This is a genomic window from Aedoeadaptatus coxii (genome assembly GCF_001553115.1).
Taxonomy (GTDB): domain Bacteria; phylum Bacillota; class Clostridia; order Tissierellales; family Peptoniphilaceae; genus Aedoeadaptatus; species Aedoeadaptatus coxii.
Genome location: NZ_KQ960172.1, coordinates 86,111 through 263,104, shown reverse-complemented (window position 1 = coordinate 263,104; position 176,994 = coordinate 86,111). Strand labels below are relative to the sequence as shown.

The window sequence follows — 176,994 nt, the reverse complement described above, 5'->3', positions numbered from 1 at the left end:
GGTCGTCGGTTCGAGCCCGATCCAGGTCGCCAACAACTATGACAATGTTCGCATTGTCATTCTACGCTGGTGTAGCTCAATTGGTAGAGCAACTGATTTGTAATCAGTAGGTTAGGGGTTCAAGTCCTCCCACCAGCTCCAGTGCGTAAGCACTCTTTGGAGGAGTTCCCGAGTTGGCCAAAGGGGACGGACTGTAAATCCGTTAGCTCAGCTTTCAGTGGTTCGAATCCACTCTCCTCCACCATTTTCATCATCGTGTACCGGGAGACTTATTTCGATATTCAACTGCGGGTGTAGCTCAGTGGTAGAGCCCCAGCCTTCCAAGCTGGTTGCGAGGGTTCGATTCCCTTCACCCGCTCCATGAGCACCTATAGCTCAGTAGGATAGAGCAACGGACTTCTAATCCGTGTGTCGGGGGTTCGAATCCTCCTAGGTGCGCCATCAACAATTATTGGGGCGTAGCCAAGTCGGTAAGGCACCAGACTTTGACTCTGGCATTCCACAGGTTCGAGTCCTGTCGCCCCAGCCATTATGATTCATTAGCTCAGTCGGTAGAGCACCTGACTTTTAATCAGGGTGTCCCGGGTTCAAGTCCCGGATGGATCACCATAAATAGGAGAGGTATCGAAGCGGTCATAACGAGGCGGTCTTGAAAACCGTTAGGGTTCACGCCCACGTGGGTTCGAATCCCACCCTCTCCGCCATATTGGAGAAGTACTCAAGTGGCTGAAGAGGCTCCCCTGCTAAGGGAGTAGGTCCTTCACGGGGCGCGAGGGTTCAAATCCCTCCTTCTCCGCCATAACGAGGGCCTTTAGCTCAGTTGGTTAGAGCTCCCGGCTCATAACCGGTAGGTCCAGGGTTCGAGTCCCTGAGGGCCCACCAAATTTGCCCAGATAGCTCAGTCGGTAGAGCAGCAGACTGAAAATCTGCGTGTCGCTGGTTCGATTCCGGCTCTGGGCACCAATTGAGTTACCCGTAACTGTAGCAGTGGCTGCAGTTTTTTTATATCAGAATAATTCCGGAAGGCACAGTTGCATGAGGATTTAAAATCTGGTAGTATTTACTTATTATTATAGGAGTATAGTTCAGTGGTAGAACGTTGGTCTCCAAAACCAAATGCCGTGGGTTCAAATCCTACTACTCCTGCCAAAAAAGGTCGAGTGATACTCGACCTTTTTTCGTATGGAAATGTATTCAATTGATTTAGTCGCTAAGGTGGCGTAGATAATGGATAAATTCGAGGATCGTAGAGTAAAAGACCTCCTTGCCTAAAGCAAAGATGAGGTAACCGGGCGGCGAATTTACCATCGACTGAATGGGTACATCGGTTTCCACGACGAGAGCTTTTGTGTTTTGATCGTATGGAAGCCATGTCGCTTGAAGCTCGAATCGAAAGAATCCGTTTTTTTCTTCGTAGAGAGCGTCTCCTCGTTGAATATAGCGTGAAAGCGAATCGTTGGTATGCCCTGTAATGGTAAAAGGTGACGGCGAAATGGCATCGATCCAAATGTCGCTTGCGCTCTGCTCTTCCACGAGACGCTCGTATACTGCGCCGATCTGTTCCATGGCTTTTATATTACGCTTCATGGCCTCTTGTACTTCATTTTCACGCCCTTCTTTCAGGAGTAAATGAAGATCAGGCCCGAGGATCACTTTCTCATGGGATAAACTTTCCATTGAATAACTTTTAAAAGGCACGATGCGTGTGCGGGCTTTTATCTCTTTGTAGAGATCCACAGAATTTGAAAGTTTACTCAGTGATTCTTTTGATAAGAGTGGCGCGGCCGTTTTTTGTTCAAATCCGCTGTTAAAAGTGTAGAGCACATCGTTTTCGGGCATATCTCTTAAGAGCCGATCGAGGGATGCGATCCAATCATATGTAGCATCTTTTCTTTCAAAATCGAAAAAGAGCGTGCCGTTTTGTGACAATATAAAGGCGAAGGGGCGCGCCCCGGGGCCGTAATGGGAACAATAAAGTTGTAAGTAATTGACCATGGTATCCTCCTTAGAGTAGTATATCATAGGAAAAAGGGAGGGATTTTATGATTTATTTGGATAACTGTGCGACGACGAAACCGAAAGAATCCGTTGTAAAGGCAATGGTGGAGGCCTTAGAAAAAGACTTTTACAATCCGTCGAGTTTACATATAGCGGCTGTCGAGGTGGAAAAAAAGAAGGAAGCCATTCGCAAAAATATTAAAGATTATTTCCATTGCAGCGGTGAACTTTATTTCACTTCAGGCGCTACCGAATCCAATAATACGGCCATTAACAGCGCGATTTTGGAAGGTAAGCGCTTTGGTAATAATGTGGTGACGACGAATATCGAACATCCCTCGATTTTAAACGTTTTAAAGGCACAGGATGTGGAGGTACGTTATGTGCCCATCGATTCCACAGGTCACGTTTCAAAAGAGAGAGTAGTGGAAGCCATAGACGAAAACACCATGCTTCTTTCTCTTTTCCACGTGAATAACGAATTGGGCACCATTAATCCCGTCGAGGAATGGGTGCCGGAAATAAAAGAAAAATTCCCGCGCATTAAAGTCCACATCGACGGTGTGCAAGCCGTAGGAAAATTGCCCGTCGATTTCGATAAAATCGGCTGCGACAGTTATTCTTTCAGCGGCCACAAATTTCACGGGCCGAAGGGTATCGGCGGTCTTCTCGTGAGAAAACCGATGACACCTTATTTTTACGGCGGCGGACAGGAAATGGGTTTTCGCAGCGGTACGGAAAATACACCCGGCATTTACGGATTAGGCGCAGCCTTTGACGCGCTGAAAGAGGAAGGAATTTGCCTCGATGAAGCCCGTGAAAGATGGCAGTTTTTAAAAGAGGGTGTCGAATCCATCGGGGATGTGGTCATTAACTCCATAGAACCTGCAAGTCCCTATATTGTAAACGTGAGTATCGACGACACGCGAGGCGAGGTGCTCCTCCATATGCTTGAGGAAAAAGAGATTTACATCTCAACGTCCAGCGCCTGCTCCAGCCATCGCACGGGAAAGAATCCCATTTTAACGGCACTGGGGATAAAGGATTCTCTTGCTCAGGGGACCATTCGCATTTGTTTGAGTCGCGACACGACCATGGAAGAACTGGAAGAATTTATAGAAGAGCTGAAAACTGCCGTCGCCGACGTGCGGGATATAATGAGGAGATAGAATGAAGAGAGTTTTAAGTTTAAGTTTAGGTGAGGTCGTTTTAAAAGGCGCCAATCGACGCTTTTTTATACGACGCATCGTGCAAAACATCGAGAGTATTTTAAGTGATATTGGGTATAAAAACATTATCCCTGAAATGGGGAAAATTCAGGTGGAGATCGATCCCGATGTAGAAGAAGCGGCAATTAAACGGCTGCAATTTGTATTCGGCATCGTCTACATTTCACCGAGCTGGTGCTTTGAAAAAGATTGGGATACATTGAAAGAACGGGCCGCGGAATATGTCGGCGACGTTTTAAAAGAAAATCCCGAATACGCCACATTTAAAGTCCTTACGAAGCGGAGCGACAAAGATTTCTTTAAAGATTCCATGGAAGTGAACATGGATTTAGGCGCCGTGATACTCGACCGTTATGGCGACAAGCTTTCCGTCGACGTTCACGCACCGGATTTTCATCTTTACGTGGACATAAAGAACGAAATTTACATTTACCACCACAAAATCAAAACCTACGGCGGCCTACCCTTAGGTACCAACGGCAAGGGCCTCTTGCTCTTAAGCGGCGGCATCGATTCGCCGGTAGCGGGCTTTTTAATGGCAAAGCGCGGCGTACAAATCGACGCACTCCACTTCCATTCCTATCCCTTTACCTCGCCGAGGGCTGAGGAAAAGGTAATGGACCTCGCCAAAATTTTAGCCCGTTATGTAACGAAGATGACGGTATACAGCGTCAACCTTTTGCCCATTCAAAAAGAGCTCAACAAAAATTGCCCGCCGGAAGAAATGACGGTACTTTCTCGTCGCTTTATGATGCGCATCGCCAATCGTTTGGCGGAAAAATACGGCTATAAATCCGTAGTAACCGGAGAAAATTTAGGGCAAGTGGCGAGCCAAACCATCGACGGCTTAACGGTGATGAATAATGTGGCGGAACCTATTATTTTCAGACCCCTTATCGGCATGGACAAGGTCGATATTATTCGATGGGCGGAGAAAATCGAAACCTACGAAACGTCCATTCAGCCTTTCGAGGATTGTTGTACCGTCTTTTTACCGAAACACCCGAGCCTTCGCCCGACGGTGGAGGATATGGAACGTTCGGAAGCTAATTTAGACATTGAGGCCATGTTGGATGCCTCTATGGAAACACTGAAGATTACCCATATTAATGCAAAGGAGAATCTATGAAAAAGTTTTTACCCGTTATACTGATCGTCCTGGCGGTGGTCGGTTTATTCGGATCCACTTACAACAAACTGCAAGTGAAAGATGAAGATGTGAACCAGGCATGGGCGCAAGTGGAAAACACCATGCAGCGCCGTGCGGACTTAATCCCGAACCTGGTAGAGACCGTAAAGGGCTATGCAAAACACGAAGAAGATGTGTTTACGAAAGTGACCGAAGCGCGCAGTGCCGTGCAATCGGCTAAAACTCCCGGAGAATATGCTGCAGCCAACGAGCAAATGAACGAGGCCATTCGCAACATCAATGTAGTGGCGGAAGCCTACCCGGATCTTAAGGCCAACGAAAGTTTCCAAAATTTACAAGCGGAACTGGCGGGCACGGAAAATCGCATTGCCGTGGAACGGAAGCGTTACAACGAAAAAGTAGCCGATTTTAACAAAGCGGTGAAACACTTCCCCACCAATCTTGTGGCGAAAATGTTGGGATTTGGCCCGAGAGAATATTTCCAATTAGCTGAAGGCGCCGACAAAGTGCCGACGGTTAAATTCTAGGAACAGCCTATGAAGAAAAAGAGTCTCATCATCTTTTTTCTGGTTTTATTATGTGCAACTCCGGTATTTGCCGACGCACTGCCGGAGCCGACGAGAGACTTTTACGTTTACGACGAAGCCCATATTTTATCGGAAGAGGCGAAATCCAAAATCATCGCCACTAACGAATCCCTTTATGAGCAAACCGGCGCTCAGGTAGTGGTTGCCGTGTTAAACCGCTTGCCCGAAGGGGAAGACATTAATTCGGCGGCGACGGATTTATTTGAAAAGTGGAAAATCGGAAGTAAAGAAAAAGACAACGGCATCTTGCTTCTGATCTCTATGGAAGACAGAAAATTTAAAATCGAAGTGGGCTACGGCCTTGAAGGCGCTATTCCCGATATGAAGGCCAATCAGATCTTAAACGACCTTACCCCCTATTTTAAGGCGGGAGACTATGAGGAAGGCATTCTGAACGCTTTTAGCCGTATTCTAAACCTTATCGGCGAGGAATACGGCATCGCCATCGACGGCATGGAAAACTTGCCCACTCCTGAACCGGTGCCGGTATCGGATGAAGGTGAATCAGATATCATCGGCCTTATAGTGCGCGTCATTCTCCTTATCTTCATCATCAATTTCTTCTTCGGCGGCGGAGGAGGACGACGCAGACGCTATTACCGCGGACCGAGATCCGGCCCCTTCATCTTCCCGGGCGGAGGATTCGGAGGTTTTGGCGGGGGTTCCTTTGGCGGAGGCTCTTTCGGTGGCGGCGGAAACTTCGGCGGAGGCGGTTCATCCGGCGGAGGAGGCGCCAGCGGGGGCTGGTAATGAAAAGTCGAGAGTGTATCTCTCGGCTTTTTTTGTGGAGCCGTCGTAAAAGAAAATCCATATCACTATCTGGACGAATCGCAATGAAAAAATTATAATAAATCCATAGAAAAATAGAGGAGAAATTTATGAAACGAATCGTCAGAACATTGTGCAGCATCATTTACAGCCTATCCATGTTCGCTATTGCAGGCAATCGAATAAAACTTTACAATCTGGGCGGCGAAATGGAATACTATCTTTGGCTCGTAGGCACTCTCGCCTTGGCGGGTAACATATTTTTAGTTGACATGAAAAAAGGATATAGATACACTATGGGCAGTCTTTTAATTTTGGCATTTTTAGTTCTCGTCTTTATGCGTGGAAAACTTTATTTGTAACGAAAAAACCTCCGAATCATCGGAGGTTTCGTTTTATTCTCTTGCAATGAGTGCGTAGGGAATCCCTACAAAACAAATGCCGCCAATCATATTGCCAAGGGTCACGGCAATAAGATTATGAACGACGCCTGAAAAGGCGAGGGGAACGGCGGATTTCGCCATGAGACCGATGGAGAAAAGGGTCATGTTGGCGATACTGTGTTCAAAGCCCGTAATGACGAAGGTGGCGATGCACAAGGTGATAAAAAGGATTTTGCCGGCGCCGTCTGCTATGCGCCCCGATCCCCAAACAGCAAGGCAAACGAGCATATTACATAATATGCCGCGGAGCACGAGGGGGAAAAAGGCGATTTCGGTTTTTGCGAGAGCCCCTTGGGTGAAGACGTCTGCTGCAGAGCCTGTTGCGAAACCTGCGCCGACGAAAAGAGCGGCACAAAGAATCGAGCCGAGCAGATTTCCGATCCAGCAAACCGTCCAAAGGGTTAAGGCGTCGGGGAGAGTGACGGTTTTTCGTGCAAGGCCGAGGGTCATTACCATATTATTTCCCGTGAAAAGCTCCGCCCCGGCGACGACGACGAGGGTAAGGGCGATGGTAAAACAAAAGCCCATGATGATCTTAGTCGATGGGGCGGGCATAAGGGCTTGAATCGTAAATACGAGGCAAATGGCGAATCCGACGAAAAGCCCGGCGAGCATAGAGGCGATAAAATACCCTCCCGGATGGGAGTGCAACAAATTCACTTTGTTCTTTGCCGCTTCCGCCCAGCGATTAGCATCTTCTTGAAACATAAAAACCTCCTAAACAGAATGGATAATGAACCATTTGATAACGGAATCTTCTTCCGATTATTTTAAAAACATAGAGACATTATAGCATGACGGTATCTTCAGACGGCGACAAAAAATAATCGGCAATTTCCATTAAGTGATCGAGGCCTGCGTATGCAATGTATTTTAGGGGAAAGACTTGTCAGAGATGAAACTATCTTATAAAATAGAGAAGGAAATCTCTACTTAATCGACCCTTCGGGATTGTGTTTCATTGGGATTTTTTATCGTCTATTCGAATTTAAAGGACGGGATCTCCCGTTCTTTTTCTATGTATGTTTCCTTTATGAAAGGAGTACCATGAAAAAATTAATATCCATTCTAATGGCATGCCTTTTACTTTTAAGCGGCTGCGGAAAAAAAGAGCTGACGCGTTATGAGGCCACTTATTACGATACATTTGATACGGTGATCAGTGCCATGGTCTATGCAGATAACGAAAAACAAGGCAATCAATACCTTAAACAAATTCACGATCGCTATCAACAATTGGATCGTCTGTATAACGGATTTAAGAATTTCGACGGCATGACCAATTTAAAAACCTTGAACGATCATGCGGGAAAGGGAAAGGTAGTCGTCGACAAGGAACTTTACGATCTCATCGACTATTCCATAAAAGAATATAAAAAGTTCGGCGAAACCAACATTGCTTTCGGCGCCGTCACCTCTATTTGGCAACAATACCGCGACAAATACGAAGTGGCACCGGAGGGTGGAACGGAGAGCGACGACGAGGTATTAAAAGAAGGCCATCCCGATGCTAAACTTCCTCCTATGGAAGCATTACGTGACGCCAATGAACACACCAATATTGACGACATCGTCTTATACCCCGATGAATTGGCGGTAGAAATCAAAGATCCCAAGCTTAAAATCGACCTAGGCGCCGTAGCGAAAGGCTATGCTACGGAAAAAATCGGGGAAGAACTTCGTAAAGAAGGCTGTCCGGCGGCGATTATCAGTGCCGGCGGGAATGTCAAAATCATCGGTTCGGCTCCGGAAAAAGATCGTAAATATTTCGGCATCGGTTTGCAAAATCCCGAAGCCGTTATCGGCGGTACGGAAGGCGCGGACAACATGAAAGATGTTCTTTACGCCAACGACACCTCCGTCGTCACCAGTGGCGATTATCAACGTTTTTACATCGTCGCCGGAAAGCACTACCATCACTTAATCGATCCGGACACCTTAATGCCGGCCACCCATGCCCGTTCGGTCACTATCGTTACCAAAGACAGCGGCTATGCCGACTTCCTCTCCACCACCGTGTTCTGTATGCCTTACGACAAAGGGCGTAAGCTTGTAGATTCCTTAGACGGCGTGGAAGCTTACTGGATCTTCGCCGATGGCAGCGTGCAATTTACCGATGGGCTGAAAGATTCTTTAGACAGCCAGGGAGCGACGAATGCGGACTAACGGTAGAATTTTTGCGGCGACGCAGGCGGTGATGATCTTACTGTGTTCGGTCATCGCCATCGCCCTCCATCACGCCCCCTTGTTAGAAGGTTTTTTGTATCGACATATCATTTTCCGCATCGCGGCAGTGCTTGCCGTCGGGGCGGTATATGTCGGCGCGGGGAAACTCATGCGCCTGCGATCCTTTGTCGATGTGCTCAGCCTTTTATTTGTGCCCGCCGTGTTTTGGGGTGTGTTAATGGTAGCGGCCTACTTCGGCGGCGGAAGCGACGCCTTTTTACGAGGGCCTTTCCGCTCCATGTGGCGCTTTCCTCTGGATATCGCCATGTTGCCTCAGGTAGTCGTCATGGGACTTTTGCGTTTACGGTACACGCCACAAATCCATATGGCATTTGCCTTTGTGGCCCAGATCGCCATGATCCTTGCGGCGTGGAAGCGAATGCTGCATTACCGCAGACGGGTGGCTAAACGTAACCGCAGACGGGCGGCTAAACGTAGACCCATAAGCGAACGAGAAGAAAGAAGGTCATAATGTATCGTTACGATATGGAAGAATTATTCAATAAAAGTATCGATGCCTTAGAGAAAAAAGGCGTCGCTATTCGCGATATTGCAGACGTTGTGTACGAGTTGCAAAAAGATTACGGGCCCATTACAATGGAAATGTGTGAAGAAAATGTCTTGGCAGTTCTTCGCAAGCGTGAAACCATTCACGCCGTGTTGACGGCCCTCGCCATCGACAAAGCTGTGGATCAAAAACTTTTTGACGAGCCCATTCAGTCCATCATCGAAGATGACGAAGGACTTTATGGCATCGACGAAGTGTTGAGCCTTGCCGTAGTGAACATTTACGGTTCCATCGGCCTTACCAACTTCGGCTATTTAGACAAAAAGAAAATCGGCATTATCGACAAACTCGACAAAATGAAAGGTAAAGAAGTCACTACCTTTACCGATGATTTAGTGGCAGCCATAGCCGCAGCAGCTGCCAGCCGATTAGCCCACAGCAATCAAGGAATGAAAGAAGGTGCCAAGCATGAAGCATAAACTTACCACCCGTTGGATCGCAACAACGGCAGTATTAGCAGCCGTATACTATGCCTTAACGGTTGTATTTTCACCAATTTCTTACGGACCCATTCAATTCCGCGTATCGGAAGTAATGAATATGTTGGTCTTTTTTAACCCGAGCTTTGGCCCGGGCATCGTCTTAGGGGTGTTTTTATCTAACATTACATCGCCCTTAGGCGCATACGATCTCGTGTTCGGAACATTCCACACGGCGATCAGTCTCTATTTCATGAGTAGGGTCCACAATAAGTGGGTGGCGAGCCTAATGCCCGCCCTATTTGCGTGGATTATTGGTTTTGAGTTAGTTCTAGCTTTCGGCGGCGGAATCATCGGTTTCTTGACCATGAGTCTTTCCGTAGCGGCCAGCGAGGTCATTATCTGCACATTGATCAGCGTTCCCGTCTACGAAGTACTCCAAAAGAACCCGGGCTTCCGATCCATTGTCAACAAGAACCCTCAATAGGATTCTGTAGATAGGAGAATGTCATGGAAGTAAAAGTTTGTGTCGGTGCACGCTGCACGATGATGGGCTCGAGCCACATGCTCGACGAATTGGAAGATTTACAAGAGCGTTATTTTGAAGAAGGCGAGTTGGAAATCGTTCAAAAAAATTGCTACGGAGTCTGCAAATCCGAAGGCATTGAAAAAACGCCGGTCGTCAGTATCGACGGCGACATCATAACCACAGCTAAAACGCAAGTAGTTTGTGAAGAAGTCCTGCGCCGCGCAGGAAAGATCGAAAAGTAGGGGGATAAGTCATTGAAAGAAAGTTACGCTAGTGTCATGGGTCTTCGCAGACTCGTATTTGCCGAAGTTGCGAAGATGGCATTTACTGATACGCCGTTGGATGAATTGGAAACCGTAGGTTATAGACTCTATCCGGGCAACACGCCCGATGATTTGGAAGATGTTTTCCGTAAACGTGCTATCGCCGAAGAAATGATTCGCTTGGCCATGGGCATGGATTTGAGAGATTACGGAGAATACATACCGGTTACCGACGGCTTTGACAATGTCGATGTAGATACGAGTATTTTCGAACCGCCTCTGGTAGATGTTATTAAATTTGCCTGCGAAGCCTGCCCGACCCGCGCATTAACCGTTACGAATAACTGTCGTAAATGTATGGCACGTCCTTGCACCAATGTGTGTCCGGTTAACGCCGTCAGCATCGGCAAATACGGCGCCGTAATCGATCAGGAAAAATGTGTGAAATGCGGCCGTTGCCAACGCACCTGCCCCTATCACGCCATCGTCGAGTACGATCGCCCCTGCGCATCTGTTTGCGGCGTAGGCGCCATTGAAAGCGACGAAATGGGTCGCGCCGTTATTAATCACGATAAATGCGTCGGTTGCGGACGTTGTGTCGTACAATGCCCTTGGGGTGCTGTCGGCGACAAGACCATGATCTATCAATTGGCCAAGGCACTTAAACAAAAAGATAAGCGCATTTACGCTATTCCCGCGCCCAGTTACATCGGCCAGTTTGGCGCTAAAACCACGCCGGAACAAGTGCGTGCGGCAATGAAACAATTAGGTTTCGAAGACATGATCGAAGTAGGCCTCGGCGCCGACTACACCACCCTTCACGAAGCCAAAGAATATTTGGAACGTGTGCCGGAGGAAATTCCCTTTATGGGTACGAGCTGCTGCCACTCGTGGACACTGCTCATTCAATACAAATTCCCGGAAATGAAAGATTACGTTTCCGACTCGGGAAGCCCCATGCGCTACACGGCAGAGCACATTAAGCGCAAAGACCCCGACGCCATCGTCTGCTTCGTCGGACCCTGTACGTCGAAAAAAGTTGAGTCCATTACGAGTGATGTAAAAGAATACGTCGACTTCGTTATCACCTTCGAAGAGCTTATGGGCATGTTCGTCGCCATGGACATCGAACCTTCCGAAATCGAAACGGAAGAAGGGGAAGTAGAGTCCTCCTCCTCGGCGAGAGGATACGCCATGGCAGGCGGCGTGGCGGCAGCGGTAAAAGAAGTTGCCGAACGCATCGATCCCGAACGGGATATTCAAATCGAAGGCGCCAACTCCCTGAAGGAATGTATCCGCATGCTTCAAATGGCAAAGGCCGGCAAAAAAGACGGATATCTTTTGGAAGGCATGGCATGTGAAGGCGGATGCATCGCCGGAATGGGCACCATCGCCTCCACGACGAGAGTACGTAAAGCTGTCAGCAGCTACATGAAAGAATCGGAGTATAAAACACCGCTCGAAAATGAATTGGTGGACAACTCTTTAAAAGACTTTAGCTAAAAGCATGGTCGAAGGTCATCAAGAAAGACATTTTCCCCCGGGGAAGATGTCTTTTTCTGTGCGCAAGTTTATAATAGATAAATAAGGTTTCGCATTTTATGTTTGCAATCGAGGCGTTTATGAAGAAGAATGGCTATGTTACCGTAAAGGACGGTACGAAAATTTTTTATACGATTTTCGGCAGTGGCGAGCCGGTTTTGTTTTTACACGGCAATGGGGGAAGCAGCCACTTTTTCCAATATCAGGTGGCGTCGTTTAAAAAGGCGTTTCAGCTCGTTTTTTTAGACAGTCGCGGACACGGCAGGAGCACCAATTGCGGCGATCATTTGGATTTCGATTTAATGGCCGAAGATACGAAGGAATCGTTAGATGCCCTTGGACTTCATAAGGTATCCATCGTCGGCTTTTCCGACGGGGCGAATCTCGCCATGGTGTTTGCCGCTCGCTTTCCCGATTATGTGCAAAAGCTCGTGTTAAATTCAGGCAATTTGTTTTTTAAGGGCACGAAGTGGTACAGCCGGCTTCTTTCCTATTTGCAATTTGGCATGAATGTTGTTTTAAATATGCTGTCTCGTCGCTTTAAGAATTCAAAACTACAGGCGAAGCTTCTCTTACAAGAGGAAGTGTTGCCGCCGGAGGAATTAAAAGATGTGGACGCGCCTTCCATGGTCATCGTCGGTGAAAACGACGTGATCGAAGAATCTCATTCGAAATACATCGCTTCCCTTCTTCCTCACGGCCATTTTGTGGAAGTGCCGAGGGAGGGCCATAACTTGGCGCGCACCGATGCGCCGACCTTTAATCAAATCGTATTGTCATTTTTAAAAGGAGAGTCATGAAAAGAGTAATTCAAGGTATAAAAAAATACATCGAGCCATTGTTTATTCTGTCGGTGTTTATTCTCGTGGTCTTGGAATTTAAAAGTTTATCCAAGGAAATTTCCTACGATAAATTAACCGCCGTACTGCAGGGCGTGTCGCCTTTTATCGTGATCCTTTTGGTCCTTGCAGGGATCGTGTCGGTATTGCCCATGCTCGAATATGAGGTGATTTTAAATCGCCTAATCGACGGGAAACACGAAAAGCGCTATCTTTACGAGACGAGCTTTACCATTAATACCATGAATAATCTCATCGGCTTCGGCGGGATTATTAACATGGGGCTTCGAAATTATTATTACGGCGATAAGAAAAATAAGGTGGAGCTTTTAAAGGTGATTTTGGAAACCCATATTTATCACCTTATCGGCGTTTCCATTTTGTCGGCCATGGGTCTTCTCTACATGGCACTGAGTCGAGATACTGGCGTTACGACTTATGCGCCCTGGCTTATTGGCGGCGTCTTATACTCTCCCATTGTCATTTTATTTTCCAATCGAAAACAAGGGGAAGGGAAGCGGGTGCCCCTATGGGCGCAAGCTCGCCTGGCCCTTACATCGTTTTTGGAATGGGGCGGTGCCTATTGCCTTTTCCTCTTCATCGGTAAATGTATGGGCGTGGAATTTCACGTCGCCCAAGTATTGACGGTCCTTGTGTCGGCGAGCATCATCGGCATGGTGTCCATGATTCCGGGGAGTTTAGGCTCTTTCGACTTAATGACATTGGTGGGCCTCGGGAATTTAGGGGTCGGCTATGAAACCGTGCTGGCGTGGCTTCTCTTATACCGCGTATGCTATTACGTGGTGCCCTTTTTAATCGGCCTCTACTTTTTCATCAAGCATTTCGGCCACAGCTTTAACGAAGAAAACGACGGTATACCGGCGGAATTTTTAAAATCCATCGGCCACGATATTTGTTCTTTAATGATGTATTTATTCGGGATCTTTATGATTCTATCGGCCACGATTCCCGATCAGGTGAGCACGATTAAATGGCTCGCGAAATTAAATCCCATTCACGCCAATATACTGTACCAGTTCCCGAGCATTCTATTAGGCCTCGTGTTTATTCTGCTGGGGCGGTTAAACATTGAAAATCAAACGAGATCCTTTAAGCCGACGATGATCTTCCTGGCCATTACCTTTTTCTACGCCATGCTGACGGGCTTCGGCGTCATAACCTACGCTTATCTCATTTTGCTCACGATCCTCACCATTTCCACGCGAAAAGATCTTTACAGAACCCAGTTCGTCTACCGCGCCGAAAGCTTAACCATGGACTTATGCATCGCCCTATTCTTCGGCATGCTCTATTTACTTTCCATCGCCGGCAAGGCGAAGGGGATGCGCCTAATATTGCGGGCGAAAGATTTTATCGTCATACCCTTTGAGGAAAATTGGCTGCGGATCAGCTTGCTCATCGTCATTAGCGCGGCGGTTCTATACGCGATTTTATATTACGTTCGCGGAAAAGGGGAAACCGTCGGAGAAGCGCCGGATCTGGATCGGGTGCGTCATTTGCTGGAAACTTACGGCGGCGATTTAGATGCAGGTCTGGTTTTTCTCGGCGACAAACAGCTCTACTGGTACACCGTCGATGGGGAAGATCGCTGTGCTATTCAATTAAAGACCGAAGCGGACAATGTCATCGTTATGGGGGAACCTATGGGAAATCCCGAAGATGTTGACGATTGTATTCGCAAATTTATTCGCCACGTCGACGTATTAGGTTACGATCTCGTCTTCTACGAAGTGTCGCGAGATTTTATAATGAAACTTCACGATTTTGGCTTCCATTTTATGAAATTCGGCGAAGCTGCCCTCGTCAACTTAGACGAATTTACCATGGAAGGTAGAAACAGACGATCGGCTCGCAATGTTTTAAATAAATTCGAAAAAGAAGGGTACTCCTTTAAAATCTTAGAACCGCCTTTTGACGATAAGACCATAAAAACCTTCAAGGCCATATCCGATCAATGGTTGGGGAATCGAGGGGAAAAAGGATTTTCTTTGGGCTTCTTCGACGAAGACTATTTAAATCGCGGCGCCGTCGCCGTCGTGGAAAACGAAGAGGGGAGCATCGTATCCTTCGCCAATTTAATGCCCGTCTACAAAAAAGGCTACGCCACCATCGACTTAATGCGTCACGATCCCGAAACGTCGCCGAACGGTACCATGGACTTTTTATTCCTGAATCTGTTTTTATATTTCAAAGAGCAGGGAATGCATTGGTTCGATTTAGGCATGGCGCCCCTCGCCAATGTAGGCATTAACGAACACAGCTTTTTACAGGAAAAACTGGCTTACTTCGTGTTTAAATTCGGCGGAAACATTTATTCCTTCGAAGGGCTTCGAACTTATAAGAGCAAATACGCCACCCGCTGGGAAGCGAAATACACCGGATACAATCACCGCGCCAATTTATTTTTCACCGTCGTGAGCTTGGTACGCGTCGATCGCAGACCGCCGAAAAAAGAAATATAGTTACAGCAAAAATAGCCACCGGTAAACCGAACAAAGTATGAAGATCTGGAACGCTTCTACAATGAAAAAAGGTGGCCTTAGCGAAGGACGAAGGAAAGCTTAAAAAGATGCAGGCGACCAAAGCCGAGATCCAGTTCTGCCTGAAGCAGCTACAAAAACAAGACAGGCTTCTGCAAACATTCGACGAACAGAGCTTCTGTGCTCTTGTAGATCATATCACGGTATTCAGCAAAGAAAATATTCGCATAACCTTCAGAAATGGCTCAGAAATTAAAACTCTATAAAATGTCCGAATGGAGCTTTTTATTTTAATCGGGGTTGAATGAAATGCTCTTAAAGAGGTTTAATCAAATGTGCTAAGTTAGCTTATTCTAACTCAATGGAGGTTAATCGTATGAAAAAATCATCTGGAATTAAAGCAAAAGATTTGATCACCACAGGTATTTTTACTGCCATTATGTTTGCTCTTTGCATGGCAGTAGCAATGCTGGGTTATATACCAATATTTATTCCGCTTTTAAGCATCATCGTGCCGCTTATTGACGGTATTCCGTATGTGTTGTTTGTGAGCAAAACGAAAAAGTTTGGGCTTATAACCATTATGGGATTTTTGCTTGGACTACTAATCGGGGTCATGGGAATGGGCGTATATGCACCCTTCACCGGACTTATCGCAGGCCTTTTAGCGGATTTGTTATTAAAATCCTCGGATTATTCCAGTGCAAAAAAAGTAATTCTCAGCAAAGGTATTTTTTCAATATGGCTGATCGGCAACTATATTCCTATTGTTATTAGCCGTGATGCTTATTATCAAAATTTAGCACAAGGCGGCTACGGAAAGGCCTATGCGGATGCACTTATGAAGCTTATTCCGGACTGGAGTTTGATCCCATTACTTGTAGGCATGTTTATCGCGGGCATCCTTGGTGCTTTGATTGGACGTTCCCTTCTAAAAAAACAGTTCGAACGCGCCGGGATTGTCTAATCTATCATGCAGCCTATTCAAACGCGATCAAAAAAAGAATTTCTTGATCCTCGAACAAAAATACTTCTTGTCTTCACCATCGCTGCTGTCGTTGTGGGAGGAGGACATGGATATTGGCTGGCTCCGATTCGAATACTCCTTATATCCGTTCCCTTTATGCTGTTTCTTATTGAAAGCAAGTGGAAATATGCCGCCATATATGCCATTTTATTCATAGCGGCCTATGTAGGGCAGATATATCTTTTGCCGCTCGTTACCGGATTTTTAGGTTTTCTGTTGGTGGCTTTTTGCGGTATTTTTGTTCGCATGATGCCGGGGCTTGCCATGGGTACCTATTTGCTCAGCTCAACGAAAATCAGCGAGTTTATGGCAGCAATGGAACGCATGCGTGTTCCTGCCCAGATTACGATTCCACTTTCCGTTGTTTTTCGCTTTTTTCCTACCATCTTGGAAGAGTATCACGCCATAGCCGATGCAATGAAAATGAGAGGCATCTCTTTAGATGGTTCAAAACCGTGGAAAACTGTGGAATATCGTCTGGTTCCGCTGATGGTGTCCTGCGTAAAAATCGGTGACGAACTTTCCGCATCTGCTTTAACACGTGGCTTAGGCGCGCCGATTAGGCGCACCAATGTCTGTAAAATTGGATTCCATTTGCAGGATATACTCTTTCTGATGCTTTGCCTGGTAAGCTTGTGTGTACTTATCTTTTATAAGATCGGAGGTTCGTCATGATAGAAATAAGAAATTTTTCTTTTTCCTATACATCCTCTGACCAAAGTACAGTTAAAAATATCAATCTGAGAATCCCTGACGGTCAATGCGTTCTTTTAACGGGAATGTCCGGATGTGGTAAGACGACCATAATACGAGCTTTAAATGGACTTATTCCTCATTACTATGAAGGGAAAAGTTTGGGAAGTGTATCTGTTTTTGGTAAAAGTCCACAAACGCTTGCTCTGTATGAACTCGCGCCGATTGTTGGCTGCGTATTTCAAAATCCCCGCAGCCAGTTTTTTAATGTAGATACGGATAGTGAACTGGTTTTTGCCTGTGAAAATTTAGGTATGTCAAAAGAAGATATTCGATTGCGCTTTAACAAAATCGTATCCTCTTTGCATATTGAGAGATTGATGGGAAAGAGTTTGTTTCATCTTTCTTCCGGAGAAAAACAAAAAATTGCTTGTGCCTCTGTGGCTGTGCTTTCTCCCAATCTTGTTCTTATGGATGAGCCAAGTGCTAATCTTGATTTTTCCGCTATCGCAAATTTGCAAGGGATGATACAATTTTGGAAAGATGAGGGAAAAACAATCGTTATTGCCGAGCATCGCATCCATTATTTAAAAAATTTAGTGGATCGTGTGGTATTGCTTGATGCCGGCGAGATGATCGGAGATTATCAAGGCGTTAACTTTTTCGAGTTACCGAGTTCGTTTTATGAAACGCATGGGATACGTATTCCGGACATAAAACAGCTTTCATTTGGAGCTTCCGATCCATTATCGCCGACGAAAGATTTTTTAGAGCTTTACGATGTGAATTTTTCCTACCACAATACGCAAAGCGTATTGAATATTCCGAAGTTTCAACTTCCTCTGGGAAGGGCAACAGCTCTCATAGGTTCAAACGGTGCCGGCAAGTCCACTTTTGCCAAACTTCTTTGCGGACTGGTAAAAAAAGATAAAAGCAAACTGATCTATAAAAACAAGATTATTCCACCTAAAAAAAGACGTGATCTGACCTATCTTGTGCAACAGGAAGTGAATCATCAGTTGTTTACAGAAACGGTTATGGAAGAGCTTTTGATTTCTCAGGAAGAAGAAAATCACTCTGCAGCCGAGGCAATACTCCAAGAACTCCATCTGGATGACTTTAAAGATGAACATCCCATGTCTCTTTCAGGAGGGCAAAAGCAGCGTGTTGCAGTAGCCTCCGCTCTGATGAGCAATCGAGATGTTTTAATCTTTGATGAGCCGACCAGTGGTCTTGATTTGGAAAACATGCAGCGTTTTGCAGAAATTATAAAGAGAATAATTCTTTTAGGAAAAACATGCTTAATTATTACGCATGATCCGGAGTTTATCGCTCTTGCCTGTCAGCATATTGTTGAAATGAAAGATGGGCAGATTAAGGAGCAATATGATTTGAACCAGATGACAGTACAGAAATTGCAGAATTTTTTTAGAGAGGAGGATTCATCACAATGAACGCCTTAGGCAATATGGGAGATAATATCAAAATGCAGAAACGAGAAGATGGCAGTTCTATCTTTTTTTTGCATGATGAAACCGGCTCGGGGACGATGACTTGCTACTCCCTTTTCGAAGGCGTCTTTGTACTTTTTAATGACTTTCATCTCAAAACTTGTTACTCAGCTTTCAAGCCACATCAATCGATGTTCACCATTGATTACTGCAAAGAAGGAAGAATAGAAAATAGCATTCATCCGGAAAAGTACACTTATATCAGCGCCGGTGATTTGCAGATGGAAGTACGCACCCAGCATTACGGAGAGTTTTACTTTCCACTCAAACACTATCACGGAATCACAATCAGTATTCTATTTCCGCAGGGTTCTGAAACGATTAGGACATTATTAAACGGATTTCCGGTTGATGTGGAAAGTTTGAAAAACAAATTCTGTAGAACATCAAAAGGCTATGAAACCTTTATTATGCGTTCCAATCCACAAACGAACCATATCTTAGCCGAAATTTATCAAATTCCTGAAAAAGATAGAGTTTCTTATCTGAAAATTAAGGTATTAGAACTTCTTCTTTATTTGGATGGAATGGATACTTCTTTGGCAAAACAACAAAACGACTTTTTAAATTTCGCCCAAGTAACTAAGATCAAATCTTTGGAAAAAAGGTTGACTTCACATCTTGATCGATTTTATACGTTAACCGAATGCTCGAGTTTCATTGATATGCCACTCACATCTATGAAAAAAGCGTTCAAAATTATTTATGGAAAATCGATTTATGCCTATATGAAAGAGTATCGCGTTAATGCAGCGGCTTTGCTCTTACAAGATTCATCGAAGAGCATACTTGAAATTGCGAATGATTTAGGCTACCAAAACCCATCCAAGTTTTCAGCTGCCTTCAAGTCCCTTCGTGGATTAACGCCACGAGACTATAGAAAAACTCTTGTCTGAATGGGGCTGTTTTCCCATTAGAGGGTGGAACGAACCACACCTTGTTTCATAAACTGTTGTAGAGAATACGTTGAATTCTCTTCGACCAAAACAGTTTTGAAATGAGGTGTTTTTATTTTGAAAAGCAAAAAAAGAATATTGCCGATTATTCTGTCTTTTGCAGACAGTGCGAAACCACAGTTTATACTATCTATTCTATTTGCCGTGCTAAGCGTTTTCTGTGGTTTTTTACCTTATTTTGGGATCTATCAAGTCCTTCTTGTGTTTTTCTCAAAAGTACAAGATAGCAGTCAAATTTCTGTGCATTCACTTGTCCCTTGGTTCCTTTTGTGCGTCGCAGGATATGGCCTTAAAGTCTTGTTTCACACAATCTCAACGAATCGGTCTCATCATGCCGCCTACCATATTCTTAAAAATATACGAAGTCGACTGACCGATAAATTAATGCGATTGCCGCTTGGAACTGTAACAGGAAAAACCGCCGGTGAACTCAAGAGCATTATTGTTGACCGTGTAGAAACGATTGAATTACCTTTGGCACACTTGATACCGGAAGGCTTATCGAATCTGATTTTTCCTGTTATCGTATTTATTTTCATGCTGGTATGGAATTGGAAAGTCGCATTGGCATCTGTTGCCTGCATTCCTTTTGGCGTGCTCGCCTATGCGATCGTCATGAAGACATTTAACAGCAAATATGACAGCTATATGAAAGCTTCTAAAAAAGTGGACAGTGTGATTGTGGAATATGTGGAAGGCATTGAGGTTGTCAAGGCTTTTAATCAATCCAGTAAATCCTATAAAAAATATACGAATGCGATCACGTCCTTTAAAGATTTTACTTTAGATTGGTTTCGCTCCACTTGGCCGCTGATGAATTTTGCAGCGGCGATACTGCCGAGCACACTGTTAGGCATTCTTCCGGCAGGTATCTTGCTTTATGCTACAGGAAATCTAACACCTGCTGAGCTAACGCTTACCATCATCCTTTCCTTAAGTCTGGTAGGCCCCGTTTCATACTTTACGACAGCTGTCAACAGCTATAAATCCATTGAATACGCTCTGCTGGATGTTCAGAAAATCTTAGACTTGCAAGAGCTTCCGGAAGAAAAAGAGTCGAAAGAACTGTCCGGTTATGACATTTCATATAAGGATGTCACATTTTCTTATGAAGAGGATCAAGCACCTATCGTTAAAGATTTTTCTTTAGAAATACCAGAGGAATCTTTCGTAGCTTTGGTAGGTCCTTCCGGCGGAGGAAAATCTACCTTATCTCGATTGCTTTTGCGTTTTTGGGATGTGAATCAGGGATGTATTTGTATCGGAGGAAAGGATATACGCTCTTTGCCACTTGGACAGCTCTCAGGACTCATCAGCTATGTTTCTCAGGATACTTTTCTTTTCAATATGTCCCTTTTTGAAAATATCCGCGTAGGCAATCCGGCCGCAACAAAAGAAGAGGTGTTTCAGGCTGCTCATATGGCACAATGCGAAGAGTTTATTTCACGTTTAGAACAAGGTTGGGACACGCCGGCTGGAGAAGCGGGGGATAAACTGTCGGGCGGTGAAAAACAGCGTATAGCGATTGCCAGGGCAATACTAAAAGATGCCCCTATCGTTGTTTTGGATGAAGCAACCGCATTTACTGATCCGGAAAATGAACTTCAACTCCAAAAATCGATTAATGAACTAACGCGTGGCAAGACGCTGTTAGTGATTGCCCATAGGCTTTCTACGATAAAAAATGCCGACAAAATCGTTGTTTTGCAGGAAGGCACAAAAGTGGCGGAAGGAACGCAGAATGAACTTCTGAAGGCTTGCTCCCTTTACCGCTCCATGTGGGAAGCACATGTTGGTGCCAAAGCATGGGCGGCATCCAATCAAGAGAAAGGAGCGGATAAATAAATGTTTACCATGATTAAACGTATCGTTGATTGGACAGGCTCTTATAAAAAAAGATTTTACTGGGGCATCGTCTGGTCGTTATTAGAGAATTTCTTTATTGCTTTTCCCTTGATGGGAGCGGCTTATGTTCTGAACCTTATGCTGCAGGATACGGCAGGGCTCAGGAGTTTGCACACAAAGGAAGCTTTATGGGCGCTTTTGTTTATGGTTTTCTGTGTTTTGGGTCGTTTCTTCTTCTCCTATCTGCGGGCTGTTTTTCAAGAAAGCATTGCTTATGAAAAAACAGCCGAGGAGCGCATCGAGATAGGCGATATATTAAAGCGAGTTTCCCTTGGCTTTTTTGATCGTCACAAGACCGGTGACATTGCGGGAGCAGTTACAACCGACTTATCTGCTTTGGAATTGTATGCCATGAAGATGACGGATACGGTTATCGGAGCTTATTTGCAGACTCTTGCCATGATTCTATCCATCCTTTTTTTCTCATGGAAAGTGGCAACTGTTGCTTTAGTGGGTGTATTATGCTCTGCATTTTTCCAGCGCCGACTAGTGAAAGATAGCCGGAAAAACACAGCGGTGCGCCAGAAAGCCAATGATAGCATGATTAACGCAACACTCCAATTTATCCGTGGAATAACGGTTATTAAATCCTATGGGAGAACAGGAAGCGCCGTTGCGGAACTACAAAAATCTTTTTCCGATCAACGTGACATCAACATCAAAATAGAAAATGATTACATGTGGACGAACGGTCTTTATCAGTTAAGCCTAAAATTGACCTCCGTAGCAATCGCTTTTATGGTATGCCTTCAAACCATTCATGGTGAAATTTCTCTGCCTATCATGCTCATGATAGTGATCTTTTCATTTGTTATGTTTGCTCGTTTGGAAACGGTAACTACTGCTTCTCACACCTTGGAAATGATGCGAGCAGCGCTGGACAAACTTCAAACAATTAAGACGGCAAACTATATCGACGAAGATTCAAAAGACATTGTTTTAAACAATTTTGACATTTCTTATCAGAACGTATCCTTCGCTTACGATCACAAAAATGTTATCGAGAATGTGAGCTTTTCTCTTCCCGAAAATTCAACTTTAGCCATCGTGGGACCCTCCGGTTCCGGTAAAACAACGCTCTGTAATTTGCTTGCCAGATTCTATGATGTCAATCATGGGTCTATTTCTATCGATGGACATGATATCAGGGAAATGACTTGTGATACTCTGCTGCAATATATTTCAATCGTTTTTCAGCATGTCTATCTGTTTCATGACACGATATTAAACAACATTCGTTTCGGCAGACCGGAAGCCAGCATCGAGGAGATTAAAGAAGCTGCCAAAAAGGCGGCTTGTCATGAATTTATTGAGAATTTACCAAACGGCTATAACACGATGCTTGGCGAAGGCGGATCGACACTTTCAGGAGGAGAAAAACAACGCTTATCCATTGCTCGTGCCATACTAAAAGATGCACCTATCGTTATATTAGATGAAGCAACTGCCAGTGTTGATCCTGAAAACGAGCATTTAATTCAACAAGCCATATCCGCCTTGGTCAAAGGAAAAACATTGATCGTTATTGCCCACAGGCTAAACACAATACAGTTCGCTGACAATATTTTAGTTATAGACCAAGGAAAGCTGGTACAGCAGGGAACACATGAACAGTTAATAGAAGAAGAAGGAATATATAAAGATTTCCAGAAAATACTCAATAGGACAAGTAACTGGCAACTCAGTTGAACCAATTTATTTTAATTTAGCAACTCCAATTATTATGAAAAGGGGACTGACTGCAAGCTCATGTTTGCAGTCAGTCCCTTTTGTTTTAGGGTTAGCGTATTAGTTTTCGTACCCCTTGCTCATTTTCGTACCCCTGAGTATGAGTTCCGTACCCTAAGCGGCAGTGCCGTTAAAATGTATCAAATATGGTGTTTTGTTCTCGTATAGTGAGATCAACGCTTTTAGATGTAAATAATCCATCTATTCAGGTGGATTACTAGTACTTCAAATTAGGAGTTGATGATTTATTTTTATCCAAAATATGGCATAACTGATTGAAACAAAAAAGCAATTACAATTGACAATCCTAAAACAACAGCAAATTCTTTTGGCTTTCTATATAAGCTAATGATACCTAGTATCCATGTAATCACTTCCATAAGGCTATACATATAAAAACCTTGTGATGGGCTAAGGCTAAAAGCTTGAGCTAATAATATCCCAATAATGATGCTCGAAATGAAAATGGCAATAGGTCCTTTTCCTGTTGCATACCAACATATGTATGCCATAAAAAATGATACAAATGACATTACTATCCATATCATCATATAAGTTCTTGGCAGGAATCCCAAAACAAAATTACTAAACAAATAATAGCCTGATAACATACTTATAAAGAACGAAAATGTATTAATTGAAGCTCTTAAGGGTGATTTCGAATAAACAGAAATTATCGTACCTAACAAAATCCATATTGCCAATCTACCAAAGTAATTACTAATATCAAGTTGTTGAAAAATCATTGGTAAGTAGTTACTAGTTGTGCCGTCAATCCACTTCTGAAACACACCAAGTGCAAAGCCAAATAATACAAATCCTGTAGTTGCCAATATCTGTTTTGACGTATCACTCCTTTGGGGCATTCTTATTTTTCAAGGAATGCTTTCATTCTCTATTCCTCCACAAATTCAAATTTATTCAATTACAAACTAACAGTTATTATTACTTTCCTTCCCATCTTTTAATGCCGCTATCACCATGTTTTTGCAGTGACATTAATTGTGTTCTAGCAAGTTTTCTAAGTTTCATCATTCTTTCTTTTTGCTCCATACCTTTTCCAATAAGAATCGCATGATAGCTTTCCATATTGGCAAGTACAAGTAACTCATTCAGACTTGCATACTCTCTCATATTACCCTTTAACTCAGGATTTTCTTCACGCCACTGTTACGCTCTCTTGTTAAACAAGGCTACATTGAGCATATCTGCTTCACTTGTATACTTGTAAGACAACTGTTCGTTGGTAAGATCTTTTAAGAGAATTACTCCTTTATGCTGATGCACTGGTTACAATGTTTATTTTTGTAATAACTGTTCTAAGCAGCACACCAACTATTTGTTTTTTGAGCTTTAAATTTTGGTAGAAGTCTTGAACTCCTTATTTAACATAACTATTTGACTCTATTACTATTATGACACGAAACCCCTTGACAGATCGGGCATAATGACCTATACTAATTGCTAGTGTTTTAAAGCCCCGGAAACTTTTGAACATTGTCCCTTGTGATGAACAGGAGGTTTTCTAATGAAGACAACCATGGCGAAAGCCAATGAAGTAGATAGAAAATGGTACGTCATCGACGCAGAAGGCAAAGTCCTCGGTCGTTTAGCCACAGAAGTTGCTAATATTTTACGCGGTAAGAACAAGCCGATTTATACACCCCATGTGGATACGGGTGATTTCGTCATTGTAATTAACGCTGAAAAGGTAAAACTTACCGGCAACAAGTGGGATGACAAAATTCACGCTTACCACACCGGTTACCCGGGTGGACGTCGCGAAGTTGCTTATAGCGAAATTCGCGAAAAGCATCCCGAACGCGTTATCGAATACGCCGTAAAGGGTATGCTTCCCAAAAATCGTTTGGGTCGCTCCATGTTTACGAAGCTGAAAGTGTATGCAGGATCCGAGCATCCTCACGCAGCTCAACAACCGGAAAACTACGAAGTGTAAGGGAAGGGTGATTTAGATGGCAGAACAATATAGAGCAACAGGCAGAAGAAAAACATCGGTCGCTCAAGTTAGATTACTACCCGGCAGCGGCAAGTTCCTCGTTAACGGCAGAGAACTCGACGATTTCTTCGGTTATGAAACATTACGTATCGTCGCAAAAGAACCGCTAACCATTACCGAAACCGAAGGCGAATACGACGTACTCGTCAAAGTTAACGGCGGTGGCTACACCGGTCAAGCAGGCGCTATCCGCATGGGTCTTGCACGTGCATTACAAGACATGAACCCGGATTTCCGCCCCATCCTTAAAAAAGCAGGTTTCTTAACCCGCGATCCGAGAATGAAGGAAAGAAAGAAATACGGCTTGAAAAAAGCGCGTAAATCTCCCCAATTCTCCAAACGTTAAGATACAAAAATACCGCATCTTCGGATGCGGCTTTTTTATTGCAATAAAGTTTTTTCCGGTGGCGGTGCGGTATATATCCCTTAGAATCTAATGGCGGTAGAAGATGAAACGGGAACATAAGGGAAAGGGAAAGCTATGCATTATCAGAGCTATGGAAACAAAGAGAATAAGTCCCTCTTGTTTATTCACGGATTGGCGTCGTCGGCGACGTTATGTTTCGAACCCCTTCTTGAGTTTTTAAAAGACTATTATGTCATCTTGTGGGAATTGGAGGGGCACAGCGAGCATCAGCCCGGAGATTTCCTGTCTTTAAAGGCGAGTGTAGACGCTATCGAAGAGTTTATACTTAGCGAAATGGAGGGAGGGGTTTACGGCTTGTGCGGTTTTTCTATGGGGGCGACCATGGCGGTGGAATTGATCGGTCGCGGCAAGATTTCCGCCGAGCGACTTTTCATAGACGGTGCCGTCACCGTTCCCATGGGCTTAAAGGCCTTGCCGCTCACGCTGGTTTTTGCCACAGGGGTTCACAGAATGAAAAAGGGGAAGTGGATTCCCAAAGTGGCCATGGATCGCCTTATGGGAAAAGGCAACGACAGCGTCAGCGCCATGGTCTATCCGGGCGTATCGGATCGCTCGGTAAAAAATGCATGTCGAGATTTATACCGCTATACTATTCCCGAAGGGCTAAGGAGCTTTACGCATCCCGTGCTGAGCCTGCGGGGAAGTGAAGAACCCATTGCCGCCGAAAGCGAAAGATTGTTGCGGATGTACCTGCCTCATATGGAGACGAGAGTTTTCGACGGCAAGGGCCACGGCCAGTTTCTCTTCGAGGAGCCGAAAGCCTATGGGGACATTTTGCGCCGATTTTTGGAATAAATATTTTTTCCATAAGATTGATCTAAAAAACCGCCGGGTTGCCGGCGGTTATTTTATTTCAGCAGATGTAAGTCTTTTACCATGGCGATGAGCTCATCTTTGTTTGCGCCTTTTGCACTAATGGAGAGAAGCAAGCCGTCTCGTTCGAAGTCGGCGTTGTGGCCTTGGAGAATGACCTTTACGCCGTCTACGTTGACTTCGTCGATCTTGCCTTCGCCTCCGGTTTCATAGGCGGTTTCGGGGGAAGAGATTCGTTCGTGGAGGTAAATGGTCTTGCCGTTTTTCTCGTAAGTGAAGGTGACGTAATCGGAAAGCTTACCTGATTCGGCGTAAATTTCCGATTCCACGTAATGGTAGTTCGAGGAAAGAACGAGGGGATGGAAGCTTAATTTTTTGGCGATGTCATTAATCGGCGATTTGTCGCCTGTATCTTCTTTTTGTTCATCTTTGTACTCGAAGGTAACTTTGCCGGTGAGCTTATCGTAATCGATTGAAGATATTTCACGGCCGTCCTTTGAAAATATGGCGCGTTCTTCAGACAGAGGTTTGCAGTTTGTAATTTCCTTGCCGTCTTTGTCGAAGATTTTCCCTTTTAAATAATCGGGCAGATCCATTTTTTCCGGGTCGGCGGTAAATTTATCTTCATTGACGACGATGCGGCCGGAAGGGCTTGCAACACGTTTAACGGTTTCTACGATTTCTGAACCGAAACTCGTAAAGGGAAGGGTAAAGATGATAAGGGCGCAGGCAGCGGCGACGGCAGGTTTTCTATAGGATATTCTCTTTTTCTTTTTCATTTTAAGATGCACCTCTTCTTTGTCTTGTTTTGTGGATGAGTATAATTTTTTTAGCATGTCTTCCGTGGCTTCGGAAGACGGCGTAATATTACGTCGTTCCTTCATAATATGCCTCCATTTCCTTACGCAGTCGGTTGACTAAGCGGTGGATCATAACGCCTACGTGATTTGGGTTGGTGTGGATCAGTTCGGCGATGGTTTGATTGGATAATTCCGCGCCGAATTTATAACTGATTAACAGTTGATCGTCGGGCCTTAGTTTTTTCACGGCGCGGCGCAAGTATTCGATTTCCTCTCGCTCTTCTACAAGTTCTTCCGAACGCGCCACGGGATCGGGAACATCTTTTATAGCGGCGATGGGAAGCCACCGGAAGCGGTTGTTTTTTCGATAGTAATCTTTTACGTGATTGCCGGCGATGGAAAAGATCCATACGTCGAAAGAACCTTTTTCCGGCCGATAGGTGGGTAGCTTTTTATAAATCTTTAGAAAAATATCCGATGCCAGATCTTTCGCCACCTCTCGATTGCCTACGCGATACAGGGTAAATTGAAAGACGCGGTCGAAGTAACGATCGTAAATTGTGTCGAAGTCCAGGGCGTCGTCGAGAAAGGGATTGATTGTTTTCGTTTCATCCATTTGTGTCACCTCCTTTTCCCTTCACAAGTTAATACGCAGGAAGAGGGCATTTATTACAAGACAAATTGTTTTTTTATTGTATCCTTTCATAGGACGGAAAGTGAAGGGATATAAAATTCTTTACAGTGAATAAACTTCGTGCTATTATGTTCACAGGAAAACATTTCCTACAATTTAAGAATATTCTTCGGGGCGAGGTGTAAATCCTCACCGGTGGTGATAGTCCATGAGTCGCAAGATTGAATCGGTGAAATTCCGATACCGACGGTATAGTCCGGATGAAAGAAGAATGGAGACAACATAGGTTGTCTTTCTTTTGAATGGATCTCCGAAGCTAGGCTTCGGATTTTTTTATGGGAGGAATTATGGACGAATTTTACATGAAGCGCGCCCTCTCATTGGCAGAACGTGGACGAGGTTTGACGGGAACCAATCCCATGGTAGGGGCGGTTCTCGTAAAAGACGGGGAGATTATCGGGGAAGGATGGCATCACGGTTTCGGCGACGATCACGCCGAGGTGAATTGCCTGAAAAATGCGAAAGATTCTCCCAAGGGGGCGACGATTTACGTCAATCTGGAGCCTTGCAGTCATTACGGAAAAACCCCTCCCTGCGTTAAGACCATTATGAATGCAGGCATTACCCGCGTGGTCGTGGGAACGTTAGATCCGAATCCTCGCGTGGCGGGACGGGGCGTGCATATTTTGGAGCAGGCGGGGATCGACGTCATCGTCGGCGTGTTGGAAGACGATTGTCGCCAATTGAATCGCGCTTTTTTCTCCAGTATTTTAAAAAGGCGACCCTATGTGACGGCGAAATACGCCACCACCATCGACGGTAAAATCGCCACGAACACCGGCGAAAGCCAATGGATTACCGGGGAAGAGGCTCGTATGGACGGCCACATTCTTCGGGGACAGGTCGACGGGATTATGGTCGGCACGGGCACGGTCTTAGCCGACGATCCCAAGCTTTCCAATCGTAGCGGCGAAGGGGTTCAACCGACGCGCATTATATTGGATCGGCGGGGCATCATCGATGAAAACGCCAATGTTTACGACGGTTCCCAAAAAACCATTGTCTACACATCGGATATGGCGGAGGAAAAAGAAAAAATTCTCGCTTCTCGAGGTGTGACAGTGGAACGCATTCCCTCCGTCGACGGAAAGCTTCCCCTTGAAAAGGTGTTGGCCGATCTTTATGAAACGAAATTTATCGGCCACATTTTGGTGGAAGGGGGCGGCAAGCTTCACGGCAGTTTGATCGATGAGGGGCTTGTAGATGAATTTGTCCTTTATTTGGCGCCGACGATTTTCGGTGGCGGAAAGTCCGCCATCGAAGGAAAAGGTATCGAATCGTTAAGTGATCGAAGGGATTTCGAGATTACGAGCGTCCAACGATTAGGCAGGGATTTATGTATTCGAGGGGTGGTGCCATGTTCACGGGAATAGTTGAAGAAGTGGGCACGGTCGCTGCTCTTGAAAGGCGAGGGGAGAAAATTCTCCTCCGCGTCAAGGCGGATAGTGTCCTAGAAGATACTAAGATCGGCGACTCCATCGCGACAAACGGCGTTTGCCTGACGGTGACCTCTATGTCGGAAGGGAGTTTTACGGCGGATATGATGACGGTAACGGCGAAGAAATCCGCGCTGGATCAGTTGCGGCCGGGTAGTGCTGTGAATTTGGAACGGGCGCTCCTTCCCACGAGCCGCATGGGCGGACACATCGTCCAAGGCCATGTGGACACGGTCGGTAAGGTGCAAGGCATCGAACCTCACGAGGGAGGCTATCTCCTTCATATCGCCGTGGAAAAAAAGTGGGCGCCTTATTTTGTGGCTCAGGGTTCGGTAACGCTAAACGGCGTCAGCTTAACCATTGCCCGGGCCGGGGGAAATGATTTTTCCGTTTCCCTTATACCGGAAACCTTACGCTCTACCAATTTAGGCAAGCTGAAACCCGGCGACCCCATGACGGTGGAATTCGACATCGTAGGCAAGTATTTATTGAGACAACATGAAGTGGCGGAAGAAGCTTCCCCGCTGGATATGAATTTTTTAAGAAAGCATGGATTTTAGGAGGAAATTATGTGGAACACAATTGAAGAAGCAATCGACGCGCTGAAAGCAGGCAAGATGATCATTGCCGTGGATGCGGAAGACCGTGAAAATGAAGGGGACATGATCGTCGCCGCCGAAACCTGCACCACGGAGCAATTAAATGCCATGGCTACCTACGCCAAAGGGCTGATCTGTATGCCCATGAGCAAAAAAGAGGCGGATCGCCTGAACTTAAAGCCCATGGTTTATAAAAATACGGACAATCACGAAACGGCTTTTACCGTCACCATCGACCACGTGGACACCACCACGGGGATCAGTGCTGTGGAACGGGCATTCACCGCCAGAAAAACCGCCGATCCCAATTCGAAAGCCGAAGACTTCCGCCGCCCGGGCCATATGTTTCCTCTTATCGCCAAGCCCGGCGGGGTATTGGAGCGTGAAGGCCACACGGAAGGCACCGTGGATTTATTGCGCCTCGCCGGTTTAACGGAGGTGGGTCTTTGCTGTGAAATCATGGAAGACAATGGGGAAATGATGCAGCGGGACCGCATCTGCGAACTGGCAAAGGAATTAAACGTCCCCCTCATTAATATCGAGCTATTAAAAGAATACAGAAAGACCCACGATTGCCTTATCGAACGGGTAGCCGAAGCGGACATGCCAACGAAGTACGGCCATTTTAAAGCCGTAGGCTACAAAAACACCTTAAACGGCGAACACCATGTGGCCTTGGTAAAAGGCGACATTACGAAAGAAGATGCCGTATTAACGCGGGTTCACTCCGAGTGTTTAACGGGAGATGCCTTCGGTTCTATGCGCTGCGATTGCGGCGATCAATTGCAACGTGCCATGATGCAAGTGGAGGAAGAAGGCAATGGCATTGTCCTTTACATGCGTCAAGAGGGAAGAGGCATCGGTCTTTTGAATAAGCTCAAAGCCTACGCCCTTCAAGATCAAGGCATGGACACGGTGGAAGCCAATGTGGCTTTAGGCTTCCCGGAAGATGCTCGGGAATATTACATTGGCGCGCAAATTTTGAAAGATCTCGGCGTGACGAAAATGCGTCTGTTAACCAACAATCCCGACAAAGTGTATCACCTGGAACAATACGGCATGGAAATTGTCGAGCGGGTACCCATTGAAATTCAATCCCACGAAAACGACCACTTCTATTTGGAAACTAAAGCGAAGAAAATGAACCACTATTTACACGAATTCGGCTGCAACTGCCATGAACGTCAACGTAAGGAGGCAAAATAATGAACATTTTAGAAGGCATGCTGACAGGTAAGGATCGTAAATTCGCCATCGTCGTCAGTCGTTTTAACGACTTTATTACCTCGAAACTTGTGGATGGCGCCTTGGACTGCTTGCTTCGCCACGAAGTAAAAGATGAGGACATTACCCTGGTCAAGGTGCCGGGAGCATTTGAAATTCCCTTGGCGGCACAAAAACTCGCCGAGTCCAAACAATACGACGGCGTCATTTGTTTGGGTGCCGTGATTCGCGGCGCCACAACCCACTACGATTACGTGTGCAACGAAGTGTCCAAAGGCATTGCCAAGATCACCTTGGACACCGGCCTCCCCGTGGGCTTCGGCATCGTCACCACGGAAAACATTGAACAGGCCATCGAACGAGCCGGCACAAAGAGCGGCAACAAAGGCTACGACACCGCTATGAGTGTGCTTGAAATGGTCGATCTTTTCGGAGCTATGGAAAAATAATCGAATAGTGCAAAAGCCATTTGCCCCCATTCATCATCGAATGGGGGATTTTTTAATGAAGTATTTCACCAAAGAAATACATGAGCGCGTTAAAGCGTGTTATAATGTATCCAATTAAAAAGGAGGAATTCAATGAAAGCAGTTTTAAGCGTATTCGGAGTGGATCAAGTGGGCATCGTCGCCAAAGTGACCGCTCTTTTGGCGAAGCACGGGTTTAATATTTTAGACATTAGCCAAACCATTGTAGGAAATTACTTCACCATGATCGTCATTGTGGAACACGAAGACGACGGATTCGAACTGGAAGAAGTTGTAGAATCCTACACGGAACTCGGCGAATCCTTAGGGCTCGACATTCGCATGCAACACGCGGCGCTTTTTGACCGTATGCACCATATTTAGAAAGGATCAACGTGTTAAATCAATCGTCTATTCTCGAGACCATTCACATGCTCGAGCATGAAAATTTAGATATTCGCACTTCTACTTTGGCCATATCCCTTCTGGATTGCGTGTCGGAAGATGCCGATCGTGTAGCGGAAAAGGCCTATGAAAAAATTACCCGTCTTGGAAAAGACATCGTCAAAATCGCCGATACCGTCGGCGCAAAATACGGCGTATCCATTGTCAACAAACGTATTTCCGTAACGCCCGTTTCCCTTCTTTTGCCCAACGGTTCTTCGGAGGATTTTATTAAAATTGCGAAAGCCTTGGATAAGGCGGCTATTGAAATCGGCGTGGATTTCGTCGGCGGTTTTTCCGCCCTCGTCCACAGCGGCATGACGCCTGCTGAGGAAAATTTAATTCGCGCCATTCCCGAAGCCTTGGCGACGACGGAAAAAGTGTGTGCTTCCGTTAACGTAGGCAGCACGAAATCCGGCCTCAATATGAATGCAGTGGCTTTAATGGGCGAGATGATTAAAGAAGCGGCATCTCTTTCGAAAGATGCGGATTCCATTGCCTGCGCCAAGCTCGTCGTCTTTGCCAATGCCGTCGAGGACAATCCCTTTATGGCAGGCGCTTTTCACGGCGTAGGCCTCGCCGATCACGTGCTTCACGTGGGGATCTCAGGCCCGGGCGTCGTCAAGACCGCTCTGGAACAATATAAGGATCGCCCCTTCGAAGAGATCGCCCAAGTAATCAGTGAAATGACTTTTAAAATTACCCGCATGGGCGAGCTCATCGGAAGTGAAATTGCCGAACGACTCCATGCACCCTTCGGTACCATCGATTTATCCCTCGCCCCCACACCTGCCGTCGGCGACAGTGTGGCGCGGATTTTGGAAGAAATCGGCATCGGCACAGTAGGCGGCCACGGCACCACGGCGGCCCTCGCCATGTTAAACGACGCCGTGAAAAAAGGCGGCATTAACGCCTCTTCTCACGTCGGTGGGCTGAGTGGCGCCTTCATTCCCGTGTCGGAAGATGAAGGCATGATCGAAGCGGCTTTTTCGGGAGCGCTGACGGTGGACAAATTGGAAGCCATGACCTGTGTTTGCTCCGTAGGCCTCGACATGATCGCCATTCCCGGCGACACGCCCCACGCCACCATCGCCGCCATGATTGCCGATGAGGCCATGGTGGGCATTATCAACAACAAGACGACGGCAGTGCGCGTCATCCCCGTGTACGGAAAAGATGTCGGGGAAGGGGCGGTCTTCGGCGGTCTTCTCGGCGAAGCGCCCATTATGCCCGTTCATCGAAACGACTGCACGCGATTTGCCGCAAGAGGGGGATTTATTCCCGCGCCGATTCACAGTTTCAAAAATTAAGGCACAAAAAAACCGGTACGCTACCGGTTTTTTCTTTGCTTTAAAATATCCTCCTGCGCCCACGTGAAAAAGACGGAAGGGGAAAGGGGCTCCCGATCCACGGATTTCGTGCGGAGAAAATAGAGTCTGTTTTTTGCCCGCGTCATGCCTACGTAAAAAAGTCTGCGCTCTTCTTCCAGGGCTTCCCGCGCTTCTTCTGTGGTAAGATCACCGGAAGGCTCTGCGGGAATGGCATCGTCGTTTAAGTCGATGAGAAACACCGTGTCGAATTCCAAACCTTTGGCGCCGTGGAGGGTGGAAAGCACGAGCCCCTTTTCTCCCGGCGCGCCGCCGCGAAGTAAGCGATCCACGGTTTTAAGCCTTCCCATAAATTCGGCATAGGTTTTGCTCTTTCCGGCGATGTACTTCGCGTAATAGAGAATGCGCATGGAAGTCGTCTTCGAGGAGCCGAAGGTGGCGGCGTGGTTTTCGATATAGTCCTCGTACTCCAAATCTTTTTGAATAAAGCGGAAGCCTTCTCGCGGCGGAAGAGTTTTTAAATAATGGAAATCCCGTTTGAGTGCCTTTAGATCCCTGCGCATATAATCGGGAAGTTTCATTTCCAAAAGGGAATCGAAGACGGAAAGGCGCACGCCTTTTTTGGAAAGGTCGGCGATCATTTTTTTGGAAATGTAGCCGTGGATTTTATAGTAAAAATCGGAAAATGCTTCTACATCCGACGGATCTTGGGCGAAAGTGTAAATGGCCATTAAATCCTTCATGACCCAGTGGTTGAAAAATTTCAATCCGCCTCGCCGCGTGGAAAAGGACATCCCTTCCCGTTCCAAACATTCCACAAGGCCGATGGCGGATACGTGATTGCGATATAAAATCGCCACGTCTCCCAGGTTGTTTTCCCGAATTTCGGAGAGAATAAAGCGGTATTCCTTGTCTAAATTGTTAAGGGTCAAGGCGCGGATCTCGGGACCCTGTGGATGAACGGCCACCGGCGTTTTCTCGTAGCGGTCTTTATTTTTTGCGATAAAGCGGCTGCTCATGGCCACGATGTTTTCCGCCGATCGGAAATTTTTGGAAAGATAATAGGTTTTAAGGCTCGGATAGCGGCGGGGAAGGGCCATAAGCTCTTTAAAATCCGCTCCGCGAAAGCCGTAAATGGATTGGTCGTCGTCGGCGACGATAAAGAGATTGCCGTGGGGGCGAATGACGCCGTCGATAATTTCCAGTTGCCCCTTGGACGTATCCTGACCCTCGTCGACTTGAACATAATCGTATGTTTTTTGAATGCTGCGCAAAAGGGCGGGATCGCTTTTAAAAATGTCGAGGCAGAGGGTGATCATATCGTCGAAATCGATCCAATGCTTTTCTTTTTTTATGTCTTCGTAGCCCTTATAAAATTTTAAAAACAAAGGCGATTTCGCTTCCTGATCAAAGCGGGCAGGGTCGATCATTTTATTTTTGACATAACTGATTTCGCCGATAAGGGTTTCGATCTGATCGTCGTTGGGGCTTCGGGTCAAATAACTTTTCCAAAGGTCACTTAATATTCGCCATTTATTGACGTGGCGATTGGATTCGATCAAAGTATAGACTTTGCCGCTGCGCCTTTCGTAGTTTTTAATCACCGAGTAACAGAAACTGTGGATAGTGGAAAAAGGCGGGCGATCCCCTTCGCCGAAGAGAGTTTCGTAGCGTACGGCTAAATCCTTCGCCGAGGACTTGGAAAAGGTTATGGTGAGTATTTTATTTTTATCCACGCCCTTATCGATGAGCCGCTTCGTGCGGGATAGGAGCATGGTGGTTTTGCCGCTTCCCGGCACGGCCAATACCAATGCCGGTCCGTCATCGTGGCCCATGGCGCGCATTTGTTCATCCGTAAGTTGCATCGTTACCTCCGAGAGAGTATAAAATTTCTTCTTTGAAATAGCCTTTTCAATAGGAAATACATAGTATATAATGATGGGAGTAGGTATGTACAGGATGGTGAAGATGAAAAATCCATTTAAAGCTTTTGATGAATATTTGATGGATGGTATCAACAGGAAATTAAAGAACCCCTATTGCGATGTGTTTTTCTTTTATTATACCAATATTGCGGGGCCACGGTTTCTTGTCGCCTTATCTGTTGTCATGTTGATATTTGGAAAACGATTGATCGGCGGGGCCGCTTATGAAATGGTTCTGGCTCTCGTCCTCAGCACGCTCGCGGCGCAGCTTTTAAAGCGGGTCATTAGCCGCAGCAGACCCTATTGGGTGATGAAAAATCTCAACACTTACGGCATCGACTTAACGGATTATTCCTTTCCATCGGGGCACACGACGGCCGCTTTTACCGTCGCTACCACCTTTTCACTTTATTTTCCCAAAATCGCCGCCCTTTGTTTTATTATGGCAATCCTCGTGGCGATTTCAAGAACATATCTAGCTGTGCACTATCCCACCGATGTTTTGGCGGGCGTAATAATAGGCATTGGTGTCGCTTATGTTGTACATATATATGTTTATGACGCCGTAGCAAACTGGATCTGACAGAGGAGGAAGATATTATGGTCATGACAAATTTCTTACAAAAAAGACGCACGGTACGCGAATTCGCTCCGACAAAATTATCTAAATTGGAAATGGAATGGTTACGCGATACTTTAGATAAAATCGAAGGAGAATCCAAAGATAACGACGTAAGCTTCGCCCTTTACGAAGACGGCCAATCCGTAGCCAAAAATTTGGACGGCAAGGCAGGTTACGGTGGCGTAATGATCAAAGCGCCTTACTACATCGCCCTTCGCGCAAAAAGCCACGAAAAAGAAGAACTTATTCGCACCGGTTACTACCTTGAAAAGGTAAATACCGCTTTAATCGAAAAGAATTTCGGTACGTGCTGGCTCACCACCATTCAAGTGAACAAAGATTTAAAACGTGCCGTATTCGGCGAAGACGGCGAATTTGTCGATTACATTATCGGTTTCGGCAAACCGGAAGAACAAGATGTATTTTCTGAAGATCGGGTAAGCCCCCGTTTCAGCGTAAGAGAATTGGTCTTTAAAAATCATTTGGATACCCCTGCCGATTTAACGGAATTGGAAAACTACGGTCTATTCGATTTATTCTCTTCCATTCGCTTCGCACCGAGCCACATTAACGCTCAACCTTGGCGCTTCCTCTTAAAAGATGACGGCAACGTCGTCCTCTACATGGACAAGAGCAAAGGCGTGAAGAGCTACGTGGATATTGGCGTGGTAATGTACTATTTCGAAGCCATGCTCGAAAGCACGGGAACCCACAAAACCTGGAGCCTGATCGAAGGTGCCGATGTAGGCAACTTAGAACCCGTCGCCACGATTTCGATTTAAATCTTACGAGAGCGCCTTCGGGCGTTCTTTTTTTGTTGACAAAAGAGACGTGAGAGCATACACTAAATATGAACAGATAAACATATGAATAGGAGGGAATGTGTTGACGTCTTATTATTTAAAAAATTTGGGCTGCCCGAATTGTGGCTCCAAAATTGAAAAGCGTATTCAAGAGTTGCCTTATGTGAAGAAAGCAAGTCTTGATTTTATTTCAAAGCAATTGGTCGTAGAAGGTGAATCGGCCAATATGCTCGAGGATTTTCAAAAGATCGCCACCTCCATTGAAAACGGCGTGGAGGTTGTAGAAGCGCAAAGGGAAGAAACGGAAGAAGAAGGTTCTGTAAAAAAAGAAATTCTCACCATTGGTATTCTTATTGCGCTAACCGCATTGAGTTCAACATTTTTAGAAGGAAAATGGGAGACCGTCGTTACCGGCCTGATCCTACTCGTCGCCGGTAAAGAAGTTTTCTTCAACGCCTTTAACGGTCTTCGAAGCGGCGAAGTTTTCGATGAAAACCTGCTGATGACCATCGCCTCCGTGGCTGCCTTTTATATTGGCGAGCACACGGAAGCTCTCGGCGTCTTGTTATTCTATCGCCTCGGAGAAGCATTACAGGATGCGGCAGTCGATCGTTCCATCGAATCGATTCAGGAGCTTTTGAAGCGTGATGTTGAAACAGCCCATCTCTTAAAAGATGGAGAAGTGGTAGAAGTCGAAGCGGAAGATTTAGCCGTAGGCGATCACATTATTTTGCGGGCAGGGGATGTTCTCGCAGCCGACGGAAAGATTTTCCACGGGGAAGGCCATATTTCAAACCAACACATGACCGGCGAATCTACGCCGATTGCCGTCGGTGAAGGGGATGCTTTATTGGCCGGCGCCATGGCATTAGACGGAGCTTACGAAGTCATCGTTACCAAAATTGCCGGCGAATCCACCATGGCCAAAATCGAGGGGCTCGTCGCCGATGCGCGCCTCAATAAAGGCAAGACGGAAGCTTGGATTACTCGCTTTGCGGCAAAATACACGCCCATCGTCGTGGCATTTGCCCTTATCGTCGCCGTCGTACCTCCTTTAATGGGCATGGGTAGCTGGGATCATTGGGTTTATAAAGCCTGTGCCTTTTTAATCATCAGCTGTCCCTGCGCCCTCGTACTCTCCGTACCCCTTACCATGTTTGCAAGTATCGGTAGAGCGTCGAGAGACGGTATTTTTATTAAAGGCGCCGAAGCGGTGGAAATTCTTTCGGAAACCGACGCCATCGCCTTCGATAAGACGGGAACCCTTACGGACGGGAAATTTGCCGTATCAAAAGTTGAAACCATCGGCATCGATGAAAAAAGCCTCTTAACTTTAGCCGCTACGGCGGAACAATATTCCAATCACCCTATCGCTCAATCTCTTTTCGCCAAGGCGAAACCTGAAGGGGAAATTAAAGGCTACAGAGAAATTTCAGGGAAAGGTATTACCTGCACTATCGACGGAAAAGAAGTCGCCGTAGGCAATCGCGCCCTATTAGATTCATTGGGAATACATGATCCATTGGAACCCATTGCCATGACGACGGTGTATGTGGTACGGGAAGGCGTCCTCTTGGGTCGCATCGCCTTTACGGATTCCGTGAAAAGCGGCGTGCAAAGGGCTCTGAAAATCATGAAGCGTTATCTTAAAACCTATATGTTCTCCGGCGATAAAAAGGAATTAGTGGAAAGAGTCGGCGGCGAATTGGGCATCGACGAAACTTACGGCGGCCTCCTTCCCGAAGAAAAAGTGAGCGCCATGGACCGCGCGTTGGCGGCTAACCACAAAGTGGCTTATGTAGGCGACGGCATTAACGACGCGCCGGTTCTCGCCAAGAGCGATGTGGGCATCGCCATGGGAACGGGCGGCGCAGACATGGCCATCGAAAGTGCCGACATCGTCATTTTAGGAGACGACATCGGTAAATTGCCCTTCCTCTTCGGCCTTTCTAAAAAAACTCGCCGCATCAGCTTTATAAATATCGCTTTGGCCCTAATTATTAAACTGATCGTCGTCATCTTGAGCATGGCGGGGATCGGAAATTTATGGCTTGCCGTCTTTGCAGACGTAGGCGTCTCCCTTATTTGCGTGCTGATCGCCATGAGTCTTCTTCGCTATAAAGGAGAGAAATAATTGTGATATAATGTTTCCGGGAGGCGGATATGTCCGGCAAATGGAAAAATTATCACATTTTAAGCGACAATTTATTGGAACAAGGCCACATTCAAAAGGCCATCGAACTTTTAAATAAAGCCCTCATCTTCGCGCCCGATAAAGACAGCCGGGTGGAAACCTATTTTTCTCTTGCCGATCTTTATTGGCAACAAGGCGATCTGGAATCGGCGGAAGATACTTTTGAAAAAATTCGCGCGTTGGGAGAGTATCCCGGCGCCGATTACGCACTCGGTGTTTTACTGGAAGAAAGCGGAAGGGATCGGGAGGCCATGGCCTATTTGGAATCGGCTGTGGCAAAAGATCCCGCCTACGAAAGTGCCTGTTATGAATTGGCGCTTTTGTACGATCGTTTCGGGTATAAAGACGATGCGTTGGAACTCTTTTTAAGATGTGCCAAACTCGTTCCCGAAAACGGCGTGGTGTTTTCCGATATTGCCTCGATTTACGAGGAGCGGAAGGAATACGAAAAGGCATTGCCCTTAGCACAAAAGGCCGTGCAACTTTCGCCTACGTACAGCATCGGTTATTATAATTTAGGCGTGATCTATCAAAAGACGGGCTGGGACGAAAAAGCTCTGGAAGCCTATAAAGAGTCTCTTGTTTATGATAAAGATTATGCGCCGACGTATTTAAATATGTCGGCGATTTATTTGCGCGGCGATCGCATTTGGGATGCCATCGCCATTTTAACGAGAGGTATCGCCCTGGATTTAGGAAGCGTGAATCTATTTTACAATCGCGCCTGCAGTTACATGCGACTCGGCAAACGAGATGAGGCGATTTCCGATTTAAAAGAAGCCATCGCTTTAAACGGCGACGCCAAAATGTGGGCGTCGCGAGATGAGGATTTACAGGAAATTGTCCGGGAGGTTGACAGTTGATTATTATAAAAACAAAACAAGAAATCGAAAAAATGCAAATTGCAGCAGATTTGCTCGTAAAAGTACACCGCGCCCTTCGCGACGAAGTAAAGCCCGGTGTGACCACTTTGGAATTGGATCGGTTTGTGGAAAAATTTATTACCGATCGGGGCGGCTATCCGGAGCAAAAAGGCTATCAGGGATTTCCCTACAGCATTTGTGCATCGGTCAACGATGAAATTTGCCACGGCTTTCCGTCGAATCGAAAATTAAAAGACGGCGATCTCTTAACCATCGATATGGTGGTCAATGTAGACGGCTATTTGGCCGATTCCGCTTGGAGCTATGCCGTTGGAAATATTAGCGACGAAGCCAAAAAACTAATGGATGTGACAAAGGAATGTCTTTACCGCTCCATTGCGCTCGTAAAGCCCGGGGTTCGCTTAGGAGATATTGGCCACGCCATTCAAACCTATGCGGAAGCCAACGGTTTTTCCGTGGTACGGGATTTCGTAGGCCACGGCATTGGTACCAATATGCACGAAGATCCCCAAGTCCTTCACTACGGCAAACCGGGGCGCGGCATCCGATTGGAAGAAGGCATGGTCTTTACCATCGAGCCCATGATTAATGCAGGAGATTGGCCCATTAAAATGGACGATAACGGATGGACGGCACGTACCCGTGACGGTTCCCTTTCCTGCCAATATGAACACACCCTCGCCGTAACAGCAGACGGTGTCATCGTCTTAACGGAACAAGGAGAATAAAATGTTAAAACAATTGGAAGCGCCCCAAGCGGGCGACAAAATGGCGAAGCTTTCCACCACAAAAGGCGACATCGTCTTGCGCCTTTTTCCCGAAGCGGCGCCGAAGACAGTTGAAAATTTTACGACGTTAATCGATCGCGGTTACTATGACGGCATTATTTTTCACCGCGTCATTCCCGATTTCATGATTCAAGGCGGCGACCCTACAGGCACCGGCCGAGGCGGCGAAAGTATTTGGGGCGAACGCTTCGAGGATGAATTCCACAAAGATTACCGCAACATTGTGGGCGCTCTTTCCATGGCCAACGCCGGCCCCAACACCAACGGCAGTCAATTTTTCATCGTTCACGGCCCGACGGTCGCCGACGATATTATCGAACAAATGGAAGCTGCCGGAGAGCGTTTAGGCTATAGCCGAGATGTTATCGACGGCTACAAGGAAAAAGGCGGTGCCTTTTGGCTCGACGGAAAACACACCGTCTTCGGTCAAGTGGTCGAAGGAATGGATGTAGTGGATGCCATTGCCGCTGCCGAACGAAACAGTATGGATAGACCGGATGAGGATATTGTCATCGAACGGGCCCAAACCTATACATTTGAAGGATAAGAAAAACCACGTTGAGCAAAAAACTCAGCGTGGTTTTTTCATGGAAAGATTTAAATGTGATAGATTTTCAAATTCTTCGTCAGAAGAAACAGAATGATGTCGGCGATTATAAGGAGTGCCGTAATAATCCCCGCGTATAAAAGGGGATAGGTCGTCATAATCGTCATGCCGACGAAAATAATGAGGGCGCTTACGCCGATATTGCCGAAGGCGGAAAAGAAAGCCTGTTTTGAATTTTTCGCAAATTCCTGAGGCGTGGTCCAGGTGTAGTTGGCGAACTTCCAGTCGAAGAGAAGTCCGACGGCGTTGTTGAAAATAATATAAGCTACGGGGCCTAAAAAATAGAGAATCATGTAGCGGGGATCCGGCGACAAAATCGCCATGGCCACAATAAAACTCAGTGTATAGAGTGGAATGAGGATGACCAAATAGGCCAAGAGTTTTCCGAAAAAGACCATGCGCCCCGTAAGGGGAAGGGTGTAGGTTAAATAAGCGGATTTACCTTCCAAACTAAAACTGTAGCCCGCCACATTCATGACGCCGGCAAGGGAAAGCAAAATGAGGAAGAGGGCGGCATAAGGTGGCACATAGTGTTGTTCGTACAAGAAATCCGTAAAGCCGTCGTGAATGACGGGCACGAGGAGGAGAAGGCAGAGGATAAGGGGCATGAGAGCACCGAAAAAGGTATTCATGGCCACGGTGGAATTATCCCAGTAAAGTTTGAGCTCCTTTGTAATCAAGGCTGCGATTCTGGATTTAGGTTTTAAATCTTTTTGCGCCATCACTTTCTTGCTGCCTCGACTTTCCATGGTTTCGGCGATGGCGAAGAAGTGACTTGCCATGTAGCGCACAAACAAAAGTAAAAGCGCGAGGGCGACGAGCATGGGAATAGGGGCAAGGAAAATATGCTTTTCCAAAATAAAGGACATGATGCGAAAGGCCGTCGGCAGAGAACGGAAGAAGATTAAAAATCGCGCTATATCTTTAAAATTATTGGCGATTTCATAGTAATACACCATCATGATCCCGGCGAAGAGGATGACCTTTACAAGGGTCTTTACGATTTTCGGCGTGCGGAAACGGCGATTGGCGCGGGTAAACAGGGTGCGCAGAAAATAACCTAAACACTCGCCGATCACTTCCGCCGAAAGAAAGAGCAAGAACAAAATAAGAGTCTTAATCAATGAGCCGGTGGACAGAAAGCAAATGCCCAAAGAGCCGAGAGAAAAGGCGACGATCATGGGAATGCCTACGATCCAGGAGCCGATAAATTTCGATAAAATAATGGTTTTCGTTTCGATAGGTTGGGACCATAAAGTGGATTGATCGAAACGGTGGAAAAAGGTATTTTTCATTTGAAAAAATGCCAGGAAAAAAACGGCGACAAATAAAATGCCCACGGTGATGTCCGCCGTCGATATAAGATCGAACCGCTGAACAAGTTCAGAAACGGAAAATTCTTCTCCTTTGGGCATGGTGGAAATGATGCCGGAGGAGCCGAAAAGGGGGAGAAGGGCACCTAGGCCGAAGATGCCCCAAAGGCTCATAATGTAGACGAAAATGCCAAAGGCTTTTTGCTTGCCCCCTTTAAATTGAGCAAAAATACGGCTGATTTCCAAATGGATCAGGGTCTTAAGCATGGTCTTGCATCCTTTCCACAAAGAGATCTTCCAAACTTCCCTTGGCGAGTACTTCCTGTGTGGAACCGAAATAGACTAAGCGTCCTTCGCGGATAATGGCGACTTTATTGCATAATTTTTCCGCCACTTCCAAAACGTGGGTTGAGAATAAAATGGTCGTGTCGCAATCTTCTGCCATACGCTTAAAATGTTCGCGAATTTTTTTCGTCGCCAAGGGATCTAAGCCGACGAAGGGTTCGTCTAAGACGATGAGTTTCGGGTCGTGTAAAAGGGCGCCGATGAGGGCGAGTTTTTGCTGCATGCCGTGGCTGTAAGATTCAATAGGCTCGCCGAGACGATTGTGGATGTCGAAATCTTTCGAGAGCGTGTCGATGCCCCTTTTTCGCGTATCGTAGTCTAACTCAAAAATATCGGCGATGAAATTTAAATAGTCGATTCCCCGCATAAAAGTATAAAGCTCCGGATTATCGGGAACGTAACTGTAAATGCGTTTTGCTTCCATAGGCTCCGTTTCGATATTGTGGCCGTCGATGGTAATGGTGCCGGAATCAAAGGGGATAAGACCCAAGGCGGATTTTATAGTCGTAGTTTTACCGGCGCCGTTGGAGCCGATAAAGGCGCAAATATCGCCGGGATCCAGAGAAAAACTAATATCGAAAAGAACTTGTTTTTTGCCGTAAAATTTTGAAAGATGATCGATATGTAACATGGCAGCTCCTTTGTCGTAGGTTCAGTATCTACATTCATTATACAGAATAATTTCAGATCTGTAATGTCCTTAGCGCCAGTCCGCGAGGCTGTGGTATAATTTTTTCGAGGAGGACGAGATGCATCAATATCGAGGACGTTTAATATTACACACGGGAAGCATGTTTTCAGGAAAGACATCGAGTTTAGAGCGGGAAGTAAAGCGGTTTCGCATTGCCGGGTACAATACCTTGGTATTAAAACCTACTTTGGATACGCGCTTTATCCACTCTGCCATTACGAGTCACGACAACACCTCTCTGGAGGCGGTGGTTGTGGAAGATATCGACGATGTCGTGGAAGCGGCCAATCGTGAAAAGGCGGATGTACTCGCCATCGACGAAGTGCAATTTTTAACCGGCGATGCGGCAAAGATTTTGTCGGCATTTGATACGCTGCTGGACGAGGGAAAGACCATCGTCTGCGCAGGGCTCGACATGGATTACGAAGCCCATCCTTTTGAAATCGTAAAGGAAATTATGTCGGTAGCCGATTATGTGGAAAAGCACCACGCTGTCTGCGCCCATTGCGGAAGCGACGCTTGGGTTAGCCACCGCACCACGAAAGAATCTGATCGCGTGGTCATCGGCGCTACGGAAAAATACGAGCCGCTTTGCCGCGCATGTTATAAACGGATTAAAAATCGAGGGGAGGGAATGAAACAATGAGCGAAGCCTATGTCGCCGTCTTCGGCGGCTGCAATATGGACATTAGCGGAAAATCGAAGGCCGGGCTTTTGCTCCACGATTCCAATCCCGGCGATGTGCGCATGACGCCGGGAGGTGTTGGACGAAATATTGCCGCCAACATTGCCCTCGTCGGCATCGAGGCGAAAATCGTCACGGCATTCGGCGACGACGATAAAAAAACATTGATTCTTCAAAATGCGCCGGAGAAACTGAATTTCGAATGGTCCTTTACCTTTCAAGACGTGGGCACGGGAAGTTACCTGGTCGTGTTGGACGATGAAGGAGAAATGTATGTGGCGGTCAACGACATGAAGGCCGTTGACAAACTGGGAAAAGAGGAAATGGATTCCCGACGGGAATTGGCGGAAAAAGCGTCCTACACCGTAGTGGATGCCAATTTAAAGGAAGAAGCTCTCGAAACTGTCTTCAGTTGGGACACGAAGATTATCGTCGACGGCGTTAGCGCCGTAAAGGTCGGAAAATTTAAGCCTTTCCTTTCTAAAATAAATGTGCTAAAATGTAACGTTCTGGAAGCCCGAGCATTGTCCGAATTAGGTGACGGGGCGAGTATTTCAGACTGCGGGCGAGCACTTCTTGCGAAGGGCTCGGAGCATGTGCTTATTACCGCCGGAAGCGACGGAGCGTATTTATATTCCGCCGATCAAGGTTTACATTTCACAACTTCTCCCATGGCGATCAAAGGCGCCACGGGAGCGGGAGATGCATTTGTCGGCATGTTGACGGCGGAATTGGTTCAAGGGAAATCTCTTGAAGAAGCCATCGTCGGCGCTATGGCGGCATCCCGTATGGTTCTCAAAAGTGATCACAGTGATTTGAGCGTTTTCGACAGACGCCAATGGGAAAAAGAGAAAGAGGAGATACAATATGACACTATCTAATTTGGAACAGTACATGGACATTGCCCAAGAAGTTCAAGAGGCACTGGATGCAAAAAAACCGGTGGTCGCTCTCGAATCCACCATCATCTCTCACGGCATGCCCTATCCGAAAAATGTTGAAATGGCAAAACACTGCGAAGCCATTTTAAGAGAGGCAGGGGTTGTGCCGGCGACGACGGCCATTATTAACGGCCGCATTAAAGTCGGTTTAACGGAAGATGAAATCGAATTTATGGCGACCTCGAAGGATATTATTAAAAGCTCCACGAGAGATTACGCCCACATCGTCGCCAACGGATTAAATGGCGCCACAACTGTGGCAACATCCATTGTAACGGCGCGTCTTGCAGGCATTCCCATTTTGGTCACCGGCGGTATCGGCGGCGTACACCGCGGTGCGGAAACCACTATGGATATCTCCCGCGACCTTCAAGAACTTGCTACCAGCGACATCGCCGTCGTCTGCGCAGGCTGCAAATCCATTTTGGATATCGGGCTTACCCTCGAATATTTGGAAACCTTCGGCGTTCCCGTCGTCGGCTATGAAACGGAAGAAATGCCCGCTTTCTTTACGAGAAGAAGCGGCCATAAATTAGACTATCGCTACGACGACCCTGCCAAAATCGCCGATCTTATGAAGGCAAAATGGAACCTCGGTCTCCACGGCGGTATCGTAGTGGCCAATCCCATTCCCGAAAAAGACGCAATGGATGAAGTCGTTATTGAAAAAGCCATTGAAGAGGCACTTCACGATGCGGAAAAAGAAGGCATTAGCGGCAAAGAATCCACACCCTTCTTACTGCAAAGAGTATTGGAAGTTACCGGCGGCAGCAGTTTGGAATCCAATATCGCATTGGTTTACAACAACACCAAGCTCGGCGCGGCCCTCGCGAAAGCGTACGCGGAACGCTAGAGTAAAGCGAAAAAAACATTTCGCGGAAATGGCGCGAAACCCAAACAATTGAATGGCATAAAAGCGGAATGTCACCTGTTCATAACGGGAGACATTCCTTTTTTATTTCCAAAAGCGGTTTTCTAAAAGTCGAGGATATTTTGGGCATGAAAAAACCCCATCATCTCTTTTAGATGGTGGGGTTTCGTTTACGTTTTATTGCGCCGGTTGAGTTCCGTCGTATTTCATAAGGGTATTGAGCAGTTCTTGGGGAGAAAGGGGTGCGTGAATGGTGTAGCCGCCCGGTTTGATTCTGGGTACGGCGCCCTCTGCCCGTATCATTTCCAGGAAAGCTTGCTCGTCGGCCACGAGGTTTTCCTTCGCCACAATGCTCGCGATCATTTGATCGTTGGCATTTGCCGGTATTTCGATAACTACCGTGCGCGTCGCTTTTTGTACGCCGGTTTCCGTCAGTTTTTTAAGAATGGTTTCGGGGGATGTACCTGCCGGGATTTCGTAACTTCCCGCCGTAATGTAATTGCCGAGGCCGGATTGCGTCGCCATGTTGATAAAGGCGGCTTTATCGCGAATTAGCCCTTCTTTTTTCAGCATTTCAGCGACGGCGCCTACGTCGGTGTTTTCAAATTTAATGAGAGTGGTTTCCTTGGAAGCGTCCTTCGCCACGTCGCTGATTTTATTCAATTGATCTTTCGACGATTTAATTTCTTCTGTGATACTCGTTTCCTTTTTTTCCTCCGGCGTCATCATGGAAAACATGTGGTTCATGCGCCATTTAATAATAAAGAGCAAAACGAGGATAATGAGCAGCACGCCGATTAAGCGTAAAATGCCAACAAAGGCCTTGGATAGTTTTCCGTTGAAATTCATAGTGCCTCTTTTCCTTTTTATCCGAGATTTCGTTATAATCAATATATAGAATCATTATACCATAGGAATTCCACAGAAGGAGAGGATCCCGTGACCAGTTACGAAATTGACATAAATGACGCCGGCATGCGTTTGGATCGTTACGTGCGCAAGCTTTTTCCAAAGGCGAAGGCGTCTCTTTTATATAAATCCATTCGGAAAAAGAACATTACCGTCAACGGCAAGAAGGCGAAGGAAGAAGATGTTTTGGAAATAGGCGACAAGGTGGAGGTTTATTTTTCCGACGACACCATCTCCAAGTTTTCCAAGACGCCGCGGCGAATCGCCGGCCATTTTCCGAAGGTCGTGGCGGAAAGCGATGATTTTATCGTCATGGAAAAGCCTGTGGGAATTTTAAGTCACGGCACGGGGAAAAAATTTGAGCGCAATATGGTAGACGACATGCTTACTTATTTGATTCACGAGAAGTCCTATAATCCCCGCTTGGAAAATACGTTTATTCCCTCGATTTGCAATCGCCTGGATCGAAATACAAGCGGTTTAATTTTAGGCGCCAAGACAGCGGAAGGGCTCCGAGATGCCAACCGATGGATTCGGGAGCGGAAGCTGAAAAAGTATTATCTCACCATTGTGGAAGGCCATTTGGAATCGGAAAGGACGGTGGAAAATCGCCTGGAGAAGGAAGAGGATAAAAACCGCATGGTGGAAGGAGACGATGGAAAGTTTGCCAAGGGAATTTATCGGCCCTTGGATTTCAAAAACGGCTTCACCCTTGTAGAGGCGGAGCTCGTTACCGGGCGCACCCATCAAATTCGCCAGCAGCTCGCCTCCATCGGCCACCCCATCGTCGGCGATCAAAAGTACGGCAAGAAGAGTCGTCGTTTTCCGGAATTGCATCACCAATTGCTCCACGCCTATCGCCTGGTGTTTCCCCCCTCTGATTACGGTGCGTTTTCCGAGAAGACGGTCATATGTGAGCCGAGGGGAAAATTCCAAGGCGCCATGATGTCTATCGACTTGCGCTACAAGTAGGAGGGTTTTTGTGAAGTGTTTTGAATTGCCTATGGGCGCCGGGCCGGAATATCTTTTCAAGGAAGACATTCCGGGCCGACGGGCTGTCATTATGCCCAATCTCGCGCAAATCGCACGGGCGAAGGAATTTTTACGATCGCGAGGCGGTTTTCTCGGCGTGGATTTTTTCACTTTCGATGATTTGACGGAGATCCTCGCCATCGACGCTCCTCGCGGGGAAGGGGAATCCCTTTTTTATTTTCGCAAGTATTTGCGGGAAGGCGCCACGGTGTTTCAATCTGTGGAATCTCTCGAAAAAGTACAGTCTCTCTTCCGGTTGTTGGAAGCAATTGACGCGGAAAAAGCTGATTGGGAGAAACTTCCCTATTCCTGGCGCGGGGATATTCCGAAGTTGCTCACCTGTTATAAAAAAGCATGTGGCGAAGGGAATTTTCGTGGCAAACTTTCCATTATGAAAGAATCCCTCGCTTCCAAAGTGTATGAAAAGCGAGTTTACGATGTGTTCGGCTTCACGGGCTTTTCCCAAGACGAACGGGCGCTTTTACATAAGTTGGACGGTGTTTGCGATGTGCGCGTCTATTTGCCCTTTAAGGGTTACGACGACGGGGCGCTGCGCGTGTTAAAGGAAGGATTGCCTCCTGCTACTTCTATAGAAGGGCAGGCAGCCGAAACGAAAGTAACAGCTTTTCAATCCCTCCAACGGGAGCGGGCTTTGCGCCATGTAACGGAGGATATATATCGCCGTTTACTCGCCCAGCCGGATTTGAATGTAGGTGTCATGGTACTTCACCGGTCAGACAGGGAAGGGGTGGAGAAAAGTTTGGAGCTTGCAGGGATTCCCGTGGCGCGGGAAGTTCTTCCCCTTGACGAGAACGGGGTCTTCGATTTGCTTCGCCTTTTTTGGCGATTGAACGACGACATCCCTACCCTGGTTGCCTTTTTGCGTTCCCCATTATGCACTATGGAAGAGGGCAAAGCCTTGGCTCGAATATTGGAAAACTTAGGGATCGACGATCTTTCCCAATGGGAATCGCGTAAAGCCCTTCGTCTTTTTTTGGAGGAGGACGAAAAAGAGTTGCTCTTCCGCTCCATGGAAGGCTTGGCGAAACTTTCCGGCTTCGGTAAGGGAAGTTTTTATGATTTTGCCGAACGCACCAAAGAAATTTTGGAATCTCTCGACTCCGAAAGCGGGTTGATTTTGCTCCGTGCCATGGAATCTCGAGGAGGAGATTACGGCGAGCTGACCGGCGAGGAATTTGAGTCCATTCTCAGAAGCGCCATGGAAGGGGAACGGCTAGAGGGGGTAAACATAATCTCTCTTACGGCAGGCTTCGGCTACGATTACGACGTACTCTACGTCCTCGGTCTGGATCACCGCTTTCCCCGCGTCGCCGGAGAAAATGATTTGGTACATCACGGTACGATTTTTGCGTTACAAAAGGCGGGACTCTTCCCCGATTATCTCGACCCCGAACGGGACAGCTTGGCTCTATCCTATTCCATCGCTTCGGCGAAGGAAGCGCTCCTCTACAAATGGGGCGACGGAGAAGAGGCATCTCTTTTTGCGCAGTTAAAAGGGGATGTGGTGGATCTGGACGAAGCGGGGGAAGTGTTTCCCAACAAAGGAATCCTTTTTACATCGGAAGAAGGATTCGGCGAAGATCTTTGCGCCCATCGACTGGCAGAAATGAAAGGCGCTTCTTTTTCGCCTTCCGCCGTGGATCTTTATTTGTCGTGCCCCTTTAAGTATTTCGCTCAGCGCGTGTTGAACCGGGATGTTCCCGGTCTTTCCGGGGAGCGCCGTTTGTCTGTGGGGAATCTTTACCACGATCTCTTGGCTCGCTATTTTCAGGGAGATTTGGAGAAAGGGGAGCTGCAAGACGCACTGGAAAAAGAATTCGACGATACGGTGGCCTACACGGTGGCGGAGTATCTTCGCCCGATTCTGAAACGGGATATGCTCCGCGCTCTTCTCGCCGCTATTGAAAATGAGGAAAACCGTCTTGCCGACGAAAAGAAAAATAAGGGCTTTCGGCCGGCGCGGTTTGAAGCGCCCTTTACCTATCCCTTCGGCGAGTATTCGGTGCGCGGCATTATCGATCGCATCGACGAAGACGGCGAGGGACGAGAGGTGTTAGTCGACTACAAGACGAAGAACACTCCTTCCTTCGATTCCATTATGGCGTACGACGCCATGCAGCTCGCCATGTACGCAGGGGCTCGCCGCTTTATCGACAAAAAGGTGGTATCTCTCGAGTACGTTTCCATCGAAAAGGGAACGGAATCGGTGATGCTTCGCAATGTTGAAGAAGCAGGTAGTTATTATCGCTTGCGGAAAGAGCGGAGGCTTTCAAGAGAAGAATTCGACGCTTTTTTAGACGGGGCGGAAAAAGCCCTTCATGAAACCATCGACTCTATCGTCGCCGGGGATTTTCCCGCGGCGCCTAACAAAGAGAGCGTGTGTCAATATTGTGATTGCATCGATCTTTGCAGAAAGGAGGGTTTATGTTTCGATTAGATAAAGAACAAGAGGCGGCCGCCACAGGCTACGATCGCTCGATCTTTCTTACCGCCGGTGCAGGAGCCGGAAAAACACGGGTGCTGACGGAGCGGGTGAAACATATTTTGGAAGAGACCGACGACCGCGTCCTCGCCATCACCTTTACCAATCGCGCCGCCGAGGAAATGGCCGCGCGAATCGAATCGGCCCTCGAAGAGATTGCGCCGGGCAGGGTGACGGTGATGACCATCGACGGCTTTTGCCGCCATCTCCTTTCCCTTTACGATATTGAAGCGGACACCTTGGAAGCCATGGAGCAGTTAAACGAGGGGGAAGCCCGCGCCCTTTTGGAATGGAGTTTCGACGAGATAGCGCCTCGGATTTTTTCCGACGAGATGCTTTTGAGTTTGATGGAGGCGTCGGACATATCGCCGGACGGTGTGAAATACGGACTCGTGGAAGCGTACGATAAGTACCGCACGAAAGGGGCTCTCCATAAGATCTCGCCGCGAGATGAAATAGGCGGCGAGGTTCTTGGGGAGTGGTTGGATTTTGTGGAAAGGCTGGCGGAAGCGATTGGCTTCGGAAGTTCCCAAGTGCATCAGTATTTGGAAACGACGACTGTGGAATCTCTAAAGACATGGAGCCGTGAGGAACAATTAGCTTATTTCGAAAACTTTCCCCCTATCGGCAGGCTCGCCGCGGCCAAAGGCGAGCTAAACGAGGAATTTAAAGCACTGAAAGAAAAGCTCGGCCTTTTATATGAAGGGGAAAACAAACCTTATATTGAAGCCATCGATAGCGCGCTGAAATATTTAGACGCATCGTACCGCAAGGCGAAGAGGGAAAAAGGCGCGGTGGATTTTCAGGATCTTTTGGAAAAAGCCACGGCTCTCTTAGAATCCGGTGTAGCTGCGCCGGCCTATGATCATTTGCTCGTAGATGAATTTCAGGATACGAATCCTTTGCAAATTCGATTGCTGAAAGCGTTGAAAGGCGAGAGTACCCTCTTTATCGTCGGCGACAAAAAACAATCGATTTACGGTTTTCGCGGCGCCGATCGTTTGACGAGCGAATCTTTCGGCGAGGACATGGTAAAAGACGGGGCGACGTCCATGTCCCTCGTGAACAACTACCGTTCCCACGCCGATCTTGTGGCCTTAATAAAAGATTACTTCGATGATCTTTTCGGCGACGATGAGGTTATCGGCCACGGGGAAGGGGACTGGGAATTTCGCGGCATCGACGTAGGAGAAGGGGAAGACGACGAAGATTCCATTCGTAGGGAAGCCCTTTGGATCGCCGAGGACATTCGCAAGCACCCTGCCTCTTCCCGCGCCCTTCTCCTTTGGCGAAAAAAATGGATGAGTGTTTACGAAGAAGTGTTTCGCGAGCAGGGGATTCGCTATCGCAACAGGAGTTCCGACGGTTTTTACGACGCGCGAGAGGTGCGGGATCTCGTCATCGCTTTAGAAGCTCAGGCCGAGGAAAATCTTTCCCTCGCCGCTTTGCGTTCGCCTTTCGTAGGCTGGTCTCGAGAAGATCTTTATCGCTCGGAAAAGGGACTGCCCCTCGGGGACGATGCACACGATCGCCGTTCGCGTTTCGAGGAATTTTTAAAAGAGCGGGAATCCCTTTGCTCACCCTATGTTTTTTTAAAGGAACTCATTCATTGGAGCGGCTATTATGACAGTGTATTTCGCAAAAGAGGCGAACAGGGAGTCGCCAATGTAGACGTATTTTTATCCCTTGCGGAATCTTACGAACACGAGGGCCATACCATCGAAGGGTTTTTAGATAAGATCAAGAAAGATTCGGAGCGTGAAAAAGTGGGAGAAGCGGTGTTCGGCGGCGAAGCGGACATCGACATTTCCACCATGCACGGCGCCAAAGGGTTGGAGTACGAAAGAGTTTATATGGGCCATCTCTTCGCTAAGGAGCGAGGGGAAGGCGGGCTTTTTAATTACTCGGAGGAATACGGCGTCGGCATTCACAGACCCGACGCGTCCGCGGTTTACAATTTGAATCGGGAGATTCAAAAAGCGGAAAATCGCGACGAAATTCGTCGTCTGCTTTACGTCGCCATGACGCGGGCGGAAAATTATCTCTACCTCATCAAATCCAAGGAAAGTTCATCGGGCCTTTTATCTTATTTGGATGGTATCGAATTTGATGAAGAGGATGTCCATGAGATACCATCGACTGCGACGAAAGATGATCCCGCCGTACCTCAAGAGGAGCGAAAGCCCATTCACTTGGAAAAGCGGAAAGTGGTATCCGCCAGCGGTCTTTTGCGCAAACAGGAAGAGGAAATTCTCGCCCAGGGCAAGGGCAGCGGAGAAAATTACCTGGCCTTCGGTTCGCTCTTTCACCATTACGCCCAGCGCGCCACAGCTCCGGACGAGGATTTAAAGGCGCGACTTTTACAGCGCGGCGAATCACTCGGCGTTAACGGGGAGCGGTTAAAGGCCGCCATGGATCGCTACGATAAAACGCTGGAAGAGGCGGAAATACTCGGCACGGAAGTTCCGTTCTCTGCCAATTTCGGAAAGGTAACCTTGGAAGGATTTTACGATCAGCTTCGCATCCTGGACGGGCGGGTGGCCATTATCGACTTTAAAACCGGGGAGCGAGGCATCGGCTCTCATCTCATCGATCAATACCGCTTGCAAATCGGCCTTTACGGAAAAGCTTACGAAGCCATTAAAGGGGAGATGCCCGATCTCTATCTCTGGACTTCCGCAGACGGAGATTACCATAAAATCGACATAACGGCGGATGAGGAAAGGGAAATTGAAAAACTCCTCGCAAACGCCGGTAGCGTTGACAATGACCGAGTAGATTGGTAGGATTAAATCATATGAAGAATGAATAATCTAACGAAAGAAGGAGGTTTTATGGAACAAAAATTTAGAGTGGAGGGCATGACGTGCTCCGCTTGTTCCGCCGCCGTAGAGCGCGCAGTTTCTAAAGTGGAAGGCGTGGAATCCGTGGCGGTGAATCTTCTGACCAATTCCATGAAAGTAGTCGCCGACGACGGCGTAGAACAAGCAATTTTAAAAGCGGTAGACGACGCCGGTTATAAGGCATTTCCCGAGAGAACAGAGGGAAAGAAAAAAGAGGAGCCGGCGGAAGATCCCTTTTTAGTCGATCTCGCAGAAAAAAAGAAGCGGCTTCTCGCTTCGGCTCTCTTGCTTCTTCCCCTTTTCTACATCGCCATGGGGCCCATGATGGGGCTACCCGTTCCGCGTTTTTTAGCAGGAACGGAAAATTTAATGAGCTTTGCTCTTCTGCAATTTATGTTGGCGACGGCCATCTTATTTTTAAATCGCCACTATTACATTAACGGTTTTAAATCCCTGGCGAAGCGCCACCCGAATATGGACGCCTTAATCGCCATCGGTTCCGGCGCCGCTTACGTTTACGGCATTATCGTCATCTTCCAACTTTCCTACGGCTTCGGCCACGGGGACATGGAGCGCGTGCTTCACTACGGACACGAACTTTATTTTGAATCGGCTGCCATGATCGTAGTTTTAATCGACTTCGGTAAATGGTTGGAAGCCCGTGCCAAACACCGCACATCCGACGCCATTCGCTCCCTCATGGATTTGACGCCGTCGGAAGCTACGGTGATTCGCGGCGGCGAGGAAATGGTCGTGGCGGTGGAAGATATCGTCATCGGCGATAAAATCGTCCTCCGTCCCGGAGAAAATGTGCCCGTAGACGGAAGAGTTATCGAAGGTTTAAGTGCCATCGACGAATCCGCCCTTAGCGGCGAGTCCATTCCCGTGGAAAAAGGGCCGGGGGACGAGGTGATGGCGGCGACGACCAACAGGCAGGGCCGCCTGATCATGGAAGCCACTCGTGTAGGCGACGACACGACCATTTCGAAAATCATCGAACTCGTGGAAGATGCCAACGCGACGAAGGCACCCATTTCGAAAATCGCCGATCGTGTAGCGGGGGTCTTTGTGCCCATCGTCATCGCCATCGCCCTCGTGACGGCGGCAGTCTGGCTCCTCCTCGGCGCAGATAAAGAATTTGCCCTGCGTCTGGCCATTTCCGTTCTCGTCATCAGTTGCCCCTGCGCCCTCGGCCTCGCCACCCCTGTCGCCATTATGGTAGGTACGGGGAAAGGCGCCAAGGCAGGTGTGCTCTACAAGAGTGCGGAAAGTTTAGAGCTGCTCCACGAAGCGGACACGCTGATTTTAGATAAGACGGGCACCATTACCAATGGTAAGCCCTTTGTCACCGATGTAGTGGCGATAAAGGGAGGGGCGGAATCCCTTTTTGAATTGGCATATGCCCTGGAAAAACCGTCGGAACATCCCTTGGCGGAAGGCATTATTCGCAGCTTTGAAGGAAAATATGGCGAGAAAGTGGCCGAAGATGTAAGAGATTTCGAAGCTCTCCCCGGTAGAGGGCTGAAGGCGACCATCGACGGCGAAGTCTTTTACGGCGGCAATATTCGCCTAATGGAGGAACTGGGCCACTCATTAGAGGGTGTGGAGGACGAACTTCAACGCACGCTCAACGAAGGAAAGACGCCCCTCTTTTTTGCCACGGAAAAAGAACTTTTCGGCTTTATCGCCGCAAAAGATGTGGTGAAGAAAAATTCCAAAGAGGCCCTGGAAAAATTAAAGGCCATGGGCAAGCGTATTATTATGCTCACAGGAGACAATGAAAAGACGGCGGAAGTGATCGGGAAAGATCTCGCCATCGATAAAATTCACGCCGGCGTCCTGCCCGATGAAAAAGAGGCCTTTGTGCGGAAATATCAGGAAGAGGGAAAGGTCGCCATGGTGGGCGACGGCATTAACGACGCTCCTGCCCTTGCGAGAAGTGATGTGGGCATCGCCATCGGCGCCGGAACGGATATCGCCATGGAAAGTGCCGACGTGGTGTTGATGCACAGCGATCTCTTAGATGTGGTGAGCGGCGTGGAACTTTCCGAAGCTACCATTCGCAACATCAAGCAGAATTTATTCTGGGCCTTCTTTTACAATGTGATTTGTATTCCCGTAGCGGCGGGGGTATTTTACCCGTCCTTCGGCTTAACACTTAGCCCCATGATCGCCGCCTTCGCCATGAGTTTCAGTTCGGTTTTCGTCGTAACAAACGCACTCCGCTTAAATCTCGTGACGTTGGAAGAGGCGGATCGCACAGAAAGCGACGAGATTTCCGTGGAACCGAAATTAATTTCTTTAAGAGATGAAAATAAACTTGATTATCCCCACGCAAAGGGGTATAAAGACAAAGAAAGTATAAAGGAGGAACAGATTATGGAACATAAAACATTAACCATCGAAGGCATGAGCTGCCAACACTGCGTCGGCCGCGTTGAAAAAGCCTTAAATGCTTTGGACGGCGTAAAAGCCACGGTAACGTTGGAACCGGGCGAAGCAAAAGTGGAAGGCGCAAACCTTTCGGAAGATGTGCTTAAAAAAGCGGTAGAAGATGCCGGCTATACGGTCGTATCGGTGGCATAGAAAAAGCGCCTAAGGCGCTTTTTTCAATTAGGAGGCATCATGGCTGATTTTTCATTTGAAATTGTAGAACATTTAGGTGTCCTTGGCTCGCCGAATAACGGCTGGACGAAGGAATTAAACCGCGTGTCTTATAACGGGGCTCCGGCGAAATTCGATATTCGTGGCTGGAATGAAGATCATTCCCGTATGACCAAGGGCATTACATTAAGTATCGATGAATTTAACGCATTGAGAGAATTGATTAAATAAAAGGAGATAATATGGCAAGATTAGGTATTATCGGCGCAGGCCATGTAGGGGAAATTGTAGCTTACACGGCGGCTTTGCGCGGCGGTTACAACGAAATTGTTTTTTACGATATTAACGACAAGCGCTTAGACGGCGTGGTCAGCGATTTGCAAGATGCCAATCGCTTTTACCCTCACGACACGGCATTTATCGCCGGCACCATCGGCGATGTGGCGAAGGCGGATCACATCGTCATAGCCAGCGGTCGTATCCCGGAAAATGCACAACGTCGTGACGAATTTAAAAATAATCACGAAGATGTAAAAGACTATATCCCGAAAATTATGGCGGCGGGATTTGACGGCGTCTTCGTCGTGGTAACAAACCCCTGCGACGCCATCGCCTACGCCGTATGGAAATATTCCGGTCTCGATGCTTCCCGCGTCATCGGAAGCGGTACGGCTCTCGATTCCGAACGAAGCCAAACCATTCTCGCGAGAACTTACGGCGTATCCGTTCACTCCGTAAACAGTATGATGCTTGGCGAACACGGAGACAGCCAATTCCTTCCCTATTCTCAAGTTACAATTAATCACGTTCCCTTCGATCAATTCCTCAAAGAGAACCACGTTACCGCCGACAAAGAGGCTATCGAAGAATCTGTAGTCTATCGCGGTCACCGCGCCTTTTTCGGCAAGGGCAGCACCCAATACGGCATCGCCAACACGGTGAACGATATTTTAGATGCGGTACATTTCGATTCGAAGGAATCCCTTCAAGTATCGGCTCTCCATTCCGGGGAATACGGCGTAAATGACGTCTACGTTTCCACGCCTTGCGTGATCGGCAAAAACGGCGTAGAAAAAATCATTACCCTGAACTTAACCGATGAAGAATTGGAAAAATATCGAAAGAGCGCCGAAACCGTAAGGAGTTACCAAACCGGTGTGGAATAAAGCGAAATTAAAGTTTCAACAGTTTTTGCGAACACGCTACGGATGGGATGAATTAAATACGGCCCTTTATATCGTAGGCTTTGCGGCCCTTATTCTTTGCTATTTTTTGAAGCGGCGCGTCCTGTTTAATTTCTCCTATATCGTCATTCTCATCGCCTTGTTTCGCGCCTATTCCGCCAATTATGGCAAGCGACGAAAAGAAAACGGGCGGTTTCGCGATCTCGTAGCTCCTTTCAAAACCATGTGGGTCCGTTTTAAAAACAGAAAATACTATCGCTATGTTCACTGCCCGTCCTGTAATAAGTTGGCGAAAGTTCCCAAGGGCAAAGGTAAAGTTTCCATACGGTGTCCTTACTGTCATTTCGTCTATGAACGGCGCGTATAGGGCGAAAAATCCCTTTGAAGGGTGTTTTTTGCCCTTAAACTGTCGATTTTAATGGCCTTATGGTATAATGCTTTAGATATAAATTATGGAGGGATATCGATGACAGAGATTAAAAAGCAAGAAAAGAATAAGGTTTACTTCGATTTAACCATTCCCGCTGCAGAAATTCGCGAAGCGGAAATGAAGATCTATAAACAAAACAAGAACTACTTTAATGTACCGGGCTTCCGTAAAGGCCACGTACCTAAAAAGATTATCGAACAGTTCTACGGCGACGGCATTTTCTTTGAAGATGCTTTAAATGAAGTGCTTCCCAAACACTATCAAGCGGCTGTCGACGAATTGAAACTTGAAGTAATCGACCAACCGAATGTAGACATCGACGAAGAAAAGTTCGATCGTAAAAAAGATATTATCGTCAACATCGACGTGGAAGTAAAACCGGAAGTGAAACTCGGCGAATACAAAGGTGTGGAAATCGAAGCGGTTCCCACCGAAGTCGGCGACGAATTAATCGAGAACGAAATCGACAAGCAACGTCACCTTAATGCTCGCCACATTAACATCGACGACCGTGCAGCCGAAGAAGGCGACAAGGTTAACATCGATTTTAAAGGCGAAGTGGACGGCAAAGCCTTTGAAGGCGGCAGCGCCGAAAACCAAGAGTTGGAACTCGGTAGCGGAAGCTTTATTCCGGGCTTTGAAGAAGGCGTCGTAGGCCACGAAGTCGGCGACGAATTCGACATTAATGTAACCTTCCCCGAAGATTACTTTAACGAAGACTTAAAGGGCAAGGAAGCCGTCTTCCACATTACCCTTAACTCCATCGGCAAGGAAGAACTTCCCGAAGTGGACGACGAATTCATTAAGGATATTTCCGAATTCGACACTGTAGAAGAATATAAAGCGGACATTCGCGAAAAGAAAATCGCCGAAGTGGAAGCTAATGCGGAAAATCTACGTATTAACCGCGTCTTGGAAAAAGTAGCGGACAATATGGAAGTAGACGTTCCCGACGCTATGGTCAACAACGCCATTGAAGAGCAAGTTCGCACAATGGACAACAATATGCGCAGCCAAGGCATTCAATTGGAACAATACCTGGGCATGCTCGGCCAAAGTTTAGATGACTTTAAGGCATCTATGCGTGGCGATGCCGAAGCTGAAGTGCGCAAACAATTAGCTTTGGAAGCGGTTATCGAAGCGGAAAAATTTGAAGTCAACGAAAAAGAAATCGAAGACTACGCTCGCGAAACGGCAGCCGTATACTTTAAAGGCGACGAAGACAAACAAGAAGAAATGGTTAAAACCATGATCGAAAACAATTCCGACGCTTTAAAATCGGATTTGGAACGTAAAAAAGCCGTCAACTTCCTCGTAGAAAATGCGAAAGAAGTGGAAGCGGCAGAAGATAAAGAAGACAAGTAAGAGGCTATGAGAGCCTCATGAAGGAGGCATACAATGGCATTAGTCCCTATGGTCGTCGAACAGACCAATCGCGGCGAACGCAGTTACGATATTTATTCGAGACTTTTAAAGGATCGCATTATCTTCTTAACCGGGGAGATCAACGATCAAATGGCGGACCTGGTCGTCGCACAATTATTATTCCTTGAATCGGAAGATCCGGACAAGGATATTCAAATCTATATTAATTCTCCCGGCGGATCCGTAAGTGCCGGCTTTGCAATTTACGATACTATGCAATATATTAAGCCCCATGTTTCCACGATTTGCGTGGGTCTTGCGGCTTCCATGGGTGCGTTTTTGCTCCTGGCCGGTGAAAAAGGCAAGCGCTACGCTTTGCCCAATGCGGATATTATGATCCACCAACCCTTAGGCGGCGCCCAAGGTCAGGCGGCAGATATTCAAATTCACGCGGAAAAAATCTTAAAGACACGGGATCAATTAAATAAGATCATCGCCGAGAGAACCGGGCAAACCCTTAAAAAAGTCAAAAAAGACACGGACAGAGATTACTACATGTCCGCCGAAGAGGCTAAAGCTTACGGCATCATCGACGATGTTATCGAAAAGCGTCAATAGTTAGGAGCGTTCATGCCAAACAATTCCAATGATTTGCGTTGTTCCTTTTGCGGCAAATCGCAAGACCAAGTGGAACGGCTGATTGCCGGCCCCGATGTGTATATTTGCGACGAATGCATCCATTTGTGTGAATCTATTTTAGGTCAGGAAGCGGTTAACGAAAAAGGTTCCAAGGAACCGGGCAAGTTGCCGACCCCTGCGGAAATAAAAGCGACTTTGGATGATTACGTCGTTCGCCAGGAAAGCGCCAAGCGCGCCCTCGCCGTGGCGGTTTACAATCACTACAAGCGCATTCGCTCACAGGAAAAAAACGCAAATTCAACGAATAATGATATAGAAATACAAAAAAGTAATATTTTAATGGTGGGTCCGACAGGTAGCGGGAAAACTCTTCTCGCCCAAACCATGGCCCGCATTCTCGATGTTCCCTTTGCCATCGCCGACGCCACGTCCTTAACGGAAGCGGGCTATGTAGGCGAAGACGTGGAAAACATCATCTTGAAACTGATTCAAGCGGCGGATTACGATGTAGAAGCTGCCGAGCGCGGCATTATTTACGTCGATGAAATCGACAAGATCGCGCGAAAATCCGAGAATGTATCCATTACCCGCGATGTCAGCGGCGAAGGCGTGCAACAGGCGCTTTTAAAGCTTATCGAAGGTACGGAAGCCAATGTGCCTCCTCAAGGGGGACGCAAGCATCCCAATCAGGAATTTATCCAAGTGGATACGACCAATATTCTCTTCATCTTAGGCGGCGCTTTTGATTCTTTAGATAAGATTATCGAAAACCGCTTAGGGCAAGGGGGAATCGGTTTCGGAACGGAAATCAAGCGTAGCAAACACGACGAAGAAGATCTTTTAAAGCATTTGGAAGGGGAAGACCTTTTAAAATACGGTTTAATCCCCGAATTTATCGGTCGTCTTCCCGTTACCGTTACCCTTGAAGAATTGGACAAAGATGCATTGGTTCACATTCTTACGGAACCGAAAAATGCATTGGTCAAGCAATATGAAGCACTTTTCGCCATGGACGATGTGGAACTCGTCTTTGAAGAGGACGCGTTGGAAGCCATTGCGGAAAAGGCCATTAAGAAAAAATCGGGCGCTCGCGGCCTTCGCGGCACCATCGAAGAAATTATGGTGGACACCATGTTCGATATTCCCTCGATGGACGACGTGGACCGCGTCATCGTGACGAAGAAATGCGTCGAAGGTAAAGAAACTCCCATTATGGAGCGTAAAGAGCCTGGTAAAAAAGCATCGTCCGATTTATAGAGAAAGGCTCACCGCGGTGAGCTTTTTTATTTAAGGAGATATTATGACAAGACTAAGCGCCAATGGACTTTATCCTCTCTTAGCGTTGAGAGATATGGTGATTTTACCTCACGTGGTAACCCATTATGACGCGGCGAGAAAGCGTTCGGTGGCTGCCATCGAACATGCCGACGATACGGACGGCTATTTATTTGTGGTGACCCAGCGCGATCCCAATGTGGAAGATCCCGACGTGGAAGATTATTACGACACGGGTACGATTTGCAAGATCAATCAAATTTTACGTCTCCCTGGCGGCATCGTTCGCGTTCTCGTAAAAGGTATTGCGCGCGGCGTAATCAACGAAATCGACGAAGGGGATAAGCTCACGGAAGTAAGAGTAGAGCCTTACGAAGACGACGAAGAGGCCATGGACGATAATGAAATCGAAGCCCTCTTCCGAATGACACAAGACGATCTCAGCGAATACTCGGAAAAAAATAATAAGGTGTATCCCGGGCTCTTGGATTCGGTTATCGACGATCGGGATCCCGGCGCCTTCGCCGACACGGTGGCGGGCTATGTGAACATGAAGGTGGAAGATGCTCAACAAATTTTGGACGCCTTTGATTTAAAAGAGCGCCTTACACGCCTTCACAGCATTCTCGTAAAAGAAAACGAGCTTCTCACCATCGGAAACGCCATCGACGATAAAGTAAAAACCAGTATGAACGAATCTCAGCGGGAATACTTTTTAAAAGAACAGATGCGCGTCATTCGCAGCGAACTTTCCGGGGAAGATGAAAAGGAAGATGTGGATCTTTACCGGGAAAAGCTCGCCGAGAAAAAACTTCCCGACCATGTACGGGAAAAGGCGGAGCGCGAGCTGGACAAACTGGAGCGCATGAATACGGCGTCTCCGGAATACGGTGGCATGACCAATTACCTGGATTGGATTTTAGATCTGCCTTGGTGCGAATCCGCGAAAGAGTCTAGGGATCTCAAGGCGGCGCGCAAAATTTTAGACGACGAGCATTACGGACTGAAAGATATTAAAGAACGTATTTTGGAATTTATCGCCTTGCGCAATAAATCGAAAAATGCACGTTCGCCTATTCTTTGCTTAGTCGGTCCGCCGGGGGTGGGAAAGACCAGCGTCGCCGCATCGGTGGCACACGCCCTTTCTATTCCCTATGTGCGCATGAGCCTGGGCGGCATGACCGACGAAAACGAAATTCGCGGCCACAGGAGAACCTATGTAGGCTCCATGCCCGGCAGGGTCATTAGCTTAATGAAGCAGGCGGGGAAAAACAATCCTCTCTTTTTGCTCGACGAAATCGACAAAGTAGGGAAGGATTATCGCGGCGACCCGGCATCCGGCCTTTTGGAAGTATTGGATCCGGCGCAAAATAATACCTTTACGGATCGCTACATGGAAGTACCCTTTGATCTTTCCAATGTGTTTTTCATTACCACGGCGAATACGACGAAGACCATTCCCGCGCCCTTATTGGATCGCATGGAAATTATTCAGCTCGGCGGCTACACGCCCGAGGAAAAAAGAGAAATTGCGAAAAACCATTTGTGGCCCAAGCAGTTAAAAGAAGTGGGCTACGATGCCGAAGACATTCGTTTATCCGACGGCGCCGTCGATGGTATTATCGAGGGCTATACTCAGGAAGCCGGCGTACGTATGTTGGACAAGTCCCTTGCCAAAATTATTCGTAAGGTCAATTTGGAATGTATGGAAACGGGAAAAACCGGCGTGAGAATTACGGCGCGTAATCTTCAAAAATATTTAGGCGAGGAAAAGACGTTTGCTCAACGGATCGAGGAGAAAAACCTCGTAGGTTACGTAAACGGATTAGCGTGGACGTCGGTAGGCGGCGTGATCTTAGGGATCGAGGTCAATGTCGTGCCGGGTAGCGGCAAACTTCAATTGACGGGGCAACTGGGCAATGTCATGAAGGAATCCGCACAGGCGGCCCTCACTTATCTTTGGAGCATGGCCGATACGCTCGGTCTCGACGAATCCTTAAAAGCGAAACAAGACATTCACATTCACGTGCCCGACGGCGCCACGCCGAAAGACGGCCCTTCCGCCGGAACGGCCATGACCACGGCCCTTTATTCCGCTATGACGGGCAAGGCTGTGGATCGTCACATCGCCATGACTGGCGAGGTAACATTGCGAGGCCGCGTCCTCCCCATCGGCGGATTAAAGGAAAAACTTCTCGCCGCTCAACGGGCGGGGGTTACGAAAGTTTTAATCCCGAAAGCTAATTTGCGGGATATTAAAGAAATGGATTCCCCGTCGATTAAAAAACTGACTATCGTCGGCGTGGAAACCATGGATGAGGTATTGAAAGAGGCGATCGTCCATGACGATGAAAATTAAAAGCTGCGAACTGGAAAAAGTAGCGGTAAAGCAAGAGCAATATCCGGTGGCGGACGTGCCGGAATTTGCCTTTTGCGGCCGCTCCAATGTTGGGAAGAGCAGTTTCATCAACGCCATGCTCGGTAGGAAAAACCTCGCCCATACCAGCGGCAAGCCGGGAAAGACGCGAACCATTAATTTTTATCGCATTAACGATATGTTGCGTCTCGTAGATTTGCCAGGCTACGGTTATGCTGTGGCGTCGAAAAAAGATCAAGACGCTTGGGCGAAGACCATTAACGATTACCTCGCCTATCGCGAGAATTTGGCGGAGCTCATTCTCCTCGTAGATATTCGTCACGAGCCTTCGGCTCAGGATAAGGAAATGTACCGCTGGATCGTAGAATCCGGTTATGCGGGCATGATCGTGGCGACGAAGGCGGATAAGCTTTCTAAAAATCAGCGGCAAAAAGCTATTTCCGTTATACGAAAAGCGTTGGACGTGGAATATAAGGAATTGATCTTTCCTTACAGTGCCGTGACGCGGGAAAATATAGATGTCCTTTGGGATGAACTTTACCAAATGACGCTGTATCATAAGAACAATGATTAAGCCTTTGCAAAAGCAAGGGCTTTTTTCTTGCTTAAAAGCAGGGGAATGGCGAAGAGAAAATTTCTATTCGGTGACTGCGAATTTTCGATTCAGTGCGCGGCGACATCATGTCGAATTATGTTATTTAACGGGCGTTATCATCGAGTAAGTCATAAAAAAGGAACCGTCGTTTATTGACGTATAGAGTTCCTCCCTTTATAATTTAACTATTGTGTTTAGTAAATTAATCTTGGAGTTTAGTGATAACATGAAAATCGGAGAAAAAATAAAACGGCTGCGTTTGATTCAGCAACTCACGCAGGAAGAGTTGGCGCAACGCAGCGAAGTCACAAAAGGTTTTATTTCCCAAGTGGAACGGGATTTAACGAGCCCCTCCGTGGCCACATTTTTAGATATTTTAGATGCCCTCGGCGTAGAGCCGGACGATTTTTTTCGCCATATGGACGAGCCGAAAATCGTCTTTACATCCGACGATGCGTCCAGTTTTACATCGGAATCGGATGGCTATTCCATCGATTATATCGTGCCCAATGCGCAGAAAAATACCATGGAGCCCACCCTTTGGCATATTGAGCCCAAGGGGCATTCGGCAGTGCTTTCTCTTTACGAGGGACAATGGTTTGCCTATATTTTAAAGGGAAGCCTCGCCGTTCATTACGGTAATTATATTTACGATGCCGAAGGGGGCGACACGGTGTATGGCAACGGAGACCGGGAAGTATTTTTTGAAAACACCGGTTCAGAAACGGCGGAACTTATTTGGGTTTCCAACCCGCCGAATTTTTAGGAGGTGACCAATGAATTCGATGATTACCATTAAGGGAATTGAAAAATCTTTTGGCGACAATCCCGTGCTAAAGGGAATCGATATTTCCATAGATGACGGGGAATTTTTAACCTTACTCGGGCCGAGCGGCTGTGGGAAGACGACGCTTTTGCGTATTATTGCAGGTTTTGAAGAGGCCGACGCCGGGGAAGTGTTTTACAACGGAAAGCCTCTTACGGCGATCAAGCATTACGAGCGGCCGGTAAACACGGTGTTTCAAAAATACGCCCTTTTTCCTCACCTCAATGTTTTCGATAATATCGCCTTCGGTTTAAAGCTTAAGAAAATGCCGAAGAGAAAAATTCGTGAAAAAGTCAATGAGATGCTGGAGCTCGTCAATCTTTCGGGCATCGGCTCTCGAAAAATTCAATCCCTTTCAGGAGGTCAGCAACAACGTATTGCCATTGCAAGAGCCCTCGTCAACGATCCGAAAATCCTCCTTTTGGACGAGCCTTTAGGGGCTTTGGATTTAAAACTTCGCAAACAAATGCAATTTGAATTAAAGCGGATTCAGGAGCAAGTAGGCATTACCTTTATTTACGTCACCCACGATCAGGAAGAAGCATTGAGCATGAGCGACACGGTGGTCGTGTTAAAGGACGGATCCATTCAACAAATCGGCACGCCTATCTCCATTTACAACGAGCCCGTCAACGCCTTTGTGGCCAATTTTATCGGCGAGAGCAATATTATTCAGGCCCGCTTTGTAAGAGATAAAGTAGTTTCCTTTTACGGAAGGGAATTTCAGTGTGTGGACAAAGGTTTCGCGCCGGGGGAACAGGTGCAAGTGGTGATTCGACCGGAAGATGTGGAACTTAAACGGGACACTACCGATCGCCTGTCGGGCACCGTGGAATCCGTGGTATTTAAAGGCGTGCACTATGAAATGATTTTAGACGTGTGCGGCGAAAAATGGATGGTACAATCCACTGTGGCGAAAGAGCCGGGGGATGTAGTGGGCATTTATGTGGAGCCTGATAATTTCCACGTTATGAAAGGGGAAAGGGAATGAAGCGTTTCTCCTTAGTCTATATTCCGTGGGCGATTTTATTTATCGTACTGCCCCTTTTGCTCGTGGTCTTCATCAGTTTTAACGGCGAAGAAACTATGACAATGGAAGGGTATCGCCTGTCTGTGGCGCAGTACGCGCGGTTTTTTCAGCCCATGTATTTGCGTATCATGTGGCGCTCGGTCACGCTCGCCGTGCTGTCGACGGTGATCTGTCTGCTCTTAGGTTACCCGGCGGCGTACAGCATTTCGAGATTAAAGCCGAAGGCATCGTCGACGATGATTTTGCTTTTCGTAATCCCTATGTGGATGAATTTTTTGCTGAGAACCTACGCATGGATCACCTTGCTCGGGCGAAACGGCGTTATCAATCGCGTCCTCGGTTTTATCGGCCTTGGGCCCTTCGATATGATGTACAATCAGGGATCGGTTTTAATGGGCATGATCTATAATTTCCTGCCCTTTATGGTGCTTCCCATATACACAATCCTGCAAAAAATGGACCATTCCCTTATCGAGGCGGCGAAGGATTTAGGTGCCAATTCGAGAGAAACTTTTTTAAAAGTTATTCTTCCTCTTTCGCTTCCCGGGGTATACAGCGGCATTTTAATGTGCTTTATTCCGGCGCTCTCCACCTTCGTCATTTCCTCTTTACTCGGGGGAAATAAATATTATTTGGTAGGCAATATTATCGAGCAACAGTTCCGCTTAACGGGAAATTGGCCCTTCGGCTCCGCTATTGCCGTGGTATTGATCGTTATTTTGCTCCTTATGTTGTTTGCCGTTCGCTTGCTGGAAAGTAAAGATGAGAAAGGAGTTCGCCGTGGGAAATAAACTACGTAAATTTTATTTAGGGCTTATGCTCCTATTTCTCTATCTGCCGATTTTCGTGCTCATCGTCTTCAGTTTTAACGACACGAAGCTAAGGGGCGTTTGGGCGGGCTTTACCACCCATTGGTATGTGGATCTCTTTAGTGACCCCGTGATTTTAAAAAGCCTCTACGTTACATTGATCGTGGCGGTCATTTCCACGGCGGTGGCCACCATCGTCGGCACGATTTCCGCCATCGGCATTCGCGCGTTTAGCAAAAAAACACAGCATCTTATTTTAAACATTAACTATTTGCCGGTGCTGAACCCGGACATCGTCACGGCAGTAGCCCTAATGAGTTTGTACGGCTTTCTTGCCATGGAGCAGGGGCTGCTTACCATGATTCTTTCTCATATCGTGTTTTGCTTGCCCTACGTGATTATTTCCGTGTTGCCGAAATTGGATCAGCTGGATAAAAACATTGTGGAAGCCGCCTTCGATTTAGGCGCCAAACCTCACGAAGTGCTTTACCACGTCATTATTCCTCAAATCAAACCGGGCATCGTCACCGGGGCGCTCTTGGCATTTACGCTGTCCATCGACGATTTTATTATTTCCTTTTTCACTACGGGGCAGGGGGTTTCCAATTTATCCATTACCCTCTATTCCATGGCGAAGGCGGGAATCAATCCGTCCATGAACGCTATTTCCACGATTTTATTTGTCGTCGTCATGATCCTTCTTCTCGTGTTAAATCGCCGAGATGTGGATATTATCGATCTCGAGGTGTAGTATGAAGCGATTACAATGGATAATCTGTCTGCTGCTTCTCTTAACCCTTGCAGGCTGCGGAAAAAAACCGGAAAGCAAAAAAGAAACCATTCACGTCTACAACTGGGGCGAGTATATCGACCTGGACACCCTTCGGCAATTTGAAAAAGAGACGGGCATTCACGTCATCTACGACACCTTCGCCTCTAACGAAGACCTTTACGTAAAGTTGAAAAAATCCGGCGATCCTTACGATGTCGTGGTGCCGTCGGAATATATGGTGGAGCGTTTAATTCGCGAAAACATGCTCATGCCCTTGGATTATTCCCTCATTCCCAACAGCAAAAAGCTAGACAAGCGCATTTTAAATATGGAATATGATCCCGGCAATCGCTACAGTCTTCCTCTTTTCTGGGGAACTCTGGGCATCGTCGTGAACAAAAAATTAGTGGATACGCCCATCGATTCCTGGAAAGATTTATGGAATCCTCGATATAAAAATGAAATCATCATGTACAATTCTCAGCGGGATTCCATTGCCGTGGCGTTAAAAATGCTCGGATATTCCATGAACAGCCACTCCATTCCCGAATTGGAAAAGGCGAAGGAAGCGCTGATTAAACAAAAACCCTTAGTTTACGCCTATCTCGCCGACGACGGACGGGACGTTATGAGCCAAGGCGATGCCGCTCTTTCCGTTATGTATTCCGGCGACGCGGCGCTGATGTGCAGAGGAAATAAAAATCTGGAATACATTATCCCGAAAGAGGGTAGTAATATATGGTATGATTCATTAGTTGTTCCGAAGAACGCAAAAAACCCCACCGGAGCCATGAAATTTATTAATTTCATGTTGCGCCCGGATATTTCCGCTAAAAATGCGGAGTATAATGTAGGGTATGCGTCGCCGATTCCCGAAGCCATCACTTTGTTGCCCAAGGAAATTCGCGAGAATAAAACAGCCTATCCGGACATGGATCATCTGCCTCCTTTGGAGGTGTACCGCGATCCCGGCGATTTGGTAAAAGTCTACGACCGCATCTGGACAGAGGTAACGGCGGAATAAATTCGGAACGATGTATAAAGGAGATGTGTCATGGCATTTGATTATGTAATTGTAGGTAGCGGCATTGCCGGCGTTACGGCGGCAAAAGAAATTCGCAAAAAAGATAAAGAAGGCTCCGTCTTACTCATTGGCGACGACGTGCGAGTTCCGTATTATCGCATTAAGCTCTCCGAACTTTTGGGAGAAGACGATCCGATTCTTCCGGCACTGGATGAAGAGGGCTGGAACGATAAAATCAACATTCAATGCAAATTCGGCGTGTCCGTCGAATCCATCGATTTCGAGAAAAGGATCTTGAGACTTTCAGACGGCGAAGAAGTGGAAGGGAAGAAAATCCTCCTCGCCAACGGAAGCCACGCTAATTTGCCGCCCTTTAAGAACAGCGATTTAAAAGGGGTATTCACTTTAAGAAGTTACGACGATCTCTTGTCGATTTCGTCCTATTTAAAACATGCGAAGCGCGTCGGCGTTATCGGCGGCGGTTTGCTCGGCTTGGAAGCGGCGAAGAGTTTGCAGAAAAAAGGCCACCTCGTCGTCATTGTGGACATGGAAGAATATCTTCTTTCCAAGCAATTGGACAGAGAACTCGGAATGTTGCTTAATGAAGAAATGAAAGATCATGGCTTTATGGTGTATACCAGCACGGCGACCAAAGGTTTTGTCGGCGATGATCACGTCACGGGCATCGAATTTGACGACGGCACCGTCGTGGATTTAGATTGCGTCCTCGTTTCCATCGGCGTTCGAAGCAATATCGGGCTGTTTAAAGATACGCCCCTGGAAATTAATCGGGGCATCGTCGTCGATCGGGAACTTAAAACTAATATCGACAATGTATGGGCGGCGGGAGATGTTGCCGAAATCGACGGCCGCACCATGGGCATCTGGCCTGCATCCCGCGCCATGGGAAAAGTGGCGGCGACGAATATGACCGGCGGCCAAGCCCTTTACGACGATCCGAAACTTTTTACGAAGCTCGACATCGGCGACATTCAAGTCTTCAGCTGCGGCAATGTTTCGGAAGGAGACGTCTACTTCTACGACGACGGCGACGTGCATCACCGCTTGTTTGCAAAAGACGGCAAGGTTACGGGCGTGATTTTATATCACGACACCAAAGCCATGACGACCTACAGAAAACTCGTGGAAGAACATGCCGACATCGAAGAGGCATTGAACGTGAAATATCCTTTTAAAAAGGAAAAAGAATAAAAAAAGAGCCCTCGAAAACTTTCGCAGGAAAGCTTCGAAGGGCTTTTTTATTTGCCGGCATTTAATGCGATTTTCATTTGCAGTCTGGAGCCGATACCGATGTAGACGAAGACGTAAAATGCCGCATAAAACATTTGCGCGCGCAGCCCCTGATCCGCATAGCGATAAACCGCAAAGGGCACGAAGACCAGCGGGCAGAGGGCGAACACGATGGCGACGATAAAGTTCACACGCTCCATATGGACGGAATTAATTTTTTTAGTGATATGGAAGGGCTTTTTGTTTTTTTGAATTTGTTTAATTTCGTTTCTGAAAATGGGAACGATGCCGATGATTACGAGGAGAACAATCAGCACTTGGAGCATGGCGTTGTGTTCCACAATTTTGCCCGCTTTATCGTAGATGTGGACATAGGGCTGAGTGAACGCTAAAAATAAAGCCAAGACGATGCTGAATGTATCGATGGACTTTAAAATGTTTAGAAATTTCTTCTTGTCAATGGTCATAATTACCTCCGCCATCAGTATAGCACATCGGGGGAAAGTTGAGAATCGCCTTGGAATTTTACCGTGCTAATAAGTAACCTTTATGATATGATGGAAAAAACTATCAATGAATAGGGGGAAAACCATGCAGAAACAGATGAAAAACGGCATTATTTTTGTAGTATTTTTACTACTTTGCTTTCTACTGACATTGACACCCTTGGTATCGGAACAATCGCTCTTTTTAACAAAGGACTTAAACCGCTCCGATTTCGACGGTCTTATTTTCGACGAGCCCGCCAATATCGATCACTTGCAGATTACCCGTCGCTTGGAAGGAAGCGACCCGATACTTTATCGCTACGATGTAAAATTTCACTACGAAGGCAGCCCTTCCAATTTACGTATCCTCGGAAAAGTGGCGGAGCCCGTTTTCTTTCCGGAAGGCACCTCACCCTCAAAAAGTAAGGTCGTCCTAAAAGGCGAATACGAAAAAATTAATTCGGCGGTGAAAGAATCGTTGCAGCTGAATAAGATTTTGGAAAAACTCGGTTATAAATTACAACCTGCATCGGAACTTCGCGTTCCCTTAGATGAAAATACGGAAGATTACGTTTTTTCCGTCATTACAAAGCCTGCCACCGTAGCTGTACGCTCGGGAAGAACCCTCGCCGATGTGGGCGTCTTTATTACCAACGGTAAAATGGATAAATTTACCGACGCATTGGATGTTAAAGACAAAGGGGTCAAGCCGCAAATTACGACGAAAACTCAATCGGGTACCTATATTAATTCCCTTGAACTTATCGACGGCGGGGTTCAATCGCGATTGACCTTGCTGCGCAGTGTTTCGGTTATTATTTGCGCCGCTTCCGCCGTATGCGGTCTTTTGATTATTTTCACCAATAGAAAAAAATTGCTTCCCGGCATTTACGGAGCCATGATGCTCTTTTTACTGGCACTTCCCAAAGCCATGTTGAAGTCGCCTAACAACTGGGCTACTTTTGTGGCTTTCCCTCTCTTCGCCTTCGGCGGCTACATTTTATTTAAATTAATGCAGCGTCCGAATTTCCAAGTTAAGTCTGTGGACTTCAGACAAGGTGTTGGCATGGCGATTCTGATTTTCGTCATCTCCACCTATTTGTTCGCCGTCACAAAAGGATTCTATCTCTAATATTAAAAGCGTGTTTCGGCACGCTTTTTTAATTGCAAACCTTATCCTATTGAAAATATAAATGGTACATACTATAATATGATCAGATCAAATAAAGGGGGAAATTCATGAAGAAAAGAACGCTATTACTCGCACTTACCATGGTGTCCATTTTCGTTTTGACTGCTTGCGGCGGCGCTGCTAACAGCAACAAAGCCAACAATAAAGCAGACAACGATAAAAATGCCGCAGCCAATGCAGGCGAAGAAAAAGCCGACGGCAAAAAACTTAAAATTGGTTTTGTAACCGATGAAGGCGGCATCAACGACCAATCCTTTAACCAAGGTGTTTGGGAAGGCTTGAAAAAAGCACATGCCGATTTCGGCTACGAAGTTTCTTACCAAGAATCTAAAGAAGCCAGCGACTACGAAAAGAACATCGAAACCTTACTCGATGCAGACAACGACATTATCGTAGCAGCAGGTTTCAACCTTGAAGAAGCTGTAACAGAAGCTGCTAAAAACAATCCCGACGTTCAATTCCTCATCGTCGATGCTGCTAACAAAGACGGCATCGAAAACTTAACCGGTCTTGAATTTAAGGCGGAAGAACCTTCCTTCTTAGTAGGCTACATTGCAGGTCTTACTACCGAAACCAACAAAGTCGGTTTCGTAGGCGGCCAAGAATCCACTTTAATCAAAGCGTTTGAAGTAGGCTATCACGCAGGTGTAGATCAAGCGGCTAAGGAAAAAGGTCAAAAGATCGAATTTATCAGCCAATACGTCGGCAACTTCTCCGACGCTGCTAAGGGCAAGAGCATTGCGACCAACATGTACCAACAAGGTGCTGACGTCGTATTCCACGCATCCGGCGGCGCAGGCGACGGCGTTATTGAAGCTGCAAAAGACATGGACAAATGGGCAATCGGCGTAGACCGTGACCAAAGCTCCATTGCTCCCGACAATGTATTAACTTCCGCTATGAAACGTGCCGACAGCGCCGTTTACAAAGTGCTCGAAAACTTGAGCAAGGGCGAAGCATTCCCCGGCGGACAAAACTTAAGCTTCGGTCTTAAAGAAGGCGACACCGTCGACATCGCTCCTACCAGCGACAAGAACGTGAAACCTGAAATCCTGAAGAAGATCGAACCCTTAAAACAACGCATTATTAAGGGCGAAATCAAAGTTCCGACAACGGAAGAAGAATACAAAGCATTTGAAGCAAAATAAATTTGATCGAAAAGGGGAGGGCATTCGCCCTCCTTTTTTTATAACCTTTTAAATTTACAGACCGATAGTGTATAATTAAACAAGTATATGAAAGGGGAAAACGATGGTTGAAAAAAATTTTGCGCCGGCTGTAGAGATGTGTGGAATTACGAAGAAATTCGGCGACTTTACGGCAAACGACGCGATCGATCTCGTCGTGGAAAAAGGTGAAATTCACGCCTTACTTGGAGAAAACGGCGCCGGAAAATCGACGCTTATGAACATACTATACGGTCTCTACGATCCGACGTCGGGAGAAGTTAAAGTCAACGGGGAACCGGTGGATTTTAAAGGACCGAAAGATGCTATTGAAAAAGGGTTGGGCATGGTGCATCAACACTTTATGCTCTTTCAACCTTTTACCGTAGTGGAAAATATTATTTTAGGCGAAGAACCTACGAGCGGCGTCGTCTTAGATAAAAAAAGTGCGCGCAAACGGGTTATGGAACTTTCCAATCAATACGGATTGAAAATCGACCCGGATGCAAAAATCGAAGACATTTCTGTCGGTATGCAACAGCGTGTCGAAATTTTAAAGGCCCTCTATCGGGATGCGGAAATTTTAATTTTCGACGAGCCCACGGCGGTGCTCACACCTCAGGAAATTGAGGAACTTATCGCCATTATTAAAGCCCTCGCTAAAGAGGGGAAAAGCGTTATCATCATTACGCATAAATTAAAAGAAATTAAAGCCTTGGCGGAAAAATGCACCATTATTCGCAGGGGGAAACGCATCGGCACAGTGGATGTAGGCTCTGTAGACGAGGCGAAACTTGCGGAAATGATGGTAGGCCGTTCCATTCAATTTAAAGTCGATAAAAAGCCCTGCGTTCCCGGCGAAGTCGCCTTAAAAGTAGAAGGGTTGCGGGTCAAGGACGTGCGTGGCATCGAAGCGGTGCGCGGACTCAATCTCGACGTACGAAGAGGAGAGATCTTCGGCATCGCCGGCGTCGACGGTAATGGCCAAAGTGAACTTTTAGAAGCCTTAACGGGCCTACGAAAAGTGGAAAGCGGCACGATTACCGTGGAAGGGAAGAATATTACCGGCGCTTCTCCAAAAGAAATTCGCGAAGCGGGCATGAACAACATTCCCGAAGACCGCAACAAACGCGGGCTCGTGCAGGAATTTACCGTGGCGGAAAATATGATTCTCGATGAATATTATGCCGCGCCTTATTCCAAAAAGGGAATTTTACAAGACGAACCTATTCATTCTCACGCGGAAAAGCTCATGGAAGCTTTCGATATTCGCCCGAGAAAGAGTTCCTATCTTGCGGGAGATCTTTCCGGCGGGAATCAACAAAAAGTTATTCTCGCGCGGGAAATCGACGACGATCCGGAAGTATTAATCGCCGCCCAACCTACTCGCGGCCTGGACGTCGGCGCTATCGAAAACATTCACAAATTCCTCGTGCAACAGCGGGATCGGGGAAAGGCCGTCTTGCTCATCAGCTTTGAGCTGGATGAAGTTATCAGCCTTTCCGATCGCATCGGCATTATTTACGAAGGTGCCATTACGAAGATCTTTGCAGAGGGTGAAGCCGATCAAAATGAATTAGGCTACTATATGGCAGGAGGTGATCACCGTGAATAAGCGTATGTTGTCATATACTTTTATGTCCGTTTTATTGGGACTTTTGGTCGGTGCCGTCATCTTGCTAGTGATCGGTGTCAATCCTTTGGAAGCATATAAAGTCATGATATTAGGTGCTTTCGGAAAGCCGAAGTATCTGTCGTGGACCATCGTCGAAGCGGTACCCATTATTTTAACCGGGGTCGCCGTAGCCTTTGCCTTTCGAACGGGCATCTTTAATATCGGCGCGGAAGGTCAGTTTATTATGGGCTCCCTCGGCGCCGTCATCGTCGGCGTCGTCGTCAAGCTGCCGCCGGTATTACACGGCATTGTGGCCCTTGTAGCCGGCATTATCGTCGGCGCCATTTGGGGCGGACTCGTCGGTATTTTTAAGGCGAAACGGGGCGTAAATGAAGTTATTTCTTCGATCATGTTAAACTGGATCGCCTTTTACTTCAGCAACTATATGTTGACGAAAGCTTTCCTCAGAAAGCCGGACAGCAACTACTCTTTTAACATCGAACCTTCGGCGAGCATTCGCATTTTAGGTAAATGGAAACAATCGGAAGCGGGACGGGCGATTTTAAAGAACAATGCATTTTTAAAGGGCATTTTAAATCCGCCCCTTCACTGGGGAATTATTCTCGCCGTTCTCGTCGCCATCCTCGTGTGGTTTATTCTGAAAAAGACCACTTTAGGCTATCAATTAAAAGCGGTGGGCTTTAATCGCTTTGCAGCTGAATACGGCGGCATCGACATTAAGAAAAGCACCGTCATTTCCATGGCCATTTCCGGCGGCATGGCCGGTCTTGCAGGCGCCGTACAAGTTTTAGGCGTTACGGGCAATATCGGTATTTTGGCGGCGCAACAAGGCTACGGCTTTAACGGCATCGCCGTGTCTTTGATCGCGGCGAACAACCCCATCGCCTGTATTCCGTCGGGCATTCTGTTTGCAGCGTTAAGCTACGGTGGCGGAAAACTAAATTCTGCGTTAAACACACCGTCTGAAGTTATTAATATCGTCATCGGTATCATCGTATTGTTTATCGCCATGCCGCAATTCCTCGAATGGATTCGCCTAAAGTTCGCTTCCAAGAAAGCTAAAGGAGGGGAAGAACTTGAATAATCTTTTAGTGAATATTGCCGGTATTCTCGGCATTACCTTGCTCTACGCCGCTCCTTTAATCTACACCGCCATGGGCGGCGTGGTCAGTGAAAATACGGGCGTCGTCAACATCGGCCTAGAAGGCATGATGACCATCGGCGCCGTCGTCGGTGCCATTGTAGGATATTATGTGGGAAACCCCTGGATCGCCTTTTTCAGCGCCGGTCTCGGCGGCATGGCCATCGCCCTTTTACACGGCATCGCCACCATTCATTTCGGCGCCGATCACGTCGTCAGCGGTACGGCATTAAACTTATTGGGTCCCGGTCTTTCCATTTTCCTCGCGCGCCTCTTCTTCAAAGGCGCCGCCATGACCAAACCCATTCCCTTTAAAAATAAAATGCCCCGCGTTTTAACCAACGTCTTCCCCGCCGGAAGCGTAGGTGATATGATTTTCAGCCAATATATTACGGTATACATCGCCTTTTTACTCGTGGCCATCGTCTTCTTCGTGCTTTACAAGACGAAGTTGGGCCTTCGTATGCGTTCCGTAGGGGAACATCCCCACGCGGCGGAAACATTGGGTATCGACGTGTATAAATTAAAATATATCGGCGTCTTGACGTCGGGCTTCTTAGCGGGCCTCGGCGGAGCGAGTTTAAGCCTCGCCGTCGTGGCAAACTTTAGAGAAACGCTGATTTCCGGCCAAGGCTTTATCGCCCTTGCGGCTGTTATCTTCGGCGGTTGGAAACCGCACACCACCCTCCTGGCGTGTTTATTATTCGGCGCGGCGGAAGGTCTCGTAATCTTTATGGGTTCCACCTCCATCAGCATTTCGCCTAATCTCTTAAACATGTTGCCCTACGTTATTACCATGATTTCCATGGTGCTCTTCGTTGGCGAAGCTCGCGGCCCCAGCGCCAACGGCATTCCCTACAAGCGCACGAAATAGCGGGAGGATAAAATGGAATATAAAATCTTTGCAAACGGGAATGAGCCCGTCATCGCCCTTCGATTGGATCCCGGCGATGAAATGATTGCATCTATTTTGGAAGTAGGGGAAAAAGAAAATATTCAAGCGGCCACCATCGAAGGCATCGGCGCAACCGACGATGTCACCATCGGCATTATGGATTTAAACGCCAAAGAATATAAGTTGACCCACTATACCGAGCCTTTTGAAATCACAGCCATCGCCGGCAACCTTTCCCGAAAAGACGGAAAGGCCTATCTCCACAGCCACATTAATTTAGGCGGCGTAGACGGCGTGGTAAAAGGCGGCCATTTAGATCGCTGCGTGATCTCCGTCACGGCGGAAATTTTTATTCGCGTAATCGACGGTGCCATCCATCGAACCTATCACGATGGCATCGGCATCAATCAAATGATTTTTTAAAAGAAGAGTCGCCTCGGCGGCTCTTTTTCAATAAAAAAATACTCTATATTTTCCCTCACTAAATCAAACGGAGGACTGGGTATGATAAAATAATGACGTTAGAATGAATGCACCTTTTCTTCGAGGGTTTCCTTTAAGCAGAGGTAGGAGGTATTATGAACGAAAAATTAGGAATTATCGCCATCATCGTCGAGTCCAACGAGGAATCTGTCGTAGAGAGCATTAACAAGCTCCTACACGAGAGCCGCCACATTATCGTCGGCCGACTGGGCATTCCTTATCCGAAACGAAACCTTTCGTTGATCAGCATCGCCGTAGACGGCGAGCAGGATCAGATCAACGCGCTGTCCGGGAAACTGGGCATGCTGGATCACGTTACGGTGAAAACGACGCTGGCAGGTGTTTTATGATCGATGAGATCTTAAAACACTACGACGACACAGGCACCCTAAGCGACGAGGACATACGCTACATTCTCGAACACGAGGACGAGGCGCGAGAGCCTTTATTTAAAAAGTCGCGGGAGATTACGGAACGCTATTTCCATAAAAAAATCTTCGTGCGGGGCCTGATCGAATTTTCAAATTACTGCAAAAACAATTGTTACTACTGCGGCATTCGCAGGGGCAACGGAGAAGTGGAGCGCTATCGCCTTTCAAAAGAGGTTATGGAGCATACTGTAGAGGCGGGAGCCGCCATGGGTTTTAAAACCTTCGTACTGCAAGGGGGAGAAGACCCGGGATTTCCCGACGAGGACATTACGGAGTGGCTTCACGCCATTAAACGCATCGAACCCGATGCGGCGGTTACCCTTTCCGTAGGGGAGCGGCCGAAATCCGTATATGCCCGTTGGAAGGCGGCAGGCGCCGATCGCTTTTTGCTTCGTCATGAAAGCTTTAATCCCGAGCATTACAAAAAATTACATCCCTCTTCCATGAAAAGGGAGCATCGGATTCAATGCCTTCGGGATTTAAAATCATTGGGCTTTCAAGTGGGAAGCGGTTTTATGGTGGGGAGCCCCTATCAAACGGTGGAAAATCTCGTTGAGGATTTTCGCTTTTTAAAAGAACTCGAGCCCGCCATGGTGGGCATCGGTCCTTACGTAACCCATCACGCCACCCCCTTTAAGAACTTCCCGAGCGGAAGCGTGGAGCGCACGGCCATTTGCATCGCTATTTTAAGATTGCTCTTTCCAAAAGCCAATTTACCGTCGACCACGGCCATGCAAACCTTGGCGAAGGACGGACGCAATCGGGGTATATTAGCGGGCGCCAATGTGTTTATGCCGAATTTGTCGCCGGCCGCGGTGCGCGGTCAATACGCACTTTACGACGACAAGGCGGCTTTTCAATTGGAAGCGGCGGAAAATTTGGAAGAATTAAAGCGTCAAATCGCGGCGTTAGGCTATGAAATCGTCATGAGCCGCGGAGATTATATGGGTAAGGAGTCATAAATGTACAATGTAAAATCGCCTAAGGCGGAAGAATTTATAAATCACGACGAAATTATGGATACTTTGGCTTATGCCAGAGACAATGCAAACAATCGAAAACTGCAAGAGGAGATCCTCGAAAAAGGGCGGAAAATGGAAGGGCTGAGTCACAGAGAAGCCGCCGTTTTGCTGTTGACGGAACTTAAAGACGTTCGCAAGGCCTATAAAGAACTGGCCATCGACATTAAGAAGAAATATTACGGCAACCGCGTCGTCCTATTCGCACCCTTGTATCTTTCAAATTATTGCGTCAATGGCTGCGTTTACTGCCCCTATCACTACAAAAACAAACACATCGACAGGGTCAAGTTGACGCAAGATGAAATTCGCGAGGAAGTCATCGCCCTTCAAGATTTGGGGCACAAGCGCTTGGCGCTGGAGCTCGGCGAAGACCCGGTGAACAATCCCATCGAATACGTTCTCGACAGCATCAAAACCATTTATTCCATTAAACATAAAAACGGCGCCATTCGTCGCGTCAACGTCAACATTGCCGCTACTACCGTGGAAAACTACCGCAAATTAAAAGAAGCGGAAATCGGCACCTATATTCTCTTCCAAGAAACCTATCACAAGAAAAATTACGAAGAGCTTCATCCGACGGGGCCGAAATCCAACTGGGCATACCATACCGAAGCCATGGACCGCGCCATGGAAGGCGGCATCGACGACGTCGGTCTCGGCGTTTTATACGGCTTAAACAATTACCAATACGATTTCGTCGGTCAACTTATGCATGCGGAACACTTGGAAGCATACATGGGCGTAGGCCCCCATACGATTTCCGTACCCCGTATTCGTCCGGCAGATGATATTAATCCCGACGAATTCGAAAACGGCGTGCCCGATGAACTTTTTGAAGATATTATCGCCTTAATTCGCATTTCCGTTCCCTACACGGGCATGATTATTTCCACCCGCGAAAGCCAAGGTATGCGCGAACGCGCCTTAGAGCTCGGCGTTTCCCAAATCAGCGGCGGCTCGAAAACATCCGTCGGCGGATACAAAGAAGGCAGAGAAGAGGATAACTCCGCCCAATTCGATACCAACGACACCCGCAGTTTGGACGAGGTTATTTACTGGTTAATGGAACTGGGTTACCTGCCCAGCTTCTGCACCGCATGCTACCGCGCCGGCCGCACGGGGGAAACTTTTATGGAAGAAGTAAAGAGTTTTCAAATTGCAAAATTCTGTCAACCGAACGCCATTATGACCCTTCAGGAATATTTGTCGGATTACGCCGCGCCGGAAACTCGCGCCCTGGGCGAATCGAAGATGAAGGATTTTCTGCAATTAGTGGAACGTGACGATTTGCGCAACAAGGCCGCTGAATACGTTAGCCGTATTCAAAGCGGCGAACGGGATTTCAGGTTCTAAAATGGAAACGGCCAAGGGAATGCGGCTCCACATCGCTATTTTCGGGAAAACCAATAGCGGTAAGAGCACGCTGATGAATCTTTTGACCGGTCAGGAAGTTTCCATGGTGTCCGATGCGCCGGGCACCACGACGGATCCGGTATATAAAAACATGGAGCTCGACGGTATCGGCCCCGTCACCTTCATCGACACGGCGGGATTTTTAGACGACACGACTCTGGGGAAACAGCGAATGGAACGCACCCGAAAGGTCATCGACGAAATCGACTGCGCCATTTTGCTGGAAGGGGTGGACGGCGAATTTCTGGAAAGAATTTACAAGAAAAACATCCCCACCCTTTCCCTGCGCTATCCTTTTCCGGAGAAAGAACGAATTTTAAATGAGCTGAAAATTTTACTGAAGGAAAAAAAGAAAGCCCCCGGTCTTTTAGACGGCCTCGACATCGGGGAAGGGCATTTTCTCCTGGTCATGCCACAAGATGAATCGGCTCCGGCGGGGCGGCTCATCCTTCCCCAAGTTCAAACCATGCGGGAAATATTGGACAGAGGGTATACCGCTACCATTTCCACACTGGAGACAATGGACGCAAGCCTTCGCCATTTACAAAAAGCGCCGGATTGGATCATTACCGACTCTCAGGTTTTTCCGGAAGTTTACGAGAAAAAGCCGAAAGATTCGAAGATCACGTCTTTTTCTATTCTTTTTGCTCGGGCAAAAGGGGATGAGGAGATTATGATCGAGGGAGCTCGCCACTTAATGGGCCTCGGAGAAAATGCGAGGATTTTAATGTCCGAAGCCTGTACCCACGCGCCGAAAGAAGAAGATATCGGCAGGGTCAAAATCCCCCGTATGCTCAGAAAAAAATTAGGCGACAACATTACCATCGATTTTTCGCGAGGCATTCAATTCCCCGAGGACATTTCCGATTACGACGTCGTGGTCATGTGCGGAAGCTGTATGTTTCAGCGTCCCGTCGTGCAATCGCGCATTGAAAAAGCTCGGGAAGCCGGTGTTCACATTACCAATTACGGCATGGTGATCGCCGCAGCCAAGGGAATATTGGATAAAATCGATTTTTAAAACAAGGCAGATTGCCCGCGCCGTAACGGCAAAGGCAACTGCCTTTTTCGTCGCTCTTGTTGAGGGAACGTGCTCAGTCCGTTATAATAGTGTGAGAACGATTACGAGTGAGGTGTAAGCGTGAATGTATCAATTATTTTAGCGGCAGGCGAAGGCACGAGGATGAAATCCTCCATGCCCAAGGTGCTGCATCAGGTTGCAGGGAAGGCTATTTTGAGTTATGTAGTCGACAACTGCAAGGCCAACGAAATCGACAAAACCGTCGTCATCGTAGGTCACAAAAAAGAAGAAGTTATAAAGCGTTTTAAAAACGACGATGTAATCTGCATCGAACAAAAAGTAGGCGAGGGCATTCCCTACGGCACGGGGTATGCCGTGAAATGTGCCATGGACGAATTTAGCGATGAGGACATGGTCTTTATTCTAACCGGGGACACACCCCTTTTCCGCCAGGAGACCATCGGCAAATTTATCGATTACGCCACGTCCCACGATTATGACGGCTGTGTATTAACCGCCATCGTAAGCGATCCCTTCGGATACGGCCGCATTATTCGCGGACAAGATTCGAATATTTCGGGCATCGTGGAAGAAAAAGATGCAAGCGATAAAGAAAAAGCCATTACGGAAGTGAATACGGGCATCTTCGCCTTTAAGGGAAGCGCCTTAAAAGAAAACATCGGCAATTTAAGCACGAACAACAGCCAAAGCGAACTTTACTTAACCGACGTCATCGCCCTTTTAAGAGAAAAAGGAAAGAGCATCGGCGGCTATACCATCGGCAATGAAGAGGAAATGCTCGGCATTAATTCCCGCGTTCAATTGGCGAAATGCGAACACATTATGCGTCGTCGCATCAATCAAATGCACATGGAAAACGGCGTCACCTTCTTAAACCCGGAAGCGACGATGGTAGATTTCGACGTTACCATCGGCAGAGACACGGTTTTGGATCCCGGCGTTCATCTGGAAGGCAATACGTCTATCGGCGCGCAATGTTACATTCGCGGCATTTCGAGAATCAGCAACAGTCGCATCGAAAACGGCGTCGTCATCGACAATTCCGTTATCGAAGAATCCCACGTCGGCGACAATGTGACCATCGGACCCTTCGCCCATTTAAGACCGAACAGCGTGTTGGAAAAAGACGTGCACATCGGAAACTTTGTGGAAGTGAAGAAATCCCACGTAGGAGAAGGCACAAAAGCCGGCCACCTCGCCTACATCGGCGATGGCAATGTGGGGAAAAACGTCAATATCGGTTGCGGCGTTATTTTCTGTAACTACAATGGCAAGGAAAAATTTGAAACCGTCGTAGGAGACGGCGCCTTTATCGGTTCCAATTCCAATTTAGTGGCGCCTGTATCTGTAGGAAGAGAAGGCTATGTGGCCGCCGGCAGTACCATTACTAAAAAAGTGGAAGACGGCGCCCTCGCCGTAGAACGTAGTGAACAAAGAAACATTCCCGGATGGGCAAAAAGAAAGGATCGCTAATATGGCTAATCACGGAGACATCGTCATTATTTCCGGAAACTCCAACCCGGATCTCGTCGACAAGATTTGTAAGGATTTGGAAATTCCTTTGGCAGGGTGTACGGTGAATCAATTTAGCGACGGAGAAATTTCCATCGACATTATGGATTCCGTTCGCGGCAAGGATGTATTCGTCATCCAACCCACTTCCGGGCCGGTGAACGATCACTTGATGGAGCTTTTAATCTTAATCGACGCATTAAAACGGGCCTCTGCCGGTCGCATTAACGCCGTCGTGCCCTATTACGGCTACGCGCGTCAAGATCGCAAGGTAAAGGCGAGAGAGCCTATTACGGCGAAACTCGTGGCCAATTTAATGACAAAAGCCGGCGCCGATCGCGTGATCTGTATGGATCTCCACGCCGGACAAATTCAAGGCTACTTCGACATTCCCGTAGATCATTTGACGGCGATTCCCTATCTTGCAAAGTATTTTAAGGAAAATATCGACACCTCGAACATCGTCGCTGTCAGCCCCGATTTAGGCGGCGTATCTAGAACTCGTAAATTCGCGGAAGAACTTAACGGCGCGCCCATTGCCATTATCGAAAAGAGACGGCCGAAGGCTAATGAAAATGTGGTTATGAACGTCATCGGTTCCATCGAGGGCAAGGACTGCATTTTAGTCGACGACATTATCGACACGGCGGGCACGGTGTGCAAAGCCGCCGATGCCCTTCGCAAATACGGCGCCCGCAATATTTACGGCTGCGCAACCCACGGCGTCCTTTCCGGCCCCGCCATCGAACGTATCGACGGATCCCTTATGGAAAAATTCGTCATCACCGATACCATCGCCCTTCCGCCGGAAAAACATATCGACAAAATCGACGTCGTTACCGTAGCGCCTATTCTTGCAACGGCTATTCGCCGCGTCAATACGGATAAATCCATTAGCAAGATCTTCGAAGAAGCATAAGATGCTGATCGTAGGACTCGGTAATCCCGGAGATCGCTATCAAAACACGCGCCATAATGTGGGCTTTATGGCATTGGATCGCGTGGCGGATCATTTATCCATTCCGGTCAACACCATTAAATTTAAAGGGCTTTACGGCGAGGGGCGCATCCTCGGAAAAAAGGTGCGCCTCTTAAAGCCCATGACGTATATGAATGAAAGCGGACAATCGGTGCGGGAGTGTATGCAATACTTTAAAATTGCGCCGGAGGAAGTCCTTGTCTTAGTAGACGACATCGACATCGAATTCGGCACTGTGCGCTTACGTAAATCCGGCAGCGCCGGCACGCACAACGGACTGAAGTCCATTATTTATCAGATTCAATCGGATCAATTTCCAAGGCTGAAAATCGCCGTAGGAAAGAAAAATCCCCATATGGATTTGGCGGATTTCGTGTTGTCCGGTTTTTCAAAAGAAGAAATTCCCGTCATGGACGAGACATTGGAAAAGGCGAAAGGTGCGACGCTCAGCTTTTTAAAAGAGGGCATCGACAGCGCCATGAATTCCTGGAACGGGAAATAGGAAGCAGCTCAAGGAATTGGGCTGCTTTTTAGGAGGCATTATGACGAGTATTTACCATGAATTATTAAAAGCGAATCCTTCTTTCCGACGGGTTTTAAACTGCTTAAAGGATCGGGAGACGCCCATCGGCGTTTACGGTTTGCCGGAGCAGGTGATCGCGCCTTTTGCGGAAACCGTGAAAGAAGAATGTAAACGCCCGGTTTTACTCGTAACATGGGATTTGGCAAGGGCGACGAAGCTCGTGGAAGATTTAAGTTACTTTGCAGAGGGCGGCGTGTACCACTTGGCTGCCCGCGAGCTTTTCTTTTTTCAGCGCGATGCCGGAAGCCATGAACTTTTAGCCCGTCGCCTTCAAACCCTACAGGCCATGTTAAATGGGGAAGGGAAAATCATCGTCACTACACCGGAGGCTCTCGGCGGTATTTTCTTAAAGCCCCACTACTTAAAAAATGCATCCTTTACCCTAAAAGTAGGGAAAAGTATGGAAATCGACGACCTCATGGCGCGCCTTGCTACGGCAGGCTATCAGCGCGTGGATTTCGTCGAGGGCATGGGTCAGTTTTCCGTGCGCGGCGGCATCGTCGATATTTATCCGCCGGGAAATCTTCCCTGTCGTATCGAATTTTTCGACGTGGAAGTGGATTCTATTCGCCTGTTCGACAGCAAGACCCAGCGTTCTGTAGAGGGCGTGGACTCCGCGGATATATTTCCCGTCCATGACATTATTCTGGATGAACGCCTTCGCGAGATCGTATCGAAGGGCATCGAGAAAGATCTGGAAAAAACCGACAGACTTTCCCTCGTGTCGAAAGAGCGGGCGATGGAAAAATTCAAGCCTCTTATTGAAGGCTTGGGAACTGGCGAGCGCGTAAGCCATACGGATTTATTTTTGCCCTATATACCGAAAGAGGATCGGGCAAGCGTCATCGATTATTTTGCCGAAGAGCCCATCGTCTTTTTGGACGAGCCTCGCCGCATGGATGAAATCGCCCAAAAGCAGGAACTTTCCTTGGTGGACACGTTGACGGATCTCGCCGACGCCGGTGAAATTTTAAAATCCCATTTAAAAATTCAAATCGATTACGATGCCGTCAAACGGGATCTTTTCCGATTCGACACCGTGCTTTCCAGCCATATTGTGCGCAGTAAGGAGAGCGTAGATCTAAAAGAAGTCGCCAATTTCCACATTAAAACCGTCACCAGTTTCGGCGGAAGGCTCCGAATTTTCAAAGAAGAAATTCAGCGCTACATCGAAGAAGATTACACCATCGTCTTATTAGGCGGCAGCGAAGAAAAGACGGAGCGGCTCATTAAAACCTTGGAAGATATGGGCTTTGCCACTACCCCCATTACAGGTGAATTAAAGCCCAGCGTCATTCAAGTGGACGAGGGCCACGTACACGGCGGCTTTGAATTTGAACACGAGCGCTTCGTGCTTTTAAACTCCACGGAAATTTTCGGTGATTTTAAGCGGCAAAAGAAGCGAAAGAAAAAGCGAGACGTCATCGATCTCGGCACCCTTCACGTAGGAGATTACGTCGTTCACGAAACCCACGGGATCGGGAAATTTTTGGGCACTACCAATCTCGAAGTACAAAACGTACAGAGGGATTACATTTCCCTTATGTATAAAGACGGGGACAAGCTCTTTTTACCCATGGATCAGCTTTCCCTTATCCACCGCTACATCGCAAGCGACGATGCGCCGCCGAAAATCAACCGCCTCAACACGCAAACCTGGCGCAATACCAAGGCGAAGGCGAAGCGCAGCGTGGAAGAAATGGCGGAAGATTTAATTCGCCTGTATTCAAAGCGGGAAGATGTTAAGGGCTTTGCGTTCAGTGCCGATCAGCCTTGGCAAAAAGAATTCGAGGATTCTTTCCAATTTGAAGAAACCGACGGCCAGCTTCTCGCCGCCGAGGAAATTAAACAGGATATGGAAGAGGACAAGCCCATGGATCGCCTGCTCTGCGCCGACGTAGGCTACGGCAAGACGGAAGTCGCCCTTCGCGCGGCCTTTAAGGCGGTGCTCGACGGAAAGCAAGTGGCCTTTCTCGTACCTACGACCATTCTCGCTCAGCAACACTACAACACCATGCGGGAGCGATTTAACGACTTCGCCTTGCGAACCGCCCTCTTAAGTCGCTTTCGTTCGGCGAAAGAACAAAAGCGGGATCTCGAAGCCATACGAAACGGCAGCGTGGATATTGTCGTAGGAACCCATCGTCTGCTTTCAAAAGATGTTCAGTTTAAAGATTTAGGGCTATTAATTATCGACGAAGAACAACGTTTCGGCGTCCGTCATAAAGAAAAGCTGAAGTTGTTAAAAGAAAATGTGGATACTCTTACCTTAACGGCGACGCCTATTCCCAGGACGCTGCAAATGTCCCTCGCCGGCATTCGGGATATGTCGGTGATCGAGGAGCCGCCTCAAGAGCGTTTCCCCGTGCAAACCTACGTGGTGGAATACAATCCCATGATGGTAAGAGAGGCGATTTTAAAAGAATTGGATCGAGGCGGACAGGTTTACTTCGTCTACAATCGCGTGCAATCCATGGAAAAGATCCTCGCAGATTTACGGGAACTGGTGCCCGAGGCGCTCTTCGCCATGGCCAACGGGCAAATGGGCGAGCGAGAGCTGGAAAACACCATGCTCCAATTTGTGGAACACGACATCGACGTCCTCCTTTGCTCGACGATTATCGAGACGGGAATGGACGTGGCCAATGCCAATACCATGATCGTGTGGGAGGCGAACCGCTTGGGCCTTTCCCAACTTTATCAACTACGAGGCCGTATCGGACGGAGCAATCGCATGGCATACGCGTACTTCACCTACCGGCGGGATGCCAGCATTTCGGAGGTGGCGGAAAAACGGCTCGCCGCCATTCGCGAATTTACGGAATTCGGCAGTGGCTATAAAATAGCCATGCGGGATTTAGAGATTCGCGGTTCGGGAAATATTTTAGGGGAAAGCCAACACGGCCATATGAATGCCATCGGCTACGATCTCTATATTAAATTCCTGCGCCAAGCCGTCAGCCGCGCCAAGGGAGAAGAGGATGTGGAAACGGCGGATACCACTATGGATGTGCTCATTGATTCCTACATTCCCAAACATTACATTCAAGACGAAAGTCAGCGTATGGAAATGTACCGTAAAATCGCCGTTATTGCAGACGATGAAGACGAGCGGGATATGATCGACGAGCTCATCGACCGCTTCTCCGATCCGCCGAAGCCCGTGTTGCAATTAATTCATCTTTCAAAAATTCGCCACATGGCATCCACTCTTCAAGTGGAAACGGTGCAGCAAAAAAAGGACGATTACATCCTGGAATTTTTGGAAGGCTACGAACTCCCCCTCGCCCTTATGAACGAGATAACGAGCGTCTTTGGAAAAAAAGTGGTTTTCGGCTTCGGCGAGCGGGCGACCATTACCCTTACGGCGAAGGAAGAGCCCCTCGATGCCCTTGAAAAACTTTTAGAGCTGATGAAAATACACAAAACCCACACACGCAAACCATAATTACTTGTTATAATAAACAGGAAATATAAAAAGAAAGAAAGGACAGTTATGACATTTTCTAAGACAATTAAAAAAATCGGTATCGTAACCCTTGCAGCGTCGGTACTGTTAACAGGTTGCGGCAATAAAGCCAATGTAGCGGCTACGGTCAATGGGGAAGATATTCCCTTGGAACGCTATGAAAGAGAGTACAAAGTTCAAGCGCAACAAGCCGTTGCTCAATACGGTGCAGACTTCTTAAAACAAGAAGCTCAAGACGGCAGCAAAAAAACCATGGGCGAGCTGATGCGCGAAAACACCTTGGAAAACCTCATTAGCCTTGAAGTTATCAAGCAAGATGCTAAGAAAAACAAGATCACCGTCAGCGACGAAGAGGTTAACAAAGAGCTCGACAACATGAAGAAGATGTATGGCGGAGAAGAACAATTCAAAAAAGTTCTCGAAGCCAACAAAATGGGAATGGACGAATTAAAAGAATACATTTCCACCAATCTCTTAATGCGTAAGTATCAAGAAAAGATGCTGAAAGACCTCGAGCCCAAAGAAGACGAAATGAAGGCTTACTACGAAAAACACAAAGACGAATTTAAAACCGTAGAAGCCAGCCACATTTTAGTGGAAACGGAAAAAGAAGCCAAAGCCATTAAAAAAGAATTAGACGGCGGTGCCGACTTTGCAAAACTTGCCAAAGAAAAGAGCAAGGATACTCAATCGGCTAAAAACGGCGGTTCTTTAGGTAGCTTCGGCTCCGGCCAAATGGTGAAGGAATTCGACGAAAAAGTATTCTCCATGAAGCCCGGCGAAATCAGCGATCCCGTCAAGACGCAATTCGGCTACCACATTATTAAACTCGATAAGATCAACGACAGCTTTGAAGCGTCGAAAGATGCCGTAAAAGAAGCTATGATTAAAGAACGTTTCAAAGAACACAACGACAAGCTTCGTAAAAAAGCAAAAGTGAAACGCTATGTGGATACCGCTAAAGATATTCCCGTTACCGTAGAACAAGCAGAAGCCCAAAAAGGCGCAGATTCGGGAAAGAACAAGGGAAATAACGGAAAAGCCAAAGCGGAAGCTAAGGCAGAAAATTCCAAAAATAATTCAAAATAGTTTAAAAAGGAGCGCGAGAAGCGCTCTTTTTTTTGTGTAAAAATTTTTGGAGCGGAAAATGGCTGAAAATAGGGGAAAAATGGCAATTTGACTAGACAAAAAAGCTGCGGAATAGTACAATAGCAAAGGTAAAAGGGGGACGTTATGGGAAATCTGCGAATTATAGGTCTCGGACCTACAGACGCAAGCGGCTTAACGGCAGAAGCCATCGCCGCCATTGAAGACGATTCGGAAAATTTTCTGCGCACGGAACATCACGATGCCGTAGAGTATTTTCGTTCCCACGCCATTCCTTATACGTGCTATGATCATTTATACGACACCATGGAGGATTTCGATTCCGTCTACCGCGCCATTGCGGAGGACTTAATCGAGCGCTCCAAAACGTGTAAGATCAGTTACTTTGTTCCGGGCCATCCCTTGGTGGCGGAAAAGACCGTGGTCTATTTATTGGAACACGATCCCCACATCGACATTGTCGACGGTTTAAGTTTCATCGAGCCCGTTTTACGAGGCGTCAAAAAAGATCCCGTGGAGGGTCTGCGCTTTATTGACGGCGACAACTTCACCGATCTCGACATCGATGTACACGTGGATATGCTTATGACGCAAGTCTACAACAGGCGCGTCGCAAGCGATGTAAAACTGGTTCTCTCCGATTTTTACGGCGACGAACACGAGGTCTACATTCTAAACCACGCAGGTCATCCGAAGAAGGAAACCATTCTTCGTCGTCCGCTTTATATGCTGGATCGCTACGACGACTACGGCTTTGAAACGACGGTATACGTGCCGAAGAGTAGTCGAGCCGTCGCCACAGGCGATGTCATGCGACTTGTTCGGCGATTGCGCGGAAAAGACGGATGCCCATGGGATAGAGAGCAAAGTCATGAAAGCATGAAAGCCAATTTGATTGAAGAGGCGTATGAAGCCGCTTACGCTATTTCAGCAGGCGATAGTTTTCGCTTGGAAGAAGAGCTCGGCGACGTACTGTTTCAAGTTATTTTCCATTCGGAACTTGCCAAAGAAGAAGGTACTTTTTCATACGAAACGGTGGTCGAGAATCTCGTGGAAAAGATGGTGCATCGCCATCCCCACGTCTTCGGCGAAGGTCACCGCGATTGGGAGGCTCTCAAAGCGGAAGAGACGGGGAACAAAACCTTGTCCGAGAAGCTTGAGCATTTACACGGCCTTCCCGCCCTTTTGCGCGGGCAAAAAATGCTCCGTAAGGCGGAAGATTCCATGGATAGCTTTTTCGCAAGCTATGTCAATGGCGGCGAAGAACGCTATGTCCGTGAATTGCTTCGTCTTTTAAAAGAGGCGCAAGAAGAAGGAATCGATTTGGAAACGTCTTTTTCCGTGGCGCTAAAAGCCTTTGAAAATGATGTTCGCGGCAAAGAAGAAGGAAACTGAAATTTAGGAGGATAATCATGAACAAATCTGAACTTATCGCAAGCATTGCAGAAAAAAGCAATTTATCTAAAAAAGATGCAGAAAACGCATTAAACGGTTTCTTAAGCACCATCGAAGAAGCTTTATCCGACGGTGACAAAGTACAATTAGTTGGCTTCGGTACCTTTGAAGTACGCGACCGCAAGGCACGTGAAGGTAGAAACCCGAGAAACCCCGAAGAAGTTATTAAGATTCCCGCTTCCAAAGCTCCGGTATTCCGCGCAGGTAAAGCACTTAAAGAATCTGTCAATAAATAAGATAAGGGCTCGCAAGAGCTCTTTTTTTGTAAAGGAAGAAATATGAGGATCGATAAATTTTTAAAAAACTCCCGCATCATAAAACGTCGCACCGTGGCGAAAGATGCCTGCGACGGCGGCCGCGTCAAGATTAACGACAAGACGGCGAAAGCAGGAGATGAAGTAACCATCGGCGATATTATCGAAGTACAGTTTGGAAATCGCAGCCAAAAAGTACGTGTCGTAGACATTAAGGACAATGTGCAAAAAAAAGGCGCTGAGGATCTGTATGAAATCCTTTCCGAGGATTGAAAATATGGCGTAAACGTGCGATACTATATTCATTGAGGTGATGAGATGAAAGAGCATAAACAAGTTCATAGACTGCCTATGAAAACGGCACGATGGATAATTCTCGTCGCGGTCTTTGTTTGTGCCTTCATTACCCTTCGAAGTTATCAAATGACCATTGTGAGGCGAAAAGAGCTTCGGGAAAATCGTAAAAAAATTGAGCGGCGCGCCAAAGAAATCAAACGCACCGGCGAGGACATTCGGCGGAGCGACGATTTGGATTTTGCGGAAGAAGTGGCGCGGGAGGATCTCGGCATGGTGAAACCTCGAGAAGTCCTCTATATCGACAAAGCAAAAGATCGCGAAGGCGATCAACATAAGGAGGATTTAAAGTAATCTATGGCAATTGAAGTGGGAAGTATTTTAGATGGCGTGGTAACGGGAATTGTAAAATTCGGTGCCTTCGTTCAAATGGATGAAGAAAACAGTGGCCTGGTACATATTTCGGAGATTTCAGACGAATATGTCAAGGAAGTGTCCGATATCCTTTCAAAGGGCCAAAAGGTTAAGGTAAAAGTTTTAAACATCGAATCCGATGGAAAGATCGCGCTAAGTATTAAACGGGCGCAGCCGAAAAGTGAACATAGAAAAGACCTTCCCCAGGCGGTTCAATTGAACAGAGAAGTGCACAAATCCGACGCATCTAACTTTGACGATATGTTAAACAAATTCATGAAAGTCAGCAATGAAAAGATTGAATCGGCAAAACAACGCCGTAATGTGCGACAAGGAAAGACGAAAAGACGATAAGAAGCGCCGCCCTGCGGCGTTTTTTTGATGGGAGGTTCCCTTGGAAGCGATCTTTAAAAAAATCATTCATAAAGATTCCAACATCCTTCTCGCCCTTTCCGGCGGTCCGGATTCCATGTATTTGCTTCATCGCCTCGTGGAATACCGCAGAAAGGTTCCTTTTCTACTGGAAGCCGCTCACTTGCATCACGGTTTGCGAAAAGAAGCCGACGAAGACCTCGCCTTTGTCCGCGCCATATGCAAACAATGGAATGTAACTTTGTACGAAAAGCAGGTGCAGGTGGCGGATTACGCGAAAGAGCATAAAATGGGCGTGGAAGAAGCCGGACGCTTATTGCGCTATAGATTTTTCAGAGAGTGCAAGAGGGAAGGGGGTGTCATCGCCCTTGCTCACCACTTGGACGATCAGGTGGAGACCATGTTGCTGCGTTTGATTCGCGGCACGGGCATCGAGGGAATCGGCGGCATGACCGTAAGGGAAGGAGATTTATTTCGCCCTCTTCTTCACATGCGGAAGGCGGATATTATAAACTATCTCCGCGAACACGAGATTCCCTATGTTTTGGATCACACCAATGACGAGGGGATTTATACGCGCAATAAAGTGCGCCTCGACATTGTGCCGGCGGCGGAATCGATTAATCCGAATTTTTCGGCGGTTATGGAAAGCTTTCGCTCCATGGCAGTGGAGGATGAAGATTACTTACATTCCACAGCTCTTCGTTTTTACGAAGAAAATAAAGAGGTTCGCGACGGGCAGGTTCTGTTAACGAGGGATGTTTTCGACTTGCCCCCGAGCATTTGGAGCCGCGTGTTGCGTTTGGCCATTGAAGAAGTGCGCGGGGATCTTAAAAATATACGTTATGACCATATTCGCTCCCTGGAAATGTTGAAATCGGCGGAAACGGGGAAGGGCGTCGACCTTCCCGGCTGCCGCATCGCCAATTCTTACGGCACCCTTATGATTTCAAAAGAACGGAAGGATACATCCTTTGCCGATGAGGTATTTCTCGAAAACGGCAGGGCGGAATTTAACGGCCACCGTTTTGAAATAGAAGGCGAAGGGGAAGAGAGCATCGGGGTAAAAAATCCCGACGCCCTATGTATTCGAACCCGTCGCCCGGGTGATAAAATAAAGTTAAAAGTAGGAAGTAAGAAGTTAAAGGATCTCTTCATCGACGAAAAAATACAGCGGTCGAAGCGCGATCGCTGGCCCATCGTCGAGGAAGACGGGGAAATAATTTGGGTCGTAGGCCTTAGAAAAAGTGCGAGACAGGAGGAAAAAGAATGGAAAAGACTCACGTGGATTCCATCGCCCAAGATGTAGGCGAGGTATTAATTTCAAAAGAAGAAATTCAAGCGGCGGTAGAACGTATCGGAAAACAGGTTACGGAAGATTTTAAAGGAGAACATCTTATCGTCATCGGTATCCTGAAAGGTGCCTTCGCCTTTATGGCAGATTTAATTCAGGCCATCGATCTGCCTATGGAAATCGACTTTATGGACGTATCCAGCTACGGCACATCCACCACTTCCAGCGGCGAAGTGCGCATCTTAAAAGATCTTTCCATAACCGTTGAAGGAAAATCCGTGTTGATCGTTGAAGACATCGTCGATACGGGGCTGACCCTCAGCTACTTGACGAAAGTCATGGAAAGCCGCGGCGTCAAAAAAGTGGCCATCGCCACCCTTCTTACGAAACCTTCTCGGAGAGAACGGGCCGTCGATGTGGATTACATCGGCTACGAAGTGGAGGATAAATTTGTCGTCGGCTACGGCATCGACTATGCGGAAGAGTACCGCAATCTTCCCTTTGTAGGCGTGTTAAAACCGGAGATTTATGAAAAATAGTGTAGAACTTCCGTTTATGGTATACTAAAAATTACCATGTAAAGGAGGGTTATCATATTGAATAGAAAATGGAGCGGCGTGGCATTTTACCTCGCACTTCTCGCCATGTTGATCTTCGGGATTTACTTATTTAAACCCAATCAACGAGGCGTGGAAGAAATCAGCTACACGACGCTCGTTAATATAATAGATGAACATAAAGTGAAGTCCATCGACTTAAAGGGAACGGAAGCGGTGATCACAAAAAACGATCAGGACATTGTGCGCACCAGTATCCCTCCTATGGTCTGGGATTCTTTCTATAAAAACCATTTGCAACAACCGGTAGAAGATGGCGACATCACCTTCTCCGCCACACCTGCAACGGAAAACACCACGACGATTACGAGCTTCTTGCCCACCTTCATCGTCATGCTCTTTATGGGCTATCTCTTCTTCAGCTTCATGCGCACCCAGCAAGGCGCCGGGGGCCGGATGATGAGTTTCGGCAAAAGTAAAGCCCGTATGATGGAAGAAGAAGACGGTAAAAAAATCACTTTCGACGATGTGGCAGGTTTAAAAGAAGAAAAAGAAGAACTCGGCGAAATCGTCGACTTCTTAAAAAATCCGGCGAAATTCGTATCCATGGGCGCGCGGATTCCAAAAGGCGTGTTGCTCGTCGGCCCTCCGGGAACGGGTAAAACTTATCTTTCAAAATCCGTGGCCGGCGAGGCGAAAGTGCCCTTTTATATTATGAGCGGCTCCGATTTCGTGGAAATGTACGTCGGCGTCGGGGCAAGTCGCGTACGGGATTTGTTCGAGACGGCGAAAAATAACGCACCCTGCATTATTTTTATCGACGAAATCGATGCAGTCGGTCGCAGACGGGGCGCAGGCTTAGGCGGCGGCCACGACGAGCGGGAACAGACCCTTAATCAATTGCTCGTGGAGATGGACGGCTTCGGCACCAACGAAGGCGTTATCGTTATGGCGGCCACCAACCGTGCGGACATTTTAGACCCGGCGCTTCTTCGCCCGGGCAGATTTGATCGCCAAATTTTCGTCGGCCTTCCCGATGTTCGTGCCCGCGAACAAATTTTACAACTTCACGGCAAGAAAAAACCCTTGGCAGACGATGTGGATATGAAGGTCGTCGCCAAGCGAACGGCAGGCTTTACGCCGGCGGATCTGGAAAACCTTATGAATGAATCGGCTCTTTTAGCCGCCAGGGAAAATCTGAAAAAGATTTCTATGGACATCGTCAACGAGGCGAGCATTAAAGTGGTCGCCGGCCCCGAAAAGAAGAGCTCCGTTATGAAAGAAAAAGAGCGAAAACTTACGGCGGTTCACGAAGCGGGACACGCTGTGGTTTCCCGGCTTCTTCCGGATCACGATCCCGTCCACATGATTACCATCATTCCCAGAGGACGTGCCGGCGGCTTTACCGCCTATTTGCCGGAAGACGATATTATGCACTACACCACAAAATCGGAAATGCTCAATCAATTGGTTAGCCTTTTAGGCGGCCGCGTGGCGGAATCTCTCGTCCTCGGCGATATTTCCACAGGCGCCAGCAACGATATTGAACGGGCGACGAAGATGGCCAGGGAAATGGTCACCACCTACGGCATGAGCGACGACATCGGAACGCTCACTTACGGTAGCGACTCCGATTCCGTCTTTATCGGCAGAGACATGGGCCACACGAAAAACTATTCCGAAGAAGTGGCAGCCGAAATCGACCGCGCCATGCAAAAATTCGTACACGACGCTTACAATAAAGCCCACGATCTTTTAAAAGAGAACTTGGACATTCTCCTAAGAGTTTCCGATGCTTTGTTGGATAAGGAAACCATTAGCGGCAAAGAATTTGAAGCTATTTTTAACGGCGAGACTGTAGAAAAAGATGATTACAGCAGCGGCGTGCGTTTGGAAAAAGAAGATCTTTCCAAAGAAGTAGCGGAAGAGTTGGATAAAAAAGACGATAACTAAACGATAGAAATCCCAAGGGCGGAAACCTTTGGGATTTTTAAGTGCAACGATTTTAGGGCAAACTGAATCATTCGCCTTCTGTCGACCGTTAGATGAGCATCAAAAAACCATTGAGGATTTTCCCCAATGGTTTTTCTTATGGTTCTCTTTATTGTTTAAGGGAGCGATAGACGTCGAAGAGTTCGGTAGCTTTTAATCGCTCGCCGTCGCCGATGGCGACAATATGGTCTTGTGCCATAATCTTTCGAATCAAATCGCTAAAGCCGCGAAGATCGTCGACGGTAGTGGCCATGGCTTCCGCCTTTCGCGTTTCCAGATCTTCTGCCGTCGTTCCGTTTAAGAAGCGTTTAAAGTCTAAAATGCCGTAGGCGGAAGGCGCCAAGTGGGGATCGAAGACGTTCATAACGCCGATGATCATATCCGTAAGATCGCGATCGCTCATGGAGAGGCTTTCTAAGAAATCGCCCATATGATCGTAAACGTCCACGGTTTTTTCCACTTGAGGATCCCGGTAGGAATAAGTCGCCACGTCGCCAAAGCGCGTTATGCGAATGCCCGCGCCGTAGGCGCCGCCTTTGGCGCGAATTTCTTTGTGGAGGAATAAATTGCTCAACACATTGGCGAGGACGACGAGCTTGCCGTCATAGGCATAGCCCGTTTCCTTCAGATTGCCGCCTTTAGAAACATAATTTACCATGGAATTCAGCGTAAAGGCTTCGTTGACATCCTTCGGCTCGAAGGAAATGACAGCATCGTCGTAGGAATCTTTTTTGAAGTGGAGCAGATGATCGGCGAGGGCGGCTTCCGCCATGAGAATATCCTCCTCATCGGCAATGAGATTGGCCGTCAAGCGGGAAGCGGTAAAGATTTTTTTCGCCACTTTTTCCAATTTGTCGGCGACAGATTTATAATCTCCTTTTTCGATGAGATCGCAGACGAAGAAATAAAAGTCCAAGCCATTTAAAGCGTCGTTCACATAAGCGGCCTCGCTGTAGCGAACGCGGACGCGATTGGAAACGATGGAGTGTCCCGATTGCAGGAAGGACGCCGCCATATCCGCCTTCATCGTTTCCAAAATAGTTTTAATGCGCGCTTCGTTGTGGAGCTTGCTCTTGGAAAGCATTTCTTCCAAGACGGCGTAGCCACGCGCCTGTTGACGGGGAAGGGCGCCGGTGGAAATAAAGAAGTAGGGCACGTAGCCGTCGTCCATTTGCTCTACCGGCGTATCGAAAGTAAAGCCGCCGCCGGAGAGGAATGTTTCCGTTTCAAGTTCCGCTTCCGAGTAATGCTCCGTGGCGATTTTACCCAATACATCGGAAAGAATGGAAGCGTAGGCCAACTCGTCCAGGTTCAAATGCTTCATGTTAAATGCCCAATTGGTATAAAGAATGCCGTTGGTATTTAAGGGATTGGTGGTCACGATAATGTCCGAAAGGGTCGTCACTTTTCTCGGAATCGAGGTAATCTTTTTCGAAAGATCGGAAAGTTCCAGCTTGGGAATGGTAGCCTTGGCTTCTTCTGAATCGGGAGCTTCCTGATAGGCCTTTAAGTCTTGAGACAGAGCCATAATCTCTTCCCGTTCCGAAGCGGAGAGAGACGCATAAGCTGCTCGTTGCTTTTCTCTGCGTTTTTCCTCGATCCGCTTTTCCTTCCCGATTTCGGGGTCGATGCGCATGGCGACGCGATGGGGAACGTCGAGGAAGTATTCCTTTACCGCTTTTTGGAAAAAGTCCGTGCCGATTTTTTCCCGTAGGGCATCCAGTTTAGGGGAAAGCTCCATGCCATCTAAAGGATTTTGCCCGTAGAGCCAAGTATTTAACGCGCCGATGTATTGAATTAAATCGGCGTGGGCGCCGCCGCCGCGACGGACGGTAAATTCAAACTTTTCGAGAGTCGCCTGTAAAACATCTTCGTCGATGCCTTTATTGGCCACATCTTCCAATGTTTCCATGACGATGCGCTTAAACTCGTCGTAACGCTCCGTTTTTGCGTGGTAACAGTAAATCGTAAAGTCCAAGGTGTTGGAAGTGGAAAGTTCCGAATACACGTCTTCGCCGATGGCCGCATCGCGAAGTCTTTTTTTAATGAGCCCGTTTTCGCTTTCCACGAGAAGTTCCTGGAAGAAACTTCGAAGAAGTAAATCCTCAGGTGTTGGATCGGTTTTCGAGAAAAAGGAAAGGGCGAAATAAGATTTGCCGTCGGGATCTTCATCTTCCGAAAGATCATAAGTGCCGCTAAATTCCTTGGGGCTGTCATACATACTGTGGCCGACGATGTCCGATTGGGGATCGACGGCGTCGAAGGCGGAGAGATAGGCCTCGTCTAAATAAGCCAAGCGCTCCTCGAAATCCATGTCGCCTGCGAGAAAAATGTAACTGTTGGACGGGTGATAATACCGTTTGTGGAAATTTAAAAAATTCTCGAAGGTAAGGTCGGGTATGTTGTCGGGATTGCCGCCGGAATCGTGGGAGTAGGTTCCGGAGGGGTGGAGTTTTTCACGCACCATATCCGAGACGCGATTGGCGGGATCGGAATAGACGCCCTTCATTTCGTTAAAGACCACGCCGTTTGCAATGAGTCGATCCTCTTCGATTTCGGGATGCCAACCTTCCTGATAAAAGATTTTTTTATTTTCACGCATTTCAGGATAGAATACCGCGTCTAAATAAACGTCCATAAGCTGGCGAAAATCTTTGTCGTTTCGGGAGCTAATGGGGTAGAGCGTCTTGTCGGGATAGGTCATGGCGTTTAAAAAAGTTTGCACACTGCTCGCCACCATGTCCATAAAAGGTTCCTTGGTTTTGTATTTCCTCGAGCCCGAAAGCGTGGAGTGCTCCACAATATGGGCGACGCCCGTCGAATCTTCCGGCGGCGTTTTAAAACCGATGGCAAAGGTCTTGTTGTGATTTTTGTTGTCCAGCAGCAAAAGCTCGGCGCCGGTTTTAATGTGTTTTAAAAAAGAAACGTCCCCGTGAAGTTCAGGAATGTTTCTCTTGTCGATTAATTTATAAGATTTATTCATAGTTCACTCCTATTCTTCCATCATTATACCCGAAGAAAATAACGAATATCAAAAGAAGCGCAAAGATTGGTGCAGATTCGCCGATAGACGGGGGCGAGTTGTGCTATAATTTTTAAGAATGAATGGAGGACAGATGGATGAAATTAATGTCTGATTTGCGAAAAAACGGACCGATCCGCGTGGCCGTCGTCGGCTGCGGCTTAATGGGAACGGGCTTGGTTGCGCAATTAAATACATTGGAAGGAATGGACGTTACCTTGTGGTCGTCCAGAACAGAAGAGGCCTTACTTCAGGCGGCAAAAAAAGTGGGCTTACCGCAAAAAGCCCTTCACATCAGCGGCACGGAAAAAGAAGTGGCGGAAGATATTAAACACTACGGCATGGCATTGACTACAGACAACAGCATGACATGGCTTTCAGATGACGTCGACGTCATCGTGGATTGCACGGGCAATACGGAAGCCGGCGCCGTCATTAACGAAGAGGGGCTGAACCACGGCAAACACATCGTCAGCTTCAATGTGGAATGCGACGTACTCCTCGGCCCCTATTTTATGAAAAAGGCGGAAGAAAAAGGGCTGTGCTACACGGGTACGGCAGGGGACGAACCGGGCGCCATTATGGAGCTCTATAATTTTGCAACTTTCTTAGGCTTCGACGTCGTCGCCGCCGGCAAGGGAAAAAACAACCCCATGGACGTAGAGGCGACCCCGGAAACATTGAGAGAAAAGGCGGAGAAAAAAGGATTGAGCCCCCGCATGCTCACATCCTTTGTCGATGCCACCAATACCATGATCGAGTTAAACGCCGTCGCCAACGCCACCGGTCTTTTGCCCGACATTACCGGCTGCCACGGCATCCAATCCGCCATCGGCGACTTGGCGGATAAGTTTCGCTTAAAAGAAGAAGGGGGCTTTTTCAAAAACAAAGGGGTTTTGGATTACGTCATGGGCATCGCCCCCGGCGTGTTCGTCGTCGTGGAAACCGACGATCCCGTCATAAGCGAAGAAATGCCCTATCTTTCCATGGGCGACGGGCCGCGATATGTTTTTTACAGACCCTATCACTTGACCAATATCGAAGCGCCCCTTACCTTGGCGAAAGCCGTTTTATACGGGGAAGCCACCATCGCCCCTGAAAAGGGCTACATCGCCCACACCGTCGCCGTAGCGAAAAAAGATTTGGAACCGGGAGATGACCTTTCGGGCATCGGCAGCGACACGGCCTACGGCTCCTTAATGGACGCCCGCGAAGTCTATCAAAACAACTACGTGCCCATCGGCCTCATTACCGGCGATGTAAAAGTGAAGCAAAAAATAAAAAAAGGCGACTTTATTCGCTTTGAAGATGTGGAATTCGATGACGAAAGTAAACTATTTAAAATGTTTGTCAAGGAGCACAACAAATTTTATTCTTTACCATTGAGTATTAACGTGCTATAATGTGAACCTAAAGAAGGAGGATTTGCGCTGTGAAATTAACTCAAGAAATTGATTACGCATTTCGCATTATTGCACATTTAGCAGCTCACGAAGGTGAAGTTGTAGGTGCGCCGAAAATTGCAGAAGCCATGACGGTACCCGAACGATTCACTTTACGGATTTTGCGGAAACTCAATCTTGGCGGTTTAACGCTGTCCAAGCGAGGCGCAAAGGGAGGCTATATTCTCAATAGACCTGCCGAATCCATTTCCCTCTACGATATAATCCTGGCCATCGACGGGCCCATCGAACTTTCCCGTTGTCTACACGCCAACGATCCATATTGCAACCGATTTAACGGCCACGGGATCGAAGGATGTAAATTCCACAGAAGCATTTACGGTGTGCAACGAAATATCATCGAAGAATTACAAAGCTTAAAAATTACAAACTTTATCGATTAGGAAGCCGAAGATTGATCGTCCCTGTTTTACAGAGAGATGCAGCAGCTGAGAAGCATCGACATACGATGAGTCGCATCACCTTCCGAGATACCGTAAGGCGTTCGCCGCGTTAAGGCTTCGAGTGATAGAATCCTATAAGTAGGGTGGTACCGCGTTTAAAAGCGTCCCTTCGTCTAACGACGATTGGGGCGCTTTTTGATTTAGAAAAGGAGAAGAAAATGACAGAGTTTAAGACATTATCTCAAGACCTGGTCGACGAGCGTGAGCAACGTGTCGTCAAGTATTGGCAAGACATCGATCTTTTGAAACGAAGTGTCGAAACCCGCGAAGGCCAAGAAGACTTCGTGTTCTACGAAGGCCCTCCGACAGCCAACGGCAAGCCGGGCATTCACCACGTCATGGCCCGTACATTAAAAGATATGACCTGCCGTTACAAAACCATGCAGGGTTATCGCGTCAACCGTAAGGCAGGCTGGGATACCCACGGACTTCCCGTGGAAATCGAAGTGGAAAAGAAATTAGGTCTCCACAATAAACAAGACATCGAAAAATACGGCATCGAAAAATTCAACCAAAAATGCCGGGAATCCGTGTTCGAATACGAAGGCCTTTGGCGCAAAATGACGTCGCGCATGGGTTACCTCATCGACTTGGACGATCCCTACATCACCCTGAACAATTCCTACATCGAATCGGTTTGGTACATCCTCAACAAAATGTTTGAAGACGGCCTGATCTATGAAGGCCATAAGATCTTACCTTACTGCCCACGCTGCGGCACAGGCCTTGCATCCCACGAAGTAGCCCAAGGCTATCAAGAAGACAAGACGCCGACCATTACTATGAAATTCAAATGCACCGACGAAGATGCCTACTACCTCGCATGGACCACAACCCCTTGGACCGTGCCCTCCAACGTGGCCCTCGCCGTGCATCCCGATGTAGATTACGTAAAAGTAAAATACGAAGACGGCAATGTCTACTATCTCGCCGATAATTTAAAAGACGCCGTATTAAAAGGGGAATACGAAGTACTTGAAACGGTGAAAGGCGCAGAACTCGCCGGCCGCCGTTACGAACAATTATTAGACCAAGTAAAAGTGGAAGAAGGAGACGCCTTCGTCGTGGTCACGGCAGATTACGTCACCACAGAAGACGGTACGGGTATCGTCCACACCGCTCCCGCCTTCGGGGAAGACGACTATCAAACCGGTCGCCGCAACAACTTGGCATTCTTAAAACCCGTAGACGACGACGGAAACTTTACCGAAACCCAATGGAAGGGCAAATTCGTTCACAATGTCAACGAAGAAATCATCGACTACCTGAAGAGCCAAGATAAAGTGTTCTCGAAAGAAACCATCGTCCACAATTACCCCCACTGCTGGCGCTGCAAGACGCCGCTTATCTACTACGCACACCCCTCCTGGTACATTGAAGTTACCAAGATGAAAGAAAAACTCATCGAAAACAACAATGGCGTAGACTGGTATCCGGATTTCGTCGGCGAAAAGCGTTTCGGCAACTGGCTGGAAAACCTAAACGACTGGGCCATCTCCCGCTCCAGATACTGGGGTACACCCTTCCCCATTTGGCGCTGTGAAGACTGCGGCAAGACCACTTCCGTAGGAAGCATCAAAGAACTCGTGGAACGTGCGGAAGAAGATATCGACGAATCCATCGACCTTCACCGCCCCTATGTCGACGACGTTCACATTAAATGCGAATGCGGCGGCACCATGACCCGCGTCACCGACGTTATTGACTGCTGGTTCGATTCCGGCTCCATGCCCTTCGCCCAATGGCACTATCCCTTTGAACACAAAGACGATTTCGACAAACTCTTCCCGGCCGCCTTCATCAACGAAGGTATCGACCAAACTCGCGGCTGGTTCTACTCCCTTCTCGCCATCTCCACTTATATGACGGGCAAGGCACCTTATAAGAGCGTCCTCGTCAACGATTTGATCCTCGATAAAGAGGGCAAGAAAATGAGTAAGTCCCGGGGCAACACCGTGTCGCCGGAAGAACTCTTTAAAAAATACGGCGCCGATGCGGTGAGATGGTACCTGATGTACGTTTCGCCCCCATGGACGCCGACAAAATTCGACGAAGACGGCTTGCGTGAAGTGAACGGAAAATTCTTCCGCACCTTGCGCAACATCCACAACTTCTTCACACTTTACGCCAACATTAACGGCGTCGATCCGAGAGAAGCGGGAGAAGTGGAATATGACGAAATCGATCGCTGGATCCTTTCCAAGTACAACAGCCTCTTAAAATCCGTCGTAGAAAACATGGAAATCCACGAAATTACAAAAGTCGTTCGCGACATTCAAGATTTCGTTTCCGAAGATTTCTCCAACTGGTATATCCGCAGAAACCGTCGCCGTTTCTGGAGCGAAGAAGATACCCCATCTCGTAAAGCCGTCTTTAAGACAACCTACGACGTCTTGCTCGGCCTATGTAAAATGATCGCCCCCATGGCGCCCTTCATCGCCGAAGAATTTTACGAAACCCTCGTCGGCGGCGAAAGTATCCACTTGGAAACTTACCCCGTGGCGGACGAATCCTTTATCGACGAAAAACTCGAAGAAAAAATGCGCATCGTCCGTACCCTCGTAACCTTAGGGCGTGCAGGCCGTGAAAATGCCAAGATCAAAGTGCGTCAACCCCTTCAAGAAGTTCTCGTCGACGCCGATCTCAAACCCATCATCGGCGATTTAACGGAATTGATCCAAGAAGAATTAAACGTGAAAGAAGTTTACTTCTGCGACGATTTGACGGAATACATGACCTACAGCTTGAAGCCGAACTTTAAAGAAGTAGGCCAAAAATTCGGTCCGAAGATTAAAGACTTCAAAAAGATCTTGGGCGAAAGCAATGCCAAAGAACTTTACGATCAATTGAAATCCAACGAAAGCGTCACCATGACCTTAAACGGCGAAGAAACAGAAGTCGTCGTCGACGACGTTCTCGTCGATATCGACGCCAAAGAAGGCTTCGACGTCAGCATGGAAGACAATCTCTTCGTCATCCTCGATACGGAACTTACCGACGAACTTTTGGCAGAAGGTTATGTGCGCGAATTTATCTCGAAAGTACAAAATCAACGGAAAGCCAACGATTATGAAGTTACCGATCACATCGCCATCGCCTACGATGCCGAAGGCACAGTGAAAGACGTGCTGGAAGCGGCAAAAGCTGAAATTTGCGACGAAACCTTGGCCGAATCCATGACCTTGGAAGCACTCGACGGCGACGATCAAGATCTAAACGGCGAAACCGTACGTTTCCAATTAAAAAAACTCTAAGATGAAACTCTATATTCTGCGCCACGGAGAAACGGAGTGGAACAGAGAAGATCGCGTCCAGGGGCGAATGGATTCGCCGCTGACGAAAAAAGGGCTGGAAGACATTGCCATGATGGCACACAGACTTTCCCATATTCCCATCGACATCTGTTACACTTCCGATCTTCCCAGGGCAAAGAAAACGGCAGAGGGCTTGATTAATAACCGAAAGATTCCGATAATAGAAGAAGAAGCACTGAGAGAGTTGCCCCTCGGCTCGTGGGAGGGAAAACTTTTTAAAGATATCCAAAACGATCCGAACAGCGTAGTGTATTTTCAAACGCCGGATCAGTTCCACCTTCCGGGCCTTGAAAACTTTCACGATCTCTACAAAGGTATGGGAGAGTTCATCCAAAGATTGGAGAGCGAACCGAAAGAGCATATCCTGATCGTCGCCCACGGCGTCAGCATTCGCGCCCTTTTAAATGTCCTGGAAGGGGTGCCCGTCGCCCGATTTTGGCACAGACCCATTGCAAAGAGCATGGGCCTTACCATAGCGAGCTGCGAAAAGGGAAAGTGGCAAGTGCTTCAACGAGCGGATCAAAAGGACGGACTATCTTATTGAGGTATTCTTATGAAAAAATTATCATTGGCCAATACGCCGACGCGAATCGAAGAGATCCAATTAATGGATGCCGATTTACCGGCCCATCTGTATATTAAACGGGACGATATGACCGGCGTCGGATTTACCGGAAATAAAATTCGCAAGCTGGAATATCTGTTCCAAAAAGCACTGGAAGAAGGCGTTACCGACGTCATTACACGAGGCGCCGTGCAGAGCAACCACGCCCGCGCCACGGCCATGGCGGCGGCGCGACTGGGAATCAACTGCCATTTAGTCTTACAAGGGCATCGAGATTCAAAAAGCGAAGCCAATCTATTCTTAGATCAATTGGCTGGCGCCCATGTGCACATTATCGGCAAAGAAGACGACGATCCCGACGAGTTCATGGAAAAAGTGAAACGAGAAATCGAAGAAAAAGGCGGCAACGTCATGATCATTCCCATGGGCGGGAGCAACGGCCTGGGAAGCTTAGGCTATCTCGATTGCTTCAACGAAATCCTCGATCAGGAAAAAGAAATGGGTATTACCTTCGACACCGTCGTCTGCGTGGCGGGATCGGCCGGTATGTTGGCGGGCCTCGTCTACGGCAACGCACTGGCGGGAGGCGAAAAAGACATCGTCGGCATTTCCGTACTGGATACGAAAGAAAACATTACGGAAAAAACACTGCCGCCCATTATCGACGAAATGAACGAGTTGACGGGCCATCACGTGGCGAATTATAGCGTGACGATTTTAGACGATTACGTCGGCCTCGGCTACGCCAAAAGTCGTCCGGAAGAAATGGAATTTATTTGGGACTTCGTATCTCAAACCGGCATCATCTTAGATCCCGTCTATACGGGCAAAGCCATGTACGGTCTCTTTTCCGAACTGATGAACAACCATTGGAGCGAAAAAGAAAATATCCTCTTTATACACTCCGGCGGCGCTTTCGGTTGGACGAGAGAACAAATGGAAATGCTGCTTAGAAAATAAAATAAAAAACACGAGGGAGCACGGAAAACCGCGCTCCCTTTTGTGTTACATAAATAAAAGATAACAGAGAAAGAATTTATTTATTACAGTCTATGCCTTAACGCTAATAAAATGTTCAACGGTGAATGCTGAAAGATTGAATCAGGTTCTATAACCAAAAGAGCTAATCGGTTTGAGGTGAGAAGTTTTGCAGACGCAAAGAGAGTTTGATTTTTGCCCAAATGAAGAACGTGACCTACGGTTGAATGCCATAGATGGGGGAAATACCGCAAGGCATTTTCTTCTGCTACAAAGTGAGTTTTATAAACCCCATCTCGGCAACCTTTTCCCCATATATTTGGAAAAAGCCGAGAGTGGGGGAGAATACTGCAACTCTTTCACAAATCACAGAAACATTTTAGAAAAAGAGAAACATGAAAACCTCGCAATGAAAATTAAATCGGTCTATGATATAATCAAAACATAAAAACGTTTCCCTTCAGGAAATGTCACGATAGGAGGAATTATTCAGATGAAAGTTTATAATACCAATCTAGTGCGTAACTTGGCTTTAGTCGGTCACAGCGGATCGGGTAAAACCAATCTTACCGAAGCCATGCTTTATCAATCCGGCGCGACCAAACAAATCGGCCACGTCGATCAAAAAAATACCATGTCCGACTTCACAAAAGAAGAAAAGGATCGTGGAACATCTATCGGCACCAGCATCATTCCTATCGAATGGCGTAAAATGAAACTCAACATTATCGACACGCCGGGATATATGGATTTTATCAGCGAATCCATCGGCGCCCTTCGCGCGGCGGAAGCAGCCCTTATGATCATCGACGCCACAGCAGGCGTGCAAGTGGGCTCCGAACGCATGTGGAAATATACGGAAGAAATCGGCTTGCCCCGTATTATTTTCGTCAACAAAATCGACGGCGAAAACGTGAACTTCCGCAACCTTATGGAACAAATCGAAACCCTCTTCGGTAAAAAAGTTATTCCCTTCTCCGTACCCATCGGCGAAGGCGAACACTTTGTCGGCGTAACCGACGTTATCTTCCAAAAAGGGTTTAAATACTCCGAAGCCGCTCCCGCAGAAGTGGAACTGAGCCACGATCAAATTAAAGCCACCGAGCGTATGTATGAAGAAATCGCCGAAGTCGTCGCCGAAAGCGATGAAGTCCTCATGGAAAAATACTTCAACGGCGAAAAATTCACCCGTGAAGAACTCCTTCGCGGCGTGACGGCGGCTCTTTTAGAAGGCGACGCCGTGCCCTTACTCGTCGGCAGTGCGGAAAAAGGCATAGGCATCGATATTTTGCTTAACACCATCGTCAACTACATGCCCGCTCCGGACGACGAACGCGCCCACACGGGATTCCGCTACGAATCCGGGGAAGAGCGCAGCATCTCCAGCGACGAACCCTTCTCCGCCGTCGTATTCAAAACCATTACCGATCCCTACGTCGGCAAAATCTCCGTTTACAAAGTATTAAGCGGCACCATGACGAAAGAAACCGGCCTCTTTAACGCCTCTCAGGAAAAAGACGAAAAGAACACCGGTCCCTTCATCATTCGCGGAAAAGATCAATTCCCTGTAGAAGCCATTCACGCCGGCGACATCGGCGCCATCGGCAAACTCACCGCCACCAAAACCGGCGACACCCTTTGCGATAAAGCACACCCCGTGGTTTACAAACGGGTTAAAATGCCCCAACCGGTATACTTCTACGCCATCGAAGCGGCATCGAAAAACGACGAAGAAAAACTCACCACCTCTCTTCGCAAATTACAAGACGAAGATCCGGGCATCGTCATCGATCGCAATCCCGAAACCAAGCAAATGACCATCGGCGGCCAAGGTAACGTTCACTTAGATGTCATTCTGGACAAATTGAAAAACACCTTCGGCGTCGAAGTCAAGAAAGTGCCTTTCATCATTCCTTACAGAGAAACCATTCGCGGTACGGCCTCCGTACAAGGCAAACACAAAAAACAATCCGGTGGCGCCGGCCAATACGGCGACGTTTGGATTCGCTTCGAACCGACGGAAGAAGACTTCGTATTCGACGAAGAAGTCTTTGGCGGCAGCGTACCGAAAAATTACTTCCCGGCAGTGGAAAAAGGCTTGGAAGAATCTATGGAAAAAGGCGTCCTCGCAGGCTACCCCGTGCGCGGCGTAAAAGCCGTATTATACGACGGCAGCTACCACGACGTCGACTCCAACGAAGTCAGCTTTAAAATGGCGGCATCCCTCGCCTTCAAAAAAGGCATTGCCGAAGCCAACCCCATTCTACTGGAACCCATTATGCGCGTGGAAGTCACCGTGCCCGACGAATACATGGGCGATGTTATGGGCGATATGAACAAGCGTCGCGGACGCATCCTCGGTATGGATCAACACGCCGGCGAACAACTCATTATGGCGGAAGCGCCTCAAGCGGAAATGTTTGAATACGCCATTGATCTTCGCGCCATGACCCAAGGCCGCGGATCTTTTACAATGGACTTTGAACGCTACGAAGAAGTGCCCGCTCACTTGGCGGAAGAAATCATCGCCGCACGAAAAGCATAAACACAAATATAAGCCCCTGAGCCGAAAGGTTCGGGGGATTTTTATGTAAAGAACCAAAAGTTAACTGAAGCCGAGGAAAAAATTAAGTATAATACAGAAAAGAGGTGAAAGAATGAAAACTAAATCGAGGGAATGGAGAGGGATGTTGGCGGCAAACATCTTCTTACAAATGGCTCTATACATAGCACTTTGGTTTTTTGGCGGCAACAGAAACGAATCCATTATTATGTTTTTCGCCATAGCCAATCAAATTACTTTTTACATCTGCTTAAAAGAACAGGGGCGGAAATATTTTAAACGAGGCAATATGAGCTTTTTAGTGCCGGCCTTTTATTTTTTGCTGGAGCCTATGCTTTATTTTTATACTCGTGATATTTACCTCGTACGCTATTTCATTCTTTATCTATTCGTTGCCTCTTACATGGAAATATTGTTGGAAGGTCGCCGCAATCTTACGTCACTTCGACTCTTTGCAGGGGCGTACTTTCTCGGCATCTTTCTACTGGAAACAGCTTATGGCTTTGATGCTCACTACCTCTACGTGGCGAGTATGATTATTCTCTGCGGATTTCCTACCGCATTCTATCTTCTCAATTTAAGAGATATTCATCGCCATACCCTCTATAGTTCAAAGATCATCCCCATGATGTCCCTATTTTTAATGGGTTATCTCGTTTTTTACCACCTAAAAGGAGGCGCCCTTCAAAGTTCGCAAATATTTGATGAAATGACCATGATGACGCCCCTTATGATTCTTTTGATTGTTCTTATGGTCAAGGGAAGTAAGCCTGAAGGAAAACAAGTGATCTCCCTCGTAAAAATTCACATCATCACCTTTCTTATCGCCTTTATCTCCATTCTTCTCGTAAAAGTGAACTTGGCAGATTATAAGGCGAGTGCAGTACAAGGGCTTCAGCTCACCTTTATCTATCTCATGATCCGATCTTACGGAACCTACCTACATCTTATAAAAAATACGTCCGAAACTTTTAGGGAAATGGGGAATGAGAGCATGCTTCTCGAAGAATACGATCAGCTTTACATCCAAAAAACCAATCGCTTTCTCCACGACGATGTTCTACAGGATATTATCCTCGCACAAAAGCTGACCCAAAGGGCGGAACCATTCGATGAAAAGGAACGAATCGAAAAAGTTTTAAAAGACAGCATTCGAACCATTCGGGAAGAGATTAATTTAAACGATCCTCTTTTAAACTACGTAGACAGTTTAAGCGACCACTATTATAGGCTGATAAACGAGTTGCGGGCAAAATACGATAACAAAGACATTCTCATCGATTTTAACTGCCCGGAAGAATTGGTATTGCCGCCGCCTTACGATCGGGCAGTCTATAAAATCATAGGGGAACTGGTAAGCAATCTCTTTAAACATTCCAGAGGATCTTATAGCACCATGGAGCTTCACACAGAAGATGGCGCTCTCCGCCTTCATATGAAAAATATGGGCGACAAATTGGAATCTGAAAACGACGGCGGGAAACACATCGGCTTAAAGCTTCTCACCATGGAAGCGCGAAAACTGGGTGGAGAATTTACAATCTCGGAACAAAAGGAAGGAGAAGAACCGGTGCTCGCATTTTACGTCGAGATCCCCATTTCAAAGGAGCGAATCTATGAAGATTTTATTAATCGAAGATCATAAAATGCTGGCCCAATGCTTGAAAGCCGATTTTGAATCTCAGGGATGTACTATCCACATCGCCGATTCCGTAAAAAAGGCGGAAGCCGAGTTAAAAAATAATGATTACGATCTCATTCTAATGGACATTAATCTTTCCGGTTACGGTAAAGGAGAAAACGGTTTGGATGTCAGCGAAAAGTTTATTAAGATCTACGGAGCGAAGATTCTCATCTTGACCGGCTACGATCGGGGATATTACCGGGAGCGAGCAGAGAGCATAGGATGCTACGGCTTTATTTCCAAAGAAGAAACCACGGAAAAGCTTATGAAGATCATGAAAGCCGTTGTAGAGGAAGATAAAAAATACTTTTTCCGTAGTCAGAAAACATGGGAAGATCTTACCGCCGGCGAGCTGAAAATACTTCGTCTTTACGCCGTGGGAAAATCCCGCCGAGAAGTGGCGGAGGAATGTTTTATCTCCACCTCGAGCCTCGCCGTTATACTCAATCGGATTTACGAGAAACTAAACGTAAAGAACTATCAGGAAATGGTACAGCGCGCCCGAACCATCGGCTACATCGATAGCTTTTAAAAGAGTAAAAAGTTAACTGAATCGATCGTAGGTGAATGCTAAACTAAAGAAAAGGAGGAGCTTATGATTCAAAAACTCGACATTAAAATGACGGCTTACACTTTAGGAGTGTCCCTACTCTTCGGCTTTTTGAGAGAATACTTTCACCCGGCATTGCCCGATACCATCGGCCTTACCGTAGGCTTTATTCTGTTCCTGGCATCTATGGTGATCGCCGGCATGGAGATCAAAAAGAATCTTGGGATGTTCTACGCTTACGCCGAAAATTGGAACGGCGGCTTCTTTAACAACAGCGCCCTGATCCTCGGCGTCTCCAATTTCTTTTTTACAAGCCGATACGCCTTTTACATCACCGCCAACGTTTTAAGCGCGATCTATTTAGTGGCGCGCATCATCCTTAGAAAAAGCCTTCAAAGGGAATCGGACAATTGAATTTTTGCAGGGCACGGAGTAAAATAAACCCATGAAACAGAAAATATACCTACTTTACTTCGTCGCAAGCTTTATGGTGTTTGCGAGCCTCATAGACACCGCGCCCAATATGATGTGGCGATTGGTTTACAGCGTGCTCTTTGTCCTTTCGGGTCAAGGAGCCATCGACAAAATTCGGGAGGTGAGCCGTGAAAAAAATTCTGAAAAATAGCGGAAAAATCGCCGTCGCTTTGTCGGTCATAGGCGTGGGATCCCTGGTCGCCGTGGTGTTAAGCGGCGCCGCCTATCCGGACATGCTTTTCCAAATCCTTACGCCTATGGGGCTCCTGTGTACCTTTGCGGCATTGGCCCTTTACATAATTCAGTGGATCAGCACCATCTATAAACATTATAAAAAAGGCGAAAAATCGGCAGCAAGCCTTCTCTTTGTTTTAGGTTTATTGGTTTTAGCCTTTGCTTTTTATCGCATTTGCTTAAGATGAAAAATGACATCACGGGGTGTCGTTTTTTTTGTTTGATAGAAATGATATTCATAATTAAATAAATCGAACAAAGTGTTTAAAAATATAGCTAAAGTTCACTAATTGACTAAATCTTTCAGGGCCTTTTGTGCTATGATAGATTTGTGAAAATATATGAAGCAATACTGTATTTCTTGTCTTTAAAACTGAAGACTGACGGGACACTGTTGATTACTCAAAGGCGTGCCGAAATTGAGATAAAAAAGGAAGGAGTAAGCACAATGGACATGCGCACTTTTGCGAAGCGTTTTTTAGCGATGGCAATGGCTTTTATTATGGTCACGACATCGTTTCCATACAACGCATTCGCCGCAAGCTACGACTACGATAATTTAGGCAGGGATCAATCTGCGATTATCAATAATAAAACGCCCGTTTCTCCGGCGAAACTGAAGACAGGTCAAACGGCCAAGGAATTAATAAACAATCCGGATCAACCTAAAATTTACACCTTACGCATAGATTATAAGGTTCAAAGAGGCGAAAAGTATCAGGTTGACTACCAACCTTATATTGCAAGCGTAGGGGCAGCTGCCACGAAAGATGAACAAAAAAAGATCGATAAAACCATCGACCTTCCGGACCTTTCCGGCTACGAAAAGCCCGAGGACAATTATAAGATCACCTACGATATGGTAAAAACTGCGGCAGACGGTAAAGGCAAGACGGGCAATGAGACCAACGGAATCAGATACCAAGCTAATGAAGATTTTCGCTACAAGGCCAAGTCAAATCAAATTAAAATCAAACACGTCTTCCAAGATTTAGAAGACTTTAGCAAATACACAAATCCAGATGGAAGTGTTGGAGAAACTGGAGAACTTATTACCACTCAAGATGGAAACACCGGTTCAACTATGGAAGTCATCCCTTTAGGTGACAGTGATCCAAATCGAAAAGGCTTTGTTCCGGAAGCACCCTATATCACCATGCAAGTACCGGAAAATGCCGAGAACTTTATTTTGGAATACCGCTACAACCGCGCCCACTACGATGTCGTTTTCGACACCGCAGGCGGCACACCAATTCCGGCTCGTACACTTTACTATGGACAAGAGATGCCTAAAATTGCCGATGCAAATATCCCTACAAAAGTCGGCGGTGACTTTTTAGGCTGGAAACCATCTGTTGATTTAAAAACAAAGGATGGAAAAACATATAAGGCAAATGAAATAATTAAAGTTGGAACCGACAGCCCTATCAAAAATCTTGATGCGAAATTAATTATGCCGGCAAGTAAGGTTACTTTCACCGCCGTGTGGAAAGACAAGGAAAAGGCTGACTACGCGGTCCAATTCTGGGCAGAAAAGGCAGACCACGCAGATGGTGCTTCTCTATTAGATAAGTACGACTATATAGGCACTCGTGTCTATACAAACCAAGATACCGGTTCGAGGCCGGACTTGGATAATGAACCTGTAAAAGACATCGTCTTTACGGACTTAGACCAAGCTCGTCTAAATAAGATATGGGCTAACGCAAGATTTAATCGTGGCAAAGATCTTTATCTAAACAAATTCTATGTCTACAACCAAGCCTTAACGCATGACCAAAATAAGGACCCTGAAAATGTAAACCTAGTCAAGTCTGTTGATTCAACAGGTAAGACTGTCTACAATATCTACTACGATAGACAAGTCTACGACCTATACTTTACGAAGTCTAATGCTCAACCTGCTGCCAACACTTTCTACCCGGAAATTTGGGGATATGATGAAGATCAAGGCGAGGTAGTGAAGAAGGGCGGCCCCGGCAATCCTTACCATTACAAGGCAAGGTTTAACCAGCTAATGCTAGGCTGGCCAAACGACGCCATGCAAACTAAGGGCTTTACCCCTGGCTATCAATCTTTTGGCTGGGGACCAAACTATAATACACCAAATTGGCCAGGTTACTTAGATACACCTCCTTATAGACTTAATGCCGATGAATTTTTGGACATGCCAAACTACATTAGGTGGGGCGGCTATACGAAAAAGATAGACAAGGGTGATGGAACAAGCATAGATTTAGATAAATACGATTTTACAACTCTTTCCTTTGGTATAAATCAGGCCGAAAACTCTATGCCTCACCACATGGACTTTTGGATGGACGGCTTTAAGCCGGGTGAAACAATTATCCGCTACGACCTATACAGGTCCAAGGCAGATACCAATTCTGAATCTTATAGGCCTAAATACCCTAAGGTTCAAGGCTTTACCGGTAAGAGAGCTAATGAACCAGCGGAATTTCTTGATGAAGGTGGCGTAGATGATAAAAACGACGAGCGTGAAGAAGTAATCCCATTCCCTGCTAAGACATATACAGTGCTTGGAGATGAGCTCCCTCTAGGTAAGATGAAATTTATTAAGTTCTTCTTTAGCAATGTTGATGAATTTGGCGACGCGTTGACTGATGAAAATGGTAATCCTATAGTTTCAGCCTTCGACAAAAATGGCTACCTTAAATTTGAATACACTCGTAACAAGTATCCACTAAGGTTTAACTACGACCCGTCAATCACTAGAGATGATAGTTATTTTAATGGTACTAACTCATTAAATACTTTCTACGAATTTCCTCTAAAGGCTCTAAGCCCTGATTTAGAAGGCAACGAAGAATATAAAAAAGAAAATCCTGCCAACCTATTGGATAATCCGGAAAAGTTAAAAGAATTACACCTTAATGATTTAATTTTTACAGACCCAGCAAATGGCAAGTTAAAAGTTAAGCGTCCCGACAATCTTTCAGACCAAATGGTCTTCAAAGGCTGGGCACTAGACCCTGCCGGCACTAAGCTTATCTGGGAAAACCCAGGCGAAATCATGCCTAACCACCCAGTCAACCTATATGCTAAGTGGGGCGAACCAGATTATAAATGGAAGGTAACTTTCGACCCGAACGGTGGATCTTTAAGAAATATTAAAGAAGATAACTTAACTACAAGCCGCAAAAAGATACAAGAAGGCGATATAGGTCAAGAAGAAATAAATACCTATGCGAAAAAAGAAAAGAACGACGGCGACAAGCAAGTCTTTACCGTCATCCAAAGACAAAAACTCGTAGAGCCGAAATTTAAGCCCACGAGGAAAGGCTACGACTTTATGGGTTGGGAAGTCATTCGTTATAAGAAGGATGCCAAGACAGGCGACTACACTAACGAGCAAGACACAAGCTATAGAGACACTTATAAAGTTCCGGAACTTTACTCCTTTGGTAATGACGTAGTAGCACCAGTCTACCTAAAGGCAATTTGGGTACCAAATGCAAGAGTAGATGTAAAGGTAGAGCATTATTTCTTGGACAAGGACTTTAACAAAGATACAAGCATAAATAAAAATCCTGACGAAGATACACTAGAAGATAAACGTGCTAACTATTTAGTTGCTACAACTGGAGATAGGCAAGATGATAAATATATCTTGGCAACTCATGAAGAGCTTGAAGCTCACAAGGATACTTCAGACGTTTACAGTATTTACAAAGATTATAATGATAGAGTAATGGCTGATAACACCTTCTTCCAACAATTCAAAGTTGAACCAGAAAAGATTGATGATGGCAGTGGAAAATTAATTCCAAATCCTAAAGTAGAAAACAATGTATTTAAGTTCTTCTACAAGCCATTTAGAACTCGTGAATACAAGGTCAACTATATTGATGAACGGTTTAAGGGCAAAGAGACACAAGAAGGCGCGGTTATTATAGACCCAGAAGCCGTTTCCAACGGTAACCGTCACTTTGATGCAAGAAATTACAGACCTATCCCAGGATGGAAACTTGTAAGCGACCCACAACAACAACTATTCTTTGATGTCAATGAAGATACAAATGAGTTCTTAGGCATTAACGGAACAGGTAAAAAAGAAATTACCTTCTACTATAAAGACGTAAGAGTAATAGAAGTTCCAAAAGATGGCGTGACACCAGATGGTTATGTAAGAGTTACCTTTAAGGCAGAAAAGGGAGGATCTTTTGGTAAAGATGCTGAAGGAAATGATATTACCGAACTTAACTACGATGTCATCAAGGGGCTTAAATCCGATCTGCTTCCCGTTCCAAAGGAATTGGCAGAAGGTGAAACTGTAGATGCTAACAAGCACTACATTACACCGGAGACCGGAAAGAAATTTACGAAGTGGGACAACAAAGCCTTATTAAACAAAAACACAATTATAAACGTAAACCACACTTTCACAGCCTACTTTGAATGGTCAGGCTTAAGCGCATCTGGCCTAGTAAAAACAGAAGCCTTTAAAGATCCCAAGGGCCAATGGACAAATGACTTTGCTCCGAAGCTTGAGGACTTGAAGAAACAACTTGTTTGGAGAGAAAAAGACCAAGTAAAAGATCTTCCAAAAGGAACTGAAATAAAATTATATGACGAAGCTGGTACTGAATTAACAACAGACGCTCAAGTATATGATTTAGTCAATGAAAAGAAAGCTGCCGACAAGGATGAACTTGTTCGCACAGTAAATATCAAGGCGAAAGTCACCTTTAAAGACGGAAAAGAACCCCAAGAACTGACTATCCCGATCACGGTTTACAAAAACGTTTATGAAGCCCTTAACAAGGCTGGCGATAAACCACTCTTCTTAAAAGAAGCTGAAGGCAAAAAAGCTGAAGAAGGCGGATTAAGCGATGTAACCGGCAACTATGTCAAGGTCACGGTACAGCCGACTGAAAAAAATACAAACAAAGATGCCAAGGTATATTATGTTAATCCGAATGCTTGGGTTACTATTCCTGAAGTCGCATGGTCACAAGACGACAAGGATAAAAACGACTTCTTAAAGTGGACAGCGGATCAAAAAAATCAAAACGAAAATAAAAAAGAAAACGGAATCTTCGACTTCACTAAACGTCATAAGTTTACTGAAGAAGAAACACTTATCAAACCCCTATTCACTGATGATGTAGTGGAACAAAAAGAAGGGGAAGACAAACCGAAGGTACCGGATAACTTTGTAAAAGTTATCGTCAAGACGACGGACAAGGCGACAGATGTATTTGAAAAAACTTTCTGGGTCAATCCGACGAAAGAAGTTACTATTCCAGTAACAGATCCTGTCGGTAAAGAAAATCAAAAGTACACTTTCGACGGACTCGGAGAAAAAGATGTAAACTACATCTTCAAAGAATGGCAAAAAGTACAAATCGGAGAAACTGATGACAACTTAACGAAAGTTGATCCGGCTGTTAAAATTGATTTAGCCAAGAACAGGTATACCGACAAAGTGACCGTCATCGAAGCGGCTTACAAAAAGTCTATTCAAGCCGGGAAAATCGAAAAGCCCTTGAAGACCACAAAGCTAGATACGCCTCAAGGCAAAGAAATAACAAACGACGATTTAATTAAACAAATTACGCCTCAAGAAGGTAAAGAAATTAAGTCAATTCAAGTGATTAACAACCCAGATCCGTCAAAACCGGGCGAACAAAAAGCCACGGTAATTGTCACTTATACAGACGGAACCATCCAAGGTACCAGCGACAACCCCGTCGTCATTCCCGTAGAAATTCATAAGAACATCATCCCCGAAGCACCGGGTGGACAAAAACCGAAAGATGCCCTCGAAAATTACGTCAAAGTCACCTTCAAAGCAGGCACAGGCGGATCCGTGAGCGGCGACTTGGTTTACTATGTAAGCCCGGAAGTGGTCGTCGATATGACCGAATCTGCAGGAAAGGTTACCAAGAAAGCATATATCGGCTATATTAACGGTGATTGGGACACGAGTGAAACCAAGAAATTAAAAGATACCTTTAAAGCCGAAACGGAATTTACCTTCAATTTCGTTAAGGATAAAGACATCGTCGAAAAAACCGATGATCCTAACCAAGTCATTCCCGAAGGCTACGTCAAAGTCACATTCAAGACAGACGGCAATGGTAAGGTAGACGGTAAAGATGAAAAGATCTACTATGTCAATCCGAATGCCGACATTAAATTAGGAAAAGAAACCGGCGATAAAATCTTGGTCGTTCCGACACCAACAGCCAATGAAAACTATGTCTTCAAAGAATGGCAAGAAGCTATCGACGAAGCAACGCCCATCACAAGTGAAAGAATTCACGTGGCCATCTTTAAGTCAGGTCAAGTCACCTTGACTTATGCTAAAGGTGGAGAAGATGTAACTGGAGATGTACCTGCACCTGTAACAGTTAATTATGGAGAAACCGTAGGTTTGGCAAACAAGGGAACCCTTGAAAAGCCGAACCATGAATTTGCCGGCTGGAAGCTCGACGACGATGAAACCATCTACCAACCAGGCGCCCAAGTGAAACTTGAAAAAGCAAGAACTGCCACCGCCCAATGGAAGCCTGTAAATCATACAGTAACATTCGATGCAAAAGGCGGAAGCAAGGTTGATAGCCAACAAGTAGAACATGGAAAGACTGCAACACAACCTAAAGAACCAAAATTAGACGGAAAAGTCTTTATGGGTTGGAAAGAAAATGCAAGTGATGAAAATTACTTTGATTTCACGACTCCGATCGAGGCAGACAAAACCCTCGTCGCCCAATGGGAAAAATCCGTTCAACCGATTGACGAAAAGGACACGGTCGATAAAGAGCACTTCATCAAAGTCACCTTTAAACAAGGCGATCACGGACAACTGGTTCCCGACAAAGATAAGCAAGATGTAAAGGCAAAAACCGTAATATATAAGGTTGCTAAAGACTTAAGCTTTGATCAAGCTGTAAAACAAGGCATGAAAGTCCCCGGAATTCAACCGAACAAATACTACAAGGCACAAGAAGCCAACACCGGTTGGGATAGCGAATTGAAGCTTGCAGGACAAAATGTAATTTTCACAGCCCAATACGCACCCGAGGCTGATCTTATTCCCATCGATCCGAAAGTAACGGATCCGGAAATTATCAAAAATGAAAAACCGGAAGGCATGGTTCTCGTTCAATTTGTAGTTGACGATGCAAAAGCCTTTATGGTGGCATCCAGCAAATTTTATGTTGCAGCTAATAAAGAAGTCACCATTACACCGCCGACAGTTTACAATCGTCCCGGACAAGATAAATTTGACGGCTGGCAAAAGGTAAATCTCGATGACAAGGGACTTTTGAAAGGAACCTATACTGAAGACACGTCGATTCTCGCCAATGGCTTAGCTCTTACGGAAATGGAAATAGTGGTTCCTAAGGCAGGCTTTGATTTTGTCGAAGTTAAGAAAGAAAGCCTGGCACCAGGCGTAGTGGGCCATCTGGAAATTATTCGCGGCGATCAAAAATTTGTCGCTGAACCTGCTCAGGAATACACCACTCAAAGAAGAATCGGAAGACGGATCAAAAAGGATGTTAAGTTCGGATTTAAAATTCCCGCGGAAGCAGGCAAGCTACAATCCGGAGACCTAATTCGTCATTGGGCAGAAAATGACACGATGAAATCGAACATCAAAGAGATCACCATTAAGTAAGGAGAGGATACTTTGAAAAGAAGATATACAGCATTAATGCTGGCCCTGCTCATGCTGGCGCAAGTGATTGCGCCGGAAGTGGCTCGGGCGAAATCGGGTGAACCGACAAAGAAAACGACGGTTCAACTCGTAAAAATGGGTGCTTTAGATCCCAAAAGGTATCCTAAACTGGATAGTAAGGCGATCTTAGCAATTCAAAAACAAGCAAGAAACAATCAAAATAGATTTAGAACGGGGAGGAGCGGCTTCTTTTCAGTAGGAAGCCCCTACCTGCCCGGACAAAATCCGCCGAACGATGAAAAAGCGGCGGCTTACGGTAATTTACGTGTAGATTTTGTGGCTGAAGGCTTGAAAGACAATGGGATTATAAAACCCTTCCAATGGAATGAAATATTCGGCACAGATTCCAACGGCAATCCCGGAACGGCCAATATTTACTTCGTTCAAAGGGATGTCAAGACCAACAAAAAAATGGCCACCTTTAAATTAACCGTCGACAAGGCGGGGAAATACAGTTTAAATGATCTGTATGGAAAGCCTGCCAAGTTACCCTTGTACTCCAAGGCCCTAGAGCCTTACAAATACGATGTGGAGCTGGAAACAGGCGTATCGGAAAAAGTAACCCTACTGACCGTGGATTTATCAGAAACAGGGAGTGAAACTTCCTCCTACACTACGGACAGTGAAGGAAGACTTGTTGCCGACATTCCCCTTTATTTGAAAATAGGCCAAACAGCTTCAACGAAATTTATTTCTGAGTGGCACACAGGTGTGGCAAAAGATGGAAGACCACCGGTGAATGGCGAATTCAACAATAAAAGCGATGAGGGCCCAGGTTATTTTCCTTTCTCAAAAGATGATGGGGGATCCATCGTTATTCGAAATGATTTGGTCAACAACTCGGATTATCAAGATCCAGGCTATACGGAATATTCTCCTTTGTCTTTATTAAGTGTTCCCGAGGTAAAAGTTACTGAAGGAATAGAATTTGCAGATGAAAATGACACAGTAGGTACGCCGACTTATAATATAGACAAAACAAACAAAACGATCACGACCTTAGATAAAAAGCATAAGTTCAAGTATGACTTAACCTACGACGTCATTAACGGCGGGAAGCTCACCATGACGGAGATCTTGCCTGTGACATTCGACGCCAATGGCGGGAAGTTTGCGTCTATTACAGATCCGGCCGCAGAGCAAAAGGTCGTCAAGGAAGTGGAATACGATGGCACGTTAGCTGACAAGGCGGAAGAGCCCGCGAAGCCATTTGAAACTTTTAAAGGATGGTCATTAACCAAGGATGGAAAAGACCCCGTTAAAGACGACGTCTTTAAAAACATCAAAGAAGCCAAGACGCTCTACGCTATTTGGGACAACAATAAGATCCAAGCAGAGGAACTTAAGGTTAAAGAATCATTTAAAAACGGCACGGGTTATGTCAACGACTTTATTCCGACACTTGAAACCTTAAAAGGACAAGTGAAGATTATGGACGCTGATGGGAATCCGCAACCTCTGGCAAATGGCGACACCCTTGCCATCGTCGATGGTACAAATGAGTACACGACGGATGAAGCGGCAAAAGATTATCTTTACGGAAAATTACAAGAAAAAGATAATCCAAAAGATGAACCTACCAGAGTAGAAACTGTTAAGGCAAAAGTTACTCATGCAAATGGTACGAGCCAAACAGTGGACATTCCCATTAAGGTCATTAAAAACATTTACGAAGCTAAGACTGAAACAAAGCCACCCTTCTATGTACCGAAAGACTATGTAAAGGTCACCCTGGATCCCACCACCAAGGCACAAGATCCCCAAAAGACCTATTACTATGTCAACCCGAAGGCGCAAGTGGTTATTCCCGGTCAAGACCCAATGGGGAAAGACGACAACAAGTTTATTAAATGGACCATGAAGCTCGACGATGCGGCAGCGAATGTTAAGGGAGAAGACTACAAACTCACCGACAGACATCAATTTGCAAAAGCCTCCACCATCACGGCTCAATATTCCGCCGACGTTGTCCCTCAAGAAGGGGCAAACAAGCCTGACGGCGTGCCGGATAATTTTGTAAAGGTAACTTTCATACCGACAGATAACGGAACCATGGAAGGCGCCAAGATCTTCTGGGTTAATCCCAAAGTCGACGTCAAAATTCCCGTTAAGGATCCCAAAGGAAAAACCTACTACATCTTTAATGAATGGAAGATTGGAGCAAATGCAGAGGGAGCGGTTTATAAACCTGGCGAAGCCAAGAAATTCGAACAGGAAACCACTATTACCGCCACCTACACCGAAGGGGAAAAAATCATTCCCTTTAATCCTGAAGATGCCAATCCCATGGCTCGTCCTGAAGGTTATGTAAAAGTAACATTTAAAGCAGAAACGGGATTGAAATTTAAAGATTCCAAGGCATACTATGTTAAGAAAGATGCCGGAGTTACTTTAAAAACCATTAAGGACGATACAACAAAAGGCTATCCCGGTTATGACGTGGTGAAAGGCTACAAGTTCGACAATTGGGATCCTGCAGATACTACAGTGATCAAGGACAAAGACCTTGTCGTAACGGCAAAGGCCACCCCTCTTTCCGATGTTATGGAGAAAAAGGACGGCGAAACCAAGCCGGAAGGTTATGTAGAAGTCACCTTTGTTCCTACGGACAAGGCAGTAGACACGGCGACAAAAACCTTCTGGGTTAATCCTGAAAAAGAAGTCACCATTCCTGTTACCGACCCCAAGGGGACGACCTACTACACCTTTAAAGAATGGAAGCTTGGGGCAAATGCTGACGGCGATGTTTACAAACCGACTGTTGCTCAAAAATTTACAGCAGAAAAAACAACCATCACCGCCACCTATGACAAGGCAGAAGACATTATTGCCTACGACCCCAAAGATCCTAAGACTAAGCCCGAAGGCTATGTACGCGTCACTTTTGAAGCGGAAGAAGGCCTGACCCTATCCAATGTCAAGGCTTACTATGTCAAGAAGGGCGCCAAGATTACCTTAGGCAATCCAGCGCTTGTTAAGCCCACCACAGCAGCCAAGACGGGCTATGAATTTAAAGAGTGGGATAAGAAGGATGATTTGGTTCTTGGTACAGAGGATGTGGTTGTAAAGGCATTAGCCACGATCCTGCCCGACACGAAAGAGAAAAAGGATGGCGTACAAAAACCTACCGGCTATGTGGAAGTGAAGTTTGTCGCCGGGGAAAATGGGAAGTTGACTGAAAATAATGCAGATATTGCGGAAAAAGTTTATTACGTCAACCCAACCAAGTATGTCACCATCACTCCGCCGACAGCGAAGGGCAACACCGGTTATGAATTCGGCGCATGGGATAAAGATGCGAAGATTCCGACTCAATATAAAGATCCGGTGACTACTATCACCGCAAACTTTAACAAGTTGAAAGATGTCATCCCCAAAGTCAATGATCAAATTAAAAAACCGGACGGTTATGTAACGGTTAAGTTTGAGCTCGTAGGTGAGGGTGGAGCTCTAAGCGACACTAAACCCACAGTATATTTCGTTAATCCGAACAAAGAAGTGATTTTGACAGGTCCGTCGGTTCTCCCGGCAACAGGATATAAGTTTAACGACTGGGATCCGGAGTTAAATTGGACAAAATATACTAAAGATACTGTAATAAAAGGTAGCTTTACAAAGCTTGATGACATTATTCCAGAAAAAAAGGATGACGGCACGCCCAATGCCAAGCCCGACGGTTATATCACTGTCACTTTCGACAAGGGTGACCACGGTAAAGAAATCACGGGCCAAACGGTCTACTACGTTAATCCGAAGGCTGATCCTGCAAAGACCATAGGTGAAATTAAGAAGCCGACGGTCAAAGCAGAAACCGGTTGGAAACAAAAAGCCGGTGTAGATGCGTGGGATACAGCGGATTCAATGAAAATTTTGGGACCGGGATATGTTATCGTTAAGGCAAAATATGATCCAATCGACGATGCCGTGCCAAAAGATAAACCCCAAGGCGGAGAAAACACGAAACCTGACGGCTATATTACCGTAACCTTCGTAAAGGGTGATCACGGTTCCTTAGAGGGCACGACGGTTTACTACGTCAATCCCAATAAGTCTGTTGTGTTAAAGGATAAAGCACCGACAATCAAGCCCAACACCGGCTATAAATCTGCAGGATGGGACACAAGCATTGAACGAGCCATTCAATACAAGGATGGCGATAAGATTACCGCTCTTTACAATGAACCGGGTACTATTTCCAAAACGGAAGTCGCCGGTTATGTAAAAGTTGAATTTAAACCGGGTACCAATGGTGAATTAAAAGGTACAACGAAATACTGGATCAAGCCCGGTGTGGAAGTCAACGTCCCCGCGCCTGCGGTAAAACCCAATATCGGCTACAAGTTCGACAAATGGGATAAGTCTTTAACCGTTACGGCAAGCGCAGGTGACCCGACCTATGAAATTACGGCAATCTATGCCGAAGAAGACACCATCATTCCAAAAACCAAGGCCGACGATTCCGAAAAGCCCAAGGGCTATGTGACCGTCACCTTTACCACAGACGGAAACGGAAGCTTGGGAGGAACGACGACCTACTTCGTCAACCCCAACAAGGAAGCGGACTTTACCCAAACCGCCGAAAACATGACCAAAAAGCCAAATATTGGCTATACGGTAAAAGGCGGCACTTGGTCACCCACGAACTTCAAGAAAACTTTCACGGAAAACGAAGAATTTAAGTTTAGCTTTGTTAAATTAGAAAATGTCATTCCTGCTGTGGAAGGCGAAGCCAGACCGGAAGGCTATGTTACCGTGACCTTGATTCCTACAGACAAGGCGACAGATCAAACGAAAGCCAATAAGTCTTACTGGGTCAAGGCCAATACGGATATTTCCATTACAAGCAAACCCACCGGGAAGGAAGAAACCCTTAATGACATTAAGTACACCTATACCTTTAAAGGTTGGACGGTAACAAGAGGCACTATTGCATCTTGGGATAATGAAACCATTGCTGGCAAGTTTATCCAAGATACGGAAATTACCGCTCATTACAACACAAAGGTGGATCAAGGCATCATTGATGCCGCCCCGGTTCCGAAGAAAAATGCAGTTACGCCCGTTGGCGATGAACCAAAGCCCGAAGATTTGATTGTCAATCCATTCAATCCGAATGACCCGACCAATCCAAACAACTTGCCCAAGGATAGCAAGATTAGCTATGCGGATAATGGCGAACCATCCGTTAATAAAGACGGAACAGTAACCGCCAAGGTGAAAATCGAATATCCGGGTGGCAAGACGACGGTTATCGACGTTCCCGTTACAGTGGTGAACAATGTCGTTCCCCAAGTTGGTGGCGAAAATGGACAAAAACCATTGGTACCTGCAAACTACGTCAAGGTTACGGTAAACACAACAGACAAGGCTACGGACAACACCAAGTTCACGAAAGTATTCTGGGTGAAACCTGGTATGGAAGTTACTATTCCCGATATCCTAGATCCTACGGGTAAAGCGATAGATGAACAAGGTGTAACGAAAACCAATAAATTCAAACAATGGAAATTGGTAGGAAGTAATCCCGAAAAATTCTATGACCATGGATCTAACATTACGGATACTTTCACGGAAAAGGAATCTACGATTGTTGCAACCTATGAGCAAGACAAAAATGTAGAACCTAAAGCTCAAGACAATGTTGTTATTCCCAAGGATTCCAAACCGTCGCCGAAGGATTTCATCAAGAATCCTTACAACGACAATGATCCGAATAACAAAGATAACTTGCCGCCGGGAACGATATTTGAATTTGTTCCGGGCAAGGAACCTAACACGGCTAATCCGGGAGAAGGTACGACTACTATCAAGATAACCTATCCCAATGGCGAGAAGAGAACTGTTGATGTTCCCTATCGTGTCACCGAGAATATTGTGGAACAACCGGGCGATGACAAGCCGTCGACGGTGCCGGATAACTTTGTAAAAGTTACCATCGTGCCGACGGATAAGGCGAAGGATAAAAAGAATATTATTCTCTGGGTCAACCCCAATGAAGAATTAAGTCTTCCCTTGCCGACAGTTGAACCTATCGACGGTTGGTTGCATAACGGCTGGTCGATGACGGCTCCGCAAAAGGCAATTTTTGGAAATCTTCCGCGCTATTACAGAACGGATACTGTAATTGAAGCTAATTTCTCCAAGATTGAAAAGCCGAAGGAACCTGAACGTATCGTCGACACGCGTGTGGAAACGCGGGTGATTGAAGTTCCCGTTCGCGATCGCAATTATCGCAAGGAAGTTTGGTATATGTGCGGTTTCGGCGGCGATTTCCGTCCCCACGACGGTTTGAAGCGTTCGGAAGCTGCTCAAATTTTAGCCAATGCGCTGAGAGAAGACGGCTACAAATATGATCCCAATTATCCCATCGCCTATAAAGACGTGGGCAAGAATTGGTATGCCGAAGCGGTGCGCATTACGACGCAAGCCAATGTGTTTGTCGGTTATCCCGACGGGTATTTCCGCCCCGACGATAAGATTTCTACGGTCGAATGGATTGCGACGCTACGTCGTTTCCAACAAATTGCCAAGGAAGACGGCAATCACATGAATTTACGCACTGGTCACTGGGCGACGGGAGAAATTGAAGCCGCTTATAAAGCAGGCTGGCTCGGTATTTACCCCCAAGGTCTCGCTACATTTAAAGCGGACACTCCCATGCCTCGTGAAGAGGTTGCGGCTGTAAGTAACCGTGCGTTTAACCGTGTAATGGATCGGGATTATATTCGTCGCAACGATAAGAATATGACCCATTATCGCGACGTCAATCCCTCCATGTGGTCTTATGACGACATTCTTCTTGCAAGCAATACGTTTATGCACGATGGTCGATTCTTTAAGGCTCACGGCATTACGCAAGATAATGTGATCTTCAATGTGAACATTGACGGCCTGACCATTACCCAAGATCTTTTCCAACGTGTAAAACGTTAAGGAATGTTTCCAATACAAAAAGCTATGAGTGTGTTGCTCATAGCTTTTTGCTTTGTCATCTAAAAGGACCTGTGCATTTTGCCTTTATTGCTTGCACAGGTCTTTTGTTTTGTTGTTTTTAGTTTGTTTTCGTGTAGCACAGGGATTTTTTAAAGTAAATGCCTCCCAGCATGAATAGGACGACGAGGGAAAGGATGGCTTTGGATTGGCTGCCCAACAGGTGGGTCAGGGAGGAGACGAGGAAGGTGCCGATGACGGAGGCGCCTTTTCCGAAGATGTCGTAGATGCCGAAGTATTCGCCGCTTTGTTCGGCGGGGATGAGCCGCATAAAGTGGGAGCGGCTGATGGACTGGATGCCTCCCTGGAAGAGGCCGACGGCGATGGCGAGGATCCAAAATTCCGTAAGGTTATCCAACTGCACGGCGAATAGGGCGATGGCGGTGTAGGCTGCAATGCATATGGCGATGAGTTTTTGGCTCGCCATGCGATCTGAAAGTTTTGCAAAGATGAGGGACGCCGGGAAGGCGACGATTTGGGTGACCAAGAGGGCGAGGAGTAAGCCTTCGGATTTCAGCCCCAAGGATTCGCCGTATGCCGTGGCCATGTTGATGATGGTGTAGACGCCGTCGATGTAGAAGAAGAAGCTGACGAGGAAAAAGAAGAGGGCTTTGTCTCTGTAAATGTGAGCCAGTGTTTTTTTAATGCCTTTTATATCGACGCGATGTTCCCCGCGGTGGGTTTGTTCGTAGCTTTTTAATAGGGGCAATGTAAAGATAAACCACCACGCGCCGTTTAGTATAAAGACGACGGTCATGATGAAGGTCATGGAGATGCCGGCTTTCGGCAGGAGCATGATCATGGCGAGGGAGATGACGAAGGGGATACAGCTGCCGATGTAGCCCAGGGCAAATCCCGTAGCGGATACGCGATCGGCTCTATTGTGATCGGTGGTATCCACGAGCATGGCGTCGTAAAAGATGAGGGATATGTTGAAGCCTACTTTCGCCACGACGAAGGCTGCGAGAAAGATTTTCCACGATGTAAAGAAGGGAAAGAGGAGGGAGGCGCCGACGGCGAGGACGACGGAAAAGAGGAAGCTTTTTTTGCGTCCCACGGGGCCGTCTGCCAGTCTGCCGAGGAGGGGGCCTGAGGCGGAGGTTATAAGGGTGGAGATGGTCATGGCCATGCCCCAGTAGGCGAAGTATTCGGTGCCGGTGATGCCGCTGTCTTTTGTCAGGCTTTTAAAGTAAATGGGGAGTATGGTGGTGACCAAGAGGATAAAGGCGGAATTGCCCACGTCGTAGAGCATCCAATCCCGTTCTTTCGGGGTAAATGTTTTGAACATGAATTTCTCCTTATTGTCCGTTAAAGTTTAGTTGGAAAAAGGCGGGGTAGTCTTTTTCGTCGCCGTAGATTGCTTTTATGGCATCGTAGGCGATGGAATAGGCGCGCTCCATTCGCTCTTCCAGTGCCGGCGTGGTAATCTGTTCAGCTTCAACGAATCCGCGAGGGTTCATCAGCATGCCGCCGAAGGATTTGTCCAGGCCCATGTTACGAAGGAGTGCTTTTTTTATTTTATAATCTTTTTCGGAGTTTGTGTGGAAAAATCGCATGGCGATTCTAAAGGACGAAAGGGATCTGCGAATATCGTGGATGGAGATATTCCAATAGGGCGCGTAGATCGGGAGTATGTCGTCGGCGACGTATTTGGGATGGGGGATGGCTTCGGTTTCTAAAAATTCGCCGAAAGCGTAGCCCGCTTTTTCCAAGAGATACCGATCCATTTCACGCTCCATGGTAATGTGATCGATGGCAAGGTGCGGCTCGATTTCGTCGATGTAGGGGTGAAAGGCGATGTCCAGTGAAAAGTGGCAGAGGAAGCCTAAAAAGTAAGCCCATGTGGGGGAATCGACCGGTTTTTTATTTAGCCAGGGGCGATTTAACAGGAGCAGGCGTTGGAGGGGTCGCTCGTGAATGTAGCCGCCGAGTTTATGGTTTTTCGACGTCATGTGGTAGAAGAAAATATCCGGGCCCTGATTGCCGATGATAAAGTGTCGCGGGTATTTTTCGACGACGCGCCGGGCTTCTTCGGGTAATCGATTGATCATGTTGCGTGCAAAAAAATAGTGGGTTACGTTACTAGCCATAACAACTCCTTTATTCTTTGGTATACTGTAAGCGGAGGTACTGATGAAAAATTACGAAGATTTTATAAATGAATTGAGCGGCGATTATGTGGAAGACTTAAACGCCATTTCCGATGCCGTCCGCGATTTAACGGCGCAAGGGGAAAGTGAACTCGCCGATCAGCTTTTGAAATACGGACAGCAAATGATTGCCGAGCACCAAGGGCGCGACGACGACTTTAGAAGTGTGGAAGACAATAATGAGGATGTCGAGAAGTTTTATACCCTATTGGATGCAATTTTCGCCAAAGTTTTGGACGAAGATTTTGAAGGCGCCGATGGGTTTTTAAATCGCATGGAAGAGGAAGTGGGTTTTATTTCCGTTTCCTTAGATGCTTTGGAACAAGGGGAAATTTTCCGCTCTTTCCAATCCATGACGGAAGAAATTCTTTACCGTGTGGAAAATGTCGAGGAGCCTGTGCCGATTTTAGGGCCCGAAACGGAAATTTGGTTGAGTTTAAAGGGCGGCATGGCGTTGGAATTGAAACGCTATGACGATGCGATTTTTTATTTGGAAAAAGCCATTAAGGTGAACCCGATGTCCACCGCCAATCGCTTGAGCCTTTCTAAAGTGTATCGCATGAAGGAGGACATAGACAAGGCGAAAGCATATAATCGGGAGGCTTTTTTGTCGGCCTACCGCGCGGCGGATTTTTCTAATTGCTTCAGCAACGAGGGTTATTTCCTCTATAAGGAAAACAGACCTTCTCTCGCTCTATCCTGCAGTATGATCGCCAAGGAATATGACGATGAAAACGACGAAGCCGACGGCAATTTAATGATGATTGCCAGTCGCTTCCCCGATGTGGAGCCGGCGTCGAAAAAGACGTTTACGGATTATTTGAAGGAGCGCAAGATTACGGGCACGATAAGTCAGGAGCGCGCCACGACGCTTGAGCGTCTCGCGGAAAAGGCGGAGGACGAGGGCAATATGGAACTCGCCATGGATCTTTACATTAATTTGGAAGCTCTTTTCCACGACGACAAGTATCACGGGAAGTTACATGAAATCGCCCATAAGATGAGCGGCGAGGACGATCACGGCCACGATTGCGGTTGCGGCCATCGTCACGATCATCACGATCACGATTGCGGATGTGGCGAACATCATCATGACCATCCTCACGACCATGGATGCGATTGTGACGACGACGGGTGTTCTTGTTAGATGCAGACAGATTTATTGGGATTTAGTTCTGTTAAAATTAAAAAGGGGGAAGGCGTGTGCCTTCCCTCTTTTCGTTGCATTAGTTTCCGTATTTTTCTTTAATGTATTGGTCGATGCCTTCGGCGGCTTTTTTTCCTGCGCCCATGGCGAGGATAACGGTAGCGGCGCCTGTAACGGCGTCGCCGCCGGCGAAGACGTCTTCAACCGAGCTTTGGCCGTCTTCTGTAATGACGATGCCTTGCTTGCGGTTCGTTTCAATATCGGGATTGGTGGAGGTAATCAGGGGATTGGGATTGGTTCCAAGGGCCATGATGACCGTATCCACTTCCACTTCGTAAGTTTTGCCTTCGATGGGGACCGGGCGACGGCGTCCCGATTCGTCGGGTTCGCCAAGTTCCATTTGTTGAAGCAACATACTCTTAACCCAGCCTTCTTCGTCGGCGTGAATTTCGATGGGGTTGGTTAAGAAATGGAATTCGATGCCTTCTTCTTTGGCGTGGTGCACTTCTTCCGCACGGGCGGGAAGTTCCGTTTCCGTACGACGGTAGACGACGGTAACGTGTGCGCCTAATCGCTTGGCGACGCGGGCGGCGTCCATGGCCACGTTGCCGCCGCCGATGACGGCTGTGCGTCTGCCGGCAATAATGGGCGTGTCGTAGCCTGCTTCGTAGGCGTGCATTAAGTTGGTGCGAGTTAAAAATTCGTTGGCGGAGAAGACGCCGTTATAGTTTTCGCCGGGAATGTTCATAAAGCGGGGAAGACCGGCGCCGGTTCCGAGGAAAATCGCCTCGTAGCCTTCGCCACGAATGCCGTCTAAACTCATGGTACGGCCGACGATGGTGTTGGTTTCAAATTTGACGCCGAGGTCTTTCAGTTTTTCCACTTCGCTCGCCACCACTTCGTCGGGAAGGCGGAATTCGGGAATGCCGTAAACCAATACGCCGCCCGCTTGTTGAAGGGATTCAAAGACGGTAACGTCGTATCCTTTTTTCACGAGCTCGCCGGCGACGGTAATGCCGGCGGGGCCTGCGCCGACGACGGCAACTTTATGGCCGTTGGGGGCTTCCACTTCCATGGTTTGTATGTTGTTGTCCCGCGCGTAATCGGCGGCGTAGCGTTCCAGTTTGCCGATGCTCACGGAATCGCCTTTATTATTTAAGACGCAGTATTTTTCGCATTGGCTTTCTTGGGGGCAGACGCGGCCGCAGACGGCGGGGAGTGCCGTGTGTTTGGATAGTTCTTTTGCCGCGCCTTCGGGATCGTCGTTTGCGATGTGGTGAATGAAGGCGGGGATATCGACGGATACGGGGCAGCCCGTGCGGCACATGGGCTTTTTGCAATTTAAGCAGCGTTTCGCTTCGGCCACGGCTTCTTCGTGATTGTAGCCGTAGCAGACTTCTTCGAAGTTTTTATTCCGTTGGTTGGGATCCTGTTCTCTTACAGGAATTCTCGTAAAGCGATCCATTATGCATCCCTCCCGGTGTCTTGGCCTTTATTTTTTTCGACATTGACGTATTGACGTTGACGTTTCATGGCGAGATCGAAGTCTACTTTGTGGCCGTCGAATTCGGGGCCGTGAACGCAGGCGAATTTCGTTTCGCCGTCGATGCTCACGCGGCAGGCGCCACACATGCCCGTGCCGTCGACCATAATGGGGTTGAGGGATACGATGGTGTGGAGATCGTATTTTTTCGTGGTGAGGCAGACGAATTTCATCATGATCATGGGGCCGATGGCGACGCAGGTGTCGTATTCTTTGCCCTCGTTTTCTATAAGGTCTTCGATTTTTTTGGTGACCATGCCGTCGAACCCGTAAGATCCGTCGTCTGTGCAGACGTAAAGATCGCAATTGAGTTCCTTGAAGTTTTCTTCGTAAATAACGGCCTCTTTGTTTTTAAATCCGATAATGACATCGCAGTGAACGCCACGTTCACTTAAGTAACGTACCTGGGGATAGACAGGTGCTGCGCCGATGCCGCCGCCGACGAAAAGGAATTTCTTTTTTTTCAGTTCGTCGTCGCTCAGTTCCGTGAAATCCGAGGGAACGCCGAGGGGGCCGACGAAATCTTTTAAATTGTCGCCTTTATTTTTAGCGGAAAGTTTTTTAGTCGAGGGGCCCGATGCCTGCACGACGAGATCCACCCAACCGACTTCACGATCGAAGTTGGCAATGGTTAGGGGCACGCGTTCGGCGTGTTCATCGGCGATGACGATGACGAATTGGCCCGGTTGAGCGGCTTTTGCCACTCGGGGCGCTTCCACGCGCACTAAAAATACATTGGGCGCGAGATTCTTTTTTTCCAAGATTTTAAACATAATTTCCTCCCATGCATACTCTGTGAATCTATTATAATAGATCATAGTTTGAATATCCACGTTCCAAGGGATGGATATCTTTTTACCAAGCCTTGAAGCCTGGTCAGATTTAGCGTAAACTGTGATACATTAATAAAGTAAATTGGAGGAGGGACTATGAACTATTATTCGACACGCAACAAGGACGAAAGGGTAAGGGCGAAAGAGGCGATTTTCCGCGGCCCTGCAGACGACGGCGGCCTTTACGTGCCTGAAACGATTCCCGCATTTCCCTATGAGGATTTTTTGAACGCCAAATATGAAGAACTTGCCGCGGCGGTCTTAAATGTTTTTTTCGACGATTTCGATCCCGCTTATTTGAAAGAGAGTGCGAAAAAAGCGTACGCTTCTTTTAAAGCGGAAGGGGCTGTAGGTTATCATGATCTCGACGGCATCACCGTGGCGGAACTTTTCCACGGGCCCACGGCGGCCTTTAAAGATTTCGCCCTTCAAATGCTCCCGTACTTAATGGCGGATTCCGCCGACGGCCGTCGCGTACGTATTTTAACCGCCACCAGCGGCGACACGGGGAAGGCCGCCCTCGCCGGGTTCCAAGACGTGGAGAACACGGATATTTTCGTCTTTTACCCTGCAGATGGCGTGAGCACCATGCAAAAGCTTCAAATGACGACCCAGGAAGGGAATAATGTGCACGTCTTCGGTATTCGCGGCAATTTCGACGACGCTCAGCGCACGGTGAAATCGCTCTTCCGCGATGAAGGGCTTCGGGAAGAGGGAAGGGCATCGGGCATCGAGTTTTCTTCCGCCAACTCCATTAATATCGGGCGATTAGTTCCTCAAGTAGTTTATTATATTTACTCTTATCTCGAACTTGTGCGGCGTAACACGATCGCCATGGGGGATAAGGTGGACGTTTGCGTGCCTACAGGTAATTTCGGCAATATTTTAGCGGCAATGTATGCCAAGCGCATGGGCGTTCCCTTTGGCGATTTTATTTGCGCATCCAATAAAAACCACGTGCTCACGGATTTCATTCAAACCGGGGTTTACGACACTCACCGGGATTTCTACAAAACCACATCCCCTTCCATGGATATTTTAGTGGCGAGCAATATTGAGCGTTTCCTGCAATTGATTCTTAAAAATAACGACAAGATTCGCGAAAAAATGGAATCTCTTCAAGAAACGGGGCGCTTCGAGATTTCCGAAGACCTTATTCGCCGCGCCAAACTCGTAGGTTACTGGTCTACCGATGATGAAGGGGAAGCGCGCATTAAAGAGGTATTCGACGCTACGGGGTATTTAATGGATCCCCATACGGCGGTGGCATACGACGGTATTAAAAAACACGGATCGAACCGTCACGTGCTTTTAATGGCGACGGCAAGCCCCTATAAATTCCCGGAAACTGTGGCGGATGCTCTTTCTTTGGAAAAGGCAGGAGACGAAAAAGAATTGCTTCAATCTATTGAGGAGACATCCCACATGGCCATTCCCGAGGAATTGCTCGAGGTTTTCGAAAAGCCAGTACGTTTTGAAAATGCCATCGACATTGAGGACATGGCGAGAGTTGTAAGGGAGGGATTTGATGATTAAAGTACGTGTACCTGCTACGACGGCCAATATGGGCCCCGGCTTCGACGTTATCGGCATGGCGCTTGATTTATACAACACTTTTACTTTTTCCATGGACGGCGACAATGTGGATCGCGGCTCCATGATTTACGAGGCGGCGAAAGTGGTCTTCGATCGCGCCGGAGAATCCATGGAAAAGTTTAATTACAGCGTGGAGGCGGACATTCCCATTGCCCGCGGTTTGGGAAGCAGTGCCACCTGTATCGTCGGCGGTATGCTCGGCGCCAATGCCCTTTTAGGCGAACCTTTCAGCAAAGAAGAGATTTTAAAAATGGCGTCGGATTTTGAAGGCCATCCGGACAATATTGCCCCCGCTCTTTTAGGTGGCTGTGTCATCAGCATCGGCACGGAGGACGAGGTGCTTTACCGCAAAATGGCGGGCAGCCGCGCCATTTCCACCATCGCCGCCTTTCCGGATTTCGATCTCTCCACCGCCGAAGCCCGCGCCGTTTTGCCGAAAGCCTTAACCTATCCCGACGGCGTCGCCAACATCGGCCGCATGGCTTTTCTCGTACATGGTTTGGAAACCGGCGATGTGGAATCTATTTTCCTCGGTTTGGAAGATCGCATTCACGAGCCCTATCGCTCGGAATTAATTGCAGGCTACAATACTATGAAAACCATTGAAGAAGTTTATCCCGGAAAAATGGTCATTAGCGGCGCCGGCCCTACGCTCCTATTCGTTACCGAACACGGAGACAATTTAGAAGAAATTAAGGTTGCATGGGAAAAAATTTCAGATCCACTGGATGCCACATGGGATATTCGCATTTTACACACCACCGATGAAGGTGCGGAAGTGATGAAGGCTTAAGTAAAGGAACTCGAAAGGGTTCCTTTTTTGTTGCTTTGTTACGAATGTATAAAGTTTCAAAAAGCAGGGTCTAAATAATTTTCAGTCGTGTTAAAATAATAAGATACATAAATTGAAATGACAATCATAGGTGAGCCGTTCTACGGCATTAGAAGGATCGTTTATGAAAAAATCGAATAAAATTTTAAAACGGGATATCAACAGATTGGGCCGTAATATGGCCGCCATCCTGGTTATTATAGGTATTTGCCTTCTGCCATCTTTGTACGCCTGGTTTAATATCGGCGCCAACAAAAATCCATACGGGAATTTACAAGGGGTCAAAATCGCTGTGACGAATTTAGATCGCCCGACAACATTCGACGGACGAGACATTTTTGTAGGCGATGACATTATAAAAAATTTAAAGCAGAACGATCAGCTAGGTTGGACTTTTGTGGATCAAAGAGAAGCTATGGATGGCTTAAAGCGGGGCGACTTTTATGCCGCCATCTTCATTCCCGAAGACTTTTCCGAATCTTTCGTCTCTATAATGAAGGGCGAGGAGATTCGCTTTCCGAAGCTCGATTATTACGTCAATGAAAAGCTGAACGCCATCGCCCCAAAGATTACTTCCAGCGGTTTGGACGCTTTGGAAACGCAGATCAACAGCAAGTTTGTGGCCATGACATCGGAGGTTTTGGCCGAGGAATTAAAAAAAGGCTCCGGCGAATTTGTGGAGATTGAAGGGGAGAAGAGACAAGACGCCCTGAATTCTTTAATGAATGTGGAGAGCAATCTGCTATCCTATCACGAAAATTTAAAGACTATGGACGACAAACTGGTGCGCATGGAGGGGCTGATGAAAGATGTGCGCCGGCAGGTGGTCTCCATGAAAGGGGTTGTAAAAAAAGGTCAGCTGACCCTCGCCGACTCCAAGGCTCTTCTCGACGAGACCCGGCGAGAGAGTGAAAAAATCATTCGCGCCTACGACGATTTAATGAACGATATGGAGCGAATGAATGTACTGGCGGGAAATTACTCCGGGAAGAAATACCAATCTCTGGATAAAGACTTAAGCCTGGCGGGGCGGGAAAGTGATGCGGCCCTCCGTGGATTTCAGCGCGTCAACACATTGAGCGGCGAGATTTTAAGAGAGTTTGAATCCATCGATCCCATTCCCGATGAGATGAAGCCTTTAAACCTCTCGGGTCAGTGGCGAAATATTCACGATCGCAACGGTAAAATCCTCTCCACTCTCGAGTCGCAACGTAAGACGGTCGAAAATTCATTAAATGCTTTGGAGAAAAGCTACGATCAAATGAGCGATCTCCTAGACGAATCGTCGAAGAATCACCGGCAGACGCGGGATGAATTTCGCACTGCCGTGCCGCCTATGCTTATGCAGAATATGGATTTATTAAATCAGGTACACGGCCGCTTTTCGTCCACACTTTCCACCATGCCCTTGCTCCTCGACGAGTTCGACAAGGTATTGGGAGAGATGGACTCTTTAATCGACGACTCTCGGAAGACCATCGACACGAGCCTTACCAGCTTGGAACGGGCGGAAAATACCGTGGAAACTCTTCGCGTCGATCTTTCCCAATTAGCCCGGGGCCCTCTTTATAAAAAAATAGAGGAGATCCCGGCTATGGATTCCGAAAAGTTTTCGGCCTTTATGGGCGAGCCCGTACACATGGAGGAACACGCCATTTATAAGAGCGACAATTACGGAAGTGCCATGACGCCGTTTTTCACTAATCTCGCTCTTTGGGTCGGCGGCATGATTTTAATTTCCATTTTAAAAATCGACGTGGATCGAGACGAGGACATTCCCGAATTCACCTTTGCAGAAGGCTATATGGGACGCTTTAAACTTTTCGTCCTATTGGGCCTCGTGCAGGCTTTTATCGTAAGTGTGGGGGATCTCGCGATCTTAAAAGTGCAGTGCGAAAACCCTGTACTTTTCGTGGCGACGGCTCTCCTTTCATCCCTCGCCTATGTATCTATTATTTTTTCTCTGACGGGGACTTTTAGAAACATCGGCAAGGCCATAGCGGTTATCGTCTTGATCTTGCAAATTCCCGGTGCATCGGGGACCTATCCCATCGAAATGATGGCGCCCTTTTTCCAATCCATTTATCCCTTCTTGCCGTTTCACTACGGAATCGACGGTTTGCGGGAAACTATGATGGGGATCTATTGGCCTCATTTTGCGAAGGATTGGTTGATTTTAATCAGTTACATCCCCTTGTCCTTTTTGCTGGGCCTATACGGACCGAAAATACTGAGCAGCTTGAGCCGTACCTTCGACGGGCGATTGGCGGAGAGTGAATTAATTCACGCCGATTATCCCCACGACGAGGAACCGACTGACGGAGATCTGGTAGTGACAATTCTTCGAGGAGATGAGGCTATGCTTTCGAAGATTCGTTACAAACAGGAGCATTTCTTTGAAACCTATAAAAAACGAAAATATTATGCTTTCGTGGCACTCTTTGTTATACCCTCCATCTGTTTGATTTTGTTATTTAATATGGAGACGAAGATTCGCTATTTGGTCACGTGGGTAATATCCATTATTGCCTTCGCCACTTACCTTATTTGGCTCGAGCTCCGCTACGATCGCTACGAAAACGAGAGAAAGCTCATGAACCTTTCCGAAGAGGAACTGCTGAATCATATTAGAAGGAACGATCATGAAAATGATTTGGAATCACGTTAAAGAAGATTTTTCCAGGATCAAATCCAACAGTATTGTGTTGGTGGTTATTCTGGGAATCAGTTTAATTCCCTGCCTTTACGCCTGGTTCAATATCGCCGCCTCATGGGATCCTTACGAGGAAACGAAGGGGATTCGCATCGCTGTCGTAAATGACGACGAGGGCTACACCCCTTCTTTAATTAAAGCCCACATCACTATCGGCGATAAAATTAAATTAAACCTCGGCGTCAACGAACAAATGGACTGGATCTTTACGGATCGGGACGATGCCATAGAGGGGGTGAGGAGCGGAAAGTATTACGCTGCCATCGTCATTCCGCCGGATTTCAGCGAAAAGATGTTTTCGTTCACCACATCCGAAGCGGAAGCACCCTCACTTCACTATTATGTCAATGAAAAGAAAAATGCCATCGCTCCGAAGGTAACGGGGAAGGGCGCCGGCGCCGTAACGGAAACGGTGCGGAATGCCTTTACCGAGACTTTATACGCCACATCCTTCGAAAGCCTTATGGCTCTGTCCGACGAGACGAAAAGTGTAGGTGGCGAGGAAATGTGGCAAGCCCTTCAGGAGCAGCTGAAGAAAAGTTCCGATGCCTTGGCCGTGCAGGAATCGACTCTCCGTTCCTTCCAAAGCTTGGCTCGCTCATCGGGAGATGTACTGAAAACCGGCGAAGGCTTTATGGATCTTTCGGCGCAGACGGTAAAAGACGGCATGAGCAATATGGAGGCAAACAAAAAAGATCTTCAGACTATGGGCAGTTCCTTGGAGTCTTTAAACCGCATCGCGGAAAAAGCTCTGGATAAGAATCTGAACTATATGAACGCATTGAGTGGAAACGTGGAGGAGCTCTTTAGTGAAGGAGAAAAGAGTAGGGAGGCGACGCGAGCAAACGGGGAGGCTATGGTTGCCGCTCTGGAAAAGGATATAACGGATAAAAAAGAGATCGGGGAAAAAATCGACCGATTAAATAAAAAGCTCCCCATTCCTCTCAGAGGGCTCGAAAGGGCAGAGGATAAGATCCTCCAAAGCGTAGAATATGAAGAAATAATGGTAAGTTCTCTGAAACGCGTCGTCGCAAAAGACGAAAGATCCGACGGGAGAGTTCGGGAAGCTCGCAGAGAATTTATGGAGTATCGAGACAAGAATGTGGCCAATTTAAAATCACTTCGTCGCGATTTTTCCCGGAATATTCTCGCCCGTTTCGACGTGGTGGAAAGGGATTTTGATTCCGTTCGCGGCTCCATGGGCGATCTTTGGGGCGATGCAGAGGGTTCTGTGAATTCGGTGCGAGCCCTTTCCGCTGACATACAAAAAGATCTCGGAAAGCTTTCCGCCGCCATGGACGAGTCCATCGCCCTTTTAAACGGCGCCAAGGGACGAGTAGATGATCTATACAATCGCACGGTGGCCCTCGAACATTCAGATGGCGTAGAAAAATTAAATCTTTTCTTAAAACAGGATACGAAAGATTTGAGCCGCTTCCTCTCCGGACCCGTGGGTACCAATACCCATCGCCTCTACCCGGTGGAAAATTACGGCTCCGCCATGGCGGCTTTTTATACCACTCTTTCCCTTTGGGTCGGGGCGGTCATACAAGTGGCGCTTATAAATGTGTCGACGCCGAAATCTTATATCGAAAAATACGGCGAATTTAAGCCCCATGAAACCTATTTCGGAAGGCTAGCTTTGTTTATCGCCATTTCCTTGGTTCAGAGCACCTTCATCACCCTCGGGAATTTATATTTTCTCGGCGTGCAATGTCTCCATCCGGGATATTTTCTCCTGGCTTCATGGGTCGCAGGAATGGTCTTTACGATCCTGATCTACACCTTGACCATTTCCTTCGGCGATATCGGCAAGGCGATTTGCGTCGTGCTCATGGTCATCCAGGTGGCGGGATCCGGCGGGACTTTTCCCATCGACGTGGCCCCCTCTTTCTTCAGAAATCTCTACGTCTATTTGCCCTTCGTTCACAGTATGAACGCCATGAAGGAAACTATTGCCGGATTTTACGGCAATATCTACTTCAAAGAGCTTATGATCCTGCAAGTATATGTTGCGGCGTCTCTTTTGCTGGGGCTCGTCCTTCGAAAGCCCTTAATGCATTTAAACGAAGTTTTCGAAGAAAAATTGGAAGATACGAAATTAATGTAACAAAAAAGCCTTCCGCCGGAAAACCGGTGGAGGGCTTCTTTTATTTCCCTTCGGCGATGTTTTTTTGAATGCGGTAGAGGAATGATTCCATGACGCGGGCCATGCGTTCGTGGGACACATTGGCCTGTATGCGATAGAGGTTTCCCGTGCCGTCTAAATCGCCGGTATTGATTTCGTCGAGGATTTGTTTTAAATCCACATTGACATCGGCGCTTCGAATGACGTGAATTTGTGCGTCGCTGCCGTTGGGTATGCCGTAAATTTGTACGGTCTTAGGTTTTTTCTGAATGGATTCCGTAAGGTGTTTAAAGTTTTTAAAATTAATGTTTTCCAGGGTCAGGTAAATATAGCCTACGCCGTCGACTAATCGTCGTCTCGCCATAAATTCCTGAACTTGTTCCAAGCCAAGTTGCGCTTCCAGAGAGTCGATGGCTTTTTTCTGATCGTCGATTTTTCCCTGAAGTTTTTTAACGCCTTGCCAAATTTCTTTCGTCGTGTGAACGTTTAAATACATGGAGAGATTTTTCGTAAGGTAGCGATGGCTGCGGTAATCGTCCAGCGCCGCTTTTCCCGTGACGAAATTTAATTTAAGGCCATCTTCTGTTTTTTCGACGGATTTCACGGCGAAAAGTGCCAGTTCTCCCGTTTGTTTCAGGACGGGGCCGTAACTTTTTCTTTCGCCGACGGTGGCGATGTCCACGGATTTCAAATGGTCTTGAATCGGTAAATTAGATTCGATAAGATGATTTACAAAGTTCTCTATTTTTTCGAGAGCCATGAAGCCGATATCGTCGGTGTCCACGAGGACGAAACATTCTTCCGCCGTTTCAGCGTCGAGGATTTTGCAGTGGATTAATTTTTCCACGGCGGCGATAAGTAAAATGCGGGCGATGTTATTCTGCATATGTTGCAGACGACGAGGCCAGTCGATGGAAAGTTCCTTTTCCTCTCCGCTGTCGGCGCTTTCCGCTTTGCATTGAATGTGGCCGTCGTCGGTGACGGTGTATTCGACCGGTTGCTTATTTATGAAAAGGGCATCTCCCACGGAATATTTTTCGATGGGTGGCGCCACAATACTATCGTCTAATAAAAAATAATGGTAGCCTTTGCTTTTTACGGTGTCGGGAACGGTAATGTTCATCGTCTTGCGATAGGGTTCCGATAAATATAGGGCCATAAACGCCTCCTTTGATGGTTTAGTTTATTTTATCATATCTGAAGAAATTACGAGAGTAGGTCCCCATGAATCAACTGTGGTTATGTTTAAGTGTCGCGGTGGCGAGCGGCGCATTTTTTGCCGGGCGCATCCCCGTTTTTTACGGGGTGGCTTTTTGTGCGCTTATTTTTCTGCTCGTCCTTTGGAAGGCGGACATTCGCAGAAGCGCCCTCGTCTTATTGGCTCTCGCAAGTTTTTTAACGGGAAGTTTTATGTACGGCGCGAAAGATCACGGCGGAGAATTTCAATCCGTAGGCATCGTAAAGGAATCGAGGGAGAACAGCTACGATCTTTCCATACCTTATTTTAAAACGGTACGCGTCCTTTCGAGAAAAGCGCCGACGGTAGGTTCTCGCGTTCGTTTGAAGGGGAAGATCCTGAAGCCGGAGTTGCCTCAAAATCCCGGCGGTTTTAACGGCGTTCACTACGAACTTTCCCATAGAATAAAACATACTGTGCGGCCCATAAGGGAAGAGGTGGGAGAAAGCCGTTCTCTTTTGAGTAGAAGTTATGGCTTGCGGGAAAGTTTCCAACGCTACGGCAGAAACACCATGAGGTTTTATTTTCCAAAGGGGGAGGCCGATTTATTATCCGCCATGGTCTACGGAACCGATTCCGACTGGGATCAGTTCCAAGATTTAAATACACTGAACCTTATTCACATCCTTTCTATTTCCGGTCTTCACATCGGGCTTATGGTCGTCATGCTGAAAAAATTGTCGAAGCTTTTGACGCTTCCCATCGCTTGGGCAAAGATCGCCATTCACTTTTCCATGCTCGTGTACTTATTTTTAACGGGCTTTCCCGTAGGGGGTATGCGGGTCTATTTTGCGCTCCTCTTTACCGATTGGGGGAAGGCTCTGGGACAGCCTGTGGATCCTACATACGCCTTTTCCTTTAGTGGCCTTCTTTTTCTTCTGGCCAATCCCTTTTATATTTATCACTACGGCTTTTTGTTCAGTTTCCTTTCCGTCTTCGCCATTTTATTCCTCTATCCGAAGGTAAAGTATGTGGCCCGGGGCAAGGGGAAGTGGGCGGAAGGAATGTTGCTGTCGGCGACCATTACCCTGGTCATCGTGCCTCTTTTAAGCAGCCTTTACGGGAAATTTTCCCTTATGAGCATCGTCGCCAATGTATTCGTATTGCCATTGGCCTCTCTGTTACTTTACAGCGCCGTGGCACTGAGCGTGTTTCATCTTGTGTTTCAGCCGCTCGCCGGGATCATTGCTCTTTTCCTTGAAATGGCAATGGCCTTGTTCAACGGGCTCGTCGGTTTCTTCGCCGATTTCAGCGCCGGCGTGCCCTTGCCGAGTTTTACTGTCTACGACGGATTCTTTTACATGGCCGTGGTGCTCATAGGATTTTATTTTCCCTTTAGGTTCTTGACGAAGAAGAGCGGCTATTTTTTAATAGGCTACACTCTTTTAAGTACAGCTGTGTCGCTTTTCTTTTTCAGAGCGCCCGATTATGATCTTCTTATTCATCAATTGTACGTCGGCCAAGGAGATTGCGCCCTCGTGGAATTTCCGGGTTATAAGGCGTTAATCGATACGGGAGGAAGTGGTTTCGGAAAAGATCCTACAGCTTTTTACATTACGCCTTATTTGCGTCGACGGAATATTCGCCATTTAGACGGCGTTTTTCTTTCCCACTACGATATCGACCACGTAGGCGGTATTTTTACCATAGCAAAGGACATGAAAATAAATAGGATCTACGGGCCCGTAGCTACGGGTAAAGAAGATAAAGCTATGGGTAAAAAAATTGAGGAGGAAGTGGGAAAGATTCATTCCATCGAGGGGATATTTCCCATGAAAGGCGGCACGATCAAAGTGTATCCGTCACTGGGGAAAGAGGGCAACAGCCTTTCCATGGTGATGGAACTTTCGTCCAAGGGTGCCCACGCTTTATTTTTAGGGGATCTCCCGGCGGCGGAAGAAAAAATGTTGACGGGATTGGATCCGAAGTCCACGGTTTTAAAATTGGCGCATCACGGTTCGAAAACGTCGAGCTCCGAGGAATTACTGGAGGCTGTCCACCCCAAGCTTGCACTTATTTCCGCCGGCGCGAGAAACAGCTACGGCCACCCGCACAAAGAAGTGTTGGATCGCTTAAAAGAACACCACATTCCCTACTTGCAAACGAAAGACGGCGCCATATCCTTGGCTTTTCGCCGGGGTAAAATACAGGTGTCCGTTTACGACGAGGCGTCGGAAAGTAGCGGCGACGCTATCTTTTTTATTTGGAACGTGATATTCTTAGGTGCGTCAGCGTGGATCATTTCGATTTATTTAAGAGAGAGAAAGACGATATGGAACCAATGGATTTCGGCGGCGCCTATTTACTCCACGGGCCGGAGAAATACGGTATGGAGCAGAAGCGGCGTCAAATAGAACAACAGTATATTGCCCCCGAGATGCGGGCTTTAAATTACGATGTGGCATCGGAGGATGTGGGGGAAATTTTAGCGAAGGCCAACACGCTGCCCTTTATGTCCGAAAAGCGGATGGTGGTCGTAAAAGACGCGGGGCTTTTAAGCGGCGACGAAAAGCTCGACGTTTTTTTGAAAGAGGTCTTTTCTATTCCCGATTCCACGATTCTTCTTTTAATGGAAACGGATACGGCCATTAAGAAGAATCAAAAGCTCTACACGCGCTTTCAAAAAATGGGGCGGGTCATGGAAATGGAACGGTTGTCGGGCAGGGCGTTACGCTCTTATTTGGCGTCGTATTTGGGAAAAATCAACCGCCGCATTAAGCCCGACGTATTGGAGCATTTTATTCGCCTTTCGGGCTACGGTGATCGCCGTTACGAAGGGGATTTGGAATCTCTTTTAACGACGCTAGATCAAATCGCCAGTATTTCAGGTGACGAGGTCACTGTGGAAGCGGTGGATACGTTCCTGGATCCCTTTCAAACGGAAACGATCTTCGATTTACTCGACGCTATTGCGAAGAAGCGGGCGCGGGATGTGATTCGGCTTTTAAAAGAATTCGACGCCAAGGAAGAGCCGGCGCCGAGGATTCTCTATATGATCGGCAGACAGACGCGAAATCTTTTATTTTATAAAACCATGAAAAAGACCCATTCCATGGACGGAGATATTTTTAAATTTATGGGCGTCAAGCCTTATGAGGGCAAAAAAATAGCCGCTCAAAGCGGACTTTATAACGAGAAAACCCTCGAGCATCATTACGAACTGCTTTTAGAAGCGGAGCTTGCCATGAAATCCACAGGGGCGAGCGATAGGGAAGTGCTGGAAACTTTAGTGCTTCAAATGATAGGAGAGCAATAAAAAAACTGAAAACGCAGGTTTTCAGTTTTTTTATTTATTTAACTTTATTGAGTTTCTTGGTTAAACGGCTTAATCGGCGTGAAGCAGCATTTTTGTGAATTACGTTCTTCGACGCAGCATTCTTTAAAGTTTTGTCGACGACTTGGAGAAGTTCTCTCGCTTCATCAAGATTGCCTTTATCGAGCGCGGTTTCGAATTTGCGGATCGTGGTCTTAACATTTGTTTTGACGGATTTGTTGCGCAACGTTTCTTTTTTGGTCGTGCCGATACGTTTAATCGCGGATTTAATATTTGCCATGGTTCACCTCCGATTATGATTTTATCCCTTGGGATACCTTAACTTGTAGAATTCTATCACAGACCTGTAGATTTTGCAAGAATTCTCGAGAGGCGTGTGAGAAACTCCCTTTTGTGGTAAAATGAATTGCTAAGCGAAGAAAGGGGAAAAATTTTGAAATCAAAAGAAAAGTCGCCGAACTTGGCGATTGAAGTTATAAAATTAGTCGTTACCGCCGTGGTACTCGCCGTTTTGATTCGCCACTTTGTCTTTAATACAACGATGGTCATCGGACAAAGTATGGAGCCGACCCTCCATCAAAACGAGCGCATGATTTGTTTGGTCTTTCCTAATTATTTTTCAGATCCCGAACGGGGCGATATTGTCATTATCGATGCGCCGGACGGATCCGGTAAGGAGTATGTGAAGCGCGTCATCGGAACGCCGGGGGATCAGGTAGCCATTCGATCGGGAGAGGTTTACGTCAACGGCGTGCGCATTGAGGAAGATTATATTCATCCCGGCGTCGAAACAGGTACTTATCAAGGCGATGAATGGACCTTAGGGCCCGATGAATTTTTCGTCATGGGAGATAATCGCAACGAGGGCATGTCCATCGACAGTCGCTATTTCGGGCCCGTAGAAAAGAAACATATTCGTTCCCGCGCGGCCCTTCGTTATTATCCTTTCTCGAAATTTACAGTTTTTCACGGACAAAATGATTAAGGAGGAAGAATGAGCAATCGTCAACAGAACATTCGCAATTTCTCAATTATTGCCCATATCGACCACGGAAAAAGTACCCTGGCCGATCGTCTCATCGAAAAGACGGGCATGTTGACGGAACGGGAAATGAATGCGCAAGTTCTCGATTCCATGGCCCTCGAAAAAGAGCGGGGTATTACCATTAAGCTAAAGGCCGTTCGCCTGGTTCACGAGCGAGACGGGGAAGAGTATATTTTAAATCTCATCGACACGCCGGGTCACGTGGACTTTAATTACGAAGTGTCCCGCTCCCTGGCGGCTTGTGAAGGGGCGCTGCTCGTCGTGGATTCAACCCAAGGGGTGGAGGCGCAAACTCTCGCCAATGTGTACTTGGCATTGGATCAGGACTTGGAACTGGTGCCGATCCTCAATAAAATCGATCTTCCCTCCTCCCGCGTCGATGAAGTAAAAAAAGAAATTGAAGACATTATCGGGCTGGATGCGGAAAGCGCACCTTTAATCAGCGCGAAAAACGGCATCGGAATCGACGATGTGTTAGATGCCATTATCGAAGAAGTACCGGCGCCCGACGGCGATGAAAACGGCCCTTTAAAGGCTCTGATCTTCGACTCCATTTACGACAGCTACCGCGGCGTGGTGTGTTACGTGCGCATCGTCGACGGAAAGGTAAAGGCCGGCGACATTATAAAAATGTGGGCGACGGGTAAAGAATTTGAAGTGGTGGAAGTGGGCGTCAACGCCAACGGCTCCATTCCCTTGCCCCAATTGAGCGCCGGAGATGTAGGATATATTACGGCGAGCATTAAAAATGTAAAAGAGGCTCGCGTCGGCGACACCATTTACGATCCCAAAAATCCGCCGGCGGAACCTCTTCCCGGCTATAAAAAAGTGGTGCCCATGGTATACTCCGGCATTTATCCGGCGGAAGGGGAATCCTATACCGACGTTCGCGACGCCCTGGAAAAGCTTCAGGTCAACGACGCGGCCTTGGTTTTCGACGCGGAAACGTCGGTTGCCCTCGGTTTCGGTTTCCGTTGCGGCTTCTTAGGTCTTCTCCACATGGAAATTATTCAGGAGCGTTTGGAACGGGAATTCGATTTGGATATTATTACCACGGCGCCCTCGGTAATTTATCGCGTGCACACGGTAGACGGCGAGATGCTGGAAATCCAAAACCCGACCAATCTCCCCGATCCAACCACCATCGACTACATGGAAGAGCCTTTCGTTAAGGCGGAAATTATGACGCCGACGGATTACGTAGGAACGGTCATGGAGCTTTGCCAGGAACGGAGAGGCCGCTTTATCAATATGGATTATTTGGAAGAAACGCGGGTCAATATCGTCTACGAACTTCCCTTAAACGAAGTTATTTACGATTTCTTCGACGCGTTGAAATCCAAAACCAGGGGATACGCTTCCTACGATTACGAGCTTATCGGTTACGAACAAGGCGATCTCGTGAAAATGGATGTGTTGATTAACGGGGAATTAGTCGACGCTTTCTCCCTTATCGTCCACCGGGAAAAGGCGTACGAGCGGGGCAGAAAGATCTGCGAACGGCTTACCGACGTCATCCCTCGCCACCAATTTGCCGTGCCCATTCAGGCGGCTATCGGCTCGAAGATTATCGCTCGGGAAACGATCCGTGCCCTTCGAAAAGATGTATTGGCGAAATGTTACGGCGGCGATATTTCGAGAAAGCGGAAGCTCCTCGAAAAGCAAAAAGAAGGTAAAAAACGTATGCGCAATATCGGCAGTGTCGAAGTGCCTCAAGAGGCATTCCTCGCCGTGTTGAAATACGACGAAGATTAAGAGAGCGGATCCGAAAGGGTCCGTTTTTTTGGAGGCAAGATGAACCGATCTCTTTCGATTTACATTCACGTGCCCTTTTGCGAGAAAAAATGCGGTTACTGCGATTTCTATTCCTTTCCGCCGAAAAAAGAAAGCACAATGGATGAGTATGTAAAAGCTTTGTTGGAGGAATGGGCGTTTTATAAAAAGGAACTGGGGGAAGGAAAGGCAAGTTCGGTCTTTTTCGGCGGCGGCACCCCTTCCATGCTCGGCACGGAACGATTGCTCGCAATTTTAAACCACATTGCGCCCTATGTGGAAGAAGGGGGCGAGATTACCGTCGAATGTAATCCCGAAAGCGTACCTCGATTGGACATTCCAAAACTTATTGGCGGCGGCGTCAATCGTTTCAGCATGGGCATTCAAAGCGGAAGTGATCGTCTTTTAAATATTATGGGGCGGATTCACAGCGTGGAAGATGGGAGAAAGGCTTTTCGCCATTTGCGAGAAGGGGGCGCGGAAAATATTAATCTGGATTTTATTTCCTCCGTACCCACGGAATCGGAGGAGGATATTGAAAAGAGTATTTCCCTCATCGAGGAATTAAATCCGGAACACGTCAGCGTGTACAGCTTGATTTTGGAAGAGGGCACCCCCTTTTTTAAACGCTACGGCCGCCTGCAGGAAGACGATGGGGAAGATCGCCGCCATGTTCACCGCTACGAGAAGATGCTCGCCGCCATGGGTTACAGACAATACGAAATTTCCAATTTTTCAAAACCGGCCTTTCAATGTCGCCACAATCTCCATTATTGGAAGTTAGGGCACTACATCGGCTTGGGCCCCGGGGCAGGAGGTTATCTTCAAAATACGCGCTACACCAATGTAGCGGACTTCAAGGAATATTCCGCTGCTATAAAACGCGGAGAAAAACCGATCGGTTACTCGGAAGAATTGACATCTCTCGATGGAGACAACGAGTTAATGATGCTCAACATTCGATTAAATGAGGGGATCGATCTCAATAAAAAACTTCCCTCCGGCATGCTCTTCAAGGAACGCTACGGAGATGCCGTTACGCGCAATGTGGAAAAAGGACTTTTAAAAATCTGCGACGACCATATTCTGCTGACGGAAAAGGGAAGGGATCTTTCCAATCAGGTAGAGGTAGATTTTTTCCAATTGAATGAAGAGTAAACGCACAATTTTATAAACGAACTGCTTTTGAAAATCGTCGAATAAAAAATATCGGCGATTTTTTAAATTTTAGCATTCTGGCTTGACAAGTGCTAATACCCCGTGTATACTTAAACCATAAGCAATTGGCACTCGAATAAAATGAGTGCTAAAAAGAGAAGGGAGGCGCGACAAGATGTTGGACAAGAGAAAATTAGATATTCTCAATCGCATCATCGAGTCTTACATCGCATCGCCTGTTCCCATCGGCAGTCGCACACTGTTAAAAGAATCCGGTCTTTCCGTTTCATCGGCGACCATTCGAAACGAAATGAGCGATTTGGAAGCTCTCGGCTTTTTAATGAAGCCGCATACTTCCGCCGGGCGGATTCCTTCGGAAACTGCTTATAGATTTTATGTAGACGAATTAATTCCCGAGATCAACCGTGAAGATTCCCTCGTCGAGCGTTTCATCGACGCCATGCCCGAGCATCTGCTCGGCACCGACGAATTTTATCGTCGCGCCGTGGAGGCGCTGGCCCATGAAACCGACAGTTTGGCGTTGATGATGATGCCCAAAGGCGGCGATCGAAAGATTAAGTATCTCGATTTAATTCCGGTTTCGGATTACTTCGTCATGTTGCTGGTCGTCGGCGACCGTGGTGTCGTGGTCAAACGAATGATTCCCATGGAATTTTCCGTGGATAAAGAAGATTTGGAGTATATTTCCGGCGTGCTTTCAAAAGCATTTGTGGGAACATCCTTCGATAATATCGACGGCGTCAAATTCGTTTTATCCGGCCAATTGGTTCGCTACGAATCTTTTGTGCTCCATATTACAAACTTGCTTTCTCAAATTGCAGGCAATGTGGACGATATGGAAGTGGCGATCAGTAGTGTGGGAAATCTTTTCCGATACGAAGAATTTAACGATGTTTCCAGAGTGCAGTCCCTCTTGCGCTACATCGAGGAGAAGGAAAACCTCCTTCGCCTATTTAATGAACTTTCCACAGGTTCCGATGTAGAGTTTAAAATCGGCAGCGAAAACGACGCCGATGTGATGCAGGGCAACAGCTTACTCGGAAGAGTATATCCTTTAAGCCCTTCAAATGTGGGCAAGGTTGCGTTGATTGCACCGGTACGCATGGATTATAGGAAATCGGCAAATGCGCTGGTGGCGTTTACAGACGCCTTGAGCCGGCGCCTTGGGAAGGAACGTTGAGGTGAGAAGTGGTAGTAGAAAATAATGATCGTGAAACGATCGATGAACAAGAACATACGACAATAGATGAAGAGGCGACCACGGAGGCGACAGCCAATGAAGAAGCGGTCGTAGAAAGCGAAGACGAAAAGAAGTACAAGGAACTGGAAGATCGTTACCTTCGCCTGCAAGCGGATTACAGTAATTTCCGCAGAAGGAGCACGGAGGAAAAAGCGAGAATGCACGCCATGGGCATGGAAAAATTAGCCCTGGATATTCTTCCCGTCCTCGACAATTTCGAACGGGCCCTTATGGTAGACGATGTTCAAGACGAAAAGTTTTACAATGGCATGGAAATGATCGCCGATCAATTCCGCAGTGAACTTGCTAAAAACGACATCGTGGAAATCGACGCTTTAAACCAACCTTTCGATCCCAATTTACACCACGCGGTGGTAATGGAAGAAAAGGAAGGGGTCGACGAGAACACTGTCACCGATGTATTACAAAAAGGCTATCGACTCGGCGATCGCGTGATCCGACCCAGTATGGTCAAAGTCTCAAAGTAATTAATATAGATTAAAGAAAAAATAAAGTTTAAATCAGGAGGATTTATTATGGCTAAAATTATTGGTATTGACTTAGGTACAACAAACTCGGCAGTAGCCGTTATGGAAGGTGGACAATCCACTATTATCCCGAATATTGAAGGTAACCGGACGACACCGTCCATCGTCGCCTTTACTAAAGACGGGGAACGCCTCGTCGGTGAAACGGCAAAACGTCAAGCTATCACCAACCCGGAAAGAACCATCGCATCCATTAAACGTCACATGGGTACCGATTACAAAGTAACTATCGACGGCAAGGATTATTCCCCTCAAGAAATTTCCGCAATGATTCTTCAAAAATTGAAATCCGACGCAGAAAGCTATTTAGGTGAAACCATTACCGAAGCGGTTATTACCGTGCCCGCTTACTTTACCGACGCGCAACGTCAAGCGACAAAAGACGCAGGACGTATTGCCGGTCTAGACGTTAAACGTATCGTCAACGAACCGACGGCAGCAGCCCTCGCATATGGCGAAGATAAGGACAAAGACTCCACCACCGTTATGATTTACGACTTAGGCGGCGGTACTTTCGACGTTTCCATTTTGGAACTGTCCGACGGTGTATTCGAAGTACAAGCTACTCGCGGTAACAATAAATTAGGGGGCGACGACTTCGACGAACGCGTCATCGACTGGATCGCCGAAAACTTTAAGAAGGAAAACGGCGTCGACTTAAAGGCCGACCGTATGAGCTTACAACGTTTAAAAGAAGCTGCAGAAAAGGCGAAGAAAGAACTTTCCTCGACCATGAGCACCAATATCAACCTTCCCTTTATTACGGCCAACGCCAGCGGTCCTTTACACTTAAACATGGATCTTACCCGTGCGAAATTCGACGAATTGACCGGCGACCTCGTTAAGAAGACGGAAGAACCGGTAAGAGAAGCGTTAAAAGACGCCGATCTTTCCGCATCGGACATCGACAAAGTTCTCCTCGTCGGCGGTTCTACCCGTGTACCGGCCGTACAAGAATTGGTTAAATCCATCGTCGGCAAAGATCCCCAAAAAGATATTAACCCGGACGAATGTGTCGCTTTAGGTGCCGCTATTCAAGCAGGGGTTTTAAGCGGCGATGTTAAAGACTTGTTACTCTTAGACGTTACACCCCTTTCCTTGGGTATTGAAACCATGGGCGGTGTCACTACGCGCTTAATTGAACGTAACACCACTATCCCCACGAAGAAGAGCCAAACTTTTACGACGGCAGCCGACAATCAAACCAGCGTCGACATTCACGTCTTACAAGGTGAACGTCAAATGGCAAGCGACAACGTCACCCTGGGTCGTTTCCAATTAGACGGCATTGCACCGGCTCGTCGCGGCGTACCCCAAATCGAAGTAACCTTCGATATCGACGCCAACGGCATCGTCAATGTATCGGCTAAGGATATGGGTACGGGTAAAGAACAACACATTACCATTACCTCTTCTTCCAACTTGACCGAAGATGAAATCGATCAAAAGGTTCGCGAAGCGGAAGCACATGCGGAAGAAGATAAGAAGAAAAAAGAAGCCATCGAAATCAAAAACAACGCAGACTCTGTAATCTACGCTTCTGAAAGTGCGTTAAAAGATGTAGACGGCAAGATTTCCGACGATGACAAGAAAAAAGTTGAAGACGCCATCGAAGATTTGAAGAGCGTAAAAGATACCGACGATCTCGACGCTATTAAATCCAAGACCGAAGCACTTCAAAATGCTTTCCAATCTGTTTCGGAAGAATTATACAAACAAGCACAAGCACAAGCAGGCGGCGCTGAAGCGGGAGCCGCTCAAGATGACGACGTCGTCGATGCCGATTACGAAGTAGTCGATGAAGACGACAAATAAAACCGACAAGCTAATAAGGGGCACGAGAGTGCCCTTTTTTAGTTTATATCTTCCTTAGCGGCCGATTTTAAGGTATGATAACACTATTTGAGCGACTAGAAAGTGATGGTGTTTATGAGAGACTTATACGAGGTTTTGGAGATCGAGCGCACGGCGACATCTTCAGAAATAAAAAAAGCATATCGTAAAAAAGCCAAGCAGTACCACCCGGATCTGCATCCCGGCGACGAAGAGGCGGAAACGAAATTTAAAGAGGTGAACTTCGCCTACGAAGTGCTTTCCGACGAAACAAAAAAAAGAACCTACGATACCTACGGGGAAGATGGGCTTAAAAATGATTTCGGCGCATCCGGCGGTGGCGACTTCGGCGGATTCGGCGATATTTTCGGCGACATCTTCGATATGTTCGGTGGCGGTTTCGGCGCCAACTTTTCCGGCGGCAACACGGCAAAGGCCCCCCGGGACGGCGCCCATATTCGCTACGATTTAAATCTTACGTTTAAAGAAGCGGTTTTCGGCACGGAAAAAGATATTCAAATTCGCCGCACGGAAGAATGTTCCCGTTGCCACGGCAGCGGCGCGGAAGACGAAGAGAGCGTGCATACGTGTAAAACCTGCGGCGGCAGCGGCCAAGTGCGCCAAGCCACATCTTCCGCCTTCGGACGTTTTATGCGCGTCGTGCCGTGTAGCGATTGCGGCGGCACGGGTACTGTTATCGAAAAGCCCTGTAAGCATTGCCACGGCAGCGGACGGGAAACGGTGAATCGTAAACTTCACATTCGTATTCCCGCAGGGGTAGATGGCCGAAGCGTGATCACCATGTCCGGAGAAGGCCATGCCGGAGAAAACGGCGGCCAACCGGGCACGGTCTATATTTATCTTCACATCGAAGAGGACAACGTGTTTAGCCGGGAAGGCAATGATCTTCACGTAGACATTCCTATTCGCTACGAAGATGCCGTTTTAGGCGGCACGATTAAAGTGCCTACTTTGCAGGAAATTATCGACTACGATATTCCCGCCGGCACCCAAAGCGGCGAGACCTTCACTATTAAAGGAGAAGGGGTTCCCTTCCTTAGACGGAAAGGGGCGGGAGATTTACTCTTTACCGTTAAGATTCTCGTACCGACGAAGGTTTCCGACGAAGAGCGGGAACTTTTAGAAGAACTTCGCAATCAAAAGGGCGAAACCAAGACCGAGCAGGAAAAAGGATTTCTACAAAAGCTAAAGGACTTTTTTGACTAATGCAATATAAAATGCTTACGATTAAAGGCGATCACAGTCGCCAAGAAGAAGGGGAACTTTTTCTACAGGAACAGGGCGTCGACAGTTACGAAGTCATTTCGGGAGATGCCATCGACAATTTAAAAGAAGGCGGTTTTATTTGGGATGCCGTCGACGAAGATGTGCTGGAAATTGATGCGGATCGTTTCGAGTTAAAAGCTTATTTCGATGCTTCTCAAGAGGAAGAAAGGCTCGCCGTAAAAAAAGGCGCAATGGAAAAAGGCTTTGAAGTGGAAGAGGGGGATGTGCCCGATCAGGATTGGGCCAATGACTGGAAATCTTACTTCCATCCCATTTCCATTGACGAGGGTCTGACCATCGTGCCTTCCTGGGAAGATTACGATGTAAAAGACGGAGAAGAGATTATTATTTTAGATCCGGGCATGGCTTTTGGGAGCGGCAATCATGCCACAAGCTTCCTCTGTTCTCGTTATTTAAGGGACTACATTCGTCCCGGAGATAGCGTGATCGATATCGGTTGCGGCAGCGGTATTCTCTCCCTCGTCGCCGTCAAAAGCGGCGCAAAGAAGGTTATCGCAGTGGACTTGGATCCTCAGTGTATGATCGCCACGGAGGAAAATGCCGAAAAAAACAAGATGCTCGATCGCATCGATTTGCGTAAAGGGGATCTTTTCAGCGTGGTGACGGAGTCTGCCGATGTGGTAGTAAGCAATATTTTTGCCGAGGTGATTATCGGCATGCTCCACGATGTAAAGGAACACGTAAAGATCGGCGGCATTTACATCGCGTCGGGGATTTTAAAAGAAAAGCTTCAGGATGTCATCGATGCTCTTGAACGAGAAGGCTTTGAACTTCTCGACGATAAAACCGACGGCGATTGGTCGGCGGTGGCAGCGAGGAGATTAGATTGAGACAATTTTTCGTAAAGGACAAACCCGTTATAGGAAATTACGCAAAACTGGATGGAGAGGACAGTTTCCATCTTCTTCGCGTGCTCCGAAAGGAAGAGGGCGCGGACATTCTCCTCGCTTACGAGGGAACGCAGTTTCTCGGAAAACTTCACATCATAGAAGACGAAGCCTTCGTCATGGTGGAGGAGCAACTTCCGGACGAGGGTGAGGGGAGTCGCCTCGTCCTTTGCCAAGGCGTGGGGAAGAGCCAAAAGACCGAGCTCGTATTAAAACACGCAACAGAATGCGGCATCGACGGCTTCATTCCCATTCAAACCGATCGTTCCGTCGCCAATCTTTCGAAGAAATACGACAGCAAGCGCAAGCGGTTTGAAAAAATAGCCGAAGAAGCGGCGAAACAATCCAATCGACGGCTCATTCCCGACGTCGGCGACCTGTGGACGGTAGACGATCTCGTGGACAATCTGAGTGAAGAGGACGTTCTCGTCGTCTGTTACGAAGGGGAAGAAGAACGGGATATTATGGATCTTTCCTTCGAGAAAAAAGGCACGGTCTACGTTTTAATCGGCGCGGAAGGCGGCTTGGCTCCAAGGGAAGTGAAACTGCTCGAGGGGAAGGGAATATTCGTCACATTGGGCGATTCGATTTTACGAACGGAAACGGCGGGCATCGTCGCTTCCTATGTTGTGCGCCGTTTAATGGAAAGGGGAAGAGCTTGAGACGCTTTAAAATTTATACGCTGGGCTGCAAAGTGAATCAATACGAAACCGAAGCCGTGGAGGAAATGCTCGAAGGCGAAGGCTATATCCTCGACACGGAAGAGGATGCGGATGTGGTGCTCATTAACACCTGTACCGTCACCAACGAGAGCGATCGGAAGAGTCGACAAATTATTCGGCGCCACAAACGAAAAAATCCTCATTGCAAAGTGGTGGTTTTCGGCTGTTATGCTCAGGTTTCCCAAGAGGAAGTGGCGAAAATCGAAGGGGTAGATTTGGTCCTCGGCACGAAAAATCGTAGAGAACTTCCCCGCCATTTAGATGAATTATTTAAAGGGTCGGATCAAATCGTAGACGTGGAACAACACGCCCAAGGCGATCCCTTTGAAAGCCTTGCCATTAAAGAAGTGGAAGGGCGCACTCGGGCCTACATGAAAGTGCAGGACGGCTGTAATCAATACTGCTCTTACTGCATTATCCCCTACGCCCGCGGCTTCATTCGTTCAAGAGATATAGAAGACGCCGTAAAAGAGGCGGAGCGCCTCGGGAAAAACGGATTCCGGGAAGTAGTGCTTACGGGGATTCACATCGGAAGTTACGGCAAAGATTTAGAGGGCGATTTATCCCTCGTGGACTTAATCGAAGCAATCGACGGCGTGAAGGGAATCGATCGCATTCGCCTCTCGTCGGTGGAACCTATGACCATTACCGATGAGTTTTTAAAACGAGTGAAAGAATTGAACGGTTTTATGCCTCATTTCCATTTGTCACTTCAAAGCGGCGCCACTCAAACGCTGAAGGCAATGAATCGCAAGTACACGCCCGACGAATACCGTAAAACGGTGAAGCGCATTCGCGAGTATTATCCCGACGCAGGCATTACCACCGACGTTATCGTGGGCTTTCCCGGGGAAACGGACGAGGATTTTAAGGAAAGCTACGATTTTGTAAAAGAGATGGCCTTCAGCGATCTCCACGTCTTCCCTTACAGTCGCAGAAAAAATACACCGGCAGCCAAGCGGAGCGATCAAATTCACGGGGATGTGAAAAAAGAGCGGGCCCGGGAAATGATCGAGCTGGGCAATAAGATGCATCATGCGTTTATTGAAAAACTTGCAGGCAAAACCTATCCCGTGCTCTTTGAAGAAGAAAAAGACGATTTCTATTTCGGTTATACGCCAAATTATTTGCGTATCGCCGTGCGTAGCGATAAAAACCTTCATAATCGTCTGGAATATGTTACAATTGAGGGAGAAGATGAGGGCCAGTTAACGGGCCGCATCGGAAAGGAGAATGAGCATGGATTGTCTGTTTTGTAAAATTATTGCCGGCGACATCCCTTCGGATTGTCTCTACGAAGACGACAAGATTTTCGTCTTTCGCGATATCGATCCTCAAGCGCCCACTCATTTTTTGGTTATTCCCAAAAAACACATCGATTCTCTCGATGCGTTGGAAGATGAGGATGGCGAGTTAGTCGGCTATATCTTCAAGAAAATTCGCGATCTTGCGAAACAGGAAAATCTTTCCGCAGGTTATCGCGTCGTAAACAATATCGGCGAAGACGGCGGTCAGTCGGTAAAACATATGCATTTCCACGTTTTAGGCGGAAGAAGTTTACAATGGCCTCCGGGTTAAATAATTTAAGACGACAGCTTTTGTTGAATTCAACTCCCTAAACGTGTATAATAGTTAAGAATTTAGTCGAAAAGACTAATCACTCTTTTCTAAAGAGGGGAGGGAAAAACATGTCGGAAATCCGCGTTGGAGAAAACGAGTCTTTAGAATCCGCTTTAAAACGATTCAAGAGACAATGTGCTTCCAGTGGTGTTTTAAAGGAAGTTCGCAAGCGTGAACATTATGAAAAACCCAGTGTAAAGCGTAAGAAAAAATCTGAGGAAGCACGCAGAAAAAAACGTAAATACTAATCGTTGAGAAGGTGTTGTTTTGTCTTTAAAAGAAACCTTAATGCAGGATCTTAAAACTGCAATGAAAAATAAGGATAAGAGAACGAAAGATACCATTACCATGGTACGCGCCGCCATTAAACAAAAAGAAGTCGACGAACGTGTCGAACTAGACGACGATGGCGTTATCCAAGTCATAGCGAAAGAAATTAAAGAGCGACGCGGAAGCATCGAAGAATTTCAAAAAGCCGGACGGGATGATCTTGTCGATTCTACAAAGGCGGAAATTGACGTTCTTTTAAACTATATGCCTGAACAATTATCGGAAGAAGAACTCGAAGCGATGATTCGAAAGGTAATGGAAGAAAACAACATTACCGAAAAGAAGCAAATGGGTCTTCTGATGAAAAGTATAATGCCGAAGGTTCAAGGACGCGCCGACGGTAAAGCAGTTAATGCAATTGTAAATCGCATTCTAAAATAAGTTAACCCGGGGATTTGTTCTCCGGGTTACTTTCGATTATAGGGTAAATTGACGGGTATAAATCCATTAGGAGGAATGGACATGAAAGCGCCTTTTAAACTACTGGGTCGTTATTTTTTAACAGCTGTCAATTACAATATTCCGAGTGAAATGCTTACGATCATTCAATTGATACGTTCGGCATTGGTCATTCTCGCCCTGGTCGCCCTCGTCAATGCACTTTTTTCCGGGAGCAGATCCAAGAGCTGGATCTTCGGTTTAGGCGCCATGTTCTTTTATTTTGTTCTCGGCATGGGAACGGGGATGGCGTCGTCTCTTACCTTTTTACTTTTTTTAATTAGCGGCGCCCTCTTTTTCCTCGAGCTGATTCTTCCCGGCTTCGGCGTAGCGGGAATAAGCGGCATTGTTCTATTTCTTTTATCCATCGCCCTTTCCATAGGCGGCGGCATTCAGGCCGCGATTACGTTTCTCGTGGCCGCCGTGATCATCGCCCTTATGGTAAAGAATTTTATTCAGCGCGGCGAGGAGATTACATTACTTAAGCCGTTGATTTCAAAAGAGGTGGCCCATCCTCAAGCAATGCTCGGACACAACCCGGGAGAAACGGGCGTCGCCCTAACGGCACTAAGGCCTACGGGAACCGGCGTGTTCGACGGGGAGAAACTAACGGTGCACTCGGAAGGCTCTTTTATAGAAAAGGGCAGCGACGTGGTCATCGTCGCCGTTCGCGGTAAATCTGTTTATGTTAAGGAGGTTTCCTAAATGACAATCGGTATAATACTGGCGGGATTAATTGGTTTTTTAATCGTCGTCGCTTTGTTTATCATCTTAACGATGGTGCCCGTGGGATTATGGGTTACGGCCTTTTTCTCGGGCGTGAAAGTGCGTTTAAGCGATCTTATCGGCATGCGTCTGCGTCGCGTACGACCTCGCCGCATCGTCAATCCCATGATTAAAGCGACGAAGGCAGGTATGGAATTAAATATCGGCGCTTTGGAAGGCCACTCCCTGGCAGGAGGTAATGTGGACGCCGTTGTGGACGCGTTAATCGCCGCACAACGGGCGGACATCGAACTTAATTTTGAAGAAGCTGCCGCCATCGACTTGGCGGGACGGGATGTTCTCGAAGCAGTACAAGTGAGCGTCAATCCGAAGGTTATTGAAACGCCGAAAATTTCCGCCGTGGCACAAGACGGGATCGAAGTCCTGGTCATAGCGAAGGTTACGGTTCGCGCCAATATCGATCGCTTAGTCGGCGGTGCCGGTGAAGAAACCATTATTGCCAGAGTCGGGGAAGGCATCGTCACTACTGTCGGTTCTTCGAGAACCTATAAAGAGGTTTTGGAAAATCCGGATAATATTTCCAGAGTGGTATTGGAAAAAGGACTGGATTCCGGCACCGCTTACGAAATTCTCTCCATCGACATAGCCGATGTGGATGTGGCCCGCAATATCGGTGCGAGACTTCAAACCGATCAGGCGGAAGCGGACAAGCGTATTGCCGAGGCGAAGGCCAGCGAACGCCGCTCCATGGCCATCGCCAGGGAACAGGAAATGCGCGCGGAAGTGGAAGCTATGCGCGCTCGCGTCGTAGAAGCGCAATCGGAAGTTCCCAAAGCCTTGGCGGAAGCCCTTAAAAACGGCTCCATGAGCGTCAACGATTATTACGAACTTGAAAACATGAAGAGCGATACCTCCATGCGCGAAGCCATTGCCAAAAGTGGAGATAAAATCGTATCCGACGGCGGCGATCGAGCATGAGTTCGCTTCTAGGGCTGCTCATTCTGGGCTGGGCGATTTTTCGAAATGTGAAAAAGCTCGCCGATGAACAGAGTGTCAAGGCGAAGGGAAAGAAGATTCTTAAAAAGGATTTTCAAGGCGTTCCCATTGAAGTGCAAGAGGCCATTGCTCGTGGCAAGACGCCGCCGAAATCGTCTTTAGAATCCACGGCTTTCGGTAAGAAAAAGAAACAATCGAAACCGAAAGTGAAAACGCAAGAGGCGGAAGAGAAAGTCCTCGATTTGGTTCAACATGAGGAATTAAAGAAACCGCCGGTTTTACAAAAAGAAAGCCGGCCTCTGGATTTCGTGGAATCTTACGATCCGGCGGTGCGCCCGATTATTTATCAGGAAATCATAGGTCAACCGAAGTGTAAACGGAAGTAAAGGAGAAGTTCTTGCAAGAGACTTTTGAAATAGGAATTAATGATCCTCGCATGTTAAAAGAGTTGTTCGGCTACTTGGATGAAAACATTAAAATGATCGAAAAGGCCTTTGAGGTTACCATCGTTCAGGATAACGGAGGGCTCAAGGTAAAAGGCGGGGAAGAAGGCTGCCATAAGGCGCAAATTGTGCTCCATAATTTATTGGAAGCCATACAAAGACAAAAAAAGATCGACAAGCGGGATGTGGGCTACAGCATCGATCTCGTAAACGACGGCATCGAAGACAGTATTAATTCCCTTTTAGACGACGTCATCGTCTATACGGAAATGGGACGCCCTCTCCGTCCGAAGACCTTGGGGCAAAAACGCTATCTCGATGCTATTCGCAGCAACGATGTGGTCTTCGGCATCGGGCCGGCAGGTACGGGTAAAACCTATATCGCCATGGCCAATGCGGTAAAGGCCTTTAAAGACAAAGAAGTGAATCGTATTATTCTCACCCGCCCTGCAGTGGAAGCCGGAGAAAACTTAGGTTTTCTACCCGGCGATTTACAAATGAAGGTGGATCCCTATTTACGGCCTTTGTACGACGCCTTATTTGAAATTTTAGGGCAAGACGCCTTCGGAAAATATCTTGAAAAAGGTCTTATCGAAGTGGCGCCCCTCGCTTATATGCGAGGCCGTACGCTGGACAATGCCTACGTTATTTTAGACGAAGCGCAAAATACGACCAACGAGCAGATGAAAATGTTCTTAACGCGCTTAGGTTACGGATCCAAGGCTATTATTACCGGCGACGTCACCCAAATCGACCTTCCTCGAGGAAAGCAATCGGGCTTAAAAACTGTGCTCCGTATTTTAGACGGGGTAAAGGGCGTGGATATTATTCGCCTGGGCCGGACGGACATCGTGCGTCATCCCTTGGTTCAAAGAATCATCGAAGCCTACGAACGACACGACAGAGAGCTTGAAGAAAAAGGGAAAGAGAAGAAGAACGAGGATAAAGGTGAGGACAATGCGTCATCTTGATCTTTTAATCGACGATCGTCAAAAGGCTCTCGCCCTTGCAGAGGAAGATCGGAACCTCATTCAACGTCTGATCGCTTTTGTAGCGGATAAAATTTGCGACGAGGACAAAGTGGAAGTTTCCGTCAGCTTCGTAGACGGCGAGGAAATTCGAGCACTTAATCGCGATTATCGAGGGGTGGATCGGGTCACCGATGTGCTCAGCTTCCCTATGGACATGGCATTTGATGACTATCGCAATCTCGGAGACGTGATCATAAATACTGAAAAGGTGAAGGAGCAGGCGGAGGAATTCGGCCATTCTTACCGTAGGGAGCTTACCTATCTTACGGTACACAGCTTGCTCCACCTCGTAGGCTACGATCACATGGAAGAGGATGAAAAGCGAATCATGCGGGAAAGGGAAGAAGAACTTCTTGCCGCATTTGAAAGGGAAGACTATGAAGCGCGGTAATTTTATAAAATCATTTAACTATGCGGTTCAAGGCATTATCAGTTCCATTCATACGGAACGAAACATGAAGTTTCATTATTTGGCGGCTCTCGGCGTCATTGCCTTCAGTCTGTTTTTCAACTTATCACGCATCGAATTTATATCCTTGATATTTGCCGTCACCTTTGTCATCGTGTCGGAGTTATTTAACACGGCCATCGAGCGAGTGGTGGACATGGTCACTCAGGAATACCATCCCATCGCCAAGCTCGTTAAAGACATTAGCGCCGGCGCCGTGCTTCTTGCGGGGATTAACGCCGCCGTGACGGGCTATCTTTTATTCTTCGATCGCATTATGAGTTTTTCCGATGTGGTTCTCGTAAGAATTAAAAATTCCGGGCCTCACTTAACCTTTGTAGCCATCGTCATCGTGTTGATTTTAACCGTAGGGTTTAAGCTTCTGTATCATCGAAAAAACGGGGGAAGTTACTTTCAGGGCGGCGCCGTCAGCGGCCATTCCGCTTTGGCATTTTGCATTGCGGCTTCCATTGCCTTTATATCCATGAACGGTTTTATCGCCGCGTTGGCGTTCGGCCTTGCCTTTTTAGTGGCGGAAAGCCGCATTGAAGGGGAAATACATAAGCCGATGGAGACGGTAGCGGGAGCCATTTTAGGAATCGCCATCGCCGTCATTATTTTTGTTTGGATGGGTTGATATGAATCGAGAAATAGAAACGAAAGAGTTGATCGAGCGCGCCATGGCAGCGCAAAAAAGAGCCTATGTACCCTATTCCCATTATCCGGTGGGCGCCGCATTAATAGCAGACGACGGGGAAATATATGAAGGCTGCAATATTGAAAACGCCGCCTTTTCACCGACGATTTGCGCCGAACGCGTGGCCATTTTTAAAGCCGTGAGTGAAGGGGCGAAGTGCATCAAAAAAATCGCCATCGTCGCGGGAGAGGATATGGGCTATCCCTGCGGCGTGTGTCGCCAAGTCATTCGCGAATTCGGAAAAGACGCCGAGATTATCGTGGCGCGGAATACGGAAGAATACGCCGTCTATCGTCTCGACGATCTGTTGCCCCACAGTTTCGGGCCGGAAAGTTTAAAAGGAGAATAACATGTATAAATCGGGTTTTGTCAGCGTAGTGGGACGCCCCAATGTGGGGAAGAGCACATTGCTGAACCGCATTTTAAAAGAAAAAATTTCCATAACATCGAATAAAGCGCAAACCACGCGCAATAAAATTACCATGATCTATTCCGACGATCGCGGGCAAATTGTCTTTCTCGATACGCCGGGTATTCAATCGCCTCGCAATAAATTGGGCGATTACATGTTGAAGACCAGCGAATCCTCCTTGGAAGGGGTGGATGTAGTGGTCATGGTGGTGGACATGAGCGATTACCTGGGCGCTAAGGACAAAATGATCTTAGAAGCCATGGAAAAGCTGGCAAAAGACGTGCCCGCCATTCTCGTCATCAACAAAGTGGATACGGCGCCGAGAGATGAGGTACTTCCCATTATCGCTCGTTTCTCGGAAATGGGTATTTTTAAAGATATCGTTCCCGTTTCCGCATTGAAAGATGAAAATATCGAACACCTGATCGACACGATTTTCGACTATTTAAAGGAAGGGCCTCAATACTATCCGGAAGATATGATTACTGATCAGCCGGAAAAATTTATCGTCTCGGAAATCATTCGGGAAAAAGCTCTTTTCAATTTACACGAAGAAGTACCTCACGGCGTCGCCGTTTCCATTGACCGCATGCGCCCCTATGACGATAAGGACATGTTGGATCTTCAAGCGACGATCTATGTGGAACGGGATTCTCATAAAGGGATTATTATCGGCAAGGGCGGACAAATGTTGAAACGTATCGGCATGGAAGCTCGCAAGGAAATCGAAGCGTTTCTCGACAGCCCGGTCAATCTGCAGCTTTGGGTAAAGGTCAGCAAAAACTGGCGCGAAAAAGCTGAAAAGGTGAAAGCCTTTGGTTACCGAACGGATTGAGTGCCAGGGCATCGTCTTAAGCGAGACGGTTTACGGTGAAAGTGATCGTATCCTAAGGCTCTATACCGAGCGAAAGGGAAAAGTGTCGGTGATCGTAAAAGGCGCCAAATCGAGACGCTCGCGTTTTTTGCCTTTAAGCGAAGTGTTTACTTTCGGCCTTTACCGATTAAGTCGCGGCCGATCAATTTACTATCTCAACAGCGGCAAAATTTTACAGGCCAATTTAGGGTTGAGAGCCTCTTATGACCGATTAATTTACGCATCGGCCATTGTGGAAATTGTCGACAGAAGCAGTATGGAGGGGGAAGGAACGGCGAGAATTTTTTCTCTGCTGCGAAAAGCCCTTCATGAGTTAAGTTCCGGAAAAGAACCCCTTCCCATATTTTTAGGTTTCGTCATTAAATACGTTTCGTTTATGGGCTACCGGCCCCTTATTCCTTCCACAGATGAAGTAGAAGCGTATTTTTCATCGGATCGGGGAATCGTCGAGGGGGAAAATTCCACCGGCGGCGTCGCCGTCGATCCTGCGGATATTTACACATTTCGTCATTTGCTATATACTTCATTAGATAAGATAAATTTGGCCACGACGGACAAGCAGACGGTGGAAAAGACCTATCGGCTGCTTACGAATTATTTGAAAGTCAATTTGGATTTAGACAAGATTCAATCTCTACAATTAAGAATGTAGGGGGGAGGAAACTATGCATTTTCAAGCCATGATGCAGAAATTACAAACTTATTGGAATGAACAGGGATGTACGGTTTTAGAAGCCTACGATTCGGAAAAAGGCGCCGGTACTATGAGTCCCCACACCTTTTTAAGAACATTGGGTCCCGAACCCTGGCGTACGGTCTATGTAGAACCGTCGAGACGTCCGGCGGACGGCCGCTACGGCGACAACCCGAACCGTCTCTATCAACATCACCAGTTACAAGTTATCTTGAAACCGTCCCCTGAAAATGTTCAAGAGCTTTATCTGAAAAGTTTAGAAGTGTTGGGAATCGATCCCTTAAAACACGATATTCGTTTTGTAGAGGACAACTGGGAATCTCCCACCCTCGGTGCGTGGGGCCTCGGCTGGGAAGTTTGGCTCGACGGCATGGAGATTACGCAATTTACTTATTTCCAACAAGTAGGCGGCATTAACTGCGATTTGGAAAGTGCGGAGCTTACGTACGGTTTGGAACGTATTGCCATGTACCTTCAAAATGTGGATACGGTTTACGACATCGACTGGAACGGCCACATTAAATACGGTGATATCTTTAAAAAAGCGGAATACGAACACTCAAAATACAGCTTTGAAGTAGCCGATATGGATATGCTGAGAAATCTTTTCGATATTTACGAAAAAGAAGCCAATCGCGTACTCGAGCTTGATCTCGTATTGCCCGGATATGATTATGTTTTAAAATGTTCCCACACCTTTAATGTACTCGATGCCAGAGGCGCCATTTCCGTTTCCCAACGGGCATCCTATATTTCCAGGGTGCGTAATCTCGCAAGGCTCGCTGCACAAAAATACATCGAACAGAGAGAGGCTATGGACTTCCCTCTATTAAAGAAAGCGGAGGATGATCATGAGTAATCCGGAAAGAATTTATTTAATCGAAGTCGGCGTGGAAGAGTTACCTTCTTCCTACGTTCGGAATGCATTAAATGCTTTCCGTGACGATGTGGAAAAGCGTTTGGATGAAAACAAATTGGCTTTTGATCACATCGAAGCTTATGCGACACCGCGCCGCTTGAGTCTGATGATTTACGGCATTGCCGAATCTCAGGAAGATATAGAAGAATGGGTAAAGGGACCTGCCAAAAAGATCGCCTATCTGGAAGACGGCTCCGTTAACAAACCGCTACTGGGCTTTATGAAGAGCCAAGGCGTAACGGAAGATGATTTGGAAGTTCGCGAATTAAAGGGTAATGATTATGTCTACGCCCACATTCATAAAAAAGGTCAATCGGCGGAAGCTATTCTTGCGGATATTATTCCCGAAGCCATTCGCCACATTCCTTTCCCGAAAAACATGCGTTGGGGCGGCAAGAACATTCGCTTTGCCCGTCCTATCCGCTGGCTCGTTTCCATGCTCGATGATAAGGTCGTTCCCTTCGATTTAGAGGGAATTAAACTGGGTAATGTGACCAGAGGTCATCGCTTTTTGGGAAGCAGTGCTATTGAAATCGATCACGTGGCACATTACGAAGAACTTCTCGAAAAGAATTACGTCATCTTAGATCACGAAAAGCGTAAAGAAAAAATTCTCTACCAAATTCGTCACATGGCCAAATCAAACGGCGGCGACATTCGATCCGACGAGGATTTGTTGGAAGAGCTTACTTTCATCGTGGAATATCCCACGGCAATTTTCGGTAATGTTCAGGAAAAATACCTGGCACTGCCTGCTGTCGTTATTACGACGCCCATGCGCGAACATCTGCGTTTTACGCCGGTTTACAGCCCGGAAGGAGATCTTCTACCTTACTTTATTACCATTCGCAACGGCAACGAAGACTATCAGGAAGTCGTGGCAGAAGGTAACGAAAAAGTGTTAGAGGCACGTTTAGAAGACGCACGTTTCTTCTTCGAAAACGACCGCTCCCGTCCGTTGGAAGACTATGTGCCCGCTTTAGACGGCATCGTATTCCAGGAAAAACTGGGTACCATGGCGGATAAATCCAAACGTATCTCCAATCTCGTGGTGCGCATCGGTGAAATTTTAGCCGTTAATGAAAAGACGGTCGAATCGGCACAAAGGGCATGCTATCTTTCCAAAGCCGATCTTACCACCAACATGGTACAGGAATTTACGGAACTTGAAGGGATTATCGGAAGCATTTATGCCAAGCTCGACGGGGAAGAAGACATTGTCTGCTCAGCCATTAAAGAGCAGTACATGCCCGTCGCAAGTGGCGCCGAACTTCCCGAAACTACAACAGGTACCATCGTCTCGTTGGCAGATAAATTTGACACTATCTGCGGCTTGTTTGCCATCGGTCAAGTGCCGACGGGAAGTCAAGACCCCTTTGCCCTTCGTCGTAAAGCCATCGGTATTTTGCGCATGATCAATGAAAAACGTTGGGAACTTCCTTTGAGCGAATGTATCGAAGCGTCCTTATTTGGATTTGTAGATTCTATGGGTCTCGTCTTCGATGTGGAAGAAGTTAGCGGACAAATTTTGGATTTCTTCCGCGGCCGTATTTCCACCATGCTTGATGAAGACGGTATTCGTTACGACATCGTCGAAGCCCTAAACGATATTCACGGAGAAGACAGTTTACGTATTTTTGAAAAAGCGAAGGCTCTTCAAGTATTCTTTACAGAAGATGATCGCAAATCCTTCCTAGAAGCCGTTACTCGGGTAGAAAACCTGGCGGCAAAAGCGGAACCCCTCGAAGGCGCTATCGACGAATCCTTAATGACGGAAACGGAATTTGCCCTATATCGCGGCGTTCTCAGCATCGAAGACGATCTTAACGAACTTTACGGTAAGCGAAAAGATTACGATTATCTCGAGTTATTGGCTACTTTAACCGAACTCATTCACAACTATTTCGACGATGTAATGGTTATGGCGGAAGAGGAAGAGCTTAAGATCAATCGCTTGAAACTCGTACAAAAAATCAATAATTTAGTACAAAGAGAATTTAACGGGAAGCAAATTGTCGAAAGTTAGGTGCTAAATGAAACTGACGGAGCGGCAAGAGCAAATTATCGCCATTGTAAAAGATCGCGGCCCGATTATCGGCGACGATATTGCCGGAAGTTTGGAACTTGCCCGAGGGACTATTCGAAATGACCTCAGTGTTTTGACCATGCTCGGTTATTTAGATGCCCGGCCGAAAGTCGGATATTATTACAAAGGCAAGCCGGAACTTGTGCGCATACGGGATGTGCTCGATTCCATTAAAGTGGAAGATATTATGAGCGTACCCGTCGTGCAAGACGAAAAAGCCAGCGTCTACGACGTGATCTGCACGATCTTTTTGGAAAATATCGGCACGGTCTTTATTACACGTTGCGGGGAAATAGTCGGCTGTGTTTCGCGAAAAGATTTATTGCGTTCCGCCATCGGAACGGCGGATCTCGAGAAGACGCCGATTTCCATGATTATGACCCGCATGCCCAATATTATTAGTGTCGGGCCCGAAGATTCCATTTATGAGGCCTGCATTAAAATCGAGCAAGGTGAAATCGACGCGCTGCCTGTGCTTTCCGGAGAGAAAGATTTAAAAGTGGTAGGGCGCATTACCAAGACCAATATTAACCGTTTAATGGTAGATTTAGGGGGAGACGATGTACAGTAATCAGCCGGACCAAGACAATGTTTTAATGGTTTACGTCATTAGCGACAGTATCGGCGAGACGGGCGAACTCATTGCCAAGGCGTCGGTAAAACAGTTTGATACGACGGAATTTATGATTAAGCGATTCCCCTATACCAACACGGTGGATCAAATTAAGCCTTTATTGGAAGAAGCGGCACAACACAAAAAAGCATTGGTGGTCTACACCAATGTGGACGCGGAAACGAGAGCTTACATTAAGCGGAAAAAAGAAGAGCTTCATCTCCATACAGTGGATGTCATGGGGCCGCCTATGAATGAGCTGGAATCGATTTTAGGATACGAACCTATGCGTGAGCCCGGACTTATTCGCCGCCTGGACGATAACTACTTTAAAAAAGTAGAAGCTATCGAGTTTGCCGTACAATATGACGACGGTAAAGACCCGAGAGGTATTGTAAAGGCGGACATCGTCCTCGTAGGCGTAAGCCGTACATCGAAGACGCCCCTTTCCATGTATCTCGCCAACAAGCTTTATAAGGTCGCCAATGTGCCCTTGGTACCGGAAGTGCCGGTGCCGAAAGAGGTTTATAAAAAAGATAATCGACGCCTCTTCGGTCTCGTGGCGAATTCCGAAAAACTCTACACCATTCGCGAAGAACGCCTCCGCGCCCTCGGGCTTAATTCCTCTGCAAAATACGCCAATGTAGATCGCATCGAAGAGGAAGTGGACTATTCCGTGCGTATTATGCGCGATATCGGCTGCACCATTATCGACGTATCCAACAAGGCCATTGAGGAGACGGCGGAAATCATTAACGACTACATGATGGAAAGATTTTAGGTGATCGTATGCTTTTAAGGGAGCACTGGGAACAGGTCGAAAACGCAATTCTTTCCGAAAAGGCGGCCCATGCGGCAGATTCAAAAGGACGTTTGCAAGATGAAGCGCCTTGCGAATTCAGAACATGTTATCAGCGCGATCGGGATCGCATTATTCACTCCAAGGCTTTTCGCCGCTTAAAACACAAAACCCACGTGTTTATTGCACCAGAAGGGGATCACTACCGCACCCGCTTGACCCATACGTTGGAAGTGGCGCAAATTGCGCGAACGATGGCGAGAGGCTTACGCTTAAATGAAGACCTGGTTGAGGCCATTGCGCTCGGACACGATTTGGGCCATACGCCTTTCGGTCATTCCGGAGAAGCGGTATTGGAGCAACTGAATTCGAAAGGATTCGATCACGCTAAACAAAGTTTGCGCATCGTAGATCTTTTGGAATCTAAACCCGGGCGAGAAGGTCTCAATTTAACGTGGGAAGTGCGCGACGGTATTTTACACCACTCTAAGGAGCAGAGCGCCAATCCCGCTCACACTCTGGAAGGGCAGATTATTAAATTCGCCGATCGCATCGCATATTTAAATCACGATATCGACGATTCCATACGCGCCGGCGTCCTGAAACTAGAGGATATACCAAAGGATGTGGCAGAGGTTCTCGGAACGACCCATTCCGAAAGAATAACCACCCTTGTAAAGAGCATTATCGATTATGGAATTGACGATGACGTCGTGGGAATGGACGAGGATATTTACAGCGCGATGATTTCGCTGCGGCAGTTTATGTTCCAAAATGTCTATTTCAACAAAAAGGTGAAGAGCGAAGACGGAAAAGTGGAGCGGCTCATAAAGGATCTTTATTTCTACTTTATGGAACACCGCGACGCCATTCCCAAAGAGCATCTCTTATTTGCGGAAAAACACGGTGTAAGCGACGAGGATACGGTAACAGATTACATCGCCGGCATGACCGATCGCTTCGCGATAAATCTTTGGAAAGAATTGTTTGTACCAAAAGATTGGCATACGCTTTAAAAGTGGGGTGAGGACATGGCATCGATCATCGACGACGAGATTATCGAGCGAGTAAAAAGCGAATCGGATATCGTCGAGGTCATAGGGCGTTATACAAAACTTCAAAAAAAAGGACGAAGCTATATGGGGCTGTGTCCTTTTCATGGAGAAAAGACGCCCTCTTTTTCTGTGCAACCGGAAAAAGGTTATTACCATTGCTTCGGCTGTGGCGTCGGTGGCGATGTCATTAAATTCCTCATGGAAAAAGAAGGCCTGGGCTTTATAGAGGCTGTGGAGCGTTTGGCCGGAGAGCTGAATATCGATTTAAAGCCGGCTTACCGAAATGACGAAGTGACGAAAAAGCGTGAGCGTATTGCCGCCATGAATAGGGAGGCGGCGCTGTATTACATGGGCATCCTCAGCCGCAATCCCTACGCCTTGCGTTATTTGGAAAATCGCGGCATCGGTAGAGACATGATCCTCGCTTTCGGTTTAGGTTTCGCACCGGCCGGAGGCGACCAGATTTTAAAGCATTTGTCGAATAAGGGTTATTCGGAAGAGGAAATGGTCGAGGCTAATCTCGTGTCCTACAACGAAAAGCGCAATCATTATTACGATCGCTTTCGCAATCGCATAATTTTTCCCATTATCGACACGAAATCGCGGGTCGTCGGCTTTGGAGGAAGGGTGTTGGACGATTCCTTGCCTAAGTATTTAAATTCCTCCGATACGCCTCTCTACAAAAAAAGCAGAGAGCTTTACGGCCTAAATCGCCTGATGAAAGTAAGTAATCGGGAGCGGATTTTACTGGTAGAAGGCTATATGGATGTTATTTCCCTCCACGCTCAGGGCATAGGATACGCCGTGGCAAGCCTCGGCACCTCTCTTACACAGGAACAGGCCCATATGATGAAGCGCTACGGCAAGCAGGTTTATATTTGCTACGACGGCGACAGCGCAGGGCAACGAGCCACCATGCGTGCCATCGATATTTTAATGGCGGAAGATATGCGGCCGCGCATCGTCGTTTTAGATGGTGGCCACGATCCCGACGATTACATTAGAACCTACGGGAAAATCGCCTTTGAAAGCAAAATCACTCAAGGGCTCGCCGCCACCGATTACGAAGTGACGATGCTCGAAAAAGAATACAATTTACACGACGCATCGTCTCTTTCCGATTTTTTAAATCAGGTGAGCGTCGTATTGGAAAAAATAAAGAGTCCCGTGGAGCGGGATGTCTTTGCGACGAAATACGCGGAAGCTTACGGCATTCGTCCGGAATCGTTCCGAGCGCAAATCAAAGCACAACAAGTTACGCCGAAGCCGAAAAAAGAGAAAGAGCAAAAAAATAAGAATCCTCATGGCGGTTTGTGGCTGAGATTGCTTCAGTATGCCCTGGAGGAAGAAGATTTCTATGCCATTTTACTTAAAAGAGAACAGTGGAAATATGTTTTGAGCGAAGAAGAAGGCGAACTTTTTCAACGACTTGGCGATCTCTATAAAGAAGATCTTACGGGCGATAAGCGAAAGCAACGTTTTTTTGACATGTACCCGGAATTAATTGAGGGTTTTTCGTCGCTTACAAAGGGTATGGATCTAATACAAGGCGAGGCGATTGTCAACGAACTTATCGATCGCATTTATGAAGAAGGCCTTAAGACGCGTCGGGATCAGCTTCTTAAAAATATTGAGGCGATCGAGAAAAGCGGCGAAAGTGACGGGCAGGCTCTCGAAACATTGAATCAAAGATTACTTGAACTTAATGAAATAAATACGCGACTACACGATATGGAGAAGGGGGATTTCGCTTAGATGACTAAGAGCAATGATCAAATGCACGAGTTTGATGAACATATTATGGAGAAAGATCCGGCCATTGAAAAATTATTTAAAAAAGGCGTTCAAAAGGGGAGTTTAACGACTAAAGAAGTCGTCGACGCCCTGGAAGATATCGACCTTTCCAGCGACGAAATGGACGACATTTACGCCGAATTCGAAGATCTTGACGTGAATATTTTAAAAGACGAGGATCAAGAAGAAAAAAAGATCAAGGTCGAGGATAAAAAGAAAAAAGAAAGCCCTGTACGAAGCGGCAATGTGGACGACCCGGTGCGCATGTATTTAAAAGAGATCGGGAAGATTCCCCTTTTGGAAGCCGACGAAGAAGTTGAAATCGCCAAGCGCATGGAAGAGGGAGACGAGCTTGCCAAGCGGGAACTTGCCGAGGCAAATTTGCGTCTTGTGGTCAGCATCGCCAAACGCTATGTGGGCCGCGGCATGAGCTTTTTAGATTTAATTCAAGAAGGCAATCTCGGATTAATGAAAGCCGTAGATAAATTCGACTATAAAAAAGGTTTCAAGTTCTCTACCTATGCGACCTGGTGGATTCGTCAAGCCATTACCCGCGCCATTGCCGATCAGGCACGTACGATTCGTATTCCCGTACACATGGTGGAAACCATTAATAAATTAGTAAGAGTGCAACGTCAATTGGTGCAAGATTTAGGTCGAGATCCTCAGCCGGAAGAAATCGCCGAGGAAATGGGCATTACCGTGGAAAAAGTGCGTGAAATTCAAAAAATCGCTCAAGAGCCCGTCAGTTTGGAAACGCCTATTGGGGAAGAGGAAGATTCTCACTTAGGTGATTTTATTCCCGACGACGATATTTTATCTCCTCAAGAAGCGGCGACATTTACGCTTTTAAAAGAACAATTAGGCGACGTGCTGACGACGCTTACGGAAAGAGAAAAACAGGTCCTTACCCTTCGCTTCGGCTTGGAAGACGGGCGCGCCCGTACCTTGGAAGAAGTAGGCAGGGAATTTGACGTTACCCGGGAACGGATTCGTCAAATTGAGGCAAAGGCTCTTCGTAAATTGCGCCATCCGAGTCGCAGTAAAAAACTAAAGGATTTTCTCGAATGATGCCGGAATCAAAACGCCTTCAGCGGGTGCTTGAACTGGTTGAACCCGTGGACTGCATAGGAGATATCGGCTGTGATCACGGCTATATCTCCTATGCTCTTTTAGAGGAGCATCTCGCGAAAAAAGTAATCGCAAGCGATATTTCTGCGCCCAGTTTGGAAAAAGCGAGGAGTCTTTTGTCGTCGCGATTTCCTCAAGAATCATTTAGTTTAAGAGTAGGCGATGGCCTGAAGCCCATGAAAGTGGGCGAGATGAATGCGGCCATTATTATGGGCATGGGCGGCCGATTAATTGCCGATATTTTGCAACGTGATCCGGACAAAGCGGCTGCTTTGGAGTATTTGATTTTACAACCTATGCAGGGAGCGGAAGATCTATTCGATTATTTGAACGCATCGGGTTTTGCATTACTACAATCGGATCTTGTGGAAGAGCGCGGAAAATTTTATCCCGTTCTTCTCGTGAAAAAAGGCGACGGCTCGACCATCGGCTGGAAAAGTTTTGCTCAACGAGTTGATTTTATTCCTATGGCGGAAAAAGAACTGGAAAGACTTCGCGGTGTGCGACGCGCCGTTGAAAAAAGCGGGCGGGCGGATGTCATCGAAAAAGCGCAAGACGATGTAAAGGTGTGGGAGGATTATCTTGAATACAGTAGAACTCATCAATAAATTACGAGCATGGGCGCCGGAAGAATTGCAGGAGCCTTGGGACAAAACGGGTTGGCAATTGCGATTAGGAGAGCGAGAGGTGAAAAATGTCGTCGTGGCCATGGATGTTACCCGCGATGTGGTCGATCTTGCCATGGAAAAAGGAGCGGAGCTCATCATAACCCATCATCCTTTTATTTTTTCGCCCCTGGAAATGGTAGAGGATAGGACGCTCAGAGGAAAAATGGTGTGCGATCTCATTCGCCACAACATTTCCGTCTACTCCTCCCATACATCCATGGACAAAGCAAAAGGCGGCGTGAACGATCAGTGGATCGAAAAGCTGAGCCTTCAAGACGTAACGGTACTGAGTGATGAGGAAGAGCTGGGAATTCTCGGCACGTCATCTTTAAGCTTAAAGGATCTAAAGGATATTTTCGAAAGGGAATCCATTACCGGCATTCGTTGTTACGGGCAGAAAAAAGAGCGCGTGCAGAGAGTTGCGTTTGTAGGCGGAAGCGGCGCGGATTTTATAGATGAAGCGGCGTTTAAAGGAGCCGATGTTTTAATTACTGGTGATGTGAAACATCACGACGGCCAACGAGCCTACGAAATCGGGCTTATGGTCCTGGACATCGGTCATTTTCACAGCGAAAAAGCAATTTTAGAAGCCATGGCTGCTTGGGCGGAAGACGTTTCAGACGCGACGGCTCACGTCGTCATGAACAGTCCTTTTGTCTTTGATATTTAAAGAGCCCTATGGTAAAATAAGAAGTCGAGTACGTCGGTTAACTGCGCGTATGCGAGGAAAGTCCGTGCTTCACAGAGTAAGGATGCCGGATAACGTCCGGTGGGGGCGACCCTAAGGCTAGTGCAACAGAGAGATACCGCCTGAAAAGGTAAGGGTGGAAAGGTGAGGTAAGAGCTCACCAGCGCATAGGCGACTATGCGGCTATGTAAACCCCATCCGAAGCAAGACCAAAGTGGATTAAAGGCGATTACTCGTCGCCTCCGGATAGGTAGGTCGCTAGAGCCTCCGGTGACGGAAGGTCCAGATAGATAGTTAACGAATACAAAACACGGCTTATAGACGTAGTCGACAAGAGCGGAGAATCCTCCGCTTTTTTTGTACATATTTCAAAGGAGTGTGGGATGAAAAAAATACTGCTTGTTTTTATGCTGCTCTTTATGTTATCGGGATGTGCACCGGAGGAGAAAAGCTCTCCACAAAAAACGGCACAGCAACCGGTTCAACGAGTCGATATTCTTGCCCTGGGAGACTTCATGCTCCATCATCCGCAATTACGTGCGGCAGAAAAAAATGGCGGTTATGATTTTAAGCCTATCTTTCGCTATTTAACGCCCTATATTCAAGAGGCGGATATTGCCATGATTAATCTCGAAACGACGCTCACCGACGGCTCCAAGGGCTATACGACCTATCCTGTATTCTCTTCCCCTAAAGAGGCGGCCCGCGATTTTAAAGACGTGGGATTTGATATTATCTCCACCGCCAACAATCATAGTTACGATAAAGTAATGGACGGAGTGGAAAGCACCTATCACTATTTAAAAGAAGCCGGCCTCGATGTCATGGGTACGCAAATAGAAGACACGCCTCCTTTAATAAAAGAGGTTAACGGCATAAAGTTGGGTTTTATCTGCTATACTTACGGACTTAATGGCTTCGATAATCTTTTGAAAAATAGCGACAAGCCCTTTGCCGTCAGTATTTTTTCCGAAGAAAAGGTGGAAAATGATATTCGCTACTTAAAAGAAAAAGGCGTAGATGCTATAATTTGTTATATACACTGGGGCGAAGAGTATCGCAAAGAGCCTACCGATCTACAAAGAGCGCAAGCTCGTTTTTTAGCAGAACGCGGCGTGGCGCTTATACTGGGATCCCATCCCCACGTTCCTCAAGGGGTGGATAATGTGGTGACGAAAGATGGAAAAACTTTTGTCGCCTATTCCATGGGGAACTTCGTATCCAATCAAAGACGGGAATATATGAATCGCCGCGATGTAGAAACCGGGCAGATGGTACGCGCATCCATTATCAAAGACGACAAGGGAACGCGCGTGGAAAGCTTTGAGCCTTTGGCCCTCTATGTCGACAAATATACTGCAGGCGGTCTTCATTTTGAGGTGATTCCCGTGGTTTACGCTCTTACAGGGGAAATGCCTGTAGAGCGTATCGACAACATCCGCGGCCGCTTAGAAGAAGCGGAGCGCGAACATGAAAAACGTATCGATCCGAATTTAGTGATTCAGATGAAGAAGGAAAGGAATGAACATGAAGAAAAATAAATGGGGGAGCATCGCACTGTGCAGCTTGGCTCTCGTAACCGGTTTAACGCAAGTAGCCTATGCATCGTCTTTTACCGATGTTCCCGATACCCATTGGGCGCGGCCCTATATTGAAGAATTGACGTCTGCCGGCGTCTTAAAAGGATTCCCCGACGGTACTTTTAAGCCCAACGATCCCGTTTCCTTATCCGAAACGTTCTCTCTTATTAAGGGAATTAAAAATCCTACAGAAGGGGAACTGCGACAAGCCGTACTTTCCTACGGCAATATCGTACGCCGCGCAGGTGTAGAAAATTGGGCGTATGAGGCTGCAGCTTACGCCTTGGAGCAACGGGTCATCACCGAAAAACAAATGATGGATGCGAGTAAGGCGGGTGCTTTTGCACAACCGAAAAAAAGCTGTCCGACGAGAAGACAAATTGCCTCTTATTACGCTCGCGCCCTTCGCATACCTCGCAATACCGACTTCAGCATATTAAAACTTGCCGATCTCGACGCATTAGGTACCATCGGCGACCAGTTCGATCAACCGGTGCCCGTGGCGGAATATGTGGCAGCTCTTGTGAAGATTAATGTCTTGGCGCCGGAGGGAAGCGACGGAAAATTCGAAGGTGATCGCCCCATCCGCAGAAGCGAAATGGCGAGAATTACAAAAGCCGCCAAAGATTACACGCCGCCCGTACGTAAAAAACGCCACGTCGTCATTTACACTCGCGACGATTGCAATTACTGCAACATGGCGAAAGCATTTTTAACCGACACTTTAAAATCTGCCTATGTGGAAAAGAACGTGGGTATCGACGAAAAAGCCTTGGAAGAATTTCAGTCGAAAGGCTACCGTTCTCTTCCTATGATCGAAGTAGACGGAAAAGTAGTGGAAGGCTTCAGCCCCTTTAAACTCATGAGTGTATTTGAAAGTGAATAAAGAGGGAGTCCCCGCGGAAAAACCGTGGGGATTTTTTGTGAGAATTTGTTAAAATAGAACAAGCTGTGTTTGAAAGGAGACGGAATGAAACAATTTAACAAACCGGTGATATTATTTCTCGCCGTCGTGATGTTGCTGACGCCAACGGCGAGTTTTGCGGCGAAAGCGCCGAATATCAGCGCAAAGGGCGCCATCGTTATGGATTACGACACGGGACAAATACTTTACGAAAAAAACGGAGACAAACCCTTTTCCGCCGCGTCCATGACCAAAGTCATGACTGCTTTTTTAGTACTGGATGCTATTCGCAGCGGCGACATCACGTGGGATACCATGATTCCCATTTCGGACAATGCGCGCACCAAATCCTCTTGGGATAAAACAAATTTCGACGACGAAGAGCGACTAGGCGATTTGTTCGAGCCCTTTTTAGTCAAGAGCAACAATCAAATGGGCATCGCCATAGGGGAATATTTAGGCGGCGGATCGGAGGAACAATTTGCCGAGCTGATGAATGAAAAGGCGAAAACTCTGGGCATCGATGCCTACTACACCGAGCCGAACGGGCTCAAACCTAATCGCGTCACGCCGAGAGCACAGGCCCTTTTAACCCGCGCCATTATTCGCGAATACCCGGAAATTCTCAATACCACATCGAAACATCAAGTACTTTATAAAGACCAGGTGTACCGCTCGACCAATCGATTTTACAGAAACTTCCGCCATTTTGAAGGAATCAACGGTTTTAAAACGGGCACCACATCCTTTGCAGGCCAATGTTTGACGGCGACTTACACGAAAAAAGGGCGCCATTTAATTTCCGTGGTCATGGGCTCCAAGGGAAAAGATCAGCGCTACTACGACACCATGGCTATTTTAAATTACGTTATGAACTTTTACACCACCTCCTCGTGGGCGAATCAGGTGCCGGAGCGTGCAGAACATGAGGGAATGAATACGGCGGCATACAGACATCTTTCCAGTTTTCAGGGAAGAGAACCCATGAGCCGCGGCGAGTTTACCCTCTTAATGGCCCTCGCCATGAAACTGCCGGTCCACGACGGGGAAACGGGCTTTAGGGATGTTTCAGACGATGCCTATTACAAAAATGCCGTCGGGGCGGCGAAAAGCGCCGGCCTGATCGATGGATACGGCGACGGAACATTCCGCCCGGATCAGTTGATAACTCGGGAAGAAATGGCGCGCATCGTCTACGTCGCCATGAAATACGACGATCGTGTGATGCGCCTGCCCTTTAAAGACAGAGAAAAAATACACCCCGTCTATCGAAAAGCCGTGGCGGGATTGACGGCTCGAAAAATACTACACGGACGAAGCGGCAATGTCTTCGATCCAAAAGGAACGGCGAGCCGAGAAGAAGCCACGCTGATGATGTTAAACCTTAAGAGCCACCTCCATTAAAACAAATTCATAGAAAATGAAATAACATACCCTCCTTATCGGAAATAACGATAGGGAGGGTGTGTTATTTTAAAATGTTAAAATAACAATTAAAAATAAAGAATGAAAATAAAATAACGGCCATGAAACGAAAACAATTAACATATAAAGGAAAAACTAATATATATTTACCGTAAATCTGACGATAAACATTAAAAACAGGTGTTGATAATAGATATCGAATTGATATAATGAACTCCATAGGGGTTATACCTATGACAACTTTGGAGTATATCAGTTACGAAAAATAGATAGATAACGGATGATCGACAAAGCGTCATATGAATTTAATGAAGAATGAAGGAGGAATAATGAATCATAAGAATCAGCAACCGCATTACGGTATGCGAAAACTATCTGTCGGATTTGTCTCATGCCTTTTGGGATTTTCTATGGTGGCGGGTCTGTTACCGACAAATGTTTATGCTCTGTCTGAAAGCAAAGGAGAAGAATACAGTACAAATATGGCAACTCAGGCAATTGTTTATCAGTCGATGAACCACCGCCATGTAGATACTAAGTCTTCAGCTTCTTCAGATACGGAAAAAGAGATAAAAAATTCTCTTGAATACAATCAGAAAAAATGTAGTATAAAGTGGAAAAGATTAAAAAAAACCGTTAGCGATATTGATGGCATTTCTATTAACGGAAGATCATTAAGAAAAGGGAGTTCGGATGAATATCTGCGTGAAGGATATTACTTTTACGAAAAAGGAAAAATCTATATAAACCCCGGCCTTACATTGGGTGATAAGGTCGAAATTAAGGTCAAGGGAAAAAATCATAACTTCGAGTATAAACAAGGGAGATTGTATCCGTTTCAAAAGCCTCAAGCTGAGGGAATGCCGGAATACATGATATCCAGTGATGGTTATGGAAAATTTGTATGGAAACTAGTTGAAAGAAAAACCGTAGATGGCCTTTCGATTAATGGAAATTCATTTAGAAAAGTAGAAAAGTATAAATATTTAAAAGGCGGAAGATTTTATCAAGAAAACGATAGAATATATTTCAGTCCGCGTTTAAAGGGAAATGCAAACATAGACATTAAGATTGGGAATAAAACCTATAAGTTTACCCTGAAAGATGGGGTGGTAAAGCCTCGCCAAAACTCTCAAACCGACGTGGATGCAACATCTGAGGCTACACAAAAATACGAATCATCAAGAAATGGTTATGGAAAAATCACCTGGGACTTATTTACAAAAGTCCATATAGAGGCAATTTCAATGAACAATAGACATTTAAATAGAGTGAACGACGACAAAGATCTATCGGATGGACATTACTATTTAAATGGAAAAACGATGTATATCAGACCTCGTCTACGTAATGGCGATGAGATTAATATTAAAATCGAAAGAGAATTTATTAAACTAAGGTATAATGATGGAAAATTGGACATTCTTTTTGTAATTAAAAAGCCAAAAGACAAAATAAAAGTCGGAAATATAAAAGAGCTTACGAGAAAAGAAAAAGAGAAGATACTAAGTGAAATTAAGAAATTAAATCCCAAAGCTACTGTAACTTTTAATCCGGAAGATAAGCCAGAATATGCAATGTTATATTTTTCAAACAATAGTCGAGGAGCTATCAGATTATTAGATATACTTGTTGAAGAAGAAAAAACTGATCTAACTAACGTGAAAGAAGAAGCCAAAGCCACCATCGATTTGTTGGATGAACTGACGAAAGACGAAAAAACCGAAGCTAAAACATCCATTGACGATGCGAAGGATAAAGATGCCGTCGACAAAGTATTAGAGCAAGCCCAACAAACCAATACAGACCGTGCAAATGCGAAAGATGCCTTAAAACAAGCAAAAGAAGCAGCGAAGAAAGAAGTAGAAAACCTACCCTATCTTAGTAAACAAACGAAAGACGATTTTAAAGACCAAATCGAGAAGGCTACGACCAAAGGCGAAGTAGACGACATCGTGGTTAAAGCGAAAGAGCAAAACGCCGAAGCCAAAAAAGCCTTAGATGAAAAGAAAGAATCAGGGAAAAAAGAAATAGATAACCTTCCCAACCTCAATGAGGACGAAAAGAAAGGCTTTAAGAATCAAATCGATCAAGCATCGGATCAAGGTACGGTCGATAAAATCGTCAATGATGCCAAAGCCAAAGCGGAAGACGCCTTAAAACAAGCAAAAGAAGCAGCGAAGAA

General features: G+C 46.9%; 151 protein-coding genes, 11 tRNA genes, 1 other RNA gene, 1 pseudogene and 1 riboswitch. Of the genes and pseudogenes, 146 read left to right on the top strand and 18 right to left on the bottom strand.

Annotation, left to right across the window (positions count from 1 at the left end; all coding sequences use genetic code 11):
* Positions 1 to 65: 65 nt before the first annotated feature.
* The 11 genes from HMPREF1863_RS03985 (at position 66) to HMPREF1863_RS03935 (ending at position 1,149) form a co-directional block, all read left to right on the top strand.
* Positions 66 to 141 (top strand) — tRNA-Thr (locus tag HMPREF1863_RS03985).
* 17 nt (positions 142 to 158) lie between these two features.
* A tRNA-Tyr gene (locus HMPREF1863_RS03980) sits at positions 159 to 244 on the top strand.
* A gap of 43 nt (positions 245 to 287) precedes the next feature.
* Positions 288 to 361 (top strand) — tRNA-Gly (locus tag HMPREF1863_RS03975).
* A gap of 3 nt (positions 362 to 364) precedes the next feature.
* Positions 365 to 441, top strand: a tRNA-Arg gene (locus tag HMPREF1863_RS03970).
* An 11-nt stretch (positions 442 to 452) separates the two neighbouring features.
* Positions 453 to 529, top strand: a tRNA-Gln gene (locus tag HMPREF1863_RS03965).
* A 4-nt stretch (positions 530 to 533) separates the two neighbouring features.
* Positions 534 to 609, top strand: a tRNA-Lys gene (locus HMPREF1863_RS03960).
* Between the two features lie 6 nt (positions 610 to 615).
* A tRNA-Ser gene (locus HMPREF1863_RS03955) sits at positions 616 to 704 on the top strand.
* 4 nt (positions 705 to 708) lie between these two features.
* Positions 709 to 799, top strand: a tRNA-Ser gene (locus HMPREF1863_RS03950).
* Positions 800 to 805: 6 nt separating this feature from the next.
* A tRNA-Ile gene (locus HMPREF1863_RS03945) sits at positions 806 to 882 on the top strand.
* Between the two features lie 5 nt (positions 883 to 887).
* Positions 888 to 963 (top strand) — tRNA-Phe (locus HMPREF1863_RS03940).
* Positions 964 to 1,074: 111 nt separating this feature from the next.
* A tRNA-Trp gene (locus HMPREF1863_RS03935) sits at positions 1,075 to 1,149 on the top strand.
* 54 nt (positions 1,150 to 1,203) lie between these two features.
* Here the strand turns inward: HMPREF1863_RS03935 and HMPREF1863_RS03930 are convergent.
* Positions 1,204 to 1,995, bottom strand: a complete 792-nt coding sequence (locus HMPREF1863_RS03930; protein ID WP_068367577.1) for a hypothetical protein — start codon at positions 1,993 to 1,995, stop codon at positions 1,204 to 1,206.
* Positions 1,996 to 2,042: 47 nt separating this feature from the next.
* On the opposite strand from HMPREF1863_RS03930, the gene HMPREF1863_RS03925 reads away from it, so the two are divergent.
* The 5 genes from HMPREF1863_RS03925 to HMPREF1863_RS03905 all read left to right on the top strand — a co-directional run bounded on the left by HMPREF1863_RS03925 (position 2,043) and on the right by HMPREF1863_RS03905 (position 6,094).
* A complete protein-coding gene (locus HMPREF1863_RS03925) occupies positions 2,043 to 3,167 on the top strand; it encodes a cysteine desulfurase family protein (RefSeq protein ID WP_068367575.1) in 1,125 nt (374 codons plus the stop codon).
* Position 3,168: 1 nt separating this feature from the next.
* Positions 3,169 to 4,356: a tRNA uracil 4-sulfurtransferase ThiI gene (gene thiI, locus HMPREF1863_RS03920; RefSeq protein ID WP_068367573.1), complete on the top strand. Its 1,188-nt coding sequence runs from the start codon at positions 3,169 to 3,171 to the stop codon at positions 4,354 to 4,356.
* Positions 4,353 to 4,904, top strand: a complete 552-nt coding sequence (locus tag HMPREF1863_RS03915) for a LemA family protein (RefSeq protein ID WP_068367570.1) — start codon at positions 4,353 to 4,355, stop codon at positions 4,902 to 4,904. The genes thiI and HMPREF1863_RS03915 overlap by 4 nt, the downstream gene beginning before the upstream one ends.
* 9 nt (positions 4,905 to 4,913) lie before the next feature.
* A complete protein-coding gene (locus HMPREF1863_RS03910) occupies positions 4,914 to 5,714 on the top strand; it encodes a TPM domain-containing protein (RefSeq protein WP_068367568.1) in 801 nt (266 codons plus the stop codon).
* Positions 5,715 to 5,842: 128 nt separating this feature from the next.
* Complete coding sequence (locus HMPREF1863_RS03905) at positions 5,843 to 6,094, top strand: hypothetical protein (RefSeq protein WP_068367566.1); 252 nt, start codon at positions 5,843 to 5,845, stop codon at positions 6,092 to 6,094.
* A 33-nt stretch (positions 6,095 to 6,127) separates the two neighbouring features.
* On the opposite strand, the gene HMPREF1863_RS03900 is transcribed toward HMPREF1863_RS03905, so the two are convergent.
* On the bottom strand, positions 6,128 to 6,883 hold the full coding sequence (locus tag HMPREF1863_RS03900; protein ID WP_068367565.1) for a formate/nitrite transporter family protein: 756 nt from the start codon (positions 6,881 to 6,883) through the stop codon (positions 6,128 to 6,130).
* A 339-nt stretch (positions 6,884 to 7,222) separates the two neighbouring features.
* On the opposite strand from HMPREF1863_RS03900, the gene HMPREF1863_RS03895 reads away from it, so the two are divergent.
* The 14 genes from HMPREF1863_RS03895 (at position 7,223) to HMPREF1863_RS03825 (ending at position 22,843) form a co-directional block, all read left to right on the top strand.
* Positions 7,223 to 8,341 (top strand): FAD:protein FMN transferase, encoded by a 1,119-nt coding sequence (locus HMPREF1863_RS03895; RefSeq protein ID WP_068367562.1) that lies wholly within the window; start codon positions 7,223 to 7,225, stop codon positions 8,339 to 8,341.
* Entirely contained in the window at positions 8,331 to 8,873 is a 543-nt protein-coding gene (locus HMPREF1863_RS03890; protein ID WP_068367560.1) for a hypothetical protein, read from the top strand. Before HMPREF1863_RS03895 ends, HMPREF1863_RS03890 begins: the two co-directional genes overlap by 11 nt.
* Positions 8,873 to 9,388, top strand: coding sequence for a phosphatidylglycerophosphatase A family protein (locus HMPREF1863_RS03885; RefSeq protein ID WP_068367558.1), 516 nt, complete (start codon positions 8,873 to 8,875; stop codon positions 9,386 to 9,388). The genes HMPREF1863_RS03890 and HMPREF1863_RS03885 overlap by 1 nt, the downstream gene beginning before the upstream one ends.
* On the top strand, positions 9,378 to 9,875 hold the full coding sequence (locus HMPREF1863_RS03880; protein ID WP_068367557.1) for a QueT transporter family protein: 498 nt from the start codon (positions 9,378 to 9,380) through the stop codon (positions 9,873 to 9,875). Before HMPREF1863_RS03885 ends, HMPREF1863_RS03880 begins: the two co-directional genes overlap by 11 nt.
* 23 nt (positions 9,876 to 9,898) lie before the next feature.
* Positions 9,899 to 10,159: a (2Fe-2S) ferredoxin domain-containing protein gene (locus HMPREF1863_RS03875; RefSeq protein ID WP_068367554.1), complete on the top strand. Its 261-nt coding sequence runs from the start codon at positions 9,899 to 9,901 to the stop codon at positions 10,157 to 10,159.
* A 12-nt stretch (positions 10,160 to 10,171) separates the two neighbouring features.
* A complete protein-coding gene (locus HMPREF1863_RS03870; RefSeq protein WP_068367552.1) occupies positions 10,172 to 11,683 on the top strand; it encodes a 4Fe-4S dicluster domain-containing protein in 1,512 nt (503 codons plus the stop codon).
* A gap of 119 nt (positions 11,684 to 11,802) precedes the next feature.
* Positions 11,803 to 12,522, top strand: coding sequence for an alpha/beta fold hydrolase (locus HMPREF1863_RS03865; protein ID WP_068367550.1), 720 nt, complete (start codon positions 11,803 to 11,805; stop codon positions 12,520 to 12,522).
* A complete protein-coding gene (gene mprF, locus HMPREF1863_RS03860) occupies positions 12,519 to 15,044 on the top strand; it encodes a bifunctional lysylphosphatidylglycerol flippase/synthetase MprF (RefSeq protein ID WP_068367548.1) in 2,526 nt (841 codons plus the stop codon). Before HMPREF1863_RS03865 ends, mprF begins: the two co-directional genes overlap by 4 nt.
* 394 nt (positions 15,045 to 15,438) lie before the next feature.
* Positions 15,439 to 16,029, top strand: a complete 591-nt coding sequence (locus tag HMPREF1863_RS03850; RefSeq protein WP_083508501.1) for an MptD family putative ECF transporter S component — start codon at positions 15,439 to 15,441, stop codon at positions 16,027 to 16,029.
* A 6-nt stretch (positions 16,030 to 16,035) separates the two neighbouring features.
* Positions 16,036 to 16,764, top strand: a complete 729-nt coding sequence (locus tag HMPREF1863_RS03845; RefSeq protein WP_068367542.1) for an energy-coupling factor transporter transmembrane component T — start codon at positions 16,036 to 16,038, stop codon at positions 16,762 to 16,764.
* The gene (locus HMPREF1863_RS03840) at positions 16,761 to 18,236 is read left to right on the top strand and encodes an ABC transporter ATP-binding protein (RefSeq protein WP_068367540.1); all 1,476 of its coding nucleotides are present in this window, start codon (positions 16,761 to 16,763) and stop codon (positions 18,234 to 18,236) included. Before HMPREF1863_RS03845 ends, HMPREF1863_RS03840 begins: the two co-directional genes overlap by 4 nt.
* Positions 18,233 to 19,189, top strand: coding sequence for a helix-turn-helix domain-containing protein (locus HMPREF1863_RS03835; RefSeq protein WP_068367537.1), 957 nt, complete (start codon positions 18,233 to 18,235; stop codon positions 19,187 to 19,189). The genes HMPREF1863_RS03840 and HMPREF1863_RS03835 overlap by 4 nt, the downstream gene beginning before the upstream one ends.
* A 117-nt stretch (positions 19,190 to 19,306) precedes the next feature.
* Entirely contained in the window at positions 19,307 to 21,094 is a 1,788-nt protein-coding gene (locus tag HMPREF1863_RS03830; RefSeq protein ID WP_068367535.1) for an ABC transporter ATP-binding protein, read from the top strand.
* Complete coding sequence (locus HMPREF1863_RS03825; protein WP_068367533.1) at positions 21,095 to 22,843, top strand: ABC transporter ATP-binding protein; 1,749 nt, start codon at positions 21,095 to 21,097, stop codon at positions 22,841 to 22,843.
* 290 nt (positions 22,844 to 23,133) lie between these two features.
* Here the strand turns inward: HMPREF1863_RS03825 and HMPREF1863_RS03820 are convergent, their stop codons facing one another.
* Both HMPREF1863_RS03820 and HMPREF1863_RS03815 read right to left on the bottom strand, forming a co-directional pair.
* Positions 23,134 to 23,715: a hypothetical protein gene (locus HMPREF1863_RS03820; protein WP_232300101.1), complete on the bottom strand. Its 582-nt coding sequence runs from the start codon at positions 23,713 to 23,715 to the stop codon at positions 23,134 to 23,136.
* A 112-nt stretch (positions 23,716 to 23,827) separates the two neighbouring features.
* Positions 23,828 to 24,145 (bottom strand): annotated as a pseudogene (locus tag HMPREF1863_RS03815) (KilA-N domain-containing protein); the annotation flags it as partial.
* 265 nt (positions 24,146 to 24,410) lie between these two features.
* On the opposite strand from HMPREF1863_RS03815, the gene rplM reads away from it, so the two are divergent.
* The 3 genes from rplM (at position 24,411) to HMPREF1863_RS03800 (ending at position 26,121) form a co-directional block, all read left to right on the top strand.
* Positions 24,411 to 24,839: a 50S ribosomal protein L13 gene (rplM, locus tag HMPREF1863_RS03810; RefSeq protein ID WP_068367529.1), complete on the top strand. Its 429-nt coding sequence runs from the start codon at positions 24,411 to 24,413 to the stop codon at positions 24,837 to 24,839.
* Between the two features lie 16 nt (positions 24,840 to 24,855).
* Complete coding sequence (rpsI, locus tag HMPREF1863_RS03805; RefSeq protein WP_068367527.1) at positions 24,856 to 25,245, top strand: 30S ribosomal protein S9; 390 nt, start codon at positions 24,856 to 24,858, stop codon at positions 25,243 to 25,245.
* Between the two features lie 135 nt (positions 25,246 to 25,380).
* Positions 25,381 to 26,121: an alpha/beta fold hydrolase gene (locus HMPREF1863_RS03800; protein WP_068367525.1), complete on the top strand. Its 741-nt coding sequence runs from the start codon at positions 25,381 to 25,383 to the stop codon at positions 26,119 to 26,121.
* Between the two features lie 53 nt (positions 26,122 to 26,174).
* Here HMPREF1863_RS03800 and HMPREF1863_RS03795 read toward each other — a convergent pair whose 3' ends face one another.
* On the bottom strand, positions 26,175 to 27,023 hold the full coding sequence (locus HMPREF1863_RS03795) for a hypothetical protein (RefSeq protein ID WP_068367523.1): 849 nt from the start codon (positions 27,021 to 27,023) through the stop codon (positions 26,175 to 26,177).
* Complete coding sequence (locus HMPREF1863_RS03790; protein ID WP_068367521.1) at positions 27,007 to 27,555, bottom strand: RNA polymerase sigma factor; 549 nt, start codon at positions 27,553 to 27,555, stop codon at positions 27,007 to 27,009. Before HMPREF1863_RS03790 ends, HMPREF1863_RS03795 begins: the two co-directional genes overlap by 17 nt.
* Positions 27,556 to 27,734: 179 nt before the next feature.
* Positions 27,735 to 27,849, top strand: a riboswitch (FMN riboswitch).
* 71 nt (positions 27,850 to 27,920) lie between these two features.
* Here HMPREF1863_RS03790 and ribD point away from each other — a divergent pair.
* The 6 genes from ribD (at position 27,921) to HMPREF1863_RS03760 (ending at position 33,113) form a co-directional block, all read left to right on the top strand.
* Positions 27,921 to 29,006 carry a bifunctional diaminohydroxyphosphoribosylaminopyrimidine deaminase/5-amino-6-(5-phosphoribosylamino)uracil reductase RibD gene (gene ribD / locus HMPREF1863_RS03785; RefSeq protein ID WP_068367519.1) on the top strand — a complete coding sequence of 362 codons (1,086 nt, stop codon included), beginning with the start codon at positions 27,921 to 27,923 and terminating at the stop codon, positions 29,004 to 29,006.
* The gene (locus HMPREF1863_RS03780; RefSeq protein ID WP_068367517.1) at positions 28,991 to 29,629 is read left to right on the top strand and encodes a riboflavin synthase; all 639 of its coding nucleotides are present in this window, start codon (positions 28,991 to 28,993) and stop codon (positions 29,627 to 29,629) included. The genes ribD and HMPREF1863_RS03780 overlap by 16 nt, the downstream gene beginning before the upstream one ends.
* 9 nt (positions 29,630 to 29,638) lie before the next feature.
* Positions 29,639 to 30,874 (top strand): bifunctional 3,4-dihydroxy-2-butanone-4-phosphate synthase/GTP cyclohydrolase II, encoded by a 1,236-nt coding sequence (locus tag HMPREF1863_RS03775; protein WP_068367515.1) that lies wholly within the window; start codon positions 29,639 to 29,641, stop codon positions 30,872 to 30,874.
* Positions 30,874 to 31,341: a 6,7-dimethyl-8-ribityllumazine synthase gene (gene ribH / locus HMPREF1863_RS03770; protein ID WP_068367513.1), complete on the top strand. Its 468-nt coding sequence runs from the start codon at positions 30,874 to 30,876 to the stop codon at positions 31,339 to 31,341. The genes HMPREF1863_RS03775 and ribH overlap by 1 nt, the downstream gene beginning before the upstream one ends.
* A 132-nt stretch (positions 31,342 to 31,473) precedes the next feature.
* Positions 31,474 to 31,743, top strand: a complete 270-nt coding sequence (locus HMPREF1863_RS03765) for an ACT domain-containing protein (RefSeq protein WP_068367511.1) — start codon at positions 31,474 to 31,476, stop codon at positions 31,741 to 31,743.
* Positions 31,744 to 31,754: 11 nt separating this feature from the next.
* Entirely contained in the window at positions 31,755 to 33,113 is a 1,359-nt protein-coding gene (locus HMPREF1863_RS03760; protein ID WP_068367509.1) for a PFL family protein, read from the top strand.
* 20 nt (positions 33,114 to 33,133) lie between these two features.
* On the opposite strand, the gene HMPREF1863_RS03755 is transcribed toward HMPREF1863_RS03760, so the two are convergent.
* Positions 33,134 to 34,996: an ATP-dependent helicase gene (locus tag HMPREF1863_RS03755; RefSeq protein ID WP_068367507.1), complete on the bottom strand. Its 1,863-nt coding sequence runs from the start codon at positions 34,994 to 34,996 to the stop codon at positions 33,134 to 33,136.
* Between the two features lie 103 nt (positions 34,997 to 35,099).
* Between HMPREF1863_RS03755 and HMPREF1863_RS03750 the strand changes: the two genes are divergently transcribed.
* From HMPREF1863_RS03750 to HMPREF1863_RS03725, 6 genes are all read left to right on the top strand, one after another.
* Positions 35,100 to 35,639, top strand: a complete 540-nt coding sequence (locus HMPREF1863_RS03750; RefSeq protein WP_068367505.1) for a phosphatase PAP2 family protein — start codon at positions 35,100 to 35,102, stop codon at positions 35,637 to 35,639.
* 17 nt (positions 35,640 to 35,656) lie between these two features.
* Positions 35,657 to 36,460 (top strand): nitroreductase family protein, encoded by an 804-nt coding sequence (locus HMPREF1863_RS03745; protein WP_068367503.1) that lies wholly within the window; start codon positions 35,657 to 35,659, stop codon positions 36,458 to 36,460.
* Between the two features lie 100 nt (positions 36,461 to 36,560).
* Entirely contained in the window at positions 36,561 to 38,615 is a 2,055-nt protein-coding gene (locus HMPREF1863_RS03740) for a heavy metal translocating P-type ATPase (RefSeq protein WP_068367501.1), read from the top strand.
* 29 nt (positions 38,616 to 38,644) lie between these two features.
* Positions 38,645 to 39,538 (top strand): tetratricopeptide repeat protein, encoded by an 894-nt coding sequence (locus HMPREF1863_RS03735; protein WP_068367499.1) that lies wholly within the window; start codon positions 38,645 to 38,647, stop codon positions 39,536 to 39,538.
* Positions 39,535 to 40,287 carry a type I methionyl aminopeptidase gene (gene map / locus HMPREF1863_RS03730; protein WP_068367497.1) on the top strand — a complete coding sequence of 251 codons (753 nt, stop codon included), beginning with the start codon at positions 39,535 to 39,537 and terminating at the stop codon, positions 40,285 to 40,287. Before HMPREF1863_RS03735 ends, map begins: the two co-directional genes overlap by 4 nt.
* A gap of 1 nt (position 40,288) precedes the next feature.
* Positions 40,289 to 40,894 carry a peptidylprolyl isomerase gene (locus HMPREF1863_RS03725; RefSeq protein WP_068367494.1) on the top strand — a complete coding sequence of 202 codons (606 nt, stop codon included), beginning with the start codon at positions 40,289 to 40,291 and terminating at the stop codon, positions 40,892 to 40,894.
* Positions 40,895 to 40,944: 50 nt separating this feature from the next.
* On the opposite strand, the gene HMPREF1863_RS03720 is transcribed toward HMPREF1863_RS03725, so the two are convergent.
* A complete protein-coding gene (locus tag HMPREF1863_RS03720; protein ID WP_068367492.1) occupies positions 40,945 to 42,534 on the bottom strand; it encodes a hypothetical protein in 1,590 nt (529 codons plus the stop codon).
* Positions 42,527 to 43,243, bottom strand: coding sequence for an ABC transporter ATP-binding protein (locus HMPREF1863_RS03715; RefSeq protein WP_068367491.1), 717 nt, complete (start codon positions 43,241 to 43,243; stop codon positions 42,527 to 42,529). Before HMPREF1863_RS03715 ends, HMPREF1863_RS03720 begins: the two co-directional genes overlap by 8 nt.
* A 118-nt stretch (positions 43,244 to 43,361) precedes the next feature.
* Here HMPREF1863_RS03715 and HMPREF1863_RS03710 point away from each other — a divergent pair, with 118 nt between their 5' ends.
* Genes HMPREF1863_RS03710 through HMPREF1863_RS03700 form a run of 3 tightly spaced genes read left to right on the top strand, consistent with a single transcriptional unit; the run spans position 43,362 to position 45,782 of the window.
* The gene (locus HMPREF1863_RS03710) at positions 43,362 to 43,949 is read left to right on the top strand and encodes a thymidine kinase (protein WP_068367488.1); all 588 of its coding nucleotides are present in this window, start codon (positions 43,362 to 43,364) and stop codon (positions 43,947 to 43,949) included.
* Positions 43,946 to 44,869 carry a carbohydrate kinase family protein gene (locus HMPREF1863_RS03705; RefSeq protein ID WP_068367486.1) on the top strand — a complete coding sequence of 308 codons (924 nt, stop codon included), beginning with the start codon at positions 43,946 to 43,948 and terminating at the stop codon, positions 44,867 to 44,869. The genes HMPREF1863_RS03710 and HMPREF1863_RS03705 overlap by 4 nt, the downstream gene beginning before the upstream one ends.
* On the top strand, positions 44,856 to 45,782 hold the full coding sequence (locus tag HMPREF1863_RS03700; RefSeq protein WP_068367484.1) for a pseudouridine-5'-phosphate glycosidase: 927 nt from the start codon (positions 44,856 to 44,858) through the stop codon (positions 45,780 to 45,782). The genes HMPREF1863_RS03705 and HMPREF1863_RS03700 overlap by 14 nt, the downstream gene beginning before the upstream one ends.
* Before the next feature lie 195 nt (positions 45,783 to 45,977).
* Here HMPREF1863_RS03700 and HMPREF1863_RS03695 read toward each other — a convergent pair whose 3' ends face one another.
* Positions 45,978 to 46,649, bottom strand: coding sequence for an endolytic transglycosylase MltG (locus tag HMPREF1863_RS03695; protein ID WP_068367482.1), 672 nt, complete (start codon positions 46,647 to 46,649; stop codon positions 45,978 to 45,980).
* Between the two features lie 90 nt (positions 46,650 to 46,739).
* Here HMPREF1863_RS03695 and HMPREF1863_RS03690 point away from each other — a divergent pair, with 90 nt between their 5' ends.
* From HMPREF1863_RS03690 to HMPREF1863_RS03605, 18 genes are all read left to right on the top strand, one after another.
* Entirely contained in the window at positions 46,740 to 47,681 is a 942-nt protein-coding gene (locus HMPREF1863_RS03690) for an RluA family pseudouridine synthase (RefSeq protein WP_068367480.1), read from the top strand.
* A 10-nt stretch (positions 47,682 to 47,691) separates the two neighbouring features.
* On the top strand, positions 47,692 to 50,199 hold the full coding sequence (locus HMPREF1863_RS03685; protein ID WP_068367478.1) for a PD-(D/E)XK nuclease family protein: 2,508 nt from the start codon (positions 47,692 to 47,694) through the stop codon (positions 50,197 to 50,199).
* Positions 50,187 to 53,030, top strand: a complete 2,844-nt coding sequence (locus HMPREF1863_RS03680) for a UvrD-helicase domain-containing protein (RefSeq protein WP_068367476.1) — start codon at positions 50,187 to 50,189, stop codon at positions 53,028 to 53,030. Before HMPREF1863_RS03685 ends, HMPREF1863_RS03680 begins: the two co-directional genes overlap by 13 nt.
* 48 nt (positions 53,031 to 53,078) lie before the next feature.
* Complete coding sequence (locus HMPREF1863_RS03675; RefSeq protein WP_068367474.1) at positions 53,079 to 55,673, top strand: heavy metal translocating P-type ATPase; 2,595 nt, start codon at positions 53,079 to 53,081, stop codon at positions 55,671 to 55,673.
* A 39-nt stretch (positions 55,674 to 55,712) separates the two neighbouring features.
* On the top strand, positions 55,713 to 55,922 hold the full coding sequence (locus HMPREF1863_RS03670) for a YdbC family protein (RefSeq protein ID WP_068367472.1): 210 nt from the start codon (positions 55,713 to 55,715) through the stop codon (positions 55,920 to 55,922).
* Between the two features lie 11 nt (positions 55,923 to 55,933).
* Positions 55,934 to 56,857 (top strand): lactate/malate family dehydrogenase, encoded by a 924-nt coding sequence (locus HMPREF1863_RS03665; protein WP_068367471.1) that lies wholly within the window; start codon positions 55,934 to 55,936, stop codon positions 56,855 to 56,857.
* Positions 56,847 to 57,242 carry a hypothetical protein gene (locus HMPREF1863_RS03660; protein WP_068367469.1) on the top strand — a complete coding sequence of 132 codons (396 nt, stop codon included), beginning with the start codon at positions 56,847 to 56,849 and terminating at the stop codon, positions 57,240 to 57,242. The genes HMPREF1863_RS03665 and HMPREF1863_RS03660 overlap by 11 nt, the downstream gene beginning before the upstream one ends.
* A gap of 99 nt (positions 57,243 to 57,341) precedes the next feature.
* Positions 57,342 to 58,670: a trigger factor gene (gene tig / locus HMPREF1863_RS03655; protein WP_068367466.1), complete on the top strand. Its 1,329-nt coding sequence runs from the start codon at positions 57,342 to 57,344 to the stop codon at positions 58,668 to 58,670.
* Positions 58,671 to 58,703: 33 nt separating this feature from the next.
* Complete coding sequence (gene clpP / locus HMPREF1863_RS03650; protein ID WP_068367464.1) at positions 58,704 to 59,288, top strand: ATP-dependent Clp endopeptidase proteolytic subunit ClpP; 585 nt, start codon at positions 58,704 to 58,706, stop codon at positions 59,286 to 59,288.
* 12 nt (positions 59,289 to 59,300) lie between these two features.
* A complete protein-coding gene (clpX, locus tag HMPREF1863_RS03645; RefSeq protein ID WP_068367462.1) occupies positions 59,301 to 60,566 on the top strand; it encodes an ATP-dependent Clp protease ATP-binding subunit ClpX in 1,266 nt (421 codons plus the stop codon).
* 43 nt (positions 60,567 to 60,609) lie between these two features.
* A complete protein-coding gene (lon, locus tag HMPREF1863_RS03640) occupies positions 60,610 to 62,943 on the top strand; it encodes an endopeptidase La (RefSeq protein ID WP_068367460.1) in 2,334 nt (777 codons plus the stop codon).
* Complete coding sequence (gene yihA, locus HMPREF1863_RS03635) at positions 62,933 to 63,535, top strand: ribosome biogenesis GTP-binding protein YihA/YsxC (RefSeq protein ID WP_068367599.1); 603 nt, start codon at positions 62,933 to 62,935, stop codon at positions 63,533 to 63,535. The genes lon and yihA overlap by 11 nt, the downstream gene beginning before the upstream one ends.
* A gap of 247 nt (positions 63,536 to 63,782) precedes the next feature.
* A complete protein-coding gene (locus tag HMPREF1863_RS03630) occupies positions 63,783 to 64,322 on the top strand; it encodes a helix-turn-helix domain-containing protein (protein ID WP_068367458.1) in 540 nt (179 codons plus the stop codon).
* Positions 64,323 to 64,332: 10 nt separating this feature from the next.
* Positions 64,333 to 65,373 (top strand): ABC transporter ATP-binding protein, encoded by a 1,041-nt coding sequence (locus HMPREF1863_RS03625; protein WP_068367456.1) that lies wholly within the window; start codon positions 64,333 to 64,335, stop codon positions 65,371 to 65,373.
* Positions 65,370 to 66,203, top strand: a complete 834-nt coding sequence (locus HMPREF1863_RS03620) for an ABC transporter permease (RefSeq protein WP_068367454.1) — start codon at positions 65,370 to 65,372, stop codon at positions 66,201 to 66,203. The genes HMPREF1863_RS03625 and HMPREF1863_RS03620 overlap by 4 nt, the downstream gene beginning before the upstream one ends.
* Entirely contained in the window at positions 66,175 to 66,972 is a 798-nt protein-coding gene (locus tag HMPREF1863_RS03615; protein WP_068367452.1) for an ABC transporter permease, read from the top strand. Before HMPREF1863_RS03620 ends, HMPREF1863_RS03615 begins: the two co-directional genes overlap by 29 nt.
* A gap of 1 nt (position 66,973) precedes the next feature.
* The gene (locus tag HMPREF1863_RS03610) at positions 66,974 to 68,017 is read left to right on the top strand and encodes an ABC transporter substrate-binding protein (protein WP_068367450.1); all 1,044 of its coding nucleotides are present in this window, start codon (positions 66,974 to 66,976) and stop codon (positions 68,015 to 68,017) included.
* A 30-nt stretch (positions 68,018 to 68,047) separates the two neighbouring features.
* Positions 68,048 to 69,229, top strand: coding sequence for an NAD(P)/FAD-dependent oxidoreductase (locus HMPREF1863_RS03605; protein WP_068367448.1), 1,182 nt, complete (start codon positions 68,048 to 68,050; stop codon positions 69,227 to 69,229).
* A 47-nt stretch (positions 69,230 to 69,276) separates the two neighbouring features.
* Here the strand turns inward: HMPREF1863_RS03605 and HMPREF1863_RS03600 are convergent, their stop codons facing one another.
* Positions 69,277 to 69,735: a hypothetical protein gene (locus HMPREF1863_RS03600; protein WP_068367446.1), complete on the bottom strand. Its 459-nt coding sequence runs from the start codon at positions 69,733 to 69,735 to the stop codon at positions 69,277 to 69,279.
* A 124-nt stretch (positions 69,736 to 69,859) separates the two neighbouring features.
* Between HMPREF1863_RS03600 and HMPREF1863_RS03595 the strand changes: the two genes are divergently transcribed.
* From HMPREF1863_RS03595 to ftsH, 23 genes are all read left to right on the top strand, one after another.
* Positions 69,860 to 70,888 (top strand): hypothetical protein, encoded by a 1,029-nt coding sequence (locus HMPREF1863_RS03595; RefSeq protein ID WP_068367444.1) that lies wholly within the window; start codon positions 69,860 to 69,862, stop codon positions 70,886 to 70,888.
* 107 nt (positions 70,889 to 70,995) lie between these two features.
* Complete coding sequence (locus HMPREF1863_RS03590) at positions 70,996 to 72,096, top strand: BMP family lipoprotein (protein ID WP_068367442.1); 1,101 nt, start codon at positions 70,996 to 70,998, stop codon at positions 72,094 to 72,096.
* Positions 72,097 to 72,199: 103 nt separating this feature from the next.
* Complete coding sequence (locus HMPREF1863_RS03585) at positions 72,200 to 73,729, top strand: ABC transporter ATP-binding protein (RefSeq protein ID WP_068367440.1); 1,530 nt, start codon at positions 72,200 to 72,202, stop codon at positions 73,727 to 73,729.
* Positions 73,716 to 74,834 carry an ABC transporter permease gene (locus HMPREF1863_RS03580; RefSeq protein WP_232300105.1) on the top strand — a complete coding sequence of 373 codons (1,119 nt, stop codon included), beginning with the start codon at positions 73,716 to 73,718 and terminating at the stop codon, positions 74,832 to 74,834. The genes HMPREF1863_RS03585 and HMPREF1863_RS03580 overlap by 14 nt, the downstream gene beginning before the upstream one ends.
* Entirely contained in the window at positions 74,827 to 75,765 is a 939-nt protein-coding gene (locus HMPREF1863_RS03575; protein WP_068367438.1) for an ABC transporter permease, read from the top strand. The genes HMPREF1863_RS03580 and HMPREF1863_RS03575 overlap by 8 nt, the downstream gene beginning before the upstream one ends.
* A 12-nt stretch (positions 75,766 to 75,777) precedes the next feature.
* Positions 75,778 to 76,209: a PPC domain-containing DNA-binding protein gene (locus tag HMPREF1863_RS03570; protein WP_068367436.1), complete on the top strand. Its 432-nt coding sequence runs from the start codon at positions 75,778 to 75,780 to the stop codon at positions 76,207 to 76,209.
* A 155-nt stretch (positions 76,210 to 76,364) separates the two neighbouring features.
* Positions 76,365 to 76,619 (top strand): TM1266 family iron-only hydrogenase system putative regulator, encoded by a 255-nt coding sequence (locus HMPREF1863_RS03565; RefSeq protein WP_068367433.1) that lies wholly within the window; start codon positions 76,365 to 76,367, stop codon positions 76,617 to 76,619.
* Complete coding sequence (gene hydE, locus HMPREF1863_RS03560; protein WP_157065075.1) at positions 76,616 to 77,662, top strand: [FeFe] hydrogenase H-cluster radical SAM maturase HydE; 1,047 nt, start codon at positions 76,616 to 76,618, stop codon at positions 77,660 to 77,662. Before HMPREF1863_RS03565 ends, hydE begins: the two co-directional genes overlap by 4 nt.
* Entirely contained in the window at positions 77,663 to 79,078 is a 1,416-nt protein-coding gene (gene hydG, locus HMPREF1863_RS03555) for a [FeFe] hydrogenase H-cluster radical SAM maturase HydG (protein WP_068367431.1), read from the top strand.
* Positions 79,005 to 80,159: a GTPase gene (locus tag HMPREF1863_RS03550; protein WP_232300100.1), complete on the top strand. Its 1,155-nt coding sequence runs from the start codon at positions 79,005 to 79,007 to the stop codon at positions 80,157 to 80,159. The genes hydG and HMPREF1863_RS03550 overlap by 74 nt, the downstream gene beginning before the upstream one ends.
* Before the next feature lie 120 nt (positions 80,160 to 80,279).
* Positions 80,280 to 81,653, top strand: coding sequence for a bifunctional UDP-N-acetylglucosamine diphosphorylase/glucosamine-1-phosphate N-acetyltransferase GlmU (gene glmU, locus HMPREF1863_RS03545; protein ID WP_068367427.1), 1,374 nt, complete (start codon positions 80,280 to 80,282; stop codon positions 81,651 to 81,653).
* A gap of 1 nt (position 81,654) precedes the next feature.
* Positions 81,655 to 82,611, top strand: a complete 957-nt coding sequence (locus HMPREF1863_RS03540; RefSeq protein WP_068367426.1) for a ribose-phosphate diphosphokinase — start codon at positions 81,655 to 81,657, stop codon at positions 82,609 to 82,611.
* Between the two features lies 1 nt (position 82,612).
* Complete coding sequence (gene pth, locus HMPREF1863_RS03535) at positions 82,613 to 83,173, top strand: aminoacyl-tRNA hydrolase (protein ID WP_068367425.1); 561 nt, start codon at positions 82,613 to 82,615, stop codon at positions 83,171 to 83,173.
* Between the two features lie 40 nt (positions 83,174 to 83,213).
* Positions 83,214 to 86,702 (top strand): transcription-repair coupling factor, encoded by a 3,489-nt coding sequence (gene mfd, locus HMPREF1863_RS03530; protein ID WP_068367423.1) that lies wholly within the window; start codon positions 83,214 to 83,216, stop codon positions 86,700 to 86,702.
* 48 nt (positions 86,703 to 86,750) lie between these two features.
* On the top strand, positions 86,751 to 87,812 hold the full coding sequence (locus HMPREF1863_RS03525) for a peptidylprolyl isomerase (protein WP_068367420.1): 1,062 nt from the start codon (positions 86,751 to 86,753) through the stop codon (positions 87,810 to 87,812).
* Positions 87,813 to 87,956: 144 nt separating this feature from the next.
* Positions 87,957 to 89,225, top strand: coding sequence for a MazG nucleotide pyrophosphohydrolase domain-containing protein (locus HMPREF1863_RS03520; RefSeq protein WP_068367418.1), 1,269 nt, complete (start codon positions 87,957 to 87,959; stop codon positions 89,223 to 89,225).
* Between the two features lie 17 nt (positions 89,226 to 89,242).
* Positions 89,243 to 89,521: an HU family DNA-binding protein gene (locus HMPREF1863_RS03515; protein ID WP_068367416.1), complete on the top strand. Its 279-nt coding sequence runs from the start codon at positions 89,243 to 89,245 to the stop codon at positions 89,519 to 89,521.
* A 42-nt stretch (positions 89,522 to 89,563) separates the two neighbouring features.
* The gene (locus HMPREF1863_RS03510; RefSeq protein WP_068367414.1) at positions 89,564 to 89,812 is read left to right on the top strand and encodes an RNA-binding S4 domain-containing protein; all 249 of its coding nucleotides are present in this window, start codon (positions 89,564 to 89,566) and stop codon (positions 89,810 to 89,812) included.
* Positions 89,813 to 89,890: 78 nt separating this feature from the next.
* Positions 89,891 to 90,187 (top strand): FtsB family cell division protein, encoded by a 297-nt coding sequence (locus HMPREF1863_RS03505; protein ID WP_198142709.1) that lies wholly within the window; start codon positions 89,891 to 89,893, stop codon positions 90,185 to 90,187.
* 3 nt (positions 90,188 to 90,190) lie between these two features.
* Entirely contained in the window at positions 90,191 to 90,601 is a 411-nt protein-coding gene (locus HMPREF1863_RS03500) for a S1 RNA-binding domain-containing protein (RefSeq protein WP_068367409.1), read from the top strand.
* Positions 90,602 to 90,641: 40 nt separating this feature from the next.
* Positions 90,642 to 91,928, top strand: coding sequence for a tRNA lysidine(34) synthetase TilS (gene tilS, locus HMPREF1863_RS03495; RefSeq protein ID WP_068367408.1), 1,287 nt, complete (start codon positions 90,642 to 90,644; stop codon positions 91,926 to 91,928).
* Positions 91,889 to 92,452: a hypoxanthine phosphoribosyltransferase gene (gene hpt / locus HMPREF1863_RS03490; protein WP_198142708.1), complete on the top strand. Its 564-nt coding sequence runs from the start codon at positions 91,889 to 91,891 to the stop codon at positions 92,450 to 92,452. Before tilS ends, hpt begins: the two co-directional genes overlap by 40 nt.
* A 57-nt stretch (positions 92,453 to 92,509) precedes the next feature.
* Positions 92,510 to 94,423: an ATP-dependent zinc metalloprotease FtsH gene (gene ftsH / locus HMPREF1863_RS03485; RefSeq protein ID WP_068367406.1), complete on the top strand. Its 1,914-nt coding sequence runs from the start codon at positions 92,510 to 92,512 to the stop codon at positions 94,421 to 94,423.
* 148 nt (positions 94,424 to 94,571) lie between these two features.
* Here the strand turns inward: ftsH and HMPREF1863_RS03480 are convergent, their stop codons facing one another.
* Positions 94,572 to 97,445 (bottom strand): insulinase family protein, encoded by a 2,874-nt coding sequence (locus HMPREF1863_RS03480; protein ID WP_068367404.1) that lies wholly within the window; start codon positions 97,443 to 97,445, stop codon positions 94,572 to 94,574.
* A 137-nt stretch (positions 97,446 to 97,582) separates the two neighbouring features.
* Here HMPREF1863_RS03480 and HMPREF1863_RS03475 point away from each other — a divergent pair, with 137 nt between their 5' ends.
* The 14 genes from HMPREF1863_RS03475 (at position 97,583) to HMPREF1863_RS03410 (ending at position 124,393) form a co-directional block, all read left to right on the top strand.
* Positions 97,583 to 98,887, top strand: coding sequence for an NAD(P)H-dependent oxidoreductase (locus tag HMPREF1863_RS03475; protein WP_068367402.1), 1,305 nt, complete (start codon positions 97,583 to 97,585; stop codon positions 98,885 to 98,887).
* A gap of 29 nt (positions 98,888 to 98,916) precedes the next feature.
* On the top strand, positions 98,917 to 99,330 hold the full coding sequence (locus tag HMPREF1863_RS03470) for an RrF2 family transcriptional regulator (protein ID WP_068367400.1): 414 nt from the start codon (positions 98,917 to 98,919) through the stop codon (positions 99,328 to 99,330).
* Positions 99,331 to 99,548: 218 nt separating this feature from the next.
* On the top strand, positions 99,549 to 102,644 hold the full coding sequence (ileS, locus tag HMPREF1863_RS03465) for an isoleucine--tRNA ligase (RefSeq protein WP_068367398.1): 3,096 nt from the start codon (positions 99,549 to 99,551) through the stop codon (positions 102,642 to 102,644).
* Position 102,645: 1 nt separating this feature from the next.
* A complete protein-coding gene (locus HMPREF1863_RS03460) occupies positions 102,646 to 103,248 on the top strand; it encodes a histidine phosphatase family protein (protein WP_068367396.1) in 603 nt (200 codons plus the stop codon).
* A gap of 9 nt (positions 103,249 to 103,257) precedes the next feature.
* Positions 103,258 to 104,229 (top strand): 1-aminocyclopropane-1-carboxylate deaminase/D-cysteine desulfhydrase, encoded by a 972-nt coding sequence (locus tag HMPREF1863_RS03455; protein ID WP_068367394.1) that lies wholly within the window; start codon positions 103,258 to 103,260, stop codon positions 104,227 to 104,229.
* 187 nt (positions 104,230 to 104,416) lie between these two features.
* Complete coding sequence (locus HMPREF1863_RS03450) at positions 104,417 to 104,695, top strand: hypothetical protein (protein WP_068367392.1); 279 nt, start codon at positions 104,417 to 104,419, stop codon at positions 104,693 to 104,695.
* Positions 104,696 to 104,740: 45 nt separating this feature from the next.
* Positions 104,741 to 106,792, top strand: coding sequence for an elongation factor G (fusA, locus tag HMPREF1863_RS03445; protein WP_068367390.1), 2,052 nt, complete (start codon positions 104,741 to 104,743; stop codon positions 106,790 to 106,792).
* Between the two features lie 112 nt (positions 106,793 to 106,904).
* Positions 106,905 to 108,455, top strand: a complete 1,551-nt coding sequence (locus HMPREF1863_RS03440) for a sensor histidine kinase (protein WP_157065073.1) — start codon at positions 106,905 to 106,907, stop codon at positions 108,453 to 108,455.
* On the top strand, positions 108,427 to 109,026 hold the full coding sequence (locus HMPREF1863_RS03435; RefSeq protein WP_068367386.1) for a response regulator transcription factor: 600 nt from the start codon (positions 108,427 to 108,429) through the stop codon (positions 109,024 to 109,026). Before HMPREF1863_RS03440 ends, HMPREF1863_RS03435 begins: the two co-directional genes overlap by 29 nt.
* A gap of 63 nt (positions 109,027 to 109,089) precedes the next feature.
* Complete coding sequence (locus tag HMPREF1863_RS03430) at positions 109,090 to 109,458, top strand: hypothetical protein (protein WP_068367384.1); 369 nt, start codon at positions 109,090 to 109,092, stop codon at positions 109,456 to 109,458.
* Between the two features lie 31 nt (positions 109,459 to 109,489).
* Entirely contained in the window at positions 109,490 to 109,669 is a 180-nt protein-coding gene (locus HMPREF1863_RS03425) for a hypothetical protein (protein ID WP_068367382.1), read from the top strand.
* Entirely contained in the window at positions 109,647 to 109,940 is a 294-nt protein-coding gene (locus tag HMPREF1863_RS03420) for a hypothetical protein (protein ID WP_068367380.1), read from the top strand. The genes HMPREF1863_RS03425 and HMPREF1863_RS03420 overlap by 23 nt, the downstream gene beginning before the upstream one ends.
* A gap of 266 nt (positions 109,941 to 110,206) precedes the next feature.
* On the top strand, positions 110,207 to 117,400 hold the full coding sequence (locus tag HMPREF1863_RS03415) for an InlB B-repeat-containing protein (RefSeq protein WP_083508507.1): 7,194 nt from the start codon (positions 110,207 to 110,209) through the stop codon (positions 117,398 to 117,400).
* 12 nt (positions 117,401 to 117,412) lie between these two features.
* On the top strand, positions 117,413 to 124,393 hold the full coding sequence (locus HMPREF1863_RS03410; protein WP_157065072.1) for an S-layer homology domain-containing protein: 6,981 nt from the start codon (positions 117,413 to 117,415) through the stop codon (positions 124,391 to 124,393).
* A gap of 118 nt (positions 124,394 to 124,511) precedes the next feature.
* Here the strand turns inward: HMPREF1863_RS03410 and HMPREF1863_RS03405 are convergent, their stop codons facing one another.
* Together HMPREF1863_RS03405 and HMPREF1863_RS03400 are read right to left on the bottom strand one after the other, a co-directional pair.
* Positions 124,512 to 125,738 carry an MFS transporter gene (locus HMPREF1863_RS03405; RefSeq protein ID WP_068367374.1) on the bottom strand — a complete coding sequence of 409 codons (1,227 nt, stop codon included), beginning with the start codon at positions 125,736 to 125,738 and terminating at the stop codon, positions 124,512 to 124,514.
* A gap of 10 nt (positions 125,739 to 125,748) precedes the next feature.
* The gene (locus HMPREF1863_RS03400; RefSeq protein WP_068367372.1) at positions 125,749 to 126,540 is read right to left on the bottom strand and encodes a zinc dependent phospholipase C family protein; all 792 of its coding nucleotides are present in this window, start codon (positions 126,538 to 126,540) and stop codon (positions 125,749 to 125,751) included.
* Positions 126,541 to 126,583: 43 nt separating this feature from the next.
* Between HMPREF1863_RS03400 and HMPREF1863_RS09220 the strand changes: the two genes are divergently transcribed.
* Positions 126,584 to 127,747, top strand: a complete 1,164-nt coding sequence (locus tag HMPREF1863_RS09220; RefSeq protein ID WP_068367371.1) for a tetratricopeptide repeat protein — start codon at positions 126,584 to 126,586, stop codon at positions 127,745 to 127,747.
* A gap of 79 nt (positions 127,748 to 127,826) precedes the next feature.
* Here the strand turns inward: HMPREF1863_RS09220 and gltA are convergent, their stop codons facing one another.
* Together gltA and HMPREF1863_RS09310 are read right to left on the bottom strand one after the other, a co-directional pair.
* On the bottom strand, positions 127,827 to 129,212 hold the full coding sequence (gltA, locus tag HMPREF1863_RS09315; RefSeq protein WP_083508499.1) for an NADPH-dependent glutamate synthase: 1,386 nt from the start codon (positions 129,210 to 129,212) through the stop codon (positions 127,827 to 127,829).
* The gene (locus HMPREF1863_RS09310; RefSeq protein WP_083508498.1) at positions 129,212 to 130,063 is read right to left on the bottom strand and encodes a sulfide/dihydroorotate dehydrogenase-like FAD/NAD-binding protein; all 852 of its coding nucleotides are present in this window, start codon (positions 130,061 to 130,063) and stop codon (positions 129,212 to 129,214) included. Before HMPREF1863_RS09310 ends, gltA begins: the two co-directional genes overlap by 1 nt.
* A gap of 156 nt (positions 130,064 to 130,219) precedes the next feature.
* On the opposite strand from HMPREF1863_RS09310, the gene thrC reads away from it, so the two are divergent.
* From thrC to HMPREF1863_RS03370, 4 genes are all read left to right on the top strand, one after another.
* Positions 130,220 to 131,659, top strand: a complete 1,440-nt coding sequence (gene thrC, locus HMPREF1863_RS03385; protein WP_068367369.1) for a threonine synthase — start codon at positions 130,220 to 130,222, stop codon at positions 131,657 to 131,659.
* A complete protein-coding gene (thrB, locus tag HMPREF1863_RS03380; RefSeq protein ID WP_068367367.1) occupies positions 131,652 to 132,512 on the top strand; it encodes a homoserine kinase in 861 nt (286 codons plus the stop codon). The genes thrC and thrB overlap by 8 nt, the downstream gene beginning before the upstream one ends.
* Positions 132,513 to 132,675: 163 nt before the next feature.
* Positions 132,676 to 135,219, top strand: coding sequence for a YhgE/Pip domain-containing protein (locus tag HMPREF1863_RS03375; protein WP_068367365.1), 2,544 nt, complete (start codon positions 132,676 to 132,678; stop codon positions 135,217 to 135,219).
* Positions 135,194 to 137,374, top strand: a complete 2,181-nt coding sequence (locus HMPREF1863_RS03370) for a YhgE/Pip domain-containing protein (RefSeq protein ID WP_068367363.1) — start codon at positions 135,194 to 135,196, stop codon at positions 137,372 to 137,374. The genes HMPREF1863_RS03375 and HMPREF1863_RS03370 overlap by 26 nt, the downstream gene beginning before the upstream one ends.
* Positions 137,375 to 137,414: 40 nt before the next feature.
* Here the strand turns inward: HMPREF1863_RS03370 and HMPREF1863_RS03365 are convergent, their stop codons facing one another.
* Positions 137,415 to 138,551 carry an alanyl-tRNA editing protein gene (locus HMPREF1863_RS03365; RefSeq protein ID WP_068367361.1) on the bottom strand — a complete coding sequence of 379 codons (1,137 nt, stop codon included), beginning with the start codon at positions 138,549 to 138,551 and terminating at the stop codon, positions 137,415 to 137,417.
* A gap of 65 nt (positions 138,552 to 138,616) precedes the next feature.
* On the opposite strand from HMPREF1863_RS03365, the gene HMPREF1863_RS03360 reads away from it, so the two are divergent.
* Together HMPREF1863_RS03360 and holA are read left to right on the top strand one after the other, a co-directional pair.
* Entirely contained in the window at positions 138,617 to 140,983 is a 2,367-nt protein-coding gene (locus HMPREF1863_RS03360) for a DNA internalization-related competence protein ComEC/Rec2 (RefSeq protein WP_068367359.1), read from the top strand.
* A complete protein-coding gene (gene holA, locus HMPREF1863_RS03355) occupies positions 140,902 to 141,885 on the top strand; it encodes a DNA polymerase III subunit delta (protein ID WP_083508497.1) in 984 nt (327 codons plus the stop codon). The genes HMPREF1863_RS03360 and holA overlap by 82 nt, the downstream gene beginning before the upstream one ends.
* 34 nt (positions 141,886 to 141,919) lie before the next feature.
* On the opposite strand, the gene rpsT is transcribed toward holA, so the two are convergent.
* Positions 141,920 to 142,183 (bottom strand): 30S ribosomal protein S20, encoded by a 264-nt coding sequence (gene rpsT, locus HMPREF1863_RS03350; RefSeq protein WP_068367355.1) that lies wholly within the window; start codon positions 142,181 to 142,183, stop codon positions 141,920 to 141,922.
* A gap of 153 nt (positions 142,184 to 142,336) precedes the next feature.
* Here rpsT and lepB point away from each other — a divergent pair, with 153 nt between their 5' ends.
* The 36 genes from lepB to HMPREF1863_RS03170 form a co-directional block, all read left to right on the top strand.
* Positions 142,337 to 142,888 (top strand): signal peptidase I, encoded by a 552-nt coding sequence (gene lepB / locus HMPREF1863_RS03345; RefSeq protein ID WP_232300099.1) that lies wholly within the window; start codon positions 142,337 to 142,339, stop codon positions 142,886 to 142,888.
* Between the two features lie 9 nt (positions 142,889 to 142,897).
* Positions 142,898 to 144,703, top strand: coding sequence for a translation elongation factor 4 (lepA, locus tag HMPREF1863_RS03340; RefSeq protein WP_068367353.1), 1,806 nt, complete (start codon positions 142,898 to 142,900; stop codon positions 144,701 to 144,703).
* 39 nt (positions 144,704 to 144,742) lie between these two features.
* On the top strand, positions 144,743 to 145,879 hold the full coding sequence (gene hemW, locus HMPREF1863_RS03335) for a radical SAM family heme chaperone HemW (protein ID WP_068367351.1): 1,137 nt from the start codon (positions 144,743 to 144,745) through the stop codon (positions 145,877 to 145,879).
* A gap of 175 nt (positions 145,880 to 146,054) precedes the next feature.
* Positions 146,055 to 147,080, top strand: coding sequence for a heat-inducible transcriptional repressor HrcA (gene hrcA / locus HMPREF1863_RS03330; protein WP_068367348.1), 1,026 nt, complete (start codon positions 146,055 to 146,057; stop codon positions 147,078 to 147,080).
* Positions 147,081 to 147,088: 8 nt separating this feature from the next.
* Positions 147,089 to 147,628: a nucleotide exchange factor GrpE gene (gene grpE, locus HMPREF1863_RS03325; RefSeq protein WP_068367346.1), complete on the top strand. Its 540-nt coding sequence runs from the start codon at positions 147,089 to 147,091 to the stop codon at positions 147,626 to 147,628.
* A gap of 48 nt (positions 147,629 to 147,676) precedes the next feature.
* Positions 147,677 to 149,503 (top strand): molecular chaperone DnaK, encoded by a 1,827-nt coding sequence (gene dnaK, locus HMPREF1863_RS03320; protein ID WP_068367344.1) that lies wholly within the window; start codon positions 147,677 to 147,679, stop codon positions 149,501 to 149,503.
* Between the two features lie 114 nt (positions 149,504 to 149,617).
* Positions 149,618 to 150,748, top strand: a complete 1,131-nt coding sequence (gene dnaJ / locus HMPREF1863_RS03315) for a molecular chaperone DnaJ (protein WP_068367589.1) — start codon at positions 149,618 to 149,620, stop codon at positions 150,746 to 150,748.
* On the top strand, positions 150,748 to 151,659 hold the full coding sequence (gene prmA, locus HMPREF1863_RS03310; protein ID WP_068367342.1) for a 50S ribosomal protein L11 methyltransferase: 912 nt from the start codon (positions 150,748 to 150,750) through the stop codon (positions 151,657 to 151,659). Before dnaJ ends, prmA begins: the two co-directional genes overlap by 1 nt.
* A complete protein-coding gene (locus HMPREF1863_RS03305) occupies positions 151,656 to 152,378 on the top strand; it encodes an RsmE family RNA methyltransferase (RefSeq protein WP_068367341.1) in 723 nt (240 codons plus the stop codon). The genes prmA and HMPREF1863_RS03305 overlap by 4 nt, the downstream gene beginning before the upstream one ends.
* On the top strand, positions 152,375 to 153,697 hold the full coding sequence (mtaB, locus tag HMPREF1863_RS03300; RefSeq protein ID WP_068367339.1) for a tRNA (N(6)-L-threonylcarbamoyladenosine(37)-C(2))-methylthiotransferase MtaB: 1,323 nt from the start codon (positions 152,375 to 152,377) through the stop codon (positions 153,695 to 153,697). The genes HMPREF1863_RS03305 and mtaB overlap by 4 nt, the downstream gene beginning before the upstream one ends.
* The gene (locus HMPREF1863_RS03295; protein ID WP_068367337.1) at positions 153,678 to 154,016 is read left to right on the top strand and encodes a histidine triad nucleotide-binding protein; all 339 of its coding nucleotides are present in this window, start codon (positions 153,678 to 153,680) and stop codon (positions 154,014 to 154,016) included. Before mtaB ends, HMPREF1863_RS03295 begins: the two co-directional genes overlap by 20 nt.
* 110 nt (positions 154,017 to 154,126) lie before the next feature.
* Positions 154,127 to 154,306, top strand: coding sequence for a 30S ribosomal protein S21 (rpsU, locus tag HMPREF1863_RS03290; protein WP_068367335.1), 180 nt, complete (start codon positions 154,127 to 154,129; stop codon positions 154,304 to 154,306).
* 19 nt (positions 154,307 to 154,325) lie between these two features.
* The gene (locus tag HMPREF1863_RS03285) at positions 154,326 to 154,769 is read left to right on the top strand and encodes a GatB/YqeY domain-containing protein (RefSeq protein ID WP_068367333.1); all 444 of its coding nucleotides are present in this window, start codon (positions 154,326 to 154,328) and stop codon (positions 154,767 to 154,769) included.
* 81 nt (positions 154,770 to 154,850) lie between these two features.
* Complete coding sequence (locus HMPREF1863_RS09075) at positions 154,851 to 155,531, top strand: NfeD family protein (RefSeq protein ID WP_068367331.1); 681 nt, start codon at positions 154,851 to 154,853, stop codon at positions 155,529 to 155,531.
* Positions 155,532 to 156,530: a flotillin-like protein FloA gene (gene floA / locus HMPREF1863_RS03275; RefSeq protein WP_068367329.1), complete on the top strand. Its 999-nt coding sequence runs from the start codon at positions 155,532 to 155,534 to the stop codon at positions 156,528 to 156,530.
* Positions 156,527 to 156,934: a hypothetical protein gene (locus tag HMPREF1863_RS03270; protein ID WP_068367327.1), complete on the top strand. Its 408-nt coding sequence runs from the start codon at positions 156,527 to 156,529 to the stop codon at positions 156,932 to 156,934. Before floA ends, HMPREF1863_RS03270 begins: the two co-directional genes overlap by 4 nt.
* Before the next feature lie 50 nt (positions 156,935 to 156,984).
* Positions 156,985 to 157,962: a PhoH family protein gene (locus tag HMPREF1863_RS03265; protein WP_068367585.1), complete on the top strand. Its 978-nt coding sequence runs from the start codon at positions 156,985 to 156,987 to the stop codon at positions 157,960 to 157,962.
* On the top strand, positions 157,949 to 158,413 hold the full coding sequence (gene ybeY / locus HMPREF1863_RS03260) for an rRNA maturation RNase YbeY (RefSeq protein WP_068367325.1): 465 nt from the start codon (positions 157,949 to 157,951) through the stop codon (positions 158,411 to 158,413). Before HMPREF1863_RS03265 ends, ybeY begins: the two co-directional genes overlap by 14 nt.
* A complete protein-coding gene (locus tag HMPREF1863_RS03255; RefSeq protein WP_068367323.1) occupies positions 158,400 to 159,107 on the top strand; it encodes a diacylglycerol kinase in 708 nt (235 codons plus the stop codon). Before ybeY ends, HMPREF1863_RS03255 begins: the two co-directional genes overlap by 14 nt.
* Before the next feature lies 1 nt (position 159,108).
* Positions 159,109 to 159,516, top strand: a complete 408-nt coding sequence (gene cdd / locus HMPREF1863_RS03250) for a cytidine deaminase (RefSeq protein ID WP_322630397.1) — start codon at positions 159,109 to 159,111, stop codon at positions 159,514 to 159,516.
* 1 nt (position 159,517) lies between these two features.
* Entirely contained in the window at positions 159,518 to 160,414 is an 897-nt protein-coding gene (era, locus tag HMPREF1863_RS03245; protein ID WP_068367321.1) for a GTPase Era, read from the top strand.
* On the top strand, positions 160,395 to 161,105 hold the full coding sequence (gene recO, locus HMPREF1863_RS03240) for a DNA repair protein RecO (protein ID WP_068367319.1): 711 nt from the start codon (positions 160,395 to 160,397) through the stop codon (positions 161,103 to 161,105). Before era ends, recO begins: the two co-directional genes overlap by 20 nt.
* A 13-nt stretch (positions 161,106 to 161,118) precedes the next feature.
* Positions 161,119 to 162,006: a glycine--tRNA ligase subunit alpha gene (glyQ, locus tag HMPREF1863_RS03235; RefSeq protein WP_068367316.1), complete on the top strand. Its 888-nt coding sequence runs from the start codon at positions 161,119 to 161,121 to the stop codon at positions 162,004 to 162,006.
* On the top strand, positions 161,999 to 164,092 hold the full coding sequence (gene glyS / locus HMPREF1863_RS03230; RefSeq protein WP_068367314.1) for a glycine--tRNA ligase subunit beta: 2,094 nt from the start codon (positions 161,999 to 162,001) through the stop codon (positions 164,090 to 164,092). The genes glyQ and glyS overlap by 8 nt, the downstream gene beginning before the upstream one ends.
* Before the next feature lie 7 nt (positions 164,093 to 164,099).
* Complete coding sequence (locus HMPREF1863_RS03225; RefSeq protein ID WP_068367312.1) at positions 164,100 to 164,723, top strand: helix-turn-helix transcriptional regulator; 624 nt, start codon at positions 164,100 to 164,102, stop codon at positions 164,721 to 164,723.
* Positions 164,713 to 165,546: a pyruvate, water dikinase regulatory protein gene (locus HMPREF1863_RS03220; RefSeq protein WP_068367310.1), complete on the top strand. Its 834-nt coding sequence runs from the start codon at positions 164,713 to 164,715 to the stop codon at positions 165,544 to 165,546. The genes HMPREF1863_RS03225 and HMPREF1863_RS03220 overlap by 11 nt, the downstream gene beginning before the upstream one ends.
* Positions 165,547 to 165,554: 8 nt before the next feature.
* Complete coding sequence (locus HMPREF1863_RS03215; protein ID WP_068367309.1) at positions 165,555 to 166,580, top strand: deoxyguanosinetriphosphate triphosphohydrolase; 1,026 nt, start codon at positions 165,555 to 165,557, stop codon at positions 166,578 to 166,580.
* Between the two features lie 15 nt (positions 166,581 to 166,595).
* A complete protein-coding gene (dnaG, locus tag HMPREF1863_RS03210; RefSeq protein ID WP_068367307.1) occupies positions 166,596 to 168,374 on the top strand; it encodes a DNA primase in 1,779 nt (592 codons plus the stop codon).
* Positions 168,375 to 169,484 (top strand): RNA polymerase sigma factor RpoD, encoded by a 1,110-nt coding sequence (gene rpoD, locus HMPREF1863_RS03205; protein ID WP_157065069.1) that lies wholly within the window; start codon positions 168,375 to 168,377, stop codon positions 169,482 to 169,484. It begins immediately after the preceding gene.
* Positions 169,481 to 170,152 (top strand): tRNA (adenine(22)-N(1))-methyltransferase, encoded by a 672-nt coding sequence (locus HMPREF1863_RS03200; protein WP_068367305.1) that lies wholly within the window; start codon positions 169,481 to 169,483, stop codon positions 170,150 to 170,152. The genes rpoD and HMPREF1863_RS03200 overlap by 4 nt, the downstream gene beginning before the upstream one ends.
* Positions 170,127 to 170,882 (top strand): Nif3-like dinuclear metal center hexameric protein, encoded by a 756-nt coding sequence (locus tag HMPREF1863_RS03195; protein ID WP_068367303.1) that lies wholly within the window; start codon positions 170,127 to 170,129, stop codon positions 170,880 to 170,882. The genes HMPREF1863_RS03200 and HMPREF1863_RS03195 overlap by 26 nt, the downstream gene beginning before the upstream one ends.
* Before the next feature lie 25 nt (positions 170,883 to 170,907).
* An RNA gene (gene rnpB, locus HMPREF1863_RS03190) (RNase P RNA component class A) lies at positions 170,908 to 171,234 on the top strand.
* A 49-nt stretch (positions 171,235 to 171,283) separates the two neighbouring features.
* Positions 171,284 to 172,441 carry a CapA family protein gene (locus tag HMPREF1863_RS03185; protein WP_068367301.1) on the top strand — a complete coding sequence of 386 codons (1,158 nt, stop codon included), beginning with the start codon at positions 171,284 to 171,286 and terminating at the stop codon, positions 172,439 to 172,441.
* Complete coding sequence (locus HMPREF1863_RS03180; RefSeq protein ID WP_068367299.1) at positions 172,422 to 173,366, top strand: S-layer homology domain-containing protein; 945 nt, start codon at positions 172,422 to 172,424, stop codon at positions 173,364 to 173,366. Before HMPREF1863_RS03185 ends, HMPREF1863_RS03180 begins: the two co-directional genes overlap by 20 nt.
* Positions 173,367 to 173,450: 84 nt before the next feature.
* Positions 173,451 to 174,788 carry an S-layer homology domain-containing protein gene (locus HMPREF1863_RS03175; RefSeq protein ID WP_068367297.1) on the top strand — a complete coding sequence of 446 codons (1,338 nt, stop codon included), beginning with the start codon at positions 173,451 to 173,453 and terminating at the stop codon, positions 174,786 to 174,788.
* 350 nt (positions 174,789 to 175,138) lie between these two features.
* Positions 175,139 to 176,994, top strand: a 1,856-nt coding sequence (locus HMPREF1863_RS03170) for a GA module-containing protein (RefSeq protein WP_198142705.1), incomplete at its 3' end; no start/stop codon positions are given.

Coding starts and splice junctions, on each gene's coding strand:
- HMPREF1863_RS03220 (WP_068367310.1), top strand. CDS start 164,713: ATGTACAGTAATCAGCCGGACCAAGACAATGTTTTAATGGTTTACGTC.
- glyQ (WP_068367316.1), top strand. CDS start 161,119: ATGCATTTTCAAGCCATGATGCAGAAATTACAAACTTATTGGAATGAA.
- HMPREF1863_RS03590 (WP_068367442.1), top strand. CDS start 70,996: ATGAAGAAAAGAACGCTATTACTCGCACTTACCATGGTGTCCATTTTC.
- HMPREF1863_RS03360 (WP_068367359.1), top strand. CDS start 138,617: ATGAATCAACTGTGGTTATGTTTAAGTGTCGCGGTGGCGAGCGGCGCA.
- HMPREF1863_RS03850 (WP_083508501.1), top strand. CDS start 15,439: ATGAAAAAATCATCTGGAATTAAAGCAAAAGATTTGATCACCACAGGT.
- HMPREF1863_RS03895 (WP_068367562.1), top strand. CDS start 7,223: ATGAAAAAATTAATATCCATTCTAATGGCATGCCTTTTACTTTTAAGC.
- hpt (WP_198142708.1), top strand. CDS start 91,889: ATGGAAAAGACTCACGTGGATTCCATCGCCCAAGATGTAGGCGAGGTA.
- HMPREF1863_RS03915 (WP_068367570.1), top strand. CDS start 4,353: ATGAAAAAGTTTTTACCCGTTATACTGATCGTCCTGGCGGTGGTCGGT.
- pth (WP_068367425.1), top strand. CDS start 82,613: ATGCTGATCGTAGGACTCGGTAATCCCGGAGATCGCTATCAAAACACG.
- HMPREF1863_RS03835 (WP_068367537.1), top strand. CDS start 18,233: ATGAACGCCTTAGGCAATATGGGAGATAATATCAAAATGCAGAAACGA.
- fusA (WP_068367390.1), top strand. CDS start 104,741: ATGAAAGTTTATAATACCAATCTAGTGCGTAACTTGGCTTTAGTCGGT.
- HMPREF1863_RS03670 (WP_068367472.1), top strand. CDS start 55,713: ATGGCTGATTTTTCATTTGAAATTGTAGAACATTTAGGTGTCCTTGGC.
- HMPREF1863_RS03595 (WP_068367444.1), top strand. CDS start 69,860: ATGCAGAAACAGATGAAAAACGGCATTATTTTTGTAGTATTTTTACTA.
- mprF (WP_068367548.1), top strand. CDS start 12,519: ATGAAAAGAGTAATTCAAGGTATAAAAAAATACATCGAGCCATTGTTT.
- hydE (WP_157065075.1), top strand. CDS start 76,616: ATGATCGATGAGATCTTAAAACACTACGACGACACAGGCACCCTAAGC.
- hrcA (WP_068367348.1), top strand. CDS start 146,055: ATGTTGGACAAGAGAAAATTAGATATTCTCAATCGCATCATCGAGTCT.
- HMPREF1863_RS03295 (WP_068367337.1), top strand. CDS start 153,678: ATGGATTGTCTGTTTTGTAAAATTATTGCCGGCGACATCCCTTCGGAT.
- rpsT (WP_068367355.1), bottom strand. CDS start 142,183: ATGGCAAATATTAAATCCGCGATTAAACGTATCGGCACGACCAAAAAA.
- HMPREF1863_RS03610 (WP_068367450.1), top strand. CDS start 66,974: ATGAAGCGATTACAATGGATAATCTGTCTGCTGCTTCTCTTAACCCTT.
- HMPREF1863_RS03700 (WP_068367484.1), top strand. CDS start 44,856: ATGACACTATCTAATTTGGAACAGTACATGGACATTGCCCAAGAAGTT.
- dnaJ (WP_068367589.1), top strand. CDS start 149,618: ATGAGAGACTTATACGAGGTTTTGGAGATCGAGCGCACGGCGACATCT.
- HMPREF1863_RS03375 (WP_068367365.1), top strand. CDS start 132,676: ATGAAAAAATCGAATAAAATTTTAAAACGGGATATCAACAGATTGGGC.
- HMPREF1863_RS03880 (WP_068367557.1), top strand. CDS start 9,378: ATGAAGCATAAACTTACCACCCGTTGGATCGCAACAACGGCAGTATTA.
- rpoD (WP_157065069.1), top strand. CDS start 168,375: ATGACTAAGAGCAATGATCAAATGCACGAGTTTGATGAACATATTATG.
- holA (WP_083508497.1), top strand. CDS start 140,902: ATGGAACCAATGGATTTCGGCGGCGCCTATTTACTCCACGGGCCGGAG.
- HMPREF1863_RS03755 (WP_068367507.1), bottom strand. CDS start 34,996: ATGCAACTTACGGATGAACAAATGCGCGCCATGGGCCACGATGACGGA.
- lepA (WP_068367353.1), top strand. CDS start 142,898: ATGAGCAATCGTCAACAGAACATTCGCAATTTCTCAATTATTGCCCAT.
- HMPREF1863_RS03405 (WP_068367374.1), bottom strand. CDS start 125,738: ATGTTCAAAACATTTACCCCGAAAGAACGGGATTGGATGCTCTACGAC.
- HMPREF1863_RS03370 (WP_068367363.1), top strand. CDS start 135,194: ATGAAAATGATTTGGAATCACGTTAAAGAAGATTTTTCCAGGATCAAA.
- yihA (WP_068367599.1), top strand. CDS start 62,933: ATGAAAATTAAAAGCTGCGAACTGGAAAAAGTAGCGGTAAAGCAAGAG.
- HMPREF1863_RS03500 (WP_068367409.1), top strand. CDS start 90,191: ATGGCAATTGAAGTGGGAAGTATTTTAGATGGCGTGGTAACGGGAATT.
- HMPREF1863_RS03925 (WP_068367575.1), top strand. CDS start 2,043: ATGATTTATTTGGATAACTGTGCGACGACGAAACCGAAAGAATCCGTT.
- HMPREF1863_RS03430 (WP_068367384.1), top strand. CDS start 109,090: ATGATTCAAAAACTCGACATTAAAATGACGGCTTACACTTTAGGAGTG.
- HMPREF1863_RS03255 (WP_068367323.1), top strand. CDS start 158,400: ATGAAGCGCGGTAATTTTATAAAATCATTTAACTATGCGGTTCAAGGC.
- HMPREF1863_RS03600 (WP_068367446.1), bottom strand. CDS start 69,735: ATGACCATTGACAAGAAGAAATTTCTAAACATTTTAAAGTCCATCGAT.
- HMPREF1863_RS03265 (WP_068367585.1), top strand. CDS start 156,985: ATGTTAAAAGAGTTGTTCGGCTACTTGGATGAAAACATTAAAATGATC.
- rpsU (WP_068367335.1), top strand. CDS start 154,127: ATGTCGGAAATCCGCGTTGGAGAAAACGAGTCTTTAGAATCCGCTTTA.
- HMPREF1863_RS03185 (WP_068367301.1), top strand. CDS start 171,284: ATGAAAAAAATACTGCTTGTTTTTATGCTGCTCTTTATGTTATCGGGA.
- HMPREF1863_RS03710 (WP_068367488.1), top strand. CDS start 43,362: ATGCATCAATATCGAGGACGTTTAATATTACACACGGGAAGCATGTTT.
- HMPREF1863_RS03505 (WP_198142709.1), top strand. CDS start 89,891: ATGAAAACGGCACGATGGATAATTCTCGTCGCGGTCTTTGTTTGTGCC.
- HMPREF1863_RS03620 (WP_068367454.1), top strand. CDS start 65,370: ATGAAGCGTTTCTCCTTAGTCTATATTCCGTGGGCGATTTTATTTATC.
- HMPREF1863_RS03715 (WP_068367491.1), bottom strand. CDS start 43,243: ATGTTACATATCGATCATCTTTCAAAATTTTACGGCAAAAAACAAGTT.
- clpP (WP_068367464.1), top strand. CDS start 58,704: ATGGCATTAGTCCCTATGGTCGTCGAACAGACCAATCGCGGCGAACGC.
- clpX (WP_068367462.1), top strand. CDS start 59,301: ATGCCAAACAATTCCAATGATTTGCGTTGTTCCTTTTGCGGCAAATCG.
- HMPREF1863_RS03875 (WP_068367554.1), top strand. CDS start 9,899: ATGGAAGTAAAAGTTTGTGTCGGTGCACGCTGCACGATGATGGGCTCG.
- HMPREF1863_RS09220 (WP_068367371.1), top strand. CDS start 126,584: ATGAAAAATTACGAAGATTTTATAAATGAATTGAGCGGCGATTATGTG.
- tig (WP_068367466.1), top strand. CDS start 57,342: ATGACAGAGATTAAAAAGCAAGAAAAGAATAAGGTTTACTTCGATTTA.
- HMPREF1863_RS03780 (WP_068367517.1), top strand. CDS start 28,991: ATGTTCACGGGAATAGTTGAAGAAGTGGGCACGGTCGCTGCTCTTGAA.
- HMPREF1863_RS03400 (WP_068367372.1), bottom strand. CDS start 126,540: ATGGCTAGTAACGTAACCCACTATTTTTTTGCACGCAACATGATCAAT.
- HMPREF1863_RS03455 (WP_068367394.1), top strand. CDS start 103,258: ATGAAAAAATTATCATTGGCCAATACGCCGACGCGAATCGAAGAGATC.
- HMPREF1863_RS03745 (WP_068367503.1), top strand. CDS start 35,657: ATGGTCATGACAAATTTCTTACAAAAAAGACGCACGGTACGCGAATTC.
- glyS (WP_068367314.1), top strand. CDS start 161,999: ATGAGTAATCCGGAAAGAATTTATTTAATCGAAGTCGGCGTGGAAGAG.
- HMPREF1863_RS03585 (WP_068367440.1), top strand. CDS start 72,200: ATGGTTGAAAAAAATTTTGCGCCGGCTGTAGAGATGTGTGGAATTACG.
- mfd (WP_068367423.1), top strand. CDS start 83,214: ATGACGAGTATTTACCATGAATTATTAAAAGCGAATCCTTCTTTCCGA.
- HMPREF1863_RS03215 (WP_068367309.1), top strand. CDS start 165,555: ATGCTTTTAAGGGAGCACTGGGAACAGGTCGAAAACGCAATTCTTTCC.
- thiI (WP_068367573.1), top strand. CDS start 3,169: ATGAAGAGAGTTTTAAGTTTAAGTTTAGGTGAGGTCGTTTTAAAAGGC.
- HMPREF1863_RS03795 (WP_068367523.1), bottom strand. CDS start 27,023: ATGAAGGAACGACGTAATATTACGCCGTCTTCCGAAGCCACGGAAGAC.
- rplM (WP_068367529.1), top strand. CDS start 24,411: ATGAAGACAACCATGGCGAAAGCCAATGAAGTAGATAGAAAATGGTAC.
- ribD (WP_068367519.1), top strand. CDS start 27,921: ATGGACGAATTTTACATGAAGCGCGCCCTCTCATTGGCAGAACGTGGA.
- HMPREF1863_RS03460 (WP_068367396.1), top strand. CDS start 102,646: ATGAAACTCTATATTCTGCGCCACGGAGAAACGGAGTGGAACAGAGAA.
- lon (WP_068367460.1), top strand. CDS start 60,610: ATGACAAGACTAAGCGCCAATGGACTTTATCCTCTCTTAGCGTTGAGA.
- ribH (WP_068367513.1), top strand. CDS start 30,874: ATGAACATTTTAGAAGGCATGCTGACAGGTAAGGATCGTAAATTCGCC.
- HMPREF1863_RS03515 (WP_068367416.1), top strand. CDS start 89,243: ATGAACAAATCTGAACTTATCGCAAGCATTGCAGAAAAAAGCAATTTA.
- HMPREF1863_RS03615 (WP_068367452.1), top strand. CDS start 66,175: ATGAGAAAGGAGTTCGCCGTGGGAAATAAACTACGTAAATTTTATTTA.
- HMPREF1863_RS03735 (WP_068367499.1), top strand. CDS start 38,645: ATGTCCGGCAAATGGAAAAATTATCACATTTTAAGCGACAATTTATTG.
- HMPREF1863_RS03725 (WP_068367494.1), top strand. CDS start 40,289: ATGTTAAAACAATTGGAAGCGCCCCAAGCGGGCGACAAAATGGCGAAG.
- HMPREF1863_RS03180 (WP_068367299.1), top strand. CDS start 172,422: ATGAACATGAAGAAAAATAAATGGGGGAGCATCGCACTGTGCAGCTTG.
- HMPREF1863_RS03520 (WP_068367418.1), top strand. CDS start 87,957: ATGGGAAATCTGCGAATTATAGGTCTCGGACCTACAGACGCAAGCGGC.
- HMPREF1863_RS03775 (WP_068367515.1), top strand. CDS start 29,639: ATGTGGAACACAATTGAAGAAGCAATCGACGCGCTGAAAGCAGGCAAG.
- HMPREF1863_RS03510 (WP_068367414.1), top strand. CDS start 89,564: ATGAGGATCGATAAATTTTTAAAAAACTCCCGCATCATAAAACGTCGC.
- HMPREF1863_RS03890 (WP_068367560.1), top strand. CDS start 8,331: ATGCGGACTAACGGTAGAATTTTTGCGGCGACGCAGGCGGTGATGATC.
- HMPREF1863_RS03525 (WP_068367420.1), top strand. CDS start 86,751: ATGACATTTTCTAAGACAATTAAAAAAATCGGTATCGTAACCCTTGCA.
- HMPREF1863_RS03695 (WP_068367482.1), bottom strand. CDS start 46,649: ATGAATTTCAACGGAAAACTATCCAAGGCCTTTGTTGGCATTTTACGC.
- HMPREF1863_RS03665 (WP_068367471.1), top strand. CDS start 55,934: ATGGCAAGATTAGGTATTATCGGCGCAGGCCATGTAGGGGAAATTGTA.
- HMPREF1863_RS03720 (WP_068367492.1), bottom strand. CDS start 42,534: ATGCTTAAGACCCTGATCCATTTGGAAATCAGCCGTATTTTTGCTCAA.
- HMPREF1863_RS03200 (WP_068367305.1), top strand. CDS start 169,481: ATGATGCCGGAATCAAAACGCCTTCAGCGGGTGCTTGAACTGGTTGAA.
- HMPREF1863_RS03270 (WP_068367327.1), top strand. CDS start 156,527: ATGAGTTCGCTTCTAGGGCTGCTCATTCTGGGCTGGGCGATTTTTCGA.
- prmA (WP_068367342.1), top strand. CDS start 150,748: ATGCAATATAAAATGCTTACGATTAAAGGCGATCACAGTCGCCAAGAA.
- HMPREF1863_RS03605 (WP_068367448.1), top strand. CDS start 68,048: ATGGCATTTGATTATGTAATTGTAGGTAGCGGCATTGCCGGCGTTACG.
- hydG (WP_068367431.1), top strand. CDS start 77,663: ATGTACAATGTAAAATCGCCTAAGGCGGAAGAATTTATAAATCACGAC.
- thrC (WP_068367369.1), top strand. CDS start 130,220: ATGAACTATTATTCGACACGCAACAAGGACGAAAGGGTAAGGGCGAAA.
- HMPREF1863_RS03800 (WP_068367525.1), top strand. CDS start 25,381: ATGCATTATCAGAGCTATGGAAACAAAGAGAATAAGTCCCTCTTGTTT.
- hemW (WP_068367351.1), top strand. CDS start 144,743: ATGAACCGATCTCTTTCGATTTACATTCACGTGCCCTTTTGCGAGAAA.
- HMPREF1863_RS03425 (WP_068367382.1), top strand. CDS start 109,490: ATGAAACAGAAAATATACCTACTTTACTTCGTCGCAAGCTTTATGGTG.
- HMPREF1863_RS03845 (WP_068367542.1), top strand. CDS start 16,036: ATGCAGCCTATTCAAACGCGATCAAAAAAAGAATTTCTTGATCCTCGA.
- HMPREF1863_RS03565 (WP_068367433.1), top strand. CDS start 76,365: ATGAACGAAAAATTAGGAATTATCGCCATCATCGTCGAGTCCAACGAG.
- cdd (WP_322630397.1), top strand. CDS start 159,109: ATGAATCGAGAAATAGAAACGAAAGAGTTGATCGAGCGCGCCATGGCA.
- dnaG (WP_068367307.1), top strand. CDS start 166,596: ATGGCATCGATCATCGACGACGAGATTATCGAGCGAGTAAAAAGCGAA.
- HMPREF1863_RS03750 (WP_068367505.1), top strand. CDS start 35,100: ATGAAAAATCCATTTAAAGCTTTTGATGAATATTTGATGGATGGTATC.
- HMPREF1863_RS03625 (WP_068367456.1), top strand. CDS start 64,333: ATGAATTCGATGATTACCATTAAGGGAATTGAAAAATCTTTTGGCGAC.
- HMPREF1863_RS03900 (WP_068367565.1), bottom strand. CDS start 6,883: ATGTTTCAAGAAGATGCTAATCGCTGGGCGGAAGCGGCAAAGAACAAA.
- HMPREF1863_RS09310 (WP_083508498.1), bottom strand. CDS start 130,063: ATGTTTAAAATCTTGGAAAAAAAGAATCTCGCGCCCAATGTATTTTTA.
- HMPREF1863_RS03440 (WP_157065073.1), top strand. CDS start 106,905: ATGAAAACTAAATCGAGGGAATGGAGAGGGATGTTGGCGGCAAACATC.
- HMPREF1863_RS03790 (WP_068367521.1), bottom strand. CDS start 27,555: ATGGATGAAACGAAAACAATCAATCCCTTTCTCGACGACGCCCTGGAC.
- rpsI (WP_068367527.1), top strand. CDS start 24,856: ATGGCAGAACAATATAGAGCAACAGGCAGAAGAAAAACATCGGTCGCT.
- HMPREF1863_RS03540 (WP_068367426.1), top strand. CDS start 81,655: ATGGCTAATCACGGAGACATCGTCATTATTTCCGGAAACTCCAACCCG.
- floA (WP_068367329.1), top strand. CDS start 155,532: ATGACAATCGGTATAATACTGGCGGGATTAATTGGTTTTTTAATCGTC.
- HMPREF1863_RS03910 (WP_068367568.1), top strand. CDS start 4,914: ATGAAGAAAAAGAGTCTCATCATCTTTTTTCTGGTTTTATTATGTGCA.
- gltA (WP_083508499.1), bottom strand. CDS start 129,212: ATGGATCGCTTTACGAGAATTCCTGTAAGAGAACAGGATCCCAACCAA.
- HMPREF1863_RS03840 (WP_068367540.1), top strand. CDS start 16,761: ATGATAGAAATAAGAAATTTTTCTTTTTCCTATACATCCTCTGACCAA.
- HMPREF1863_RS03825 (WP_068367533.1), top strand. CDS start 21,095: ATGTTTACCATGATTAAACGTATCGTTGATTGGACAGGCTCTTATAAA.
- HMPREF1863_RS03885 (WP_068367558.1), top strand. CDS start 8,873: ATGTATCGTTACGATATGGAAGAATTATTCAATAAAAGTATCGATGCC.
- HMPREF1863_RS03705 (WP_068367486.1), top strand. CDS start 43,946: ATGAGCGAAGCCTATGTCGCCGTCTTCGGCGGCTGCAATATGGACATT.
- HMPREF1863_RS03930 (WP_068367577.1), bottom strand. CDS start 1,995: ATGGTCAATTACTTACAACTTTATTGTTCCCATTACGGCCCCGGGGCG.
- ileS (WP_068367398.1), top strand. CDS start 99,549: ATGACAGAGTTTAAGACATTATCTCAAGACCTGGTCGACGAGCGTGAG.
- HMPREF1863_RS03765 (WP_068367511.1), top strand. CDS start 31,474: ATGAAAGCAGTTTTAAGCGTATTCGGAGTGGATCAAGTGGGCATCGTC.
- HMPREF1863_RS03865 (WP_068367550.1), top strand. CDS start 11,803: ATGAAGAAGAATGGCTATGTTACCGTAAAGGACGGTACGAAAATTTTT.
- HMPREF1863_RS03675 (WP_068367474.1), top strand. CDS start 53,079: ATGGAACAAAAATTTAGAGTGGAGGGCATGACGTGCTCCGCTTGTTCC.
- era (WP_068367321.1), top strand. CDS start 159,518: ATGTATAAATCGGGTTTTGTCAGCGTAGTGGGACGCCCCAATGTGGGG.
- HMPREF1863_RS03475 (WP_068367402.1), top strand. CDS start 97,583: ATGAAATTAATGTCTGATTTGCGAAAAAACGGACCGATCCGCGTGGCC.
- ybeY (WP_068367325.1), top strand. CDS start 157,949: ATGCGTCATCTTGATCTTTTAATCGACGATCGTCAAAAGGCTCTCGCC.
- HMPREF1863_RS09075 (WP_068367331.1), top strand. CDS start 154,851: ATGAAAGCGCCTTTTAAACTACTGGGTCGTTATTTTTTAACAGCTGTC.
- HMPREF1863_RS03480 (WP_068367404.1), bottom strand. CDS start 97,445: ATGAATAAATCTTATAAATTAATCGACAAGAGAAACATTCCTGAACTT.
- HMPREF1863_RS03570 (WP_068367436.1), top strand. CDS start 75,778: ATGGAATATAAAATCTTTGCAAACGGGAATGAGCCCGTCATCGCCCTT.
- HMPREF1863_RS03435 (WP_068367386.1), top strand. CDS start 108,427: ATGAAGATTTTATTAATCGAAGATCATAAAATGCTGGCCCAATGCTTG.
- HMPREF1863_RS03175 (WP_068367297.1), top strand. CDS start 173,451: ATGAAACAATTTAACAAACCGGTGATATTATTTCTCGCCGTCGTGATG.
- dnaK (WP_068367344.1), top strand. CDS start 147,677: ATGGCTAAAATTATTGGTATTGACTTAGGTACAACAAACTCGGCAGTA.
- thrB (WP_068367367.1), top strand. CDS start 131,652: ATGATTAAAGTACGTGTACCTGCTACGACGGCCAATATGGGCCCCGGC.
- HMPREF1863_RS03680 (WP_068367476.1), top strand. CDS start 50,187: ATGTTTCGATTAGATAAAGAACAAGAGGCGGCCGCCACAGGCTACGAT.
- HMPREF1863_RS03415 (WP_083508507.1), top strand. CDS start 110,207: ATGCGCACTTTTGCGAAGCGTTTTTTAGCGATGGCAATGGCTTTTATT.
- HMPREF1863_RS03630 (WP_068367458.1), top strand. CDS start 63,783: ATGAAAATCGGAGAAAAAATAAAACGGCTGCGTTTGATTCAGCAACTC.
- HMPREF1863_RS03905 (WP_068367566.1), top strand. CDS start 5,843: ATGAAACGAATCGTCAGAACATTGTGCAGCATCATTTACAGCCTATCC.
- HMPREF1863_RS03225 (WP_068367312.1), top strand. CDS start 164,100: ATGAAACTGACGGAGCGGCAAGAGCAAATTATCGCCATTGTAAAAGAT.
- HMPREF1863_RS03365 (WP_068367361.1), bottom strand. CDS start 138,551: ATGGCCCTATATTTATCGGAACCCTATCGCAAGACGATGAACATTACC.